This is a genomic window from Micromonospora sp. NBRC 110038 (assembly GCF_020884815.1).
GTDB classification, from domain to species: domain Bacteria; phylum Actinomycetota; class Actinomycetes; order Mycobacteriales; family Micromonosporaceae; genus Micromonospora; species Micromonospora haikouensis.
This window is the reverse complement of the sequence record NZ_BBOL01000001.1, coordinates 228442-459127: the sequence shown is the minus strand read 5'-3', so window position 1 is coordinate 459127 and position 230686 is coordinate 228442. Positions and strand designations below refer to the sequence as shown.

The following is a 230686-nucleotide window of genomic DNA, read 5'->3' as shown; positions in this document are numbered from 1 at the left end:
TCTTCGACGCGGTCGTGGAGACGGTCCGCGCGGTGGTGGCCGAGCTGCCCGGGCCGGTCGCGGGGCTGTCGTTCAGCACCGCGATGCACAGCCTGATCGGGCTGGACCCCGACGGGCAGCCGCTGACCCCGTCGGTGACGTGGGCGGACTCCCGCGCCAGCCGGCAGGCCGAACGGCTGCGCGCCGCCCGGTCGGGGCTGGCGCTGCACCGGCGCACCGGCACCCCGGTGCACCCGATGGCGCCGCTGCCGAAGCTGGTCTGGTTCGCCGAGCAGGAGCCGAAGCTGTTCGAGCAGGTCGCGCACTGGGTCGGCATCAAGGACTACGTGCTGCTGCGGCTGTGCGAGGCGCTGGTCACCGACCACTCGGTCGCGTCCGCCAGCGGCCTGATGGACATCCAGACCCGCGCCTGGGACGCCGAGGCGCTGCGCATCGCGGGCATCACCGAGGAGCAGCTGCCGCAGCTCGTGGCGACCACCACGGTCCTGCCGGGGCTCACCGCCGAGTACGCCGCCGCCACCGGGCTGCCGGCGGACACCCCGATCGTGGTCGGCGCCGGGGACGGGCCACTGGCCAACCTGGGGCTCGGCGCGGTGCGGCCGGGCGTGGTGGCCTGCTCGATCGGCACCAGCGGGGCGATGCGGGTGATGGTCGAACGCCCCGCCGTGGACCCGCTCGGCGGGGTGTTCTGCTATGCGCTGACCGAGGACCGCTGGGTCGTCGGGGGCGCGATCAACAACGGCGGGATCGTGCTCCAGTGGGCCGGCGACGCCCTCGCCCCCGAGCTGGGCGAGGACTCCGAGGAGGAACTGCTCGCCCTGGCCGCCCGCGCCCCCGTCGGTTCCGGCGGGCTGATCATGCTGCCGTACCTGCTCAGTGAGCGCGCGCCGCACTGGAGCGCGCTGCCGCGCGGGGCGTACGTGGGGCTGACCCACGGCCACCGCCGCGAGCACCTGGTCCGGGCGGCCCTGGAGGGGGTCTGCCAGCAGCTCGCCCTGGTGCTGGCGTCGGTGCGCTCCGCCGGCAACGAGGTGCGGGAGGTGCGGGCCAGCGGCGGGTTCGCCCGCAGCCCGCTGTGGCGGCAGCTGCTCGCCGACGCCCTCGGCCTGCCGGTGCGCTTCCCCGCCGGGCACGAGGGGTCGAGCTTCGGCGCGGCGCTGCTGGGCATGCAGGCCCTCGGCCTGATCGCGTCCGTCGACGTCGCCGCCGACCTGGTCCGCATCGACGAGACGGTACGCCCCGACCCGGCCGCCGCCGCCACGTACGCCGCGCTGCTGCCCCTGCACGCCGAGCTGTACGACGCGCTCGTCCCGACGTTCACGTCGCTGCGGCGGCTGGCCCCGAGCCTCCCGCCGGAGCCACCACCCACCGCCCCACCCATGTGATCGCCCGTGCCGCCGGCACGGACGCCGTCCGAAGGTCGTGATAACCGTGGTCACACTGCTCGCCGCACCGGCGGAACCCCTCACCGACGCCGGTGACGCCCAACTGATCGTCGCGGCCGTGCTGGGCATCGCCGCGGTGGTGGTCCTGATCGCCTGGGGCAAGGTCCATCCGTTCCTGGCACTGATCCTCGGCGCGGGCGTGCTCGGCGTCGCCGCCGGGGTGGGGGCCGAGGCGATCGTCACCTCGTTCAGCGGCGGCGTCGGCTCCACCGTCGGCGGGGTGGGACTGCTGATCGCCCTGGGGGCGATGATCGGCGGCCTGCTCGCCGAGTCCGGCGGCGCGGACGGCATCGTCACCCGCATCGTCGACCGGGTCTCCGGCCGGGGGCTGCCGTGGGCGATGGCCGGGGTGGCCGCCCTGATCGGCCTGCCGCTGTTCTTCGAGGTCGGCGTGGTGCTGCTGGTGCCGATCGTGCTGCTGGTCGCGAAGCGTACCGGCGTGTCGCTGATGAAGGTCGGCATCCCGGCGCTGGCCGGCCTGTCGGTGCTGCACGGCCTGGTGCCTCCGCACCCGGGGCCCCTGGTGGCGATCTCGTCGCTCAACGCCGACCTGGGCCTCACGCTGGGGCTCGGCCTGCTGATCGCCGTCCCGACGGTGATCGTCGCCGGCCCGGTCTTCGGCAACATGATCTCCCGGTACGTGCCCGCGACCATTCCCGAGGCGCTCCTGCCCACCCGCACGCCGGCCGCCGTCGGCGGGGCGGAGCGGGGGGCTGCGGAGCGGGGGGCGGCCGGGCGGCGGCAGGCCGACGTGGACGGCGAACTGCTCACCGAGGACGACCTGGTCAACCCGGGCACGGGCCGCCCCGGCGCGCCGGTGGACGACTCCGGGACCGAGACCGCCCGGCGGGCCCCGAAGTTCTGGCCGGCGGTGATCACGGTGCTGCTGCCGGTGGTGCTGATGCTGCTGCGGGCCATCGGCGAGCTGACCCTGGCCGAGGACACTGCGGGCCGCCGGGTACTCGACATCGTCGGCACCCCGATCGTGGCGCTGCTGGCTGGGGTGATCGTGGCCATGTTCACCCTCGGCTTCCAGGCCGGCTTCAGCCGCAAGCAGGTCTCGTCGGTGCTCGGCGGGTCGCTGCCGCCGATCGCCGGGATCCTGCTGATCGTCGCGGCCGGCGGCGGGTTCAAGCAGGTGCTGGTGGACGCCGGGGTGGGCAACCTGGTCGCCGACGCGGCGAAGGACGCCAGCCTGTCGCCGCTGCTGCTGGGCTGGCTGGTCGCCGTCGGCATCCGGGTCGCGACGGGCTCGGCGACGGTGGCCACGATCACCGCCGCCGGCATCGTCGCCCCGCTCGCCACGACCATGGACCGGCCGGGGGTCGCCCTGCTGGCCCTGGCGATCGGCTGCGGGTCGTTGTTCTTCTCGCACGTGAACGACGCCGGTTTCTGGCTGGTCAAGGAGTACTTCGGGCTGACCGTCGGGCAGACCATCAAGAGCTGGTCGGTGCTGGAGACGATCATCTCGGTGGTCGGCTTCGCGGGCGTGCTGCTGCTCGACCTGCTGTTGTGACCTGATCGCCGGTGCCGGCCGGGGCTCGGATGGTCGTCGCGCGGGGCGCCGAGTGGGCCGCCTCCCCGGTGACCCGGGCCGGCGATCGGGTACGCGCTCCCTGGGGAGCTGATGTCGTGGATGACTCAGATCAGGGTCCCCGGACAGGTCGCCGGCCGGGAGCGCCCCAGCACCCGGGCGCACGCCCAGTGCCCGACCGTGATGTCGTAAACGACTCAGCTCCCTAGGGGCCGGAAGGACCGAGGCCGGAAGGACCGAGGCCGGTCCACCATGGACCAGCCCCGGCCTGCGCCGGGCGATGACCAGGCCAACAGCGGGGCGACAGGCGGGCCAACAGCCGAGCGACAGGCGGGCCGACAGCCGGGGGCGGCGCGTCGAAAGCCGGGGCGCGTCGGGTGGAAGCCGGGCGGGGTCAGGTGCGGTTGCGGGCCGCCGGGGTGAGGGCGGCGCGCAGGCCGGCGAGGCCGGTGGGGCGGCCGTACCGCCAGCCCTGGCCGTGCACGCAGCCGATCGCGGTGACCGCCTCGTGCTGCCGGTCGGTCTCCACCCCCTCGGCCACCACGGTCAGGTCGAACGCGTCGGCGAGCCGGGTCACCATCTCCACCGTGGCGTACGCGCGGGAGTCCTCGCCGAGCCGGGCCACGAACGACCGGTCGATCTTCAGCTCGGTGGCCGGGATGCGGTGCAGGTAGCTCAGCGACGAGTAGCCGGTGCCGAAGTCGTCGATGGCGATGCGGATGCCCAGCTCGCGGAGCTGGCGCAGCCGGTCGAGCACGGCGTCGCTGCCCTCGATCAGGGCCGACTCGGTCAGCTCCAGGGTGAGCGCGCGGGGGGCGAGGCCGGCGCCGGCGGTGGCCGAGGTGACGGTGGCGATGAGGTCGGGCCGGCGCAGGTGCGCGGCGGCGATGTTGACCGCGACGGTGGCGTCCGGGTTGCGGTCCCGCCAGGTGGCGGCGGCCCGGCACGCCTCGTGGATCACCCAGCGGTCGATCGGCAGGATCAGCCCGGTCTCCTCGGCCAGGGGCAGGAACCGGGCGGGGGTGAGCAGCCCCAGCCGGGGGTGCCGCCAGCGCACCAGCGCCTCCGCGCTGCGCACCTCGCCGGTGGCCAGGTCGACGATCGGCTGGTATTCCAGGTGCAGCTGTTCCTCGTCGACGGCGCGACGCAGGTCGGCGATCAGCTCGGCGCGGCCCACCGCCGCCTCCCGCAGCGCGGCCGTGCACGTGCGGTACGCGGACTTTCCGGCCGCCTTGGCCGCGTACATGGCGATGTCGGCGTCGCGGAGCAGGTCGGTGTGGGAGGCGTGCTGCGGGCCGTACTCGGCGATGCCGATGCTGGCCGAGGGGTGCACGCCGGCCTCCTCCTCGCCGGGCGAGGGTTGCAGGGCGTCGAGCAGCCGTTCGGCCAGGTGCTCGGGGCGGACCTCCCGGTCGCCGTCGACGAGGACGGCGAACTCGTCGCCGCCGAGCCGGACGACGGTGCCGTCGTCGGCCACGGCCGCCTTCATCCGGCCGGCGATGCTCGTCAGCAGGTCGTCGCCGGTGACGTGCCCGAACCGGTCGTTGACCTGCTTGAAGCCGTCCAGGTCGAGCAACAGGACGGCGACCGGGGGCCCGTCGCGCAGCGCCCGGCGCAGCCGGCGGGTGAAGGTCAACCGGTTGGGCAGGCCGGTGAGCTGGTCGGTGTAGGCGAGGCGGCGCAGCCGGGCGACGAGCCGCAGGTTCTCGTTGGCGGCCAGCCCCTGCCGCAGCGCGAGCACCCCCAGCAGGGCCATCATGCCGACGAAGACCAGGTGCGGGGTCTGCCCGGTGGGCCGGCGGGCCAGCACCACCGCCACGATCGCGCCGCCCACCGGCAGGTAGGGCAGGGCGACGCGCCACCACGGTGGCAGCGGCGGCTCGACGGCCTCCTCGGCGGCGTCCCAGGCCGGGGGCGACGGATAGTGGGCGGCGACGCCGATCAGCAGGTAGCTCAGCGGCCAGCACACGTCGATCGGATGGCCGGGGGCGTAGCTGCCGTGGGCGAACAGGGAGACGTACGCGGCATCGGCGACCGCCCGGGTGCCCAGGCTCGCCCCGATCGCGGCGAGCGGCCGCCACATCGGGCGGGCCGGGCCGGCCACCGCGACGAGGATGGTCAGCTGCATCAGGTCGAGCATCGGGTAGAGCAGCCCGAAGGTGCGCAGCGGGTCGGCCAGGTCGGCGTCGGCGATGTCCCGGAACACCACCACCCAGCCGATCGGGATGAGGGCGAGCCCGACGATCACCCCGTCGAGCACGGTGCGGGCGCGGCCGACGACGTTGCGGGACGTGGCGGCGCAGCAGAGCAGCGCGGCGGTGCCGGTGCCGATGCCGAGGGTGAACAGCGCGCCGATGAGCACCGTGTGCGGCAGGGCGTCGTCGCCGAGCCGCTGGACCGTCCACACCGTCCGGCCGAGGGCGGCGAGGCCCATGGTGACGGCGAGCAGTACCCAGAACCGGCGCAGCGGCGGCGGGTGCCGGCGGGCGGCCCGGACGCAGGCGTGGCCGGCCCAGCCCGACACGGCGATCGCGGTGAGGTCGCTGACCAGGGCCGCGCCGGGCAGGGCGGCGACCAGCCAGGTCAGCTCGACGAGCAGGATCGCCGCGGCCACGGCGAGCCCGGCCCGGCCGGGCCGGGCCGCCCCGGCGGGAGCGGCGCAGGCGGGACGTGCGTCGTGGGGCAGCACAGTGTCGTCCGGCTCTCTCTCCTGCGCGCACCCTCGACGGCGAGGACCGGTGATTGACGGCGAACCACGAAAGCGTAGCCAGCGGCAGGGCGGGCCGCCAGGCGGGTGCACAGAGGACGGTGGCGCGGCCCCGGACCGGAGCGACGGGTCAGGCCCACTCCTCCGCCGGGTCACCGTCCGCCGGCCCGGCCACCGGGCCGGGGGCGGGATCGGAGAGGACGGGTGCGGCCGGCGGGCCGCCGTGCGTCCACGGGGTCTCCTCCGGGGCGGGGAACGACCCCGCCGGCAGGAACCCGTCCGACAGGGTGGTGAGGCAGAGCCGCTCCCCCACCTCCGGCACCGTGCCCGGCGGCGCGGTCAGCCCCCGGCCCATCCCGCCGGAGAGCTCCAGCACCACCTCGGTCTTGCCGTCGGCCGCCGGGGTCAGGAACACCACCCGCGCCTTCTGCCCGGGCCGGGCCGGCGAGTACAGCGTCGCGCCGACCGGCACGGCCACCGGCTCGGTGGTCACCACCTGGATGCGGGGGCGCAGCACCGGGCGCTTGCCGGTGTCGTCGACCCGCGCCGGGTCGGCGAGCGTCACGTCCCCGACGAACGCCTCCCCGGTGAGCCGGTGCTCGGCCATCACCAGCGGGTCGTCGTAGGCGCGCTGGACCGCGTACGAGGCCGCGGCCCGCTCCAGCCGGTGCAGGCGCACGGCCGCCGCCACCGCGCCGTCGCGGCGCGGCTGCGGCCCGCCGCCGGCGTCGACGTGCTCCGCGTGGCCGGTGAAGGCGTCCCGGTCGCCGGCCCACCGCCCCGCCACCCGCGCCCCCGGCGGCAGGGCGGCCAGCAGCCCCAGGCCGCGCCACACCAGCTCCCAGGTGGGCGCGAGCTGGCCGCGCAGCGCCAGCTCCAGCTCCGCGTACGCGGACCGCCGCGCCGCCTCGTCGTCGGCCGCGTCGGCGTACGCGGCGATGGCCGGGGCGAGCACCCGGTTGTCGAACTCCGGGTCGGTGGCCGGGCCGGCGGGCGGGCAGCGCGCCGGGTCCTCGGCGCGGGCCGCCGCCTGTGCCCCGGTGAGCCCCGGCGGCGGGTCGAGCCAGCCCAGCACCGCCGGCAGGTGCTGGTCCTCCACCGCGCTCTGCCCGGTGGCCCAGTGCAGGGTCAGCGCGTCGGTCAGCGCCAGCAGCGCCGACGAGCCGGGCTGCTCGGCCCGCTCGGCGAAGAACGTCAGCCAGCGCCCGAGCAGCGGCACCGCCGGGTGCACCGGGTAGTCGCCGTCGGCGCGGCGGAACCGGGTGGAACGGCCGAACAGCCGCAGGAACGTCACCCCGCCCGGGTTCGGCACGACGAGCTGCGGCGCGTCGACGTACCGGTGCCGGACGTCGCGGCCCCGGTCGACCGCGACCGCCTCCGTGTCGCCCCGGAACGAGTCCAGATAGGGCAGCACGATCCCGGCCAGCTCGGCGGCGAACGCGAACCGCTGGTCGCGGTTGCGCGGCTGCGGCACGATCAGCAGCCGGGCCGCGTCGGGGGCGTCGCCGACCAGCGCCGCGAGGGGGGCGTTCGCCTCGCCCGCCATCGTCAACGGCACCAGCACCAACGGCCGGTCCGACAGGTGCAGGTGCCGGACGGTGGCCACCGGCTGCGCCACCCCGGCGGCGAGCGCCTGGGCCTTCGCGAGCGCGCGCAGCGTACTCATGCGGGCTGACCGGCCAGGGCGTCGGCGCGCAGCCGGGCCGCGGCCCGCAGCAGCGCGGCGGCCTCCGCCTGCCCGGGCGCGCCCGGGTCGGAGCCGGCGGCCAGCGCGAGGACCTCGGCCACCGTGGCGACCCCGCCGAGCGCCTCGCGGACGGGCCGGCCCAGCGCGGCCGTCTCGGCCCGGGTCTCGTGCCGGCAGAAGTACGCCAGCTCGCAGGCCGCGAGGCAGTCGGGGGCGTAGCGGGCCGGCACCGACGCCAGCGACCGGCGCAGCCGCTCGGGGTCGGTCGACGGGTCGGCGGTGAAGTCGGCGGGCAGCCGGGCCAGCAGGTCGTCGACGCGGGCCATCCGGTCGAGCTGGCGGCGCAGCACCAGCAGTTGCTTGCGCACGTCGACCAGGCTGGCGACGGGCCGGTTGGCGAAGTCGCGCGGACAGACGAGCACCACGTCGGAGGAGACCAGCGCCGCGTCGTGCCCCTCGGCGGCGAGCAGCTCGCGCAGCGCGAGCACGTAGACGGCCGACTGGATCGCGGCGGCGGCCACCTTGCCCGGGTCGGCCTGCCCGTCGATCACCGGGAACGACTTGATCTCCACGACGTGGAACCGGCCGGCGAGGCGGGCCGCCACCAGGTCCGGTTCCAGGTGCACCCGCTGGCCTGCCACGTCGAGGCCGAGCAGCGGATGGTCGAACAGGGCGGCCGGGTCGTCCGCGCCGGTCGGCACGGCGGCGGCCAGCGCGGCGCGGGACCGCGCGGCCCGGCCGGTGGCGTCGGGCGGGCCTGGCTGGTCGCCGCGGTCCTCCGCGCCCAGGTCCGTCCAGGTCGCCGGGCCGCCCGGGTCCACGCCCAGCCGCTCGGCGACCAGCCGCAGCAGCTCGGCCCCGCCGTCGGCCTTGACCTGCGCCTCGAAGGCGTTGCCCCGGGTGATCGCGAAGCGGGACTGCCCGAACCGGGCCGGGAACCCGACCCGCTCCGCCAGCCCCGGCTTGTCGGCCCCCGCGCTGTCCAGCACGGCCCGGCGGTCACAGCCGGGGTTGCCGGTCAGCGCGGCGATCGTCCGGGCGTTGTGCCGGCGCGGCGCACCGCCGCCCCGGATCTCGGCCAGTCGCCGCGCGGTGCTCGTCACGACACGCCACCTTAGGCGGTCCGCGCCCGTTCGGCGCGGGCCGCGCCGCGCCAGAGCAGCACGGCCACCGCGACGGTGGCGGCCAGCGCCGCCCCGGCCATCGCCCAGAGCACCGTACGCAGGCCGGAGGTGAAGCCCGGGTCGGCGAGCCGACCGGCGGTGGTGCTGGCCAGCACCGCCCCGACCACCGCGATGGCGATCGTCTCGCTCGCCAACCGGGCGGTGTTGATCATCCCGGCGCCGGTGGCCGCCCGCCCCGGCTCGACGCTGCCGATCGCGATCGCGTCCAGCAGCCCGATCGACAGGCCGATGCCCACCCCCATCGTCAGCAGCGGCCCGGCCAGCGACGCGGTGCCGCTGTCCGGGGCGATGACGGTGGCCCAGGCCGCCCCGGCCGCGACCACCACCACGGAGCACACGATGACGGCCGGGGCCGGCACCAGCCGGGTCAGCGCGCCGCCGAGCAGGGGCAGCACCAGGGTCGGGGCGGTGAGCAGGATCAGCGTGCCGCCGGCCGCCCCGGGGCTCAGCCCGACGACGGTCGTCAGGTACGACGGCAGGTAGACCAGCAGCGGCACCAGCACCGCGACGATGGTGGCCGCCGCCAGGCAGACGCCGACGAACCGGGGGTTCGCGAGCAGGGCCAGGTCGAACATCGGCGCGGCGCGGCGGCGCTCCACCCGCACGAAGAGCACCAGCAGGGCGACCGCCGCGACGAAGGCCACCACGATCACCGGGGCGGACCAGCCGAACTCGGGGCCCTGCACGAAGCCGAAGATGAGCAGCAGCAACGCGGCCGTGAACGACACGGTGCCGGGCCAGTCGACCCGCCCGGCGTGCGGCTGGCGGGACTCCGGCAACAGCGGCACGATGCCGAGGACCGCGCAGGCGACAAGCGCGGGGACGACGAACACGGCCCGCCAGCCGAACGCCTCGATCAGCAGCCCCGCGATCGACGGGCCGAACGCGAGGCCGGCGCCGATGGCCGTGCCGAACAGGCTGAACGCGCGGGCCTGCCCCGCCCCCTGAAACGCGCCCGCCAGCAGGGCGGCGGCGCTGGTCGCGGCGGCGGCAGCCCCGATGCCGGCGAGCACCCGGGCCGCGTCGAGCAGCACGATGTCGTCGACGAACGCGCCGGCCAGCCCGGCGACGGCGAAGAGCGCGAGGCCGGTGGCGTAGACGCGGCGGCGGCCGAGCAGGTCGGCGAGCGCGCCGGTGGCGAGCATGAAGCTGGCGAAGGTGGCGTTGTAGCCGTTCACCACCCACTGCACCCCGGCCAGCCCGGCGTCGAGGTCGCGGCCGATGTCGGGCAACGCGACCGACGCGCCGGTCAGCGAGATCGGCAACGAGATGGTGGACAGCAGGACGGCGACCAGCACGACGGCCGGATGGTTGCGCACGATTCTCCCCGTTCTTCGCGGCGGCCCCAGCCTAGGTGTCGCCGGCGGGGCGGTACCGGGTTCGGGGCGGAGATCACAGCGCATCGCCGCAGGCGGGCGGCGGCCCGGCCAGGGGTCAGCGGTCGGCGGAGCGGTTCCAGGGCGAGCGGGGCAGGACGGTGCCGGCCAGCGGACGGCGGGCGCGGCGGCGGGGCCGGCGGCCCGGGGTGCAGGGCGGGCGGGAGGCGGTGCGCGCCGGCAGCTCCGGCACGGTGGCCTCGGGCACGGTCACGGGCTGAGGGGCGGTCACGGGGTGGCCGTCGGTCAGGGGACGGCGACCGATCAGCCAGCAGAGGAAGCGGGCCATCGGCGGATCAGCCCACCGGGAGGCGCGCGGCCTCGGCGGCGGAGATGTCGTACTGGGCGCCGCAGAAGGTGCACTGCTGGACGTAGCGGGTGCGGATCGGGATCAGCGGGATGAAGAAGAGGGTGAACTTCGTCGACCGGCGGCTGATCACCTGGGCGGCGTGGTTGCCGCAGTTGCGGCACACCTGCTGCGCCACGCCCGACCGGTCGACCTTGGTGCGGAGCCCGAATATGAAGAACATCGCCCCGCAGTACCCACCCGCCGCGCTCCTTGCACCTGTGATCCCTGCCAACGGGAGAAACAAGATCGTGCTCAATCCGGGAAAGAGTGGTCTCGCCCGGCATCGGAAGCCACTCGATCCCTGATCGAGCACGATCTTCAGCCTGCGCGGCCGGTCACCACTGCTACGTCGACGCCGCTACCGGAGCGGGTGCGTCAGGAGACCGGGGTCGGGTCCGGGAGCCAGATCGGCCGCCAGTCGGGCAGCTCGTGGAACCGGACCAGCTCGCCGAACCCCGCGACCGTGCCGCTCCACGCCGCGTACGGTGGGTTCTGCTCGTCGAAGCCGCTCTGCACGAAGGTGAGCTTGGTCCTGCCCTGCGACTCGGCCAGCTCCCAGGTGGTGACGCCCGTCGGGCCCCAGTCGATCGACATCCGCCGCCCCGGTTCCAGGTCGACGACCTTGGCCGCGTAGCCGGACTCGAAGCCGCCCATGGCGTACCGGCCGCCGATCCAGGGCTCGATGCCGATCGGGTAGCCGAACCAGGCGCTGGCCTGCGCCGAGTCGGTCAGCGACTCGTACACCTTGGCCAGCGGGGCGGCGATGAGCAGCTCCCCGCGCAGGTCGGCGGAGGTGAAGTCGGTGCGCGGCAGGAGCTGGCGGCCCTCCAGGTGGGCGGCCAGGTTGGCGATCGCCAGCGCCCAGTACGTCTGGAGCACGCCCCGGATCGTGCTGCCGCTCATCGCCTCGGCGAAGTCGAAGTGGCTCTGCCGCAGGGTGAGGATCGTCGCGTCGCCGTCCGGCTCCAGGGTGAACTCGGTGGTTGTCTCCACCCCGTCGAGCAGCCAGCCGAAGCGCAGCGTGCGCTCGTCGGCGTGCAGCAGCCGCTGGTGCGGGGCGTCGCCCTCGGGGGTGTAGCGCCCCCAGAACGCGTACCGTTTGGGCAGTTCCACCTCGGCGTGCTCGGCCAGCCAGACGCGCAGCTCGGCCGGGTCGGTGAGCGCCCGGTGGACGGTCTCGACGGGTGCGGCGAGGCGGGCGCGCACGGTCATCGGTTCAGTCACGGTCTTCTCCCTTGGGATAGCAGGCCACGGCGAGCTTGAAGGCGTCCCCCTCGGCGCCCCCGTAGCGGGTGAACAGGTCTTCCAGGGCGGTGCGCAGGTCGGCGAGGAACTCCTGCCGGCGCTCGGCGGGCACCCGGATCTCCCCGGAGACGCCGATCGACGGCAGCTCGGGGGCCGCCCGGTCCAGCGCCGCTACGTCGGCCTGGACCTCCTCCATGAGGTCGAGCAGGTGGCCGAGGCTCAGCTCGTCGCGGGCCCGGCGCAGCCCGCCGATGCGGCCGACGAGCCGGGGCGAGAGCCAGTAGGAGCGGGCGGCGGCCTGGTAGATGCCCTCGCTGATGCCGCGCACCTTGCGCTCGGACACCTGCTCGGCCAGGCCGGCCGCGACGAGCTGCTTGACGTGGTAGTAGACCCGCTGCGGGGTCTGGCCGAGCCGGGCGGCGACCTCGGTGCAGGTGCCGGGCTCGGCGAGCTGCCGCAGCACCTCGATCCGCTGCGGCTTGAGCAGGGTCTCGGCCTGCGACATCTCTTCGAGGTACAGGACGTCTCTCATGGCAAAACCAGTTTGTACGTACAAAAACTTCTTGTCAATAGGTTCGACGAAAGGGGACGGCCGCGCGGCCGTCCCCTTTCGTCAGCGCCCGCCGGTCAGGCGGACCAGTCCGGCCGCAGCGGGTAGCCGTTCACCCCGCGCGGGCCGTTGCGCGTGGCCAGCACCTGGTGCAGCTGGATCTCGTTGCGCTCGAACGCCAGCCGCGATCCCGCCATGTAAAGTCCCCACACCCGGGCGGTGCCCTGGCCGACCTCGGCCACACACTCGTCCCAGTGCGCCACCAGGTTGCGGCACCAACCGGCGAGGGTCAGCGCGTAGTGCTGGCGCAGGTTCTCCTCGTGGTGCACCTCCAGCCCCGCGTCGTGGATCTCGCTGATCAGCCGCCCGGGGCCGGCCAGCTCGCCGTCGGGGAAGACGTACCGGTCGATGAACGCGCCCGAACGGTGCGGGGCCCGGTTGTCGGCCCGGGTGATGCAGTGGTTGAGCAGCCGCCCGCCGACGCGCAGCCGGCCGCCCAGCGCCCGGAAGTAGGCCGGATAGTTGCGCACCCCGATGTGCTCGGTCAGGCCGATCGAGGAGATCACGTCGAACTGCTCGCGCGGGGCGTCCCGGTAGTCCAGGTGCCGCACCTCGGCCAGCTCCGACAGCCCCTCCCGCTCGATGGCCGCCTGCGCCCACTGCGCCTGCGCCCGGGACAGGGTCACGCCCAGCGCCTTCACGCCGTATTCCCGGGCCGCGTGCCGGACCATGCCGCCCCAGCCGCAGCCGACATCGAGCAGCCGCATCCCCGGCTTCAGCCCGAGCTTCCCGGCGACCAGGTCGTACTTCGCGGCCTGCGCCTGCTCCAGCGTGTCGTCGGGGCTGCGGAACACCGCGCACGTGTACGTCATCGACGGCCCGAGCACCAGCTCGTAGAAGGCGTTCGACACATCGTAGTGGTGGGAGATGGCGGTGCTGTCCCGGGTGCGGGAGTGCCGCAGCCCGTTGACCATCCGCTTCCAGCGCGGCGCGGCCTCCTGCGGCGGGGGCGGCGGCGGCATCAGCCGCTCCCAGCCCAGCCCGCGCACCAGGGCCAGCCCCTCGGCCAGCGACGGCGGGCGCAACTTCAGCTCGTCCTTGAGCACCCGCAGCGCCTCGTACGGGTCGCCGGGGTGCACGCCGCCCAGTTCCAGGTCGCCGCTGACGTACGCCCGCGCCATGCCCAGGTCGCCCGGGGCGGTCAGCAGGTAGGACAGGCCCCGCTCGGAGCGGACGGCCAGGGTGATCCCGGCGTCGGCCGGGCCGACGGCGCTGCCGTCGTACCCCGTGATCCGGACCGGTAGGGCCCCGGCCGTGACGGCACGGACCACGTCGGCCACGGTCGGGGTCGCGCGCCGGCTCCCGGCCGGCGGGACGGACGGGACGTCGGCCGCCCCCTGTTCTCGGTCAATCAGGCTCATTTTCGCGCTACCGCCTTCTCGTAAAGTCCGGTGAGCCGGTGGTCCGGGTCGTAACGGTCCTTCACCGCGCGCCAGGTGTCCCCGCCGTAGAGCCGGTCGAACGCCTCGCGGTCGTAGTACGCGTCCGAGTAGAGCGACTTGTGGCCGCCCGCGTCGGACACCGCGCGCTCGACCAGCCGGTTGACGTCGCCGTCGGCGGCGCCTCCGGTGATCGGCACGGTCCCCCAGAAGCCGATGTTGACGTAGTTCTGGCCGGGACGCAGCGGATATAGCGGCCAGGCCCGCGCCGAACCGGGGCCGGCCGGCTCGCGCAGCCGCAGCGGGCAGAGCCAGACCGGGGACATCCGCACCTCGCGGGCGAACCAGCGCAGGAAGCCGGCGGTGCCCTCCAGGGGGATCTCCACGTCCTGCACCACCCGCTCGCGGGCCGGCTGGCCGCGAAGCCGGTCGATGCGGGCCGCCACCTGGTGCCGGTGCTCCAGCCGGACGAGGCGGTGGTAGACGTCGCTGCGCCGCAACCGGGCCGGCCAGAGCCTCCGCACGACCGGGTGCTGCGCGCCGAACGCCGCCGAACACCAGAACCAGTCGGTGTCCCACCGCCACAGGTAGTCGTGGGTGGTCAGCCAGTCGCGGGTGCGCCGGGGCAGCGAGCGGTAGTAGATGCCCTGGCCGGTGTAGTCGCTGACCTGCGGCGCGTCGTCGGTGAAGGTCGCCAGCACGAGGTACGCCTCGCCGGGGCTGAACATCACCCCGTCCATCGCGTCGACCGGCTCGCCGGCCCAGGAGCCGGTGGCGGTCACCTCGCCGATCGCCTCGGTCAACGCGTCGAGGTCGGTGAAGCGGACGTTGCGCAGGGCCACGTACGTGCGGACCGGGGCCAGCTCGATGCGCAGCCGGGTGGCGTAGCCGAGGCTGCCCAGCGAGTTGGGGAAGGCCGCGAAGAGGTCGGCGTGCGGCCCGTCGGGCCGGGCGGTGACGATCTCGCCCGCGCCGGTGAGGACGTCCAGCTCCAGGACGGACTCGTGCGGCAGGCCGTGCCGGAACGACGTGGACTCGATGCCGAGGCCGGTGACCGCGCCGCCCAGGGTGATGGTGCGCAGCTGCGGCACCACCAGCGGCATCAGCCCGTGCGGCAGGGTCGCGGCGACCAGCCGCTCGTAGGTGCACATGCCCTGCACGTCGGCGGTGCGGACGACCGGGTCGACGCCGATCACCCCGCCGAGGCCGCTGACGTCCAGGCCGGGGACGCTCGGGGCGGATCTCGGGCGGAACAGGTTGGAGGTGCGTTTGGCCAGTCGAACGGTCTCTCCGGCGGGCACCGCGGCGTACGACCGCCGCAGCAGGTCCACCGCTCCGTCGTGGTCAACTGCATGATCCACACGGCCTGCGCGCATGAGATCACTCTACGCGCGAACGATCGTTCCGGTGGGGACGCTAACCTGGGGCGCATGCCGAAAGCCGTCTGGAACGACCTGGTGATCGCCGACAGCGACGACACGGTGGTGGTCGAGGGCAACCACTACTTCCCGCGCGCCGCCCTGCGCGACGACGTGCTCCGCGCGTCCGCGACGCACACCTTCTGCCCGTGGAAGGGCACCGCCTCCTACTACACGCTGGAGCACGACGGGCGCAGCAGCGCCGACGCCGTCTGGTACTACCCGGACCCGCTGCCGGAGGCCGAGATGGTCCGCGACCGGGTGGCGTTCTGGAAGGACGTCTCGGTCGTCGACTGAGCCGGCCCGCGCCGGCGCAGCAGCAGGGAGAGCCCGGCCGCGCCGATCGACAGCGCGCCCGCGACGTACCAGGCGACGGCGTAGTCGCCGAGCCGGTCGCGGACCAGCCCCGCCCCGGTCGCGGCGAACGCCGCGCCGAGCTGGTGGGCGGCGAAGACCCAGCCGAAGACCACCGCGCCGGACGCGCCGAACCACTCCCGGCACAGCGCCACCGTCGGCGGGACGGTGGCCACCCAGTCCAGGCCGTAGAAGACGACGAACACCAGCATGCTCGGCTCGGCGGTGCCCGCGAAGAGGCTCGGCAGCACCAGCAGCGACGCGCCGCGCAGCGCGTAGTAGGCGCCGAGCAGCAGCCGCGCGTCGAACCGGTCGGTGAGCCAGCCGGACGCGACCGTACCGACGATGTCGAACAGCCCGACCAGGGCGAGCAGCCCGGCGGCGGTGGTCTCGGCCATGCCGTGGTCGTGGGCCGCCGGCACGAAGTGGGTGCCGACGAGGCCGTTGGTGGTCGCGCCGCAGATCGCGAAGCCGCCCGCGAGCAGCCAGAACGGCCGGGTCCGCGCGGCGGCAGCCAGCACGCCGACCGCCCGCGCCGCCGCGCCGCCCGTCGGCGGCGCGGGCGGGACCACCTCCGCCGCGCCGTAGGCGGGCACGCCGAGATCCGCCGGGTGCTCCCGCAGCAGCCACCCCACCAGGGGTACGACCGCCAGCGCGGCCCCGGCGACGACGAGCGCCGCCGCGCGCCAGCCGTGGTCGCGCACGAGCACGGCGACCAGCGGGAGGAAGACGAGCTGACCGGCGGCCCCGCCGGCGGTGAGCACCCCGGTCACCAGGCCCCGCCGCGCGACGAACCAGCGCCCGGTGACGGTCGCCACGAAGGCCAGCGCCATCGACCCGGTGCCCAGCCCGACCAGCACGCCCCAGCACAGGACGAGCTGCCAGCTCGCCGTCATGAAGACCGTCAGCCCGCTGCCGAGGGCGACCAGCACCAGGGCGACGGTCACCACCCGGCGGATGCCGAAGCGGTCCATCAGGGCGGCGGCGAAGGGGGCGGTGAGCCCGTAGAGCAGCAGGTTGACCGAGACGGCGGCGGAGACGGTGGCCAGCGGCCAGCCGAACTCGGCGTGCAGCGGGTGCAGCAGCACCGAGGGGGTGGCGCGGAAGCCGGCCGCGCCGACCAGCGCGACGAAGGCGACGGCCGCCACGGCCCAGGCCGGGTGGAAACGACGGGTACGGGTCACGCACCGAGTCTCGGGCCCCGACAGCCCGGCGACGAGTGGCCGGAATGCCATGGTGCGCAATAATCGGGCCATGACGTTCGTGCCGCACCGGGTCGCGGTGCTCGCCGTGGACCGCGTGGTCGGCCTCGACCTCGGCACTCCCGCCCAGGTCCTCGGCGCGGCCCGCACCCCCGACGGTGACCCCCTCTACTCGGTGGGCACCTGCACGGCGGGCGGCCGCCCGGTCCGCAGCACCGCCGGCTTCCAGGTGCTGCCCGACCACGGGCTGGAGCTGGTCGCCGCCGCCGACACGGTGGTCGTGCCCGGGGTGCACGGCGGCGGGCCGATGACCGACGGCACGGTGGACCCGGCCGTGGCGGGGGCGCTGCGCGACGCCCACGCCCGGGGCGCCCGGGTCATGTCGATCTGCACGGGCGCGTTCGTGCTCGCCGCCGCCGGCCTGCTCAACGGCCGGCGGGCCACCACCCACTGGGCGTACGCGGGGCTGTTCCGCCGGCTGCACCCCACGATCGAGCTGGACCCGGAGGTGCTGTTCATCGACTCCGGCGACGTGCTCACCTCCGCCGGGGTCGCCGCCGGGATCGACCTCTGCCTGCACGTCGTGCGCACCGACCACGGCAGCGACGTGGCGAACCGGGCGGCCCGGCGTTGCGTGGTGCCGCCGTGGCGAGACGGCGGGCAGGCCCAGTACATCGAGCGCCCGGTGCCCCGCGACCCGGCCAACGGCACCGCCGCCACCCGCGAGTGGGCCCGGCAGCGGCTGCACGAGCCGGTGGCCCTGCGCGACCTGGCCGCACACGCCCGGATGAGCGTGCGCACCTTCACCCGGCACTTCCGCTCGGAGACCGGGCTCAGCCCGGCCCAGTGGCTGCTGCAGCAGCGCACCGACCACGCCCGGCTGCTGCTGGAGACGACGGACCTCAGCGTCGAGCAGGTGGCCCACCGGTCCGGCTTCGGCACCGCCACCGCACTTCGCCAACGGCTGCACGGGCGGGTCGGCGTCTCCCCGTCGGCATACCGCAGGGCCTTCCGGTCCCGCGCCTGACCGGCCCCTCTCGGCCCCTTTCGACCCCTCTCGGCCCGGCCCGCCGGCCCACCCGGACACCGCCCCACCGCCCACCGCCGGCCGGTCGCCGCCCACCACAGCCGCCCCGCCGCCCGCCGGCCACTGGCCGCTGGTCGCCGCCCACCCACGCCGGTCGCCGGCTTGGGCAACGACGCGGCTGACCCAGCTCGGTGACACGGCGTAACTCCTCGACCGCCGCGCACGCCCACCCGGCCGAGCTGACGTTGCGTTACCCTCCTTCCACCTCGCCCCACCGACCCCCTTCCCTTTGCTCTGCACCCACCCACGCAGCACCGCCGTTGAACTGGCCAGACGCCAAAGGCGCCAGCCTTCGGGTGAGGGCGAGCCGATCGCGCAGCGTGAGCGTTGCGTATGCGGGTGCAGAGCAAAGGGAGACGCACGGGTGTGCGGCCCCGGCGGCTGCGGTTGCAGCGTGTCACCTGCCGGTTGGTGGGGGTGGCTAGCGCCGAAGGCGATCCGGCTCGGCGCTCGGGCGCGGCTCCTGGCCCAGCCGCGCCTGCCGGAGCTGCCGGGCCGCCAGGCCGCCGCCGCGCCGTCGCCGGGTCAGGCGCGGTGGGCGTGGAACTGCGGGCGCAGGGCCCGCAGTTGGGCCAGGTGCTTCGGCAGGTGGACCCGGGCGTGCAGGTCGAGGGTGCGGGCCCAGGGCAGGGTCTCGTCGACCCGCAGGTCGACGTCCTCGTGCAGCCTGGTCTCGACCGGCGTCTGCGCCGCCGGGCCCAGCCGGTCGACCAGCGCGCAGAGCCGCCGGCTGGTCTCCCGCAGCCGGTCGGCCAGCCCACCCAGCGCCGCCGCGCCGCCCGCAGTCGGCCCGACGCCGCCTGCACCCGGGTCGGCGTACTCGGCGACGAGGGCGTCGAGTTGGGGGCGGTGGATGGCGTCCAGGTCGTAGTACGCGAACGGGGAGCCGGCGAGCACCGCCTCGGTCGCCTCGCTCATCAGCTCGTCGTTGGCCACCAGATGCGCCACGATCTGCTCGGCGCTCAGCTCCCCGTCGCCGGGCGGCTCGAACCCGCCGGCCGCCACCTCGGCGAGCACCTCGTCGTACGCCCGCCGCAGAGCCTCGCTGTCCACGAGCCCAGTCAACCCCGGTGCCGGCCCGGCTGGGCAGCGCTACCGCACCGGGGTCACCCGGACGGGACCGGGTCACCGGCGCAGCCGGGCCGGCGGGCGCTCAGCGGCGGCCCCGGCGGGCGCGCAGGTAGTCGCTGACCACGTACTCGCCGAGGTCGTCGAGGTCGGGGGTGAACATCCGGCCCCGGGACCGGCGGGCCACCGCGTCGACGAAGCGGCGCAGGCCGGGGTCCTCGCCGAGCATGAACAGGTTGAGCATCGCGCCGGCCCGGGTCAGCCGGTCCACCTCCCGGATCGTCGCCGCGATCGTCTCGGACAGCGGCGGCCAGTGGAAGTACGCCTGGCCGTCGTCGGGGTCGAGGTGGGCGGTGGGCTCGCCGTCGGTGACCACGAGGACCACCGGCTCCGCGCCCGGGTGCCGGCGCAGGTGCCGACCCGCCAGGCGCAACGCGTGCTGGAGGTTGGTGCCCTGCTGCAGGTCCGGTTCGACGGCCGCCAGCTCCGCCTGGGTCAGCGGCGCCGCCTGCCGGCCGAACCCGATGATCTGCAGCGCGTCCTGCGGGAAGCGGGTCGCCATCAGGTGGGACAGGGCCAGGGCCGTCTGCTTCATCGGCCCCCACCGCCCCTGCGAGATCATCGAGTACGACAGGTCCACGCACAGCGCCACCGCCGCCGACGCCCGGCGCTCCGTCTCCGCCACCTCGAAGTCCTCGGCGGCGAGTTGGACCGGCACCGACGGCCCCGCCCGGCGGACCGCCCGGTGCAGGGTGCGCACCACGTCGATCGGCTGCTCGTCGCCGTACTCCCACTGCCGCGACGCCCCGCTGACCTCGCCGGCCGCGCCCGCCGTACGCAGGTCGTGCTGGCCGCGCGGCCCGGCCGTCAGGTCGGCGAAGACCTGGCGCAGCGCGGTGCCGGCGAGCCGCCGCAGCGCCTTCGGGCTGAGCGTCAGCCCGTCGGCGTCCCGGGTCACCCAGCCCTGCCGGCGCAGCTCCCGCTCCAGCTCCCGCAGCCGGCGCACGTCGTCGGCCGCGTCGCGGCCCAGCGTCCGGGCCACCGCCTCGACGTCCACGTCGTCCAGGGTCGCGCCGGGATGCTCCTGGTCCAGGGCGTCGAGCAGCTCGTCCAGCTCGGCGATCTCGGCGAGCGCCCCGGTCGCCTCGCCGTAGCCGAGCGGCTGCTCGCCGCGGACCCGCTCGCCCCCGCCCCGGTGCAGGTCGGGGCGCAGCGCCCGCAGGTTCGCGTCGAGCGCGGCCAGCTCGCCGGCCAGCCGTTCGCCGAGGGACTCGCGCATCAGCCCGGCCAGCTCCTCGCGCTGCCGGTCCGACAGCGACCGCATCAGCCGCTCCCCGGCCGCCGCCCGCCGGGCCAGCACGTCGACCAGCTCGTCGACGTCCCTCGGCTGCTCCGGGAAGAACTCGCCGTGGCGGCGCATGAACTCGGCGAACGCGTCGGTGGTGTCCTCCGACCGGGCGTGCCGGGCCAGCAGGTCGTTGAGGTCGCGCATCATCTCCGCGAGCTGCCGCTGGACCTGCGGGTCGCCGGCGGCCCGCGCCGCGTCGCGCAGGCCGGCGAAGCGCTGCTCCAGCACGTCGCCGCGCAGCCCGTCGAGGATCCGCCGGTACGCCTGCCGGGCCTCCTCGCTGGCCCACTCGTAGCCCGCCAGCTCCCGCACGGCGCGGGCGGTGGACCGGGGCAGGTTGTCCAGCACCGCCTCGGCGAAGCGGGCCGCCTCGTCGTCGCGCCCGCGCAGCTCGTCCCGCTCGGCGGCGAGGGCCTGGTCGAGCAGCGCCCGGGCCCGGGTCACCGCCCCGTCGAGGTCGCCCCGGCGCAGCGCCTCGCGGCGCAGCCGCCGGGCCCGGGCGGCGAGGTCGTCGAGGCCGCCGCGCCCCTGCGGGCCGCGCCGCAGCAGGTCGCGCAGCGCCTCGCGGAGGTTGCCGCCGGCCAGCACCTCCGCGCCGACCGAGTCGACGGCGGCCCGCACGTCGTACGGCGGGGCGAGCGGGTCGGGGCCGCCGCGCCACTGGCCGTACCGGAACCGGTTGCCGGCCACCTCAGCCCCGGCCGCCGTAGACGGTGCGCCCCGAGTCGGTGACGTCCTTGCCCAGCCGACGCGTCAGGTGCAGCCCCTCCAGCACGAACTCGACGCCGGCTGCCGCCTGCTCCGGCGTCGGCGCGTCGCCCAGCCCGAGCCGGTCGAGGGCCTTGGCCAGCCCCGGCACGGTGCCGACCTGGCGCAGCAGCTCGGCCGAGGCGACCAGTTCGCCGGTCTCCACGACCCGGCCGTCGTCCACCAGCGCGGTGAAGCCGGACAGGTCCAGCCCGGCGAGCCGGGCCCGGAACGTGTCGGCGGTCGCGGTACGCAGCAGGTGGGCGAGGATCTCGACCTCCCGCCCGTCCTCGCCGCTCTCGAACTCGACCTTGCCGCGCAGCGTGGAGGTCACCGACACCGCGTCGCCGACCCGGGCGACGGGCGCCTCCTCGCGTACCCCCTCGGTGCTGGCATCGGCCGCGAGCAGGCCGGAGCGGCGCAGCGCGGCGGCGGCGACGGTCTCGGCGGCGGCGATCGCGAACCGGGCCGAGACGCCGGAGCGCTGGTCGACCGACGGTGAGTCGCGCACCGCGCGGGCGAACCGGGCCAGCACCTCCAGCACATGCTCGGGCACGTCGGCGACCAGGTCGGCCTCCTGCCGGATCAGGGCCAGCTCCAGCTCCAGGCCGAGCGGGTAGTGGGTGTGGATCTCCGCGCCGAAGCGGTCCTTGAGCGGGGTGATGATCCGGCCCCGGTTGGTGTAGTCCTCCGGGTTGGCGCTGGCCACCAGGAGCAGGTCCAGCGGCAGCCGCAGCTGGTAGCCGCGCACCTGGATGTCGCGCTCCTCCAGCACGTTGAGCAACGCCACCTGGATGCGCTCGGCGAGGTCGGGCAGCTCGTTGACGGCGAAGATGCCCCGGTTGGTGCGCGGCACCAGCCCGAAGTGGATGGTCTCCGGGTCGCCGAGGGTGCGCCCCTGGGCGATCCGGATGGGGTCGACGTCGCCGATCAGGTCGCCGACGCTGGTGTCGGGGGTGGCCAGCTTCTCGCCGTACCGCATGCTGCGGTGCAGCCAGGCGACCGGCAGGTCGTCGCCGGCCTCGGCGGCCAGGGCGCGGGACGCGGGGGTGAGCGGGTGCATCGGGTGCTCGTTGAGCACCGAGCCGGCGATGACCGGGGTCCACTCGTCGAGCAGCGCCACCAGGGAGCGGATCAGCCGGGTCTTGCCCTGGCCGCGCTCGCCGAGCAGCACCATGTCGTGGCCGGCGAGCAGCGCCCGCTCGACCTCGGGCAGCACCGTGTCGTCGTAGCCGACGATGCCGGGGAAGCGGTCCCCACCGGCGCGCAGCCGGGCGAGGAGGTTGTCGCGGAGTTCCTGCTTGACCGTGCGGTAGTGGTGCCCGGCGGCCCGCAGCGCGCCGAGGGTGCCGGGCAGGTCGGCGGGCGGGACCGGGAGAACCTGGTTGGGCTCAGTCACCCGACCCACGCTAGCGCGCCCACGTTGCACGGAGGGGCCCCTGTTAACGCATCCTGTAGAGGAAGGGCCCCTTCCTAACCGCCGTGGACGGCGGGGCAGGCGCGACGAGACGGATCACCGATTGACAGCCCGATAGGCGCGCATCGATGGTTGGAGCGCTCCCAACCACACCGTTCGCCGCTCCCGTCCCGGAGGCCGCCATGAACCGTCCGCGTCCCAGACTCCGTCCCGGCCTGCTGGCGCTGGCCGGCGCGCTGCTGCTCGCGCCCGTCGCCCCGGGCCTCGCCTCGGCGGCCACCGCCGCCGAGGCGGCGGGAGCAGCCGGTGCCGCCGCCCCGCCCGCAGTGGTGCCGATCTGGACGCCGGCTCCCCCGACGCCGAGCACGACGCCGATGAACCCGGGGCCGACGCCGACCACAGGCGCGCCGCACCCGACCGACTACCCGACTCCCACGCCGACGTCGTCCAACCCGACCGATCCGCCGAGCCCCACGCCGACGACCGCCATCCGCTGCTCGGCGACGTGGCGGCTGGTCAGCGACTGGCCGGGGGCCTTCCACGCCGAGGTGACGGTGCACAGCACCGGCACCTCGCCGATGGCCCGCTGGGCGGTACGCCTGACGCTCCCCGAGGGCCAGGGCGTGCGCGACATCTGGAGCGCCACGATCGCCTCGACCATCGACGACGTGGTCACCATCAGCAACGCCGACTGGAACGGCCGGATCGCCCCGGGGGCCAGCACCGCCTTCGGGCTGATCGGCACGGGCCCCGCCACCGCACCCGCCCTGAGCTGCATCGCCGTCTGACGGCCGCACGACGGCCGGGGCAGCGCCGACGAGCTGTCGCTGTCCCGGCCGCCGGCGCGGCGATAGGGTCGGGACCGTGACCTACCTTGCCTCGGACGAGCGCTACCAGACGATGACCTACCGGCGCAGCGGGCGGAGCGGGCTGCGGCTGCCGGCCGTGTCGCTCGGGCTGTGGCACAACTTCGGGCCGGATCGGCCGTACGAGCGGCAGCGGGACATCGTCCGGCGCGCCTTCGACCTCGGCATCACCCACTTCGACCTGGCCAACAACTACGGCCCCCCGCCCGGATCGGCGGAGGAGAACTTCGGCCGGATGCTCGCCACGGACCTGAAGCCCTACCGGGACGAGCTGGTGATCTCCAGCAAGGCCGGGTACGACATGTGGCCCGGCCCGTACGGCGAGTGGGGCTCCCGCAAGTACCTCATTGCCTCGCTCGACCAGTCGCTGCGCCGGATGGGGCTGGACTACGTCGACATCTTCTACTCGCACCGGTTCGACCCGGACACCCCGCTGGAGGAGACGATGGGCGCGCTGGACGCGATCGTCCGCTCCGGCAAGGCCCTCTACGTCGGCATCTCCAACTACGACTCGGAGAAGACCGAGCGGGCCGCCGCGATCCTGCGGGACCTCGGCACGCCGCTGCTGATCAACCAGCCGTCGTACTCGATGCTCGACCGCTGGACCGAGCGCGACGGCCTGCTGGACACGCTGGAGCGGGTGGGGGCCGGCTGCATCGCGTTCAGCCCTCTCGCCCAGGGGCTGCTCACCGACCGCTACCTGGGCGGCATCCCCGAGGACTCGCGGGTGCGCACCAGCGTCTTCCTCAACGAAAGCGACCTCGACGAGCAGAAGATGGCCACCATCCGGGCGCTCGGCGAGGTGGCGGCGCGACGCGGGCAGTCCCTGGCCCAGCTCGCGCTCGCCTGGGCGCTGCGCGACCCGCGCATGACCAGCCTGATCATCGGCGCGAGCAGCGTCGCCCAACTGGAGGCGAACGTCGCCGCCCTGGACAACCTGGACTTCACCGCCGAGGAGCTGGCCGAGATCGACGGCCACCTCGGCTGAGCGTCACCATCGGGCCCCGCCGCGCTCCCCACGGTGGCGAGCACCCGCTGTTAGCCTAAGTGGACACTCGGCAAGGACGTCCGCCGCGCGAGGTCCGTTCAGGCAACGGCCCCTAGGTGCCGACACGCTCACCGGCCGGGTATGGCAGGCAGCGAGGGGATGCGCGGCGTGGGCTTGGTCGAGACGGCACTGTTACGCACCGCAGGCTCGGTGGTGACGCCAGCGGTCAGACGGTGGCTGGGCAACCGCCGCGCCCAACGGGAACGCGACACCTCCCTGATCGAGCTGATCGGCTCGGGAATCGCCGACGACCTCGGAGTACGCCGGGCCGGCCGGCGGTTGGACGACATCGTCGACACCGTCTTTGAACGGCTTCAGCCACTGGTCCGCCGGGGCGAGCAGGCGCTGCCCGACAACGAGGTCGCCGCAGCCCTGGACGCGGTGTCCGACACGCTGCGGGCAGCCGATCTGTCCGATGCGGCGGTGTTCGCCGACGACGTCGACCCCGCGCTGATGGCCACCCGGCTGCGCCGGCAACTGCCCGACGTCCCCGATCGGGCCGGGCTGAGCGAGGCCGCCGCCCACCTGTACGGCAGGGTCCTCGACGAGTGCTGCACGTGCCTGACCCAGTTGGTCGTCCAGCTCGGCCCGTTCCAGGTCCGCGCCACCGTGCAGGCCCTGGAACGGCTGACCACGGTCGCCGACGGCCTCTCCCAGGTCCTGGCGCGACTGCCGGTAACCAGCCTGGACGCCCCGACCGGCACCAGCCACGACACCCAGTTCCGGACCCGGTATTTGGCCCATCTGCTCACCGTGCTGGACCAGCTGGAGCTGTTCGGCATCGACGTACACCGCTACCGGCTGCGTACCCCGCTGAGCATCGCCTACATCAGCCTGGCCGTCACCGGCACCAACGCCCGCAGCCTGCGCCGTGGCGGGTTCCGCTGGGACCCCGGCCGGCTGCGCTCCGACGGCGGCGGTGACAGCGCCTCAGTACGGGCCGAGCAGGCCCTCGGCGCTGCCGAGCGGGTCCTGCTGCGCGGCGACGCCGGCTCCGGCAAGACCACCCTGCTGCAGTGGATCGCGGTCACCGCAGCCCGGCAGGGGTTCACCGGAGACCTCGACAGCTGGAACGGGCGCACCCCGTTCCTGATCCGGCTGCGTGACCACGTCGGCCAGCCCCTGCCTCCCCCGGAACGGTTCCTCGACCTGATCGCCGCCACGGTGGCCGGGCTGATGCCTCCCGGCTGGGCGCACCGCCAACTGGACGCAGGGGCGATCCTGTGCGTCGACGGCGTCGACGAGGTGCCCGAAGCCCAACGGCGGGCGGTGCGGGACTGGCTGCGCGGCCTGCTGGCCGCCTACCCCGACCTGCGGGTCGTGGTCACCTCCCGGCCCGCCGCCGCGTCCGCCAAGTGGCTGAACTCCGAGGGCTTCACCTCGGTGTTCCTGGAACGGATGGGCCCAGCCGACGTCAAAGCGCTGATCCGCCACTGGCACGAGGCGGTCCGCCGCGCCGGGGATCTGCCCTGCGAGTCCCACCTGCTGCCCGGCTATGAGCAACGACTGCTCGCCCAGCTCGACGGCAGCGCCCACCTGCAGAACCTCGCCGGCAGCCCGCTGCTGTGCGCGATGCTGTGCGCGCTGAACCTCGACCGCGACAGCAACCTGCCGCGCAATCGGATGGACATCTATCAGGCCGCGATCGACATGCTGCTCCACCGCCGTGACTCGCAACGCGGCGTCTTCACCAATCTGCCCGATCTCACCAGCCGCGACCAGGCCCAGATCCTGCAGGAAGTCGCCTGGTGGCTGACCCAGAACAGCCGAACCGAACTCACCCGCGCCGAAGCCGAACAACGCTTCGCCCACCGGCTGGCCGGGATCCGGCGCATCGCCGCACCCACCAACGCCGTGCTCGACCACATGATCCACCGCAGCGGCATCCTGCGCGAACCGATCCCCGACCGCATCGACTTCGTCCACCGCACGTTCCAGGAATACCTGGCGGCCCGCGAAGCCGCCGACCAGGGACACACCGGCGCGCTCCTCGAACACGCCCACCTCGACACCTGGCGCGAAACCATCATCCTGGCCGCCGGCCACGCCAACGCACCCGTCCGCACCCAGTTGCTGACCGGCCTGCTCGCCCTCGCCGACGAGCAGCCGAAGAAGGCCCGCAGGCTGCGGCTGCTCGCCGCGGCCTGCCTGGAGACCGCGCCTGCGGTCGAGCCGGAGATCCTCGCCCGGATCCGGTCGCACCTGCGCACCCTGCTGCCCCGGTCGGTAGCCGAAGCCCGGTCCCTGGCCGCCGTGGGAGAACCGCTGCTCGCCGAGCTGCCCGCCGAACTCGGGACGCTGAGCGAGGCTCAAGCCGCAGCAACCGTGCGAGCTGTCGCCCTGGTCAACGGGCCCGCAGCGTTGGCCAGCCTCGCCCGATACGCCGCCGACCCTCGCCCTCGCGTCCAACGAGAACTCATCACCGCCTGGGAATACTTTGACCCCCACGAATACGCCGACAAGGTCCTCGCCGATGCACCGCTCGACAATGGCGAAGTGACAATCGGCAGCGCCAGCCTGCTGCCAGCACTGCCCCGGCTCCGCCACCTCACCGGCACCACATTCTGGTCTTCCGACAATATCGATCTCGAACTGCTTGCTGACACATCACATCTGGTCTCACTATCCGTGAACTCGAAGTTCACCGGAAGCCTCGTACATCTCGCCAAGCACAACAACCTGAGCTTCCTCCAGCTTTTCACCGGTGGCATGCAAATGGACCTGCGCATCCTCGCCACTCTGCCAAACCTCGCTCACCTGCACCTTCGCGACCTCGCGGCCGATCAAGATCTGGGAGCCTTGGCCGGCCTCGGCAAACTAACCGCCCTCAGCGTTCCGGGCGCACCAGTCACCGGAGAACTCCTCGCAAGCCTCCCGTCACTGAGAGATCTGGCCTTCTCTCCACAGTCAACATGGAGCGTGGACATCCTTGCCTCGCTGCCCCACCTAGCTGCGCTGAACCTGACGGCGGCCGCAGAGCCTGTCGGCGGCTTCTCTCAGCTCATGGGCCAGCTCAGCCAGCTTAGTCTCACCAACCTGAGCCTCTGGAGGTGCCAATGGGTGACAGACATTCAGTTGCTTTCGCAGTTTCCGTTGCTCACTGTCCTAGACATCGAAGGCACGTCGGTAGCCGACTTGACGCCGCTGTCAAGCCTCACCCGATTGCAGTGGTTGTACATCGGCCGCACCGAGCAGGTCCTCGATCTCACGCCACTCGGCGGCCTGTCAGAACTAAGGGATCTGCTGATAGGGGCTCCGGCACCCGGGATCGACCTGACGCCGCTGCGCGGAAAACGTATCACCGTACATCTGTCACGACAGATCGAGCTCGACGACACGGCTAGGCCCCACGGCGTACGTATAAAGCGCTTCTGAACGCTCACCACGCATCTCGCCGAACTAGAGCGGGCGGCCTGATCTGTCGCGGCCCGCCCGCGCCGCGAAGGCGGGTGCTACCGCGCCGACTCGGCCTTGAGCCCGGTCAGGAAGCTGGACCACGAGCCACCGTCGAAGGCGAGCGTCGGGCCGTTGCGGTCCTTGGTGTCGCGGACGTCGACCGCGCCGCTGACGAACCGCACCTCGACACACGCCGCGTTGTTGGAGCTGCGGGAGGACTTGAACCAGCCACGGTCGGGGGTGGGGCGAGGGGCCATCACGTCATCTCCTTCGCGATCCGCCGGATCAGCGCCAGCGACTCGTCCGAGCCTAGCGCCCGCTCCCGCGCCTCGGCGAAGGTCACCACGTAGTCCGCGACCCGGCTCGACTGGTCGATGATGTCGCTGGAGGTCAGCACCTCCTGCCAGACCAGGTCGGGCAGCCGGGGCGACGGGAACGACAGGATCTGGAACGGGCCGCCGAGCGCGGGGTGCGCCCCGGCGGCGAACGGCATCACCCGGATCTCGATCTGTTCGGGGCGCTCGGTGAGCAGCCGGTCGAGGTGGTCGAGCTGGGCGCGCATCACCTCCGGGCCGCCCACCTGCTGCCGCAGCACGCCCTCGGCGATCACGGTGGTCACGCGGATCGGGTGGTCGTCGCCGAGCCGCCGCTGCCGCGCCATCCGCGCGGCGACCCGCCGGTCCATCTCGGTCAGCCGGACATAGGTGTTGCCGCCCCGGATGACCGCACGGGCGTACCCCTCGGTCTGCAACAGGCCGTGGAGCAGCTCGTTGTCGTAGGTGCGGATGTGCTCCGCGCCCGCCTCGTAGCCGAGGAAGCGGAGGAAGTCGGCCGGGAAGAGCTGCGAATACTGGTGCCACCAGGCCCGCTGCATGGCACCGACCCGCAGCTCCTCCAGCTCGGCGGCGTCGGACGGGTCGATCTCGTAGATCTTGACGAGCTGGGCCAGCCGGTCGCCCGGCAGCTTGACCCGCCCGGCCTCCACCCCGGAGATGTACGCCTGCGTGATGCCGCTGGCGCGGCCCGCCGCGACCGCCGTCATGCCCACCTCCTCGCGGCGCTCCCGCAGACGCAGCCCCAGCTCCCACGCCTGCACCGTGGGCGACGCGAGCGGCGGCGTCGACTTGCGGCGGGTTCTTGCGGCGTTCGTCGTCATCTCAACCCCATCCGTTCACGGTCACAGGCACATCGGCGACCATAGTCCAGAGACTCGCCGCGCGCTACGCCCTTGATATAAGCATCGTGGTCGGCGATGCTCTCTCCGGGACCGTCACCGAGGAGGCAGCATGTTGAACGAGGTCAGGTGGATTGGTCTGGAGCCGGAGGTGCGGCACGCGTTCTCGCTCTGCCGGGTGCTCGAAGCGGGCACGCCTGACGAGTGGTACGACCTGCTCGGGGTCGTCCGGGTGCCCGTCGACCGGCAGGTGCCGGACAAGCTGCGCGACGGGCTGTTGCCCTGGGCCCTGGCCACCCTGGCGGCCGGCGGCTACGGCTTCGGCCGCTACCACGCCGGCTACTCGACGCTCGACGAGGACGGCGAGCCGGACAAGTCCTTCGCCAGCGAGGACATCAACGGGTCCGGCAGCGGCGTCCTGGTCCCCGCCGATCAGCCACCCGGCCCATGATCCGCTCCAACGTGGCGGCTGACAGCCCGCCCTTGACCCCCGATATAGGTCGAACATATGTTCGACCGATGGCCCTCGTCGGAGAATCCCACCAGCGACAACGGCCGGGAGGGCCGGGCCAGGAGGGCAGACCAGGGCCTACGATCGTCCGCATGGACACGGCGATGACCGAACGGGCCGCACTGGTCGCCCTACTTCGTCGCCCCCGCGTGAACTGGTCGGAGACGGCCCTGGACATCCAGGACAACGGCAGCGCCAAGGCCGTCCTGGACCGCACGATCGGCCACTCCGACACCCTCTTTCCCGACGATTCGACCACCGACCTGATCGACGCCGCCGCCACCGAGATCGTTGGCTGGCAGGCAGACGGGATCGGCGTCCACGCCTTCTTCGACGCCACCTACCCGGCCCAACTGCTCGGCATCCGGGAGATGCCGCCGCTTCTGTTCAGTCGAGGTGACCTGCGCCTTCACGACCGGGCGGTGGCCGTTGTCGGCAGCCGCAGGGCAAGCGCGGACGGGCTACGGATCGCCCGTGCCGTCGCCACCACCCTCGCCGGGCGCGGGGTGACCGTGGTCAGTGGGCTCGCCAGCGGCATCGACACGGCCGCTCACTCCGCCGCGCTGGAGGCAGGGGGGCGCACCGTCGCCGTCATCGGCACCGGCATCCGTCGGTACTATCCGCCGGACAATCGACGCCTACAGGACCACATCGCCGACGTCGGGCTGCTGATCTCCCAGTTCTGGCCCGATGCCCCGCCCAGTCGGCAGAGCTTCCCCATGCGCAACGCCGTGATGAGCGGATACGCGGTCGCGACCGTCGTCGTCGAGGCGGGCGAGACCAGCGGAGCAAGGATCCAGGCCCGGCTCGCCCTCCAGCACGGCCGCCCCGTCGTCCTGACCAGTCAGGTCATGCGGTGCGACTGGGCCAGGGCGTTCGCCGAGAACCCCGGGGTCTACGTCGTCCACGGCACCGCGCAACTGCTGGAGGCCGTCGACGACATCCTCAGCTATCAGCCCACCGAAGCCGGCTTGGAGAACTTCCCTGACTTCGCCCTCCGCTGACCAACGCTGGAGCACCATTCACCGGTACGTCGAAGTCCAGCGCGGCTACCTACGCAACCCGCTGCCGGCGTACCCCTGGATCTGTCCCACATGCCGGGGGGTGCGCGGCGAGGGTTACCCGCTCTGCTTCCGCTGCCAGTCCCACCTGAGCCGCTCGGCCGGGATCCTCGCGGACCTCGTGCTCCCGATCTCCTACTCGCCACGCACCTGGCAGCACCATCACAACCTCAGGGCGTACAAGGGCACGGCCCGTTCCGAGCAGGCTCGACGAAGCCTGCTCGCCGTCTTGCTGCTCTTCCTGCGCGACCACCTCGCCTGCGTGGCGGCCCGCACCGGCGCACCGCCAACACATGTCATCACCGTCCCCAGCACCCGCCGCCCCGGCATTCATCCGCTCACCGACCTCGTCGGCAGTCGGCTCCACCTGCCCTGGATCGACAGCGCGGTCAACCCGAGGTATGGGGCGGACGACCACGACTTCCACGCCGACTGGTTCGCCCCGGCCATTCCCTCGTCCCCATCGCCGATCCACGCACTGATCCTCGAGGACACCTGGACGACCGGTGCCCGCGTGCAGTCACTGGCCCACGCCCTGAAGGTCGCGGGTGTCGCCACGGTCGCCGCGATCGTTCTCGGCCGCCATGTGGATCCGACCTACACGCCGGCAAAGCGGCTGATGGAGGCCATCGCCGATCCGGTCTTCGACCCCGCCCGCTGCGCAACGGAGAACGGCTGACAGCACGCCGAAGCCCAACCTCGGCTGAGGCAGCTCACCAGACCCGGCGGCGGCCGGCGCGGTGGTTGCGTACTCCGCAGGGGCGGCCGGGTGGCGGGGCGGCGGGCCGGCGCAGACGTACGACCAGGGCGGCCAGCAGCACGACCAGCGTGACCGCCGCGCCGGCCGCGACCGGCCACCCGCCCGGGCCGAGCCGGCTCACCGACGCCACAGGCACCCCGGGCGCGCCCCCGACGGTGTCCCCGGCCGGCGCGCCCAGCGTCCCGGCGTCGGCGGCCAGCACCTCCGGGGCGGCGGCCGGCTCAGACTCCCCCGCCGGGGCGACGGCGGTCGGCGCCGGTTTCCCCCCAGCCGGGCCGCCGCCAGGGCCCGCAGCTTCGCGGTAGACCACGTCGGAGCAGGAGTAGTAGGTGTCCTGGGTGTCGGAGTTCTGCCAGATCGTGTAGATGAGGTGCCGCCCGGCGCGGCCCGCCGGCAGCCGGCCCGTCATCGTGTACGCCCCGTCGCGGATCGGCGGGTCGGTCGCCGTGAGGAACGGCTCCGTCTCCAGGTCCACCCAGGTCAGCCGCCGCTTCGGGTCGTAGTCGTCGACGGTCGAGTAGAGCCGGAACGTGCCCCGGTGCGGGATCGTCGTGCGGTAGCGGAAGGTGAACTTCGCGCCCGCCGTCAGCTCGGTCGCCGGCCAGTCGGAGCGTGCCAGGTCCAGCCCCTGGTAGGCGGACAGCCCGCCGCTGCACAGCTCCCCGTCGGGGATGCGTTGCCGGTCCCGCCCGTCGATGCGGGCCACCCGGATGTTGTCCCACTCGCGGACCGCCGCGCCGGCCGACACGGCCGCCCGGCAGGCGGGGGTCGCGGCGTGGGGGCCGCCGGGCCGGCACGCGGCGGCGCGGCTCAGCGGGTCGGTGGGGGCCCCGTGGGCGTACGCCGGGGGCGCGGCGAGCGCCACGGTCGCGGCGGCGACCGCGGCGGCGGCGAACATGCGGCGTACGGCCATGGTGTCGACCTCCCGCGCAGTGGTACGGACGCGGGGCGGCAAAGGTTCGACGGGCGCTGCCCTTACGTGCCCGTGCCCGCTTACCTGCCCGTGCCCGCCGCGCGGAACGGCTGCGCCTGCCAGGCGGCCGGGTCCTCGGGTCGACGGGGCGGGTGGGCGCAGAGGACGTACGAGTCGGGGGCGGTCGCGCCGTGCCGGCCGCCGAGCGTCGCCATGATCGCCCGGTGCACGTCGCGCGGGTCGACGCGCGGGTCGGCCGGGGCGGCGTACCCGACGAGCGACCGGGCGCCGACGGGCCCGTTCCGCAGCACGAGCCTGGCGTACGGGTCGCCGGTCGCCTCCCGGAGCACCCGCTCGCTTTCGGCGAGGTCGATCCAGGCGGAGTCGATCTCCACCCAGTTGTCGCCGCGCTCGACCCGGTCGAGTCCGACCAGGTCACCGAGCCGGTCGTAGTCGATGTCCCGCTCGGCGGCGGTCAGCAGGATCCGCTCCATCGACCACAGCAGCTCCGCTGCCTCGTCGGTGGTGACGTGCCGTACGTCGTGGGTGAGGCCGACCACGACGGTGGGCCGGGTACGCAGGATGACGAGCTGCACCGGGCCGGTGGTCTGCGTCTCCAGGCCGCTCTCCACCTCGGTGCCCCGCACCGGCACCCCGGCCCGCCCGTCGAAGACGCCGCCCCGGGAGGTGCTCATGTCGTTGATCACGAGGTCGCGGTGTCGTTGGCAGCCCCGCTGGGAGCCGATCGACTGGACCAGCTCCTCCACGGCGGTCGCGTCGAAGTAGGCGTACTGGTAGGCGTTGAAGATGTTGAGGTGCGTCTGCCGCAGGGTCTCGTGGAACGAGGGGGCCGGCGCGAACGGGACCAGCGCGCTCTGCGCGATGCTGCCGACGAAGTCTTGCATGCGGGGCAGCGCCCGGTTGCTGTAGAGGGCCTCCAGCATCGCCCGGTCGGTGTCGGTCCACCAGCACAGCAGCGTCGCCGTGGTGGTGACGAGGACGCTGGCCGGGGTGACCCTGGCCCGCTTGGCGATCTCGGCGAGGGCCGCGGCGACGGGGGTGGAGCGCAGCGTCGCGAGCCGGTGCTCCGGCGGCCCCTGGCGGCGGGCCGGGGTGGAGACGAGGCAGGGCGGCAGGGTGTGCAGTTGCCGGCGCCAGTAGTCGAGCGTCCTCGCCATCCGGCGGCGGGCCTCGGGGGTCCGCTCGTACTCGGCCTGGTCGGCGGGCTGCCAGGCCGGCGGGGCCGCCGTGCGGTCGGCGGGCGTGGCGACGAGCCCGACGAACTCGTCCAGCACGATGTTCGCCCCCACCAGGTCCGCGACGGTGTGGGAGAACTCGAAGACGGCCCGCACCGGCACCCCGGCGTCGGTGGTGACCGCCATCCGGACGGGGAAGTCGGCACCGTGGTCGAACGGGCGGGGCGGATCGGTGATCCAGGTGCGGTCGCGCGCCTGCGGCCCGAGTTCGAGCAGCGTCACCTCGACGTGGCCGGACCGGGACACCACCTGGGCCCGCTCGACGCCGGGACCCACCTCGTAGACCGTCCGCAGCCCCTCGTGCCGGGACACCAGCGCGCCGGCCGCTTCGAGCACGTCGTCGACGGTGCGGCCGGCGGGCAGGTCGGCGTGGACGACGAACACCGCACCGGTGCCCTCGTGCGGCATCCAGTCGAAGACGTTGCTCTGCCCGTGGGGCATCGGCCAGCGGCCCGCGCGGTGCCCCGCGAAGGGCACCCGCACCGTCCGGTGGGCGGTCGAGGTCTCGGCCGTGGTCACGGGGCCACCCCCAGCTCGGTCTGGTCGGTCTTCTCCTCGGCGGGCATGGGCGTCGGCTTCGGGCGGGTCAGCAGCCGCAGCCCGGACAGCAGGATCACCAGCGACAGGACGGCCAGCAGGACGCGGTAGTCCACGACGCCGATGAGGACGGCGGCCACCCCGATGCACGCCGTCTGCGGGACCGTCACCAGCATGCCCGCCGTGGTGAAGACCCGGCCCAGCAGCCGCGAGGGGGTGTGCCGTTGCAGCAGGGTGTTCCAGCCGATCGAGAACCAGGTGACCGCGAGCCCGATCCCGATCGCCCCGCCCAGCACGACGGGGGTCGCGCCGACGGCCAGGGCGGCGCAGCCGATCCCCAGGCCGACCAGCGCCCCGCCGATGGCCCGGGCCTCGCCGGCGCGGCGCAGCAGCCACGCGCCGGTGAAGCCGGCGGCGATGGAGCCGATGCCCTGGACGCTGACGATCACCCCGAAGAACGCCGCCGGCCGGTGCAGCCCGTCCTCGACCACCACGAAGATGATCGGCTCCAGGAACCCCACCGCCCCGAACGCGACGGCGCTGACCAGGGTGACCTGGGACAGCAGCGGGACCGACCGGATGTGCCGCAGGCCGGCGAGCAGCTCCGTGCCGAACCGTTCGCCGGTGGGTTCCGGCGGCGACTCGGCGACGCGTACGGACGCGAGCGCGGTGATGGCGGCGAGGAAGGTCAGCGCGTCGATCAGCGCCAGCAGGTGGCCGCCGAACGCGGCGTAGATGCCGGAGCCGACCAGCGGCGCGAGGATGCGGGTGAACCCGAACAGCGTGCCGAACGCCGCGTTGGCCGACGGCAGGTCACGGTCGGGCAGCAGGTCCTTGAGCAGGGCGTTGCGCCCCGCGGTGAGCACCGTGGCGACGCAGCCGTGCACGATGGCGACGGCGTAGATGATCCAGGTGTCCTCGGCGCTGCGCACCCCGAGCAGCGCCAGCACCACCAGCCCGGCGATGCCGTTGGTGACCATCAGCAGCGTCTTGCGGCGTACCCGGTCGATCTGCCGCCCGGCCAGCGGGGCGAACAGCACCGGCAGGCCCATGGCCAGGAAGACCACGCCGGCGGCCGAGTTGCTGCCGGTGAGGTCCTTGACCCAGATGCCGAGGGCCAGCAGCAGCGCGGTGTCGCCGAAGCCCGACAGTGCGTCGCCGATGTACAGCCGCCGAAACCGGCCGTCCCTGAACGCGGTCACTCAACTCAGCGCCTCTCGGTGGTTGGCGGGGCGGCCGACGGGTTCCAGCCGCACCTGAAGGTGGCGATAGCCGTGGACCAGGTTGGAGCGCAGCGGCACCGGCTCCCCGAGCACGGCCACCGCCCCCGCGAACTCGGCCAGGGCGAGCAGCAGCGCCCGCAGTTCCAGCCGGGCCAGCGCCGCGCCCAGGCAGTGGTGCGGACCGTACCCGAAGCCCAGGTGGTTGGCGGCGCGGCCGGGGCGGAACTCGTCGGGGGCGTCGAAGTGGCGGGGGTCCCGGTTGGCCGCCGGCAGCCACGCCACGACCGCGTCGCCGGTCGACACCCGCTGGCCGGGCAGGTCGACGTCGTCGGTGGCGACCCGCAGCACGTGCATCGCGGGCGACGTCCACCGGATGACCTCCTCGACGACCGGCCCGACGAGGCCCGGGTCGGCCCGCAGGCCGGCGAGGGTCCCCGGCGACGTGGCGAGCGCGTGGAAGCAGCCGGCGATCGCGTGGCGGGTCGTCTCGTTGCCGCCGACGAGGACGTTGTCGCAGTTGAGGAGCACCTCGCGCAGGTCGAAGCGGCTGTCGGCGGCCAGCGCGCTGATCAGGTCGTCGCCCGGGCTGCGTCGCCGGTCGGCCACCAGGTCGGCGAGGTAGAGGATCATCTCCGAGTGGGCCGCCTCCGGCGACATCCGGTCGAAGGTGTCGTCCGCGCCGCCGAACGCGTGGTTGGTCAGCTCGATGAGCATGTCGCGGTCGTCCGCCGGCACGCCGAGGATCCGGCAGACGACGCTCGCCGGGATCACCGGCCCGAGCGAGGCGGCGACATCGACACCGCCGGCCGAGACGGCGTCGGCGACGAGCCGGCGCACCTCCTGCCGGACGACGTCGTCGAGGGACTCGGCCATCGCCCGGGACAGGAACGGCATGATCACGCTGCGCAGCCGGCCGTGCTGGGGTCCGTCGGCGACCACGAGCATCCCGCCGCCCGCCTTGTCGGGGTGGTCGCGGTCGAAGCCGATCATCATCCCGTACTCGGAGGTGAACGGCGCCTTCGGCGCGAGGATCGCGCGGCAGCCGGCCAGCGAGAACACCGACCAGAAGCCGCCCGGCGACGTGCCGGCCTCGCTCCACAGCACGGCGTCGCTGGCGGCGTGGTCGCGCCAGCGGGCGAACCGGCCGGGGTCGAGGTAGAGGTCAGGGTCGCCCAGGTCCATCGCCGTGCCCCCTCCGCTCGGTCCCGGCCAGGTCGGTGCTCTCCCCGGCCAGGTCGGTCGTCTCGCGGGCCAGGTCGGTGCTCTCGCGGGTCAGGTCGGTGATCTCCCGGGCCAGCTCGGCGAAGGCGGGCCGGCGGAACACGGTGACGATCCGCAGGTCCACGCCGAAGCGCCGGTGCACCGCGCCGACCAGGTGCAGGGCCTTGATGGAGGTGCCGCCCAGCGCGAAGAAGTGGCTGTCGGCGGCGACGTCGGCGACCCCCAGCAGGTCCCGCCAGATGTCGGCGAGCCCGGCGGCGACCGGGTCGTCGGCGGTGGCCGGTGCGCCGGGTGTGGGCGAACCGTCGGCCGGGGCGGGTGGCGTGTCCGGATCCGGGGCCGGGGCAGCGGCCGGATCCGGGGCAGCGGCGCGGCCCAGCTCCGCCAGCAGCGCCGGCCGGTCCACCTTGCCGTTGTTGGTCGTCGGCAGCCGCCGCACCCGGTGGCAGCGCGCCGGCACCATGTACGCCGGCAGGTTGGCCCGCAGGAACTCCCGCACCTCGCCCGGGTCGGCCGGGCCGGTCAGCACGGCGACCAGCTCCACGGCGTCGGCGGCGGCGACCGCCAGCACCGCGCCCTCGCCCACCCCGGGGCAGTCGCCGAGGACCCGCTCCACCTCGCCCAGCTCGACCCGGAACCCGCTGACCTTGACCTGGTCGTCGCGGCGGCCGAGGAACACGACGCCGCCGTCGGGCAGCAGCCGCACCAGGTCGCCGGTGCGGTAGAGCCGCGCGCCGGGCTCGACGGCGTACGGGTCGGCGACGAACGCGGCGCCGGTGCGCCCCGGGTCGCCCACGTAGCCGTCGGCCAGCCCCTGGCCGCCGACGTACAGCTCGCCGGTGCCGCCGGGCGCGACGGGGGCCAGCCGGTCGTCGAGGACCCGCAGGTACGTGCCGTCGATGGCCCCGCCGATCGGCAGGACACCCCGGTCCAGGTCGGCGGCGGTCACCTCGTGGGCGGCGGAGAAGGTGGTGTTCTCCGTCGGCCCGTACGCGTTGACGAGGTGCTGCGGTGCGCCTGCGGCCAGCATCCGCCGCACCGGCTCCAGCGCGTACTGGTCGCCGCCGATGAGCAGCACCCGCAGGCCGGCGAACGCGTCGGGCACGTGCGCGACGATGGCGTTGAGCAGCGCGTTCGTGGTGAACATGACGCTCACGCCGGTGTCGGCGAGGAACCGCCCCATCCGGTGCGGCGACAGGGCCACCTCGCGGGGCACCACCGCCAGCGTCGCGCCCGCGCACAGCGCGCCCCAGACCTCCAGGGTGGCCGCGTCGAAGGCGGTGTTCGACAGGTGCGCGACGACGTCCTCCGGGTGCAGGCTCAGGAAGTTGGAGCGCGGCACCAGCCGCAGGATCGCCTCGTGCGGCACCACCACGCCCTTCGGCGTCCCGGTGGAGCCGGAGGTGTACATGACGTACGCGGGATGCCGGACGGTCACCGCCACCGGCGGCGACGCGGGCCGGTCGGCGGCCCCGGCCAGCGCGGCGGCCAGGTCGACGGTCGGCACCCCGGCCGGCACGTGCTCCTGCGCGCCCGGCTGGCACAGGGCGAGCCGCACGCCGCTGTCGCGCAGGATCGTCCGGCTGCGGGCGGGCGGCTGGGCCACGTCGACGGGCACGTACGCCGCCCCGGCGCGCAGCACGGCCAGGAACGCGGTGACCGCGTCCGCGCCCCGCTCGGCGGCCACGGCGACCCGGTCCCCCGGCCGTACGCCCGCCTCGACCAGGTGCCCCGCGAGCCCGGCGGCGGCGGCGTCCAGCTCGCCGTAGCTCAGGCTCTTCCCGCCGTGCCGGACGGCGACCGCCTCCGGGTAGGCGCGCGCCCGCTGCGAAACCAGCTCGTGCACCGGCCGGTCGACGGGCTGGCGGGTGTACCCGCCGGGGACCCGGCCGGCGGGCCGGGACGGGGCCGACGCGACCGACGGAGCCGCCGCGACCGGCGCGGGCGGGGTCTCCGGGACGGACAGCGTCGCCGCGACGGGGGCGTCCGGGGCGGCGCTGAGCCGGGTGAGGTCGGCCAGCAGCCGGCCGTGCAGCTCCTCGGCCCGGCCCCGGGTGAACAGGTCCGCGGCGGCCTCCAGCGCCGACGTCGCCGCCGTCGCGCCGGTGGTGACCGTCCACAGCAGCTCGTACTTGGCGGTGCCGGTCGACAGGACGTCGCGGGCGGCGGTGGCCCCGGCCGGGGCCCAGTGCCAGGCGCGGTCGTCGACGTGCGAGATGCTGACCTGGGTCAGCGGGTGCCCGGCCGCACCGGCGGCGGCGGTCGCGTCGGCCACCAGCTCCTGCAACGGCGTCCACTGGTAGGCCAGCGCCGCGCTGACCTGCCCGCGCACCTGCGTGACGAGCTGCCGGAAGGTGGTGTCGGGCCCGACGCGCACCCGGACGGGCAGGACGTTGACGAACATGCCGACCGTGTCCTCGTCGTCGGCCGTCCGCCCGCCCAGCGGCGCGCCGACCACGACCTCCGGCGCATGCGCCGCGCCGCCGGGCGCGGCGGCCCGGGCGAGGAACGCCGCGTACGCGGCGAGCAGCACCATGAACTCCGACGCCGCGCAGGCCGTCGCCAGTTCGGTGAGGCGGGCGACCAGCGCGGCGTCGACCGGGGCGGTCACCACCTCGCCGGCCGGGCCCACCACGTCGGGGCGCGGCCGGTCGGCCGGCAGCGCCATCCGGCCGCCCAGCCCGGCGAGCTGCCCCCGCCAGTGGGCGCGCGCCGCCGCCGCGTCGGGGCGTCCGGCCAGGCCCCGGCGGCGCAGCGGCGGCAGGTCCCGGGCCAGGCCGACGCGTTCGCCGTACGACTGCTGGAGCTGGCGGTCGAGCAGGTCCAGCGAGTGCTGGTCGGCGATCAGGTGGTGCAGGGTGAGCAGCAGGACCGCGCGGTCCCCGGGCTCGGTGACGAGGCAGGCGCGCGCCAGGGGCGGCACGTCGGTGGGCACCGGGCGGCGGGCCTCCTCCGCGACGTACCGGCGGGCCTCGGCGGCGGCCCGCGCGGGCTCCTCCCCGGACAGGTCCACGACCGTCCACGGCAGCGCGGCGGCCGACCGGACCAGCCGCCGGCCGTCCGCCGTGAAGCAGGTGCGCAGCGCCTCGTGCCGGTCCACCAGGTCCTGCAGCGCGGCGCGCAGCGCCTCGGCGTCGACGTCGCCGGCGAACCGGTAGCGCACCGGGACGCAGTACAGCGGCGAGCCCGGGTGCAGCCGGTCGGAGAACAGCAGCCGCTCCTCGGTGGGCGACATCGGGGTCTCGCGCGCCGACGGCGCGTGCCGGGCGAGGTGCGCGGCCACGTCGACGGGCCGGCGGCAGGTGAACAGCAGGTCCAGGTCGACGGCGATGCCGGTGCGCCGGCGCAGTTCGAGGGCCACCTCGACGGCCTGGAGGGACTGCCCGCCGAGGTCGAAGAAGTCGGCGGCCGGGTCGATCCGGTCCCGCCGCAGCACCTGCCCGAAGGCGGCGTGCACGATCTCGGCGTACGGCGCGGCGTCGGCCGTCGCCGGCTGGTTGTCGATACTCACGCGGTCCTCCCCGCGTCGGCACCGGCGTCGCGCCCCGCCCCGGCGCCCGCGCCCCCGTCCGCCCCGGCGCCCGTGCCGGTGCGCCGGACCAGGTGGTCGCCGAGGACGAGCGCGTCCAGGGTGGACCGGGCGAACGTGGCGACCGCCTCGGCGGGGGTGCGGACGATCGGCTGACCCCGCAGGTTGAACGACGTGTTGACCAGCACCGGCAGCCCCGTCCGGCGGCCCATCTCGCGCAGCAGCCCCCAGAACAGCGGCGCGGACTCGCGCTGCACCACCTGCACCCGGGCGGACCCGTCGACGTGGGTGACGGCGGGCAGCCGGTCCCGGTAGGGCTCCCGCACGCCGGTGACCATCAGCATGTGCCGGAACGCCGCCTGCGTCCCCGGCGGGATGTCGAAGTAGGTGGCGGCGTCCTCCACGGGCACCGCCGGGGCGAACGGGCGGAACTCCTCGCGCTGCTTGACCACCGTGTTGAGGTGGGCGCGCATCGTCGGCGAGCGCGGGTCGGCGAGGATGCTGCGGTTGCCCAGGGCGCGCGGGCCGAACTCCATCCGGCCCTGGCACAGCGCCACCGTGGCACCGCCCTCGATCAGCGCGACGGTCTCGCGGACCAGGTCCTCCTCGGCGTGCCGCGCGACGGCGAAGCCGGGGCCGAGGTCGCGCAGCGCCGCCGCGACGTCGGCGGCGGCGAGGTCGTCCCCCCAGTACGGCATGTCCATGCCGGCCGGCGCCGCCGGCCGCGCCTCGCGCAGCGCGGCCAGGGCCGCGCCCAGGGCGGTGCCGTCGTCACCGGCGGCGGGCTGCACGAACACCTCGTCGAAGAGGCCGCTGCGCAGGATCACCCCGTTGGCGGAGCAGTTGAGCGCGACGCCGCCGGCCAGGCAGAGCCGGCGCAGCCCGGTGCGGCGGCGGTACTCGGTGAGCACGTGCAGCAGCGTCCGTTCCAGCGCGTCCTGGAGGGCGGCGGCCACGTCCATGTGGTGCTGCGCCAGCTCGGCGTCGGGCTCGCGCGCCGGGCCGAGCTTCTCCTCCAGCCGGCGCAGCACGCCCTGGTGCGTCTCGCGTTCCATCGGGGACTTGTTGGCCGACAGCAGCGGCACGGCGAACCGGCCGTCGGGGTCGAGCCGGACGAACTCGTCGAGCGGGCCCCGGTAGCGCTGCCGGTCCCCGTACGGGGCCAGGCCCATCACCTTGTATTCGTCCATGCCGGGTTGGAAGCCCAGGTAGTGCGTGAAGACGCTGTAGAGGATGCCCAGCGAACTCATGATCGGGTAGCTGCCGCACTGGTCGAGCGACGCGCCCCGGCCCTCGAACACGGTCAGCGACTCCTGCTCGCCCATGCCGTCGGCCACGACCACCAGCGCCTCGTCGAAGCCGCTGAGGTAGTAGCTGCTGGCGGCGTGGGCCACGTGGTGGCGCACGTGGACGAAGCGGGGTTCGGCGACGGCGGGCGGGTAGTGGGCGCGGAAGGTCTCCCGCTGGACGCGCTGGGCGTACACCTCCTCGTACCACCGGGTGGCGAGGTGGTCGAGCCGCCAGACGGGGGACGGCTCGTACCGGAAGCCGTGGGCGACGACCTCGACGTCGCGCATCGTCGCACCGGCCGCCCGCAGGCAGGCGTCGATCGCGTCGCGGGGGAAGCGGCCGGTGCCCTTGTCGCCGTCGTAGCGTTCCTGCGCGGCGGCGGCGATCACCCCGGTCTCGTCGACCAGGGCCGCCGCAGAGTCGAGGCCCTGGACGATCCGTTGTTCCCGCCGCCACCCGTCGCCGAGTATCGCGCGCTTGAGCGCCGTGCCGCGGTCGAGGCCGCTGAATCCCAGCGTCAGCATTGTCGTCAACCTTCGTTCGCAGGGGTGGGTTCGGGCAGGTGCGCGGCCAGTCGGCCGGGGGTGGGGTGCAGCATCAGTTCCAGGACCTCCAGGTCGACGCCGAGCGCCTCGACGCCGTGCACCAGCCGCATCGCCGTGAGCGAGTCCCCGCCGAGGTCGAAGAAGTCGTCGTCGACCCCGGCGGGCACGCCGAGCACCTCGCCGAACAGCGCGCACAGCCGGGCCTCCCAGGCGGTGACCGCACCGGCATCAGCCTCGGGTCTGGCGGCTTCGGCGGCCGGCGGCAGCGGCGCGGGCAGGGCGGCGCGGTCGAGCTTGCCGTTCGGCGCGAGCGGCAGCGCGGCGAGTTCGACGAGCGCCGCCGGCACCAGGTACGCCGGCAGGCTCGCCGCCAGCTCGGCGCGCAGCCGGGCCGGGTCGAACGGGGTTCCCGGCTGCGGCACCACGTAGCCGACGACGCGGCGGATGCCCGGCACGTCCTCCCGGACCGTCGTCGCCGCGGCGGCCACGCCCGCGCAGCGGGCCAGCGCGACGTCGATCTCGCCCAGCTCGACGCGGAAGCCCCGCACCTTCACCTGCTGGTCGTCGCGCCCGTGGAACACCACCTGGCCGGCGGCGTCCCAGGCCGCCCGGTCGCCGGTGCGGTACATCCGCTCCCCCGGGCCGCCGAACGGGTCGGCCAGGAACCGCCCGGCGGTCAGGGCGGGCCGGCCCAGGTAGCCCCGGGCCAGGCCGACGCCGGCCAGGTAGAGGTCGCCCACCACGCCCGGCGGTACGGGGCGCAGGCAGCCGTCGAGCACGTGCACCCGGGTGTTCCAGATGGGCCGGCCGATCGGCACGTACGCCGGGCGTGCGCCGGCCGGCACGGGCCAGTACGTGACGTCCACGGACGCCTCGGTGGGCCCGTACAGGTTGTGCAGCTCCGCGCCGCAGGTGGCGTGGAAGCGGTGCGCCAGGTCGGGGTCGAGGGCCTCGCCGCTGCAGATCACCCGGCGCAGGCCGGCGCAGTGCGCGGCGACCGGCTCGGCCAGGAACGCGGCGAGCACCGACGGCACGAAGTGTGCGGTGGTGACCCCGTGCCGGGCGATCAGCCGGGCCAGCCGGGTCGGGTCGCGCTGTTCCTCGGCGTCGGCGACGACGACCGCCGCGCCGGTGGACAGCGGCCAGAACATCTCCCACACGGACACGTCGAAGCTGAGGCTGGTCTTGTGCAGGACCCGGTCGGCGGCGGTCAGCCCGTACTCCTGCTGCATCCAGCGCAGCCGGTTGACGATGCCGGCGTGCGGGACGACCACCCCCTTGGGCCGCCCGGTCGAGCCGGACGTGTAGATGACGTAGGCGGGGTGCTGAGGGCGCAGCGGCGCGCGCCGGTCCCGGTCGGTGGGTGCGGTGGCGGGTTGCCGGTCGAGCAGGTCCACCACGGCCGGGTCGTCGACGGCGACGCAGCGGTCGGCGGGGCAGCCGTCGGCGACCAGCTGTCCGGCGGTGTCCCGGGTCGCGACGACGCAGACGGCCGCGCTGTCGCGGACCATGAGCGCCCGCCGCGCGGCCGGGTAGTCCGGGTCCACCGGCAGGTACGCCGCGCCCGCCTTCACGGCGGCGAGGATCGCCACGAGGCTGGCCGGGGAGCGGGGCAGCCCGACGGCCACCACCCGCTCCGGGCCGGCCCCGCGCGCGATCAGCAGGTGGGCCAGCCGGTTGGCGGCGGCGTCGAGGGCGGCGTAGGTCAGCTCCTCGTCGCCGCAGCGGACGGCGACCGCGTCGGGGGTGCGCCGCGCCTGCGCCTCGACCAGGCCGACGAGGGTGCGCGGCGCGGCCGGGTCGTCGGCGGCCTCTACCGGGTGGGCGGTGTCGTTGGCGTCCGCGAGTAGGCGCAGCTCCGCGCCGGTGAGCGGGGCGAGCCGCGCGACCGGAGTGCCCGGTTCGGCGACGACCGCCCGCAGCAGCGCCGCCAGCCGCTCCAGCACCGCCGTCGCCGTCGCCGCGTCGACCAGGTCGGGCTGGTGGCTGACGCGGACGCGCATCCGGGTGCCGGGCAGCACGACGACGGCCAGCGGGTAGTGGGTGGCGTCGCGGCCCGCCACGGCGGTGATCCGGGCCTCGCCCACGGCCGGGGCGCCGTCGAGCGCGACGGGGTAGTTCTCGAACACGTACAGGGTGTCGAAGAGGGTGCCCTGGGTGCCGGCGAGCCGCTGCACCGCGCCCAGCCCGAGGTGCTGGTGCGGCACGAGGGCCGACTGTTCGCCGTGCAGCCGGGTCAGCAGGTCGCCGAACGTCTCCCCCGGGCCGGTGCGCACCCGCACCGGCAGCGTGTTGAGGAACAGCCCGACCATCTTGTCGACGCCGGGCAGGTCCGGCGGGCGTCCCGCCACCGGCGTGCCGAACACCACGTCGGCGCGGCCGGTGAGGTAGCCGAGCAGCACGCCCCAGGCCCCCTGGAGCACGGTGTTCACGGTCACGCCGCGCGACCGGGCCAGGGCGGTCAGCGTTGCCGTCAGCTCCTCGTCCAGCTCCAGGTCGACGTCGCGCGGCAGCGCCGTCGGGTGCGCCGCGCCCGGCCCGGCCAGCAGGGTCGGCTCGGCCAGCCCGCCCAGCGCCTCCCGCCACGCCGCCTCGGCGGCGGACCGGTCCTGCCGGGCCACCCACGCCAGGTAGCTGCGGAACGGCACGGGCGGCGGCGGGGCGGCGGCCCCCCGGTGGTGCTCGTAGAGGGCGATGAGGTCGCGCACCACCAGCGACAGCGACCAGCCGTCGAGGAGGATGTGGTGGTGGGTGAAGTCGAGGCGGTGCCGCTCGGCGTCGAGCCGGACCAGGCTGAACCGCAGCAGCGGCGGCCGGGCCGGGTCGAATCGCCGCCGCCGTTCGGTGTCGGCGATCCGGGCGGCCTCGGCGTCGCGTTCCGCGTCGGGCAGCGCCGACAGGTCGGTCTCCTGCCACGGCAGCTCCACGCCGTCGCCGATGACCTGCACCGGTGGGCCGGCGAGCCGCTGCCGGAACGCCGCCCCGAGGTGCGGATGCCGGGCGAGCAGGCCCTGGGCGGCGCGGCGCAGTGCCTGCGGGTCGAGCCGGCCGGTCAGCTCCAGGGTGAGCTGGGCGGTGTAGACGTCCGCGCCGGCCCCGGCGTACGTGGCGTGGTAGAGGATGCCCTCCTGCAGCGGCGCGAGCGGCAGCAGGTCCGTCAGGCGCGGGTACTCGGCCCCGATGGCGTCGAGTTCGGCCTGCCCGACGTCGACCAGGTCGAAGTCCGACGGGATCCGGCCCGCCGCCGGGGTCGCCGCGCTGTCGGCCAGCACCCGTAGCGCGCGCAGCCACGCGTCGGCCAGCTCGCGGACCCGGTGCTCGGGCACGGCGTCGCCGGCCCAGGTCCAGGTGGCCCGCAGGTGGGGCCCGTCGGCGGCGTCCACGGCCACGGCGTTCAGCGACACGGCGTGCGGCAGCGGCATGTCCGCGTCGACGTCGCCGCCGAGGGCGTCCTGCGCGATGGGGGTCCAGTCGGCCTCCGCCGCGCCGCTCAGCCGGCCCAGGTAGTTGAAGCCGAGCTGCGGGCGGCCCAGCCCGGCGAGTTCGGGGCCGGTGGCCGGGTTGAGGTGGCGCAGCAGCCCGTACCCGATGCCGTTGTCGGGCACGGCCCGCAGCCGCTCCTTGACCTCCCTGACGACGGTGCCGACGCCCGCCCCGGCCGCCCACACGTCCGCCCAGTCCACGCCGGCCGGGTCCACCCGCAGCGGGAACAGGCTGGTGAACCAGCCGACGGTGCGGGCGAGGTCGACGTGCTCGGTCAGCGGCTGCCGGCCGTGGCTCTCGACGTCGACGAGCAGCCCGCCGGGCCGGGCGGACGCGACCGCGATGGTCAGCGCGGCCAGCAGCACCTCGTCGACCCCGGCGTGGTACGCGTCGGGGACGCGGCGCAGCAGCGCCGCCGACAGCTCCGCCGGCACGGTCTGGGCCAGGCTGCGGGCGGTGCGGGCGGTGTCCCGGGCCGGGTCGGCCGGGCGGGTGCCGACGGGCGGCGGGGGTGCCGCCAGCGCCCCGCGCCACAGGTCCAGCTCGGCGGTGCGCGCCGGCCGGGTCGCCTCCTCGGCGAGCAGCGCCGACCACCGCCGGAACGAGGTGGTGACCGGGGCCAGCTCGGGCCGGGCGCCGGCCGACGCGGCCGCCCACGCGGCGGCCAGGTCGGGCAGCAGGATCCCCCAGGAGGTGGCGTCGACGGCGAGGTGGTGGGCGGCCAGCAGCAGCCGGCCCCGGGCCTGCGGGCCGGCGTCGAACCAGACGGCCTGGAGCATGACCCGCGCGGCCGGCGCGAGCCGGGCCTGCGTCGCGCGGGCGTGCGCGGCCACGACCGCCCGCAGGGCCGGCTCCGGATCGGCCGGGTCGACGGGCACCCGGGTCAGCACCGAGGCGGCCGGCACGCTGCCCGGCGCGGCCACGTCGAGCCGCCACGGGCCGTCGGGGCAGGACGGCCGGTCCAGCCGCATCCGCAGCGTGTCGTGCCGGTCGAGGACCGCCTGCACGGCGGCGCGCAGGTCGGCCTCGGTGAGCCCGGCCGGCACGCGCACCACCATGGACTGGTAGTAGCCGTCCACCGGCCCGCCGGCCGCCCGCAGCCACTCCATGATCGGCGTCGGGTCCAGCTCGCCGACCCCGTCGTCGGCGCGGGCGACGGCGGCGTCGCGGGTGCGGTCGGCGGCGACGTCGGCGGCCAGGTCGGCGGCGGCGGCCAGCCGCGCGACGGTCGGGTGGGCGACGACGTCCCGGGGCCGGATGGCCAGCCCCGCGCTCTGCGCCCGGCTCACGAGCTGGATCGACGAGATGCTGTCGCCGCCGAGGCCGAAGAAGCTGTCCCCCACGCCGACGGTGGGCACGCCGAGGACCTCGGCGAACAGGTCGCACAGCAGCTTCTCGGTGGCCGTGCCCGGCAGGTCGTCGCCGGGGGCGGGCTCCTGGCCGGGCGCGGGCAGGGCCAGCCGGTCGACCTTCCCGTTGGGGGTCAAGGGCAGGGCCGCGAGCCGCACGAAGATGTTCGGCACCATGAACTCGGGCAGGTGGGCGGCGACGAAGGCGCGCACGGCCGCCGGGTCGGGGGCGGGTCCGCCCGCCGTCCCGACCAGGTACGCGACCAGCTGCCGGCCGCCCGTGCCGACCTCGCGGACGACCACCGCCGCCTGGGCGACGGCGTCGTGGCGGGTCAGCACCGCCTCCACCTCGCCGGGCTCGATGCGGTGCCCCCGCACCTTCACCTGGTCGTCGACCCGGCCGACGAACTCCAGCTCCCCGTCGGGACGCCAGCGCACCAGGTCGCCGGTGCGGAACATCCGCTCGCCCGGCCCCGAGTACGGGTCGGCGACGAACCGGGTCGCGGTCAGCCCCGGCCGGCGCAGGTAGCCGCGGGCCAGCGCCCGCCCCGACACGTACAGCTCGCCGGCCACCCCGGCGGGGACGAGCCGCAGGCTGTCGTCGAGGACGTACACCTGGCAGTTGCGCACCGGGCGGCCGATGGGCACGGCGGCCCCGGCCTCGACCCGGTCGGCGCGCAGGTCGGCGCTGATGGTGGCGCACACCGTCGTCTCCGTCGGGCCGTACGCGTTGACCATGCGGCGGCCCGGCGCCCAGCGGGTCACCAGTTCGGCGGGCAGCGCCTCGCCGGCCAGCACCAGGGAGCGCAGGGTCGGCAGCGGCTGCACGGCGAGCTGGGTGAGCACCGCCGGGGGCAGCGTCGCGTGGGTGACCCCGTGCGCCCGGACGCACTCGGCGAGCGGCTCGCCGACGAGCAGCCGCTCGGTCGGCACGACCAGCGCCGCGCCGCAGGTCAGCGCCATGCACAGCTCCCAGAAGGAGGCGTCGAAGCTGGGCGAGGCGAACTGGAGGACCCGGGCCCGCCCGTCGACGCCGAGGTGGGCGGCCTGGGTGGCGGCCAGGCTGCTGACGCCCCGGTGGGTGACGACGACGCCCTTGGGGCGCCCGGTGGACCCGGACGTGAAGATCACGTACGCGGGGTGGGTCGGCAGCAGGGGGACGCGGCGGTCCCCGTCGGTCGGGTCGCGGTCCGGGCGTCCGGCCAGCTCCGCCGCCAGCGCCGGGTCGCGCAGGTCGAGGCGGGACAGCCCGGCGGCCTCCGCGGCGGCGCGGGCCACCGGCGCGGCGTCCGCCCCGGCGAACACCACGCAGGCCGGCTCGGCGTCGGCCAGCATCTGCTCGACGCGGGGGCGCGGGTACTCCGGGTCGACCGGCAGGTAGCCGCCGCCGGCCTTGGTGACGGCGAGGATCGCGGTGACGAGGTCGATGCCGCGCGGCAGGGCGAGCGCGACGAGCCGCTCCGGGCCGATCCCCCGGGCGACGAGCGCGTGGGCGAGCCGGTTCGCGTCGGCGTTCAGTTCGGCGTACGTCAGCCTGCGCGCGCCGCAGCGCACGGCGACCGCGTCGGGGGTGCGGGCGGCCCACGCCTCCACCAGGGCCGGCAGCGTCGCCACGGGCACCGGGTCGGGGTTGCGGGACTGGGTCGACAGCCGGTGCCGCTCCTCGACGCCGAGCAGGTCGAGCCGCCCGGTGCGGGTCGCCGTCGCGGCGGGCAGGTCCGTCAGCAGCCGGGTGAACCGGCGCAGCAGGCCCCGGGCGAAGGCCGCCGGGAACAGGTCCGGCCGGTACGACAGCCGCAGCCGCAGCCGGGTGCCGGCCGCCGCGTTGAGGCTCAGCGGGTAGTGGGCGGCGTCGTCCGCGCCCGCTTCGACGCGCAGCGGCCCGCAGCGCAGCTCACCGGACTCGGGGAAGTTCTCGAACGCGACGCAGGTGTCGAACAGCTCGCCCGTCCCGGCGACCTTCTGCACGTCGGCGAGGCCCAGGTGGTGGTGTTCGATGAGGTGCGCCTGCTCGTGCTGGATCCGCGTCAGCAGCGCCGACAGCGGTTCGTCGCGGCGCAGCCGCACGCGCACCGGCACGACGTTCATCAGCAGGCCGACCATGCTCTCCGCGCCGGCCAGCTCGGGGGGCCGCCCGGACACGGCCGCGCCGAACGTCACGTCGGAGCGCCCGGTGAGCTGACCGACGAGCAGCGCCCACGCGGCCTGGACGACGGTGTTGACGGTGAGGTCGTGCCGGCGGGCGAACGCGACGAGGTCCGCCGTGTCCTGCGGCCCGAGTTCGCCGGGCAGGCTGCCCGGCCAGACGGGGGCGCGGGTGGGGTCGGCGGGGGCGACGAGGGTCGGCCCGTCCAGGTCGGCCAGCGCCGCCCGCCAGGCCGCCTCGGCGCGCGGCCGGTCCTGCGCGGCGAGCCAGGCGAGGAAGTCCCGGTACGGCACCGGCGGCGGCAGCGCCGCGCCGTCGCCGCCGTGCTCGTAGAGGGCGCACAGCTCGCGGATCAGCAGGGACGTGGACCAGCCGTCGAGCAGGATGTGGTGGTACGTGACGACGAGCCGGTGCCGGTCGCCGTCGACGCGGATCAGCCGGAACACGATCAGCGGGGCCCGCCGCAGGTCGAACCGGCGGCCCTGGTCGGCCTCGGTGTGCCGGGCGAGGGCGGCGTCGGGGTCCTCCCCCGGCTCGACGGTCACCTCCGTCCACGACAGGCCCGCCCCCGTGGTGATCACCTGCACGGGCGCGCCGGAGCGGCGTTCCCGGAAGCTGGCCCGCAGGTTGGGGTGCCGGCGCAGCAATCCGCCCGCCGCCGCCTTCAGCGCGGCGGCGTCCAGCCGGCCGTGCAGGTCGAGGATGAGCTGCGCGGTCTGCACCTCCGGGCCGGCGCTGCGCTGCCAGGAGTGGAACATCATCCCGGCCTGCAACGGCGCCAGCGGCAGGATGTCCTCGATGTTCGACGTCGTCATGACACCGCTCCCTGTTCCGCCGCGAGTTCCTGCTCAAGGTCGTCGATCTCGTCCTGGGTCAGCGAGACCAGCGGCAGGTCCGCCGGCGTGTGACCGCCGGCGGACGGTGTCGCCGAGCTGGCCACGACGGCCTCCAGGGCGGCGTGCCAGTCGTCGGCCAGGTCGGCCACGTCGGTCTCGGCCAGCAGCCCCGCCGGCCACGACCAGGTGGTACGCAACTGCGGCCCGGCCGGGCCGTCGACGGTGACGGCGCCGATCTCCAGGGCGTGCGGCACGGGGTCGCCCGGGTCGGCCCCGCCCCGCAGCACGAGGCCCTCCTCCGCCGGACCCCAGTCGTCCGGCTCGGCGGCGGGGAACCGGCCGAGATAGTTGAAGGCCACCTGCGGGGCCGGCATCCGGGCGAGCGCGGGGCCGGTCCGGGGGTCGAGGTAGCGCAGCACGCCGTACCCGCCGGCCGGGGGCAGGGCGTTGAGCTGCTCCTTGACGCGCTTGACGGCGGCGCTGACGGTCGGGCCGCCGGTGCGCGCCTGCGCCCCGTCGACGGGGCCCGGGTCGAGCCGGACGGGATGGATGCGGGTGAACCAGCCGACGGTGCGGGACAGGTCGGCGTCGGGCACGAGCCCGTCGCGGCCGTGCCCCTCCAGGGCGACCAGCACCCCGTCGGAGCCGCCCCGGCCCCGCCGGGCCAGCCAGGGCGGCAGCGCCAGCGCCAGCGCGCTGAGCAGGATCTCGTCCACCCCCGTCCGGTAGGCGGCCGGTGCGGTGGTCAGCGCGGCGGAGGTGCAGGCCGGCGACGCGGTGCGGGTGACGCTGCGCAGCCGCCCGTGGACGTCGACGCGGCGGTCGAGGGGCCGGTCGCCCAGGGGCGGGTCGGGCCGGTCCAGCAGCCGCGTCCAGGCGGCCAGCTCGTCGGCGCGGGTCGGCGCATCGACGCGGTCTGGCCCGTCGTCGCGCGTCGGCCCGTCGTCGCGGGTCGGCTCCCCGGCCAGGGCCGCGACCTGCCGCGCCCAGCTGCGCAGCGTGGTGCCCGCCGGCTCCAACTCCGGCCGCCGCCCCGCGTCGAGCGCGGCGCAGGCCGCGCGCAGGTCGGCCAGCAGGATCCGCCACGACACCCCGTCGACGGCGAAGTGGTGCACGACCAGCAGCAGCCGGTTCCCGACGTGCGGGCCGGCGGCGAACCACACGGCCTGCACGAGTACGCCGTCGGCGGGGCGCAGCCGCTCGCGGGCGGCCCGCGCCTGCGCGGCGATGAGCGCCGGCCGGTCGGCCGCGTCGGCGTCGGCGAGGTCGACGACGCGCAGGCAGTCGTCGGCGCGTACCGCCCCGGCGGGCGGGATCTCCAGCTCCCACGGCTCGTCGCCCGGCCCGGTGCGGGCCCGCATCCGCAGCGCGGGGTGGTGGTCGAGCAGCGCCTGCACGGCCTCGCGGACCCGCTCGACGGTCTGCCCGGCGGGCACCCGCACCAGCATCGACTGGCTGAACGCGTCCAGCGGGCCGCCGAGTTCCTCCCGGGCCCAGGCCATGATCGGCGTCAGCGGCACGGTGCCGGTGCCGTCGTCGGCGGGGCCGCCGCCGGCACCATCCACGGTGGTCGCCACGGCGGCCAGGGCGCGCACGGTGCGCTGCTGGTAGACGTCCTTCGGCTTGAGCTGCAGGCCGGCGCGGCGGGCCCGGCTGACGAGCTGGATGGACATGATGCTGTCGCCGCCGAGGCCGAAGAAGCTGCCGTCGATGCCCAGCTCCGGCACGCCGAGCAGCTCGGCGAAGAGGTCGCACAGGATGCGTTCGGCCGGGGTGCGGGGGGCCGGGCCGGTGAGCGACCCGTCGAGTTCGGGCTCGGGCAGCGCCGCCCGGTCGACCTTCCCGGTCGGGGTCAGCGGCAGCGCGTCGAGCACCACGAGCCGCGCCGGCAGCAGGTACTCGGGAAGCTGGTGACGCAGCCACTCGCGGACCTGCGCCGCCGTGAGGGTGGCGGAGCCGGCGGGGGTGACGTAGCCGACGAGCCCGGCGCGTCCCGCCTCGTCGGGGCGGGTCACCACGACGGCCGCGCCGACGTCCGGGTGCCGGGCGATCGTCGCCTCGACCTCGCCGGGTTCGACCCGGAAGCCCCGGATGTTGACCATTTTGTCGACGCGGCCGGCGTACTCCAGGTCGCCGTCGGGGCGCAGCCGCACCCGGTCGCCGGTGCGGTAGAGCCGGCCGCCGGGCGGGCTGGCGTACGGGTCGGCGACGAACCGCTCCGCCGTGAGTCCGGGTCGCCCCACGTACCCGCGCGCCAGCCGCGCGCCGCCGACGTAGAGTTCGCCGACCGCGCCGAGCGGCACGGGCACGAGCATCGGGTCGAGGACGTGGGCGGTCAGGCCGGCCACCTCGCGGCCGATCCGGCTGAGGCCGTCGCCGACGTCGTCGGGCCCGAGGGTACGCGCGGTGACGTGCACGGTGGTCTCGGTGATCCCGTACATGTTGACCAGTCGCGGGCGGTCCCAGCCGTGCCGGGCGGCCCACCGGCGCACCGAGGCGTGCTCCAGGGCCTCGCCGCCGAAGACCACCCAGCGCAGCGCGTGGGGCCGGTCGGACCGGGAGTCCACGTCCTCGAACTGGGCGAACGAGGAGGGGGTCTGGTTGAGCACGGTGACCCCGGCGTCGGTGACCAGGCGGTGGAAGTCCTCGGGGTTGCGGGAGACCCAGTAGGGCACCACGACGACCCGGCCGCCGGTGCTCAGCGCGCCCCAGATCTCCCACACGGAGAAGTCGAACGACGAGCTGTGGAACATGGACCAGACGTCGTCGGGGCCGGCGGTCAGGAACTCCTCGCCCCAGTGCAGCAGCCGGGCGACGGCGGAGTACGGGACGGTGACGCCCTTGGGGCGGCCGGTCGAGCCCGACGTGTAGATCACATACGCCGCACTGTCCCCTGTCGCCGGCACCGGCGGCGGGACTTCACCGACCTCGGCCGCAGCCTCCCCGTCGACCTCCACCACCCGCCACGGACCCGACGGCAACCGCCCCGCCGCACCCGAGGCCCCCAACACCACCGACACACCCGAATCCGCCAACATCCACGACAACCGCTCCGCCGGATAATCAACATCCAACGGCACATACGCCCCACCAGCCTTCAACACCCCCAAACACCACACCACCAACTCCACCGACCGCCCACCACACACCCCCACCAACGAACCCCCACCAACCCCCAACCCCCGCAACAACCCCGCCACCACATCCGACCGCGCACCCAACTCCCCATACGTCAACACCACCTCCCCACACACCACCGCCACCGCACCCGGCGACCGATCCACCCACCGACCCACCAACTCGTGCACCAGCAGCGCGCGATCGGCCGGCGCCGGGGGCGGCGCGGCCGCCGCCGACCAGGAGGCGAGCAGGGACCGCTCCGCCGCGCCGGCCAGCGGCTCGCGCAGGTACCGGCGGTCCGGGTTGGTCACCATGTCCCACAGGGCGGCCACGAACCAGTCGCGCAGCAGCCGGACCTGCTCGGCCCGGACGGCGTCGGTGTGGAAGTCCATGGCCAGCAGCACCCGGTCGGAGACCGGGTCGCGGACGACGCCGATGTTGAGCGGGAAGTTCGTCGGCTCGGCGCGGACGGTGGAGAAGCTGCCGATCTTGCCGTCGAGGATCTCGGTGCCCCGGCCGGAGAGCATCTCGGCCATCACGTGGAAGTGGTTGTAGACGAAGTTGACGTTGACCGGCTGGTCCATGCCGAGCCGGCGCTGCATCTCGGCCATGGGGAAGCGGCGGTGCGGCAGCATGTCGCGCTCGGCCGCGAAGACCGCGGCGATCAGGTCCGTCCACGTGCCGTCGGGCAGCGCCAGCCGGAACGGCAGCGTGTTGAGGAACAGTCCCCGCACGTCGTCGCCGCCGGCCTCCTCCGGCCGGCCGTTGGCGGTCACGCCGACCAGCACGTCCGTCGCGCCGGTGGCGTAGCCGACCGTACGCAGGCAGGCCGCGACGAAGAGGGCCTTCAGCGGGGTGCCGCACCGGTTGGCCAGGTCCCCGAGCGCCGCGCAGAGCTCGGGGCTGAGCACGGTCTCCACCGAGCCGTAGCGCTGGCGGGCGTCGGTGGAATACCACCACTCGCCCAGGAAGCGCTGCTCGCCGGGCAGCTCTGGCACGGGCCCGTCGGGCCAGCGCAGCAGGCGGGTGTCCGGCGGTTCGGCCAGCCGCTCGCGCCAGAACCGTTCGGTCTCGGTCGAGGTGAGGGCGGCGCGTTCCAGCTCGACGAAGTCGCGGTACTGCGCGGTCAGCGGCGGGTCCGCCGGCTCGACGCCGTCGCGCAGGCCCTGGTAGACCCGCATGATCTCGCTGAGCGTGGAGTGCAGGCTCCAGCCGTCGAACACGGCGTGGTGCTCGGTGAGCGTCCACTGGAACACGTCGTCCGAGCGGCGGTGCACGTGCATCCGCAGCAACGGCGGGCGGTCGTGGTCGAACGGGGTGACCCGCTGGTGCTCCAGGTAGGCCCGGACGATCTCGTCCTGCGCCGCCTCGTCGAGGTCGCGCAGGTCGTCGCAGCCGACCGGCAGGACCGCCTCGGCGTGCACGAGCTGCAGCGGTTCGCTGTAGTCGGTGAGCGACAGCGCCGTACGCAGGATCGGGTGCCGGCGCACGACGTGCGCGACCGCCCGGGAGAAGGCGTCGGCCTCGAACGGCGCGCGCACCTTCATGCTGTCGACGTTGTGGTACGGCAGCCGCTCCGGGTCGCGGGTCATCTCGTAGACCATGCCGACCTGCAACGCCGTCATCGGGTACGCGTCGACGAGCCCGCCCGGCAGGTGGGCCCGGTCGGCGGCGTCGACCAGCTCGAACGGGCGGCGCGTCGGGGCGTCGGGGACGTCGACGACCGTGCACACGGCGGCGAGTTCGGCGATCGTGGGGCGGTGGAACAGCTCCTGCAGCTCGAAGGAGATGCCGCTGGCGCGGGCCGCGCCGAGCACCCGGATGCTGCGGATCGAGTCGCCGCCGAGGTGGAAGAAGTTGTCGTGCCGGCCCACCTGGACGGGGCCGAGCGCGTCGACCCAGATCTCGGCGAGCCGCCGCTCCACCGGGCCCTGCGGGGGGACGTAGTCGCCGCTGCCGGCGGGGCGGGCCTCCTCGACGGGGTCGGGCAGCCGCCGGTGGTCGGTCTTGCCGCTCGGCGTCAGCGGGATCGCCGCCAGCTCCACGAACCGCGCCGGCACCATGTAGTCGGGCAGCCGGTCCGCCAGCCACTGCCGCAGCTCGGCGACCGCCACCGTCGACCCGGCCTCCGGCACCACGTACGCGATGAGCTGCGGGGCCCCCGCGTCGTCGGGCCGGATGGTGACGGCCGTGCCGGTGACGCCGGGGAACTGGTGGGCGACGGCCTCGATCTCGGTCAGCTCCACCCGGAAGCCCCGGATCTTGATCTGGCTGTCGGCGCGGCCGGCGTACTCCAGGGTCCCGTCGGGACGCCACCGGGCCAGGTCGCCGCTGCGGTAGAGGCGCGCGCCCGGCTCGTCGCCGACCGGGTCCGCCACGAAGCGTCCGGCGGTCAGTCCGGGCTGGCCGAGGTAGCCCCGGGCGACCCCGGGCCCGCCGACGTACATCTCGCCGATGACGCCGACCGGGCAGGGCCGCAGGTTCCCGTCGAGGACGTGGATCGCCAGGTCCGCCAGCGGGCGGCCGATCTGGGTGAGGGCGCGGGTCAGGTCGTCGGGCCCGACCTCGCGGAACGTGTTGTGCACGGTGGTCTCGGTGATCCCGTACATGTTGACCAGTCGCGGCCGGTCCCAGCCGTGCCGCCCGGCCCACCGGCGCACCGACCCGTGGTCCAGGGCCTCACCGGCGAAGACGACGTAGCGCAGCGCCAGCGGCAGCGGGTCGGCGAGGCGGGCGTCGGCGGCCTCGAACTGGACGAACGCGGACGGGGTCTGGCTGAACACGGTCACGCCCGCGTCCCGCACGAGCGCGTACAGGTCGTCGGGGCTGCGGGAGACCCAGTAGGGCACCACGACGAGCCGGCCGCCGCTGCCCAGCGCGCCCCACGTCTCCCAGACGCAGACGTCGAACGACGAGCTGTGGAACATGGACCAGACGTCGTCGGGGCCGAAGGTGAAGTCGCGGGCGGCCGAGGCGAACAGCCGGACCGCGTTGCGGTGGGTCACGGTGACGCCCTTGGGGCGGCCGGTCGACCCCGACGTGTAGATCACATACGCCGCGCTGTCGCCCGACACCCTCGCCGGCGGAACCGCCTCCACCGAAGCCGGAGCCGCGGCCTCCGCGTCGACCTCCACCACCCGCCACGGACCCGACGGCAACCGCCCCGCCGCACCCGAGGCCCCCAACACCACCGACACACCCGAATCCGCCAACATCCACGACAACCGCTCCGCCGGATAATCAACATCCAACGGCACATACGCCCCACCAGCCTTCAACACCCCCAGACACCACACCACCAACTCCACCGACCGCCCACCACACACCCCCACCAACGAACCCCCACCAACCCCCAACCCCCGCAACAACCCCGCCACCACATCCGACCGCGCACCCAACTCCCCATACGTCAACACCACCTCCCCACACACCACCGCCACCGCACCCGGCGACCGATCCACCCACCGACCCACCAACTCGTGCACCAGCGGGCCATCCGGCTCCCCCGGCTCCACGGCCGCCGACCAGGACCGGATCAGCGACCGCTCGGCGGCGTCCGTCGCCGCGAGGTGTCCGATCGCCAGCCGGGGCTGCGCGAGAGCGCTCGACAGCAGGTGCGACCAGTGCCGGAAGAAGTGTTCGACCGAGTCGCGGCCGAACAGGTCCGTGCAGTACTCGATCTCGATGTCGAAGCGGTCGCCGACGTCGTAGACGGTGAACGTGAGGTCCAGCTTCGCCGTGTCCGTGGGCACGAACTCGCGGGTGAGGAACGACCTGCCGGCCCCCGCCCCGGCTCCGCCCGCGGCGCCGGCCCCGGCCGCCGGCCCGGTCTCGTGGAACGCGAACAGCACCTGCACGAGCGGGCCGTGGCTGGGCACCCGCTGCGGCACGAGGCGGTTGACCAGCCGGTCGAACGGCACGTCGAGGTGCTCCAGGGCCTCCAGCACCGACTCCTGGGTGCGCGCCACGACGGCCTCGAACGTCGGCTCGCCGCCCAGGTCGGTGCGGGCCACCATCGTGCCGGCGAACAGGCCGACCACGTCCAGGAACCGGCTGTCCCCCCGGCCGGCGACCGGCGAGCCGACGACGAGGTCGGTCTGCCCGGTCTGCCGGTGCAGGAAGACGTGGAAGGCCGCCAGCAGCACCACGTACGGCGTGACGCCGCTGCCCGCCGCCAGGGCCCGCACCCGGTCGCGGACGCCGGGCTCCACGGTGAACCGCAGGGTCTCGCCCCGGTAGGTGAAGTCGCGGGGCCGGGGCCGGTCGCGGCCGAGTTCGAGCAGCTCCGGCGCGCCCCGCAGCTGCTCGACGCGCCGGTCGAGGTCCCGCTGCGCCCGCGGCCCGGCCAGCCATTCCTGCTGCCGGGCGCAGTGCTCGACGTACGCGGCCTGGGGCGGGGGCGGGACGGGAGCGCCGCCCAGGCCGGCGGCCAGGTCGCGTTCGACGATCTCCAGCGAGAGGCCGTCGACGGCGATGTGGTGGAACGTGAGGTGGAGCAGCCGCACCTGGTCGTCGACGGCGAACACCGCCGCGCGGACCAGGGGCCCGGCGCTCAGGTCGAACGGTCGGCGGGACACCTCCCGCACCACCTCGGCGCACCGGGCGTCGCGCTCGGCGGCCGGGCAGTCGGTGAGGTCGTGCACCTCCAAGGGCAGTTCGCGGGCCGGCAGCAGGCGCTGCACCGGCTCGCCGTCGACCTCCGCGAAGGCCGTGAACAGCGCGTCGTGCCGGGCCAGCAGGCGGCCGACGGTGGCGACGACCTCCGGCAGCGGTACGGCGTCCCGCAGCCGCCACGACACAGGCACGTGGTAGGCGGCGCTGGCCGGCGCCAGCCGGTCGATGAACCACAGCCGCTGCTGCTCGCTGCTCAACGGCCAGCGCCGACCGTCCTCACCCATGGAACGCGGCGTTCTCGGCCTGGTCCATGGCGAGGGCGAGGCTCTTCGGCCGCATGTCCTGCCAGTTGTCCTCGACGAAGCGCAGCGCGTCGTCGCGGCCGCCCGGCCCCCATGCCACGGTCCAGCCCGCCGGCACCTCGGCGAATTCCGGCCACAACGAGTGCTGCGACTCGGCGTTCACCAGCACCAGGAAAGTGCCGTCCGCATCGTCGAATGGATTCATGATCCGCCTCCGGTCCACATCGATGCCGCAGGGAGTCCACATAGCCCCCGGAAGCGGCCGGGGAGAATCCTGCCGGGCGATAGCGGCGGCGGCCAGAAATTGCCACTTCACCAAGTGGCAGTTGGTGTAAACGGTTTCGGCGAGAGCGCGCGGTCGGGCCGGCAGCCCACGGGAAGGCCGAGGTCGGGCGGGCAGGCCGGAATCGCCGACGGCGGAATTCGCCGGAGGGGAAGCGGGGGGTGAAAGGCGGCTACGCCGGGTCGGCCACCGGAATCAGCGAGACGATCTGCAGCTCACTCGCGCTCGGGTCGGTGAGGGTCACGACGTCGACCAGCGTCGTCCGGTGGTCGCTGGAGAGCCGGATGCCGCGCCGGGACCGCAGGGTGCACCCGTTCGCGGCGTGGGCGTTCCACAGGCAGCGGGCCTCGGGGTTGGTCGCCAGGCAGGCGTCGACCAGGGCGGCGATCCCCGCGTCCTGGGGGTGCAGCGCCTGGGCGATACGCATCTGGGTGAGCATCGGCGCCGCCCAGTCGGTGTCCCAGTTGACCAGCCGGCGGCGCGCGTCGGCGTCGGTGAACAGCCAGCGGGGATAGCTGGGATCGCTGCGCAGCCAGGGATAGTAGGCCTCGCACACCTCGTTGTGCAGCACCACTCGCGCGTACCGGTCGAGGACGTAGGTCGCCCAGCGCTGCCCCTCGACGAACTGGCGCAGGGCGGGGCCGAGGACGACGGCGGTCGCGCCGACCGGCGACGGCGGCGGCATCCGGCCGACTGCCAGGAGATACAGCAGCTCCCGCTCGTGCCGGTCGAGGCGCAGCGCCTCGGCGACGGCGTCGAGGAAGGCTTCCGAGTAGTTGGCCCGCACCCCGCGTTCGAGGTTGCTGTACCAGACGACGCTCACCCCGACGATCTCCGCGACCTCCTCCTGGGTGACGTTCGACCGACGGGCTCGGCGGCGCCGGGCGAGGAGCCGGTCGTCGGGCACCAGCCGGTGCCGCCAGGCTTTGACGCAGGCGGCCAGCTCGCTGTTCTGATCTGCCGAGACCTGCCGAATGGCAACCATTTCTCCCTCGTCCTGGCGCAGCCGTGAATGATAGTTTCCACGCATCTGGACCTGCACCGAAATGGAACAACGGCCACCGGTCACACGGCTCTCCCGAGAGCCGGAAGCAGGGTGGATCGATCGGTCGACGGCTGCCCGTCGCCGGGACCGAGGGATCCCGCGTACGAGACTTTAGGCCGAATAGGCCAAAGCCCGTTCGCGACGGCACGGACACAATCGTGTCCAGTGACTGTCACGAATGTGGATGCTACCGCTCGGGGACCCGGACACCAATAGCTGAGTATCGCTCGGATCACTGTGCGGTCACCCCCTCCGGCGATTCCCCGCCACCTGCACCCAATCGTCATGGACTTGGCCGCACTGCCCCCTTGGCCACGTCCACGGGAGTGCGCACTACTTGCCCGTGATGGCCCTGTTGCGTAGATAGTGACCCGCGCCGCCGCCCGCGCCGCCTGCCCCCGCGCCGACCGAGGGGCAGCAATACATTCAAGTGCGGCTCTCCATTCGCGGGTCGACAATTCGCAGCAGATTGCGTCGACCCGGCGCGCGCCGTTCGGCACGCCGTTTCCCGGCGCGGATATGAGTCGCGAAGAACCCCGGAGTCCCAATCGCCACAGTTGCGGCCGGCTTCCCGTCCGGGGCGCATATCCCCTGGTAGAGGCGGTTTCCGCGCGCCGCGAGACGCACGCCATACGAAACGCGGGAGAAACGAGAGCTGGCTAGCGTCCCCGATCGTTGAACATTTCCACTCCTTTCCGGGGAGACACTTTGAAGGTACGAACATCGAGGAGCATGCGCATTCTCCTCGCGGTGGTCGTCTCGCTGACGGCCCCGGCCGCGCTGGCCGCCCCGGCCGGCGCGGCGTCCCCCACCACAGCCGCACCGCCCCCCGCCGCACCGGCGGGCCTGCCCGACCCGACGGCGCGCGGGCCGTTCGGCTACCAGGCCGTCCAGGAGGCCAAGCTCGGCCTCGCCAGCATCCAGGAACCCAACTCCGCCGGGGCCGACCCGACGCCGGGGACGGCCCAGGCGGCGGAGCAGGTCGAGATCCGCGGCCAGCTCTACACACCGGACTGGGCCAAGCGCACCACCCCGTCGCCGCTGATCGTCCTGGTGCACGGCAACCACGGCTCGTGCGACTCCGGGCAGAACAGCGCCCAGCTCACCTGCGCCCAGTTCAAGCACAACGAGAACGGCTACGCCTACCTCGCGGAGAACCTCGCCACCTGGGGCTACACGACGTTCTCGGTGTCGCAGGACCAGCTGATGATGCGGCAGGACAGCAGCAAGGGCAAAGGCATGCACAGCCGGCGCATGCTCATCGCCGCCACCCTGGACGCGCTCAGCGCCGCCAACCGCGCCGAGGGCCTGCCCGTCGACGAGCACACGACCGTCGGCACCACGCTCTCCGGTCACCTCGACCTGACCCGCATCGGCCTGATGGGGCACTCGCGCGGCGGTGACGCCGTGTCGAGCTTCATCGACTACAACCGCATCCGCACCGACGGCCCGCGCTACCCGCTGCGCGGCGTCATCTCCCTCGCGCCGGTCGACTACGAGCGCAAGGCCCCGTACGGCATGCCGTACCTGACGATCCTGCCGATGTGCGACGGCGACGTGTCCAACCTCCAGGGCGCGCGGCTGTTCGAGCGCAGCCAGTACGTCAACCCCGGCGACCCCTTCCCCCGCATCCAGGTCGAGCACCTCGGCGCGATCCACAACTGGTACAACACCGTCTGGTACGCCGACGGCGGCGCGGACGGCCAGGGCAACAACGACGCGGCCTGCGGCAACTCGGCCCCGTTCGCGACGAACAACATCCACCCGAACAACCTGCGGCTCAGCGGCGCGGCCAGCTACACCGACCCCGACCTGAACTACAAGATCGACAACTCGGATCCGCTGAACCCGGCCGTGAACACCAAGTTCTCGGGCGACGCGGCCCGCATGGGCGACCAGGAGAAGCTGGGCCTGGCCACGATGGCCGCCTTCTTCCGCCGCTACGTCGGCGGCGAGGGCGCGTTCCAGCCCTACCTGACCGGCGAGCTGGCCAACACCGACAGCGGCCTGCAGGTCCCGGCGACGGCCTGCCCGACCAGCCCGTCCGGCACGGCCATCCCCTGCAACGAGCGGGTCAACACCAGCTACTTCGCCGCGCCGCAGGAGCGGGTGGACGTGATCCGCCCCGAGGTGGAGAACCCCCTCGGCCTCAACGCCCTCGGCGGCCCGCTGACCGGCAGCGGCTTCGCCGACCCGTACGCCCAGGCGGCCGGCGTCACACCGAAGCCGGCGGCGACGGCCGGCGGCTACGACTGGTGCAACCCGGAGCCCCAGGACTTCGCGCCCGCCCAGCTCGGCAAGACCGGGCTGCCGACCGCCGCCAAGCCCTGCCCGCTGCCGGCGGCCGGCGCGCTCGGCGGGCAGAACGCCACCCGCGAGAACAGCCCGATCAACCACTCCTACGGCCGCCAGCTCACCCTCGCCTGGGAGCCGACCTCCACCGCCACCCTCACCGCCGCGATCCCGGCCGCGTCCAAGGACGTACGGGGCCTCAAGGCGCTGGCCCTCAGCGCCGCCGTCAACTTCTTCGACACCCGCAACCCGGGCGCCGACAACCGGGGCGACAACACCCGCGACACCACCGTCAACGGCACCCCGACCAGCCCGGTCTGGCCCAACGAACTGCCCACGTCGTACGACCCGGCGTCGACCACGCAGCGCTTCGTCATCGCGCTGAGCGACACGGCCGGGCACGAGGCCACCGTCGACGCCGGTGACCCGCGCTGGGGCAACGCCCTGCACATGTCCACCGGCACGAACACGCCGAACACGCACATCGTCCTCGACCAGATCCGCGTGCCGCTGAGCGAGTTCGCCGCGCAGGGCGTCGACGTCGGCTCCCTGGCCAAGCTCGAACTGCGCTTCGGGGCGGGCGACATGCCGAAGTCCGGCTCGATCCAGCTCGCCGACGTGCGCTTCCAGGAGAGCGCGGCCGGGGCGCGGCTGCTGTCGGACGGCAACCACGCCAACGGCGCGGGCTACGGCAAGTCCGCCCTCGGCGGCCCGGACCCGGCGACCTACCTCGCCGCGTACGACAACACCCCCGGCAAGGTGGCGCTGGTCGACCCGGTCGCGAACCCGCGCGGGAACACCACCTGGACCGTCGACGACGACGGGAAGCAGTGCCCCACCGCCCAGTTCACGTCGATCCAGGCGGCCGTCGACCACGCCTCGCCGTGGGACACGATCGTGGTCTGCGCGGGCGTCTACCAGGAGTCCTCGACGCCGGTGAACCACGCGTCCAACCCCGTGCAGGCCGGCGCGCGCAACGGCCTCACCATCACCAAGCCCCTGAAGATCAAGGGCGCGGGCGCGGACAAGGTGACGATCGAGCCGGACCAGTCGCTCGGCACCCTCGCGGGCGACCAGCCCTACCTGCGCGACGGCGGCGGCAACGTGATCACCGTGTCGCGGCAGTCGCTCGGCTCCACCGACACCAACGAGATGTTCGTCGACATCTCCGGCGTGACCGTCACCTCCGGCGACGTCTGGGCCGAGGCCGGCATCGCCTTCTTCGGCGCGGCCGGTCGCGTCGCGAACAGCGTCGTCGGCCCGCTGCGGGCCGCCACCACCGCGCAGGAACTGGCCGAGCACCCGCACGGCTGGGGCATCGTCAAGACCGGCGTGATCCGGGGGGCGAGCGCCGCCACCGTCGAGAGCGAGGTGACCGTCACCGGCAGCGTCGTCACCGGCTACCAGTCGGGCGGCATCCTGTTCGACGGCGCGCGGGGCACGGACGGCAGCCCGGACAACACCGCCCGGACCGGCATCCGCAACCACGGCTACGTGACCGGCACGGTCGTCACGGGCGCGTCGAGCAGCGTGTTCCCGCAGGTCGGCATCCGGTACGCCAGCGGGGCAACCGGCTTCGTCAACGACAGCCGGATCACCGGGAACTACCACCCGCCCGCGCCGGAGAAGTCCTACGGCATCCTGCTGACCGACGCCGGCACCGACAGCGTTGGGGCGCTCACCGCCTCCGGCGACATCATCACCGGCAACGGGTTCGCCGTCTACAACGCCACCGCCGACAACACGGGCGTACGCGAGGCAGCCCCGTTCGTGGTGACCGGCAGCTACCTCGGCAAGCGCGCGCCGCTCGCGGGCAGCCCGGCGGACCCGCGCACCGGGGTCGAGGCCGTCTCCGGCCCCGACAGCACGGGCGCGGCCACCGTCACCGTCGCCAAGCGGCTGCCGAAGCCGCCGAAGGCGGTGCCGACCGGGGTGGGCCGGGTCGCCGACCACGCCCCGTGGGCCCAGGTCGCCGACCCGGGGCAGGGCGCGGTGTTCCAGGTCGGGACGACGGTGCACCCGCTGATCCGGGGCACCGACGACTTCGCCATCGCGTCGGCGACCCTGCTCGTCAACGGCACCAGGGTCGGCACCAGCACCGTCGCCCCGTACCTGTTCGACTGGACGCCCAGCGCCAAGGACGCCGGCCGGCAGGTCAAGCTCCAGGCGCTGGTCGTCGACTCGTCCGGGCGGGCGACCCTCTCCAAGGCGGTGGTAGGCACCGTGCTGCCGCCGCCCAGCGTGAAGCTCGGGAAGGTGACGACCAACGCCAGCGCCGGCACGGCGACGATCACCGCCACCGTCAACACGGCCGGCACGCTCACGCTCACCGGCGACAAGGTGGTCGCGGTGACCAGGCAGGTGGGCAAGGCGGGCACGGTCACGCTGACCGTGACGGTCGCGCCCGCGTACCGGCAGCAGTTGGTGAAGGCGGGGCGGCTCGACGTGACGGTCACGGTCGCGTTCGGCAACGCGACGGGGCAGCGCGCGAGCAAGACCGTGCAGGTGCGACTGCTCAAGAAGTGACGATCCGGCACGTCTCGCACTGACCGGAGGGGTCCCGCACCAGGGGCCCCTCCGGCGGCGTCCGCCGCGGCGGCCTACCCGCCGTCGGGCGTCGGCCCCGGCCGGTGCAGGGCGTCGGCCAACTCCGCCGCCACCCGCTCCGGCTCGGCCAGGCAGCGCCACGCGGGCACCCGACGCACCGGGCCGGAGCCTCCGGTGATGTCGAGCCGGGCGAGCACCTTGCGCAGCACCCTGCCGTCCGGATCGCCGGCCGGGTCGTCGACCACGACGGCCAGCTCGGCGTCTTCGCGGCGTACCACGAGGTCGACAGGCTGCCCCGCCACGGGGACGTCCCGCCGCACCGTGAGCCCGGCGTTCCGCAGGGCCCGGTGCAGGCGGTCCGCCGGCACGTTCCCGGCGTCCGGCTGGGTGTCGGCGGCGTCGCCGGCCAACGCCAGGGCCGTCAGCAGGCCCCGCTGGCCCGACCACCACGACCGGTCGCCGACCACGACGAGCTGGGACCGGGCCCGGGTGATGGCGACGTTCCACAGGTTGGTCTGGTGCGCCAGCCAGCCCCGGGTGCGGTCCGGGACCCCGTGCGCGCCGACCGGCGAGACGACCATGATGTCCCGTTCGCTGCCCTGGAACTTGTGGATCGTCGCGCAGAGCAGGTTCTCGGTGAGACCGGCGGCGCGCAGGACCGCCGCCAGGCGACGCTGGTGCGCGGCGAGCGGCGTGACCACCCCGATCGAGGCATCGGGGTACGCCGCCCGCAGGCCCGCCACCTCGGCGACGACCGCCTCGGCCTCGACCGGGTTGAACCCGGAGCCGGTCGTACCGGGGCTGAACCTGCCGGGCACGTCGCGCCAGCGCACCGCCGGTTCGGCCGGAGCGGCCAGCCGGGCCGGATCGGTCAGCACGGTGAGCCGGCCCTGGTAGACCTCCCGGTTCGGCACGTCCACGATGTCCGGATGGCACCGGTAGTGCTCGTCGAGCAGCTGCGTCGTGGCCGCCGCGGCGGCGAACGCGTCGTACGCGGAGTGGGCCGTGTAGGTCAGCCGCCGCGCGGTGAGCCAGCCGGTACTCAGGCCGGCCCTGGCCCGCTCGGCGACGTCGTCGGACTCGGGCAGGTCCACCACGGGCGCGAGCTGGCGCGGATCGCCGATGAGCAGTGCCCGCTTCGCGCGGTAGAGCATCGGCAGGATCGCGGGAATGGCGCACTGCGCCGCCTCGTCGATCACGACGAGGTCGTACAGGGCGGGGCTCCTCTTCAGGCGGCGGGCCGAGAGCGCGGTCACCGCCCAGCCCGGCAGCACCCGCAGCAGCTCCGGAAAGTAGGACCAGCTGTCCGACTGCGGCCTGGCCATCTCGTCGGCCCGGTCCTGGAGCACCCGCGCCCCGGCGGCCACCCGGCGGGCGATCTGCGCCCGCAGCAGGTCGATGCTGCGGGCGGGCCGTTCGGTGCCGATCAGGTCGACGAGCCGCCGCCAGGAGACTTCGGCGTCGGGCAGCTCGCCGAGGCGTCGTAGGCGTTCCCGCCAGCGCAGCTCGAGCACCGCCCGCTCGGCGAGCGCCGTGACGGCGTCCCGGTCGACGACCTGGTACGACCGCAGCCGCCACCGGTACCACCAGCCGAACCACCGGCTGGCGAGCGCCCGGTCGGTCAGGTGGACGAGGTGCGCCAGCGCCGTGTCGTCGGCCGGCAGCGGGACCGCGTCCGGGTCCGGGACGGCGGCGCGTTCGGTGGCCAGGTCGGCGAGGTCGCGTTCGAGCAGCCGCCGCTCGTCCAGCGCCGCGCGGAGCCCGGTGGCCTCCTCGGCCAGCAGCCGCAGCTCGTGCAGCGGGGTCCGGTCGTCCGGCGCGGTGGCCCGCTCGGCCGACGGGTAGGCGGCCAGGATGTCGGCGAGGTGCTTCGGCTCCTGCATCCGGTGTTCCTTGTTGCCCGTACGCAGCAGCAGGCCCGGGCCGATCAGGTCGGTCACCCGGTCGAGCACCGAGTCGACGGCCTGGTTGCTAGTGGAGCCGATCAGCACGCTCTGGCCGGCGGCGGTGGCGGTCGCCAGCAGTGCGGTGACGAGCTGACTCTTGCCGGTGCCCGGTGGCCCCTGGGCCACCGTCAACGGCTGCGACATCGCCGCCCGGATGATCTCCTCCTGTGCCTCGTTCGTCGCGCTCATCGCCACCGTCACCACGGGCGTCGAGCCGGCCCCGCCCGGGCTCGCCGCTGCCCCGTCCGGGCGGAGCGCCAGCGCGCCCAGCGCCGTCCCCTCGATGAGCTTCGGATTCTTGATCATGGCGCGCAGGTCGTCGACGAGCTGCCGCTGCGGCGACTCCGCCGCGTCGACGGTGTAGAGGATCGCGGCGTTCTGCACCCCGTTCACCGGCCCCGGCCGGATGGTGCCGCCGAGCAACGCCGGGTCCAGCTCCGTCACCGGGCTCAGCCCGAACGTCTTTACCAGCACGTCGACGGTGGCGGTGAGGGAGGCGGGGTCGCCCGGCACGAACGCCTGCTCGACGCGTTGCAGCAGCTCGTCGCCCTCCACCTCGGAGAGCTGGAACAGGTCGACGAGGGCGGCGCTGGGGCGAGGCGGGAAGGACGCGTGCAGGACGTCGTCCGCGCCGATGGTCACATCGCAGACCAGAAGCGGCGCTAGCTGGATCGCCTTCTGCCGGGCCGGCCGCACGGCGACGACGGGATAGCCGTACTGCAGCTCCCTGCCGTCGGCGCGGGCCCGCGCGGCGAGCCTGGCCGCCGTACCGCCCAGCCGGACGGGCGTCTCCGAGGTGAAGACGGCCTCGGACCCGGGTGGAGCCGCGACGTACGTGGTGGTCGCCCGGGGGTCGATGAACGACTGCAGCACGGTCGACCGCTGCATGCAGTTGACGTAGTAGGTCACCAGGCGACGCCACTGGTCCGCGTCGAACGCCGCCTCGTCGGCAGGGCTCGCCGTGACGGCGGCGGCGCGCGTCGCCTCGGCGGCGGACCCCGGCGCGGTCGCCAGCCGGATCGGCTCGGTGACGCCCTCACTCGACTCGACCGTCTTGTGCTGGCGGCGGCGGGCCATCTCGGTCGGCACGTACCGGGAAAGATCATTGGTGGTGATCCACCCGTCGTCGGACGGCCCTTCGGCTGCGCCCCGCAGACCGTCGAGGAGCACCTCGGTGAAGACCGACGGGCGGTCCGGGCCCTGCGCCTTCGACGCCTTCTGATGGGTGCTGGAGGTCAGGATGAAGGTGCCACGCTGGCGCTTGAGGCGCCGCGGTTCCTCCCGCACCCCGCCCCGGAACCGGTTGCGGGCCGTGAACGCGCCGGAAAAGCAGCAGTCGAGCAGGACGACCTTCTGGCTGGCCTTGGTGTCGTTGAGCAGGTGGCGCAGCATGCCGTCGGTGTCGAACGCGGTCGCGTGCAGCTGCCCGCCGACCGTGTCGGTCGCCGCCAGGAACAGCGACTGCCCGTCGCCGTGCAGCACCCCGTGGCCGGAGTAGTAGAGCAGCGCCAGGTCGCCCGTGCGCCGCGCGCCGTAGAACTCCTCGACGACCTGACGCAGATGCGCCGCCGGCAGATCCAGTGCCGCGCGTACGCTGTCGAACTCGCCGGCACCGTCGAGCAGTGCCTTGAGCTGCGCGACGTCCTGCCGCACGGAGGGCAGCGGCGCGAGCTCGCGGTCGGCGTGGCAGGTGGCCGTGCCGAGCAGCAGGGCGTGCCGACCCATCAGGGGCGCGCCCGCTCGATCGCCGCCCGCACCGTGGCGACCAGCTCGTCGGTCTGCCGGTGGGTCGGCCGGTCGATGGTCAGCTCGATGTCGCCGACCCGCAGGTGCACCCGGCGGCCGGTGTGGCGTTGGAGGAACGCCAGGACCACGTCGACCAGCGCCTGCACGTAGCCGGGATCCGCGCCCGCCAGCACGGTCACCACGCCGAGCGCCAGCTCCGCGACGCCCTTGGTGTGCGGGTCTGTCACGGGCTGCTCGACGCGCTCCACCTCCCCGATCTCGCGGAGGTCGTCCGCGAGTTCGTCGGTCAGCTCGCCGAGGACGAACTCGTCGTCGTCGGTGAGCGGGGTGAAGTCGATCCGGATGCGGACGTGGGACATCCAACCTCCTGGCTGAGCGGTGCCGATCAACCTACGGAAGAAGGGCCGCGTCGGGATCCTGTCTGTCGGTTTGCCGATCAAACGTCCACTACCGACCAGTCAGTTCTGTTGGATGGCCGAGCGCCGCAGCCGCTGCCTCTTGGCCCACGCCGACGCAGCCGTCCTGGTGCCCGACCAGGTATAGCCCGCAGTCAGTCGGCCGCGTCGCTTTGGGCAGCGGAGCCCCGTTCGAAGAGGCGCTGCCGTTCGGCTGCCACCACCGCTCGGACGAGTTCAGCCTCTGACAGGTCCACCGCCTCCGGGCTGGAATCGGCCATGTCGCTGACCCGGGCGAAGTCGTTGAAGATCCGCTTCTTCCCGGCCAGGAGTTCGGTGATCCGCTCGTCGACGCTGTCCTCGGTGAGCAGCCGGTGGACCTGCACCGACTGCACCTGCCCCATCCGGTGCGCACGGGCGATGGCCTGTGCCTCGGTGGTGGGCTTGAGCTGAGGTTCGCAGATGACGACGACGGATGCCGACTGGATGTTGAGCCCGACACCGCCGGCAACGATCTGGGCCACCAGGACGGCACCGTGCCTGGCGGCCGAGAACTGGTCGACCATCTGCTGGCGCTGCGCGGCTGGCACCGACCCGGTGAGTGGCCCGAAGACCGGGCCGGGCAACGACCGGGCGACCAGACTGAGCACCTCCCTGAAGTGGGAGAACACGATGACCCGACGCTCGTTCTCCTCCGCCTCGCGGACGATCTCGATAAGGCGCTGCAGTTTTGTGGACTGGGCTCCCTGGAGCATCGCCGCCTGGCGCATCTCCATGAAGTTGCCGCGCTCGACCGCACCGCGATACCGCGAACTGTCAGCCGCCGACAGGGGAAGCCACTCCTCGACCTCGATGAGCTCCGGGAGTTCGGTCAGCACGTCCTCCTGGTTCCGTCTCAGGTACGCCGGAGCGATCTGCCGGCGAAACGTCCGAGGCGACAGGTCGGTGGCGTCGACGGTGAGATCCGGTCGTACGTAGGAGGCCAGGTTGCGGAACTCGTCGACCTTGTTCTCCAGCGGCGTGCCGGTGAGCAGAATCGCCCTGTCCGCGCGCGTCACGAGTCGCCTCGTCCGCCTCGTCCGCTGTGCCTGCGGGTTCTTGATGTAGTGGGCCTCGTCGACGACGACGCACGCCAGGTCGCGGAGTTCCCCCAGCGCAGGCTCCCACCAGGCCAGTGTCTCGTAGGTCGTGACGGCGACACCGCCGTCGCGCATCCACGTGCGAGCCGCGCGGTCGCGTTCCGGCCCGTGGACCCGGCATACCTTCAGCTTCGACTTGTGGGAGACCTCGCGCATCCAGTTGGTCACCACAGCGGCCGGACAGATCACCAGGAAGTGCGTCTTGCCCCTGCTTTTCAGGTGTGCCAGCACCGCGATCGCCTCGACGGTCTTACCGAGGCCCATCTCGTCCCCGATGATGACCTTGCGCTGCACGAGGGCGAAGCGGGCAGCGAAGCTCTGGTACCCGCGCAGCGACGCCGTCAGATGCTCACCGTTGAGCGCCTGGTCGCGCACCGCCTGGATGATCTCTTCAGGAAGATCACCGTGCACCGCGTTCTCGTCCTCGGTGACGAACCCCAACTCGGCGAGCATGGCGAAGTAGTCGGCGGGCCGGGCGAGGAAGTCTTCCCACGGGTCCGCGCCGACGCTCGTGCGGCCGGATGCGGAAGACATGCCAAGCAACTCGGCTCGCCGCTTGACGGTCTGGATGCTCTCTGTCAGCCCTGCGACGGCAAGCTGCCTGATCGGGACGACGAGCAGGTGGGTGGTTTCGCTGCCGAGCGCTGCCCGCAGTGGCGCGAGTTCGGCAGCCCGTTCGAGGTCCGCAGCGGCTCCCCGGGTCTGGCGACACGCGTCCCAGTCGGCGAGGCGGCGCAGCAACTCGGTGGTTTCCGGACGGCGGCGGTTGATGTCGATGCGGACCGGCATCTCTTCGTACGTCGTCTGCCAGAGGGCCTGCGCCGCCCCGAGCATCCGCCGCGCGGACGTCTCCCCCACGCCCGGCAATGCCTGAAGCGACCGGCCGTGGCTCAGCACCTCCTGCACAGTGCTGATCCCCGCCTCGGTGAGCGCACCCAGTCGGAGACGATCACGGGTAGCTGTCTTCAACGCCTCCGTGGGCATTTCCTGAAGAACCCGTTGCACCTCGGCGCGTCTGACCTTCTCGCCTGCCGCCTGTGCCGCCGACCGGTATGCGGCCTCACCTGCGACGACCTTGGTGATGGCATCCAGCGCCTCCGGCAGGCCGCTGATGACCGACCGATCCAGGAGCTCGGGTGCCGGGCCGCGGTGTCCGGAGACGAGGCCGAAGCGCAGGGCGGGATCGAGCAGCGCCGGGAAACCGAGCCGGCGTGGGTCGACGGATGCGGTGAAGGCACCGAGCCGTTCCAGCCGACGGGGTCCATGGCCCCGGAGGACCGCCTCGTGGTGACGGCGCAGAAGCATGCCCGCCTGCTCCGCCGCGTGCTTCCTCTCCGCCCCGGTGAAGAAGCGACGCATGCCGAGCGCGGGGGCGACCTCGGCGATGAGGCGGGGGATGTCCGTGGCGAGGACGCGCAGCAACGCCTGTTCGCCGCTCGTCGGCACGGGGAGTGTGGCGCGTGCCCAGAGCCGCCCGACCACACCCGCGTCACTCGCCCGGAGTGCGAGCACCTGCCAGGCCGCCTGACCAGCCCGACCCACCATGACGCTGCGCGCCTGCAACGATCGCTCATCGTTGCTGGCCGCGTCCTGCACAGCCCGATGCCAGTTCTGTACTTCCTCGGCACGGTGACTCCACTGCCTGAAGTCGGCCGTGAGGCGACGAATCTCTTCGCGCTCCGTCTTGTTCATGCTCACCGCAGATATCGAGGGGTTTAGGGACGGTATCGTAGTGCACCCCTTACCCGAACGGGCTCTCCGAGGACCGCTGTCGGGAAGCTGACGCACGGCGTCTGTGGCATCTGCCGAGCTGTGCCGATTTCCCGGTCGTCAGTAGTGTCGGTGCTCGCCCGTAGGCTCTACGGGTTGTCGGTCTGGAGGTGACTGGTGCGGCTCGAGGATCTTTCGCCCGGCCTCCGGGTCAGCGGGGTGGTGCCCGGCGAGACAGTCTCGGTGCTCGCGGCGCAGTGGCACGGCCAGACTGCCGTCGAGCTGACCTACAAGACCCTCGACGGCAGTCTGCGCCAGCAGGTGCTCTTCCGGGCCGACGAGACCAAGCTGAGCCTCTCCGACGCGGGCAGCCGCCCGTTCGACGCCGACGCTCAGGACTTTCGGCTGGTCGCCGAGGCCCAGCGGATCTCCCTGGCCGGGTTGTTCGACCCGATGCTGGCGGTGGCCACCAGCGACGTGCGGCCGTTGCCTCACCAGATCCGTGCCGTCTACGGCGAGATGCTCGACCGCATGCCGCTGAGGTTCCTGCTGGCCGACGACCCCGGCGCCGGCAAGACGATCATGGCGGGCCTCTACATCAAGGAGCTCCTGCTCCGCGACGACGTGAAACGCTGCCTGATCGTGGCGCCCGGCGGGTTGGTCGACCAGTGGCAGGACGAGCTGTTCTTCAAATTCGGCCTGCGCTTCGACATCCTCTCCACGGCCATGGTTGACGCCGCCCTCGGGTCGAGCGTGTTCGAGCAGCATCCGCTGCTCATCGCGCGGATGGACCAGCTCGCGCGCAACGACGGCCTGGCCTCGCACCTCGACGACGCCGAATTCGACCTCGTCGTCGTCGACGAGGCGCACCGGATGGGCGCGCACTACTTCGGCGGCAAGGTCAACAAGACCCGGCGTTTCCAGCTCGGCGAGAGCCTGCGCGACCGCACGCGTCATCTGCTGCTGATGACAGCCACGCCGCACGCGGGCAAGGAGGAGGACTTCCAGCTCTTCCTCACCCTGCTCGAACGCGACGGCTTCGAGGGCAGGTTCAACGCCGGCGTCCACAACGCGGACACGAGCGGGCTGATGCGCCGCATGGTCAAGGAGGACCTGCTCACTTTCGAGGGCAAGCCGCTCTTCCCCGAACGCATCGCCCAAACCATCCCCTACGAACTGACCGCTGACGAGCAGGGCCTCTATGAGCGCGTGACTGAATACGTGCGCGAGGGGATGAACCGGGCCGAGCGGCTGGACGACAAGCGCCGTAACACGGTCGGCTTCGCATTGACGGTGCTCCAGCGACGCCTGGCCTCCAGCCCAGAGGCGATCCATCAGTCCCTGGTGCGCCGCGCCCAACGACTCAGGCGACGCCGAGACGACCTGCTCCACGGCCGGGGCGTCGGCGACGAGCCCACCCCGATCGATCCGCAGGACTGGGACGACGACGAGCACAGCGCCGAGGAAGTCGAGCAGCTCGAAGAGGAACTGCTCGACTCCGCAACGGCAGCCCGCACGATCGCCGAACTCAACACCGAGCTGGCCGAGCTCGACGAGCTCATCCGGGTCGCCCGCCGCGTCCGTGAGCTCGATACGGACCGCAAGTGGGTCGAGCTTCGCAAGATCCTGGTGGACAACGACCTCATCAATCCCGACGCCGACACACCACGCAAGCTGATCATCTTCACTGAGCACCGCGACACCCTCGACTATCTGGCCCGCAAGATCCGCTCGCTCTTCGGCAGGCCGGACACGGTGCAGGCCATCCACGGCGGGGTCCGCCGTGCCGACCGTCGGGCCGTCACCGAGGAGTTCACCAAGAACCCGGGCTGCCAGGTGCTCCTGGCTACCGACGCGGCCGGTGAGGGGCTCAACCTTCAGGCCGCCCACCTGATGGTCAACTACGACCTTCCGTGGAACCCCAACCGGATCGAGCAGCGCTTCGGCCGAATCCACCGGATCGGGCAGACGGAGGTGTGCCGGCTGTGGAATCTCGTGGCCGCCAACACCCGCGAGGGCGAGGTCTTCACCCGGTTGTTGCAGAAGGTCGAGGAGCAGCGCAAGGCCTATGGCGGCAAGGTCTTCGACGTCTTGGGCGCAGCCTTCGACGAAACGCCCCTGCGCGACCTGTTGATCAAAGCTATTCGTTACGGCGACCTCCCCGAGACCCGCGCCAAGATGGAGCAGGTCATCGACGCGTCGGTCGCCCACGGCCTCAAGGAACTCCTCGAGGAACGCGCGCTCACCCACGACGCCATGCCGGACGCCGACCTGGCCCAGGTGCAGCGGCTCATGGAGGAGGCCCGCGCCCGCCGGCTGCAACCCCACTACATCGAGTGGGCCTTCCGCCTCGCCTTCCAGCGCCTCGGCGGCCGGCTCGCCAGGCGCGAGCGTGGCCGCTACGAGATCACCCATGTTCCGGCTGCCGTACGTGCCGTCACCAGGCACGGGCCGGTGGCCACCCGCTACGAACGGGTCACGTTCGAGCTCGACTGCATCGAGGTGGCCGACAAGCCCCGCGCCGACCTGCTCGCCCCCGGCCATCCCCTCCACGACGCCGTAGCCGAACTCACCATCACCCAGCTCCGGCCGGTTCTCGATCGGGGCACCGTCCTCGTCTCCCCGGAGATCGAGGAGCCGGCCCTCCTGGTAGGCGTGGTCGAGGAGGTGGTCGACGGCACCGGGGAGTCGATCTCCCGCCGTTTCGGCTACGCCTACGTCGACGCCACCGGCCAGGTCAGGCCAGCCGGACCTGCGCCGTACCTCGACTGCGTGGCCGCCCCGCGAACCCCGGCTGTCGCCGCTGCACTGAAGCTGCCATGGCTTGGTGAGGCCGAGGCCCGGGCCCGCACCTGGATCATCGGGCACCAGCTCAAGGACTATCTGGCCGAGGTCTCGCCCCGCCGCCTCGCCGAGATCGAGCGCACCCGGGCACGGGTCGACCAGCGCTTGGCGCACGAGTCGAACCGGCTGACCGGGGAGGCGATCGCCGCCCAGGAGAAGGAGCAAGCCGGCACGAAGCCGAAGGAGAGCTCCGACAGCCTGATACGCAAGGCGCAGGAGCTCCAGGTCCGCCGGCAGGCCCGGCTGGCGTTGCTCGACCAGCAGGCTCAGTTGGTGACCAAGCCGCCGCGCATCATGACGGCCGCGCTCGTGCTGCCGTTGTCGATGGTCGACGCCGAGATCCCCGCCGAGGCGCCGATCCATGCCAAGGAAACCAAGGCCGTCGAGCGGCGCGGCGTCGAGCTGGTGCTCGCCGCCGAGCGCGCGCTCGGCCGGGAGCCGCGCGAACAGGCATTCAACAACCCGGGGTACGACATCCTGTCCATCCCCACCGACGGCAGCGCCTCGATCCGCATCGAGGTCAAGGCCCGCATCGAGGGTGCTGAGGACTTCTACGTCACCCACAACGAGGTCGTCACCGGCAAGAACGCCGTCCCCCACTACCGGCTCGCACTGGTCACCGTCAGCAAGGCCGGCCCCGAGCACGACCAGGTTCGGTACGTCGCCGACCCCTTCGCGGGCGTCAGCTTCGGCGACCTCGCCGCGACCGGCATCCGGGCCAGCTGGACCAAGGCCTGGGCCGCCGGCTCGGCACCTTTCTGAGTTATAAAGCTAGGGGACACCTCAGTTCGGCGAGGTCTAGTTGTCAGGGCGTCTCGGACTGCAAGGTGGCGACCAGGGATCGACGGGCACCTCGTATACGAGCCGGTAGCGGTCACCGGGAAAGACGATGTCGGCGGTCTCCACTGCGGTCTGCCCGGCGTAGTAGGTGCGCTCGACCGCGATCACCCACATGCCGCCGCGCCGGTCGAGTCCGAGGGCCTCCGCCTCTTCGGGCATCGCCGGCCGAGTGGTGACCTCTTCCACGAACCTGTCGATGGCCACGCCGATGAAGTCCATGCGGGCAACCACACCGATGACCGGACCTTGCTCCGGGTACTCGACCTGCGTGCCGCCGGTGATGGCCAGCGGCTCGTACGAGTAGGCGAGCTGGATGGGGACCCCGTCAGCCAGGTAGCGGTACCTGGTGAACATGACCGGCTCGTCGGGCTGTATGCCGAGCCGCTCTGCGGTCTGCGGTGCTGCCGGGATCCTCTCGCTGTGCGCCTCCCAGCTCGGCCGCCTGTCTGCGGCTTCGCTGTCCCGGGCGAACGGCGAAGTGCTGCCGATGCGCTTGCGCATGTCCCGAGAGTGGGCACGACGCACGAGCTGTGTCCGGTCGCGAACGTAGTTGCCCGACCCGCGCCGCCCCTCGATGAGTCCTTCGCTGCGGAGCAGCGTGAGGGCGTGCTTGACGATCGTGGTGGAGAAGCCCCAGCGCTGCTGGAGTTCCTTCTCGGTGGGGAGCTTGTCGCCGGGGGCCAGCTCGCCAGAGAGGATCCGCCTACGCAGGTCGTCAACGACTCGCAGGTAGTTGGGCGGTTCCTTGCCGGCCATGGATGACCCCTTGGATTTGCCGCACCGGCTTGCGTCAAGACGACCACGGCAATGATTCAGTTACGCGCGGATACCGTCGACCTTGAGGCTGTCAGTGAAGGTCGCCCACGCAACCGGGTCGAAGCTCAGCACGGCGGCCGCAGGGAACTTCGAGTCACGCACGTCGATCTGAGCACCCCGGTCGCGCACCTCGACGCACTGGCCATTGTTCCCGGATCGGGTCGACTTGCGCCAGAGGTCACGCCTCATGCCTGATCAGCTCCTTGACGAACTTGACGGACTCGGCCGGCGAGCGTGCCAGCGTCTTCAAATTGTCGTACGCGTCAGTCAGCCGCGCCAGGTCGCGAGCCGATTCGAGGAACAGTTCACCGGCCAGGGTCTCGACGTAGCCCAATGGTGGCTCGTCCTGCTCGAAGGCGAGCAGGGCGAAACCGCTGCTGACCGCCAGGTGGGCGCCGGCCTCGAAGCGTAGGACCTGGATGGTCACGTTGGGCAGGCGGCTCAACGTGACCAGTTGGTCAAGCTGCTCGCGTAGGACCTCCGGGCCACCGACCTCCGTGCGCACCGCCGCCTCGGACAGGATGGCGTGCAGCCGAAGCGGCGCGGGCTCGCGATGCAACACCTTCTGCCGGGTCATCCGGGCGGCGACGCGTTGGCTGATGGTGTCCTTGTCGGACTCCCGGCCGATCATGTTGACCTCGCGGGCATAGCGCTCGGTCTGCAACAGCCCCGGCACCAACATAGGCTCGAAGTTCTTCAGCTCGGCGGCCTCTTCCTCGTAGGCGATGTACGTCGCGTACCGGCCGCCGAGGCGCTGCCACCATCCTTCCTCGCGCAGGTCGCGGGCCTGTTCGAGCAGGGACGTGGCGGGCTCCTCGTCGATTCTCATGCCGTACGCGACCAGCAGCTCCATGACGTCGCCCGCACGGGGCTTGATCTCGCCGGACTCGATCCGGCTGATCCGTGACGACGAGCAGCGGACGAGCTTCGCCGCGTCCTCACCGGTCAGACCTTTGGCGTCGCGGAGTTTGCGCAGCTCCCGGCCGAGGCGGCGGGAGCGCGGTGTCGCTGGCGTGAATCGAGGCATGTCGCGATTCTGCCTCAGACCCGTCCACTCGTGTGCCCCGAGTCCGATGCTAATCGGAGATTGACGCAGAACAAGGACTTGCCTTGCATCACTTGATGCGCAACCCTGGACACATTACGCCCACGGATCGCTCCGCAGCGTGAGGTTCGCGGAGCAGGTCAAGCTGCACGGCCGAGGGCGGCGCGGCAACGCCCGTTTTCCCGCCCTGCCAGAGGTGAGAGTGATCGTGATGTCCGAAGTTGTGTCGATCGTGTTCGGCGGGTTGGTGCCGGGGTTCCTGCTCGGGCTGCTGGCCTTCCGGGTCAAGTCGCGGTGGTGTCCGCGCTGCGGGGAGTCCACGTTGGCCATGCCGCCGACGGAGCGGGAGCGGTGACCCGGCCTACACGGCGCACCGGCGACGAGCCGCCGATCGGGCGGCGGGTGGCGGAGCTGCGCGTCAGCCGGGGCATGAGCCAGCAGGTCTTCGCCGACCGGATCGGCAGGTCGAAGAGCTGGGTGGACAAGGTCGAGCGCGGCGTCCGTACCCTCGACCGGTTCTCGGTGATCGAGACGGTGGCCGCGACCCTCGGGGTCGCCCCGGCCGTCCTGCTCGGCGGCCGGGCCCAGCGGGGTTCGGCCACCGGCACCGGCACCGGCAGCGCCGTGGAGCGGGTGCGCGAGGCGTTGGCGCGCTACGACGTACCGAGAATCGGTGGCGACGGCCAGTCGGCGTCGTCGCCGCGCCAGCCTGCCGACCAGATCGGGTACGCCTGGACGGCGTACCGCAACGGCCACCACGCCCAGGTGTTGCGGATGCTGCCCGACCTGCTCGCCGACGCCCGCGCGGCTGGCGACGCGTCCGCCGCCGACCTGCCGGTGCGGGTCTATCGGCTCGCCGCCCAGGTGCTGGTCAAGCTCGGCAAGGCCGACCTGGCCTGGCTGGCGGCCGACCGGGCGATGAGCGGGGCCGCCGACGATCCACGGCTGGCCGGCCTGGCGGCGGTCTCCGTCTCCCAGGCGCTCCGGGCGCTACGTCAGGGCAAGCTGGCGATGGGTGCCGCCGCGGCCGCCGTGCACTGCCTCGACCTCGCCGAGTCCCGGGCGTTCCTGCCGGAGGAGCCCGCGCTGACAGGAACCCTGCTGACCGAGGCCGCTCTCGCCGCCGCCTCGTGCGGGGCCGTCGCCGCCGCTGCCGAGTTCACCGACCGGGCGGCCCAGCTCGCCGCCAGCCACGGCGAGCGGCACCACGACGACCACGACGGCATCGGGTTCGGCCCCACCACCGTCGAACTCACCCGCGCACTGACCGCCATGCGCCTCGGCGACCACCATCGGGCCGTCGCCGCCCACCGGCGGGCCACCGGCGACGACACCTGGCGTCTGCTCCCCGCCGAACACCGGGCCGCCCACCTCGTCGACATCACCCGCGCCCACCTCGACCTCGGCGACCATCATGCCGCCGGCCGCGCCCTTGTCACCGCCGACGGCATCGCCCCGGCCGAGACCCGCCTTCGCCCCGCCGCCCACGCCGCGCTGACCGCCGTGCTCCGCGCCGGCCCCACCGCCGCCGACGTGGCCCGCCTCGCCGCCACCGTCGGCCTGACCCGCAGGTGACCGATCTTCCCGTTCGACGTCGGCCATCTGAAATGAGGGCGGCCTCGGTCACGCGCCTTCACGCACAGGCCGTCGCTGCCTCTGGGCAGGCAGCCGCTGCATCAACTCCTGCCCCAGCGGCCACGACTGGTCCTGGTCGAGGATGGACTGAGCCAGGCAGGCCAGGCCGAGGGCAAGGGGCCATGACGCCGATCCTCTGATCTCTTCCGGCAGCATGGCCAACGGCTTCCTCGGGTTCCATCTCGTGATCGGTGCCAGGTCGACGGCCAGCACCTCGGTGACGTAGGGGCGCTCGACGAGCCGGACAGCCCGATCGAGCACCTCGTCGCTGGTGAGTTGGAGCAGGGTGACCACGCAGAATTCCGGCATGGCACCCCGGCTGACCCACCGACCGTGCCCCACGATCGCGCTGACCTCGATGTCCTGCTCGCTGATGTGGCATTCCTCCCGCAACTCCCGCTCCGCACCGCGGCGGACGATGTCTCCGAGCGTCAGCCCGGTGCCATCCTGTGGCACGTCGCGGGGTTCAAGAGCGCCAGAGCCGGACGGGGCGATGAGGCCAGGGCTGCCCACATTGTCCTTGGCCTGGGCCACGAGGATCAGTTGGCCGTCCGCCGTGAAGGCCAGCGAGGACACGCCGACAGTGTTGGCGAGTCGGCTGCGCCGAAAGGTCAGCAGTTTCCCACCCTGGTCGAGGATCAACTCCCTTCCCCGCAGAAGCGGCAGCTTCCTACCCGTTCCCCATACGTCGAACGGAGCCATCAGGTTGCTGCAAAAGAAGTCGAAATAGCGGCCGGGCCTCAGCTTGACAGCCGCGTCCTCGTCACCGGATGGCACATCGGAGGCCAGGCCGATAATGTCACCGTTGTACATGGCAGCGACGCGGGCACGACGCGCAAGAAAGTCGAACGACCAGATCCTGAGCTCGCGAGGGAGGCGATATGGCGAGGTTTCAAGCTCGGCCCTGACGGGCTGGTCGCGGAGCCGCGCGCACTCTTTCGCCATGACCACGCCGACGTCGTGTGCGCTTTTGACGATGGTCCCCAGACTGCTGAGTTGACTCGACAGGTCGCTGTAGTCGTCGCCGTCCCGCGACTGGAACCGCACCAACCGGGCCCGGCGACGATTGGCACGGATTTCCAGCACGGAAACGAAACAGCCGGCAGTTGCCGCCAGCACGCTGATCGCAACAGGAGGGTTGTGGATCGCGGTGGCGGCCCCGAAGGAGGTCAGCGCAATTCCCGCAGTGGTGACCCGATAGCGCCACAGACTTCTACGCCAGATGCTCATCGTCGTCACGACTTTCCTCGCAATTCCCAGCATCCGCGCCTCTCCCTGGTGCGCCCTGACAGCGGCAGCCGCATTGTAGCTACGCGACGAAAGCACCTCTGGGGCCACGAAGTCCGCTTGAGGAGAGTGGAATGCATTTGTCATGGTTGATAGCAATTCGGGGACACCAACGTTGGTACGTCGCTCTGCTAACGCCGAAAAGGTGCCGGTGGTGACGTGCGGGCGAAACAGCAGGCAGGAGGCTCCACGCGGAGCCCACAGCCGACCGCCGCCCGCAGGTAGGACCGCCCCGCCTCCGGCAACGCCGTGCGTCGACCCTCACCATCGACGGCCACTACCGCCTACCGCCCCCTGCCCCGCGATCTTGCAGTTGCGGCCCCGACAAAAGGAACAACACGCCCTATCGTGGGGCCGCAACCGCAAGATCGTGGGTGGGGCTGGGAGATCTTGGAGCGAAATGGCCCCTCCAGGGGCCGAAATCTTCCAAGATCTGCCGAATCCTCGTCTTCAACCCCGCCAGTTACACCTCACGGGGCGTGGTCGACGCGGCGCGCTGCCGCGTCCGGTGTTCGCGTACCTTGCGTCGGTTGCCGCACTCGGCCATCTGGCACCACACCCCCGTCCGGTTGCGGGCGTGGTCGTAGAAGACCCACCGGCAGTCCTCGGCCGGGCACATCTTCAGCCGACCCCAGGTGCCGTCGAGCGCGGCGACGGCCACCACGCCGAGCAGCCCGGCCAGCACCGCGTCGATGCCGGCACGCTCGGGGACGAACTGCGGCGTCGCGGCGTCGGCGAACCGCAGGTGTACGGGCAGCCGCGCGGCGACGCGGTTGAGCCGCTCCAGAGCCGCCGGGGCGGGGGCAGCAACCCGGGGGGCGGAGGGCCCGAGGGGGACAACAGCGGCGGCCCCGGTGCCGGCGATGGTGTCGCGCAGCGCCTCGCGCAACTCCACCGCCGCCCGCCGGTCCGCCTCGGTCAGCGCGGGCGGCACGCCCGGCCGGGTTGACCCACCAGGCCGGGGCGACCCAGCAGGGAGAGCGGCAAGTGACGAAGCGGCGGCGAGCCAGCCGGCCAGCCCTTCGACCGTGTCGAGCTCGTCGACGCCGCGCTCCAGATCGAGCGTGTTGACGAAGGACCGGACGACCTCCAGCCGGCCGGGTGCCTCCTGGCGCTTCACGGTCCCACCTCCCACATCGTCCCATCCCACACGTCGGTAACCACTCAAGAAGTTTAGAGGTTACAGTCGGCATCGCACCGGGTACCACCGTCCGCAACCGGACCGACACGCACGACGACCACGCCGAGGTGACTCCATGACGGCATCCGCCGACCTGAACCCCTCGTCCGCCGACGAGCGGGACGCCCATCCCGACGAGCGGGAAGCCCACCGCGAGGAGCGGGACGCCCGCCCTGACCCCGACGAGGAAGCGCCCGACCCCGGCGCGCGACGGCTCGGGCTGCTCGCCGTGTGCGTCGCCACCGCGCTGTGGGGCTTCGGCGGCACCGTCGCCAGCGACCTGTTCGACTCCGGGCTGCGCCCCGCCGAGCTGGTCGCCGCCCGTACCCTGATCAGCCTCGCCGGGCTCGGCCTGCTGCTCGCCCTGGCCCGCCGCCGTCCCGGCACGCCGAGGCGCACGGAGCCGATCGACTGGCCGCTGGTCGTCGCGTTCGGCCTGGCGATCGCCGTGGCCAACGCGTGCCTGTTCCTGGCCATCAGCCACCTGCCGGTCGCGGTCGCCATGGTGTTGCAGAATCTCGCCCCGGCGTTCGTGGTGGGGTGGCTGGTGGTGCTCGGCCGGTGCCGGCTCGGCGTCGCGATCGCCCTGGGGCTGGTCGTCGCCCTCGCCGGGGTGGCCCTGGTGGTGGAGCTGCCCACCACGCCGCTGGGCGAGGTGAACCTCCTCGGGGTCGGCTTCGGCATCGCCACCGCCGTCGGCGTGGCCGCCTTCTCGGTGCTGGGCAGCCGGGCCACCCGCAGGTACGGCGCGCTGCGCGCCAACACGTACGCGTTCGCCGTGTCCAGTGTGGCCTGGCTGCTCTACTTCGCGCCGCAGGGCGTGCCGGAGATCGTCGGGCGGCACGACCTGCTGCCCGGGGTGCTCTTCGTCGCGATCCTGGGCACCCTCGCCCCCTTCGTGCTCTTCTCCTGGGGCACGGCCCGGGTCGGCCCGCACGCGGGGGCGGTGAACATCTGCCTGGAGCCGGTGTTCAGCGCGGTCCTCGCCTGGACCTGGCTCGGCCAGTCGCTCAACGCCGTCCAGATCGCGGGTGGCCTGCTGGTCATCGGCGCGGTGGTCCACCTGCAGCGGCTCCGGGTCGGCTGAGGAGGCCGGTTACGCGCCACCGGCCGCCGCCGCTTCGCGCCACTGCGGCGGCAAGTACCCACTGTTAGCCTGAGTGGACACTCGGCGACGGTCAGGGGAAGGTCGTGCAGCTACGGGTCCTTGGGCCAATCGAGATCACCCACGAAGACCGCCGGCTCGACATTCCCGGGCTCCGCGCCCGCACGGTCCTCGCCATCCTCGCCGCCAACCGGGGTCGGGCGGTCCAGGTGGAGGATCTGATCGACACGGTGTGGGACGGCCATCCCCCGTCCACGGCCCGTTCCCAGATCCAGATCTGCGTGTCGCAGCTCCGCCGCCTGCTGGGCGAGGTCGGCCGCAAGGACGCCCTGGAGACCCGCTTCGGCGGCTACCTGCTGCGGCTGGCCCCCACGGAGCTGGACGCGGGGCGGTTCGAGCTGCTCGTCGCCGAGAGCCGGCACCTCGGCGGCGAGGGCCAGGTGGCCGAGGCGGTCGCCCGGCTGCGGGCCGCCGACGCGCTCTGGTACGGCGCGACCCTGGCCGGCGTGCCCGGCGAGCCGGTCGAGGCGTGGCGGCGGGGGCTCGACGAGCGGCGCGGCGCGGCCGTCGAGGAGCGGATCCGGCTGGAGCTGACGCTCGGCCGCCACGACGAGCTGGTGGGCGAGCTGGAGGCGCTGATCGCCCGGCATCCGCTGCGGGAACGGCTGCACGCCCACCTCATGCTCGCGCTCTACCGGGCCGACCGGCAGGCCGACGCGCTGAAGGCGTACCGACGGGCGCGGGCGCTGTTCGTGGAGGAGCTCGGCATGGAGCCGAGCGCGGAGCTGGGCCGGCTGGAGCGGGCCATCCTGTCCCGCGCGCCCCAGCTCGACCTTCCGGCGACGCCCGCCGCGTCCCCGGTCACGCCGCCCGTCGCCGCCACGGGGCCCGCGTCGCCGGGTGCGCACGGTCCGGACGTTCCACACCAGCTGCCGGGGGACCTGGCGGACTTCACGGGCCGGCAGAAGCTCGTCGGCGAGATCCGCGACCTGCTGACCGCCGAGGCCGACCCGGGGCACCGGGGGTTCGCCCCGCTCGCGGTGATCACGGGCCCGGGCGGGGCGGGCAAGACCAGCCTGGCCGTGCACGTGGCGCATTCGCTGGTGGACCGGTTCCCCGACGGCCAGCTCTACGCCAACCTCGGCGGGCCGTCGCCCAGCCCGGAGCGCCCAGCGGAGGTGTTGGACCGCTTCCTGCGGGCGCTGGGCGTGGCCGGTCCGGCGATCCCCGACAACCTGACCGAGCGGATCGGGTTGTACCGCAGTCGGCTCGCCGGGCGGCGGGTGCTGATCCTGCTGGACAATGCCGCCGACGAGACGCAGGTCGCGCCGCTGCTGCCGAACACGGACGGCTGCGCGGTCATCGTGACCAGCCGGGCCCGGCTCGGCACCCTCGCCGGCTCGCACGAGGTCGACGTGGATGCCCTGACGCCGGAGCAGAGCGTGGCCCTGTTGCACCAGATCGTGGGCGACCGGATCGCCGCCGAGCCCGTGCAGGCCGACGAGCTGGCGCGGCTGTGCGGGTGGCTGCCGCTGGCGCTGCGCATCGCCGGTGCCCGCCTGGCCTCGCGGCCGCACTGGCGGGTGAGCCGCCTGGTGGACCGGCTGCGGGACCAGTCGCAGCTCCTCGACGAGCTGGTCCACCGCGACCTGTGCATCCGCACCACCATCGGGTTGAGCTACCACAGCCTGCCGGAGCGGTCCCGGCGGCTGCTGCGGCGGCTGGCGCTGCTCGACTGCGAGGACTTCCCGCTGTGGGTGACCGCGCCGCTGCTCGACGAGCCGCCGTCGGTGCTGGAGGACCTGCTGGAGCAGCTGGTCGACGTGCGGCTGCTGGAGGCGCACGGCCACCCGCAGAGCGGCTCGACCCGCTACCGGCTGCACGACCTCGTCCGGGTCTTCGCCCGCGAGCGCCTCCTGGCCGAGGAGCAGGCCGGGGAGCGCGAGACGCTGGTGCGGCACGTGCTCGGCGCCTGGCTCGCCGTGGCCGAGGAGGCACACCGCCGGGAGTACGGGGGCGACTTCACCATCGTGCACGGCGCTGCCGCCCGCTGGCCGGTGCCCCGTACGGTCACCGACGGGTTGCTCGGCCGGCCGATGGACTGGCTGGAGCTGGAGCGGCGCAACCTGGTCTCCGCCGTGCGGCAGGCCGACGCCCTCGGCCTCGACGAGCTGTGCTGGGATCTCGCGTTCACCCTCGTGACGCTCTTCGAGGCCCGCAGCTACTTCGACGAGTGGGCGGAGACCGCCGACCTCGCCCTGTCGGCTACCCGGCGCAGCGGCAACCGGCGCGGTGAGGGGATAACGCTGCACTCCCTCGGCGCGATGCACATGTTCCTGCGGGACCCGGGGCAGGCCGAGCGGATGTTCACCGCCGCGCTGCGGATCCTGCGTCCCCTCGGCGAGCGGCACGGGGTGGCGCTGGTGGAACGCAACCTCGCCTACCTCAACCGGCTGCGCGGCGACGACCGGGCGGCCCTGCGCGGGTACGAGGCGGCGCTGGCCGGGCTGGGCTCGGTCGGTGACCTGGTGGGCCGGGCGCACGTGCTGGTGAGCATCGCGGGGATCCGGCTGGAGCAGGGCGATCCGGCCGCCGCCCAGGCCCTGTTGGGCGAGGCGCTCACCATCTGCCGGGACGCGGGGGCCCGGCGGGTCGAGGCGCAGGTGCTGCACCGGCTCGGGGAGCTGTATCTGCGCTCCGGCGAGCTGCGCCGCGCCGAAGAGTCGTTCCAGGGCACGCTCGACATCGTGCGGGCCGCCTCCGACCGCACGGGTGAGGCGTACGCCCTGCACGGCCTCGGTGTCGTGTACGGCCGCGACGGGCGGCTCGCGAAGGCGCGGGCGATGCTGACCCGGGCCCGGCAGATCGCCGGTCAGGTCGTCGAGCGGGTGGTGGAGGCGCAGGCGCTGTACGAGCTGTCCCAGTTGCCCGACCGGGACCGGGCGGAGGCGGCGGACCAGCTTCGCCGGGCGGCGGACATCTTCGGGGAGTTGCAGGCGCGGGTGTGGCACGCCCGCGCGCTGCGCGCCCTCGCGGACGTGTCCGGGTAGGCGCGGGGCGGGGCCGCCCGGTCCCACCGGCGGCCCCGCCCCGTGCCCACCTCACGGGCCCGCCCGTCTCACCGGGCGGGCCCGTGCGGTCTCACCGCCGTGGTTGGTGGGCGGGCGGCGCTCCCCAGCCGGTCTCGTCCATCGGTGCGACGGTGTGCCCGGCCGGGGCGCCCCAGCCGGTCTCCGGCACCAGGTCGGGCGTCGCGGCGGTGCCGTGACCGGCGGGCACCGCGACGGCGAGGACGGCGGCAGTCGTCGCCAGCAGCAGGCGGATCATCGGTTACCTCCACGGGGATGGGTGCGGATCGCGTCTGCCACCTGTGTCCCCGGCCGGCTATCGAAGTCCTATCCCCGGGCTAACCGATCTGCGGGCCGCGCCGCCCCGCCCGCCGGATAGCCGGGCCATAGCCGACCGAAGGGCAGCCGGGGATTTCCTCCGACGTCAGCCGCCACCGCCGACGTGGCGAACGGAGCCGGAGTCGAGGAGACCGCAGTGACGATCATGCAAGAGAGCACCCCGATGGAGACGGTCGCGGACGGTTCGGCCGCCCGTCAGGTGGTGGACGCCGTGCTGCCGCCGGCCGGCAGCCTCGCCGGCCTGGACCACGTGCAGGCGCTGACCGCGGTCGCGCTGGAGACCCTGCGGGAGGTGACCCTGGACCGGCCCGGCCCGGTGACCGCCGGCGGTCCGGCGGCGGTGCGGGAGGCCGCCCGGCGTTCCCTCGGCGGGCCGCTGCTGCCGGCGGAGCCGGGCTATCCCCTGGAGACGTTCCGCCGGTTCGTGCGCGACTACGCCACCTGGTCGGTCGACGTCAGCCACCCGGCCGCGGTGGCCCGCATGCAGTGCCCGCCCACCCCGGTCGCCGCCGCCGCCGAGCTGGTGGTGGGCATCCTGAACCAGTCCCTGCACGCCTGGGAGAGCGGCCCGTACGCCCTCGAACTGGAGCGCTACGTCATCCGCGAGCTGGGCGAGCTGGTCGGCTACGGACCGGACGCGGGCGGCACCATCACCGCGGGCGGCAGCATCTCCAACCTGATGGCCGTGCTGGCGGCCCGCGACCGGGTGCTGGCGCAGCGGTGCGGGTGGCGGCCCTTCGCGCAGGGCCTCACCGGGCTCGACAAGCGGCCGGTGGTGCTGGCCACCGACGCCACCCACTTCTCCATCGGCCGGGCGGTGGGCATCGTCGGCCTGGGCGAGGACATGATCGTCCGGGTGCCGTCCGACGAGCTGGGGCGGCTCCTGCCGGACGAGCTGGAGCGCACTCTGGCGGGCCTGCCGGAGGATGTGGTCCCGGTGGCGGCGATCGCCTGTGTCGGCGCGACCGACCAGGGCTGGGTCGACGACGTGGCGGCGCTGGCGGAGGTGACCCGCCGGCACGGCGTGTGGCTGCACGCCGACGCCGCGTACGGTGGCGGGGCCCTGTTCTCCCCCCGGCTGCGCCCCCGGCTGGAGGGCATCGCCGAGGCCGACTCGGTGACGCTCGACCTGCACAAGTTCGGCTGGACGTCGGCCACCTCCGGCATCTTCCTGGTGCGCGACGCGAGCGTCATGACGCCGCTGGCGCAGCAGACCACCACGCTGAACGCCGACGACGACGCCGAGGCCGGCTTCATCGGCCTGTACGGCAACTCGGTGCAGGCGACCCGCCGCGCGGAGGCCTTCAAGATCGCCGTCACGATGAACGCGCTGGGCCGCGACGGGATGGCCGCGATGGTGGACGGCTGCCACGACCTCGCCCTCCACGCCGCCGACCGGGTCGAGGCGGAGCCCGCCCTGGAGCTGGCCGCCCGGCCGTCCATGAGCACGGTGCTGCTGCGCTACCGCCACGACGGCGACGCCGACGCCTTCAACGGCGAGCTGCGGCGGCAGCTCATGACCCGGGGCGTCACGCTGCTGGCCCGCACCCGGGTGCGCCGGCCCGACGGGTCGTCCCCGGTCTTCCTCAAGCTGATGCTGCTCAACCCGGCCACGACCACCGACGAGTTGGACCGCGTCATCGACGACATCCTCGCCACCGCCGCCGACCTGGAGCGGTCGGCGCGGGCGAGCCGCTAGCGCGGCGGGCCCTCCCGCCGCCTTCGAGCAGAGAGAAACAGGGGAGAAATGACTACCATCGACGCCTCTGCGCGGCCCGCCGACCCGGACGGCGCCGTCGTCCCCGCGCCGCGCCGCACCGTCGCCACGCAACCGCACGGGCCCGCCGGCACCGCGCCGCACCGCACCCGCACCGCCACCGGCGAACCGCACCAGCCGACCGTCACCGCGCCCCGCCGCCCCGGAACCCGGGCCGGCGGGCCGGCGGGGGCCGACCAGCGGCCCGGCCGGCTGACGGTCGCCGAGCGGGACACCCGCGACTCGGCCGACAACAGCGTCCGCGACTCGATGCGGCGGCTGCCCGGCTTCGCCCAGCTCCCGCTGACCTTCCTCACCGGCCGGCCGCACACGGGGCAGCGGCCGCTGCGGCTGACCCCGACCGTCCACCTGGTCACCGCGACCGGGTCCGTCGCCGTCGGCCTGGCGGCCACCGGGGCCGCCCTGGCCCTGTCGGGCTGGTGGCTCGCGCTGCTCGTGCCCGGCTGGGCGAGCACCCTGCACGGCGCGCGCAACCTGCGCATGATGGTGTTCCACCAGTGCGCCCACCGCAACATGTGGGCCCGCAAGCGGCCGGACCAGATCCTCGGCAAGATCGTCGCCGGGGTGCTGATGGTGCAGCACTTCGAGCGCTACAGCGCCGAGCACGTGGCCGACCACCACGCGCTGCACCACATGACGCTGCGCGACCCGACCGTGCAGGCGTTCCTGGTCAGCCTGCGGCTGCGCCCCGGGATGACCCGCCGGCAGATGTGGCGACGGGTGCTGGGCCGGCTCGCCTCGCCGGTGTTCCACGCCCGGTTCCTCTGGGCCCGGATCCGCTCCTACAGCCACGCCGCCAGCCGCACCGAGCGGGCCGTCACCGCCACGGGGTACGCCACCGTCGCCGCGCTCGCCACGGTCGCGCACGCCTGGCCCCTGGTGCTGGTCGGCTGGGTGCTGCCGATGACCGTGTTCTTCCAGATCAGCAACACCCTGCGGCTCTGCGTCAAGCACACGTTCCCGGCCCCCTGGCAGACCCAGCGCCGCGGCAAGGCGTACTTCGCGAGCCTCACCAACGCCATCTTCATCGGCGAGCCCGCCCCGGCGAGCTCCCTGCGGGGCGGGCCCGCGGTGCGCGCCTGGGCCCGCTGGTGGACCCGGATGCTGCTGGTCCACTTCCCCTCCCGCTACCTGGTGCTCACCGGCGACACCGTCTGCCACGACTTCCACCACCGCCGCCCGATGAGCCGGGACTGGGCCAACTACATCTTCGCCCGGCAGGCCGACATCGACGGCGGGCACCGGGGCTGGCCCCCGTACCGGGAGATCTGGGGCCTGATCCCCGCGATCAACCTGGTCTTCGACTCGCTGGCCGAGGCCGACCCGGACGAGTTCGACCCGCAGCGCCTCGCGGAGACCAGCGACCGCGAGTTGTTCGCCGCCTTCGACGACTGACCGGCCGCGCGGCGGGGCCGGTGCGGCCCCGCCGCCCACCACCCACGACACGAGGGCCCGACGGCCCGGACGGGAGCATCATGGACACCACGCGACACCTCGTCATCCTCGGCGTGGCGGGCAGCGACGCGCACGCCGTGGCCAACCACCTGATCGCGATGCACCTGCGCGAGCACGGCTTCGACGTGGTCAACCTCGGCGTCTGCACGCCGCTGACCGAGTTCGCCGACGCCGTCGATGCGCACCCCGAGGCGGAGGCGGTCATCATCGGCAGCCTCAACGGGCACGCGCACGCGGACCTGCGGGACCTGCCGGCGCTGCGGGCCGCCGGGCGGCTCGCCCGCCCGGTGATCCTCGGCGGGAACCTCTCGGTCGGCAGCCACAAGGCCGACGACGTGCACGACCGGCTGCGGGCCCTCGGAGTCGACCACATCCTGGAGAACCCCTACGAGCTGCCGCTGGTGCTGGACCTGCTGCGCGCGTCCGCGCCCGGCGCGACCCGGCGCGCGAAGAAGCGCAACGCCCGGTCCAGGGCCGGCGTGCGGGCGGCCCACCCGCAGGGCACCGGCACGCGCGCGGCCGGCCAGCGGGAGTCCCGGACGGCGGTGGGCAGCCGTGGCTGACTGGGCCGACCTGCACCTGGCGGACGCCACCGCCGACGGCCTGCCGTCCTGGGCGGAGACCGTGGCACACCTGCGCGACAGCGGGGCACCGACCGCCGTGGCGGCGCTGCGGGCGGCCCGGCGCGCCGGCCGGCCGATCGTGCAGCCCCGCTGCGGCGTCGGGTCGCACGACGCCATGATCGAGCTGCTGCGTTCGCTCGCGCCCGCCGGCCCGGGCATGCTGACCGTGACGATCGACTCGTTCACCCGGCTGCGGCAGTTCGACCACGCCGCCCGGGTGCTGCGGGAGAACCCCGCCGACCTCAACGGCTATCCCCTGGTGACGCACGGCTGGCAACGCGGCCGGGAGCTGGTCGCCACCGTCGACGTGCCGCTGGAGATCCGGCACGGCTCGCCCGACCCCCGGGACCTGTTCGCGGTGTCGCTCGCCGCCGGCTTCACCTCCTTCGAGGGCGGCGGGATCGGCTACAACATCCCGTACTGCAAGGACGTCCCGCTGGCCACGTCGCTGGAGTGCTGGCGGCAGGTCGACGCGGTCTGCGGCCGGCTCGCCGAGGCGGGCGTGCTCGTCGACCGGGAGCTGTTCGGCACCCTCACCGCCGTGCTGGTGCCGCCGTCGATCAGCCTCGCCGTCACCCTGCTGGAGGCCCGCGCCGCCGTTGCGCAAGGGGTGCGCTGCCTGTCGATCGCCTACCCGCAGGGCGGGGAGGTGCACCAGGACGTCGCCGCCCTGCGGTCGATCCGCGAGCTGGCCGCGCGGTATCTGCCGGCGGACGTCGAGGTCTACCCGGTGCTGCACGAGTTCATGGGCGTCTTCCCGCGCGACCGCCGGGCCGCCGACGCGCTCGTCCTCTACGGCGGCCTGGTCGCCCGGCTCGGCGGCGCCGACAAGGTGATCAACAAGACCAACCAGGAGGCGTACGGGATCCCGGACGCCGCCGCCAACGCCACCGGCATCCACACCGCCCTGCTCGGCGGCTCCGCGCTGCTCGACTTCGTCCGCCTCGACGAGGACCGGGTGCGAGAGGAGATGCACTGGCTGCAGCGCGAGGTCGCCGAGCTGGTCGATCCGGTGCTCGACGGCGACGACCTGGCCGGCGCGATCGTGGCGGCGTTCGACGCCGGCCGGCTCGACGTGCCGTTCAGCGCGAGCGTCCACGCGCGGTCCGAGGTCGTCCCCGGCCGGGACCACACCGGGGCGATCCGCTACCGGGGGGCAGGCAACCTGCCCTTCTCCGCCGAGGTGCGGCGGCGCAACGCCGACCTGCTGCGCCACGGGGCGGGCGACCCCGGCCGGTTCATCGAGACGGTCAGCGCCGACATCGACTACTTCCTGCACCACGAGCGGGCGTTCCCGGTGCCGGCCTGAGCGCCCCGACCGTCGACTGCCCTCCCGACAGCCCGCACCCGAAAGCCCCGAAAGGACAGCAGAATGCACTCTCCGAACCAGCAGCCGGACCCGGGCGCGGCGGCAGCCGTCCGGGCGGCCGACCGGGCCCACGTCTTCCACTCCTGGTCGGCGCAGGCGCACATCGACCCCCTGCCGGTGGCCGGCGGGGAGGGCGTGCACTTCTGGGACTACGACGGCAACCGCTACCTGGACTTCTCGTCGCAGTTCGTCAACCTCAACATCGGCCACGCCCACCCCCGGGTGGTCGAGGCGATCCAGCGGCAGGCCGCCCGGCTGTGCACCATCGCCCCGCACTTCGCCAACGACCAGCGCTCCGAGGCGGCCCGGCTGATCGCCGAGCACGCGCCGGGCGACCTGAACCGGGTGTTCTTCACCAACGGCGGCACGGAGTCCAACGAGCACGCGGTGCGGATGGCCCGGCTGGTGACCGGTCGCCCCAAGGTGCTCAGCGCCTACCGGTCGTACCACGGTGCCACGCACACGGCGATACACCTGACCGGCGACCCGCGCCGGTGGCCCACCGACACCGGCACGGCCGGGGTGGTCCGCTTCTTCGGGCCGTACCCGTACCGGTCGGCGTTCCACGCCGAGACCGCCGAGCAGGAGTGCGCGCGGGCGCTGGAGCACCTGGAGCAGGTCATCCAGTTCGAGGGGCCGACGACCATCGCCGCCGTGCTGATCGAGACCATCGTCGGCACCAACGGCATCCTGGTGCCCCCGGACGGCTACCTGCCCGGCGTCCGGGCCATCTGCGACCGGTACGGCATCCTGTTGATCACCGACGAGGTGATGACCGGCTTCGGCCGGACCGGGACGTGGTTCGGGGTGGACAACTGGGGCGTCGTGCCCGACCTGATCACCTTCGCCAAGGGCGTCAACTCCGGGTACGTCCCGCTCGGCGGCGTGATCATCTCCGACCGGGTCGCCGCGGAGTTCGCCGACCGCCCCTACCCCGGCGGCCTGACCTACTCCGGCCACCCGCTGGCCTGCGCCGCCGCCGTGGCGACGATCCGGGCCATGGAGGACGAGGGGATCGTCGAGCACGCCGCCTGGCTCGGCGAGCACGTCCTGGGCCCCCGGCTGCGCAAGATGGCCGAGTCGCACCCGAGCGTCGGCGAGGTGCGGGGGCTCGGCGCGTTCTGGGCGGTGGAGCTGGTCCGCGACCGGCGGACGCGGGAGATGCTGGTGCCGTTCGCCCCCACCCCGGCCCAGGCCGCGCCAATGAACGAGCTGGCGGCGGCCTGCCGCCGGCGGGGCCTGTGGCCGTTCACCCACTTCAACCGGGTGCACGTGGTGCCGCCCTGCGTCATCTCCGAACAGGACGCCCAGCGGGGGCTGGACATCCTCGACGAGGCGCTGGAGGTCGCCGACCACTACGTCGATGCCTGACCGGCAGGCCCCCACCCCCACCCACCCCCACCCCACCCTCAACGGCACGGTGATCAAGAGGTTTGCGTCATCGTCGAGATCAACTTTGACGCATTTCTCTTGATCACCGAGCCGAGGGTGGGGGTGGGGGTGGGGACGGAAATGCCCCGCCCGGAATCGGGCGGGGCATTTCTCGTGTTGAAAGACCACCGGGTCGCACGTTACGTGCGGTCGGTGGAGCCGAGGGGACTCGAACCCCTGACCCCCACACTGCCAGTGTGGTGCGCTACCAGCTGCGCCACGGCCCCTTGCTGTTCGCCCCCGGTCTCCCGGGCACGGAGAGAACTATACACACGCCCGCCCGCATGGTCATCTCGCGGGGCCCCTCCCCCGCGCGCGTCAGTTGAGCGCCACGTCGGGCGGGAAGTGGGCGACGGCGGCCATCATCCCGCCCTGCCGACGCAGCACCATCGGCCACAGGTCGTCGGGGCGGTCGACGAACGCGTCGCCGGGCAGCGCGTCCAGGACGAACCAGGACCCGTCCTCGATCTCCTGCTCCAACTGGCCCGCGCCCCAGCCCGAGTAGCCGGCGAAGACCCGGATGCCGCCGATGCTCTCCCGCATCCGCTCCGGGTCCACGGAGAGGTCGATCGTGCCCACCGCGCCGGAGACCTGGTGGAAGCCCCGCAGCCGCTTGACGGGGTTGCGCATCCGGGCCAGGCAGATGGCCGAGTCGGGTTGGACGGGACCGCCCTCGAACAGCACCGCCGGCTCCCGCGCCAGGTCGCTCCAGTCGCCGAGGACGTCGGCGACCGGCACCTCCGTGGCCCGGTTGAGCACCACGCCGAGCGCGCCGCCCGGCTCGTGGGCTACGAGCAGCACCACCGTGCGGTCGAAGTTCGGGTCCTTGAGCGTGGGGGTCGCGACCAGCAGCCGTCCGGTCATCGAGTCCATCGCCCGCCCGCCGATCGCCTGGTCCTCTCCCTGCATGTCGGACATCCGTCAGCCGCGCGCCGGGACGCGGAGAAGGCACCCCGGGACGACGACGCCGCCGGGCCGGGCGGAACCGACGTCGTGGCCGGCATGGGGGGTGGCCTGCCCGACCCGGTCGGCACGGGACGCCGGGCTCATCCGTGCTGTCAACGCCATGCCTGGCACCATAGCCTGCGCCCGGGGCGCTGGCTAAGGTCTGACCGGTGGGTGATCGAGTGGGATCGAAGGGGGCGACGATGGGTCCGACGGCGGACATCGCGGTCATCGGCGGTTCGGGGCTCTACGCCCTGTTGGAGGGCGCGACCGAGCACCGGGTCCAGACGCCGTACGGCGAGCCCTCGGACCCGGTCACGATCGCCGAGGTGGGCGACCGGCGGGTGGCGTTCCTGCCCCGGCACGGGCGCGACCACCGGCACCCGCCGCACCTGATCCCGTACCGGGCGAACCTGTGGGCGTTGCGGGCGCTCGGGGTGCGGCAGGTCCTCGCCCCGTGCGCGGTCGGCGGGCTCCGCCCCGAGCTGGGGCCGGGCACGTTCGTGGTGCCGGACCAGTTGATCGACCGCACCAGCGGGCGGGTGCAGACCTACTACGACCGGGGCGCGGTGCACGTGGCCTTCGGCGACCCGTACTGCCCGGTGGGGCGCCGGACGCTGCTGGACGCGGCGGCGGGCCGCGGCGTGCCGGCCGTCGACGGCGGGACGATGGTGGTCGTGGAGGGGCCGCGCTTCTCCACCCGGGCGGAGTCGCGCTGGTTCACCGCGATCGGCGGGGCGGTGGTCAACATGACCGGGCACCCGGAGGCGGTGCTCGCCCGCGAGCTGGCCCTGTGCTACACCCCGATCGCGCTGGTCACCGACCTCGACGCGGGGGTGGAGGCGGGCGAGTCGGTCACCCAGGAGGAGGTCTTCCGGGTCTTCGCCGAGAACACCGACCGGCTGCGCGGGGTGCTGCTGGATGCCGTCGCCGCCCTGCCGGCCGGGCGGGACTGCCCGTGCGGGCAGGCGCTGGACGGGATCAAGCTGCCCTTCGCCCTGCCCTGAGCCCACCGGGCTCACGGGAGGGCGAATCGCCAGGTAGGTGGGGCTTTTCCCGATAGATTCGGCGGGTGGCAACGGTCCGCGAGACGACGTACGAGCTGCTGCGGGCGCTGGGCATGACCACCGTGTTCGGCAACCCCGGCTCGACGGAGGAGCCCTTCCTCCAGGACTTCCCCGCCGACTTCCGGTACGTCCACGCCCTGCACGAGGCGTCCGCCGTCGCCATGGCCGACGGGTACGCCCAGGCCACCGGCCGCCCCGCCCACGTCAACCTGCACACCGCGCCGGGCACCGGCAACGGCATGGGCAACCTCGTCACCGCCTGGCACAACAAGACGCCGCTGATCGTCTCGGCCGGTCAGCAGAGCCGGGAGATGCTGCTGCTGGAGCCCCGGCTGGCCAGCCCCCGGGCGGCCGAGCTGACCCAGCCGTACGTCAAGTGGAGCCACGAGCCGGCCCGCGCGCAGGACATCCCGGCGGCGTTCATGCGGGCGTACGCCACGGCGGTGCAGCCGCCCGCCGGCCCGGTCTTCCTTTCCCTGCCGCTGGACGACTGGGCCCGGCCGGCGGACGGGCCGCCCGAGGTGCGCACCGTGGCCACCCGGTACGCGCCCGACCCGGCCCGGCTGCGGGAGTTCGCCGCCCAGGTGGCCGCCAGCCGCAGCCCCGCGCTGGTGCTCGGCGGGGCGGTCGACCGGGCCGGGGCGTGGCCGGCGGCGGTGGCGCTGGCGGAGCGGCTGGCCGCCCCGGTCTGGGCCGCGCCCGCCCCCGAGCGGACCCCGTTCCCCGAGGACCATCCGCACTACCGGGGCGTGCTGCCGTACGCGATCGGGCCCCTGGCCGAGGCGCTGGCCGGCCACGACACGGTGCTGGTGGTCGGCGCGCCCGTGTTCCGCTACTACCCGCACGTGCCGGGCGACTACCTGCCCGCCGGCACCCGCCTGCTGCACGTCACCGACGACCCCGACGAGACGGCCCGCGCCCCGGTCGGCGACGGCCTGCTCGCCGACCCGGGCCTGGCCCTGGCCGCCCTGGTCGAGCTGCTCCCGGCGGCCGACCGCCCGCCCCCGCCGCCCCGGCCGGACCCGGGGCCGCCCGACCCGGGCCCGCCGGTGAGCCCGGACGCGCTGTTCGCCGCCCTGGCCCGGCACTGGCCGCCCGACGGGGTGCTCGTGCAGGAGTCACCGTCCAACCTGGCCGCGCTGCGCCGTCGGCTGAGGATCACCCGCCCCGGGTCGTACTTCACGATGGCCAGCGGCGGCCTCGGGTTCGGGCTGCCGGCGGCGGTCGGGATCGCGCTGGCCGAGCGGGACACCGGGCGGGGCCGGCCGGTGGTCGCGGTGATCGGCGACGGGTCGTTCCACTATTCCGTGCAGGCGCTGTGGACGGCCGCGCGGCTGCGCCTGCCGCTGGCCGTCGTGGTCCCGGTCAACCAGCAGTACGCGATCCTCAAGGCGTTCGCCGAGCTGAAGCACACCCCCGGGGTGCCCGGCCTGGACCTGCCCGGCCTCGACGTCGTCGCCGTGGCCCGGGGGTACGGCTGCGCCGCCACGGTCGTCGAGGAGCTGGACGGGCTGGGCGACGCGTTGGGCGCGGCCCTGGCGGCGGACCGGCCCACCGTGCTGCCGGTGCCGATCAGCACCGAGGTCCCGAAGCTGCTCTGAGCGCCCTCGGGGCCGCGCTGCACCTCGGGGCCGCCCGCATCCTCGGGCCCGCGCTCAGGGGCGCAGGACCAGCGGCGCGCCGGTGACCACGTCGAGCACCGGCCGGTTGCCCAGCGGGGCCTTCAGGGTGGCGGTGACCGGCTCCAGCTTGAGCAGGTCGACGCACATGCCGGTGCCGCGGACGACCCCGCCGCCGACCACCACCACGTCGTCGCGTTCCTGCACGAGCGGGGTGATCCCGGTGTCGCAGGCGCCCACGCCGACCCGCCAGGTCAGCTTCGCCCCGTCGACGGACCGCAGGTCCTGCGCGCTGACCACCCCTTCGGGTGCCCGGCCCGTCGGCGCGACCGGATCGGGCGGGGCGGCGGGCTCGGCGACGGCGAGCCGGGCCACCTTCGTGGTCAACTCGTCGACGGTGAACAGCCACGCCGGCACCTGCGCCTCGCCCCGGCTCGTGCGCACCGGCGCGGTGCCGAGCGTCACGGCGGTGACGGTGAGCGGCACGCAGGCCGACGACGGCGCGCTGCTGACCGGGTCGTTCGGGCCGACGCTGTGGCCGTACGGCCCCTCCCCGACGGTCGGGCCGTCGGGTCCCGGCTCCACGACCGGGCCGGAGCCGGGCTTCGCCGGCCGGCCGGGGCCCCTCGGCCGCCCCTCGCACGGCGGCGGGTCCCCCTGGTCGAGCTGCCGGTACGCCTCGGCGGCGCTGAGCAGCTTCACGGTGAGCGTCCCGTCGGGGAAGCGGATCGCGCCGTCGGCCGGCCGGGCGGTGGGCACCTCGATCTGCTCGCGGTACCAGCCGTTGCGGAACGCCTGCTCGGTGTCGGCGCTGAAGCCGGGGTCGCCGAGCAGCACGGTGGGCTCCTGCAGCGGCAGGTAGCCGCCGGTCCAGGCAGCACCCGGCCGCCACGCCCCGGCGACCTCGTCGGCCCGCTGCCCGAACTCCGCGAAGCGCTGGTCGGCGCTGCCGGCGGGGCCGCCGCCGGTGGACGGCTCGGAACCGGCCGGCGCGCAGCCGGCCGCGACGACCAACAGGGGCAGCCCCACCAGGGCGAGAACACGACGCATACCGCTACGACGCGCCCGCCCGGGCTGCGGTTCCCCGTGATACGACGATGCGCCCCGGCCGGGTGGCCGGGGCGCATCGCCAGGTGGTGGAGGTGCCGGGAATCGAACCCGGGTCCTTCGCCGGTTTGTCAGGGCTTCTCCGAGCGCAGCTCGCTATGCCTCTACTCGGCCCCACCGCTCACGCGAGCAAGTTGGTGTGACGGGCCCAGTCGCTGATTGATCTCGCCGCACGGACCCCGCGACCGGGTCCGGTTGGCCAGCCTTCTAGCTGATGCCGGCTACTGGGCCGAAGGCGTTCCCAGGCCGACAGACTTAGCTACTCGCCTCAGGCGGCGAGAGCGAAGTCAGCGCGATTGTTCTTGGCGCTTATTGGTTTCCGACGACCGATTCTCGAGACGACGTCGGCTTCCTCGGCTCGCTTCCCCTGCCGCAACGTACGAAGTCGAAACCAGTCACCCCCTCGACGGGCCGCCGGTGTGGCGGCACCACCAAGACTAACGCCTGCCGCAACGGGATTCATCCCCGAGCCCCGCCCCGGCGCGCCGAGACGGACAAACGGGACGTATCAGTCGTCCATGCCCTTGCCGCGCCGCCCCGCGGCCCGGGCGATCTCCCGTTCCGCGTCCCGCTTGGCCAGGTCCTGGCGCTTGTCGTACGACTTCTTGCCCTTGGCCAGGGCGATCTCCACCTTGGCCCAGCCGTCGGAGAAGTAGACCTGCAACGGGACCATGGTGAGGCCGCCCTCGCGGGTCTTGCCGATCAGGCGGTCGATCTCCAGCCGCTTGAGCAGCAGCTTCCGGGTGCGCCGGGGCTCGTGGTTGGTCCAGGTGCCCTGCGTGTACTCCGGGATGTGCATGCCGTGCAGGAACAGCTCGCCGTTGCGCTCCTGGGCGAACGCGTCGACCAGCGACGCCCGCCCCGCCCGCAGCGACTTCACCTCGGTGCCGGTCAGCGACATGCCCGCCTCGTACGTGTCGAGGATGGCGTAGTCGTGCCGCGCCTTCTTGTTGGAGGCGACGACCTTGCGCCCCTTCTCCCGTGGCATCGGTGCCCCTCCCCTCGTGCGATACCCGCCCCGGCCCGGACGGCGGGCCGGAAGCGGAGATCATGCTACCCGAACGACAAGGGCCCCCCGGCGCGGATTATTCCGCGCCGGGGGGCCCTCGGCTGTCGCCGGCAGACCCGGTAGGCGACTAGACGCGCAGGTAGAACCGGAGGGTAACCCAGCCGGTGACGGCGCTGACCAGCGCGCCGACGCCCGCCATGATCGGGAACATCAGGAAGATGTCGCTCCAGGTCACCGGGGAGAACAGGCCCTGCAGCGCGCTCAGGGAGCCGTCGAACAGGAAGAACTTCAAGGCGATCAACGCGCCCAGGCCGAGGAACGAGCCGATCAGACCGGCGACCACGGCCTCCAGGACGAACGGCGCCTGGATGAACCAGTTGGACGCGCCGACCAGCTTCATGACCGCCACCTCGCGCCGCTTGCTGTACGCGGCCACCTGGATGGTGTTGGCGACCAGCAGCAGGGCGGCGATGGCCATCGCGATCGCCCCGGCCAGGGCGATGTTCTGGCCGGCGGTGAAGAGGTCGAAGATCTTGTCCAGCAACCGGCTCTGGTCGACGATCTCGTCGACGCCCTCGGTGTCCTTGTACTGGTCGTAGATGCTCTTGTACTGCTCGGGGTTGACCAGCGTGAGCCGGAACGACTCCGGCAGCTGGTCCGGCTTCACGGCGGTGACCAGGTCCGGCGCGTCCTGGTACATCTCCTGGAAGCGCTTGTACGCCTCGTCCTTGTTGACGTAGAGGACCTCCTTCACCAGGGAGTCACTCTTGAGCTTCGTCTCCAGGTCGGTGCGCTGCTGGTCGGTGACGTCGCTCTTCAGGAAGATCGAGACCTGGATGTTCTTGTAGTACAGGTCCTTCATGTCGTCGACCTTGCTGTACACCAGGCCACTGACACCGAGCATGGTCAACGACACGGCCAACGTGATGATCATCGCGATGGTCATGGTGACGTTGCGCCACAGTCCGACCAGTACCTCGGACAGGACGTATTTCACGCGCATCGGGAATTCCTCCGGGTCTCCGGCGTGAGGTGTTCGTCGTCAGGCTGCACAGGGGTGGAGCGCCGGCTCACCCGTAGACGCCGCGGGCCTGGTCACGCACGATGCGGCCGCTCTCGATCTCGACGACCCGGCGGCGCATCTGGTTCACGATGTTCGAGTCGTGCGTGACCATCACGACCGTCGTACCGGTGCGGTTGATCCGGTCCAGCAGGCGCATGATCTCGATGGACGTGTCCGGGTCGAGGTTTCCGGTCGGCTCGTCCGCGAGCAGGATCAGCGGGCGGTTCACGAACGCCCGCGCCACGGCCACCCGCTGCTGCTCACCACCGGAGAGCTCGTGCGGGTAGCGGTGCTCCTTGCCACCGAGCCCGACCAGCTCCAGCACCTCGGGCACGACCCGGCGGGCGACCGCCTTGGTCTTGCCGATCACCTCAAGGGCGAACGCCACGTTCTCGTACGCGGTGCGGTTCGGCAGCAGCCGGAAGTCCTGGAAGACACAGCCGATGGAACGCCGGAAGTGGGGGCGCTTCCACGACCGCATCGAGGTCACGTCCTTGCTGTTCACGATGACGCGCCCCTTGTTCGGGGTCACCTCGTGCAGCAGCAGCTTGATGATGGTGGACTTGCCGGAGCCGGATGGGCCGATGAAGAAGACGAACTCGCCCTTCTCGATCGAGACGGACACGTTGTCGAGCGAAGGCCGGGACGCCTTCGGGTACGTCTTCGTCACTTGCTCAAGCTGAATCACGGGTGGTGAGTCTACGCGGTGTAATCGATGAGCCAAGCCCCGCGCCCCCGTGATGCGGGGCGCGTCGTCAAAACGCCCGGTTAGCGGGAGATCGACGACGCGCTCCGCCCACGGGTGATCACGCAGCGTCGCTGGAGAGCTGACGCTGCTTGCGCCAGCGGATGCCGGCCTCGATGAAGCTGTCCAGCTCACCGTCGAAGACCGCGCTCGGATTGCCCGTCTCCTGCTCGGTTCTGAGATCCTTCACCATCTGATACGGGTGCAGCACGTACGACCGCATCTGGTCGCCCCACGAGCCGGCGGCGTCGGTCTTCAGGCCGTCCAGCTTGGCCTGCTCCTCCTGCCGCTTGCGCTCCAGCAGCCGGGCTTGGAGCACCCGCAGCGCGGACGCCTTGTTCTGCAGCTGGGACTTCTCGTTCTGGCAGGTGACCACGATGCCGGTCGGGATGTGGGTGAGCCGCACGGCCGAGTCGGTGGTGTTGACGCTCTGCCCGCCCGGGCCGGAGGAGCGGTAGACGTCGACCCGCACCTCGTTCTCGGGGATGTCGATGTGGTCGGTCTGCTCGGTGACCGGCAGGACCTCCACGCCGGCGAAGCTGGTCTGCCGGCGGCCCTGGTTGTCGAACGGGCTGATCCGCACGAGGCGGTGGGTGCCCGACTCCACGCTGAGGGTGCCGTAGGCGTACGGGACCTTGACCGCGAACGTCGCGGACTTCAGGCCCGCCTCCTCGGCGTACGAGGTCTCGTAGACCTCGGTCGGGTAGCCGTGCCGCTCGGCCCAGCGCAGGTACATCCGCAGCAGCATCTCCGCGAAGTCGGCCGCGTCCACGCCGCCCGCGCCGGCCCGGATCGCCACCAGCGCCTCCCGCGAGTCGTACTCGCCGGAGAGCAGGGTGCGGACCTCCATGTCCTGGATGCTCTTGGTGAGCGCCCCGATCTCGGTCTCCACCTCGGCGAGCACGCCGGGGTCGTCCTCGGCCTCGGCCAGCTCCAGCAGCACCCGGGCGTCGTCGAGCCGGGAGCGCAGGCTGCCCAGCTTGTTGATCTCGCCGTTGACGTAGGACAGCTGGGAGGTCACCTGCTGTGCCTTGGCCTGGTCGTCCCACAGGTCCGGCGCGGAGGCCTGCTCCTCGAGCCTGGCCTTGTCCTCGTGCAGCCGGTCGATGTTGAGCACGGCCTCGATGTTGCGCAGGGTGGCGTCGAGTTCCTTGAGCTGTTCGGCGTAATCGGCAGCGGTCACGACTGACAAGCGTACTGCGGTGGCCCCGGGTGGGCTTGCCAGCCCCGCGGTCACGAGCCAAAACTCTCCCCGGTGCGGGCGGGGAGCAGCCTGGAGACCGACCGCGCGGCCCGGTGGCGGGGTGGCGGGCCGCGCGGTCGACGCCGTCAGCCGACCGGGGCGGTCTTCAGCCAGGACAGGGCGGCCTTGTGGTAGGCGACGGCGAACTCCAGCGCGCTGGCGTCGAAGTTGTCGCCCTCCTTCTTGGCGTTCTTCACCTGTTCCCGCACCCGGGCGAGGGCCTCGGTGTGATATTCGTTGGCAGAGGCCTGCAGGTTGCGCAGCTGGTTGGCCGAGTGCAGGCTGCCGAAGGCGATCCGCAGGGCGATCGGGTTGCGGATGGTGTCCCGCCCCGGGTCCTCGGCGAGCCACCGGGAGAACATCCGCTTCCCGGCCGCGGTGATCGCGTACGGCTGGCTGGAGCGGGGGCCGGGCTTGCCCAGCCGCACCAGACCACGCTCGGCCAGCACCGGTAGCTCCCGGTAGACCTGGCTGCGGGTCATCGACCAGTACGGGGCGAGCTTGCGCTCGGCGGCGGCCATCAGCTGACCGCCTGTCATGGGACCCTCGTGGAGCAGCCCGAGGAGGGCCGCCGCCGTGGGGTTCACTCCGGAATCCGCCATGCCCATTACGCTGCCACTTTGCCGACCCGGCGTCCAGGATTTGCCACTTTCGCCACCCGGACGGCTTCCAATGTGCACTGTCGGCCGGCGACAGTCCGTTAAGGGACGGTGACCTGACGCGCGCCGGGGCGGTCGGGAAGGCCCCCCGTACGACGGAAGGCGTCGACAGGGGGCCCTTCCTCACGCTCAGCCCATGTGGGGGTAGGTGTGGTCCGTCGGGGGGACGAAGGTCTCCTTGATCGTCCGGGGGGACATCCAGCGCACCAGGTTGTGCCAGGAGCCGGCCTTGTCGTTGGTGCCGCTGGCGCGGGCGCCGCCGAAGGGCTGCTGCCCGACCACCGCGCCGGTCGGCTTGTCGTTGATGTAGAAGTTGCCGGCCGCGTACCGCATCTTCTCGGCCACCGCGTCGACCACCCGGCGGTCGGTGGCGAAGATCGACCCGGTCAGCGCGTACGGGGCGATCGACTCGGCCTGCGCCACCACGTCGTCGAAGCGGGCGTCGTCGAAGACGTGCACGCCGAGGATCGGCCCGAAGTATTCGGTGGTGAACGTCTCGTGCGCGGCGTCGGAGCACTCGAACAGGGTGGGCCGGACGAACCACCCGACCGAGTCGTCGGCGGTGCCGCCGGCCAGCACGGTGCAGGAGGGGTCGCCGGAGATCAGCTCCAGCGCGGCGGTGTGCCGGTCGAACGCCCTCGCGTCGATCACCGCCCCGCCGAAGTTGGTGAAGTCGGTGACGTCGCCGTAGGTCAGCGAGTCGGCGGTGGCGGCCAGCCGGTCCCGCAGCCCGCCCTCCCACAGCGACCGGGGCACGTACGCCCGCGACGCGGCCGAGCACTTCTGGCCCTGGTACTCGTACGCGCCCCGGATCAGCGCGGTGTGCAGCGCGTCGACGTCGGCGCTGGCGTGCGCCACCACGAAGTCCTTGCCGCCGGTCTCGCCGACCAGGCGGGGGTAGCCCCGGTAGCGGTGGATGTTCTCGCCGACGGTGCGCCACAGGTGCTGGAAGACCTTCGTGGAGCCGGTGAAGTGGATGCCGGCCAGGTCCGGGTCGGCGAGCACCACGTCGGAGACCTCCTCGCCCCGCCCGGTGACCATGTTGATCACGCCGGGCGGCAGGCCGGCCGCCTCGAACAGCCGCATGGTGAAGTGCGCGGCGAACTGCTGGGTCGGGCCCGGCTTCCAGACCACCGTGTTGCCGAGCAGGGCCGGCGCGGAGGGCAGGTTGCCGGCGATGGCGGTGAAGTTGAACGGGGTGACCGCGTAGACGAAGCCCTCCAGGGGACGGTGGTCGAACCGGTTCCACACCCCTGGCGAGGACAGCGGCTGCTCCTCCAGCAGGCCCCGGGCGAAGAACACGTTGAACCGGAGGAAGTCGATCAGCTCGCACGCCGAGTCGATCTCGGCCTGGACGGCGGTCTTCGACTGGCCGAGCATCGTGGCCGCGTTGAGGGTGTCCCGCCAGGGGCCGGCGAGCAGCTCGGCGGCCCGCAGGAAGATCGCCGCGCGCTCGGCGAACGGCAGCGCCCGCCACATCGGGGCGGCGGCCTTCGCGGCGGCGACGGCGGCGCGGGCGTCGTCGTGGGTGGCGTGGCCGGTGACGCCGAGCACGTGCGCGTGCCGGTGCGGCTGGACGACGTCGATCGGGTCGCCGCCGGCCATCCGCTGCTCGCCGGCGATGGTCATCGGCAGGTCGATCCGCTCGGCGGCCAGCTCGGCCAGCCTCCGCTGGAGCCGTTCCCGGTCGGGGCCGCCCGGCTCGTAGGTGCGGACCGGCTCGTTGTGCGGCTCGGGTACGGAGAACACGGCGTCCATCAGCGCTCCTGGCGATCTCGACAGCGGTGGCGAAACCGGACCCGCGGGCGGCCGGCCGGGTGACCGGACGCCGGGCACCGCGCGGTGTACCGGTCGCGGCGGCGGGACCTGCGCCGATTCTTCCACGGGTCGGCCGCTGCCCCGCCCTGGGCGGCCCGCCGGCAGGCCCGGCCGTAGGCCCGCCAGCCCTCCCCGCCAGCATGGCCCCGGCCCGGCGGCGGGCCCGGCGCGTACCCTGGATGGCCGGTGACCAGCCCGCCGCGTCCCGGCAGCGCCGGCGCGGGCCCGGGCGCCCGTCGAAGGGGAGACGATGAGCAACCAGCCCGGCAGCTCCACGGCCGAGGAGCCGGACCAGCCGGTGGAGACCGACCCGGCCGCCGAGCGGGAGCCGGCGGCCGAGCCTCTCCAGGCCACCGGGGGCCCGATCGCCCGCGCCCCCGGGGCGGCCGTGCTCGCGCTGCTGGCGGTCGGCTGGCTGGCGGCGATGCTCTGGTCGACCCGGGCGGCGATCACCTCCGCCCAGGCGGGCGTCACCGCGATCAGCCTCTCCGCGTTCGCGCTGCCCGGGGTGATCTCGGCCGCGCTGGTGGCCGGCGCGGCGGTCGCCCTGGCGGTGACGAACCTGCTGGCCCGGCGCGGCGTGGACCGGGCCACCCTGCGGTTCGTCGTCGCCACGGGCGCCGGCCTGCTCGTCGGGCTCGCCGCCGCGGTGGTGATCAACCTGACCTACTTCGACAACGCGACCACCAACGTCATCGCGGGCACCGCCGCGGCGGCGGCGACCATCGGCGGCGCGGTGGCCGGCGCCGGCAACGCCCGGGTGGCCGGGGCGGTGGTCGCCGCCGCGCTCGGGGCGCTGGTGTTCGTGGTGGCGTTCAGCCGGGCCCGGGATCCCCTGTTCGACCTGTTCGGGGCGGGCGACACCCAGGAGTCCCTGGTCACCGCCGCCAAGTGGGTGTCGCGGACGGAGTCGCTGCTCGCCGGCCTGCTGGCGGGGCTGCTCGCCTTCGCGTACCTGACCTGGGCCCGGCGCCGCGCCCGGCGGCGCGACCCGGCGGCGGGCGACGTCCGCTGGCCCGGCTACCTGCTGGCCGGGGCCGGTCCCGGCCTGCTCCTGCTGCTCGCCGAGGTCGTCATCCGGATCGGCGGGCGGTCCCTGCTCGACCTGGCCGGCGCGCTGAGCGAGGCGGACTCCGTCGCGCAGACCTCGCTGGGCACCTCCCGGATCGACAACGGCATCTGGGTGCTCTTCGTCGGCGCGCTCACCGCGCTGATCGCCTTCGGCCGCACCCTCGGCCCGACGCCCGACGACGAGGCCGCCGGGGAGGACGACGAGGCGGAGGCCGTGGAGGCGAGCGCCGACCGCTGAGGGGTGCGCCGGGCGGCAGCGGACCGGCGGGGCGGTCGGGCGCGACGCGGGTCAGGAGGCGGCGCGGAGGAGTTGCTCCAGCTCGGTGACGTCGTACCACTCCAGCTCGTGGTCCTCCGCGCCGTCGACGGTGAACTGGGCGTCCGGGTCGCCGGCCAGGGCCTCGGCGGCCACGGTGGCGGCGGCCGACACGTCGGCGACCGCGTCGTCGCCGTCCACGTGCAGGGCGGCGACGGCCGACACCGGCACCGGGCGCACCAGCCGGACGGCGCTGGAGCCGAGCACGTCGTCGGTGCGGCGCAGCGCCGCCGCCGGCACGTCGACCGAGATCACCACCCGGCGGCGGGGCGCGGCCGGGTCGTCGCGCAGCAGGAGCAGGGCGTCCTGGGCGGCGCGGGTGAAGGCGACGTACTCCAGCTCCTCCTCGTCGCCCTCGGCGTACCACTCGCGCAGGGCCGGGGTGACGGCGTGGGCGTCCGTCTCGGGCAGCCCCTGCTCGGGCAGGCGGGCGAGCATGGGCACGATCGCCGGCACGTACACCCGGACAAGCTCGTCGTTCACCGGTGGTCTCCCTCCGCCTCCGGGCCGACGTGCGTGGGCCCGGGCGCCGATCATGCCGTACGCCGTGACCGTCATACACCGCGCACCCGGCCGGCGGGAAGCTGCCGCGCGGGCCGTCCGGGTGGCGCGTCGGCCGGCGCGGGGCGGCGTTGTCGGCATTGGGTGGCAAACTGAAGCAAACGATCCCAACCCCGGGAGATTCCGTGGAGCCGAGGTTCCTGCTGCTCTCCGACGTGGCCGCCGAGCTCAACGTGTCCGACTCGCAGGTCTACCACATGGTGCGCAGCGGCGAGCTGCCCGCGATCAAGATCGGTGGCCGGGGGCAGTGGCGCGTCGAGCGGGCCCGGCTGGAGGAGTACATCCAGCGCAAGTACGCCGAGACCGCCGAGTGGGTCCGGGGCAACCCGCTGACCGACCGCGACCCGGAGTAGCCTCCCCCGCACCCCGCGCCATTGACCGGGGCCGCTGCGTGGCCGAGAATCGATGCTGTCGAAGGCAAACGAAGGCAAACGCAAACATCGGGGGTTGCGATGATCGAGTCCCGCCGGCCCGGTCCCGTCCGTCCCCCGGTGCGGGTGCGCCCCGCGCCGCCGCTCGACCCGCCCTTCCTGGAGGAGCCGGCCGAGGGCTTCCCCCGCCCGGTCGCCGCCCAGCTGGCCCTCGACCTGTTCGAGGCACACCGGCTCGCCCCGCGCCGGCCCACCGGCCGGCCGTACGACCCGCGCCCCACCCCCGGCGGCCCCGGCCGGGCCACCCCGACCGCCCCGCCGCCGTCCGCGCTGGTGACCGCCACCCCGGAGGCCACCCGGGCCGCCCAGCGGTTCGTCGCCACCTGCCTGGAGATCGTCAACGGCTACCGGCCGCCCGGGCAGATCCGCCCGCTGACCGAGCCTGGCCGGGCGGCCGACGTGGCGCAGGAGCTGGCCACGGCAGCCGCACACACCGGCCCGGTGCGCCGCCGCTCGACCCGACCCACCGTGCGGCTGCGCCGGCTGCGGGTCTGCGAACCCCGCCCGGCGGCCGTGGAGGCCGCCGCCGTCCTGACCGCCGCCACCGGCCGCACCTGGGCGATGGCGCTGCGGCTGGAGCACCGCCGGGGGCGCTGGCTGTGCACCGCCCTCCAGGTCCTCTGAAGTCAGCGCCGGTGCTTTCGCTCCCCGCCGGGGTGAAGCCCCATGATCGTCTGCGGTTCCTGGCGAACTCGTCCGGCGTGTCGTCTCACAAACCAGCAGGCGATCACGCTGGGCGGCGGAGCCCGCCGACGCGGACGGGCCCCGGCGAGAACGCCGGGGCCCGTCGGTGTCGCGGTGGGTCAGTTGCCGCCGTTGGCCGCGCCGTGGCAGCGCTTGTACTTACGGCCGGAGCCGCACGGGCAGGGCGCGTTGCGGGACGTGTTGCCGGACGAGTCCGCCTGCCCCGGGGCCGTGCGGCGGGTCGAGCTGGCCGCCGTCGCCTGCCCGCTGCCACCGAACGCTGCCGGGGCGCGCTGGGGCTCCGGGGCCGGCGGCGGGACCGGCCGGGCCGGGCGCTCCGCGCGGGGCTTACGCACCGGCGGGGCCTGCTCCTCCGGCCGCTCCACGGCGACCGCGCCGGCACCCGCCTCGCCGTCGATGGTCGGCGCGGAGTATTGCAGACCCTGCTGCTGGGGAGCGCGGCCCAGGCCCTTGGCCTTGATCTCCACCGGCTTCTCCAGCAGCTGCACCTCCTCGGCCTCGGGCTCGGCCTCCTGGACCTGCACCTCCAGGTTGTAGAGGAAGCCGACCGTCTCCTCCTTGATGCCGTCCATCATGGTGGCGAACATGTCGAAGCCCTCGCGCTGGTATTCCACCACCGGGTCGCGCTGGGCGTACGCCCGCAGGCTGATGCCCTCCTGGAGGTAGTCCATCTCGTAGAGGTGCTCGCGCCACTTGCGGTCGATGACCTGGAGCAGCACCATCCGCTCCAGCTCACGGGTGCCGTCGGTGCCGAGCTGCTCCTCGCGCCGGTCGTACGCGGCGTGCGCGTCGTCCTTGAGGCGGGCGAGCAGGAAGTCCTGGTCCATGCCGGCCCGGGAGCCGAGCTCCTCCTCCAGCTCGTCCAGGGTCACGCCCACCGGGTAGAGCTGCTTGAGGCTGGCCCAGAGCTGCTCCAGGTCCCAGTCCTCGGCGTACCCGTCGCTGGTGGCCCCCACGACGTACGCGCCGACGACGTCGTCGATCATGTTGCGCACCTGGTCGGAGAGGTCCTCGCCGTTGAGCACCCGCAGGCGCTCGGCGTAGATGACCTGGCGCTGCTTGTTGAGCACCTCGTCGTACTTGAGGACGTTCTTGCGGATCTCGGCGTTCTGGCCCTCGATCTGGGCCTGCGCGCTCTTGATCTGGCGGGTGACCATCTTCGACTCGATGGGCACGTCCTCCGGGATGTTGAAGCGGTCCATCACCGCCTCGACCGCGCCGGCCCGGAACCGCTTCATCAGCTCGTCCTGCAGGGACAGGTAGAAGCGGGACTCGCCCGGGTCACCCTGCCGGCCGGCCCGGCCACGCAGCTGGTTGTCGATGCGCCGGGACTCGTGCCGCTCCGTGCCCAGCACGTAGAGCCCGCCGGCGGCGGCGACCTCCTCCGCCTCGGCGTCGCAGGCCTGCTTCCACTTGGGCAGGACCTCCTCCATCGCCTTGGCGTACTCCTCCTCGTTCTCCGCCGGGTCGAGGCCGCGCTGGCGCAGCTCGTTGGCGGCGAGGAACTCGGCGTTGCCGCCGAGCAGGATGTCGGTGCCCCGGCCGGCCATGTTGGTGGCCACCGTGACCGCGCCCTTGCGCCCGGCCTGGGCGACGATCTCGGCCTCGCGGGCGTGGAACTTGGCGTTCAGCACGGAGTGCGGGATGCCCCGGCGGCGCAGCAGCTGCGAGATGATCTCCGAGTTCTCCACCGAGACGGTGCCCACCAGCACCGGCTGGCCGGCCTGGTGCCGCTCGGCGATGTCCTCCACGACGGCGTTGAACTTGGCCTTCTCCGTCTTGTAGATGACGTCGGCCCGGTCCTGCCGGACCATCGGCCGGTGGGTCGGGATGGTCACCACGCCGACCTTGTAGACCTTGTTGAACTCGCCCGCCTCGGTCTGCGCCGTGCCGGTCATGCCGGAGAGCTTCTCGTAGAGGCGGAAGTAGTTCTGGAGGGTGATCGTGGCCAGGGTCTGGTTCTCCTGCTTGATCTCCACCCCCTCCTTGGCCTCGATCGCCTGGTGCATGCCCTCGTTGTAGCGGCGGCCGTGCAGGATGCGGCCGGTGAATTCGTCGACGATCAGGACCTCGCCGTCGCTGACGATGTAGTCCTTGTCGCGCTTGTAGAGCTCCTTGGCCTTGATCGCGTTGTTGAGGTAACCCACGAGGGGGGTGTTTACCGACTCGTAGAGGTTGTCGATGCCGAGGCGGTCCTCCACCTTGGCCACGCCGCGCTCGGTCACCGCGATGGTGCGCTTGGCGTAGTCGACCTCGTAGTCGCCCTCGCCGTCCTTGCCGGGCTGGAGGCGGGCCACCACGCCGGCGAACTCGCCGTACCAACGGGCGGAGTGCTCGGCCGGGCCGGAGATGATCAGCGGCGTGCGGGCCTCGTCGATCAGGATCGAGTCGACCTCGTCGACCACGGCGAAGTTGTGGCCGCGCTGGACCAGCTCGTCCTTCGACCAGGCCATGTTGTCGCGCAGGTAGTCGAAGCCGAACTCGTTGTTGGTGCCGTAGGTGATGTCGCACTCGTACGCCGCGCGGTGCTCGCTCGCCGGCCGGTTGGGCAGCACCACGCCGACGGTCAGGCCCAGGAACTCGTGCACCCGGCCCATCCAGGCGGCGTCGCGCTGGGCCAGGTAGTCGTTGACCGTGACCACGTGCACGCCCTTGCCGGACAGCGCGTTGAGGTAGACCGCCATGACCGAGGTCAGGGTCTTGCCCTCGCCGGTCTTCATCTCGGCGATGTTGCCGAAGTGCAGCGCCGCGCCGCCCATCACCTGCACGTCGTACGGCCGCTGGCCGAGCACCCGGGCGGCCGCCTCGCGCACCGTGGCGAACGCCTCCGGCAGCAGGTCGTCGAGGGTCTCACCGTCGGCGAGCCGCTCCCGGTACTGGTCCGTGAGACCCCGCAGCTCGTCGTCGGTGAGGTTGACGTAGTCGTCCTCGATCGAGTTGACGGCGGCGGCGATGGCCTTCAGCCGGCGCACCATGCGGCCCTCGCCCGCGCGTAGGACCTTTTCCAGAATCGACACGGATCAACGCTCCCCTAGACAGTCTCGACCCATCGTAGGCGCTTCGTCGGCCCGATGGTCACTGGTGGCGGCGGTCTGATCGGCGAGAAACCGACATAACACTCCGACCGCCGGCCGGGCGGCGGGATATCCGGTTACGCCCAGCGCGAAAGATCCGGCACGATGGCTCGGGTGGAACCCGTGGAGCTCACCGAGGACGGCCTGCTGCTGAGACCCTGGCGGGCGGCCGATGCGGACGCCGTGCACCGGGCCTGCCAGGATCCGGACATCCAGCGCTGGACCACCGTACCGCGACCGTACCTGCCGGAACACGCCCGCGCCTTCGTCGGCGAGATCAGCGCCGGGGACTGGCGGGCCGGGACCCGCGCGCCGTTCGCCGTCTGCGACGCCGCCACCGGCGAGCTGCTCGCCTCGTGCGGGCTGGTCTCGGTGGACCGGACGACGGACACCGGCGAGGTCGGCTACTGGGTCGCGCCGTGGGCCCGGGGCCTGGGCGTCGCCACCCGGGCCACCCGGGCCCTCGCCCGCTGGGCGTTCGACGCGCTGGGGCTGCGCCGGCTGATCTGGCAGGCCGAGATCGGCAACCACGCCTCCCGGCTGGCCGCGCTGCGCGCCGGCTTCCGGGTCTCCGGCGAACTGCGGCTGGCCGACCCGTCGCCGGGCGGGCGGCCGGAGGGCTGGGTCGGCTCCCTGTTCCCCGAGGACCTGCCCGCACCGGGCAGCGCGGGCCCCGCCGGGCCGGACTCCCTCGACGCCCGCCGGGCCGGCGTCTTCGGCCGGGCGCAGCCCACCCTGTTCGCCACCGTCGCCGGGCGGGAGCTGCGGCTGCGGCCGATCGAGGAGGGCGACCTCGACGCGATCACCGAGACCTGCCGGGACCCGCACACGGTCGAGTGGACCACGGTGCCGGCCCCGTACGAGCGGGCGGACGCCGAAGGGTTCAGGCGCGACGTCGCCGACGCGGCCTGGGCGCGCGGCACCGGCGCGTACTTCACCGTCGCCGACGACGAAGACCGGTACGTCGCCTCGGTCGACCTGCGGATCGCCGCCGCCGACCCGGTGCAGGGCATGGTCGGCTTCATGACCGCGCCGCACGCCCGGGGCCGGGGGTACATGCCGGCCGCCACCGCCGCCCTGGCCGCCTGGGGCTTCACCACCCTCGGCCTGGCCCGCGTCGAGTGGCGCGCGCTCGTCGGCAACACCGCCTCCCGCCGGGTCGCCGAGAAGGCGGGGTTCACCATGGAGGGCACCGCCCGGGGCTTCCTGCCCACCCGCGCCGGCACCCGGGCCGACGCCTGGGTCGCGTCGCTGCTGCCCGGGGACCTGGCCGCGACCACGCCCAGGCCGACCGGGAGCGGGGCATGAGCGCGCCCCGCCTGCCCGACACCATCGAGGGCGACGGGGTGCGGCTGCGGCCGTACCGCGTCGAGGACGTGCCGGACGTCGCGGCGGCCTGCGCCGACCCGCTCACCCAGCGGTTCATCTCCGGCATGCCCAGCCCGTACACGGAGGCCGACGCCCGGTGGTGGGTGACCGAGGGCGCCCCGGCGGCCCGGGCTGCCGGCGGGGCCTCGTACGCGATCGCGGACCCGGCCACCGACCGGCTGCTCGGCGGCGCGGGCCTGGGCAACCTGGTGCCGGTGCGGGGGCAGGCGGAGCTGGGTTACTGGGTCGCGCCGTGGGCGCGGGGTCGCGGCGTGGCCACGGCCGCGACCCGGGCGCTCGCGGCGGCGGCCTTCGCGCACGGCACGGCCCGCATGGAGCTGCTCACCCACCCGGAGAACACGGCCAGCCAGCGGGTCGCGCTCGCCGCCGGGTTCCGGCACGAGGGGGTACGCCGGGCGGCGAACCTGGCGCGCGGCGGCGGCCGGCAGGATCTGGTCTGCTGGGTACGCCTTGTCGACGACCCGCCCGGCCCGGTGCCCCGGCTCCTGCCCGACCTGCCCGGCGGCCGGCTCACCGACGGCGTGGTGACCGTGCGCCCGGTCGGGCCCGACGACGCGGGGGCGTTGTTCGCGCTGCACAGCCTGCCCGAGGTCGTCGCGAACCGGGTGCCGCCGCGCGCCCCGACGCCCGCCGAGGTCGAGCGGCGCTGCCGGCTGGCCGGCACCCGCTGGCTGGCCGGGGAGGCGGCCGACCTGGCCATCGTGGACGCGCACACCGGCGAGCTGGCCGGCGGGTGCATGCTCTACCACGACGAGCAGGCGACCGGGCAGGCGATGGTCGGCTTCAGCCTGCTGCCCGCGGGGCGGGGGCGGGGGCTGGCCACCCGGGCGGTGCGCCTGGTCACGGGGTGGGCGTTCGACGGGGTGGGGCTGGCCCGGGTCTGGGCGGGCACCCGGCCGGAGAACGAGGCCTCGCAGCGGGTCCTGGAGCGGGCCGGCTTCACCCGGGAGGGCCTCCTGCGCGGCCGGCTGCCCGGCCCCGACGGCACCCGCGTCGACTCGGTCCAGTACGCCCGGCTCGCCACGGATCCGCCCGGCTGACCGGAGCCGCCCCGCCGACCCCGTGCAGGGGTCGGCGGGGCGGCCGTCGGGTCAGGTGTCGAGGGAGATGATGCCGTAGTCGTAGGCGTGTCGCCGGTAGACGACGCTGGGGCGGCCGGACTCCTTGTCGTGGAACAGGTAGAAGTCGTGCCCGACCAGTTCCATCTGGAACAGCGCGTCGTCGACCGTCATCGGCTCGGCGGGGTGGACCTTCGCCCGGGCGATGTGCCACGGCTGGTCGTCGGGTTCCTCCTCGAACCGCTCGGCGACGGCCGTGGCCGTGCCGGCGCCGTCGAGGGCCGCGACGGGCGCCCCGAGGCCGGCGACCGGCAGGTCGGCCGTGGCCGCCGCCACGGAGATCGGCGCGTGCCGCCCCCGGTGGACCCGGCGGCGGTCCGCCGCGCGGCGCAGCCGGTTGTCCAGCTTGGCGATCGCGGCGTCGAGCGCGCTGTAGAAATCGTCGGTGCAGGCCTCGGCCCGAATCACCGGACCACGGGAAACGCACGTTATCTCGACCCGCTGGCAATGGTCGGACTGGCGCGGATTGCGCTCGTGGAACAACTCGACATCGACGCGAATAAGCTTGTGATCGTAACGTTCGATCTTTGCGAGCTTCTCGGCTACGTGCACCCGGTAATGATCCGGGACCTCGACGTTGCGGCCCTTGACCACGATGTCCACGTGACCTCCCTTGTTCGGACGGTCTTCGATCCGGAAATCCCGGTCGGCTCGCCTTCTGGGAGACCCCACGCTCGGCGTCGACCGGGTCAGTGCGGCTACGCCTCCTCTCACCGCCGGGGGCGGGTGGGAATGCCTTCCTACCCCCGACACGAAAACGCTAACCCCTGTTCGCCCGGCAGTCACCCCCCAACGCGCAAAGCCTCAGAATTTTCACAGCTGACACACGGTCGGGTGAATCAGAATTACGTTGGGTCACGGAAGCCGGCGTTTCTCCGTGGCCGCGAGAACGGCGGCGACCGATGGTGACAGTCCGGTCGCGGTGAGCACCCGCGCGGCGGCGGCCAGCGTGACGCCGGTGGTGACGATGTCGTCGAGCAGGACGACCACCGGCGGCGGCGAGCCGGCGCGGGCCGGAGGCGCGGCCACGCCCGGCCGGGCCCGGAACGCCGACTCCGCCGCCAGGGCCCGGCCCGCGCTGTCCAGGGTCGCCGAGTCCGGCCGGGGCAGCGCCCGCAGCGGCCGGACCACCCGGGCGGGCCAGCCGGCCCCGGTGAGCCGGACCGCCGCGTGCCGGGCCAGCCGGCCGAGGTGGTCGCCGTAGCGGGCGCGGGCCGCCGCCGCGGTGTCCGGCACCGGGACCAGCAGCACCGGCCGCGCCGCGCCGACCGCGCCGGCCACCACCTCGGCGAGCAGCCCACCCAGCGGCCGGGCCAGCCCGTGCCGGCCCCGTTCCTTGTACGCCAGCAGCGCCTCCCGCAGCGCCCCGCCGTACGGGCCCAGGGCCACGCACGGGGGCAGCCCCGGCGGGGCGGGGGTGGGGCGTACCGGCCGGGGGCGCAGCGCCGCCAGGGTGGCCACGCAGCCGGGGCAGAACCCGTGCCGGGCCGCCCGGTGCTGGCGGCAACCGGCGCACTCCACGGGCAGCACCAGGTCGGTCAGGTCCGCCCAGAGGCGCATCAGTAGAGGAAGAACGGGGCCGTCGGGTTGCCGGCCTGCGCCCCGGCCGGCGGCGGGGTCACGTCCCGCACCTCGTCCCGCTTGATCGTGTCGAACGGGCTGTTGCGGTAGGCCACCCCGTTCGCCTCGTACATCAGGTTGCCGTTGGGGAACGGCGCCACCGCGTTCAGCGGGTACGACGACAGGTGGGTGACCCGGGCGCCGACGTCGCGGCGCAGCGGCGTCTCCAGGGCCCCGTCCACGCTGATGTCGTAGATCGCCGGACGGCCGGCCGAGCCCGCCAGGTGCAGGGTGTTCTCCCCCGCCCAGTCGACGGCGGAGAGGTCGGTCAGCGAGGTGGCCAGCCGGCGGGCCGGGCCCACGGAGACCACGCCGCCGTTGAGGTTGACCGCCGCGACGTACAGCGCCCCGCCGACGACGACGGCGATCCGGTGCCCGTCCAGCGATGTCGCCACCGCCGTCACCTTGCCCTCGGCGGTCAACGGGACGGCCCGCAACTGGGCGCCGGAGTCGAAGCGGTAGAGCGCGCCGTCGGCCACCACCAGGCCCTGCGGCCGGTCGGGGGCGGGCGAGCGCAGCCACACCGGCTGGCCCATCGCGGTGAACGTGCGGGTGCCGCGCTGGACGATCGACACCGGCGCCGCGCCGACGCCGACCACCAGCCGCTGCCGCTTGTCCGCCCCGGCGGTCACCAGCGCGGCGCGGATCTCGTCATGGGAGCGGCTGAACCCGGCGGCGACGACGCCCTTGTTGACGGCCTCGGTGACCGGTGCGGCGCCGAGTGGCTCGCCGCCGCCGAAGTCGAGCGGGTGCACCGCGCCGTCGTAGACGCAGAACCGCTGCGGGTTGCCGCCGAGCGGGTACGCCGGCCGGTCCCGCCGACGCTGGCCGAGGTCGGGCACGGTCACCCGGGTCTGGTTGTGGATCCGCAGTTCGAGCTGGCCGTCCAGCTCCGGCAGCGACCAGGCGAGCTGGTCGACGAACTCCTCCACCCGCCGGTCGTCCGCGTCCACGGGCATGTCGAGGTTGACCTCCCACCGCCCGTCGGCCCCGGTCGCGTTGTTGATCAGTCGGGTGCCGTCGGGCAGCCGGCTCGTGCCCGGCCCCAGCCACTCCGACGGCCCGGCGGTCAGCCACTTGACCACCTCGGTGACCCGCCGCTCGTCGGGCACGGCCAGCGGCAGGTAGCGCTGGTCGGGCACCAGTTGGGTGCGGCCGGTGTTCCAGAAGTAGACGATGTGGGTCTGGTAGTACTGGCGCAGCGCCTGGTCGCTGAGCAGCAGCACGTTCGGCGGCGGGTCGGCGACGTACCAGCCGGTGTCCGGCTTGTCCTCCTGGGCGGCGGCGCGCAGCTCGAAGCGGTATTCCGTCTCGGTGGCCACCGGCGGCATGAGGGTGCCGTCGGCGCGCAGCAGGCCGATCTGCTGCACCCGCAGCGTGACCCTGGTGCCGTCGGTGCTGTCGGTGATCACCGGCGTCTCACGCAGCCGCACCACGGTGAGGGCCACCTCGCTGGGCTGCTTCTCCTGGATCCGGCTGCGCCCCTCGGGGGCGACGAACTGCTTGACCCGGTAGTAGGCGCGGTCCGCCTCCCCCGCCGCGGCGGAGAGGAAGTTGGTGACGAAGGCCGCGCGGTCGGTGCCGCTGGCGAGGCGGTTCGGCGGCTCGTCCCGGCGGAAGCTCGACGAGCCGGACTTGGCGGCGGTGACCTGCCCGTCGACCCTGACCTCGGACCGCTCGGGGATGCCGCAGCCGGCCGCCCCGGTGAGCAGGAGCACCCCGGCGAGCAGCGCGGCGAGCCGGCGGCGGGTCACGAGCCCACCTCCGCCCGGCCCTCGGCCCCCGCCGCCGGGCCGATGGCCAGGGCGCCGCCGGGACCGGGGCCGATGGCGAGCAGCCCGCCGGCCCGGGGGCCGCCGAAGGGCAGGGTCGCGTCGGCGGGCACCAGCCGCAGCGGCGACGTGGTCAGCCGGTCGCCGGCCCGGGCCGGCAGGGTGAGCCGGAACTGGGCGCCCTGGCCGGGCGCGCCCCACGCCTCCAGCCAGCCGCCGTGCAGCCGGGCGTCCTCCAGGCTGATGGACAGGCCGAGGCCCGTGCCGCCGGTCTGCCGCGCCCGGGACGGGTCGGCCCGCCAGAAACGGTTGAAGACCAGCTTCTCCTCGCCCGGTTTGAGGCCGACCCCGTGGTCGCGGACGGTGACCGCGACGGCCGCCCGGTCCTGGCCGAGGGTGATCCGGACGGGCTTGCCCTCGCCGTGCTCGACGGCGTTGCCGACCAGGTTGCGCAGCACCCGCTCGACGCGGCGCGGGTCCACCTCGGCGATCACCGGGGCGTCCGGCAGGTCGAGGTCGATGGTGACGCCGACCCGCTCGGCCAGCCCGGCCAGCCGGTCGGCGACCCGGTGCACGACCGGGACCAGGTCGGTCGGCTCGGCGTCCAGCATGGCGAACCCGGCGTCGAACCGGCTGATCTCCAGCAGGTCGGTGAGCAGTTCCTCGAAGCGGTCCAGCTCGGCCTGGAGCAGCTCGGCGCTGCGGGCGACGGCCGGCTCGAACTCCTCCCGCTCGGCGAAGATCAGGTCGGCGGCCATCCGGACGGTGGTCAGCGGGGTGCGCAGCTCGTGCGAGACGTCGGAGGTGAACCGGCGCTGCAACCGGGACATCTCCTCCAGCCGGAGGATCTGCCGTTGCAGGTTGGTCGCCATCTGGTTGAACGAGGCGGCCAGCAGCGCCAGGTCGTCCTCGCCGTTGACCACCATCCGCTGGTCGAGCAGGCCGGCGGAGAGCCGCTGGGCAGTGCGGGCGGCCACCCGCACGGGCGTCACCACCAGCCGGGTCACCAGGGCGGCGAGCAGGCCGAGCAGCAGCACCAGGGCCGCCCCGGTGGCCACCACGGTGGCCCGGGCATCGGTCGCCGTGGCGTCCTGCCGGGTCAGCGGGACGAGGTAGTAGAGCTCCACCTGGCCGAACCGGGTCGGCACCGGGGAGCCGTACACCAGGTATTTCGTGGTGTCGCCGGTGAGCCGGCCGGTGCGGATCTGGCTGGCGATGTTGCCGTCGGCGACGGTGGCCCGCAGCTCCCGGCTGATCAGCGGGCGGACGTCGACGTCGGGCGAGAAGCGCGGCTCGATGATCCCGGTGTAGTTGTCGGCGGTGATCGCCACCACCACCCCGCTGGTCTGCTGCGGGTCGCCGCCGGCCAGGTAGTTGACCGTGCCGTCGATGGTGTCCTGGAGCTGGGCCTCCTGCGCCTGGCTGAACAGGCTGAACTGCTTGGCCGCGTAGTCGCTGCCGCTGCTGAGCCGCAGCCGGACGTCGGTCTCGGCGTTCTCCAGCAGGATGTTGGTGATCTTGTCGGCGATGAGGTAGGCGAAACCGCCCACGAGCAGGCTGGACGTGACCAGTGTGATGGTCACCACCCGGAGCTGGAGCGAGCGGCGCCACGTCTGGTGCGCGCCCGCCAGCAGCCGCGCCACCCGCCCGGACAGCGCGCGCCACAGCTCCCGCGCGGCGGGTGGCCGGCGGGTGACGGTGGGTGCGGGACCGGGAGGCGGGGAGGTGGTCACAGTGCGACCAAGGCTATCCCGTGCCCGCCTTGTAGCCCACGCCCCGCACCGTCAGGATGATTTCCGGCCGCTCCGGATCCGGCTCGATCTTGGCCCGCAGCCGCTGCACGTGCACGTTGACCAGCCGGGTGTCGGCGGCGTGCCGGTAGCCCCAGACCTGCTCCAGCAGCACCTCGCGGGTGAAGACCTGACGCGGCTTGCGGGCGAGCGCGACCAGCAGGTCGAACTCCAGCGGCGTCAGCTTCACCTCCTCGCCGTTGCGGCTCACCGTGTGTGCCGGCACGTCGATGCTGATCTGGTTGCCGGGCGGACCGATGGTCAGCAGCTCGGGGGCCACGTCCTCGCCCCGGCGCAGCCGGGCCCGCATCCGGGCCACCAGCTCCTTGGGCTTGAACGGCTTGACCACGTAGTCGTCCGCGCCGGACTCCAGGCCGAGCACCACGTCCACCGTGTCGCTCTTGGCCGTCAGCATCACGATCGGCACGCCCGACTCGCCCCGGATCGCCCGCGCCACGTCGATGCCGCTCATGCCGGGCAGCATCAGGTCGAGCAGGACGATGTCGGGCCGGTTCTCCCGGAACGCGGCCAGCGCCCGTTCCCCGTCGGCGACGAACGAGGGCAGGAAACCCTCGCTGCGCAGGACGATGCCGAGCATCTCGGCGAGCGCGGGGTCGTCGTCGACCACCAGTACCCGGGCTCTCATGGGATCTATACTTCCATCCCCGTTCCGGTCGGTGGGACCGGCACCGTCCCGGGAGTCGCCGGGCGGGCCACCTCGTCAGCCGAACAGGGCCCGCCCCCAGTGGTCGCCGCCGTCGCGTACGCCGGGCGGGCAGGCGAAGATGCCGCTGGAGACGTGCCGCAGATACTCGTTCATCGCGTCGTTGCGGGCCAGCCGGGTCTGGATGGGCACGAACTGCTTGCGCGGGTCCCGCTGGTAGGCGATGAAGAACAGCCCGGCGTCGAGCCGGCCCAGCCCGTCGGAGCCGTCCACGAAGTTGTAGCCCCGCCGCAGCAGCCGCGCCCCGTCGTTGGCGTCGGGGTGGGCCAGCCGCACGTGCGACGTCGCGGCGATCATCGGCTGGCCGTCGTCGCCCTTCGCGGCGAAGTCGGGCTCGTCGAACTCGTCGCCCTTGCCCAGCGGCGCGCCGCTGCCCTTGGCCCGGCCGACGATCTGCTCCTGCTCGACCAGCGAGCTGCGGTCCCAGGTCTCGACGAGCATCCGGATCTTCCGGGTGACCAGGTACGACCCGCCCGTCATCCAGTCCGGGCCGTCGCCGGGCTGCACCCACAGGTGCTCGCGCAGCAGCCCGCCGTCCTCGGCCTTGAGGTTGGCCGTGCCGTCCTTGAAGCCGAACAGGTTGCGCGGGGTCGCCTGCCCCGTCGAGGTCGACGAGGTGCGCCCGAACCCGAGCTGCGACCAGCGGACGCTGACCACGCCCATGCCGATGCGGGCCAGGTTGCGGATGGCGTGCACCGCCACCTGGGGGTCGTTGGCGCAGGCCTGCACGCAGAGGTCGCCGCCGGAGATCTCCGGCCGCAGCGCGTCCCCGGCGAAGTGCGGCAGGTCGACCAGCGCGGCGGGCCGGCGGTCGGCGAGGCCGAACCGGTCCCGCCCCTGGGCGTCGCGGAACAGCGTCGGCCCGAAGCCGACGGTGAGGGTGAGCTGGGACGGGGGCAGCCCGAGCGCCTCGCCGGTGTCGTCCGGCGGGGCCTCCGGCACGCCGCCGACCGCGCCGATCACCCCGGCGTCCTTCCCGGCGGTCATCCGGGCGGCGGCGGCCGTCCACTCGCCGAGCAGCTCGACCAGGCGGGCCCGGTCCTTGGTGACCACGTCGAAGGCGACGAAGTGCAGCCGGTCCTGGGCCGGGGTGGTGATGCCGGCCTGGTGCTCGCCGTGGAAGGGCACCGCACCGGCCGCCGCGCCCTGATTCGCCGAGGCGTGCTCCGCCCCGCCCCGGACCAGAGCGCCGGCCCCGGCGGCGACGCCCGCCACCCCGGCGACCCCCGCGCCGGCGAGCGTGATCGCCCGCCGCCGGGACAGCCTGCTCGCGCTCATCGCTGCACCCCTTCCTGCTCGTCGGCGCGTGCGCCGGGGACGTACGTCACCGGGCGACGACCGCGGCGACCTTGCTGATCGGCTCGGCCAGCGCGTTGATGCTGTCGGACAACTCCTTCAGCTCGGCCTTGCTCAGCGCGGTGTGCAGCTTCCAGCCGTCACCGTCGCGGTGCTTGCCGAGCGCCGTCTCCACGTTGGCGAACTCGGCGTCGAGCTGGGTGACCAGCTCGGGGGCGCGCTGCTCCAGGGCCGGGCGCAGCGCCGCGATGGCGGCCTTCGAGCCCTCCAGGTTGGCGTTGAAGTCCCACAGGTCGGTGTGCGAGTACCGCTCCTCCTCGCCGGTGATCTTGCCGCTGGCGACCTCGTCGAGCAGCGCCTTCGCGCCGTTGGCGAGCTGGAGCGGGGTGAGCTTCTCGGCGTTGGCCTTGGCGACGATCGCCTTGACGTCGGTGAGCAGCCGGTCGGCGATCGGGCCGTCCTTGCTGATGTCGCCGGTGGTCCACAGGTCCTTCTCGATCCGGTGGAAGCCGGTGAACTCCATGCCCTCCTCGACGACCTCCTCGCGGCCGTCGATCTTCGGGTCGAGGTCGCCGAAGCTCTCCGCGACCGGCTCGATCCGCTCCCAGTAGGTGCGGGCCACCGGGTACAGCGCCTTGGCCTTCGCCACGTCGCCGGCCTTGACGGCGGTGACGAACTCCTCGGTCTTCGTCAGCAGCGCGGCGGTCTGGCTGTTCACGTACCGCTGGTAGCTCGCGGTGGCCTCGGCCAGCGCGGCGTCGGGGGCGACGGTCGCGGCGGTGCCGCTGACCTTCAGCGCCCCCCGGATCCCCTTGCCGCTCATCCCGGGCTTGCAGGCCGTCTCGTACGTCCCGGCGGGCAGCTCCACGCGCAGCTCGCGCTTGAGCCCGGGGGCGATGTTCTCGACCTCGCCCATCACCCGGTCCCCGGCGGCGTAGACGTAGAACTCGGTCACCTTCGCGCCGGAGTTCGTCACCTCGAAGACGGTCTGGCCGGCGGCCAGCTCGGTCCGGCCGACCTCGCAGGCGGTGTCGCTCGCCTTGACGGCGATCGGGCCGCCGTCGGCCGTGCCAGCGTCCTTCTCCTGCCCGCCGCAGGCGGCGAGGCCGGTGGTGGCGAGCGCGCCGGCGGCGGCGAGCACCAGGAAGCGGGTGGTACGCATCGGGGTTTCTCCTCGGGATGGTCAGGCGCGCGGCGACGCGGGCGCCGTTCCGGTGGGCTCGGTGACGCCGGCGGAACCCGCCGACGGGGTGGGCGCGCTCGCGCCGGCGGGAGGGGCGGGGCGGCGCAGGAAGAGCACCAGCACCGGCACCGCGTACGCGACCCACGCGACCGTCTCCAGCACGCTCGGGGCGGGGGTCACGTTGAACATCCCGGCGAGCAGGGCGGCGTACCAGGTGCTCGGGTCGAGCGTCGCGCTGATGTCGAAGGCCAGGTCGTTGAGGCCCGGCAGGACCCCGGCCTCCTGGAAGTCGTGCACGCCGTACTTGAGGATGCCGGCGGCGACCAGGATCAGCAGCGCGCCGGTCCAGGTGAAGAACGTCGACAGGTTGATCCGCAGGGCGCTGAAGTAGAGGCCCACGCCGATCGCCACGGCGCTGGCAATGCCGGCGAGCAGGGCCAGCAGCGGGCCGCTGTCGCCGGCCGCGCCCTGGGCGGCGGAGTAGAAGATGAGCGCGGTCTCCAGCCCTTCGCGGATCACCGCGAGGAAGGCCATCCCGGCGACCGCGAGGGAGCCGACCGCGAGCGCCTCGGTGAGCCGGCCGCGCAGCTCGCCGGCGATCGTGCGGGCCGCCCGGCGCATCCAGAAGATCATCCAGGTGACGAAGACGACGGCCGCCACCGAGGTGACCGCCTCGAACAGCTCCCGGTCCTCCGAGCGGGCCAGCAGCGAGGTCGAGGTGTATTCGATCAGCCAGCCGAAGAGCACCGACAGCGCCACCGCGAGCCCGACGCCGCCCCACACCTGCGGCAGCCGGTCCCGGCGCTGCGACTTCACGAGGAAGGCGACCAGGATGCTGACCACGAGGGTCGCTTCCAGGCCCTCGCGCAGGCCGATCAGGTAGGTGGCGAACATCGGTGCTCCGTGATCGATCAGGTTGCCTCGGTTAACTTAGGGCAGCCATACCTTCCTCCCGTCGACCCGGCTCCGTCAAGTTGTTCTTCGCCACGTCACCCGCCCGGCCACGGCGCACCGCGGGGCCGCCGCCGCGGCCCCCGTACGCGAAGGGACCGGGCCCGCCGCCGCGCGGCCGACCCGGTCCCTGTCGTTCTGGCTCAGTACCGGTAGTGCTCCGGCTTGAACGGGCCCTCCGGGGAGACGCCCAGGTAGGCGGCCTGCTCCTTGGTCAACGTGCTCAGCTTCGCGCCGAGCGCGTCCAGGTGCAGCCGGGCGACCTTCTCGTCGAGGTGCTTCGGCAGCACGTAGACGCCGATCGGGTATTCCTCGGTCTTGGTGAACAGCTCGATCTGGGCGATCGTCTGGTTGGCGAACGAGTTCGACATCACGAAGCTCGGGTGGCCGGTGGCGTTGCCCAGGTTCAGCAGGCGCCCCTCGGAGAGCACGATGATCGCGTGCCCGTCGGCGAACCGCCACAGGTCGACCTGCGGCTTGATGTTGATCCGCTCGACGTCGGAACGCTTGGCCAGGCCGGCCATGTCGATCTCGTTGTCGAAGTGCCCGATGTTGCCGACGATGGCCTGGTGCTTCATCCGGGCCATGTGCTCGTTGGTGATGACGTCGAAGCAGCCGGTGGCGGTGATGAAGATGTCGGCCTGCTCGACGACGTCGTCCAGGGTGGAGACCTGGTAGCCGTCCATCGCCGCCTGGAGGGCGCAGATCGGGTCGACCTCGGTCACCACGACCCGGGCGCCCTGGCCGCGCAGCGACTCGGCGCAGCCCTTGCCCACGTCGCCGTAGCCGAGCACGACGGCCATCTTGCCGCCGATCAGCACGTCGGTGGCCCGGTTGATGCCGTCGATCAGCGAGTGGCGGCAGCCGTACTTGTTGTCGAACTTGCTCTTGGTGACCGAGTCGTTGACGTTGATGGCCGGGAAGAGCAGCGTGCCGGCGCGGTGCATCTCGTAGAGCCGGTGCACGCCGGTGGTGGTCTCCTCGGTCACGCCCTTGATGCCGGCGGCGATCCGGGTCCACCGCTGCCCGTCGGAGGCGAGGGAGCGGTGCAGCACCTCCAGGATGACCGCGTACTCCTCGGAGTCGGCCGACTCCACCGGCGGCACGACACCGGACTTCTCGAACTCGACGCCCTTGTGCACGAGCAGGGTCGCGTCGCCACCGTCGTCGAGGATCATGTTGGGGCCCTGGCCGTCGGGCCAGTCGAGCACCCGCTCGGTGCACCACCAGTATTCCTGGAGGCTCTCGCCCTTCCAGGCGTAGACCGGGACGCCGGCCGGCGCGTCGGGGGTGCCGTCCGGGCCGACGACGATCGCGGCGGCGGCGTGGTCCTGGGTGGAAAAGATGTTGCACGACGCCCAGCGGACCTGCGCGCCGAGCGCGACCAGGGTCTCGATCAGCACGGCGGTCTGGATCGTCATGTGCAGGGAGCCGGTGATGCGCGCCCCGGCGAGGGGCTGCGCCTGCGCGAACTCGCGGCGGATCGCCATCAGGCCCGGCATCTCGTGCTCGGCGAGCTGGATCTCCTTGCGCCCGAACTCGGCGAGCGACAGATCCGCCACCTTGTAGTCGCCCTCGGCGAGGGTGCTCGGCCGGGCCTCGGACGGCGTGCCGTGGTGGGCCGCCGGGAGGGTGCTGGTCATGGAAGCTCCTGTCGAACGAACGAAGTGCTGCGCGACCCTCCACCTTACGCGCGGAGACGGACAGCGCACGGGGCGGTCGGTCGCGAGCGGACTGTCCGCCCACGGTCCGGCCGCCCCGTGCATCCCCCCGGTTTGGTTCCCCGCGCGCCGCCGGACCTTCGTCGCGGTGACGCTGCGCACCTAAGAAGTTACCCGGAGACAGCACATCGTCAAGCCATTTCGGAAATTCCCGATTTGTGTCGTCGGATCCGCCAGGCCGGCCCCGCCTCACCCGCCACTGTCGGCCGCCCCGCCGCAGGCAGGCCGGACGAGCCGGAGACAGGCCCGGCCAAGCCGGACCCAAGCCCGGCTTTAGCCGGCCCCGAGGGCGCCTCGGTCCAACCCGCTGGTCGCCACGAACGCCTCGCCCTCGCCGTCGAGGACGAGCGGCCCCGCGTCGGCGGGGCCGATCGCGGCCTGCCCTGGGGCGAGGGTCACCGCGCCCGTCCCGTCGTCGGCCGAGACCTTCCCGGCGCGGCAGAGCACCACGCGGGGCCCCGGCACCGCGAGCCGCACCGGCGCACCGGCCACGACCGACCGGTACAGCGCGAAGTCGTCGACCGGCACCGGCCAGCGCACCACGCCCGGGGCCACCTGCTCCGGGGTCACCAGAGGGTCGCCGAGCACCTCGAAGCGCAGCACCCGCAGCAGCTCGTCGACGTCGACCCGCTTCGGGGTCAGGCCGCCGCGCAGCACGTTGTCGCTGGCCGCCATGATCTCCACGCCGGTGCCGCGCAGGTAGGCGTGCAGGTTGCCGGCCGGCATCCAGATCGCCTCCCCCGGCGCGAGCCGCACGTGGTGCAGCAGCAGCGCCACCAGCACCCCCGGGTCGCCGGGATAGTGGGCGGCCAGCGCGTGCGCCAGCGCCGCGTCCGGCCCGGCGGCCTCCGCGGCGAGCACGGCCTCCACCAGCCCCGCCCGCTCGGCCTCCGGCCAGCTCAGCAGCAGCCGGACGGCCTCCCGCAGCCCCGCCGGACCCTCGTGCAGCGCCGCCACCACCGGCTCCAGCGCCCGTACGCCGAAGGCGGTCAGCGCCGCGGCCGACACCGCCGGGTCGCGGAAGCCGCACAGCGCCGAGAACGGCGTGAGCGCGACCAGCAGCTCCGGCTTGTGGTGGGGGTCGACGTAGTTGCGCTCCCCCGCCGGACGCGCCGCGTCGGCCGCGTACCCGGCGCGGGCCTGCTCCGCGTCGGGGTGCGCCTGCAGGCTCAGCGGGGTGTCGGCGGCGAGCACCTTGAGCAGGAACGGCAGCCGGGGGCCGAAGCGGCGCACCGACCGCTCACCGAGCCAGCGCCCCGGCTCAGCCGCCAACACGTCGAGCAGGCTCACCGGCTCGCCGTCGCGCTGCACGCTGGCCGGGGCGCCCGGGTGCGCGCCCAACCACAGCTCCGCCTCCGGCCCGGGGCTCGGCACCGACCGCCCCTGCAACCCGGCGATCGCCGAGCGCGAACCCCAGGCGTAGTCCCGGATCGGGCCGTGCAGCTGTTCCATGGTCAGCCCCCGGCGTGCGACTCGTCCGCGCCGGCCACCGCCGCCTGCGGCGTGGCGGCCTCCGGCGTGGCGACGGCGGTGTGCGCGGCGGCGCCGGTGCCGGCCCGCTGCGCGGTGGCGGACCAGATGTCCGGCTCCAGGTAGATCACCCGGGCGACCGGGACGGCCGCCCGGATCCGCGCCTCGACGGCGTTGATCCCCCGGGCCAGTTCCTCGGCGCTCTCGCACGCCGGCACCGCGATCTTCGCGGCCACCAGCAGCTCCTCCGGGCCCAGGTAGAGCGTCTTCATGTGGATGATCCGCTCCACCTCCGGGCCGTCGGTGACGGCCCGCTCGATGGTCGCCACGTCGGTCGCCTCGGCGCCCTCGCCGAGCAGCAGGCTCTTGGTCTCGATCGCCAGGGTGACCGCGATGACCACCAGCAGGACGCCGATCATCGCCGTGCCGGCCGCGTCCCACATGCCGTTGCCGGTGATCAGGGTCATCCCGACGCCGAACAGGGCGAAGACCAGACCGACCAGCGCACCGAAGTCCTCCAGCAGCACCACCGGCAGCTCGGGGGCCTTGGACCGGCGGATGAACCGCACCCAGGACTGGTTGCCCCGGATGAGGTTCGACTCCACGATCGCCGTGCGGAAGGAGAAGCTCTCCATCACGATCGCCGCCACCAGGACGACGACCGGCACCCACTGCCAGCTCTCGATCGGGTGCGGGTCGGCCGCCTTGTGCCACGCCTCGTAGAGCGCGAACAGGCCGCCGAGGCTGAACAGCACGATGGCCACGATGAACGCGTAGACGTAGCGCTCCCGGCCGTACCCGAAGGGGTGCTGCGGGGTGGCCTCGCGCCGGGCCCGCTTGCCGCCGAGCAGCAGCAGGCCCTGGTTGCCCGAGTCGGCCACCGAGTGGATCGACTCGGCGAGCATCGACGAGGAGCCCGTCAACAGGAACGCGATGAACTTCGTGACCGCGATGCCGACGTTGGCCAGCAGGGCCGCGACGATCGCCTTCGTGCCGCCGTTGGCGCTCACCGCTGTCCCCGTTCGATGCCGCACGTGCTCACTGGTTTGCCAGCTCCTTCATCTCGGTGATGGCCGGAACCGCCATCGGGTCCAGCCCGTGTGCCAGGGCGAGGTAGACGGAGGCGAAGTCGGGCACCGCCACCAGCGAGGCGAGCCGCTCCAGCGCGGAGCCACCCTCGGCCGTCACCACGTCGCAGCGGACCCCGCGCCGCTCGGCGAGCGTCTGCACGGCGTCGGCCCGGCGCTCCTCGACCGCCAGCGGCTCGTCGGCGTCGTCCTCGGCGTTGAGCCCGCCGTCGCGCAGCAGCACCAGCCGCAGCCGGGTGCCGTCGCCGTCGGACTCGCCCGGGTCGGCGAAGATGTCCCGCTCCCCCTCGGCCAGCCCGCCGAACACACCGTCGAGCAGGCCGACGCGGCCCCGGCCGGCCTCGCCGAGCGCCCCGCTGACCACCGGGTAGCGGGCGTTGGCCGACAGGGTGTCGCCGAACCGGCGGGCCGCGACGGTCGCCAGCGGCGACGAGCCCCAGACGATCGGCACCGAGCCGGCCAGCCCCAGGGCCAGCGACTTCGCCGGGTTGACGAACGACTCGGCCGTGGGACGGCAGCGGTCGGCGTCGGCGTCGAGCCGCGCCGCCGTCTCCGCGAGATCCGCCTCGTTGACCTTCACGAGCCCGAGCGTACGGGCGGCGAGCAGAACCGGCACGGTGAGCGCCCACAGGCTGGCCCGGGCCGGGGCGCGGCGGGGCACCGGGATGAACGGTGCCCGGGCCCGCTCGGCCACCGACTGCAACTGCGAGTCGGGCGCGCCGACGGCGACCAGGCGGGCCCCCCGACGGTGGGCGGCCTCGGCCGCGCCGAGCGCCTCGGGGCTGCGGCCGGAGGCGCTGACCGCGATCACCACGTCGGCCGCGCCCACCCAGCCGGGCACACCGGCGCTGCGGTGCGGGATGACCGGCACCGGGCAGCGCGGCCCGGCGACCGTGGCCAGCACGTCCCCGGTACGCCCGGCGGTGCCGATGCCGGCGATGACGACCGCCCGGGGGCGGCCCTCGTCGGCGAGCACGGTGAGGTTGGCCTCGGCCGCCAGGGCGGCGGACTCCCGCACCTGCGCCCCGGCCGAGGCCATGAACCGCAGCATGCCGCCCGGGTCGTGCTCGGCGAGGGCGTCCGGGTTGTCCAGCAGGGCCTCGTCGGCGTGCCGGTGCCCGCTGACCCCGGCCGTCCCCTCCATCACGACTGCTGCGCGGGTCCGCCGCGCGCCTCGTCGAGCAGCAGCACCGGCACGTCGTCGCGCACCTCGAAGATCCGCCCGCACTCGGTGCAGGTCAGCGTCTGTGCCCCCGCGTCGTAGTCGAGGGGGGCGTGGTGTGTGTCCGGACAGGCGAGGATCTCGAGCAACTGCGGGTCCAGGGCCACGGTGCGGCTCCTTCCACGGGTGCGTAGGCGGCGGTCGGCGGTGCCGGCCGGCGCAGGGGATCTTATCGGCGAACCCGGTCGAGCACCTCGTCGCGGAGGGAGATCATCCGTTCCTCGGTCGGTGCCTCGACGTTCAGCCGCAGCAGCGGCTCGGTGTTGCTGGCGCGCAGGTTGAACCAGGCGCCGTCGGGGAAGCTCAGGGTCAGCCCGTCCAGCTCGTCGACCGCAGCCTGCGGGTACGCGGCACGCACCTGCGCGATGCTCGCCGCCTGGTCGGCCACCGTGGAGTTGATCTCGCCGGAGGCGACGTAGCGCTCGTACTCGCGGGCCAGCTCGGACAGGGGCAGGGCCTGCCCGCCGAGCGCCGCGAGCGCGTGCATGGCGGCCAGCATGCCGGTGTCGGCGAACCAGAACTCACGGAAGTAGTAGTGGGCGGAGTGCTCGCCGCCGAAGACGGCGTTGGTGCGGGCCATCTCGGCCTTGATGAAGGAGTGGCCGACCCGGGTCACCACCGGCTCGCCGCCGTGCTCGCGGATGATCTCCGGCACCGCGCGCGAGGTGATCGGGTTGTGGATCACCGTGGAGCCGGGGTGCTTGGCCAGCTCGCGGACCGCCACCAGGGCGGTGATCGCCGACGGGGAGACCGGCTCGCCGCGCTCGTCGACCACGAAGCAGCGGTCGGCGTCGCCGTCGAACGCCAGCCCCAGGTCGGCGCCGTGCTCGCGGACGGCCCGCTGGAGGTCGACCAGGTTGGCCGGGTCCAGCGGGTTGGCCTCGTGGTTGGGGAAGGTGCCGTCCAGCTCGAAGTAGAGCGGCACGATCTCCAGCGGCAGCGCGGGCAGCACGGCGTCGCCGAGGACGCTGGGCACCGTCCAGCCGCCCATCCCGTTGCCCGCGTCGACCACGACCTTCAGCGGCCGGATGCCGGACAGGTCGACCAGCTTGCGCAGGTGGGCCGCGTACTCCGGGCGCAGGTCGCGCCGCTGCGTCGGCCGCGTCGGCGCGCCGGCCGGACGGGCGGCCCCGGAGTCGAGCAGGGCCTGCGCCCGGTCCCGGATCTCGGCCAGCCCGCTGTCCTGGCCGATCGGGCGGGCGCCGGCCCGGCACATCTTGATGCCGTTGTACTGCGCCGGGTTGTGGCTGGCCGTGAACATCGCCCCGGGCAGCCCGAGGGTGCCGGAGGCGTAGTAGAGCATGTCGGTGGAGGCGAGCCCCAGCTCGATCACCGAGCGGCCCTCGGCCCGGACGCCCGCGGCGAACGCCTCCGCCAGGCCCGGCCCGCTGGCCCGCATGTCGTGCGCGATCACGACCGCGTCGCCGGGCTCACCGGCGGCGGCGAGCACCTGCCCGAAGGCGGCCCCCAGGGCCTCGGCGACCCGTTCGTCCCATTGGTCCGGCACCGTCCCACGGACGTCGTACGCCTTCACGATCCGGGACAGATCAGACACGCGCTTCGCTCCTTCGCCGCAGGTCGCCAACGGCCTGAGCGTATCGGAGCACCGGGGGGCCGCCGGCCTCAGCCGGGCAGGCGCGGCATGATCGTCGTCGCGTCGCCCCCACCGGCGGGCGCGGGCGGCTCGCCAGGCCCCGACCCGCCACCGCCGGCGGGCTGCGCCGCGCCGCCGCCGTAGACCCCGCCGGTGGGCGGCGGAGCGGCCGACGGACCGGGGCGGGCGCCGTAGACCCCGCCGGACGGTGGCGCGGCCGGCCGGCCGTACACCCCGGGGGTCGGCGGCGTCCGGCCCGGCGTGGGCGGCGCGGGGGTCGCCGACCGGTAGGTGGTGCCGCCGGGGTTGCGCGGCAGCGGGACGCCGGGGACGGCGTCGGCGTCGGCGGCCGGCTCCCGGTCGGCCCGCGACCGGCGCACCAGCAGCACGATCAGGCCGACGCCCAGCACGACCAGGCCGACGCCGAAGAGCATGATCCAGGACAGCCCGCCGGAGCCCTCCTCGGCCGCGGCCACGGTGCCGGGCCCGCCGGCCTCGGCGGCGACGGCGGCCAGGGTCGGCTCCCCGGCCGTCGGCGCGTCCGTCGTGGGCTCCGCCGTCGGGCTCGGGCTCGGGCTCGGCGACCGCGACGGGCTGCGGCTCGGGGTGGGCGACGGGCTCGCGGCCCGCGGCCCGACCACCTTGGCCGCGACGGCGTCCCGGCCGATGGCCCGGCCCCGCCCGTCGAGCGCCTCGCCGACCACCGTGAGCCGGCCGCCCGGTGCCCCCGCCGCGAACGTCAGCCGGTAGCGCATGGTGACGCCCTTGCCCTTGCACAGGGTCGGGTTCGTCGGGGCGGACCGGCCCGTGGCGACCGCTCCCCCGCCGCCGGAGACCGGCACCGGGACCCAGCGGCCCCCGAGGCTCACCTGCGCGGTGACCTGGTTGGCGGCGAGGCCGGCGAGACTCAGGCCCAGCCCGGTGCGCAGCACCACGCAGCCCTCGGTGCGCTTGCGCACCTCGACGTTGACCGCGCCGGGCGAGCCGCCCGGCCGGAAGCTGTCGGTGGCGCGCACCCGCACCGAGTCGCCCTCGGCCAGGGCCGGCGACGCCCCGGCGGCCACCAGGCCGCCCAGCATCACGCAGACCGCCGCGAGCCGCGTCGCGTGCCGACGTAGCGCCATGATCACCGCCGTTTCTCCCTTCCGGGTCCGCGGGTCAGGTTACTACCGGTCGCCGATCGCGGCTCGGCGCGGAAAGGCGGGGCCCCTTGTTGACGCCTGCGGTAGAGAAGGGTTCCCTTCTCACACCCCGCTGCGGCTCGCGAGCGCGGCGCGGCAGAGCCGGTCGGCGGTGCGGGTGGTCTCCGGCAGCCGGTAGTGGGGGGTCAGCGCGAGCACCCGGGCGCACGCGTTCTCCAGCCCCATCCGGTGCCCGACGCTCACGAAGACCGGCTTCACGCCGTCCCTCGTGCGCAGCACCCGGCCCACCACTTCCCCGCCGTCGCACAGCGGGGACCAGGCGCCACGCGCCCCGGCCGGCGGCTCCCACCGGCCCACCAGCGGCGTCTTGCCGACCCCGATCGCCGGCAGGCCGGTGACCACGCCCAGGTGGCAGGCGAGCCCGAACCGGCGCGGATGGGCCAGCCCGTGCCCGTCGCAGACCAGCAGCTCGGGGCGGACGGTCAGCAGCTCCAACGCCGCCAGCAGGGCGGGCAGCTCCCGGAAGGCGAACAGCCCGGGGACGTACGGGAAGGCGGGCCGGCCCACGCTCACCGCCTGGTCCACCACGGCCAGCGTCCGGGCGTCCAGCACGGTGACGGCCGCCGCGAGCCGGTCGCCGCTCTCGGCGTACGCGACGTCGAGGCCGGCCACCGTCGCGGGCGCGGCGGGTCCCGGCCCGGTGAGGTCCACCAGCGGGCGCAGCCGGTCCTGCACGGCGAGCGCCTCGGCCTCGGTCCGGGGCGGCGGGGCGGCGACCGGGGTGTCCACCCGGTGATCGTAGGCGGCGCCCCACGCCCCCGGCGCGGCGTGCCGCCGCGGCGACACACCCGTCCGGTCCAGCCCGTCCTTTCGCACACCTGTCGGGTAATTTCTTCTGGTCCGACAACCGGTCACCGACAGGAGAAGCTCCGCGCATGGGCAAGAAGACGATCCACGTCTCCGACTTCAGCGGCACCGTTCTGCAGCCGGACGACGAGGTGGTCCGCGTCGTGGTGCTGGAGCACCCCGACCTGGTCGCCGGGCCCGTGCAGCTGGACGCCACCGCGACGGAGGTGGAGAGCATCGACGACGCGGCCCTGGACGTCGCGGTGGTCGAGATCCACGACCGGCACGGCGGCGGCGAGCCCCGCCGGGTGGTGCTGACGGCCAGCGAGTTCGACGCGATGGCCACCGACGTGCCGATGGCCCAGTTGCTGAAGACCGCCGAGCGGGTGCGCCCGCCGAAGGCCCGCAAGGGCGCCGAGAAGGTCGACTACGGCACCATCGAGCACGCCGGCAAGCCGCACCGGGGGCGGGTCACCGAGGAGGAGGCCCGGCTGGTCCGGGAGCAGCTCGACGAGGTGAACAAGCGGCTCGCCGACGCCGGCATCCGGCAGGTCGACCCGGCCGACCCGGAGCACGCGGCCCGCTACGGCTTCCCCGCCGAAGACTGATCCCCGCCGCACGTCGGGCACGCACCCCCGTGGCGCGTGCCCGACGCGGTTCAGGCCCGCTTGCGGGTCAGCTCGGCCAGCGCGCCCTCCACGGCGGACTCCATGGCGTCCTTCTCCAGGCCGAGCCCGCCGAGCACGCCGTCGCCGCCCTCCTCCTCCAGCAGTGCGAGCAGGATGTGCTCCGTGCCGACGTAGTTGTGCCCCATACGCAGCGCCTCCCGGAACGTCAGCTCCAGGACCTTCTTGGCCCGCGCGTCGAAGGGGACCAGCTCCGGGACCACGTCGGCCTGCACCGGCAGGGTCGCGGTGACGGCCTCCCGGACCCGCTCCAGGGGTACGCCCCGGGCCGCGATCAACGCGGCCGCCAGTCCCTCCGGCTCGGCGAGCAGGCCGAGCACGACGTGTCCCGGGGTGATCTCGGCGTTGCCGGCGGCGCGCGCCTCCTCCTGCGAGGCCAGCACCACGTTGCGGGCGCGCGGGGTGAACCGGCCGAAACCGGCGCTCGGGTCGAGCGTGGCGGCGGTCTCCGCCTTGGCGGCGGAACGCTTCTGGGCGGCCTGCTTGCTGACCCCCATGCTGCGGCCGATCTCCGTCCAGGACGCGCCGGAGCGGCGGGCCTGGTCGACGAAGTGGCCGATGAGGTGATCGGCGATGTCGCCGAGGTGGTCGGCGACCACGACCGCGTCGGCGAGCTGGTCGAGCACGTCGGGGCGGGCCTTCTTGATCCCCGCGATGAGGTCGTCGAGCCGGACCGAACTGGGAAGCTGGGCGTATTCCGTCATGCGTCAACCATAGGTTGACGCACCTCGGATCGTCAACCCGAGGTTGACGATCACGCCTCCACGAGCGCGGTCTGGATCAACTGCTGCCCCTCCCGGCGGCGGACCAGCACCCCCCGGCCCGGCGGCAGCGGACGCGGGCGCAGGCTCCCGAGGATCGCCCCCTCCCCCCGGTCGCCCGACATCAGCAGCCCGGCCGAGCCCAGCTCCCGCAGGGTCTGCAGCACCGGCTCGTAGATCGCGCGCCCCGCCCCGCCGCTCCGCCGGGCCAGCACCACGTGCAGGCCGACGTCCCCCGCCACCGGCAGCAGCTCCCGCAGGGCGTTCAGCGGGTTGGTCCCGCCCGCCGCCATGAGGTCGTAGTCGTCCACCAGGACGAACAGCTCCGGGCCCCGCCACCAGCTCCGTTCGCGTAGCTGCTGCGGGGTGACGTCCGGGCCCGGGAGCCGTTCGTGCAGGACGGCACGGATCTCCGCGACCGTCTGGGCGAAGGACTGCTCGGAGGGGGCGTAGTCGAGCAGGTGCTCCCCCTCGACGGCGCCGAGCAGGCCCCGCCGGTAGTCGGCGAGCACCAGCCGGGCCTCGGCCGGGGAGTGACGCGCGGCGACCTGCCGGGCGACGAGCCGGAGCAGGTTCGTCTTGCCGCACTCGGCGTCGCCGAAGACGACCAGGTGCGGGTCGGTCGCCGGGTCGAGCACCACCGGGCCCAGCGTCGCCTCGTCCAGCCCGATCGGCAGGCCCCGCTCCCCGGCGGGGCACGCGCGGTCCAGCTCGGCGACCGTCAGCCGCAGCGGCAGCAGCCGCACCGGCGGCGCCGCCTCCCCCGGCCACGCCGCGGCCACCCCCGCCACCAGCTCGGCCGTCGCCTCCGCCAGGTCGGCGACGCCGTCGCGGCCGTCGACGCGCGGCAGGGCGGCCAGGAAGTGCGCCCGATCGCCCGCGAGGCCGCGCCCGGGGGACCGCTCCGGGACGTTCGCCGCCGCCCGCCGGCCCATCTCCGACTCGTACGGGTCGGCGAGGCGCAGCTCCAACCGGGTTTCGAGGCGGTCCCGCAGACCGGGCCGGAAGTCGCCCCAGCGGCCGGAGGTGACGAGCAGGTGCACCCCGTAGGTCAGCCCGCGGACGGCGACGTCGGCGACGGCCTCCTCCAGCTCCTCGTGCTCCCGCCGCAGCGTCGGCCAGCCGTCGACCACGAGGAACACGTCGCCGAACGGGTCGTCGGGATGCGCGCCCTCGGCGCGCAGGCGGCGGTAGGCCGCCATGGACTCGATCCCCAGCTCCGCGAACCGGTCCTCGCGCCGGTCGAGGATCCCCAGCACCTCGGCGACGGTCCGGCCCACCGCCTCGACGTCACGCCGCCCGGCCACCCCGGACACGTGCGGCAACCCGGCGAGGACGCCCAGCCGCCCGCCGCCGAAGTCGAGGCAGAAGAACTGCACCTCCCGGGGGCTGTGGGTCAGGGCCAGCGCGGCCACCACCGTCAGCACCAGCGTGCTCTTGCCGGTCAGCGGCGCGCCCACCACGGCGACGTGCCCGCCCGCGCCGGCCAGCTCCACCGTCAGCGGGTCGCGACGCTGCTCGTAAGGTCGGTCGACGACCCCGACGGGCACGGCGAGGAACCCCGGCAGGTGGGCCGGCGGCCCGGGGGCGCTCAGGTCGACCGGCGGCAGCAGCCCACCCAGGGTGGGCGAGGCGTCCAGCGGCGGCAACCAGACCTGCCGGGCACGGGGTCCAGCGCCGCGCAGCCGGCCCACCACGACGTCCGCGAGGCTGTGCCCGGCCAGATCGGGCGGCGGCGGCTCCGCGTAGCCGGTGCGCAGGCCCACCGGCCCCGAAACGTACGCCGCCCGGAACCGGACCGGATCACCCGACCCGGTGCGCAGGTAGCCGCTCCCGGGGAGCGACGGCAACCCGTACGCGTCGGGCACCCCGATCACCAGCCGGCTCTCCTGCGCCGTGAACGTCCGCAGGGCGATCCGGTACGACAGGTAGTTGTCCAGCCCGCGCAGCCGGCTCTCCTCGACCCGCTGGCCGGCCAGCAGCAGGTGCACGCCCAGCGCGCGGCCGACCCGGCCGATCCGGGCGAACAGCTCGCCCAGGTCCGGCTGGACGGTGAGCAGGTCGGCGAACTCGTCGCAGACGACCAGCAGCACCGGCAGCTCCACCAGCTCCGCACCGGCCGCCCTGGCCTGCTCGTACGCCCACCAGTTCGGCAGCGTGCCGGCGGACCGCAGCAGCTCCTGCCGGCGGGCCAGCTCGCCGCCGAGCGCGTCCCGCAGCCGGTCGACCAGGGCCGGGTCCTCGGCGAGGTTGGCGACGTGCCCGGCGACGTGCGGCAGCCCGTCCAGCCCGGCGAAGGCCGCGCCGCCCTTGAAGTCCATCAGCAGCACGTTGAACCGGGCGACGGAGTGCCGGGCCGCGAGCCCGAGCACGAGCGCCCGCAGGAGCTCGCCCTTGCCCGACGCGGGCGCGCCGACCAGCACTCCGTGCGGGCCCATCCCCTCCCGGGCGGACTCCTTCAGATCCAGCAGCACCGGCCGGCCGTCCTCCGCCACGCCGATCGGCAGCCGCAGGAAGTCCGGGCCGAGCGGCTCGTCGGCGCCCGCGAAGTCGACCAGCGCCGCGTAGTCCGCCACGCCGATCAGGGCCAGCGCCTCGTCGGTGTGCCCGGAGAACGGCACCCGCCCCCGCCGGCCGGCGACGGCCTCCTCGGGCTCCCGCGCGTCCGACCACGCCTGCGCGATCAGCGACACCATGAGCCCCGCCTCGTCCACCGCGCCGGGGGCCTCGGTCTCCGGATCGGCGTCGCTGACCGTCAGGTCCGGCAGGGCGATGCGGAAGGTGCGCCGGCCGTGGATCGCCCAGCCCGGCAGGTTCGCCGGCAGCCGCCCCGCCAGGTCGGGGCTGACCCGCGACTCCTGCGGCTGGGACAGCCGGGTCTCGATCCTGGCCTGCGGCAGCTCCAGCAGCTCCTCCGGGATCGCCCGCCAGCTGCGCTCGACGACGGCCACGTGCACGCCGTACCCCAGGCCCTTGTTGGCCAGGTCGACCACCCGGGCGGTGAAGTCCGGCAGCAGGGCGGCGAAGTCCTGCCAGCGGTCGACCACCAGGAACACGTCCGGGTACGGCCCGCCGTCCAGGGTGGCGCGCCGGGCGCGCAGGCCCGTCGGCGACTCCAGCTCGTAGCGGCGGAACAGCTTCTTGCGGGCGAGGACGTCCCGCTCCAGCCGGTCCAGCAGCGCGCCGACCTCGGCGACCTCGTCGTCGCCGACGACCTCGCGCACGTGCGGCAGGCGGCGCATCGGGCCCAACCAGTTCCCGCCGGACTCCAGGCAGTGGAAGGCCACCTCCTGGTCGGAGTGGGTCAGCGCCAGCCCGCCGACGATGGTGCGTAGCAGCGTGGTCTTGCCCGTCCCGGCCCGCCCCACCACCAGCAGGTGCCCCTCGGACGAGGCGAGGTCGAGCCAGAGCGGCTCGCCGGCCGGCTGGTCGAGCCGGTGGGCCTGGCCGACCGGCACCTTGAGCAGCCCGCGCCGCCGCCAGTCGACCGCGCAGAGCCGCACGTCGTCGGTCGGCTCCAGCGGCCCGAGCAGGTCGCCGAGGCGCAGGTCCCGGTGGTCGCGGCGCTGCCGCTGGCGGTGGTGGCCCTCCCGCGACAGCGCGATGTGGATCTCGTCGCTGACCTGCCCGAACTGCGACGGCGACTGCGACGTCGTGCGCCTCGGCAGCTCCATCCGCACATACCGCCACAGGTCGTCCGGGGTGATCCGGCCCTGGCCCGTGAGGTCGGCGGCACCGGTGCTGAGGCCCTGGATGACCGTCTCGGTGAACGCCGAGCGCAGCCGGGGCGCGGCCCCCGACGCGGGGCGGCCGTCGTCGGCGCGCTCCACGGAGTTGGTGGCGGTGATCACGTACCGGCCGTACCCGGTCTTCAGCTCGCCGTCGATGGCCAGGTCGTCGGTGGTCTTGAGGCCCTGCCCCTCGAACGCCCCGCTGTAGCAGCAGTCGAGCAGGAGCACGAAGCTCGCCGCGTCCGACTCGTCGAGCAGCTCGCGGACGAACGACGCCGACACCGCGGTGGAGGAGAGCCGGTCGACCTCCGTGTTCGACACCGCCAGGTGCAGCCGGCCCCGCTTGCTGCTGCGCACCCCGTGACCGGAGAAGTAGAGCAGGACCAGGTCCTCCGGGCCGGCCGCGCGCAGCATCGACTCCATGGCCCGCTCGATCGAGCTCTTCGACTCGTTCTCCAGCAGCATGGTCTGGTCGAACGCGCCGATGTCCGCGTCGGCGAGCAGGCTCAGCAGGTCCCGCGCCTCCTCCCGGGGCGCGTACAGGTCGCTCAGCGCCTCGTCGACGTACCGGTCGTTGGCGATCAGCAGGGCGCGGCGCTGTCCCACGGTCAGCCCCCGGCGGCGGCACCGCCGCTCGTCCCCGCCGGCGGCAGCGCGCCCGGCCCGGCAGGCGGGGGCGGGTCGGCCAGCAGCGCGACGAGCTGGGCGACGAGCGCGTCGTCGACCTTCGTCGCCCCGGTGATCACCAACTCCCGGTCACCCCGGCGCAGCCGGACCGACCGGGCCTTGATCCGGTCGGCGTAGGCCACCGCGATCAGCGCGATCGTGCGCATGGTGGCGGCCGAGAAGAGGCCGCCGACGGCCAGCATCCCCAACTCCCAGGCCTGCTGCGACTTGCCGTGGGTGGTCGCGGGCGACTGGGCGTACGCGACGCGTAGCCCCCGCACGGACCGCAGGTCGTCGGCGAGCCCGCCGGTGAGCTGGTCGACCCGTTCGGCGGAGACCGCCGCGGCAGGCTCCACGAGCAGCTGAAGCTCCGACATGCGCACCTCCGTCAGACGGGCGGGATGTCCACATTCAACACCACCGACGCCAGTCCGGTGGGCCCGTGCCACCCGGGGCGGACCCCGGCCCGGCGCGCCCGGATAGGGTCTGGCCCATGCGGCTGCACGTGGGATGCGCGATGTGGGCGCACCGGTCGTGGCAGGGGCGCTTCCTGGCGCACCCGCTGCCCGCCCAGGAGCGCCTGCGGCACTACGCCGGCTGGTGCGACGCGGTCGAGGGGAACACGACGTTCTACGCGACCCCGAGCCGGGACGCCGTGGCGTCGTGGGCGCGGCAGACCGGGCCCGACTTCCGGTTCGTGGTCAAGCTGCCCAAGCTCGTCACCCACGAGCGCCGCCTCGCCGACGCCGACGCCGAGCTGGGCGCCTTCCTCGACGCGATCGAGCCGCTCGGGCCCCGGGCCCACGCGCTCTGGGTCCAGTTGCCGGGGTCGTTCGCCCCGGCCGACGTGCCCGCGCTGGCCCGGTTCCTGCGCCGGCTCCCCGCCTCCCACCGGCAGGCCGTGGAGGTGCGCCATCCCGCGTTCTTCGCCGACGCCCACGCGGCGCGGCTGCTCGAGGAGACGCTCGCCGTCACCGACGCCGAGTGGATCCCGTTCGACACCACCGCGTTCTTCGCGAGCCCGCCGACCAGCGACGCGGAGCGGGAGGCGTGGACGAGGAAGCCGCGCCTGCCGCTGCGGACCCGCGCGCTGACCGACCGGCCGATCGTGCGGTACCTCGGCCGCGACGACCCCGAGCGGACCGTCGACGGCTGGCGGCACTGGGTCGACGTGGTCGCCGGCTGGCTGCGCGAGGGCCGCTCGCCCACCGTGTTCGTCCACACCCCGGACAATGCCGACGCGCCCGCGCTCGCCCGCCGGTTCCACGACGAGGTGCGCGGGCGCGTGCCCGGCGTCGAGGCGCTGCCCGAGCCGGTGCCGGTCGGGCCCCTCACCCTCTTCTGAGTGCCCCGGAGGGCTGCCCGGTGCCGCCGGGCAGCCCCCCGGGACCGGTCAGCGCCCGGTGGGGGTGAGCCTGATCAGCTCCCAGCCGCCCTCCGGCACGTCGTCGGTCGGGTCGGTACGCAGGTTCATCGGGTTGGCCATCCCGAGGTACAGGGTCGAGCCGTCGGCGACCATGGTGCGGAAGCCGTAGTTGAGGTAGTTGCCCAGCCCCTTCGTGTCCACCGCGGTGGCGGGCCGCAGGCTCGACTCGAACACGTACAGGTCGCCGCCGTAGAGCTCCGGGTCGATCTCGATCGGGTCCAGGTCGTCGCTGAGCCCACGCGCCGCGTTGGCGAAGCCCATCTGCCGCGCGGCCTCGGGCAGCAGGTCCTTCGCGAGGTAGCTCCAGTCCATCGTGCCGACGAACAACCGGCCGCCGGCGACGGCCATGGTCCAGGTGTAGTTGGTGTAGACGTTGCCGAACCCGCTGTGGCCGTACTTCGGCTTGTAGCCGGTGGGGGTCCACTTCCAGGCGCCCGCGCCCTCGTTCGCCGCCGGGTCGTACGCCGGCAGCACCCGCTCCCCGTAGAGCAGCTCCACCTTCTCCCGGTCGGTGTCGAACCGCTTGCCCCGGAAGATGCTCACCGGGCGCTGGGTGTTCTCCAGCATCGCCCGCGCCGCGGTCTCGTCGGCCGGCGGGTACAGGTCGGCGACCACGCTCGTCGACTTCATCGGGACGTGCATGGTCCCCCAGTAGAGGTAGCCCTGGTAGGACATCAGCGCACCGAGGCCGTACGTGCCGGCGATGACCGGGTCCGGCTCGTAGGACGCCGCGCTCCAGACCTGCTTCCAGCCGGCGGTGTCCTCCTCCGTCAGGCCGGGCGCGCCGTCGGCCAGCGGCGGGCTCATCCAGACGCCGGCGACGGCGGGGTTGGCCTCGTCGGCCGGCGTGACGCCGGGACGGCCCCAGCCGGCGCGGGCCGTCGAACGCGCGGCGAGCGACCCGCCGGTCGCCGCCGACCAGGTGCTGACGAAGACCCGACCGTCGTGCTCGGTCAGGTCGGCGATCTGGGCCGGCAGCTTGCCGACCTCGACGAAGTTGAACGGGTTGGTCCGGTCGCCGGCCCAGCGCAGCATGTACCCGCCGTCCCGGCCGTTGGCACCGACCCCGACGCCCGCGTAGAGGACGTCGCCGGCCACCAGGAAGTGGCGGATGTTGCCGTACTTGGTGAAGTTGGCCGAGCCGAGGTAGTCGCCGGTGACCGTGTTGAAGGCGAACATGTTGACCGTCTGGCCGAGGGCCGGCCCGGCGAGCAGGACGACGCCCTGGTGCGTTCCGCCGGCCCGCAGGCCCAGCGTCCTCTTCAGCCTGGACGCGTCGTCGGGCGACGCGTTCATGATGACGCCGGTCTTCTCCGTCTGCACTTTGGAGGCCAGGTCATAGACGTACACCCGGGGCTGCCGGTGGTCGCCCACGTTTGTCGGCATGGTCGGGTTCTGTACGACGATCTGACTGCTCGCGAACTCGCAGACATAGTCGTCGTTCAGCCGCGGGTTCGGCAGGGAAAGAGTCGAACCCGTTACGATGCAGTTAACATTTGCTCCGGTGCCGAACCACAGGCGATTGTTGGCCTGGGCGAGCGACCACACGTACGCCTGGTTGACCTTGGCCTGCCCCTGCGCACACGGCGGGCCGGCCGGATAGGGCTGCCCGATCCCGGCGAAACATTCGTCGGGAAGTGCCTTTCCGAGCAACTCGTGCTCGAATGTCGTCGATGCCCGCGGCAGCAGCCCCGGCTCCCCGGGAACCGCCGCCGTGGACGGCGCGGCGGCGAGAACCGGCAGGACGCCGAGCGCGACGGCGGAGAACAGCCGCCATCTAGACATTCTGGGCCGATGCATCAATGCCCTCTCTCTCGACACAATCTCTTCGTCGTGATGCATTGACGATCACCGGACACGACGAAAGCGACACTCACCGTAATCGGAGGATCGCCAACTCGGGCGCGGCAAAACGTCTACGGCATCACTGCCGGGAGTCCGGCAGAAATCCGGCTGAATGACAAAAATGGATATCCGGCTCGGATTCCGAGCGCCCACAGCGTACCGCCGAGGACTGCTCCTGTCAGCCGGTCCCCGGTGGACGCGAATGGCGCCGGCGAATGCCCGGCCACTCCGGGAGAACAGAAGAAGGCCCTGGCCTGGTGATTCACACCCCAGGCCAGGGCCTTTCCGCCGGTACGCCGCCGGGGCCGGGGCCCGCGAGGCGGAGAAGAACGGGACTTCCGGTCAGTCCCGGATCCACTGCTGGTTGGCCCCACCGGCGCACTCCCGGGCCGCCGGCCCGGCCGCCGCGGACGGTTCGGCGGCGCGGGCCGACGGCACGGTATCGATCATGGTCAGGCCGGCACGACCACCTGCGCGGGGGCCGACCGGTTGGTGGTGGTGCCGTCGCCAAGCTGCCCGGAGATGTTGTTGCCCCAGCACCACAGGCCACCGTCGGTGCGGATCGCGCAGCCGTGGTAGGTCACGGCGAAGCCGTCGGTCCAGGTGGTGGCGGTGCCGATCCGGGTCGGGGTGTTCCGGTGGGTGGTGGTCCCGTCGCCCAACTGCCCGGAATTGTTGTTGCCCCAGCACCACAGGCTGCCGTCGGTGCGGACCGCGCACGACGAATCGACGCCGGCGTCGACCCGGGCCCACGTGGTGGCGGTGCCGACCTGGACCGGCGTGGTCTGGAAACCGGTGCCGCCACCGAGCTGACCGTACCCGTTCTCGCCCCAGCACCACAGGCTCCCGTCGGTGCGGACCGCGCAGGTGTGCGCGTAGCCGGTCGTCACGCCGGCCCAACTGGTCGCGGTCCCCACCTGCGTCGGCGTCGACCGGTAGCTCAGGATGCCGAGGCCGAGCTGGCCGTCCGTGCTGTCGCCCCAGCACCACAGGGTCCGGTCGGTGCGGACGGCGCAGGTGTGCGCGTATCCGGTCGCGACGCTCGCCCAGGTGGTCGCCGTGCCGACCTGCAGCGGGGTGGTCGTCCAGTAGGGAGACGAACCGGTGCCCAGTTGCGTGTTGCGGTTCAGGCCCCAGCACCACAGGGTGCCGTTGGTCCGGACGCCGCAGGTGTGGTTGGCGGCGACGCTGACGCTGGCCCAGTTGGTGGCGTCACCGACCTGCACCGGGGCGGTGCGCCTCGTGGAGGTCCCGTCACCGAGCTGCCCGTTGGAGTTGCCGCCCCAGCACCACAGCGTCCCGTCGGTGCGCACCCCGCACGTGCTGCTGGTGCCGGCGTCGATGCGCGCCCAGTTGGTGGCCGCACCGACCTGGACCGGGGTGGTGCGGTTGGTGGTGGTCCCGTCGCCGAGCTGGCCGCTGAGGTTGTCGCCCCAGCACCACAGCCTCCCGTCGGTGGGAATCGCGCAGGTGTGCGCGTTGCCCGCGGCGACCCTGGAGACCGACGCGGCGGCGAGCGAGGTGGTCAGCGAGCCGCGCTCGGTGGAGCCGCTGCCCGCGACGGCCGGGCCCGCCGTGGATCCGATCGCGAGCGCCGCGATCCCGATGGCTGTCGTCGCCGCGGCGACGGCTGTTCTCGCCGCCCGCCCCCAGCGCGCCCACCGGCTGCCGTCCTGATGTTCGATCATGTGCTGTTCTCCCCACAAAACGTCGTTTCCTGCACGGCGGAGGCGGCGTTGCCCCGGCAGGCCGCCAGCGGCCCGCCACGTCGATAAGTTGACCTTATTGATCGGCCAGCGTCAATTTATAGCCTGTCGGGGCACCGCCGGATCCACCGTTTCGTCCGCGACGTTCAGCGGGTCAGCTACGGCTCCACTTCTGGCTGGCCGCCCCGGTGCAGTCCCAGATCTGGGTGCGCGTCCCGTTGGCCGTACCGCCGCTGACCAGGTCCAGGCACCGGCCCGAACCGACGGCGGTGATCGTGCCGTCGGCGTTGAACCGCCACCGCTGGTTGGACTGGCCGTTGCAGTCCCAGATGATCACCGAACTGCCGTTGGCGGTGGCACCGCCGTTGACGTCGAGGCACTTGCCGCCGAAGACCCGCAGCTCCTGAGCCGCGGTCGAGGTCCAGGCCTGGTTGCTCTGGCCGTGGCAGTCCCAGATGATCGCCGCAGCGCCGTTGGCCTGCGAGCCGCCGTTGACGTCCAGGCACCGGCCTGCGGTGGTGTTGCGCACGGCCGAGGTGCCGCCCGGCGGCGGGGTGGTCGGGCTGGCGGTGGGCGACGGCGTCGGACCCGTGCTGTCGAACTGGGTGAAGAACCGCCACACCTCGCCCTTGGTCCAGGTCCGGACACCACTGTCGCCGCCGCCGTCCACCGGGCCGGGGGTGTGGCCGCCGTCGAACGCGGCCCACACCACCGGATAGCCGGACCGGCAGCCGGAGTAGGTGGTGGTGACGTGGGTCAGGCTGCCCGCCCTAGGCTCGGGCGGGTTCTGCGCCGTGCACCCGTTGTTGCGCACGAACGTGTCGCGCAGGGACCGGCCGGCGGAGACGTTGAGCACCGGGTCCCCGATGCCGTGGATCCCCATGTAGGCGATCGGCTGGGTGCCGCCGCTGCAGCCGCTGAGCTGCCCGCCGGAGTAGACCGCGACAGCGCGGAAGACGTTCGCCCGGGAGCAGGCCAGGGAGTAGCTCATGCCCCCGCCGTAGCTGAAGCCGAGCGCGAACAGCTGCGTCGTGTCGACGCACAGGTCCGCCTCGATCTGCCTGATCATGTCGTCGACGAAGGTGACGTCCTGGCCGCCGGGGTTGGCCCAGCCGTTGCCGTTGCCCTGGGGCGCGACGAAGATCGTGCTGTTGTTCGCCTGCTGGCGCAGCCCGTAGTAGGACCAGGCCGCCCCGTCCGTCCCGCCGGAGTCGACGTCGTTGGCGGTGCCGCCGTTCCAGTGGAAGCCGAAGATCAACCGGTAGGGGTGGTTCCGGTCGTAGTTGTCGGGGATCCGCAGGATGAAGCTGCGGTTCTGGCCACCGCTCTGGATGGTCCGCTGGCCGCTGGTCAACGTGGGCGCCTTGCCGCACCCCGCGGTGGCCGCGGCCGCCCCGAGGCCCGCGGCCGACGCGGCTCCGCCCAGGCCGCCGGCCAGTGCCGTCGCGCTCGCGCCGGCGACGAGGATCGCCGCCGCCGCGATGGTTCCGAGAATTGGTCTGCGCTTCGCCATGATGGGCTCCTGCCACTCGGCATGGACTGATTCAGGTGCGGGGTCCACGGCGCTCCCCTGCCGCCGCTCCTGATGGCGCACACCGCTGGGGAGACGCCGGGAGAGGCACACGACGTGCCCGCGGTGCCCGGCTCCGCCTCCGCAGGCTCCATCTCCGGTCTCGCTGCCCATGCAGGACCAGATGGTCTTCGAATCGTCGACGGCATCCGTACCGCACGGAGCCGGACGCAGCCCGGACCGTCCGCTGGCGTCGAACCGATTCGGCAAGACCCTAGAACCATCGAGTGAGATATGTCAATGCCATGTCCGGCAGGTTGCGGCCCCGACAACCCCGTACGCTCAGTCCTCCCCCTCGACGAGCGCAAACCCGTGCCCCGGCAGACACCGCGCCCGGCACCCGGTCCGGAACATCCGGCTGCCTTCGGGCGCGCCCAGCGGATCGGGCAGGAAACGGGCCAGGGTCAGCTCCGGCCGGTCGAGGTACCCGACGGCCAGCATCGGGCCGGCCAGGAACAGCTCCCCGACCTCCCCCGCCGGCACGGGCCCGAAGCCGGCGTCGAGAACGTGCCACCGGTGCTGCGGCAACGGCGTCAGCACCTCGCCCCCCGGCACCACCGCCGCCATCATCGAGGTCTCGGCGAAGCCGAACAGTTCCATCTCGTCGACCCGGCCGGCGTTCCGGTCGATCCGCAGCGACCACCGTGCCGGCCCCGCCGTCTCGTCGTCCCGGGCACCCGCGCCCGGTGCCTGCGCCGCTGGCAGGAGCAGTTCCGCGCCGGTGAGCAGCGCGCGCGTCGCCGCCACCACGCCCACCAGCGGGCCCGTCGACGCCGGCACGCTAACCCGGTCCCCGTGGCCCGACGGCGGCAGGCCACAGGCGCCGGCCAGCCAGCTCAGCTGCGAACCACGCCACACCACACCCACCGCGCCGTCGGCCAGCGGCACCACCAGGGACGGCCCGGGCTCGTCCCCCGCCGGCACGGCCAGCGACTCCTCGGTGCGGCCGTTGGCCTGCCAGAACGCCCCGGTCACGCTCCGCCAGCGCTGCCGGACCACCGGCCACCCGCCGGGCGTCGCCGCCCCCGCCGGGGTCAGCACCAGCTCCGGCTGCGCCTCCCGCACCGCCGCGTCCGGGCGGCTGCCGACACACAGGACACAACTGGCTCCGGCGGCCAGCACCGCGAGGGCCGCCGCGACCAGGTCCTCGGCGCGTTCGCCGACGACGGCGACCCGCCGGCCGGGGCCCGCCCCGGCCGCGACCAGCCGGTCGGCGACGTCGTCGATCGACTCCCACAGTCGTCGGTAGGACAGCCGCAGGTCACCGACGCACAGCGCCGGCGCGTCGGGCTGTTCCCCCGCGGCCTTGCGGAGCAGACCGACGAGGCTGACGTCGGTGGCGAGGGAGCGGGTCGGGTCGCCGGCCCGCGCCACGCCGGTCAGCTCCGCCACCTGCCGGCCACAGGCCTGGATGGTGCCGGCGAACGGCATGGCCCGCCACCCCGCGGGCGGCCGTCGACCGATGGGCCAGACCGCGAAATCCCGGGCCTGGCTGACCACCAGTTGAAAGTAGCGGGACTCCCTCCACCCAGACATGCGGCGCTCCCAGTTCCGGAGACTGGCCCGGCATACACCCCGCCGGCGCGAGGCCGGGAGAACACCGGGCGAAACCTCGACGACATCCGACCGAACCAACCTAGGCGACGCCGGTCACGGCCCGGTCATGCCTCACGGTGCGCGCCGCGCGGGTCGTCAGCGGGCGCTGGGCCGGTCGTCCATCGGCTTGATCAGCCGGGCGGCGGTCGCCTTGCGGATCGCGTCCACCCGGGACACCGCCTGCAACTTGGCGTAGATGTTGGTGAGATGCCGCTTGACCGTGGCCTCGGTGATGAAGAGCCGGCTGGCGATCTGCGCGTTGCTCATCGCCTCCGCGGTGAGCCGGAGGACCTCCAGCTCCCGCGAGGTCAACGGCGTGCCATTCGTCCGCGGCTTCTGCCGGTCCAGCCGCTCCACCGTCTCGCGGGAGACCGCCAGCAGGACGCTCTGCGTGGGCCGGCGGACCACCGAGCGCACCGCGGCGACCAGGTCGTCCCGCAGGATCGTCTTGAGCAGGTACGCCACGGCGCCGGCCTCCAGCAGATCGTGCACCATGTCCGGGTCGTCGTGCATGGTCAACACGATCACCCGGGTCTCCGGTGCCACCCGTCGGGCCTGTCGGATCACCGCCGCCGCGCCCGGGCCCGGCATCTCCACGTCGAGCAACAGCACGTCCGGGCGCAGGCGCATCACGAGGGCCAGCGCCTCCGGGCCGGAGGACGCCTCACCCACCACCGCGAACTCAGGCTCGGTGGAGAGCATCTCCCGGATGCCGTCGCGCAGCAGGGTGTGGTCGTCGGCCAGGCACACCCGGATCTGGGACCGGTCCGCGTCGGTCACAGGCCCGCCTCGGCGAACGGGATCCGCACCTCGACCCGGGTGCCCTGCCCCGGCGCGCTGATCAGCTCGACCTGCCCGTGCAGCAACAGGGCCCGCTCGAACATCGACGGCAGGCCGCCCCGGGCGCGGTCCGGATCTGTCGTGTCGAACCCGCACCCGTCATCGACGACCGTGGCGGCCACCGCGTTGTCTCCCACGTCCACCGCGATGTCCACCCGGCTCGGCGCGGCGTGCCGTAACGCGTTGCGGGCGGCCTCCCGCAGGATCAGGTAGAGCTCCTCCAGCACGTCGGGCGGGAGCACCTTGAGATCGCCGTTGGTCACCAGCGAGAACTGCATCGGAGGCGGCACGTTGGCCTCCAGGTAGCCGCGCAGGGTGCGTTCCAGGCCGTATTCGCCCACCGAGCGGCGGAGCTCGGCGGAGAGGCCGCGCACCGTGCGGACCGCCTCGTCGAGCGACTCGATGGCCGAGTCGATCTTCGCGCGGGCCTGTTCCGGGTCGCGGTCGGCGTAGTGCCGGTGCAGGTCGAGCCGGTGCAGGGTGAGCCCCATCTCGTGCAGGACCCGGTCGTGCAGCTCGCGGGCGATCCGAGTGCGCTCCTCCTGCCGGGACGCCTGCAGCTTCTCCATGAGGAAGCCCACGTAGGACAGCGAGGCCAGCGCGACCCGGGCCATGATCGCCTCGTGCAGCGCGCGGCTGAGTCGCAGCGCCCCGGCGCTGTCCGTGGCCGGCAGGCCACGCGTGATGATCGGCAGCATCACCTCGAACAGCGTGGTCGCGGCGCGGAGCGACTGGACCGGGTGGATGCCGCGCCGGGCCCGGTCGGCACCGATGTCGACGGCGAACAACCGGGACTCGCCGACCAGGTCCATCGGTGGTGCGTCCGTCATGGACACCCGGGCCGCGACGTCGCTGAGCACCGCCTGCACCTGGGCCGCGAGCTGCGCCAGGACGTCTGGGCCGTTGGCCAGGTCACTTTCCTGTTGACGCAGTGAGTGTTGAAACGCTTCGACAATCTCGCGCGCCATCGAGGACAGTTCGGCCTCGGCCACGGGCTGCATCGCGTACGGATTCGCCACGGACCCCCCCGCTGTCTCGCCAGAGGCTACCACGGTAGCGCGCCTGTCGCGGAGCGTAGGCCCTCGGCGAACAGTGACGAAGATAACCGTCCACTGGCGACACTGCCGGTCGCCCGCCGGCCCCGTCGTCAGCCGGGGAACAGCCCCAGCACGCTCAGGTGCACGGCGTACTGGCTGGCCATGAAGAGCCGGTACGGGCGGCGCTGGAGCCACCGTCCGGTGGCGCCGGCCCCGGTGAGCAGGCAACCGACCACCCCCGTCGCGCCGATGGCCAGCACCACCGCCGGCAGGAGCAGCACCGGAGCCAGCACCAGGGCGCCCGTCAGCAGCACGCCGCCGGCCACCACCACCAGGACGGCCATCAACCGGCGGGCGGGCCGGTCGCCCAGCAGCACCGGCAGGGTGCGCCGGCCGGCCGCCCGGTCACCGGCCACATCGGAGAGGTCCTTGGTGGTGCCGCCCAGCGCCATCCACAGCGACATCGCCACCGACAGCACCACCAGCTCGGGACCCACCGGGCCGCCGGACGCGGCGGCCCCGGCCAGGTAGGTGACGATCCCACCCGAGGCGACCACCAGCACGAAGCCGAACATGTTGCCCTTCTGCGGCCGGGGACCGGCCGAGTAGAGCCAGCCGAGGGCCAGCATCAGCGCCACCAGCCCGGCCAGGCGCGCCGAGACCGCCGCCGCCGACACCAGGGCGAGCCCGGCCAGGGCCACCACGATCCGCCGGGCGACGCCGACGGGGAGCGCCCCGGTGGCGAGCGGACGCGGCGAGCCGTTGCGCCGGTCCTCCACCTGGTCGGACAGCCCGTTCAGCAGGTAGACGAACCAGGTCGCGCAGAGCCAGGCGAACGCGCCGACCAGCAGCGACCCGGGCCGGGTCAACACCGCCTGCGGGGCGGCCACGGCCGCGCCCGCGAGGAAGCGCAACTGGAAGACGACCTGGACGACGGGGCGGGCCTCCCGCCAGCTCGCCGCCACGTGCCGGCAGCCTTCCGCGACCGCCACCGACGACGGCCGTACGACACCGACGGACCGGGAGTACCGGTCGAACCGAATAACCGAGTGGTAGGTCATGTGAATATGGTGGGCGGGAAACGCGTTACCCGGTTCACCCGAGTCACTCACTTACGCCTACGACGTAGGTAGCAGGGCACCTACCACCTAACGCCACTTCCGTCGCCACATTGATAGCGCCACCTTGGCCTCCACCGCGCAGGCAATTTACGGTCGGCAGGGCACCCACAGCCCGTGAACGACAGAGCGTGGTGGAACACTATGTCAGACATCGCAGTCACGTCGAGCGCCGAACTGCTCGGCGGATTCCGGATCACCATCGACGGTCGCACCGTCACCAACTGGCGGGCCGGCAAGTCCCAGGCGCTCGTGCAATACCTGCTGCTGCACCGGGGCCGACCGGTCAGCCGGGACACCCTCCGCTCGGCGCTGTGGCCGCACCTGCCCCCGTCGGCGGGTGCCACCTCGGTGAAGGCCGCGGTGCACGGGGCCCGGCGCGCCCTCTGCCCAGCGGGCGAGCGGCACGCCGCGGTGCGGATCGCCTCGGTGGACGGCGGCTACCTGCTCGAGGCCGACCAGCTCCGGATCGACGTGGCCACCTTCGAACGCCGGATCGCCGCCGCCACCGCCGCGGTCGCCGCCGGCGACCGGTTGCTGGCCGCCGGGCACCTGCGGCGCGCGGTGGAGGTCTACCGGGGCGACCTGCTGCCCACGCAGGACGCGGAGTGGGCGGTGGCCGAGCGGGAGTGGTGCCGCGTCCGCGCCCTGCACGCCCTGCGGCTCCTCAGTGACCTGGCCCTGGAGTCCGGGGACTGGTGGGCCGCGATCCGCTGGAACCGCCGGGCGTTGGAGGTGGACCCGTACGACCCGGCGGCCTTCACCGTCCTGGCCGACTGCCACCGCCAGCTCGGCATCACGGCGGCGGCGCTGCGCTGGGACGAGCTCGCCCAGAGCCGGCTGGCGCAGGTGTGACCCCTGCAAGGACCGACCGCACACCCATGGAGGGAGCAGCATGACCATCACGATCCCGCTGGAGCACCCGGCCCCGATCCCGTCCGCACCGCCCCGGGCCGCCGGTGACCGGCTCTCGGCCGGCCCGCCGGTGACGGACCCGGCGCCGCCCGCCCGCAGCTCGCTGGGCAGCCGGTTCCGGCAGGCCCTGCACCGCGTCCGGCGAAACCTGCTGGCGGTGGCCGACGACTGCCCCCCGATCCTGCTGTACACCGCGCACCGCAACTGAGACCAGCCACACCGTCCCTGTCCGAGGGCGTTCCGCACGTCGTGCCAGACGTGCGGGGCGCCCTTTTTCTCTGCCGATTTCCCACTGCCGAGAAAGCCCATGCGCTGATGGTCGTAGATGCACCTTCCACCTTTGAGGAAATCCCACCCGAATGAGGATGCGCCACCTTGGCCGGAGGAATCGACGTCCCTAACGTCGTTGGCACCGGTATTCATCGACGTCGACCACGGCGTCGGGAGTGAGGGGGAGAGGCCGAATGGCCGCTGATGGGCAGAGAGTTTCGGTCGTCATACCGAACTACAACTACGAGAAGACGCTCGGTGCGTGCCTGGACGCCGTGTTCGCGCAGACCCACCGGCCGTACGAGGTCATCGTCGTCGACGACGGCTCCACCGACCGGTCCCGCGACATCGCGGCCCGGTACCCGTGCCGGGTGGTCGACGGCGGAGGCAACCGGGGCGTGTCGGCGGCCCGCAACATCGGCGCACGGGCGGCCACCGGCGACATCCTCTTCTTCGTCGACTCCGACGTGGCGCTGCGCGCCGACGCGATCGCCAACGCCCTGGCGGTGCTCGCCGCCGACCCGACCTGCGGCTGCGTGCACGGCACCTACGACACCCAGCCGCTCTACGACGACGGGCCGATCGAGCACTACAAGGTGCTGCACGCGCACTGGTGGCGGCGGCGCAGCGTGGGCCGGGTCAACACGGCGATCTTCGCGCTGGCCGCGGTGCGGCGGTCCGCGTTCCTCGCCGCGGGCCCGTTCCACGAGGAGCTGCGCGACGCCGAGGACGTCGAGTACAGCGAACGGCTCGCCCGGGTCACCGGCATCAGGCTCACCGACACCGTGGTCGGCCGGCACGACGACTGCGCCCGGTTCGGGGACATGCTGCGCGAGCAGTACCGCCGGTCGCTGCCGCTGGCGGCGTTCGCCGGGGCGCACCGCATGCGCGCCGGCAGCGTCGCGGTCAATCCCGCCCTCGGCGTGCTGGCCGCCCCGCTGGTGCTGGCCACCCTGCCACTGGGGCTGCTGCACCCGGCGCTGCTCGCCGTGCCGCTGGCCTGCTTCGGGCTCTTCCTGCTCGCCGACCCGGGGCTGCTGCCGTTCGTCCGGCGCGAGCGCGGCACGGCCTTCCTGGCCTGGTTCGTCGGCGTACACCTGGTGGCCCAGCTCGCCATCGTGGTCGGCGCGGCGGCCGGCCTGGTCGCCCGGCTGCGCGGCACCGGCAGCCCCCGCCCCCTGCCCCTCGCGGCGGGTCGGTGATGGGCCGGCGGCGCGTGTGGCGCACGGCGCTCACGGCGGTCTTCGTGGTCGCGGTGCTCGGCGGCGTCGCGGTGGCCCTGCGCGGGCAGGAGTGGTCGACGCTGGGCCGGCTGCTGCGGCCGGACACCGCCGGATGGCTGCTGGCCGCGCTGCTGGTCACCGGGGCCGGCCTGCTCTGCGGCATGCGGGCCTGGACGCTGACGCTGGCCTCGGTGGGTGCGGAGGTGCCGTCCCGCACCGGCGTACGGATGTTCTTCGTCGGGTTCCTCGGCAAGTTCGTCCCGGGCCGGCTGTGGGGCCTGCTGGCCCAGCTCCGGCTCGGCGACGCCGCCGGGGTCAGCCGGGGCCGGATGGCCGGCACCTACCTGGTGAACCTGGTCGTGGTGCTGCTGACCGGCGGCGCGGTGGGGCTCCTGGTGGCCCCGGCCGTGCTCGGCACCGGCGCCGGGCTGGCCTGGCTGCTCCTGCCGGTGGCCCTGCTGGTGGTGCTGGCCGTCCGGCCCGGGCTGCTCGACACCCTGGTCCGGCTGGCCGCCCGGGTCGCCCGCCGGCCCCAGCCGGCACCGCTGCACCGGCCCGCCGAGGTCCGACGCTCGATCGGGTGGCAGACCCTGTCCTGGGTGCTCTCGGGGGTGCACCTGTGGGTCGTCGCGGTGCTGCTCGGCGCGGACGCTCGCACCGCCCTGGCGGCGGCGGTCGGCGCGTTCGCCCTGGCCACCACCGCCGGCACGTTCGCCATCTTCGTGCCGGACGGCGCCGGCGTGCGGGAGGTGCTGGTCGTCGCGGCCCTGTCCACCGTCCTGCCCCTGCCGGCGGCGGTCACCGCGGCGGTGGCCAGCCGGGTGCTCAGCACCCTCGCCGAGGTGCTCACGGCGGGCCTGGCGCTGCTCACGGTCGCGGTCTCGGACCGGCTCGCCGCAAGGGGCCGCGCCGCCACCCCACCCGCCGGGGCGGACGCCCGGCTCACCCCGACCCCCGGCTGACCCCCACCGGGCGCAACCACCCCGACTCCACCACCACTGCCCCACCACCACCCCCGCCCCACCACCACCTCCGTGAAACCCCGCTGAGGAAAGGACCCCTCATGACCGAGCTACTGACCATCGACGACGCGGAGCAGCTCTCCGTCGCCGAGGTGCAGGACCTCTACCGCAAGCACGTCAACAAGAGCCAGGTCAGCCTGATGACCTCGTTCGGCTTCGGCCGGGAGCTGGTCGACCACGCCGAGGGCCCCTGGATCCACACCCGGGACGGCCGGCGGATCCTCGACTTCACCGGCGGCGTCGGGGTGCTCAACCACGGGCACAACCACCCCCGGATCCTGGCCGCCCGGCAGCGCTTCCAGCAGCAGCGGCGGATGGAGGTGCACAAGACCTACTTCTCGCCGTACCTGGCCGCCCTGTCGCACAACCTGGCCGCCGTGTTCCCCGGCGACCTCGACATGTCGTTCCTGCCGAACTCGGGCGCCGAGGCGGTGGAGGGCGCGGTCAAGCTCGCCTACAAGTACCACGGCGGCAAGCGCAACACGATCATGCGCAGCGACATCAGCTTCCACGGCAAGCTGCTCGGCTCGGGCAGCCTCACCGGCAGCTCGCAGAACCACTTCACCTTCCCCGGCATCCCGGGCGTGGTGAGCTTCCCGTACGACGACCTGGCCGCGGTCCAGGCGGCCGTCGACGCGACCCGGGACCGCCGGGGCAAGTGCGACGTGTACGCGATCCTCATCGAACCCTTCAGCGCCTCGACCATGCGCTGGTGCTCGGAGGAGTTCCTGCGCGGGCTGCGTGAGTTGTGCACCCGCGAGGACATCGTGCTCATCTTCGACGAGATCTACACCGGCTGGGGCAAGACCGGCACGATGTTCTACTTCATGCGCTACCCGGGGCTGATCCCGGACGTGGTGACCACGTCGAAGTCCTTCGGCGGCGGCAAGTCCTCGATCTCCGCGTACGTGGCCCGGCGGCCGATCTTCCACAAGGCGTACGAGAGCTTCAACGACGCGCTGCTGCAGAGCACCAGCACCACCTACTACGGCTTCGGCGAGGAGACGGCCACCGCGATCGAGGCGATCAACGTGGCGGTGGAGGAGGACTTCCCCGCCCGGGCCCGCGACATCGAGCGGATCCTGGGTCCCGGGTTGGCCCGGATCGCCAAGGAGCACCCGGACGCGGTCGCCGAGGTCCGCGGCGCGGGCGCCCTGTGGGGGGTGTTCCTCGACGCGCCGCGCGTGCTGGACCTGGTCACCAAGCTGGCGCCCAGCGGCCTGGCCAAGGACCCGCAGTTCGGCACGAAGCTCGTCACCTGCGCGGTCATCAGCGCCCTCTACCGGGACCACGACATCTACACGTACTACACGCTCAACGGCAAGAACCCACTGGTGGTCGGCCCGTCGCTGGTGACCGGCACGGCCGAGGTGGAGCACTTCCTCGACCGCCTGGACCAGACCCTCGCCCAGGGCCTGCCCCGGCTGGTCACCCGTTTCGTCAAGGAGAAGGTGTCGTCGCTGTGGTGAATCAGAACGCAAAGACGGTGGTGGTGACCGGCGGCAGCGGAATGCTGGGCGGGCACCTGGTGCGGGCGCTGGCCGCCGACGGCTGGCGGGTGCGCGGCCTGGACGTGCGCGACCCGATCGAGCCGGTGCGGGGCGTCGAGTACACGGTCGCCGACGTGCGGGACCGGGCCAGGGTCGGTGCCGCCCTGGCCGGCGCGGACGCCCTCGTGCACACCGCCGCCGCCCTGCCCAGCTACCCCGAGGACGAGATCCGCTCGATCATCGTGGGCGGCACGGAGACGGTGCTGGACGCCGCCGCCCGCGCCGGCACGGCCCGGGTGGTGCACGTCTCCTCGACCGCCGTGTACGGCCTGCCGAACGTGGTGCCCACCACCGAGGAGTACCCGCGCGAGCCGGTCGACCCGTACAGCCGGGCCAAGGCCGGCGCGGAGGAGGTCGCCGAGCGGTACCGCGCGGCCGGCATGGTCCTGCCGATGCTGCGGCCCAAGACGTTCCTCGGGCCGGGCCGGATGGGGCTGTTCTCGATGCTCTTCGAGTGGGCCGAGGAGGGCCGCAACTTCCCGGTGCTCGGCAAGGGCGACGTGCGGATCCAGATGCTGGCGATCGACGACCTGGTCGACGCGGTACGCACCGTGCTGCACGCACCGGACGACGTCGCCAACGACACGTTCAACATCGCCGCCGACCAGTTCGCCACCCTGCGGGAGGACTTCCAGGCGGTGCTGGACGCCGCCGGCCACGGCAAGCGCGTCGTCTCGGTGCCGGTGCGCCCCGCCGTCGCCGCGCTGGAGCTGCTGCAGCGGCTGAAGCTCTCCCCGGTCTACGGACGCCTCATCCACAAGCTGCGGGCCGACTCCTACGTCAGCGTCGACAAGGCCCGCGACGTGCTGGGCTGGACGCCCCGACTGTCCAACCGCGACGCCATCCTGCGCACCTACGACTGGTGGCGGGCCAACAACCGCACCGCCGCACCGACCTCGTCCGGCCGGACCAGCCGGGACCCCTGGAAGCAGGGCGCCCTCGGCCTGGCCAAGGCCATCTTCTGATCGGCACCGGAGGTAACCGTGACTGTCCTCGTCGACCCGCCGACCCTCGACCGGCCCGCCCCGGTCTCCCCCACGGCCGCCCTGTCCACCGGCTCCCGCGCCACCGACCGCAACCTGGTGCGTGACCTGATCACCCTGATCCGGCCGCACCAGTGGGCGAAGAACCTGCTGGTGGTGCCGCTGGTGCTGATCGACACCCCCCGGCTCGGCCTGGGTGTCCTCGGCCGGGTGAGCTGGGCGGTGCTGCTGTTCACCCTGGTCTCCGCGCTGGTCTACGTCTGGAACGACGTCTACGACCGGCACCGCGACCGGGCGCATCCCACCAAACGCAACCGGCCGATCGCCTCCGGCCGGGTGAGCGTGCCCACCGCGTACGCCTTCGGCGCCCTGCTCGCCACCGCGCTGGTCGCGGCGGTGGCGTTCGGACCGGCGTTCCCGTGGTGGCCGCTGGCGGCCTACCTGACGCTGAACGTCGCCTACAGCAGGGGGCTCAAGCACCTGCCGCTGCTGGACGTGCTCGTGGTGGCCGGTGGCTTCCTGCTCCGGGTGGTGCAGGGCTACCTGGCCGCCGGGGTCGCCGTGTCGAGCTGGCTGCTGATCGCCGTCTTCTCCCTCTGCCTGCTGCTCATCCTCGGCAAGCGGCGGCACGAGATGGCCGTCGGTGGCAGCGCCCACCGGCCCTCGCTGGCCGGCTACTCGGTCCAGTACCTGGACCTGCTGATCGTGCTCTGCGCCGCGGTCGCGATCAGCGGGTTCCTCGGCCACGTGCAGGCCACCATCCCCACCCCGTACCAGGCGCTGGCGCTGGTCGGCTCGACCCCGTTCGCGCTCTTCGCGGTGGCCCGCTACCTCCAGGTGGTGGTCGTCGACGGCGACGGCGGCGAACCCACCCGGGTGCTGCTGAAGGACCGGGCGATGCTGGTCAACGCCCTGCTGTGGGGCGTGCTGATCGGCGGCGTCCTGCTCGTCACCCAACACCCGGCCCTGCTCGCCCTCGCCCACTGACGATCCCGACCCACCTCACCCACCCCCTCCTGAGGAGACAGCCCCATGACGACCCCGACCGCGAACCCGCTGGTCTCGGTGATCATCCCGAACTACAACTACGGCAACTCCATCGGCAAGTGCATCGACGCCGCGCTGGGGCAGACCTACCAGCCGATCGAGGTGATCGTGGTCGACGACCACAGCACCGACGACTCGCTCGCCAAGGCCCGCCAGCGGCCGGTGACGGTGCTCCAGACCCCGCGCAACAGCGGGGTGGCCGTCGCCCGCAACACCGGCGCCGCGGCGGCCCGCGGCGAGATCCTCTTCTTCGTCGACTCCGACGTGGCGCTGCGCCCGGACGCGGTGCAGCTGGCGGTCGCCGAGCTGGCCGCCCACCCCGAGTACGGCGCGGTGTGCGGCATCTACGAGGAGGACCCGCTGATCCGCGACAGCGTCGTCGAGGAGTGCCGGGTGCTCCAGGCGTACTGCTGGCGGATGGCGTCCCTCGGCGAGGTCAGCTTCCTGTTCTCGTCGCTGACCGCGATCCCCCGCCGGGTCTTCGAGGAGGTCGGCCCGTTCAATCCCCGGCTGCGACAAACCGAGGAGGTCGACTACGGCGAGCGGATGTCGGCCCGCCACCAGATCATGGTCACCGACCGGGTCCGCGGCTGGCACGACGACGACGACGAGCTGTGGCCGCTGCTGCACAAGCTCTACCGCCGGGCCCGGCTGCGGGTGCCGTTGTTCGCCCGGCGGCGGCGCTTCGCCAAGGGCTTCGAGAGCCCGGCCCGCTCCTTCGGCACCGTGGCCGCCCTCGGCGTGCTCGCCAGCCTGCCGCTGGCCGTGCTGCACCCCGCCTGGCTGCTGCTCACCGCCACCTTGTTCGGCATCTCGCTGTCGGCGGACGCGGAGATGTACCGGCACGTGCGCCGCCGCAAGGGCCTGCCGTTCCTGGCCGTGTTCACCGCCGTCGCCTTCGGCACCAACGTGGCGATCGCCGCCGGCATCGCGGTCGGCGCCCTGCAGTGGCTGGTGTCCCGCGACTTCCGCCGGCTCTACGACGCCGACTGGTCGGCCGCCCGCACCCCGTCGTCCCCGACGATGGTCGGGACCACGGCATGAGCCTCCTGCTCGACCCCGTCCCCGGCGCGGCCACCGCCGCGCCGGGGACCCCCGGGGTCACCACCCCCGCCGCACCACAACGCCACGCCGCGGTCAAGCCGGGGTGGCCGCGCCGGGCCCGCTGGCTCGCCGCGCTCACCGCCTGCTGGGCGGTGTTCCTCCTGACGTTCCTGCTCCTCACCGGTGGGCACTGGTGGTGGCGTCCCGTCGAGCTGATGCCGCCGCTGGTCTTCGTCGCGGTGCCGCTGCTGCTGCTGGCCCTCGCCCCGCTGGCCCGGCCGGCGCGCGCTCGGCTCGCCGTCGCCGCGCTGTGCTGCCTGGTCATCGGCTTCGACGTGTCCGGCCTGAACCCGGCCGCGCTGTCCGGCGGGCCCACCCCGGCCCCGCCCGGCGCGGTCCGGGTGTTCTCCTGGAACACCGAGTACTGGTACGACGGGTCCGACCCGCAGCGCTTCCACGACTACCTGGCCGCCCAGCAGGCCGACGTCTACCTCCTCCAGGAGTACGTCGGCTGGGACCTGGACCGGCACCGGCCGGTCCGGGTGGACCACGTCGCCGAGCTGCGCCGGCTCTTCCCCGACTACCAGGTGGTGGCCGTCGGGGAGCTGCTCACCATGTCCCGCTACCCGATCGTGGCCTCGCGGGCCCTGGACGGGCTACCGTACCTGAGCGACCCGGTGCGACACGGGGTGCCGGCGGACTCGGACTTCGGCGACTACTACCGGCACAAGGTGCTCCGCACCGACCTGCTCGTCGACGGCCGGGTGCTCTCCGTCTACAACGTGCACGTGCCGGTGCAGCTCGACATCTCGATGGACCCCACCGACCCCGAGTTCACCGAGTTCATGCGGGCCCAGGAGGACCGCCGGCAGGCCCACTACTGGGCACTGCGGGCCGACCTGGCGGGCAACCGGAACGGGCAGCTCGTCGCCGGTGACTTCAACGCCACCTCGGCGATGGGCGAACTGCACGACCTCGCCGGTGGGATGACCGACGTGGCCACCTCCAGCGGCCTTCTCTACCCGGCGTCCTGGCCGGACAGCAAGCCGTGGTGGCGGCTGGACTGGGCGTTCGTGTCCGGCCCGATGCAGTCCCACGACTACCGGATGGTCGGTCCGCAGGGCCTCTCCGACCATCTCGGACAGCGGTTCACCGTCTCCCTCACCGGCACCGGCTGACCGGCTCGCGCGGCCACCGGCCGGCCCCGTCCCGCTCCCCCGCCCGGGGAGCGGGACGGGGTTTCTGCGTGGACAGACGGCGACCGGGCAGGGATTCCCCTGCCCGGTCGCCGACGCGGGTCCGGTTCAGCAGGCCTCGTCGAGGCGCTTGCGCAGCTCGGTCGGGAGGTCCAGGTCGACCGCGGCGAGGGCCTCGTCGAGCTGGGCCACCGAACTGACCCCGACGATGGGTACGATCGCCGGCTCCCCGCCGATCAGCCAGCTCAGCACCACCTGGTTCACCGTGACGCCCAGCTCGTCCGCCACCTCGCGCAGCGCCTGGAGCCGCCGCTCGGTGCCCGGGTGCTGGTAGTGCTCCGGCAGCGGCTTGTCCGACCGGGTGTACGAGCCCCACAGCAGGGTGCTGTACGCGAACATGGTCAGCCCCCGGCTGCGGACGAGGTCCAGCAGCTCGTCGCTGGCGTGCACGTGCCCGCCCTCGGGCAGCGCCGTCGCCGGGCGGGGCAGCAGGTACGAGTAGCGCTGCTGCACCGCCGTGTACGGCGTCCAGCCCTTCGCCTCGGCCAGCGCCCGGGTCTCGGCCAGCCGCCAGGCGGCGTGGTTGCTGGCCCCCAGCGTCCGCACCTTCCCCTCGGTCACCGCCTCGTGGAACGTCGCCAGGGTCTGCTCGTCGGGGGTGTCGCGGTCCTCCCGGTGCGAGTAGTACAGGTCCAGGTGGTCCACGCCGAGCCGCTGGAGCGAGCCGGCCAGCTGGGTGCGGATCACCTCCGGGGCGAGCCCCTCGGCCCCGCCGTGCGCGCCGGGCCCGGAGCCCACCTTCGACGCCAGCACCAGGCCGTCCCGGCCGCCCCGGCGGGACAGCCACCGGCCGAGCACCGTCTCGCTCTCGCCGCCGACCCCGCCGGGGACCCAGAACGAGTAGCAGTTGGCGGTGTCGATGGTGGTGCCGCCCGCCTCGACGAAGTGGTCCAGGATCGCGAACGAGGTCTCCTCGTCCACTTCGGTGCCGAACGCCATCGCGCCGAGGCAGAGCTGGCTGACCTGGATCCCCGCGCCGCCGGACAACTCGCGTTGCCTCATGAGTCCCTCCCAGAGTGTGACGGTCCGTCGCGCCCAGGATAGGGACGGCAACCCTCCGCAGGCCCGCTGCTGATCGATATCTACGACCTTCGGCGCAGGGTAGATGGCACCCAGGGCGCATCTGTGCCGACGGCGGACGTCGCCACCTTGTTGCCGCGGTTGCCGGCTTCCTACAGTCGCCGCAGGGCACCGGCCACAGCGGTGCGGTGCCCGGAAGGAGGATGACACCATGCGGGTCGGCCTGGTTCCCGGCGTGTGGTCGTACGGCCTCGGCTCGGTCTCCACCGTGCTCTCCGTGTACGAGGCGGTTCGCCTCGCGGGGCACACGCCGGTGCTGTTCGCCAGCCCACACTTCCGGCCCCTGCTGGACCGGCTGGGCGTGCCGGCGGTGCCGATCCCCGGGCCGGAGACCGCGCCGTACCCCGACGCGGCGACCGCCCTGCGCCTGGACGACCTGCTGTCCCGGTCCGCGTACGCCGACCCCGACCTGGTGGAGACCGTCCTGGCCGCGCAGTTGCGGGAGTTCCGCGCCCGCCGGGTGCAGGTGCTGTTCCACGACTACGACCTGACCACGGTGGTCGCCGGGTCGCTCGCCGGCATCCCCGTGGTCACCCCGGTCACCTGGCCGGACCACCGCCTCTTCGGGCGGGGCAGTGACGGCTGGGCGCCGGTGGAAACCCGGGCGCTGGCCGCGTTCCGGCCGGCGCTGAGCCGCAGCCGGGCACCGGAGCCCCAGTCCCTGTCGGAGGTGCTCTTCACCTGGAGCACCCGCCTGGTCTACCCGCTGGCCCCCGAGATGGACCCGCTGGTCGCGCGGCACAGCACCGGCGAGTACGTCGGCCAGCTCACCGCCGCGTCCCTGGACCGGCACCTCGTCACCGGGCCGGCGGACTGGCCCCGGCCGGGGCAGCGCGGGCTGCTGGCCTACACCAGCGGGCCGCCGTTCGACGCCGACTGGTACTACGAGCACTGCCTAGCGGCGTTCGAGGGCTCGGACGTCGACGTGCTGATCGCCTCGGGCAGCACCGGCACGGCCCCGCCCCGGGTGTCGCCGCAGGGCAACGTGCAGGCGTGGCCGCTGCTGCCGCTGCGCAACCTGCTCGGGCGGGCCAGGGCCCTGCTCTGCCACGGCGGCCGGGGCACGCTCGCCAGCGCGGTGCACGCCGGCGTGCCGCTGCTGGTCTTCCCCGGCGGGGACCCGGAACGCGAGTACTTCGCCGACATGCTGGCCCGCCAAGGGCTGGCCGCCAACTGCGGGGACGACGACTGGCGTCCGGAGCGGCTCCGGGAACTCGTCGACCGCGCCGGCAGCGTCCGGCCGTCCCGCCCCGGCCGGGCCGCCGCGCCGTCGACCGGTCCGGCCCGCGTCGTCTCGATCATGCAGGAACTGACCGCCGACCCGGTCCGGCTGTTGTCCCGCGCCGGCTGATTCCGCACCGACGTCCGACCGACAAGGAGAACGACCGATGACCGGGCACCCTGGTGACCATCCGATCGACGACCACTACGGCGACGAGCTGACCCTGCGGCTGTCCGCGGTCACCGACACCCGCGCCCTGGACGACGGTGAGGCCCTGCACACCTTCATGCGCGACCTCGTCGCCCGCATCGGCATGACCGTGATCGCCGGGCCGCTGGTGGCCAGCGAGGACGGCCCGCCGCACCAGGCCGGCAAGTCGGCCGTGGTGATCCTCGCCGAGTCGCACGCCGCCATCCACACCTATCCGGGGCTGCGGGAGGTGTTCGTGAACATCTTCTCCTGCAAGCCGTTCCGCGAGGCCGACGTGCTCGACGAGCTGGCCGGGCTGGTCGGCGGGTTCGAGATCAGCGAGCGGTCCCTGACCCGCCGGGGTGAGAACTGGCCCCGTGCGCTCGGGCCGGCGGCCCGGCTGTGGCGCAGCCAGCGGCTCGCGGCGGTGGGTGCCTGACGGGCGGCGCGCGGCGCGGGGTGGTTCCGGAAGTTTCGAGGATCCGGATCCGGATCACCCCTGCCCGCCCCGCGAGGGCGCATGACCATGCGGAACGCGATCCGCAGGCGCCACGGCCGGCCCGCCGGAGGCCGCCCTCGGCCCGCGCCCCGGGAGGAACAAGTTTCGGGAATATTTCGGAAAATCGTTGACAGACCCAAATTCGGCGTCTTACGTTCGTCATCGACGGTTCTCAATGCTGTCGATGTCACCCCCCGCGACCCCGTCCCGGTCGCACCCGAGGACCGCCCGCCCACCGTGTGGTAGGACGCCGAACGACCGGCTGCCGCGCCTGGCCGCCGACAGCCCGCCGGGTCGCACCGCGGCGCTGGCCACCACCAGCTGTCACGAGGAGGAACACGCTAATGAACCACACCTCGACCAGACCGCGAAGGGGCAGCCGACTGCGGCTGCTCCTCGGCGCCGCGTGCGCCGCAGCGCTGGCCGTCACCGGCACGTTCATCGCCTCGCCCAACGCGTACGCCGAGGCCGACCGGACGCTCACCTCCAACCTCACCGGCACGCACAACGGCTACTACTTCTCGTTCTGGAAGGACAGCGGCAACGCCAGCATGACGCTGCGCGCCGACGGCCGCTACAGCAGCAGCTGGGACAGGAGCACCAACAACTGGGTCGGCGGCAAGGGCTGGGCCACCGGCACCCGACGGACGGTCAGCTACTCGGGCAACTACAACCCGGGCAACAACAACACCTACCTCGCCCTGTACGGCTGGACCCGCAACCCGCTCATCGAGTACTACGTGGTGGAGAACTTCGGTAGCTACAACCCGAGCAGCGGCGCCACCAGGCTGGGCACGGTGACCACCGACGGCGGCACCTACGACATCTTGCGCAGCCTGCGGGTCAACGCCCCGTCGATCGACGGCAACCAGACGTTCTACCAGTACTGGAGCGTCCGCCAGAACAAGCGCAGCAGCGGCACCATCACGGTCGCCAACCACTTCGACGCCTGGGCCCGCGCCGGCCTGAACCTCGGCACCAACCACAGCTACCAGATCATGGCCACCGAGGGCTACCAGAGCAGCGGCAGCTCCGACGTCACCGTCTGGGAGGGCGGCGGGAGCAACCCCACCACCGGTCCGACCAGCGGCCCGACCACCCCGCCCGCGGGCGGCAACTGCACCGCGGTGCTGTCGCCCGCCGAGCAGTGGGGTGACCGGTTCAACCTGAACGTGGCGGTCAGCGGCACCAACAACTGGGTGGTCACCCTCGGCCTCGGCGGGGGCCAGAGCATCCAGAACAGCTGGAACGCCTCGGTCAGCGGCACCACCGGCACCGTCACCGCCAGGCCGAACGGCAACGGCAACAACTTCGGCATCACGATCATGGCCAACGGCAACTGGAACTGGCCGACGGTCACCTGCCGGACCGGCTGACCCCGGCCCGGACGAACCGAGCGGGTGGCGTGCCGGCCGAGCCGGCGCGCCACCCGTCGCCGTACGCGGCACGCTCACCCGGTCGGCGTGGCCCTGGTCTGCAGCCCGACCCGCAGCGCCTCGACGACGAGGTCGAGCAGCTCCTCCCGGTGGGAGACGCCGCCGGGCACCAGGCGGAGCAACTCGGCACCCACCCGGCTGAGCAGTTCGTCGGCGAGCGGCGCGATCGCGGTCACCGAGCCGGCGAGAACGTGCAGCACCTCGGTCAGCGGGGCATCCGGCCGGCTCGCGACTCTCGCGGCCAGCACCGCACGGGCGCCCCGGACGCCGAACGCGCCGTCCGGGCGCGGCAGGAGGACTCCGCTGTCGATCAACGGGCGGGCCAGGCTCGGGTCGGCGCGCAGCACCTGGTCGATCGTCCGCTCCGGCAGGATGAACTTGCCGATCACCCCGTCCGGGTCGAGCAGGGCGCAGATCGTCTCCAGGGAGAGGCCCCGCCCCTGCAGGAGCGCCACGGTCCGCATCCGGTTGAGGTGGGGAAGGTCGTAGTAGGGCGTCCTGCCGATCCGGTTCGGCGGCTGAAGCAGCCCACGGGTGTGGTAGGAGCGGATGGTCCGTGGGGTGAGCCAGACCTCGGCCGCAAGTTGATCAATGGTCATCAATATAATCCCCTGCCTCCACTCGTTGCCGCAACAGCCCGGCATCCAGGTGACGGCCGGCCGGTGAGCCTCGGCCCGCCCACTTTCTTCCGAACTGCGGCATCAGGTCCGAGAGATCGACGGATCACCGGTCGTCCGCACGGACCCACCGATGCCGACGGAGAGGTCCGGACATCCCGCCGGACCCACACCGAGTGGCTTACGCCGGAGCCCGTCGGACGACATTCCCCATCCCCCGGACCGTGATTGTGGCAGCGCCGCTATAAGCAAAACATAAAGGGTTCGACAGGCGTTCGTCGCGCGCGTCGGCCTACGCATGGACGCATGCCGCCAACCGGCCGAGCCGACGATACCCGTAAGGCACCCGGGCCGAGCACAACGCGTCACTCCGCGCCACCCCGACCGGGATGTTCGTGATGCATACCTGGTGGCGCTTCGCGGGCCTAAAGAGGTTCTGCGACGCAATGCCACTTCTGTGGTCACACGCGGACACACCCGGCCCGAGCCGCGACAGCCTCCGGCCAGACGGACGAAGCCGGCACCGAGCCATGGCACCTGGCAGGAGAGACCCGCCGTACGCAGCCGGCCCAGCGTGCGCGCCGTCGAATTCCCACGCCCCAACGATTAACCAGGCGGCGTCAACCCCGGCGGGCCGATTATCCACGCCGAGCAATTTGTGCGTCGCCCGGCCGCCTGCGCCAACCGGGAATCCAGCCGCCCCTGCCGCCGTCGCCAACTCCGCCCCGGCGTCCGAGAATTCACCCCCATTGAATCCGCTCGTCGAATTGGATACACCACCAGCCACCCACCGAACAGTTGTCGGTCGATGGGTTGAAAGGAGAAGCAGACCAACCCTTCGGACCATCCCCGGAGGATGATCGGCTGAGCAGAGAATCGCCTACACATTCACCTTGCCCCATGTCGTGGAAAGGATCGCTTCCATTTATTTGAGCCTCGCCGGTTGCTGCCGATGCTTGTCGGTGTCCGTCCCCCACGAGGGCTCCATGGAGGTCCCAGGATGAACGTTCCGACCAAGCTCCGGCGCGACGGCCAGAGCATCCGCACTCTTCTGCTCCAGCTGACGCTGGCGGTAGCGATGATCTTCGCGGCCACCGCGGTGGCCGCGCCCGCCCAGGCCGGTCCCAAGACGGCGCCCACCACCAGCACCGAGGCCGCGGTCGGTTCGGCCGCCGCGCCGACCGCCGTGCCGTCCGGGGCCAAGGTGCTCGGCAAGGACTCGGTGTTCGGGCCGGCGGCGTCCTACAGCTACAACGTGTACTACTACCCGCCCAACTACGTCGAGGCCTACTACACCGTGTACTCGGGAGCGGTCAGCTTCGGCGTGTACTGCTCGGCCTGGGGCTGGGTCGACGGCCCCTACGTCGGGGTCGGCTCCTGGGTGAGCCGCGTCGACTGCGGCGCGTACGGGCCGGCGACCGCGTTCCGGTTCCAGACCATCGGCTGATCCCGAACCCGCTCGACCGACAGCAGGCGCGGCCCCCCGGTTCTCCCCGGGGGGCCGCACCCGTACCCGCGTCGAGCCGGCCCGCCACCGCCCAGCGGCCGGGGCCGGCGGTCAGTTCGTGCTCAGCGCCTCGGTCGGCGCGAGCCGGGCGGCCCGGACCGCCGGGTAGACACCCGCCAGCACGCCGGTGCCGACCGCCACCGCGAGCCCACCGAGCAGGGCCGTCGGCGGCAGGACGGCCGGCCACCGCTCGACGACGGCGTAGCCGGCGGTGACCGCCGCGCCGAGCAGGATCCCCAGCGCGCCGCCGATGCCGGTGAGCAGCACGGATTCGGCCAGGAACTGACTGGCGACGTGCCCGCGGCTGGCACCGAGCGCCCGGCGCAGCCCGATCTCCCGGCGGCGTTCGAGCACCGAAATGATCATCGTGTTGGCCACCCCGATCCCGCCGACCAGCAGGGCGACCGCGCCGAGCCCCAGGAACAACGAGGAGTACGCCTGCTCGACCAGCCGTTGCGCGGCCAGCGCGTCGGACGGGCGGGAGACGAGCACCTCCTCGGGCCGCTGCGGGTTCGCCGTACGCCCGAGGACCGCCCGCACGTCGTCGACAGCCTCGTCGTCCACCCGGACGAAGATCGCCTGGGGACGCCCGTCGAAGCCGAGGTAGCGCTGCGCCGCCGGCCAGCCGACCAGGACCGAGTTGTCGATCTCCGGAGCGAGCGGGAGCCGGTCGAGCACCCCGACGGTCACGTACCAGCGGTCGTTGATCCAGACCGGCGGGGCCAGGTCCCCCGGGTGCGGCTCGATGCCCAGCAGCTCGCTGGCCCGCGCGCCCAGCACCACGGCCGGGTACTGCTCGGTGACCCGGTCGAGGAACACCCCGGCGCGCATCGTCGACCTCAGCACGGCCGGCAGGTCGAGTCGGGCGGCGGCGACCGCGAGGCCGTTGGTCTCGCCCTCCGGAACCAGGTTGGTCCGCCGCACCCTGGCCGCGGTGTAGCCGATGGCGGAGGCCGACTGCACCGGTTCGATGCGTTGGATCATCGGCACCGACTCCGCGGGAAGCTGCGCCCGTTCCCCGGTGACCAGGTTCTGGCCGGGCGTGACGGTGAGCAGGTTCGGCCCGAGCGCGGCCAGGCCCGCCCGTACCGCCGCCTGGTTGGACGCCGGGATCCCGAGCACCGCGATCAGGGCGGCGATGCCGATGGCGATCCCGAGGGCCGCCAGCACCGTGCGCGCCGGGCGGGCCCGGATGCCGACGGTGGCGAGCCCGAGCAGGTCGGGCACCGACAGCCGGGCGGGCGGTGGGAGTCGTACGGTCATCCGGTCACCGTGCCCGGCCGGGTCACGTCGGCGCGGATCTGCCCGTCGAGCATCTCGACCCGGCGGGGGAACCGGCCGGCGATGCCGAGATCGTGCGTGATCACCACGATCGTGGTGCCTTCGGCGTTGAGCTCCCGGAGCAGGCCGAGCACCTCCGCGCCCACCCGGGAGTCGAGGTTGCCGGTGGGCTCGTCGGCCAGCACGATGCTGGGACGGTTCACCACTGCCCGGGCGATCGCGACCCGTTGCCGTTCCCCGCCGGACAGCTCGGTCGGCAGGTGGTCGGCCCGGTGCGCGAGCCCGACCCGGGCGAGGGCCTCGTCCGCGCGGGCGCGCCGCAGCCGGGCGGGGACACCCCGGTAGAGCTGCGCCGTGACCAGATTCTCCCGGGCGCTCAACCCGTCGGTCAGGTGGAACGACTGGAAGACGAACCCGATCCACGAGGCCCGCAACGCGGAGAGCCGACGGTCGGTCAGCCGGTCGACCCGGTGGCCGTTGACCGACACCGTCCCGGCCGTGGCCCGGTCGAGGGTGCCCATCAGGTGCAACATGGTCGACTTGCCGGAACCGGACGGCCCGACGACGGCGATCATCTCGCCCGCGTGCACACGGAGGTTCGCCGCCCGCAGCGCGTGGACGCCGCCCGGATAGGTCCTGGAGGCGTTCTCCAACTCCAGCACGGCGGTCATCCCGCGACCACCACCGTCAGTCCCTCGGCGACCCCGTCGCCGGAGACCTCGACCATGCCGTCGGCGAACAGGCCCAGCTCGACCGCGTGGTAACGCTGCTCGCCCTCGGCCGCCTCGATCCCGTAGCCCCCCTCGCGCAACGCCACGAGGGCCTCGATCGGCAGGGCGAGCGCAGCCGCCCGCCTCGCGCCGTCGAACCGGACGGTGACCGGACCGGCGTCCACCTTGGTGGCCAGCGCGGAGTCGGTGAAGTCGATCGTCACCGTGAGCGCGGAGCGGTCCTCCTCGTCGGCGCCGGCGGCGACCGACCTGACCGTGCCGGTCGTGGACCGTCCGTCGGCCAGGTCGAGGCGGACCTCCGCGTCGGGGCGCGCGAACCGGCGCTGCGCCCCCGCCAGCCCCGCCGTGACCAGCCGCCCGACACCGGTCACGTCGAGCACCTCACCCTGGGCCGAGCCACCGAGCTGCCCGGTCACCCTGTCGACCCGCACCTCGGCGGGGAGCACCACGACGTCGCCGAGGGCGAGTCTCCCGGTCTCCGGCAGGCCGAGCTTCCGCTGCCACCTGCCGAGCGCCCGCCGGGTGCCCGACCGGAACGTGCCGTCCACCGTGCCGACGTCGTAGCCGAGCGCGTCGAGGTTGCGCTCCAGGACCAGGACGTCGGGCCCGGAGGACACCCCGTCGCCGATGTCCCGGTACATCGGCGTGTCCCCGACCAGCAGCGGGACCGGGTCGGCGTCCACCGAGTAGAGCCGTTCCCCCCGCCCGACCAGCGCGCCGGGGCTGGGCAGCCAGGTGATCGTGCCGGCCCGGCGGCCGGTCACCGGGCTGCTCCGCCCGTACCCGACGGTGCCGTCGACCACGATCCGCTCGACCAGGTCGGTCCGGACGACCGTCGCGGTACGCCGGGGCGTGGCCTTCCGCGCCGGCTCGGCGGAGACGTGCTGGAGCCGGCTGTACGCCGTGGCGCCGCCGGTGGTGAGCACGGCCATGGCCACGACGCCCCCCAGCAGCCAGCGGCGTCGCCGCTCGCGCCGGATCCGCACCGGCCCGCCGCTGCGGTCGGCGGTCGCCGCGCTCACGATCCGGCACCCGGCGTGGCCGGCAGATAGCCCGCCTCCTGCCGGCACTCACGCAGCTTGGCCAGGACGGTCGGATTGTCGATGTCGATGCCCGGCGGGATGGCCAGCGATCCGGAGCCGCCACCGGAGTGCGGATCGGGGTCCGGATAGTCGAACCCGTCGGCGCGCATGCACCTGGCCAGCGCCCGGGCCTGCTCCAACTCCTCCTCGCTGAGCGGCTTCGGATTGCCGCCGTTGGGCAGGTGCTGGCGGCACTGCTCCAGCGCGGCGAGTTCCCGCTGCTGCTGGCCGGGGGGTTTGGTGGAGTCGACCTTGCCCGAGTCGTGCCCCGAGCCGCCGCCCAACTCGCTGCTGTCGCCGTTCGCGTCGAGATCGACTCCCTGATCCCTCATGCACCGCCGGAACTCGTCCTGGTTCGCCTCCTGCGGCGCCTGGGAGACACCGGACACCGACGCGACCTCCCTACCGCCGACCTTGGCGGAACAGCCGGTGGCCAGCAGCGTCACCAGCAGAATGGGCGTCAACCACTCACGACTCATGGCGTTCCTCTTTTCCGGGTCCTCTCCCGATCAGGATCATCTCCAGCTCAGGAAGATGTCATTGTTACCAACAGGTGTACCAGCGAGCTGATATCGGCGGCGTAAGCGGCACTTCTTATCTCGAACTTAGAATCGAGCGGTGCACACTGGAGCGAGTTTCTACGAGAAGGGATCTCAATGCGCGTGCTGATCGTGGAGGACGAGGCGGTACTGGCTGAGGCGACGGCCGAGGGACTACGCCAGCAGGCCATGGCGGTGGACCTGTGCGCGGACGGCGCGACCGCGCTGGAGCTGATCAGCATCAACCGCTACGACGTCGTCGTCCTCGATCGCGACCTTCCTGTGGTGCACGGCGACGACGTCTGTCGGGCGATCGTCACGGCCGGTGGCGAGGCCAGAGTGATCATGCTGACCGCCTCGATCGGCCTGGACGAACGGGTGTACGGGCTCAACATCGGCGCCGACGACTACCTGACCAAGCCGTTCGCCCTCGCCGAACTCGTCGCCCGGGTCCAGGCCCTCGGCCGGCGTGCCAGGCCGGCGCTGCCGCCGGTGCTGCGCCGCGCCGGCATCGAGCTCGACGTCCCCCGGCACCAGGTGCTCCGGGACGGACGATTCATCCCGCTGTCCCGAAAGGAATTTGCCGTACTGGAAGTCCTGATGCGGGCCGAAGGCACCGCGGTCAGCGCCGAGGAACTGTTGGAGAAGGCATGGGACGAACACATCGATCCGTTCACGAACGCGGTTCGAGTGACAATGATGACCTTGCGCAAGAAGCTGGGCAGCCCGGCGGTGATCGAGACGTTGTCCGGAGTGGGTTACCGATTGGGCGGCTAGTCCTGCGTCGCCTGTCGGTCAAAGGCCACCTGGTCCTCATGTGCGGGGGGATCTTCCTCCTCAGCGCCGTCGTCCTACTGACGATCAACTACGTCCTGTTCCGGGCGGCGCTGCCTCCGGTCGTCACCGGACGGATCGACACCGCAGGCCCGAACCCGACGTCGTTGGTGCGACCGCTCAACGTCGAGACAGCGACCGAATACCGGATCGACGTCCTCAACACGCTGCTGGTGCAGTCCGGCGTGACGCTCGCCATCACCCTGCTGCTCGCCCTGCTGGTGGGCTGGATCGTCGCCAGCCGCATGCTGCGGCCGGTGCGGGTGATGGCCGAGGCGGCGCGCCAGTTCAGCGCGGAGAACCTGCACGAGCGCATCCGGATGCGGGGACACCGCGACGAGCTGACCGACCTCGCCGACACCTTCGACGAGATGCTCGACCGGCTGTCCGCCTCGTTCGACAGCCAGCGGCGGTTCGTCGCCAACGCCTCGCACGAGCTACGCACCCCACTGGCCGCGCAGCGCACCCTGGTCGAGGTGGCGTTGGCCCGCAAAAGCACCGACCCGGACATGCGGGGCCTGTGCTCACGCCTGCTCGCGATGAACATCCGGATCGAGTCCCTCATCGAGGGGTTGTTGGTGCTGGCGCGCAGCGACCGCGGGCTGGACCACCGCACTCCCGTGCGGCTCGACGAGGTGGCTGCCGGGGTGATCGACGCGCAACGTACCCGCGCCAGCCAGAACGGCCTGCGCATCCACGCCGACCTGACCCCGCAGGTCGTCAACGGCGACCGGGTGCTGCTGGAGCGCCTGGTGATCAACCTGGTGGACAACGCGATCAAGTACAACCACCCGGGAGGGCAGGTCTGGGTACGGGTCGGTTCCCCCGGCCCCGTGCTCAGGGTCGACAACACCGGGCCGGTCGTACCGGTCGACCAGTCCGCGGCGCTGTTCGAACCGTTCCGGCAGCTACGCCGGGGCCGGGACAGCGCGGATCACGGGGTGGGGCTGGGGCTGTCGATCGTCGCCTCGATCGCGCGGGCCCACCGCGGTTCCGTGCGGGCCCAGCCGCGGCCCGCGGGTGGACTCGTCGTCCTGTTCGACGTGCCGGGATCCGCTCCGACCCAGCCACGGACCAAACGGTACGTCGGCGCGTCGACCGCGTCGGACAGGGCCCACCCGGACAGGTCGGCGCGCAGCTGAGCCGGCCGATCCGTTACCGCCGGCCGGCACGACGGAGCCTGCGGCGTACGCCGCCGTCGACCCGGGTCCTGACCCGCGCCAGGATCTCCTCGTACCGGCGGTCCGCGCGACTGCTGAGCGCCTCGGCCTGCTCCAGCATGGCGACGATCGTCTCGATCGCCGTGGCCAGGACCTGCCCGTCGTCGAGTTCGTCGGGGCTGCGGCTGTTCTTCATGCTGGTCGGCCGGAGCTCCGCCAGGTCGCCCACGACCCGGCACGGATAGTCCCGCAGCTCCTTGATCTGCTGCTCCGCCAGGTCGGCCACCCATCCGGCCCGGTCCAGGCCGACACCGAACTTCAGCCCGTCCTCGCGCTGGCGCAGCACGGAGTCGACCAGGTGGCGCTGGACGACCTCCTGGTACGGCCTGCGGAGCGGGTAGCGGTCGCCCAGCGCGAGGTTGACCCGGCGCAGCACCTCGGCCTCGGCCGCACCCAACGAGGGGTTCGAGGTGGGTGCCTCCAGTTCGCACAGGTCGTCGGGGATGCCCATGATCCCCGCGAACCGGTGCCACAGGGTGTCGTACGGGGCCCCGGGAGGCGGGACGGTCACCAGGTGGCGCCGCTCGGCGGGCACCAGGTCGCCCCAGCGACGCAGCATCCGGTTCGCGGTGTAGTTCTCCCAGAACGTCTCGAACTCGCCGCGTTCCACCGCGCCGAGGAAGGCGCCGAAGCGCCAGCCGCTACGGGCCCGGATGCTCTGCTGCCAGGTCGACGGGAGGGTACGCCACAGGTCACGTCCCGCCACCACGACGTGCACCTCGGCGGGCCGCAGGCTCTCCACGGCCCGGGCCGCCTGCGCGCTGCTCGCCCCGCCCAGCCCCTCGTTGCTGATGATCACGTCGCCGGGCCAGTCGCGGGCCTTCGCGGCCAGCCGGTCCCAGGTCCAGCGCAGGTCGGCGTCGCGCCAGGGCACCTGGCGCAGGTCGGTCATGGCCGCGTCCTGCGCCCGGGCGCTGGCCGGCAGCAGGATGCCGGCCCGCTTCAGGGCCCGCCTGTTGCGCCAGAGCACGTGCTGCACGAAGGTGCTGCCCGTCTTCGGGGCGCCGATGTGCAGGAAGACGCGTCTGGCCATGCTGCCTCCCGTGGGCGGATCGGGGGTGGCCGGTGCCGGCCCGGCTCGTGGGCGCCCAGGGTGACATACGAAGGTGGCGAACAGGTGTCGTCGCGAGAGCCCGCGCCCAGCGTCAGCGCTGCGGCAGGACGAGCAGCGTCACGGAGTTCGCCGGGTAGGTCGCGCTGACGCCGCCACGGGTCACCCGGAGGTCCTCACCCCGGACGATCGAGGTGAGGTCGGCCGGGCCGTAGGTGAACTGCTGCGCCCTGTCCCCGCCGCGGAACCCGGCGAGCGCCAACCGGGACGTCAGGTCGCCGCCGGTCTTGTTGACAACCATGACGGTGAGCGCCCTGTCGCACGAGCGTTGCGCGGCGTAGACCGCGAGCTGCCCCTGGTCGCTGCTGACCGCCGACACGCTCACGTCGCCGAACCTGCTGCCGGCCCCGTCGTAGTTCCGGTACATCCGGAAGGCGTACGCACCGGGGTCGGTCGGCTTCGGTTCGCCCCAGATGGTGGCCAGGTCCAGACCCTCGCGCCCGAAGATGCCGAGCACGTCGGCCTGCGCGAGCGCGCCGTTGATGTCGTCCAGCGCACCCCAGTTGTATTCGGTGATGGCGACCTTCGTGCCGGGGTAGTACTGCGCGACCCACGCCTTCATCTGGCGGATGAACTGCAACGGCGGGGCGTTCACCCCGCCGGGGCCGATCCACGACTCGTCCACGTACGTCGGATCCCACAGCGACCGGGTGGACCGCAGCCGCAGCGCGTTGGCCTCCGGGTCCCTGCCGCCGCTGATCTGCGGGTAGTAGTGCTGGTCGAAGTAGTCGAGGAAGCGCTTCCCGCCGTGGGCGTCGCCGAAGTCCTTCATGTTCTTCAGGTACCACTGGGAGAGGTTCAGCCCACCGTGCGCCGCCGCGTCCGCGCCCGGCGCGCAGCCGTCCACGCCGGACGCCACCCATTCGCAGTAGCCCCAGCCGGACGGCCCGAGCACCTTCGCACGCGGGTCGGCGGCCTTGATGGCCGCGGCGGTCGCCGTGCCCTTGCCGCCCAGCTCGTCGTAGCTCACCGGCTCGGGGTGGACATCGCGGTGGGTGGAGCTCCACAACACCGGCTCGTTGTCGAGTTCGTAGATCGACACGCCGCCGCGCGCCGCCGGGCCGAACCGATCGACGAGATGGGACACCATCTCGCCCGCGAACGACGCGCCGGCCGGGATCGACGTGTCCGTGGGGACCGCCCCGGTCAGGTTCGTGTCGGCGTGCCGGCCGTTGCCACAGTTGGGGTCCCACTGGTCGAACGAGTCCTGCTCCGGGAAGCGGGTGGCCGGGAAGCCGCAGGCGAACGGGTGCGACGAGGGCGAGTCCTTCGCCACCCATCCGATCAACGGCACGGCGACCACCTGCCTGGTCCCCTGGTCCCGGTTCCGCTGGACGAACGCCTCGACCGTGTTGTCGGGCCCGGCCACGATGTTCTCGAAGTACCAGTCACTGCCCGTGTTGTAGGTGTGGTTCCTGAAGTTGTAGCGGCTGCTCGCGTTGCCGCCCCAGCGGGCCACCGGCGTGCCGAGTTCGGCGACGAGCGCGGGGTCACCGCCGTTCATGCCGTAGATGTCGGGGCTGATCGGGTGCCGGGCAGCGGACACGTCCACGGCCAGGGTGACCCCCTCGGCAGCCGCCGCCGGGCCGGCGACGGCCTGGGTGGTCAGCAGCCCCGCCACGAGAGATCCGGCCACACCGATCGCCGTGGCGGGACGCGGCCTGCGCCGTCGTCGTGCACCCATCAGAGGCTCCCGTCGCCGGTCGGCCCGGGACGGACCGAACCCACATACACATTATCGTCCATCTATACGATGGCCATCGATTCCCGCTGATTGAAATAATCGACGGACGTCTCGCGCCACCACCCACGAGAGAGGAGCAGCCTGTGTACGGGGGCTCTCTGTTCCGCCGCCTGTGGCCCGCCTTCGTGGCCGCCGCCGCCCTGCCGGTCGCGGTGCTGGGCGTAGGCCTGGCCACCACACCCGCGGCCGGCGCCGGCACCGTGTCGACGCTGGCCAGCAGCGTCCCGCCACCGACCCCGGCCAGCACACCGGCGCCACCAGCCCCGCCCGCGCTGCTCACGGCCACCCAGGTGACCTCGACGTCCGTCACCCTGAGCTGGACCGCATCCGTTCCCGGCTGCTGCGCCATCACCAACTACACCATCATGTATCCCGAGCCGTTCAGCGACGTCATCCCGACCACGATGGTCGGAAACGTCACCACGGCCACGCTCAACATCTCGCCGACCCACCAGTACAACATCAGGGTGGCGGCCAGGGATTCGACGGGACACACCTCCCCCTGGTCGAACCAGATCATCGTGGTGGCTCCGGCCACCGACAGCGGCCCGGACACCGTGCCACCGGGCTCGCCGACGAACCTGACCAACCGCAACGGCACGCTGTACTGGACGGCCGCGCCGGACAACGTCGGCGTGACCGGCTACCACGTCTACAAGTTCGACGGCTGGTACACCTCCACGCTGCTCGGCACCGCCACGTCGACGACCTACCAGCTGCCGCCCTCGGCCACGACGGGACCCGGCCCGCACATCCAGTTCTACGTACGCGCCAGGGACGCCGCAGGAAACCTGTCGGCCGCGTCCAACACGGTCGACGCGACCAGCTCGACGCCCCCGGCCGACCTCCCGCCGACCGCGCCGAGGGACCTGGCGGTCAGCCGGATCACGTCGACGTCGGCCACCCTGACCTGGACGGCGGCCGAGCCCGGCTGCTGCGACGTCACCGGGTACACGATCGGATACTTCCAGGCGTTCTACGACCTGGGGGAAACCGTCCGGGTCGGCAACGTCACCACAGCCACGATCACCCTCAAGCCGGCCACGCAGTATCTCGTCGTCGTGAACGCCAGCGACTCGGGCGGGCACAGTTCGCCGTCGTCGAACTCGCTCACCATCGTCACCCCGGCGACCGACACCGGCCCCGACACCGTGCCGCCGAGCGCCCCGGGGACGCTGACCGTCACCGACGTGACCACCACGTCCGCCAAGCTGAACTGGACACCCTCGACCGACAACGTCGGGGTGACCGGCTACAACGTCTACCGCTGGGACGGGGTCTTCAACTCGACGCTGGTGGCCACCGTGCCGGGCACCAGCTACCAGCTGTCGATCGCGCCGTCCGTGCCCAACCGCTACTACGTACGGGCCCGGGACGCGGCGGGCAACGTGTCGATCGCGACCAACGAGGTCCGGGTCAACCCGACCACTCCACCAGCCGACCCCACCTGCGCCGTGACCTACCAGAAGCAGTCGGAATGGCCCGGCGGATTCGTCGCCGACGTCACGATCAAGAACACCGCCACGGCCGCCGTCGACGGCTGGAGCCTGGCCTTCACGTTCCCGGGTGACCAGCGGATCACCACGCTCTGGAGCGCCACCTACACCCAGTCCGGCTCCGCCGTCACGATCCGCAACGCCAGTTGGAACGGCACGCTCGCGGCCGGCGCGAGCGTCTCGTTCGGCTTCCAGGGTTCGTGGAGCGGCAGCAACGCGGTCCCCACGGGCTTCTCCCTCAACGGCACACCCTGCCGGTCCTGACGACGCCGGATATCGTCGGTCGACGGGGACCGGCGAGCCGGTCTCCTCGCACGCCGCAGGTGCCCGGGCGAGGCGCGGGATCGCGCCTTCGAGAGAACGTGGACGGGATCCGGTTCCGTGGACTCCACTACCGAAAGGACATCGCTGACCTCGCCGCGCGCGAGTGGCCGCGCGGTGCCCGGTGGCTTCGTGCTGGGCAGCTACCTGACGGGGACCCTCGCCGCCCGTTTCTTCAGGAGCCACATCCTCGTCGCGGCGCGCGTGCTGACCTTCGTGGGCCTGTCGGCCGGCCTCCTCTTCGCGACGCTGCGCGACCTCCACCCCGTCGCGGTCTTCGCCGTCTGCGTCTTCGTGGGAATCGGAAACGGCCTGACCACCCCCGTCGTGAACCTGGGGGTGATGTCCGACCACCCGAGCCGCGCCGGAACCGCGACGGGCCTGTCCGCCGCGACGGCCATCGGAGGCGGCGCGCTGATCTCCTCCGTCGCGGGTGTCGCCCTGGGCACGTCCGGCTCGCCCCGGACGCTGCTGACCCTGCTGCTGGCCTCGGCGTCGCTCGCCCTGGTGGCGGCGCTCTGGGCGGCGGCGGACACCGACCGCCGGTGGGGCTGGCATGGCGTCGGGCGCGTCACCGTGCAGCCACCACGCCGACACACCATGACAGCCCGCGTCCTCCCGGCGTTACGGTCACCACCGGCTACCCCGACGAGGCGCCGGGCGCACCGGGCTGAGCGGTCACCGGGGATGCTCGGCCAGCCGGTCGCGGAGCCGGGGGTGCCGGAACTGGTACGCGGCACCGACCCGCCGCAGCACGCCCCGGTCGACCGCGTCGTCGAGGAAGGCCATGGTCCGCCACGGCAGGTGCCCCCGGGCCGCGAGGACGACCCGGGCGACCGTGTACCTGGCCCAGGCACCAGCGCCGATCCAGCCGACGATGAACGCGGTCGCGACCATTATCGGGCGGACGGTGCCGAACAGGATCGCCGGCGGTACGCCGAGCAGGATCGTCGGCGGTACGACCATCAGTCCCGCCGCGAGGTCGCCGCGCAACGTCGAGGTCGGACTGACGACGCGGGACGGATCGGCAGGCACCACGAGCTCCCGGGTCAGGTCGCGTTCTCTGCGCCGCCAGTTCAGCCGGACGAATAGGGCGGCTGCCGTCAGCAGCAGGAGCACGCCCGCCGTGATGACCAGCGGGCCGGCCCCCGGCACGGCCAGCAGGACCAGCCCCGCCAGCAGCGGCACGGCCAGCGTCGTGGTGGAGACGAGGGCGTACCAGAGGGTGGCCCCGAGCCGGCGGAAGCTCATCTTCGTGCGGAACGGGGTCTCGCTGGCGACCCAGCCCAGCCGCGTGCGGGCCCGCCGGCTCGCCCCGATCAGGCCCAGGGCCGTCCCCATCGCCAGGCCGGCGGTGAGGCTGTGCCCGAGCCCGACGAACAGTCCGTAGAGCGCGATGAGCAGCGGGGTCCAGAGGGTTCGCTGGTGCCGGACGGCCCGGTCGAGTCGCCACCAGGCGATCTCGTGCGTGTCGGTCCGGCGCAGGTGCCGGGCCAGGAAGGACAGCGCCCGTTCCACATCCTGACGGTGCCACCGTTCGTCGGAGTCCCGGCGGCTCGTCGGGGTCGGCTCGGCCGGATAGACCGCCGGCAGCAGACCGTCGATGAGATGGTCGGCGATGGCGTCCCGGTCCGGAAAACGGGCCCGGTCGCCCAGTTCCCGCGGATCGGCGACGGTGGCGGCCGGGTCGGCGGTGGCGGCCGTGGGTGTCGCTGTCGCGTAGATGGTGTGGGCCAGCCAGGCCATCAGCGGCGTCCGCAGGGCCTGGGCGAGCGGGGCGTCCGGGTCGTTCGCCAACTCGGCGAAGGCCCGATGCCACCGCCCGGTTCCGCCTGCGGGGGCGAGGTAGTTCCGGGCCTCGGCCAGCGTGAGTGGCAGCACCTCCACCACCGCGGCCCGGGACAACCCGCAGCCGGCGGTCCGGACCGCGTCCTGGTACGGCTCGACGCGGCTGGTCACCACCAGCGGCTCTTCGGCGCCGAGGCCGTTCAGCTCGGTGAGCGCTGTGCCGAGCAGCCCGTCGCCGATCATGTCCAACCCGTCGAGGACCGGCAGCACCAGCCGACTCTCGATCAGGTGGGTGGCCATCGTCCGACGGTCGCGCGAGCGGCCCGGGGCCGGGGCCGGTCCCCCCAGGTGGGGATGATCCTGGGCCAGCCGCTGCGCCATCCACTCCCGCAGGTGCTGCTCGCCCGGGTGCCAGGTGTCGGCGGGCAGCAGCACCGGGACCGGCTGGCCGGCCAGGCGGTCCCGCAGCAGATCGCGCACGAGCCGGGTGGCCAGCACGGTCTTGCCCGCACCGGCCGTACCCAGGATCACCAATCGTCGGTGCGGCAGCCGCCGGGCCAGAAGACCGGCGAGGTCGTCCAACCCGCCGGTCGGGAGCCGGTCGTCGGTGAGCCCGACCGACGACCAGTCGACGTCGGCCATCGCCGAGCCGGCGGCGGCGGTCACCGCCCAACGGACCGGCAGCGGGCGGCGCAACACCTGGCTGCGCTCCTCGTCCCGCCGTCGCTCGGTCTCCACCTGTCTCGCCAGGGCCTCCAGGGCCTTCGACACCAGCACGTCGTTGGCGTGCGTGGGCGGGGCGCTCCGGTAGCTGACCTGGTTGACGATGTTGTGGTTACCGAAGGCAGCCGGCCCGTGAGTGGTGATCCCGGAGTAGCTGGCCTGGTGGACGCTGGTACCCGGCTCGGGTGACGGTGCCACCTGGTCGGTACGGGGACGATCCTGCGCCATCGTCAGGGCCGGTGCGGGGTCGCGCCGTCGGCGGAACCGTACGTGGTGACCACGTTGCCGTTGCCGAACGCCGCCGGCCCGTGCGCCGTGATGTGCTGGAAGGTCTGACCACCAGCGGAGGACTGGTGCGGGGCGACGGCTGGTGCGGGCTGATCCGGGGTGGCAGCGGGGACGGGCTGTTCTGCGGTGGCTGCGGCGGCGTTCTCGCCCGGCAGGTGGATCCAGGCGACGGCGTCGAAGCTCTTCTCCGGCAGGCTGGCGGTAACCCGCAGGAAGTGCTCTGGCCGCAGGTCACCATAGTGCCGGACGACATCCTGGTAGAGCCGGTCCGACACGATCAGTGCCACCTGCGCGTCGGGGAACCGCCGCAGGGCGGCCTTGAGCTGCGGTGAGTCGACCAGCCGGCAGACCGTGACGACGGCCTCGCCGGGAAAGCCGTTCCCGCCGTCCAGATGGACCAGACCCTCGTGAACGCCCATCCGCAGCCGGATGCGTGCCTCCGGGGCCAGGCCATGGTTGTGCTCGCGGAGCAACCGGTCGACGGTCGGTGCAAGCCGGGTCACGACCGTCCGCTCGCTGGTGCCCTGCGGCAAGATCGCGAGCTGCCCGTCGCCGCCCGGCTGGACCAGCCAGCCGTCCGGGCGTAGGCCCAGCTCCTCCCGGGCCTGCTGCATGATCCTCGGCAGGGCCTGCTGGACACGCCACTGGAGCACGTTGTCCCGCCCGCTGTACCGCTCCACGTCCACGGTGAGGACGAGGTGCCGGCTCGGGTCCGCGATGTCAGACACCCATTTCACCCTCCGCTCGGCACACCGGTCAGTCGCTTTGTTTCTACCACCCCTTGGCGAAGCGAATCCCCGCACAGTGAGGCCTTTTCATCGCGATGACCTGGTCATGATGGGCTCGGAGGTGAGGTTTCCCCGGTTCACCGGAGGACTTGATATCGATGCCAGGCGGGCGACACCGACAGCCGGGGCCGGTCCTCAGCAACGCCCGCTGCCGCCCGTGGCACCCCACCGGCAGCCTTTCATCAGGTGCACCGCGACGAACGTCATGACAGCCACCGACGTCCACAAGCACCGCGCCGCGTCCCGCCAAACGGCGACCGGGTACAACGGCTCCCGGGCATCCACCGAGCACCACGCCACCGACGCGGAAACGAGAAAGGCCCCGACCCAGGGTGAAACCCCAGGTCAGAGCCTTGCTGCTGGTGCGCCGCCAGGGACTCGAACCCCGAACCCGCGGATTAAGAGTCCGCTGCTCTGCCAGTTGAGCTAGCGGCGCCCGCTGACAACGCAGAGCAGGTTAGCACCTCCCCGGAGCGCACCAGGTCACCCCGCCGACCGGGCCCCGCACGATGGGCCGGAACTGCCCGGGGCCGGGCCGAGTCGGCCCGGCCCCGAGTTGCCGGTCAGTTGCGAAGGCTCCACTGCTGGTTCGTGCCACCGTTGCACGACCAGAGGATGATCTTCGTGCCGTTGGCGGTGGCGGCACCGTTGGCATCGAGGCAGAGTCCGGACTGGACGTTGGTGAGGGTCCCGTTGGCGTTGAGGTTCCACTGCTGGTTCGTGCCGCCGTGGCAGTCCCAGATGATGACCGTGGTGCCGTTGCTCGTGCCCGCGCCGTTCGCGTCCAGGCACTTGTTGCCGTACCCGGTCAGTTGCTTGCCGGCGGTGTAGGCCCACTGCTGGTTCGTGCCGCCGGCGCAGTCCCACAGTTGCACCTGGGTGCCGTTGGTGGTGGAGGAGTTCGGCACCTCGACGCAGCGGCCCGACTGGCCGCCCACGAGCCGGCCACCCTGCTGGCCGCTGCCGGTGCCCTGCTGCCGGACGATCGAGCTGGACTCGGCCGACCGGTTGCCCTGTGCGTCGAGGACGTAGAGCCGGTACTCGCCCTGCGACGTCGGCACGGCGATGGACGTGTCGGTGCCGCCGGCCCTGGTCATCGTCGGGCCGGCGGTGAAGGTGGTGGTGCCGGCGGGAGCCAGCCAGACCGCCCTGGTCGCGTCGCCGGCGCTCCGGATCGGAATCGACGCCGTTCCGCTGGTGACGTAGGTGCTGGCCGGCAGGACGTGGTTCGGCAGGGACAGGTTGGCCGCCGGGACGATGTCCCGGAACGCGTCCTCCAGGCCGGAGTTGGCGGCGATGCCGTACGCCGGTGCCGGCCAGACGTAGTCGGAGGAGACGATGATGTCGTTGACCGTGCTGTTGGGCAGGTTCTTGTTTGAGACCTTGTTGATCGGACCGTAGATCTGCGTGATGCTCAGGTCGTGCTTGCGCCCGAAGTCGTCGGAGTTGATGAGCCAGGTGACGTTCTTGTCCACGCTCAGGACGTTGTCGCGGAAGGTGATGTACGCCGACCCCTCGTCGGGGTGGAGGCCGTACTTGTGCCCGGACGGCACGCCCTGGAGATAGTTGTTGGTGATCGTGGTGCCCGGTTGGCTGCCCAGCGTGTAGATGGGCGCCGTGTCGCTGAGGCGCTGCACCGTGTCGATGATGTGGTTGTGGCTGATGGTGTTGTTCCGCGCCGTCGTGGTCGGCCGGTTCGGCGCGATCGAGCCCGATGACCCGTCGAAGTTCCACCAGCCCCAGCCGAGCGTGATGCCCGACCACGGTGACTTCTCGATCCGGTTCCGCTGCACGGTCAGGGTGTCGACGAAGTACGCCGAGATGGGGCTGTGCCCGTTGAACAGCACCGCGCTGTCGTAGAGGTAGTTGTTCCTGATGTCGATGTTCTTCGGCAGCCCCTCGACCTGCGGCGACCACTTCTCCCGGTTGGTCGACGTCCCGTCGCCGATGTAGACGTGCTGGGGATGGCCGACGGTGATGGCGGAGCCGGCGACGTCGTTGGTGAAGTTGCCGATCAGCTGGCTGTTCTGCACGTCGTTGACCATGTTGATGCCGTCGGCACCGGTGTGCTGGATGCGGTTGCGTTGCAGGAGGATCCCGTCGGCGTTCTCCACCTGGATCATGCCGGGGGTGACGTCGACGTTGCGGTAGTAGTAGTCGTGGAAGTTCCGCTTCGCGTACGCCTGCGCCCCGAGGTTGCCCTGCTGCGCCTGCTTGAACGACGAACCGGCGACGTTGAACAGGTTCCAGTCGGAGTGCTGGACGGTGAGGCCGGAGAACGTGATGTTGCGCGCGTGGCTGCTCGTCGAGGTGCCGGCGACCCGCAGCAGGGTGGTCACGTTGTTCGGCGCGAAGACCGACGCGGTCGCCATGTTCTCGGCGCTGCTCTTGTAGTAGTAGAGCGTCCGGCTGCCCTTGTCGAAGTAGAACTCACCCGGCGCGTCCAGGAACTCGTAGGCGTTCATCACCTTGTGGCTGCCGCCCGTCTGGGCGTTGCCGTTGAACGCGCCCTGCGCGATGGCGGCACCCGGCTGCTGGAACAGCGCCACCCTGTTGGCGCCGTCGGAACTCGTGGTCACCTGGCGGACCCCCACGATCGCCGTGGTCCAGGTCGTCGCCGTCTCGATCTCGATGTCGTCGGCGTTGCGGGCGACGGCGGGGAAGTCGTTCAGGTTGTATTTGGCGCCGTCGCACTGCGAGCCCGACTCCCAGGCCCACGCGGCCTGCCCGGCCGTGATGGTGTACGTCCCGTAGCAGCCCGCCGAGCCGATCGTCTTCGACGCCATGTACGCCCGCTTGTCGTTGACGTAGAGCGCGCGCAGCTTGTTGGCGCGGTCGAGCGGCGCCTTCCAGATGTTGCCGCTGTGCTGGGTCCACCCGGTCACCTGCACCCCACCTTCGAGAACGGGGGTCTCATTGGGGTAGGCGGAATAGCTGACCCGGTATCCATTGGTGCCGGAGTCACCGGCCCCGAACTCGATCGTGCTGTTCACCGGGTAACTTCCACCGCGCAGGTACACCTGGATGTCGCCCGTCATGCTGGAATTCACCGCACGGACGGCGTCCCGCGCACGTTGCAGTGTCCGAAATGGCGATTGGAGCGTTCCCGGGTTGGCGTCGTTTCCGTCCGGGGCGACATAGTAGGTCTGTTGGACGGCGGCCGAAGCGGGCAGCTGGTTCGCGGCGACCGCCGGCAGCGTGGAGGCGACGACCAGCGCCACGGCCAGCAGTGACCTTCGAGCGGTAGAGACGGCTAGCTTCACGTACCATTCCTTTCACTTACCGCCGATAGGACATTTTCGCTGGACACTCGTCCTCGGGGCGCGACGATGGACCACCGCACGAAAAATGGTCGACGGGGGGAGAGAAAGCGGGGCGATTCCGACCATGGTGGTTGCTTGACAAAGGAGCAGCAAGAACAGGCGCGAGGCCACGTACGATTCGAGCGAGAAGCACCGACCGGCGGCACCTATCGTGCCGTCGGGAACGCCCGCTGCCCGCTCACGCCCTCTTGCCCATGGTCACAGAATTCTGCCTTGCAGCGTAGACGTCATACGTTTGCGGCGCAACCGTCAGATAGTCCGTCGACTATGCATAATCGTGGTCGGCCCCACCGACTGCCGGAGGGAGCAACGACGAGGCGACGGGCGATGCCGGGCGGGCGGCGAGGAGGCCGTCGCATACCAGGCACGCGGCACCGGCTGGACCCGCCGAGGCGGCGGGCCGCGAACCACCATCGGCGTACGCGAAGAAGGCCCCGACCGGCGGATCAAGAGTCCGCCGCTCTGCCAGCTGGGCCAGCGGCGCTCGGTGGGAACGGGCCGAGACGTCAGCGCGCTCGCACACCGGCCCGGCAGGGCAGGGGCGGCCTGGCCTCAGCGCTGGCGTGACCTGCCCGGTCGCGGCTCCGGACGGGTCCACCACCAGATGTACGCCCCGGGACGCCGGCAGCACGGCCGGCGACTCCCGGTGCGGTGGCATCGGCGAAGACGGTGGTGGCGAGAATCCGGCGGACCGTGGCACTTTCGCCTCTCGTTCCCGGTGGCAGACCTTCCTAGGCTCCCTCCCGACACGCGTCAACGGGAACGCAGAGAGGCTTGATCGTGCTTCGCTATGTCATGCCGGTGGTGATCGGGCTGGTCTACGTCGGGCTCAACTCCCTCGTGCCGGAGCCGCACCGGCGGCGCCTGAACGCGCTCGTCGTCACCGGCGCCGGGGCCGCCTACATCAGCGGTGGTGGGTTCGGGCTGTGGGAGCTGGCCTTCTGCGCGCTGCTGCTGGTGGTGGGCTACGCCGGGCTGACCTCATACACCTTCATCGGGGTCGGCTGGCTCCTGCACACTGTCTGGGACGTCGTGCACCACCGGCGCGGCACCCCGATCATCCCGTCGCTGCACGACTCGTCCTTCGGCTGCGCGCTCTGCGATCCGGTCATCGCGCTCTGGTGCTTCACCGGCGGCCTGTCGGTCACAGATCTCTTCGACCGGGTCACGCGTCGGGCGGCCGACGCGCGCCCGACGGCCACCGCACGGCCCTGACTGGTTGAATTTCCGCCATGCACACCGTGGCCGTGCTCGCCCTCGACAGCGTCGTCCCCTTCGACCTGGCCACCCCGATGGAGGTCTTCCACCGCACCCGCCTGGCCGACGGCCGCGCCGGCTACCGCGTCCTCGTCTGCGCCGCCACGCCGACGGTCACCACGGGGGCGTTCAGCATCACGGTGCCGTGGGGCCTGGACGTCCTCGCCGACGCCGACACCGTCGTCGTGCCGGGTGTCTCCGACCCCGCCGCCGCGACGCCCACCGCGGTCCTCGACGCGCTGCGCGCCGCCGCCGCGAACGGCGCCCGGATCGCCTCGATCTGCGGCGGCGCGTTCACGCTCGCCGCCACCGGCCTGCTCGACGGACACCGCGCCACCACGCACTGGCTCGCCACCGACCAGCTCGCCGCCCGGCATCCGCGAATCCAGGTCGACCCCAACGTGCTCTACGTGGACAACGGCCAGTTCCTCACGTCCGCCGGCGCCGCCGCCGGGCTCGACCTGTGCCTGCACCTGATCCGCCGCGATCACGGTGCCGCCGTCGCCGCCGACACGGCGAGGTTGTCCGTCATGCCGCTGGAACGCGCGGGCGGACAGGCCCAGTTCATCACGCACGAACCACCGGCCCCCGAGGGGGCGCCCCTGGAGCCGCTGCTGGCCTGGATGCGCGACAACGCCCGGTGTCAGCTGACCCTCGCCGACATCGCCCGCCACGCCGGCATGAGTACCCGGACGCTGAACCGGCGCTTCCGCGACCAGACCGGCACCACCCCGCTGCGGTGGCTGCACCGGGTCCGCGTCCACCAGGCGCAGCACCTCCTGGAGACCACGGCCCTTCCCGTGGACCGGGTGGCGACGCAGGTCGGTTTCGGCTCCACCGCTGCCTTCCGAGACCGCTTCAAGCGGATCACCGGCACCAGCCCGCAGGCGTATCGGCGTAGCTTCCGCAGCGGGTGACCGCGAACGTGGTGCCGTCTCCGCAAGCGGGCCGTCGGTCCACAAGAACCAAGAAGACCCTGGCCGGCTAATGCCAGGTCAGGGTCTTGTCGTTGGTGCGCCGCCAGGGACTCGAACCCCGAACCCGCGGATTAAGAGTCCGCTGCTCTGCCAGTTGAGCTAGCGGCGCTCGTTGGCAACGGAGAGAACCCTAGCACGCCTCCTGAGCGGGGTTCCAATCCGATACCCGGCTCCACCCTTCGGGCACGCTTAACGGACAAAAGCCCCCCAATCTCTCACGATTGGCGGCGCGGGCGGTGGCCGATGGCCGTCATGCGGCACGATGTCCGCCAGGTACGCGAGAACAGAGGTGGGAATGGGCATGTTCGCGCGGGCCGGGGCGACGGTAGGCGCCCTGAGCCTGATGGCGTCGCTGGCACTGACCGGGTGCGGCGACGACCAGAAGAAGGCGGAGTTCGTCGACGGTGCGCCCGCCGTCGGCAGCAGCGTCGCCGCCGAGACAGGAACGGCACCGGCCGATCCGGCCACGAGCGCCGACCCGACGCTCAAGGTCAGCCCGGCGGACGGGGCGAAGAACAGGCCGGTCAGCACCGAGATCTCCGCGAAGATCCCCGAGGGCGGCAAGGTGACCGACCTCACCCTCACCGCCGCCAACGGCGACAAGGTCGAGGGCCGCTGGCGCGCCGACGGCTCCTCCTGGGTGCCGAACAAGCCGCTGAAGTTCGGCACCCGCTACACGGCCACCGTCAACGCCGCCGGCGCGGGCGGCGAGACCAGGCAGGGCACCAGCACGTTCACGACGATGGCCAAGCCGAAGTCGATGATCGCCTCCGGGCTCTACCTGTTCGACGACAAGACGTACGGCGTCGGCATGCCGGTCGTCACCGAGTTCCACCCTGGTATCCCGGAGAAGGACCGGGCCGCGGTGCAGAAGCGGATGTTCGTCCGCACCGACCCGCCGCAGCCCGGCGCGTGGCACTGGGTCTCCAACGGCACCCAGGCCTACTACCGGGCGCCGGAGTACTGGAAGCCCGGCACCACGATCAGCGTACGGATCGCGCTGGCCGGCATCCCGCTCAGCAACGGCAAGTACGGCAACGTCGACCGGAGCGCCACCGCCAAGATCGGTCGGGCGTTCGAGATGAAGGTCGACAACGCCACCAAGCAGATGAGCGTCTTCCAGGACGGCCAGCTCCTCCGGAAGATCCCGGTGAGCCTGGGCAAGAAGAGCACCCCCTCCTCCAGCGGCACGATGGTGGTGATGGAGAAGAAAGAGTCCACGGTCTTCGACACCCGCGACGACCCGGACCCGGCCAACCGGTACGTCACCGAGATCGACTTCGCCCAGCGGCTCACCTGGGGCGGCGAGTACATCCACGCCGCACCCTGGTCCGAGCACGTGCAGGGGCGGCAGAACGTCTCGCACGGCTGCGTCAACGTCTCGATGGCGCAGGCGAAGTGGCTCTTCTCCCAGACCCGGGTCGGGGATCCGATCACGATCAAGGGGACCGAGCGCAAGCTCGTTCAGGGCAACGGCTGGACGGCCTGGAGCCTGAGCTGGTCCGAGTTCGTCAAGGGCAGCGCGCTGCCGGTGCCGGAGGGCGGCGCCGGGCCGGCGCTGGCCTGACAGGACCCGGCACGGGGGCGGGCACCGGTATTCCGGTGCCCGCCCCCGTCATTTGCGAGCATCATTCGCCAAGTGCGGCTTTTCGCCAGATTCAGACATCATGGTTCGAGTGTTTCTCTTCACCCCCGGCAACGAGTATCCGTTTCCGTGCGTCAGTGAGAGACGATGGGCAACCGGGGCACCACGACAGTGAGGGAATCATGCGCGCAACCCAGGACCAGTTGACCCGGCGCGGTGGTCGACGCCGCGTCTTCGCGGCGGGGCTGCTCGCCGCCGTGTTGGCGCTCACCAGCGCCTGCACCGACGGCGAGGGGGGCAAGCCGTCGGCCTGGCAGGGGGGCGGCGAGAGCGCACCCAAGGCCGCGGCGACCATCACCGAGCCCGCGGCCGATGCGAAGGACGTGCCGGCGTCCACCGCCATCGCCTTCACCACGAAGGAGGCGAAGGACACGGCGGTCGAGCTGAAGGACTCGGCCGGCGCGCCCGTCGAGGGCGCGCTCGCCGCCGACGGCAAGAGCTGGCTGCCCGAAGGTGTCCTGAAGTACGGCGAGACCTACACGGCCACCGTCACGGCGACCGGCGACGACGGCAAGCCGGCCCAGGCGACCAGCACCTTCACCACCATGGCCAAGCCCGGCAAGCAGGTACGCGTCAGCAGCTTCCTCGGCGACAACCAGGTCGTCGGCGTCGGCATGCCGCTGATCGTGAAGTTCAGCCGCGCCATCCCCGAGGACTACCGCGACGACATCCAGCGGCGGATGACGGTGACCTCCACGCCGGCCCAGGAGGGCATCTGGCACTGGGTGAGCCCCACCGAGGTCCGCTACCGGCCGAAGGAGTTCTGGAAGGCCGGCAGCACCATCTCGTACCGGGTGCAGGCCGGCGGCCTCCCCCTCGGCGACGGCTGGTACGGCCGGGCGGACCTGACCGTCGACATCAAGACCGGCCCGGCGGTGATCATGACGGTCGACAACAAGACGAAGCGGATGACCGTCACCAAGGACGGCAAGGTGATCAAGACCATTCCCGTGAGCCTCGGCAAGAAGAGCACGCCGTCGTCCAGCGGCACGATGGTGGTCATCGAGAAGCTGCGCAAGACGGTCTTCGACACCTTCGAGGAGCTCGGACCCGAAGAGGGCTACCGCACGAAGATCGACTACGCGCAGCGCCTCACCTGGGGCGGCGAGTTCATCCACGCCGCGCCCTGGTCCGAGGGCCAGCAGGGCAGCGTCAACGTCTCGCACGGCTGCGTCAACGTCTCGATGAAGAACGGCGCCTGGCTGTTCGACAACACCCGCATCGGCGACCCGATCACCGTCAAGGGCACCGAACGCAAACTCGCCAACGGCAACGGCTGGACCGACTGGAACATGAGCTGGGACGAGTACGTCAAGGGCAGCGCTCTCCCGTACGACCCGGACGCCGCCGCCTCGCCGAACGCCGAGGACGCCCCCGGAGACACGACCGAGTCACCGAGCGCCGAACCGACCGCCTGACCCTGACCCTGGCCCCCGGGGCTCCGGCCCTGGGCGGCAGCGCGGCAACGACGAAGGCCCCCTCCGAGCGGAGGGGGCCTTCGTGCTGAGGGTGACTGATGGGAATTGAACCCACGACAACCGGGACCACAACCCGGTGCTCTGCCAACTGAGCTACAGCCACCATGCGCTCCGCTCCGGCAGGACCGGGCGGCGTGCGGGACTAATAATAGCCTCACCCCCGCCACCCACGTCCACCGGGTTCCTGCCCCGTCTCGCCCCCAGACGCGGCGAAGGGAGATCTTGGTACGAAACGCCCCATAGAGGGGCCGTTTCGTACCAAAATCTACGAGTATGCCCGCTGGCTGCTAAGAGGCGGCGATGGTCGGGTCAGCGCCGGGGTCGCCCTCCCGCTGCAGTTGCTCCTCGAACATGACGAACGTCCGCCGCCTGATGCCCTGGACCAAGGCCGTCTCCCGGTCCGTTAGGTAACGACCTTCCCGCGCCTCCACGTCGACTATTGCCTTCACGGTTTCGTACAGTGCGAAGATCGGACCCTCACCCGAAAGGTAGTGGCCGCGATACTGTTCGACGTCCTGGACAAACTCGTCGGCAGAACGCGCAAAAACCTCTCCACCTACCGCAAATACAACCTCCGAGAAAAGGTCGTTACGTTCTTTCCAACCACCCGTGTCGACCGACACACGCCAGACCCGAGCGCCACCCTCCGGCGTCCCTACGATCTTCACCGGAGATGCGTAGTAGAGATAGTAGGAAGGAAGAACGAGCCCCGGAGCAACTTCCACCTGACACGCCCCTTACAGATTTTCTTCGAGTGCTCGCAAGAACAGTTGCTGCTCGCGCTTCAAGATAGCGTTACATATCGCCCGCTCGCGTGCCGACATCATTCTATCCTCCTGGCGCGCCAACGACTCCAAGTCCCGCCGAACCTCGTACAGAGCATGCTCCCAGAGCGCTATCCGATCCAGACTGGCCAAGTGGAGGCGAAGCTCCACCAAGTGCCCGTTTCGCATCCTCAACACGAGCAGGATATCGCGGTAGCCACTGCTCTGCGGGGCCTTGAATCGGTCTTTGAACCTTACGATCTGCACCTCGGGAAACCCGGTCAACCGCTCAAGAGCCTCGTACAAGTCGTCGAGGGATTCGAACTCGACCTTAGCCCCGGCCAGATCAACGAGGCGCGAAACGTCCCCCTCGTACTCGTCGATCTTGTCTCTGGCCCTTCCGCGTTCCTTTGGTCCCCGCCGCCAGCCTGCTTTGCCGACCCTCCGCCCGCCAGACTCTGCCAGCCGCTGCGCGAGATTTGTCAACTCGGGCTGCACCACCTCGGCCGCGGCATAGAGGGCATCGAGGTATTCGGCCCGGTAGGAAGCATCTCCCCGTCGACTACGGTCGAAGCCAGGTTGGCCGATAACGGCGGCTGGAATTCTGACGCTGGCACTGATTCGGAGGTGGGCGGGCTTCAGTGGCGTGGCCCCAGGCCTGGGGTTCTCTTCGATTGCCGGCTGCCCGAGGGCTTCCCCCTGGACCTCCGCAAGGGCCGAGGCGACAACATCGATCGCCTGCTGGTGCGTTGCCAAATGGTTCAGCGTCACCGGCCGTGCCGCCAAGGAGTTGGCGAGTTCCGGCGCGGCCAGAATGAGCCGCGCCACATCGGGAGTCAGCGCAAGCTGCTTCAACAATGTCGGCGCAAGCAGCGGTTCCCGTGGCGGCGGCGACTCCCAGGTGTCGGCGAGCATCTGCCGAACGTCCGGGCCGCTGAGCAGCCTCGCCAAATCCTGCGCCGCCCCATCATCAAGGCGTGGAACGAGTCGACGCAGGGTTGAGTCGTCCAGCCTGCCGGCCAACTCGGCTGGTGTGACGCCCGCAGAGAGGATCTGGTCAAGATCAGAGCTGGCCGAAACGACTTCCTCGACCGAAATGCCGTCCGAGAGACGCTGGGCGCGAGCCTCCCTGCGGACACGTCGCTCCCTGGCCTCGGCGGTCTCCTCGTCTCCTGCCCCGGGTGCAGGCAAGCTCACGCTCTCCGTGGTGCCATCGGTTCCTCTCGGCGCCGGGCTGGCCGAGCCGGGGCCTTCGAGCAGGTGCAGGCGGTTGACGTACAGCTCGTCGTCCGTGGGGTCGTCGGGGCTGGGCCGCCACTCCCGGGACCGGTCCTCCGGCTGCGGCCGTTGCCGCTGCTCCGTCACCTCTGCACGCTGGCTGAACTGCCCCGGCCCGACCCCGGCGAACGGCATCGGCCGCCCGTCCGGCCCGAGGACCAGGGCGTCGATGCCGGTCACGTTGTGCGGGGCCGGCAGCCCGCTGTGCATGTAGATCGGCATGTCGGACACGATTCCGCTCTGCGGATCCAGGTAGAGCACGCCGCCGTTCTGGTTGAGCGCCACCCAGGCATGCGACCCGCCGCCCTCGTACGTGGTGATGAGGAACGCGTAGCTGCCGTGCCCTCCGGCGCGTAGCTGCCTCTCGACGCTGCCGAACCCCCGGTTGACCACACTCCACCTGTCGCCGGCGGGAGTGCCGTCGTCGGGGTCGACGAGCTTCTGGAAGCGCCCTCCGGTGGCGTCCTCGACGCGCCCCGGGCCGCCGAGCTCGCCGCCGAGCGGCCGGCTGATGTCCCCTGCGGCGTACGCGTCGAAGGTGCGGGGCGCGGAGACCCGGGGGCGACCGTGCATCCACGTCTCGTACAGGGACAGGGTGCAGTCCAGGCAGTTGATGCCCCGGGTCGGGTCGGCGGCCGGCCCGCCGTCGTTGGCGAGCCGGAACCAGCCGCCCCGTCGGGGGTCGGCGGTGCGCAGGACCCGCCCGCCTGCGTCGCGGGGCATCGCGCGTTCGAGGTCGGACTGGTGCAGCGCCAACGGGGGCCGGAGCCCGCCCCACTGCCCGTACCGGCGGGACCGGTCGATCGGCGGCGGGTGGTCGTCTCCGGTCAGCGCCGAGGGGCCGTCGGTGTCCACCTCCCCGACGACGAGTGTCGGATCGTCCGTGTTGATCGAGTAGAAGTCGAGGGGGTCGCTGACCTCGACGAACTGCGGCGTGACCGTGCCGGCGAGCACCGCGTCGGCCAACTCCCGCGACTCGTGGGCGGCCCGCTCGTCCGCCACCGCCATCCGGTGCCACGACGTCGCGAGGTAGTCCTGCCCGCGTTGCTTCAGGCTGAGCGCGTAGGCGGCGTACTCGCTGGCGCGCCGCTGGAAGAACTCGTACCGGGAACGTAGCTCCTGGGAGTCGTCATACCGCCGGTTGTCCTCGTGCAGGGCGCGCTGCTGGTGGAAGCGGGCCTGGTAGCGATGCCGGTCGTATGCCTCGCGTTCGGCCCGCTGCCTGGCCTGCCACTCGGGTGACCTGCGCGGCGGCGGGACGGGATGGTCCGCGGACCGCGACCGCGGATCCAGCGAGCGCAGCAGCGGAAAGCGGGGCGGCGGCGGGAGCGGGCCGTCGTGTCCGGGGGCCGCCGGCCTGGCCGGGCCCGCCGGGCCCGTGCCGACCGTCGGCGGGGTCACCGGGGGCGGCGCGACGGTGCCGCTCGTCGAGGCCGGCGGGTGGGGCGTCGTCGGAGTCCCCGGCGCGCCGCCGGTGTGCGGCGCGATGCCGTCGGCGACGGTGGCAGCGGCGACGGGCGCGGGCAGGGCGCCGGCTCCCCGCGTGTCGAGCTGCGGCGGCTCGACCGGGGCGACCGCGGACAGCGTCGGGCTGACCGTCGCGCGGGAGATCCCCGGCCCGTCGGTCGCGCCGGGCGTGGCCGGCGACTGCGCCACCGGCTCCGTCGGCACCTGCGCCGACGCGGTCGACACGTGGCCGAGGTGACCGCCGTCGACCGGGCCGGAGGCGTGGGCGGCCACGAGCGACGACTCGGTTAGGGACGACGGGTGGTGCGTCCGCAGCGCGTCGCCGGCCGCCTCGACCGTGGCCGGGGCGACGGGGCCGGGCCCTCCCCCGTCGCGGGGAAGCGGGACGGGGGGACGCTCCGGGTCCGCGCCGAGGGCGCCGTCGGTCGGGGCCGGAGCGGGCGTCGCATCGGTCGGAGCCGGGGCGAGCGCGCCGAGGTCGGGTGTGGCGAAGGACGCCCCCGCGAGAGCGGCCATCCGGCCGTCGAGGCGATGCTGCAGCGCCGCGTCGGTCTGCGCGGTGGTCGACCCGGTGGCCCCGGACGCGGCGGCCCGCGCCGCGTCCTCCAGCGACACCAGGCCCTGCCCGGTGGCGAGGTTGGCCGCCTGGTCGGCGATCATCTCGCCGGTCATCTCCCGGCCGAAGTGCTCGCCGACCCGGGCCACCCGGCCGGTCGCGTGCCGCCCGAGGCCGGCCAGCGGCGCCGCCGCCCCGCCCGCCAGGCCGCCGAGCGCGGACATCCCCGCGTCGGTCAGGTCCAGGCCGTGCCGGCGGCCGGTCGAGTTCTGGTACGCCTGCGTGGCGAGCGTGATCCCCGACTCCTCGGCTGCCTCCTCCAACCCGCCGCGCGCCGCCTTCCGGGCGAGGCCGCGCATGCCGCCCTCGGCCACCCGCTTGGCGGCGCGCTCGCCGGCCTCCTTCAGGCCCTGCTTGAGGGTCTTGCGGGCGAGCTGGGCCAGCAGCTTCTTGAAGATCTGCTGCACGACGAAGCGGCTGGCGGCGATCGCGGCACCGGCGGCGGGCGAGGCGGCACCGGCGGTGAGCACCGCCGCCACCGCGAGGGAGAGCAGCTCGACGACGAGGATGCCCAGCTCGATCCAGACTTCGAGCTTGGCGCCCTCGATGTCGCAGCCGCACTCCTCGACGAGCCGGCCGAGGTCACCGCTGACCGCCAGCAGCACCGGCAGCGGGGCCTCGTCGCCCTCGGCCACCCGCTTCCAGGCCGCGTCGAACGCCTCCGCGACCGCACCGATCCCGCCGTACCCGCTGCGGACCTCACCGGCGGCGGCGACCGCGTCGGCGCGCGGACCGGCGAGGGCGTCGGCCACGGCGTACCACTGGTCGGCCAGGTCCCAGACCGCCTTCTCGTTGCCCTCCGGCCACTCGACCCCGATCACCCAGTCGAGCGCCTCGTAGACCCAGCCGGGCAGCTCCCAGGGCGCGTAGTCCAGCGGGTGCGGGATAGGGCTCGGCAGCAGGGTCACGGGGGCCTCCGAGTGGTCAGCGCCCGGCGGGCCGCTGGTCGGAGATCCGGTCGAGTCGGCCGGCGTTGTGCGCGTCGGTGCGCACGGAGTTGTCCACCGAGCGCACGACGTCCTCGCCCAGGTGCTCCAGCGCCCGACCGAGGCCCGCCCAGGCCCGCAGCAGCGTCTCCTCGAACCCCCGGTACTGCTTCTCGAACGCCGCGCCGATGTCGTCGCGCCCCCAGGGGCGGGCGGCGCTGGCCGCCGCGAGCTGGCCCCCCACCTGGGCCCGCCGGTCGGTGACGGCCTCACCGGCGGAGGTCAGGTCGGCCCCGCCGCGCCGCGCGCGGCCCGGATCCAGCCAGAGCTGCCCGTCGGTCACGTCGGTCGCTCCCCGCCCCGCATGACGGCGTCGGCCCGGCCCAGCAGGGTGTCGAAGTCACCGGTGCGGAGGAACTCCATGGCCCCCGACCCGGCCGGCAGGTAGCCGGCCACCAGGTCCTGGGTGGCGGCGACCGCTGCAACGGCGGCGCGGTGCACCGTCGAGGTGATCTTGCGGCTCAGGGCCCTGGCATCGCGGGCCTGGAGAGCGGCGGGGGTGAGCTCCACCGAGACGACGTCGCCCCGGGCACCGGCCACCACGGTCACCTGACCGTCGTCGGAGCGCGCGGTGACCCGCAGCTCCGCGAGCCTGGACCGCAGCTCGTCCAAACCGGAACGGAGCTGGCGGTATTGCCCGTGCACCTCGTCGAACCGGGCTCGCAGCGCCCGGTTGGCCTCCCGGTCCACGCTCTCGGCCAACGCCGACCTCCCCGTCACCCTCGGTACGGCAGACCATACCGGGCGCCACGGATTCCGTGGGGTCCGGTAACTTCGGGTGGGTGATCGACCGTCAGCAGGCCGAACAGCTCGCCACCGTCTGGGCCCACCGGGACTCCCAGCGCCTCGGGCACGAGTGCGCCCCGCTGGTCGAGGAGTTCGACCTCGGTTACCTGATCACGTCGACGGTGACCCCGTCGGCCGCGGTCCCCCCGGGCGACCTGCCGACCACGGTGGTGGACAAGGAGACCGGCGAGGTCTCGACGTGGCCGCGCCTGCCGTTCCCCGCCGTGCGGGAGATGTACCGGCGCAGCCGGCCGGCGCAGCCCGCGCCGCGCACCGTCGACCCGGCGAGTCAGTTGCTCCGCGAGATCCGTCGCCTGCCGACCCCCGGCACGGCCGCGCACCTGACCGTGGGCGGCCGGATGCACCGCGCGTGGGGTGCCAAGGGCGAGGCGGTGCTGCGGCACCACCGGCTCGTCCGGGAATACCTGGACGCGCAGCCGCCCGGCCACCTGGTCCGGGGGGTGGACCGGCACGCCGAGCTGATCGTCGTGTCGGACGTCCTGCACGAACACGACCACCAGCGCGCCGCCGAAGGCCGGGCCCCGGCGACCCTCGACGAGGCGCGGGTCCTCTTCGCGGGCAGCCAGTTCGAGCTGTACTGGGTGCGCGAGCCGCGCGACCCGGCGGGCGGGCCCGGCGACCGCCCCTGCGACTCGTGCCTGCGGTTCCTGGTGCACATGAACGTGCTCCCCTGGTCCGACCTGGGATTCCGGCAGCCCCGGGTGCCGGATCCGGCTCCGGCACCCGAGCCGGGCCGCTTCCCCGACGAGGTGGCCCACGCCCTCGTCGCCGCCGGCTGGGCCCCGCACGTCGGGGACGAGATCATGGCCGCCGCCGCCGTGCGGGACGTCACGGCCGTCGCCGGGGCCAACCACACCCACGTCGCGTTCCCTGCGGCGGTGGAGGCCATCACCCGGTTCCCCGGCCTGATCGGGTCTCGGCGCGGCCCCGGCCAGCAGGTGTGGATCTCGCGGTTCGACATCATGCCGCACCTGGTCGCCCACAACGCCGACACGCTCGCGGACTTCGCCGCCGTGCTCGGCGTTCGGCTGTTCCCCCTCGGCACGGAAAACCAGGAGAGCATCATCGCCGTCGACGAGCGGGGCCGGGTCTTCGCGCTGGACCAGGCCGGCGAGTGGTTCCTCGGCGACGACATCGACGCCGCCCTGACCACCCTGCTGCTCGGCCGGGCCCCCGCCCGCGTCCACGACGACGGCACCTGGTGACACCAGCCGACGAGCGCGACGCCGCCGGCCGGAGGCGCTACAACTGCACCCCGGTGAGGACCAGGACCCGCGCGTCGGTGTAGTCGTCCATGGCGCTGCGCAGGCCCTCCCGCCCGACGCCGCTGCCCTTCACGCCCCCGTACGGCATCTGGTCGGCCCGGTACGACGGCACGTCCCCGACGATCACCCCGCCGACGTCGAGGACCCGATGGGCGGCGAAGGCGACGTCGAGCCGGTGGGTGAACACGCCGGCCTGCAACCCGTACGCGGAGTCGTTGACGGCGGCGAACGCGGCGGCGTCGTTCTCGACCCGGGCGACCACGAGCACCGGCCCGAAGACCTCCTCGGCGCACACCTTGGCGTCGGCGGGCACGCCGGACAGCACGGTCGGCGGGTAGGTGGCTCCCTCGCGCCGCCCGCCCACCTCGATGGTCGCCCCGGCCACCACGGCCTCGTCGACCCACGCCTCGACCCGCTGCGCGGCCTGGACCGACACCAAGGGGCCGACGTCGGTCAGCGGGTCGGCCGGGTCGCCGGTGCGCAGCGCCTCCACGGCGGCGACCAGCCTCGGCAGGAAGGCGTCGTAGAGCCACTCGTGCACGTACACCCGCTGCACGGCGATGCACGACTGGCCGGCCTGGTAGTTGGAGAAGGTGGCGATCCGCTGCGCGGCGAAGGTGAGGTCCTCGTCGGTGTTCCAGTCCTCGCAGATCACCGCCGCCGCGTTGCCGCCCAGTTCCAGGGTGACGTGCTTGTCGGGCGCGGCCCGGCGGATGGCCGCGCCGACCGGCCCGGAACCGGTGAACGACACCACCGGCAGCCGCGGGTCGGCGACCAGCTCGGCGGCCCGCTCGTTGGGCAGCGGCAGCACCGAGAACATGCCCGCGGGCAGCTCGGTCTCGGCGAGCAGCTCGCCGAGCAGCAGCGCCGACAGCGGGGTGGCGGGGGCCGGCTTCACGATGATCGGCGCGCCGACGGCGATGGCCGGGGCGACCTTGTGCGCGACCAGGTTGAGCGGGAAGTTGAACGGCGCGATCCCCAGCACGGGCCCCTTCGGCGCCCGCCGGACCAGCGCGATCCGCCCGGTTGCGGCGGGGTCGGTGTCGAGGCGTTGCAGCTCGCCGGAGAAGCGGCGGGCCTCCTCGGCCGCCCAGCGGAACGTCGACACCGCCCGCCCCACCTCGGCCCTCGCCCACTTGACCGGCTTGCCGTTCTCGGCGGTGATCAGGTCGGCGATCTCGTCGGCCCGTTCGGCGAGCCGCCGGGAGACGTGGTCCAGGGCCGCCGCGCGGGCGTGCGCGGGCAGGGCCGCGGCCCGCGCCGCCACTGCGGCCGCCGCGGCGACGGCGGCCTCGACCTGGTCGGGCGTGGCGAGCGTGGTACGCCCCACCGGGCGACCGTCGTACGGGTGGGTGACGGTCAGCTCGCCCTCGCCGTGTGCGGGGCGGCCGGCGACGAAGAAGGCTCTCGGCTCCACACCTCGGCAGCGTAGCCGAGCCGCCGCCGCACGGTAACCAGCAATTCCCACACGGAAACAGTCGCTCATGCCCTTGTCTGCCGCGAATTCAGTAGCGAAGATGGCAGTCAGATTCCGATAACCTCCGCTGTCCGCATCCCCGGCATCCCTCGGAGACACCTGATGAGCGACCAGCAGCAGCTGCGCAACTTCGTCAACGGCGAGTACGTCGATCCTTCCGACGGCGGGTACGCCGACCTGGTCGACCCGTGCACCGGCGAGGTCTTCGCCCAGGCACCGGTCTCCGGCGCGGCGGACGTGGACGCGGCCATGCGGGCGGCCTCCGCCGCGTTCGAGACGTGGCGGGACAGCACCCCCGGCGAGCGGCAGAAGGCGCTGCTGAAGCTCGCCGACGCCGTGGAGGCGCGGGCGGCCGAGCTGGTCGACGCCGAGGTGCGCAACACGGGCAAGCCCCGCCAGCTCACCGCCGAGGAGGAGCTGCCGCCGGCGGTGGACCAGTTCCGGTTCTTCGCCGGGGCGGCCCGGCTGCTGGAGGGCCGGTCCGCCGGGGAGTACATGGCGGGCCACACCTCGTACGTGCGGCGGGAGCCGATCGGCGTGTGCGCCCAGGTCACCCCGTGGAACTACCCGCTGATGATGGCGGTGTGGAAGATCGCCCCGGCCCTCGCCGCCGGCAACACGGTGGTGCTGAAGCCGTCGGACACCACGCCGGTGTCGACGCTGCTGCTGGCCGAGATCGCCGCCGAGTTCCTCCCGCCGGGGGTGTTCAACGTGGTCTGCGGCGACCGGGACACCGGTCGTACCCTCGTGTCGCACCCGACCCCGCAGCTGGTGTCGATCACGGGCTCGACCCGGGCGGGCATGGAGGTCGCCTCCGCCGCCGCGCCGGACCTGAAGCGGACCCACCTGGAGCTGGGCGGCAAGGCCCCGGTGGTGATCTTCGACGACGCGGACGTGGCGGCGGCGGCCGAGGCAATCGCCGTGGGCGGCTACTTCAACGCGGGCCAGGACTGCACGGCGGCGACGCGGGTGCTGGCCGGTCCGGGCATCCACGACGACTTCGTGGCGGCGCTCGCCGAGCAGGCCCGCAACACGCGCACCGGCGCGCCGGACGACGCCGACGTGCTGTACGGCCCGCTGAACAACGCCAACCAGCTCGCCCGGGTCAGCGGCTTCGTCGACCGGCTGCCCGACCACGCGAGCGTGCAGACGGGCGGGTCGCGGGTCGGCGAGCGCGGCTTCTTCTACTCCCCCACCGTCGTCTCCGGGGTGCGGCAGGCCGACGAGATCATCCAGCAGGAGGTGTTCGGGCCGGTCATCACCGTGCAGCGCTTCTCCGACGAGGACGAGGCGGTGCGCTGGGCCAACGGCGTCGACTACGGCCTGTCGGCGTCGGTGTGGACGCGCGACCACGGCCGGGCGATGCGGATGACCCGCCGGCTGGACTTCGGCTGCGTCTGGGTCAACACGCACATCCCGTTCGTGTCGGAGATGCCCCACGGCGGGTTCAAGCACTCCGGGCACGGCAAGGACCTGTCGGTCTACAGCCTGGAGGACTACACCCGGATCAAGCACGTCATGCACAACATCGAGGGCTGACCAATGCCGTCCTCGGAGGAGCTGCACAAGCGGCGGGGCGCGGCCGTGGCGCGGGGCGTCGGCAGCGTCGTCGGCGCGTACGTGGACCGGGCCGGCGGCGGCACGATCACCGACGTCGACGGGCGGGAGTGGATCGACTTCGCCGCCGGCATCGCGGTCACCAACGTCGGAAACTCCGCCCCGCGTGTGGTGGAGGCGGTGCGCGAGCAGGTCGAGCGGTTCACCCACACCTGCTTCATGGTCGCGCCGTACGAGTCGTACGTGGCGGTGTGCGAGCAGCTCAACGCGCTCACCCCGGGCGGCTTCGAGAAGCGCTCCGCGCTGTTCAACTCGGGCGCGGAGGCGGTGGAGAACGCCGTGAAGATCGCCCGGCACGCCACGGGGCGGCCGGCGGTGGTGGTGTTCGACCACGCGTACCACGGGCGGACCAACCTGACGATGGCGCTGACGGCGAAGAACATGCCGTACAAGCACCGGTTCGGGCCGTTCGCCGGGGAGGTCTACCGGGTGCCGATGTCGTACCCGCTGCGCGACGGGGGGCTGTCCGGGGCCGAGGCGGCGGCGCGGGCCATCGAAACGGTGGAGAAGCAGGTCGGGGCGGAGAACGTGGCCGCGCTGCTGATCGAGCCAATCCAGGGCGAGGGTGGTTTCGTCGTACCCGCGCAGGGGTTCCTGCCGGCGCTGCGCGAGTGGGCGACGGCGGCCGGGGTGGTCTTCGTCGCCGACGAGATCCAGACGGGTTTCTGCCGCACCGGCGACTGGTTCGCCTGCGACCACGAGGGCGTCGTGCCGGACCTGGTGACCCTGGCGAAGGGCATCGCGGGCGGGCTGCCGCTGGCGGCCGTGACGGGCCGGGCCGAGCTGATGGACGCGGTGCACGTGGGCGGCCTCGGCGGCACGTACGGCGGCAACCCGATCGCCTGCGCGGCGGCGCTCGCGTCGATCGAGACCATGCACGAGCTGGATTTGGCCGCCGCCGCCCGCCGCATCGGCGCGACGCTGGCCGACCGGCTGCGCGCCATCGCCGCCCGCGACGCGCGGGTCGCCGAGGTACGCGGCCGGGGCGCGATGCTCGCCGTGGAGCTGGTGCAGCCGGGCACCCTGGTCCCGGACCCGGCCGCCGCGGCGGCGGTGTCGGCGGCCTGCCACGCCGCCGGCCTGCTCACCCTGACCTGCGGCACGTACGGCAACGTGCTGCGCTTCCTGCCCCCGCTGGTCATCTCCGACGCGGAGCTGGCCCGGGGCCTGGACATCCTCGACGCCGCCTTCGGCTGAGCCGGGTTCTGCGGGGCGGCCGGCGACCTGTCATCGGTCGCCGGCCGCCCCGCCACCCGGCCTGAGCGCAGCACCACATTCAGCGCAGCACCTCGACCACGTTGCGCCGTACGACGTTCTTCCCCGGCTCCCGCACCAGCTCCATCGCGGCGGCATTGAGCAGCACACAACTGCCCGACGGGCCGGTAACCACCACGGTCACCGCACGACCGTTGTCCAGGTTGGTCACCCGCAACCGCGTACCCACCGGAAAGCGGTCACTCGTCGCCGCCGGCGCACCACCCTCCGCCGAGAACGTCACCGAACCCTGGCAGGCGCTCGGCCGTGCGGGTGGGGCCGCCGTCGCACCCCCGGGCTGGGCACCGGGCTGGGCCGTTGCCCCGCCGGACTGCGCGGGTGTGCCGCCGCCGTCGAGGCGTTCCACCACGTTGCGCCGCACGACGTTCTTGCCTGGCTCCCGGACGAGGTCCATCGCGGCGGCGTTGAGCAGCACACAACTCCCCGACGGGCCGGTAACCACCACCGTCACCGCACGACCGTTGTCCAGATTGGTCACCCGCAACCGCGTACCCACCGCAAACCGGTCACTCGTCGCCGCCGGCCCACCACCCTCCGCCGAGAACGTCACCGAACCCTGGCACACGCTCTGCCGAGCCGGTGCCGTCTCGGCGAAGCCGAGGCCCGTCCCGACCGCCACCACCGCCGAGGCGACCACGGCCACCCCCGCCGCCAGGACATGCGTTCGCCGTACCCTCACGTGCCTCTCCCGTCGTCCGATGATCGGCCTACGCCGAGCGGTACGGACTGGGAGCGCTGCCGGGTTCAGCCATCGGTCAGGAAGGTTTCCGATTCCGGGGCCGACGGCGTGTCCGCGCAAGGGCTGTCAGGAAGGGGCCCTTCCTATACCGAAAGCGCTAACAGGGGCCCTTCCTTCTCAGCGTCAGGCGATCTGGCGCAGGTCGTTGCCGTAGTCGAAGATGATCCGGAGCCGCGCACCCAGCGCCGCCGCGTAACGGCTCAGGGTGGCGACCTCGTTGACGTCGAGATCGCCGTTCTCGATCTGACTGACCCGTCCCGGCGTCACCCCCATCAGCTCGGCGACCTGGCGCTGGGTGAGCCCGAGCCGCTTGCGCTCCTCGGCGAGGTGGAAGGCGCTCACCCATGCCTCGGTCCGGGCCCGCTCCTGCTCATACGCCCCGTCGTCGTCGCGGAGTTCCTCCCGGACGTTCTCCCAGTCGTGGAACTCGGTCACGTCTTCCCCCTTCGCTGACTCTCGTGGTGCAACCATGCCTTGTAGGCGATCTCGGCCAGCGGGATGTTCTCCTGGTACCACCGGGTCCAGTTGTGCGCCTTGTTGCCGGCGACGAGCAGCACCGCCTGGGACCACGGATCGAAGACGAACAGCACCCGGACTGCGACGTCCCGCCCGGATCTCGGCCGCAGCTCCTTGAGGTTGCTGATGCTCGACCCGCGCAGGGTGTCCACGAGCGGGCGGCCGAGCGCCGGCCCTACCTCCGCGAGCATGTCGACCGCGACGCTCACGGATCGGTAGGTGTCCAGGTCGGTCCGCCGGAGTTCGCGGAGCCATTCCCGGACTTCCCCGGTGACCCGCACGGACCAACGCCGACTCGCTGCCGCACCCATGCCGAAACTATAGCTCAGGCTAAACAAGCGCAGGTCGCACTTCGGTGCTACCGGGTCACCGGTCCTCCATGCCCCAGGGGGAGCCGTAGCCGGTGAGCAGGTCGAGGAACGGGCGCGGGGGCAGCGCCTCGGGGCCGATGACCCCGGCCCCCGACCACTCCCCCGTGGCGAGCAGTTCCAGGGCGACGACCGGGTTGACGGCGGTCTGCCAGACGACGGCCTGGTGGCCGTACTCGGCCATGGACCACTCGTTGTCGACGACGTGGTAGAGGTAGACCTCGCGGGGCTCGCCGTCCTTCCCGACGCCCGTGACCCAGGTGCCGGCGCAGGTCTTGCCGCGCATCCGGTCGCCGAGGGTGGCCGGGTCGGGCAGGGCGGCGGCGACCACGTCGCGCGGGGACATCCGCACGCCGCGCACGGTGACCGGCTCGGTGGAGTCGAGGCCGAGCTTGTGCAGGGTGCGCAGGACCTCGATGAACTCCTCGCCGAGGCCGTACTTGAAGGTGACCCGCCGGGCGTCGACCCAGCGCGGGATGAGCAGCACCTCCTCGTGCTCGACGTTGACGCACTCGACGGGGCCGATGCCCTCGGGGAAGTGGAACACCTCGGGCTCGCTGAACGGTTCGGTGGTGAACCAGCCCCGGTCGCGTTCCCAGATCACCGGCGGGTTGAGGCACTCCTCGATGGTGGTCCAGATGGAGAACGACGGGGCGAAGTCGTAGCCCTCGACCGTCAGGTTCGCGCCGTCGCGTACCCCGATCTCGTCGATCTCGGCGAACAGCTCGTCGGCGGCGTAGCGGGCGAAGACGTCGGACAGGCCCGGTTCGACGCCGATGCCGCACAGGGCGAGCCGGCCGGCGGACGCCCAGCGGTCGGCGACGGCGAACTGCTCGTCGCCGAGCTTCACCCCGGTCTCGGCGTAGGGGCGCTTCGGGTGCGGGTGGGACAGGGACATGGCCATGTCGAGGTAGTCGGCGCCGGCCGCGTACGCGCCGTCGAAGATCGGCATGACGAAGCGCGGGTCGACGGCGTTGAGCACGTGGGTGATCCGGTGTTCGCGGCACAGCGCGGCGACGGCGTCGGCGGAGGAGGCGTCGACGGTCGCGGCGACGAACCGGTCGCCGTGGCCGGCGACGGCCCGCGCGGCGCGGGCGGCGTCGGCGTCGGCGACGACCATGGTGTCGAAGAATGTTCGGCGGGCGGCGATGGCGGCGGCGGCGGAGCCGACCCCGCCGGCGCCGACGAGCAGGATACGCATCAGGAATCGAACCCCAAACCAAGACGATCGAGCGTACGGAGCCACGGGTTGCGCCGGCCGTCGCGCGCGTCGGCGCGGGCCAGCGACCAGCGGGTGAGGTGGATGCCGGCGGCCCGGACGGGCTCCGGCGGGAACGGCAGCGGCTTGCCCCGGACGAGGGCGAGCCGGGTGAGCGGGGTGTCCGTGCCGGCGAGCAGGTCGAGCATGACGCGCGCGCCGAACCGGGTGGCCCCGACGCCGAGGCCGGTGTAGCCGGCGGCGTAGGCGAGCCGGCCGTCGTAGGCGGTGCCGAAGAACGGGCAGAACCGGGTGCAGGTGTCGATGACGCCGCCCCAGCGGTGGCTGAACCGGACGTCGGCGAGTTGCGGGAACGTGGTGAAGAAGTGCTCGGCGAGGGCGGTGAAGGTGGCGGGGCGCTGCTCCAACTCGGGGGCGACCCGGTTGCCGTGGTGGTAGACGGCGTCGTAGCCGCCGAACAGGATCCGCCCGTCGCGGGTGATCCGGTAGTAGTGGAACTGGTTGCCGGTGTCGGCGAGGCCCTGCCGGTTGCGCCAGCCGATCGCGTCGCGCTGGGCGTCAGTCAGCGGCTCGGTCATCAGCGCGTAGTCGTAGACGGGCACGACCCAGGCCCGCAGTCGCCGCAGCAGCGGCGGGAACGCGTTGGTGGTGAGCACGACCCGGCGGGCGCGGACGACGCCGGGGGCCTGCTCGACGCCGCCGGCCGTGCTGGCCGCCAGGGCGGCGGCGTCGCCGCGCAGCCCGGTGACCCGGGTGTGCTCGTGGATCCGGACGCCCAGGTCGAGGCAGGCACGGCGCAGGCCCCAGGCGAGCTTCGCCGGGTCGAGCATGGCCACCCGGTCACGGTCCCACATCCCGCCGAGGTACGTCGGCGAGTCCACCTCGGCGCGCACCTCGGCGCGGTCGAGCAGCCGCACGTCGTGGCCGAAGCCGCGGGCCAGCTCCGCGTCCTCGGCGAGCCCGTCGAGCTGGTACGGCCGCACGGCCACAGCCAGCTCGCCGGTGCGCTCGAAGTCGCAGTCGATGCCGTACGCGTCGACGGTGGCGGCGATCGCGGCGAGGTTCTCCCGGCCGAGGCGTTCCAGCTCGGCGACCTCCCCGGGGAACCGGGCGACGCCGTTGGCGAGGCCGTGCGTGAGCGAGGCGGAGCAGAACCCGCCGTTGCGCCCCGACGCGGCCCAGCCGCAGGTGCCCGCGTCGACGAGCAGCACGTCGGCGTCGGGGTCGGCCTGCTTGGCGAGCAGGGCGGCCCAGAGCCCCCCGTACCCGCCGCCGATCACCAGCAGGTCGGCGGTGTGCGCGCCGGTCAGCGGGGGCAGCGGGTCGGGGCGTTCGGGCCGGTCGAGCCAGTACGGTACGGGCGCCGCGTCGGCGAGCGCCCGGCCGGTATGCGGGAGGATCATGACGGGCTCTTCGCCCGCCGGCCGGTCGCCGGTGCGACCGGGAGGGTGTGCCGGCGGGCCCGCCGCCCGCGCAGCGAGCTGAGCCCGACGAGCAGCAGCGCGATGGCGAACATGGCCGTGCCGATGACGTTGACCTGCGGCGGGATGCCCCGCTGGGCGGCACCCCAGACGTACATGGGGAACGTGACGGTGGTGCCGGCGTTGAAGTTGGTGATGATGAAGTCGTCGAAGCTGAGCGAGAACGCCAGCAGCGCGGCGGCCACGATGCCGGGGAGCACCAACGGCAGGGTGACCAGGCGGAACGTCTGCCACGGGCTGGCGTACAGGTCGGCGGCGGCCTCCTCCAGCCGGCGGTCCATGCCGGCGAGCCGGGCCTTGACGGTGACCACCACGAACGACACGCAGAACATGACGTGGGCGATGACGACGGTCCAGAAGCCCTGCGGCACCCCGGCGGAGACGAACAGCGCCAGCAGCGAGGTGCCCATGACCAGCTCGGGGGTGGCCATCGGCAGGAAGATCAGCACGTTGATGCCGGAGCGGCCGGTGAACCGGTGCCGCACCAGCGCGAACGCCATCAGCGTGCCGAGCACGGTGGCGACGACGGTGGCGATGAAGCCGATCTGCACGCTGCGCACCAGGGCGTCGCACATGTCGGAGGTGGCGCAGGGCTGCCGCCAGTTGTCGAGGGTGAACTCGTTGAAGTCGTACGACAGGCGGCTCGACGGGCGGTTGAACGACAGGGCGGCGACCACGGCGATGGGCAGCGACAGGTAGCCGAGGACGAGCAGGGCGACGCCCATCACCCAGTGGTCGGCGAGCCAGCGGGAGACTCTCACAGCACCTCCTCCGTGCCGGCCCGGCGCAGGTAGACGAAGACCACCGCGAGGATCGCCGCCATCAGCAGGAACGACAGGGCCGCGCCCTGCGGGTAGTCCAGCCGGACCAGGAACGCCGAGTCGATGACGTTGCCGATCATGTATTCGTTGGGGGTGCCGAGCAGCTCGGCGTTGATGTAGTCGCCGGTGGCCGGGATGAAGAACAGCAGCGTGCCGGCGATCAGGCCGGGCATCGACAGCGGCAGGGTGACCCGGCGGAACGTCTGCACCGGGCTCGCGTACAGGTCGCCGGCCGCCTCCAGCAGCCGGTAGTCGAGCCGCTCCAGGCTCGCGTACAGCGGCAGGACCAGAAACGGCAGGAAGTTGTACGTCAGCCCGAGCACCACCGCGACGGGGGTGGCGAGCAGCCGGCCGTCGGGGCCGAGCAGGTGCACGTCGCGCAGCAGCCCGACCAGAGCGCCGTTGTCGGACAGGATCGTCTTCCAGGCCAGGGTGCGCACCAGGAAGCTGGTGAACATGGGGGCGACGACGCAGACCAGCAGCAGGTTCTTCCACCGGCCGGCCTTCTGGGCGATCGCGTACGCCAGCGGGTAGCCCATCAGCAGGCCCAGCACGAGCGCGATCCCGGCGTAGAGGAACGACCGGCCGAGCTGCGGCCAGTACGCCTGCACCGCGTCGGGGTAGTTGCCGAACGCCCAGGTCAGCGCGTACCCGGTGGAGAGGGAACCGCTGGGGTCGTAGAGGCTGGCGGCGGCGAGTTGGAACAGCGGCACGGCGAAGAACAGCAGCAGCCAGGCCGCGCCGGGCAGGAGCAGCAGGTACGGCAGCAGCCGGTGCCGCCCGCCCCGGGGCGGCGGCGGGGGCGTCGCCGGTTGCCCCGTCGACGTGGGCACGTGGGCCAGCGCGGTCACGAGGACGCACCCACCGGCTCGTCGAGCAGCCCGGCGGTGGCGTCGTCCGCGCCGGGCGGGCGGGGCAGCAGGAACGCGTGCCGGGGGTCCCAGTGCGCCACCACGGACGCGCCGACGGGCACCCGGCCGCCGAGCCCGCTGTTCGCCGCGAACGCGGTCAGTTCGCTGCCCCACCCGGTGCGCACCAGATACTGGGTGCTGACCCCCACGTACGAGGCGTCGGTGACCACCCCGGTGACGTACTGGTGGCCGGCGGGGACCCGGTCGGCGGCGTCAACGAGGTGCAGCTTCTCGGGGCGTACCCCCAGGTAGACCGGGCCCGAGGCGACGCGGGCGCGGCCGGCGGGCACGGAGTAGCGCGCGCCGTGGGCGGTGACCGGCACGTCGGACCCGGCGGGCCCGGCGGCCTCGGCGGCGAGCAGGTTGGACTGGCCGAGGAAGTTCGCCACGAACGCGGTGGCCGGGTACTCGTAGATGTCGGCGGGCGCGCCGAGCTGCTCGATCTTGCCGGCGTTCATCACCGCGACCGTGTCGGCCATGGTCATGGCCTCCTCCTGGTCGTGGGTGACGTGCACGAAGGTGATGCCGACCTCGGTCTGGATGCGCTTGAGCTCGATCTGCATCTGCCGGCGCAGCTTCAGGTCGAGCGCGCCGAGCGGCTCGTCGAGCAGCAGCACCTGCGGCCGGTTGATCAGCGCCCGGGCGAGCGCGACGCGCTGCTGCTGCCCGCCGGAGAGCTGGGCGGGCCGGCGGTGGCCGAAGTCGGCGAGCTGCACCAGGGCGAGCATCCGGTTGACCTCGGCGTCGACCGAGCGGATGCCGCGCCGACGCAGCCCGAACGCCACGTTGTCGAAGATGTCGAGGTGCGGGAAGAGCGCGTAGCTCTGGAACACGGTGTTGACCGGCCGCTTGTACGGGCGCAGCCGGGCGATGTCCCGGTCGCCGAGGAGCACCTGCCCGCTCGTCGGCTGCTCCAGGCCGGCGATCATGCGCAGGGTGGTGGTCTTGCCGCAGCCGGACGCCCCGAGCAGGGCGAAGAACGAGCCCTGCGGGATGGTCAGGCCGAGGTCGTCGACCGCGGTGAAGATGCCGAACCTCTTGGTCAGGTTGACCAGCCGCAGGTCGCCGGCCGGCGCGTCGTGTCCCGTCGTCTTCGCGCTCATCCCCGTCACGCCCCGATGACCTGCTGGAACTTGCCCTCGAACTCCTTCTCCTGCTTCTCGTCCAGGGCCATGAACACCTTGGACTTCGACAGCAGCGCCTCGTCGGGGAAGATCAGCGGGTTGGCGGCCAACTCCGGGTCGATCTTCTCCATCTCGGCCTTCGCGCCCTGCACGGGGCAGATGTAGTTGACGTACGCGGCGAGCTTCGCGGCGACGGCCGGCTCGTAGTAGTAGTTGATCAGCTCTTCGGCGTTCGCCTTGTGGGTGGCCTTGTTGGGCACCATCATGTTGTCGCTGAAGAGCATCACGCCGGAGTCGGGCGCGACGAACTTGATCTTGTCGTTCTCCCCGGAGAGCTGGATGATGTCGCCGGACCAGCCGACGCACGCCGCGATGTCGCCCTTGGCCAGGTCGGGGGCGTAGTCGTTGCCGGTGAACTTGCGGATCTGCCCGGAGTCGACGGCCCTCTTGAGCTTGTTGAGCGCGTCGTCGAACTGGGCGGTGGTGAAGTTCGCCGGGTCGTGCCCGTTGGACTGCATCAGCAGGCCCATCGTGTCGCGCATCTCGGACAGCGCGGTGACCTTGCCCTTGAGGTCGGGCCGCGTCAGCAGCTCGTCGACGGTGCGGATCTCCTTCGTGACCGACCCGTTGTAGGCGAGGCCGGCCAGGCCGGACTGCCACGGCACGGCGATCCGGCTGTCCGGGTCGAAGGAGCGGTTGAGCAGCGACGGCAGCAGGTTCGCCGCCACGTTGGGGATCTTCGCCGGGTCGAGCTTCTGGATCCAGCCGAGCCGGATCATCCGGGCGGCCATCCAGTCGGTGAGCACGATGATGTCCCGCCCGGTGCCCTGACAGGCCGCGAGCTGGTTCTGCACTTTGCCGAAGAACTCGTTGTTGTCGTTGATGTCCTCGGTGTAGGTGACCTGGATCCCGGTCTTCGCGACGAACGCGTCCAGGCTGGGGCGCTTCGATTCGTCCTTCTCGTCGACGTCCATGTACTGCGGCCAGTTCGAGAACGCCAGCTTCTTCTCCGTGCCGGAGAGGTCTTCGCTGACGCAGCCGGCCTCGGTCTGCACGGCGCCCTTGGTGCCGCAGCCGGCGAGCGCGCCCGCCGTGGCGAGCATCGCGGCCGAGCCGAGGGTGCCGGTGAGCAGACCACGCCGGGTGAGGGGCCGGAGGGGAGTTCGCATGTGACGACTCCTAGGGGGTCATCGTCGGCGGGCGGGACGGGGGAGGCCCGACGGCGGGAGGGTCTTCAGGCGATGGACGACTGATCCTGACATGAGCCGACGTGCCTCACAAGGGATTCCGTTGCGGGCATAGCAATGCACCACGAATTACGCCAGACTGCGCCGGGGCACTACGATCCTGGAGGAGAAGCGGACATGGGGAGCTGACGATGGTCATCCGACAGCAGGAGAGCGGCGGCGGGGGTCGACGCGTCGCCGTGCGTGAAGGTGCCAGTCACGCTCTGTTGGACGACGTCGCCAAGCAGATCATCGAGCAGCTCCAGGAGGACGGCCGCCGGCCGTACGCGACGATCGGCAAGGCGGTCGGCCTGTCCGAGGCGGCGGTGCGCCAGCGGGTGCAGCGGCTGCTCGACGCCGGGGTGATGCAGATCGTCGCGGTCACCGACCCGCTCCAGCTCGGCTTCCCCCGGCAGGCCATGATCGGCCTACGCACCGACGGGGACCTGGAGACGGTGGCCGACCGGCTCGCCGAGTTCGAGGAGGTCGACTACGTGGTGATCACCGCCGGGTCGTTCGACCTGCTCGCCGAGGTGGTGTGCCGCAACGACGCACACCTGCTGGAGATCCTGCAGCGGCTGCGCGCCGTCGACGGGGTGCTCGCCACCGAGGCGTTCGTCTATCTCAAGCTGCGCAAGCAGACCTACAGCTGGGGCACCGCCTGAGCCTGCCCGACGAAGGCCCGCCAGGCGGCCGGGGCGAAGCTCAGGATGCCGCCGTCGCGATCCTTGCTGTCGCGCACCAGCACCCGGCCGGGCAGGTTGTCGGCCACCTCGACGCAGTCACCGCCGTTGTTGCTGCTGCGGGTCGCGGTGCGCCACCGGGCACCGGCCAGCGCGCCCATGGGTGCGTCCGTCGGCGCGTCGGTCAGCTCCACGTCGTCGCCACCTCCCTGATCAGCTCGATCGACTGGCGGCGGGGCAGCGCCTCGCCGGTGACGCTCTCCCACCTGCGCCCCAGGCTAGCAACGTCGACCGGGTCGCTGACGACCTGACCGCGTAGCTGGTTGTCGATATAAGCCAATTCCGTCCCGTCGGGCAAACCGGCAAGGACGAACGGCCCGGCCAGCCCGGTGTGCCACGGGTTCTCGGCCGGGATCACCCGCACCTGCACGTGCTCCCGCCCGGCCAGCGCCGCGAGGTGGGCGACCTGCCCGGCCATCACCGCCCGGTCGCCGACCACCCGACGCAGCACCACCTCGTCGATCACCGCGACGAGTCGCGGCGGGGCCTCGGCGTCGAGGATCGCCTGCCGGTCGAGCCGGCCGGCGACGATCCGCTCCACCTCGGCCGGCGGCAGCAGCCCGCCGGTGCTCAGGACCGCCCGCGCGTACGCCTCGGTCTGGAGCAGCCCCGGCACCAGCAACGGCTGGTAGGAGCGGATCGAGATGGCGACCTGCTCCAGCTCGGCCCACTTGCGGAACCAGGGCAGGTCCCGGCGGCGAAACGGCTCCGGCCACAGCTCGGCGGCCTCCCGACCGAGCACCTTGGCCACCGCCAACCGGGTGCGCGCGTGCGGGATGCGTCCCTGCGACACCCACCGGCCGGCCGTCTTCGGATCGACCCGGACCTTGCCCGCCAGCGACTCGGCGGTCTCCCCCACGGCGGCCATCGCCACCCGCAGCGTCTCGTTGCCCATCGCACCTCCTGTCGCGGTCACGCGCAGTGGGCACCATAGCGACGCAGGGTGCCGGCGGTGGGCCCGAAACGGCAGGTGGCGGCGGGACCTGTTCCGCACGTCTCGTGCGCATTCGAGATGGGTGTCGAACGCCCGGCCAACGCCCCGACAACGTCCACCACCCACCGGACTACCGGCCCCGCCCCTACCCACCCGCCCGGCCGCCCCGACTCCGCCTGGCCGGGTGGCCTCAGGGGCGCCCGCCCGGCGGGGCGAAGGTCCCTCGCGCCACTAGGGAGCTGATGTCGTAGATGACTCACCCCAGCCCCAGCCCCACAGTCCGGGGACGTGCGCGGGGACAGGGACAGGGACAGGGACAGGGACAGGGACAGGGACAGGGACAGGTGAATCTTGGAAGATTCCGGCCCCTGGAGGGGCCATTTCGCTCCAAGATCTACGTTCGGGGCGGCCGGATCGCGGCGGGCGAGGTGCCTGGGGGGCGGCGTGGGGGCGGCCGGGGTGGCGGGGGATGCGGCGGGGGCGACTGGGGTGGCGGCCGAGGGTTGGTGGCGTGGGGATGTGGCGGGAGTGGCGGGGATGCGGGGACGCTGCGGGAGGTGTGGTCGGGGGCGGGTGATGTCGTTGGTGACTCAGCTCCCTAGGGCCCACCGTGTGCCCGCACCCGGCCGTCCGCGCAACGGCACCGCCCGGGAGAGCCGCAGGACCCGCGCGGGCCGGGAGAGCCGGAAGAACGGCAGGGAGCCGGAAGAGCGGCAGGGAGCCGGAAGATGCGAGAGATCAATCACGATGCGGATTCCGTTGCCCACAGCGCCAGAGCGCGCCGAATCCGTTGCCCAGCGGGTCAAGCGCCACCGATACCACTTGCCTTTCGGCGTGCGGCTATGGGATAACCGTGGGCAGAGCGGCCGGTGTCACCCCTGACCGGCCCGAGACCCGATGGGGCTGACATGGCCAACGCCACCGACCACCTCTGGATGCACTTCACCCGGATGGCCAGCTACTCCGCAGGCGAGGTGCCGACGATCGTGCGCGGCGAGGGCGCGTACGTGTGGGATTCGCAGGGCCGCCGCTACCTGGACGGGCTGGCCGGCCTCTTCGTCGTCAACGCCGGCCACGGGCGCACCGAGTTGGCCGAGGCCGCGGCGAAGCAGGCCGGCGAGCTGGCCTACTTCCCGCTGTGGTCGTACGCGCACCCGAAGGCCGTGGAGTTGGCCGAGAAGATCGCCTCGCTGACCCCGGCCGACCTGAACCGGGTCTTCTTCACCACTGGCGGTTCCGAGGCCGTCGAGGCGGCGTGGAAGCTGGCCCGGGCCTACTTCAAGCGGACCGGCAAGCCCAACAAGTACAAGGTCGTGAGCCGCTACATCGCGTACCACGGCACGTCGATGGGCGCGCTGTCGATCACGGGGCTCCCCGGCATCAAGACCGACTTCGAGCCGCTGGTGCCCGGCGCGGTGAAGGTGCCGAACACGAACTTCTACCGGGCCCCGGAGCACGGCGACTCGCCCGAGGCGTTCGGCCGGTGGGCGGCCGAGGAGATCCGGCGGGCGATCGAGCGGGAGGGGCCGGACACCGTCGCGGCGGTCTTCCTGGAGCCGGTGCAGAACTCCGGCGGCTGCTTCCCGCCGCCGCCCGGCTACTTCGAGCGGGTCCGCGAGATCTGCGACGCGTACGACGTGCTGCTCGTCTCCGACGAGGTGATCTGCTCGTGGGGGCGGCTCGGCGAATACTTCGGCGCGGTCCGCTACGGCTACCGGCCGGACATCATCACCACCGCGAAGGGCATCACCTCCGGGTACGCCCCGCTCGGCGCGATGATCGCCAGCGACCGGCTGATGGAGCCGTTCCTCACCGAGACCGGCATGTTCGCCCACGGGGTGACCTTCGGCGGTCACCCGGTCTCCTGTGCGGTGGCCCTGGCCAACCTGGAGGTGTTCGCCCGGGAGGACCTGATCGGGCACGTCCGGGCCAACGAGGACGCCTTCCGCGCCACCCTGGAGAAGCTGCACGACCTGCCGATCGTCGGCGATGTGCGGGGCGACGGCTACTTCTACGGCATCGAGCTGGTGAAGGACAAGGCGACCCGGGCGACGTTCGACGAGGCGGAGTCGGAGCGGCTGCTGCGCGGGTTCCTCTCCACCGCGCTGTTCTCCGCCGGGCTCTACTGCCGGGCCGACGACCGGGGCGACCCCGTCGTGCAGCTCGCGCCGCCGCTGATCGCCGAGCAGCAGCAGTTCGACGAGATGGAGCAGATCCTGCGCGCGGTGCTCACCGAGGCGTGGGCCCGGCTGTAACCGCCGAGCCGACGCGAAGCCGGGCCGTCGCATGCGCTACCAGGAGCTGTCGTACTGGCTGTCCACCGTGGACGAACCGTTGACGCCCCGCCCGCCGCTGGGCGGGGACGCCGACGCGGACGTCGTGATCGTCGGGGCCGGGTACACCGGCCTGTGGACGGCGTACTACCTCGCGCTCGCCGACCCGGCGCTGCGGATCACGGTGCTGGAGGCCGAGATCGCCGGGTACGGCGCGTCGGGGCGCAACGGGGGCTGGTGCTCGGCGCTGTTCCCGACCTCGCTGCCGGCGCTGGCCCGCCGGCACGGCCGCGACGCGGCGCTGCGGATGCAGCGGGCCATGCAGGCCACCGTCCGCGAGGTGGGGCGGGTGGTCGCCGCCGAGGGCATCGACTGCGACTGGCACCTCGGCGGGACGGTGACGCTGGCCCGCAGCGCGGCCCAGCTCGGCCGCGCCCGCGCGGAGGTGGCGCAGGCCCACGCGCACGGCCTGACCGCCGACGACCTGGTGCTGCTCGACGCGGCCGAGGCCGCCGCCCGCTGCGCTGCCGACGGGGTACGCGGCGGGACGTACACCCCGCACTGCGCCGTGGTGCACCCGGCCCGGCTGGCGCGCGGGCTGGCCCGGGCGGTCGAGCGTCGGGGGGTGACCGTCCACGAGCGGACGCCGGTGACCGCGATCCGGGCCGGGGCGGCCGTGACCCCGGCCGGGGCGGTTCGCGCGCCGGTGGTGGTGCGGGCGACCGAGGGGTACACGCCGGGGTTGCCCGGGCAGCGGCGGGTCGTCGCGCCGGTCTACTCGCTGATGGTGGCCACCGCCCCGCTGCCCGAGGAGACGTGGGCGCGGATCGGGCTGGCCGAGCGGGAGACGTTCTCCGACCACCGCCACGTGATCATCTACGGGCAGCGCACGGCCGACGGCCGGCTGGCGTTCGGCGGGCGGGGCGCGCCGTACCACTTCGGGTCCCGGGTGCGGCCCGAGTTCGACCGGGAGCCCCGGGTGTTCGCCGCGCTGCGCCGGACGCTGGGCGAGCTGTTCCCGGCGCTCGGGCCGCAGGTGCCCGTGACGCACACCTGGGGCGGCCCGCTGGGCGTGGCCCGCGACTGGTCGGCGTCGGTGGGGCTGGACCGGGCGACCGGGCTCGCCTGGGCCGGCGGGTACGTCGGCGACGGGGTCGCGACGACGAACCTCGCCGGGCGTACCCTCGCCGATCTGATCCTCGGCGCGGACAGCGACCTGACCGACCTGCCGTGGGTGGGGCACCGCTCGCCGCGCTGGGAGCCGGAGCCGCTGCGCTGGCTGGCCGTCAACGCGGGCCTGCGGGTGATGCTCTCCGCCGACCGGGCGGAGCTGCGCACGGGACGGTCGGCCCGGCGGGCCGCCGTGTTCCAGCGCTTCCTCGGCCACTGAGCGGCCCGGCGCGCGCCTCCGCGCCGCGCCGACGGCGGGCACGGTGGACCGGCGGTCAGTGGTTCGGCGGGATCACCCGCAGGTGGCCACGGCGGCCCGTCTGCGGGTTGTGGTGGTGCTGCGGGCCGCCGCCCTGGTCGTCGCTCGGCGGGCGGGGCGGCGCGGGCCGGGCGGCCTCGCGGACGGCCTCGGCGAGGGCGACCAGGTCGTCGGCGCTGGGCGGCGGGGGCTCGAACTCGCCCTCGTGGCGGACCACGTTCCAGCCCCGGGGGGCCGTCAGGCTGCGCGCGTGGGGCTCACAGAGGTCGTACGTGTGCGGCTCGGCGAAGGCCGCGAGGGGCCCGACCACGGCCGTCGACTCGTTGTAGACATAGGTCAATGTGGCGACCGCTTGCCGGGGGCAGCCGTTTCTTGAGCAGCGCCGTGGTGACCTCACGGCGGGAGGGTATCTCCATTACCGGGTCCGGCGCACCGGTTCGCGTTGCGACACGCCCGTCATCGAGATCACAATTCGCAACATCCGACGCGTCGGGCGGTGACGGGCGGGGTCGGCGCGCCGCGACAGCGGCACAGCCGTGGGCGGGGCGACTCGGCGGGCTACCCTGTGCGTCATGACCAGTCCGGAACACCGCCGCCCCGGCCCCGGCCGGCGCGCCCACCGTGACCGGCACGGGCGGGGCCTGCGCGGGCGGCTGGTGCCGGCGACCGTGCCGCTGGCGCGGACCAAGGCCGAGGTCTTCGACGACCTGGTGCTCGACACGGTCGAGACCCTGGAGCGGCGGTTCGCCAAGGAGCTGGCCGGCGTGGAGTTCGCGGTGGAGGACGTGCCGCCGGACCTGAACGTCTACGACTCCGACGTGCTGGAGGACGGCGAGGTGCCGCTGGCCCGGCTGCTGCCGGGGCGCCCCGGCCGGCAGGAGGTCCCGCCCCGGATCGTGCTCTACCGCCGGCCGCTGGAGTTCCGGGCCATGGACCGGGAGGACCTGGCCGACCTGGTGCACGACGTGATCATCGAGCAGGTGGCGAACCTGCTGGGCGTCGACCCGGACGAGCTGGCGTAGCCGACCGGCTCCCGGCCCCGCCCGCCCAGCCGCGCCCCGCAGCCCCGCTGCGCCCCGGCGCGCGCCCCCCGACGCGCGCTCCGGACGCCCGGGCCGGGCGGCCCCCACCGCCCCGGCCCGGCATCGCTCAGGCGGCCCGCCGCTTGAGCTTGCGCCGCTCCCGTTCCGAGAGCCCACCCCAGATCCCGAACCGCTCGTCGTGGCCGAGAGCGTATTCCAGGCATTCGGTCTTGACCTCGCACCGCGAGCAGATCCGCTTCGCCTCGCGGGTCGAGCCGCCCTTCTCGGGGAAGAACGCCTCCGGGTCGGTCTGGGAGCAGAGTGCCTGCTCCTGCCACTCCGGCGCGTTTCCGAGCAGGTCGGCCACCTCAAGCTGGCCGTCCATCTAAAGATGCCTCCTTGTCGCGCACCGGCGTCGTCGCCGCTGCAACCCCCCACGCGAAAGGCGTGCGTGTCCGTCCGGTCCCCATTTGTTGCGTTCCGTGCGAACAACCCCATTCAAATTACACGCGTGTAATGCGTGCGCCGTCAAGCCGAACTTGATAATGGAGTCGCCCTCCCGACACGCCGTGGACGGCCCTTGCGGCCGTCCGGCCTCGCAACCTGCCCTATCGATTCAGACCCCGGACGAGTAACGCCCTCCCCGGCGAGTTGCCCGAGTTTTCTTGCCGCGGCGGCCCGCCGGCCGGCTCCCCGAAGCCGCCGGCGCGGCCCCGGGGGGCGGGGCTACGACGCGATGCTGATCTTGGTGGGGCACAGGTTAACGCGACTTGGCCGAGACTGCCCATCGGGCCCGCAACGCCGACAGCGCCCCGTCCACATGGTGGACGGGGCGCAGCGGTCGGAACTGAGCGGTGGGTCAGATCGCCACCGAAGGTGCGCTGGTGGGCCAGGTGAACTCCGCGACCGTCCCCCCGGCCACGGTGACCGTCCCGGCGGGTGTGTCCTCATCCCACCAGACGGTATAGAGCCCTGCGGCAAGATCCGGGTAGACGGCACTGTGGAAGGTGCCGTCCTGCACGATGCGCTCACGCACCGCGACGTGGGTGCGCGGCGCGTCCGCCCCGTCGACCCGACTGATCTCGATCTCCCGGCCGTGCAGTTCCCGGCCCGTGTAGATGATCAGGGCACCCGTGTCGCCACCCAGATCGAGGACGACGGTGCCGGTCTCCGTCGGCCCGTACGCGTGGTGATGGTGGTGGGAGTGCATCGGTTCGCTCCGTCCGGGTCAGGACGACGCCGGCGGGTTGTTGAACCCGTCGTACGGCGTGCCGAGGAAGGGGAAGTTGCGCAGGAACGGGGCCGTCACGTCGGCGGCGCTCAGGCCCGGGGTGACCGCACCGGCCGCCGCGTCCGGGGTGAACCCCTTGTCGACCAGCGGCACGGTGACCCCGGCGATGGCCCGCAGCGCGATGCTGACCACGTCGTCGGCGACCCGCCGCCCGTTCGGGAACCCGGCCAGGTCGCCGCCGAGCACCCCGAACCGGTCCGGCTTGGCGCTCGGCCTGATCGCCGTGTTCAGCCGCAGCATGTCGGCCTGGACATCGCCGGTGTTGTTGGAGAAGCCCTGGATCAGCCCGGCCGGGATGCCGGTGAGCAGGATCGCCAGCAGGTCCGCGCGCGGCTTCTTCGTCTTGTTGAGCGCGTCCAGCTTGGGGAACACGCCCGGGTAGAGCACCGGGAGCAGGGCGGCCAGCTCCGGCTGCTCGACGAACTTCGCGAACCGCTTGTCCTCCGTGGGCGGCAGCGTGTTCCACTCGTCCTTCTTGGACATCGGCACGATGACCTCGTTGAACAACGGGTTGCCGAGCCGTGACACCTGCACGAACGGGCCGGTGGCGGTGTCCTTCGCCGAGCCGTTGCCGAGGATCCGCGCCTGCTGGCGCGACGCCGACGTCCACACGCCGATGACCGAGGCGCGGTCGTGCGTGCCGTACCGGTTGGCCCGGCGGCGCACCCGGTTCAGCGGGACCTGCACGGCGAGGGTGTGCACGTTCATCCGGTCGGTGGCGTTGACCGGCTCCCCCTCGGCCTTGAACAGCTTCTTGCCGGCCACGTGCAGCTGCTGGAACGGCCGCAGGGTGCCCAGGTCGAAGATCGCCCCCAGGTCGACGAAGAACCCGTCGGCGCGCTGCCCGGCGAAGACCTTCTCCCCCGTCGACAGGCTGAACGTCGCCTGCCGGGCCAGGGCCGCGTAGTTCGGGGTGGACAGCGGGCCCACGTTGCACGGCGGGCAGGCCAGCTTGTTGGCCAGCCGGTGCTCCTTGCCGTCGGCGATGCGGGTCAGCGAGTAGAACTGCTTGCGGTTCCAGTTCTTGCTGTCCAGCGACTCGATCGGCCCCGTGTTGTAGAGAAAGCTGTTCGGGTTCGTGATCTCGGTGGTGAATTCGAACCGGTAGGTGACGTCCGGCTTGCCGTCGCCGTCGTTGTCGATATGGATCTCGTACCGCACGTCGTCGCCGAACTCGAAGAAGTTCGGGCCGCCGGAGGGGAGCTGCAACGGCACGTAGTTGGCGATCAGCGTGACCGAGTCGGGACGGTCGGGGCTGACGAACGCGTACAGGTCGGAGCTGTCGGCGACCGGATCTTTCGCGATCTCCGGGGCCTCGCGGTGGGAAGACATGGCGGACCAACCTCACTGGGCAGCAAGCGATCAGGGGAAGAGTGGAGAGGGCCGGCGCCGGGAGCCGCGCCGGAGAGACGGGACTGGGCCGGCGTCAGCGCTTGCCGGCGGCGCGCCGCAGCCGGTCCGCCAGGCCGCGGTCGCGTACCTCGATCCGGGACGTGCCGACGAAGACGTCCATGGCGTCGCCGCCCCGCAGGTGCACGACGATGGGCTCGTCCTTCTTCCCGCCGGACGACGGGGAGTTCTGCGCCGCGGACAACCCGGGCACGGTGAGCGCGGCGGCCCCGAGGGTGGCGCTCGCCGCGGCGGTCAACGTCTGCCGGCGGGTCAGTCGCGGCCAACGCCGCTTCCGCTGATCACTGGACATGGGCAACCTTTCCGGCGCGCGGCGCGTCCGCGCCCGCGGTGACGAAAGGCGGGGCCGGCCGACCGCCGGGCCCGCAGGGGGCCGCCGACCGCGGCTCTGGCCTCAGCCGCCGCCGGCAAGCAGTGGTACGGCCCGCACGCCGGAAAGGTTCGACGCTACGGCCGAAGGTGACCGTACGCGGTCGTCCGCTTGCGCGCCGGTCGTCCGGCCCGCGCCGCGATTGCCCGCAACTGCTCCTCGGTGCGCGCCGAGCCGTTGCCCGAGCCGGCCATCCGGGAGATCGTCTCCTCCATCAGGGTGCCGCCCAGGTCGTTGCAGCCGCCGTTGAGCATCGCCGCCGTCCCGGCGTCGCCGAGCTTCACCCAGGAGCACTGGATGTTGTCGATCCGGCCGTGCAGCAGCAGCCGGGCCATCGCGTGCACCGCCCGGTTCTCCCGCCACGTCGGGCCGGGCCGGGCGATGCCGGCGAGGTAGATCGGGGCGTTGGTGTGCACGAACGGCAGCGCCACGAACTCGGTGAACCCGCCGGTGCGGTCCTGCACCCCGGCCAGCACCCGGAAGTGGGCCAGCCACTGCCCGGGGTGGTCGACGTGGCCGTACATCATGGTGGAGCTGGACCGGATGCCCAGCTCGTGGGCCGTCGAGACCACCTCGACCCAGGCGGCGGCCGGCAGCTTGCCCTTGGTGAGCACCCAGCGCACCTCGTCGTCGAGGATCTCGGCGGCGGTGCCCGGGATGGTGTCGAGGCCGGCCTCGCGCAGCCCGGTCAGCCACTCCTTCACCGGCACGCCGGCCTTCGCCGCCGCCGTGACGATCTCCATCGGCGAGAACGCGTGCACGTGCATCCCCGGCACCCGGGCCTTGATCGCCCGGATCAGGTCCGCGTACCCGGTGACCGGCAGCTTCGGGTCGATGCCGCCCTGGAGGCAGACCTCCGTCGCGCCGGCGGCCCACGCCTCCTCGGCCCGGTCGGCCACCTGGTCGACGGAGAGCCGGTACGCGTCGGCGTCGCGCTCCCGCTGGGCGAACGCGCAGAACCGGCAGCCGACGTAGCAGACGTTGCTGAAGTTGATGTTGCGGTTGACGACGTAGGTGACGTCGTCGCCGACGGTGTCGCGGCGCACGTCGTCGGCGATCCGGCACAGCGCGTCCAGCGCCGGCCCGTCGGCGGCGAACAGGGCGAGCGCCTTCGCCTCGTGGGCCGGCGTCAGCAGCGCCGCCGGGTCGTCGGCGGCCAGCCGCAGCCCGGCCCGCAGCTCGGCGTTTCCGGCGCCCTCCCCGGCCGTCGCTGCCGCTCCCGCCGCCGCTGCCGCCCCTGCTCCCGCCCGGCTCGCGTCGGCCTGCGCGGCCACCTCCGACCAGTCGCCGTAGACGTTGTCGAAGTCACCGCGCCGGTCGCCGGTGCGGCCGGTGGTGTCGATGGTGGCGTGCAGGTCGGTCCGCCCGCCGCCGAACACCTCCTCCGGCTCCTGCCAGGGCCGGCCCTGCGGACGGGCCGACTCGACGGCGAGGCCGGTCGCCGGATCGGCCAGCGCGGACACGTGCGGCAGCAGGCGCGGATCCAGCCACGGGTCGCCGGCCCGGACGTACTCGGGGTAGATCGTCAGCCGCTCGCGCAGTGTGAAGCCGGCCTCCGCCGTGCGCCGGGCCAGCTCGTCGAGCTGCGGCCAGGGGCGTTCCGGGTTGACGTGGTCGGGGGTCACCGGCGAGACGCCGCCCCAGTCGTCGATGCCGGCGCGCAGCAGCAGGGCGTACTCGCCGGCGATCAGGTTCGGCGGGGCCTGGATCCGGGCGCCGGGGCCGAGCAGCACCCGGGCCACCGCCACCGTGGCGGCGAGGTCGTGCAGCTCGGCGTCGGGCATGCCGCGCATCGCCGTGTCCGGCTTGGCGCGGAAGTTCTGCACGATCACCTCCTGGAGGTGACCGTACGCGCGCTGGGCCCGGCGGATCGCGAAGAGCGCGTCGACCCGCTCGGCCGGGGTCTCGCCGATGCCGATCAGGATGCCCGTGGTGAACGGCACCCCGACCCGGCCGGCGTCGTCGAGCACCCGCAGCCGCACCGCCGGCTCCTTGTCGGGCGAGCCGAAGTGCGGGCCGCCCGGCTCCGACCACAGCCGGGTCGCGGTGGTCTCCAGCATCATGCCCATGCTCGGGGCGACGGGCTTGAGCCGCTGGAGCTCCGACCAGGAGAGCACCCCGGGGTTGAGGTGGGGCAGCAGGCCCGTCTCCTCCAGCACCGCCACCGCGCAGGCGCGCAGGTAGTCGAGGGTCGAGTCGTAGCCGCGCGCGTCCAGCCACTCCCGGGCGGCCGGCCAGCGCTCCTCGGGCCGGTCGCCGAGGGTGAACAGCGCCTCCTTGCAGCCCTGCGCCGCGCCCTGCCGGGCGATGGCGAGCACCTCGTCCCGGTCGAGGAAGGCGGCCGGCAGCCGGTGCGGGACGGTGGCGAAGGTGCAGTAGTGGCAGCGGTCCCGGCAGAGCCGGGTCAACGGGACGAAGACCTTCTTGGAGTACGTGACGACGTCGGGGCGGCCGGCGTCGCGCAGCCCGGCGTCGCGGATGTCACCGGCGACGCGGAGCAGCTCGTCGAGGGCGGCACCCCGGGCGGCGAGCAGGGCGGCGGCCTCGTCGACGTCCAGCGCGAGCCCGGAGGCGGCCCGGCGCAGGGCGCGCTCGATGCTGGCCGCGGTGGGGCGGGGCTCGGTGCGATCAACCATCCGCCCAGCCTATGCGCCCTGCCGCCGGCCCTGATCCGCTGGCCAGGCCACCTTCGACGCGACGGCCTCCCGGACACGGCCGGTGACGGGCGAGCGGCGACCCACGGCGGCTCCCCGGGCTGACTGTCCGTCACGTCTGGCCGACCCCGCCAGACGTCCCTCGCTCCCTTTGCTCTGCACCCATGGGCGCAACACCGGGGGCAGGCTGGGCAGATGCAAGGCCATGGATGGCGCGGGTTCGGCGATCCCGTCGCGGTACGTAGTGCGTTGCGTATCCGGGTGCAGAGCAAAGGGGGCGGACCGGGATGGCGCGCTCCGACCTCGGGAAGTGACGCTCTGCCACGCGGCGGTGACCGTTGTTCCCAAAAGCGCGTCGGGTGGGCTCCCCGGCGGCCGCGACCGGCCGGGGAGCCCACCCGACGGGCGGCGGTTCAGTCCTCGCGCGGGAAGCGCTGGGTGCGGTCGGCGTCGGAGTTCCGCTCGCCGCCGGACGCGCCCGGCTCGCCGGGCTGGCGCGGGATCGCCTGGGTCGGGTCGGCCGACGGCGGCTGCCCGAACGGGGGCGCGGCGGGCGCCATGGGCTGCGGCGGGGGGAACGGCGAGGCCGGCTGCGCGCCCGCCTGGGGCGGCGTGAACGGCGGGCCGGACTGCGGCGGGGCCGGGTACGGCGGTGCGGAGGCCGGGGGCGCCGAAGCCGGTGGCGCGGAGGCCGGGGGCGCGGAGGCCGGGGCGGCCGGGGCGAACGGCGAGGTCGGCTGCCCGTGCGGGCCGGACTGGCCGGCGAACGAGCCCGGCTGGCCGGGGGCCGGGAACCCACCCGGCTGGCCGGCGGAGGGGTAACCGGGCTGCTGCCCGGCGACCGGGTAACCGGGCTGCTGCCCGGCGGACGGCCAGCCGCCCTGCTGGCCCGGGCCCCAGCCCTGCGGGCCGCCCTGGCCCGGCTGACCGGGCTGCTGCGGCCAGCCCGGCTGCGGCTGGCCGTACACGCCGGGGGCCGGCTTCGGCTTCGGGGTGAAGTAGAGGGCGCGCCAGACCCGGAAGACCACGAACGCGCCGGACGCGAAGATCGCCAGCCAGGCGGCCCGGGTCAGCAGGCCGAGGAACGCGTCGAGCACCTCCGCCTTGGCGAGCCGGTCGACCGTCCAGATCAGCAGGGTGAGCGCGGCGAGAAGGGCGGCGAAGGCGTACTCGCCCAGCGCCACCTGGACGATCAGCTTCGCCCGCTGCGCCACGGGGGCGACGTGCGTGGCGAGCAGCACGGCCAGCACCGGCAGCACGGCCGCCTCCAGGCCGGCGAACGAGAAGAAGCCACTGCCCGCCCGGCTGTAGAAGGTGCTGTAGTCGGCCGGGGCGAGCAGCCGGATCAGGCCGACGAACAGCAGAACGGCGTTCGCGCCGAGCAGCGCGAGCGCGATCAGCTCGCGTAACGGGTCGGTGAGCCGACGGGCCGGGGTGGCGGGGTGGGACGCGGGCGCCGCGTCACCGGACGCGGGCTCGGCGGGGCTGGTCACGAACTCCCCCTCGGGGCGGTAACGGACAGTTGCCGACGTGAGCCTAGTCTCCCCGGGCACCGGCGACCCCGGCGCGGGGCGTGCGGGAGGATGGGCGGCATGCGCATCGTCGTACTGGCCGGCGGCATCGGGGGTGCCCGATTCCTGCTCGGCGTCCGGGCGTACGCCCGCGAGGTGGGCGCCGAGGTGACCGCCGTGGTCAACGTCGGCGACGACCTCTACCTGCACGGGCTCAAGGTCTGCCCCGACCTGGACAGCGTCATGTACACCCTCGGCGGCGGGGCCGACGCCGAGCGGGGCTGGGGCCGGGCCGACGAGACCTGGACGGTGAAGTCGGAGCTGGCCGCGTACGGCGCGGAGCCGACCTGGTTCGGGCTCGGCGACCGGGACGTCGCCACCCACCTGGTGCGCACCACCATGCTCACCGGCGGGTATCCCCTGTCGGCGGTCACCGAGGCGCTGGCGACGCGCTGGCAGCCCGGCGTACGCGTGCTGCCGGCGACCGACGACCGGCTGGAGACGCACGTGGTGGTGAGCGACCCCGACGGCGGCGGCCAGCGGGCGATCCACTTCCAGGAGTGGTGGATCCGGTACCGCGCAGGCATCCCCACCCACCGGTTCGTCTTCGTCGGCGCGGAGGCGGCGAAGCCCGCGCCCGGCGTGCTCGACGCGATCGCCGCCGCCGACGTGGTGCTGGTCGCGCCGAGCAACCCGGTGGTGAGCGTCGCGCCGGTGCTGGCCGTGCCGGGGCTGCGCGAGGCGCTCGCCGACGGGCCGGCCCCGGTGATCGGGGTTTCCCCGATCATCGGCGGCGCGGCGGTGCGCGGGATGGCCGACCGCTGCCTGGCCGTGCTCGGCGTCGAGTGCAGCGCCGCCGGGGTGGGCGCTCTCTACGGCGCCCGGTCCTCCGGCGGGCTGCTGGACGGCTGGCTGGTCGCCCCCGAGGACGCCGACGCGGTGGTGCCGGGCGTGCCGGTCCGGGCGGTCCCGCTGCTGATGACCGACGAGGCGGCGACGGCGGCGATGGTGCGGGCGGCGGTGGAGCTGGCGTGAGGCTGGAGATCATGCCGGTGCTGGGCATCGGCGACGTGACCGAGGGTGACGACCTGGCGGCGTTGATCGCCACTGCCGCGCCGTGGCTGCGCGACGGCGACGTGCTCGTGGTGACCAGCAAGATCGTCTCCAAGGCGGAGGGGCGACTGGTGGACGTGCCGGCCGACGGGCCGGAGCGGCTGGCCGCCCGCGACGAGGTGCTGGCCGCCGAGACGGCCCGGGTCGTGGCCACCCGGGGCGCGACCCGGATCGTGCAGACCCACCACGGCTTCGTGATGGCGTCGGCCGGCATCGACGCCTCGAACGTCGACAAGACCCGGCTGGTGCTGCTCCCGCAGGACCCGGACGCCTCGGCGCGGGCCCTGCGGGCGGCGCTGCGCGAGCGCTACGACGTGGACGTCGCGGTGATCGTCACCGACACGATGGGCCGGCCCTGGCGTAACGGCCTCACCGACGTGGCGCTCGGGGTGGCCGGGATGCCGGCGATCCGCGACCACCGGGGCGAGGTCGACCCGTACGGCAACGAGCTCCAGCTCACCCAGATGGCGGTGGTGGACGAGCTGGCCGGCGCCGGCGAGCTGATCAAGGGCAAGTGCGACCAGGTCCCCGTGGCCGTGGTGCGCGGGTACCTCACCGCGACCGCACCCGACGACGGCGTCGGCGCGCGGGCGCTGGTCCGCGACGCGGAGCTGGACCTGTTCTCGCTCGGCACGGCGGAGGCGCGCGCCGCCGGGCTGGCCGCCGCCGCGACCCTGCCCGACGGCCCCGGCGCGGCCCCCGCCGACCCGGCGGCGGTGGCGCGGGCCATCGCCGCGGTGGCCGGCGTGGTCGCCCCCGGCACGGTCTTCACCCCCGTCACCGACGACGAGGTACGCGCCGCGCTGGCCGCCACCGTGCCCGGCTGGCCGCAGCGGGCCACCGGCCTGGTGCTCGGGGAGCCGCCGACGCCGGTCGACCCGGCCGGCCTGGTGCGACTCGGCGCGGACCTGCAACGCCTGCGCACCGCCCTGGCCGCCGAGGGCGTCCCGTCGACCCTGCTGCCGCCCCCGCCGGGCAGCACGGCCGCCGCCTGCCTGGCGCTCTGAGGCCGCCCAGCCCGGCGCTCCGGCTGCGGGGTCGCCCGGGCGGGGTCACGCGTCGAGGATGGCGCGGCCCAGCGGGGTGAGGGTGTGCAGGACGGTGTTGCGGTCACGGTGGCTGACCAGCAGGCCGGCGTTGCGCAGCACGGTGGCGTGCTGGCTCGCCGCCGCCGGGGAGATGCGCAGCCGGCGGGCCACCTCGCCGGTGGTGCAGCCGGCGTCGGTGGCCTCCAGCACCGCCGCCCTGGTGCGGCCGAGCAGCGCGGCCAGCGCCTCCCGCCCGGTGCCGGCCCGGGCCGACGCGCCGCCGCCGGTCGCCGCCGTGACGAGCCCGCCCAGCCGGTCCACCGGGTAGACGAGCACCGGCGGCAGGTCCGGGTCGGCCAGCGCCACGGGGGTGCCGGCGCAGAAGAACGACGGCACCAGCAGCAGGCCCCGGCCGTCCAGGTGCAGCTCCCGGCTCTCCGGGTAGCCGTGGATCTCCAGCACCCCCGACTCCCAGCGGGCGAGCGGGCGGAAGCTGTCGAGCAGCCCTTCGACGCCGCCGTCGAGCAGGGCCCGGGCGCGCCGCATCCGGTCCGAGTCGATCGCGGCCTGGATGTGCGCCCAGTACGGGCTCAGCGCCAGCTCGCGGTACCGCTCCATCGAGTCGGTCAGGTGGCGCAGCATCTCGGGCTCGCCCCGGGCCAGTGCCCCCGCCGAGGCGGGCAACGGGTGTTCCCCGGCCATCCGGGTCATGTCCCGGTGCAGCAGCCGCACGGGCGTGCTGCGGATGGCCTCCAGCCCTTCCGCCAGCCCTTGGAGCCCCTCGTGCGGGGTGAGGAAGTCGGGGAAGTAGCCGCGCCCCGGGTTCAGCGCGAACAGCAGCCGCATCGGCTCCGTGCCGACCTGCCGGCGCAGCTCCCGGGAGACGCCCCGACGCCAGCCGGAGGTCAGCGGGTCCGGGCTGCGGACCTGGAGCACGTGCACGCTGAGGATCAGCTCCCAGAGCGGGTCCGCGCCCGGGGCCACCCGGGTCCGGAGGATGTCGTCGGGCGAGAAATAGATCTTCAGCATTGGATCGCTCCCGTGCGGCGGGCAGAGGGGGGAGACACTGCCGACCGTTCGCACTGTACCCGGGCGGCAGTTATCTCCACTTTTAAGCGTGGGATGAAAAACCTCGACGTCCCCGGTCAGCCTTCGGCATGCTCTGGGTTGTCCCGCACGGGCCGTCCGTCATCGACGCCGGCCCGGCCACCGGGGCCGGGGAGGATCCGGCGGACGGGCGGCACCACGAGGGTCTGCGGCCCTTGCTCCGCAGAGGTGTCCCCGTCCGCCAACCCGGCCGGGCCGAGGCTCGCCCGCCCGGTTCCGCGCGCCCAGTCAGCCGATCCAGAGCGCGACCCGGTGGTCCTCGTCCGTGACGTACCAGCAGCGGCCGTCGGCCTCGGCCAGCCCCTCCACGTGGTGGAACGGCGCCAGGTCCGCCACCAGTTCGCCCGGCACGAGGTGCCCGGCCGCCTTCTCCAGCCGGAACCGGACGTGCCGCGAGGTGACGTCGCCGCCGTGCGGGTGGTCGTCGAGCAGCACCGAGCCCTTGCCCAGCGCGTCGATCGAGCCGACGATCGCCGCGTAGCCGCCGTCGGACAGCGGCACGAGCGCGCGGAAGCCGGTGAGCGCGCCCGGCGGGGTGACGCCGCTCAGGGCGTACGCGCCGAGGGCCCGGGGCCAGTCCCCGCCGTCGAACATCTCCGGCACCCCGGCCACCTCGACCAGGATCGGCTCCCCGTCGGTGGTCACCGGGAAGCGCAGGCCGAGCAGCACCGTCCCGTGCGGGGTGAACGCCGCCGCCTCGACGTTGAGCGGCAGGTCTCCCTCGGCGAGCCGGCTCACCCAGCCCTTCGCCCGGGCGGTACCCCGGGCCACCGTCTCGGCGATGAACCGTTCCCGCACCCGCCGTCCCGGCGGCAGCGTGGTCAGCTCGGCGGCGGCCAGCGCGTCGTTGACCGCCCGGTGCAGCCGGAACCGGTTTCGCACCACCCGCACCGGCAGCCGGCCGCCGATGGCGTCGTCCTCGCGGAACCGGGCCACGAACGCGCGGCGGGGGCGCAGCGGGCCGGCCTTCGAGCCGAAGTGGGAGCCGAAGACGTACACCCAGCCGTCGTGGTGGGCCAGCGCCTCGCCGTCCTCGGTGCGGCCGTTCTCGGTGCCGGCGTCGGCGTCGACGTGGTGGGCGGACCACTCGCCGTCGTCGTGTTCGAGCAGCAGGGCGAGGCACTGCTCGACCGGGCCCTCGTCGAGGACGGTCCAGAAGCCGCGCCGGGCGCGGTGGGCGGCGAGCACGGCCGGCGAGCGCACCGGAAGCAGATCGCTGGCCTCGTTGCCGGCGACGACGAACTCGACAAGTCGCAAGGTCACCCGCATAGGGTGGCACCCGTGCCAGACGCAAGGAAGGGCCCGCAGCCAACGCATCCCGTCGAGCCGGCATCCCCGCTTGACGCCCATGTCCCCAGCTACGCGGCGCTGCACGGCGACGCGACGCGCGTACTCGAAGGGTGGACGCCGACCGGGGCGGCGGCCCGGCGCGGCCCGGGACCGCACCCTGGAGTTGCTGGCCGCCGGGCCGGCGGCCCTGGCCCGGGAGCACCGGGCGGGCCACGTCACCGCCAGCGCGCTGGTCCTCGACCCGACCGGCGGGCGGGTGCTGCTCTGCCTGCACGGCAAGTTCCGCAAGTGGGTGCAGCTCGGCGGGCACTGCGAGCCCGGCGACCGGACCCTGGCCGGCGCGGCGCTGCGCGAGGCGGGCGAGGAGTCGGGCATCGCCGGCCTGGTCGTCGACCCGGTCCCGATCGACGTGGACGTCCACAAGGTCGCCTGTCAGGGTGGGTCGCTGCACTACGACGTCCGGTTCGCGGTCTTCGCGCCGACGGGCGCGACGGAGCAGGTCAGCGACGAGTCCGAGGCGCTCGGCTGGTTCCCGCCGGACCGGCTGCCGGAGCCGCTGGCCGGCGGGACCGCCCAGCTCGTCGCCCCGGCCCTGGCCGCCCTGCGCCGCCGCCGCGGCTGACCCGGCCCGCGCCGGCCGGCAGCGGACCCCCAAGCGGCGGCCGGGCGGTCGGACAGCGGGCGGCGGGGCGGCCGGACAGCGGGCGGCCTGGCCGCCGGGGCAGCCGCCCGCCCGGCGCGGGGTCAGACCAGGTTCTCCTCGCCCCGGTCTTTCAGCTCGTCGACCAGGGCCTTCACGTCCTGGGCGCGGTCGCGGGGGCAGACCAGCACGGCGTCGGGGGTGTCGACCACGATCAGGTCGTGCACGCCGAGGGCGGCCACCAGCCGGCCGGAGTGCGGCACCACGACCAGCCCGCTGGCGTCGCGCAGCAGCACGCCCGGCTTGGCGTCGGTGCCCAGGACCACGTTGCCGGCCGCGTCGGCGGGCAGGACGTCGCCGAGGGTGTGGAAGTCGCCGACGTCGTTCCAGCCGAAGTCGCCGGGGACGGTGGCCACCCGCCCGGCGGTCGCCGCGCCCTCCATCACCGCGTAGTCGACGGAGATCTTCGGCAGGGTCGGCCAGACCGTGCCGAGGACGTCGTCCTGCTCGGGGGTGCCCCACGCGGCGGCGATCGCGGTGATCCCGGCGTGCAGCGCCGGCTGCTGGCGGGCCAGCTCCGCCAGGAACACGTCGACCCGCCAGACGAACATGCTGGCGTTCCAGAGGTGGTGCCCGGAGCGGAGGTACGCCTCCGCGACCTCGGCGGCCGGCTTCTCCTTGAACTCCAGCACCGGCCGCAGTGGACCGTCGGCGGTCGGGTCGCCGGTGTGCAGGTAGCCGTAGCCGGTCTCGGCGCGCGTCGGGGTGATGCCCACCGTCATCAGCAGCCCCTGCTCCGCGCCGGTCACCGCCTCGGCGACCGTGGCCCGCCAGACGTCGGCGTCGCGGATCAGGTGGTCTGCGGCGAAGGAGCCCATCACCGCGCCCGGCTCGCGCTGCGCGATCACCGCCGCGGCGAGGGCGATGGCCGCGCAGGAGTCGCGGGGCGAGGGCTCGACGAGGATGTTCTCCTCGGGCAGGCCGGCCAGTTGCCGCGCCACCGCCGCGACGTGCGCGGCTCCGGTGACCACCAGGGTGCGCTCCGGCGTGGTCAGCGGCGCCAGCCGGTCCACCGTGGCCTGGAGCAGGGACGCGGGGGTGCCGGTGAGCGGGTGGAGGAACTTGGGATGGCCCGCACGGGACAACGGCCACAACCTTGTGCCGCTGCCGCCCGCCGGGATGACGGCGTAGAGCATCAGCACATCATGCCCGAACCCGCACGCTACGGGCGCATCGTCACGCCGCGCGGCGTCAGGCGCGGGCCCGCGTCCACGCCGCGATGTGCACCTCGGCGCTGGACTCCCAGGTGAACTCCTTCGCCCGGTCGAAGCCGGCCTTGGCCAGCGACAGCCGGCGCTGCTCGTCGTCGAGCAGGGCGGCCAGGTCGGCGGCGATCTGCTCCGGGGCCTCGCTCGTGTACGCCACCGCGTCGCCGCCGACCTCCGGCAGCGACAGCCGCGGCGTGGTCAGCACCGGGGCGGCGCAGGCCATCGCCTCCAGGATCGGCAGGCCGAACCCCTCGCCGTACGACGGGTAGGCGGCGACCAGCGCGCCGCCGAGGAAGCCGGGCAGGTCGGCGTAGCGCAGGTAGCCCGGGCGCAGCAGGCGCAGGTGCGACGGCACCTCGGCGACGGCCCGGTCGATGTCGTCGTCGTGCCCCTGACCGCCGGCGACCACCAGGGCGGGCGGATCCTGCCGGTCGGCGACCGCGCGCGCCCAGCCCCGGATCAGGTTCGGGACGTTCTTGCGCGGCTCCTTCGCGCCGAGGAACGCGACGTAGCTGCTGTCGCCGAGCCCCAGCCGGGCCCGGACCCGGGCCTTCTCCTCCTCGCCGGGCGCGTGGAAGGCGGCGTGGTCGACCCCGTGGTAGGCCACGTCGATGCGGGTCGGGTCGGCGTCGAGCAGCCGGATCAGCTCGTCGCGGGTGGCCTTGCTGGGCACGATCACCCGGGCGGCCCGGCGCAGCGACGTCTTGATCGCGCTGCGGAAGAACGTGCGGCGGGACTTGTCGTAGTGCTCCGGCTCGGTGAAGAAGGTCGCGTCGTGCACGGTCACCGTGACCGGACAACCCGCCCGCAACGGGCAGGTGTAGAAGGGCGAGTGCAGCACCTGCGCGCCGACCTGCTGGGCCAGCAGCGGCAGACCGGTCTGCTCCCAGGCGAGCCGGGCCGGGCGGTGGGCCACGGCGGCGGGGGCGGCGACGATCTCCGCGCCGGGCAGCATCCGGGAGTAGCGCTCCAGGTCGGTGCGCAGGCCGACCACGGCCAGGTCGACCCCTTGGCCGCACACCTTCCCGAGGGCGCCGAGCAGGCCGTCGACGTATCGACCGACGCCGCCCCGGTCGGCGGGGACACTCGTGGCGTCGATGAGTACGCGGGGCGGACGACCGGCGGTCACGGGGCGACTCCTTGCGGTGGCGAAATCTGTGGGGAACAACACTCCGGGCAAGCCTACGCCGGAGCCCGGCCCGGTCGCTGACTGCGACCCGACCGTTCGCCGACTTGTCACTGTCGTGGGATACGGACTCCGGCGGCGTATCGTTCGCGCCGATGGCCGACAACATTGCCCGGGTGTTCGCCGCAGCGATCGCACCCGACCCCGCGCAACCCCTGCTGACCTGGTATGACGACGCCACCGGCGAGCGCACCGAACTGTCCGGCGCGACGCTGGCGAACTGGGTGGCCAAGACCGCCAACCTGCTGACCGACGAGGTGGCCGCCGGCCCGGGCGAGTCGGCCGGGGCGCTGCTCCCGCCGCACTGGCAGACCGCCGCCGTGCTGCTGGGCTGCTGGTCGGCCGGGCTGGTGGTGGCCGACGCGCCGGGCCCGGTGGAGGTGCTCTTCGCCGCCGCCGACCGGGTCGGTGAGGCCGACGCCTGGCCGGCCGCCGAACGGTACGCGCTGGCGCTCGCCCCGTTCGCCCTGCCGCTGCGCGAGGTGCCCGCCGGCTTCGCCGACTACGTGGTCGCCGTGCGCGCGCACGGCGACCACTTCACCCCGTACGCCGCCGGTGGGCCGGCCGACGCGGAGCTGCTGAGCCGGGCGGCGGCCCGGGCGGCGGAGCTGGGGCTGGCCCGGGGCGACCGGGTCCTGCTGGACGTGACCGCCCACCCGGACCCGGTCGACTGGCTGCTCGCCCCGCTGGTGGCCGGCGCGTCGACGGTGCTGTGCGCCAACGCGGACCCGGCCCGGCTGCCCGCCCGCGCCGAGACGGAACGGGTCACCCGCACCCTGACCTGACGGGCACCCGACGTCAGGAGCGGGCCGGCGCCTCCGGGGCGGGCCGGCGCTGGGCGAACGCGGCGAACGCCGTCAGCGACTCCGGGTTGGCCAGGGCGCCCTTGGCCGCCGCGTCGTCCACCGGCGTGCCGGTGAGGATCTTCTTCACCGGCACCTCCAGCTTCTTCGCGCTCAGGGTGCGCGGGACGGCCCGGACCTGGTGGATCTCGTCGGGGACGTGCCGGGGCGACAGGGCGGTGCGCAGCTCGCGGCAGATCTTCTTCCGCAGCGCGTCGTCGAGTTCGAGCCCGTCGGCGAGCACCACGAACAGCAGCAGCTCCCCCGCGCCGCCCTCGTCGTCCTCCAGGTGCACCACCACCGAGTCGACGACCTCGTCGAGGCCCTCGACGACGGAGTAGAACTCGGCGGTGCCGAGCCGCACGCCGCCCCGGTTGAGGGTGGCGTCGGACCGGCCGGTGATCACGCAGCCGCCCCGCTCGTTGATCGTGATCCAGTCGCCGTGCCGCCACACGCCCGGGTAGAGCTCGAAGTACGCCTCCCGGTAGCGGGACCCGTCGGTGTCGTTCCAGAAGCCGACCGGCATGCTCGGCATCGGTGCGGTGATCACCAGCTCGCCCAGCTCGCCGAGGACCGGCGTGCCGTCGGCCGAGCGCGCCTCCACCCGCGCGCCGAGCGCCCGGCAGGTGATCTCCCCGGCGTGCACGGGCAGCAGCGGCACCCCGCCGACGAAGCCGGTGCACACGTCCGTGCCGCCGGAGAGCGACTGGAGCTGGAGGTCGGTGCCGACCGCCTCGTAGACCCAGGTGAAGCCCTCGGCGGGCAGCGGCGCGCCGGTCGAGCCGACGCCGCGCAGCGCGGACAGGTCGGCGACCTCGCGCGGCACCAGGCCGGCCTTGCGGCAGGCCAGCAGGAACGGCGCGGAGGTGCCGAAGTAGGTGGTGCCGGTCTCGGCGGCCAGCCGCCACAGCCCGCCCAGGTCGGGGTGACCCGGGTTGCCGTCGAACAGCACGATCGCCGCGCCGACGGCCGGCGCGGAGACCAGGAAGTTCCACATCATCCAGCCGGTGGTGGTGAACCAGAAGAATCGGTCGCCCGGGCCCAGGTCGTGGTGCAGGGCGAGCATCTTCAGGTGCTCCAGCAGGATCCCGCCGTGGCCGTGCACGATCGGCTTGGGCAGCCCGGTGGTGCCGGAGGAGTAGAGCACGTACAGCGGGTGGTCGAACGGCACGCCGGCGAAGGTCAACGGCTCGTCGGTCGGCGCGGCCAGCTCCGCCCACGGCAGCGCGCCGTCGGGGGCCGGGCCGTCCGGGTCGAGGTACGCGACGGCGACGGTGTGCCGAAGCGACGGCAGGGCGGCCCGGATGGCGGCCACCTCGCCGCGCCGGTCGACGGGCTTGTCGCCGTACCGGTAGCCGTCGACGGCGACGAGGACCTTCGGCTCGATCTGCCGCCACCGGTCGGTGACGCTGCGGGTGCCGAACTCCGGCGCGCAGGACGAGAAGATCGCGCCGAGGCTGGCGGTGGCCAGCAGCAGCACGTACGTCTCGGGGATGTTGGGCGCGTACGCGGCGACCCGGTCGCCGGGGCCGACGCCGAGGCGACGCAGCCCGGCCGCCACCCGGCGGACCTGCTCGCGCAGCCCGGCGGCCGTCAGGGTCTGCGGCGCGCGGGTCTGCCCGTGCGCGATCACCACCGGGTCGTCGTCGCCGAGACCCGGCATGCGCAGCACGTTCTCGGCGTAGTTGAGCGTGGCCCCGGGGAACCAGCGGGCGCCCGGCATCGCCGGGTCGGCCAGGGTGGCCGTCGGCTCGGTGTGCGCGACGACGCCGAAGTGGTCCCAGACGGACCGCCAGAACCCGTCGAGGTCGGTGACCGACCACTCCCACAGCGCGGCGTAGTCGGCGAACTCCAGCCCCCGGTGCTCCGCCAGCCAACGCAGGTAGGCACCGATCCGGGACCGCTCGCGCACGTCCGCCGGCGGTGTCCACAGCACGTCACCCACAGCTCCACCCTCCTCCAGGCCCCGAACCGCCCCGTTACATGGGCCGTGATGCCATCTTGCCCTATGTCGCAGCGCCATTGTCCGCCCCGGTACCCACCACCGGGGCGTGCCCGCCCCACACCCCCGCCGCCCGCGCTGTGTGGGCGGCGCCAGGAGGGGCGGATCAGCCCTCGCGGTGGGCCTGGATGGCGCGGCGGCGGGCCAGGCGGTGGGCGCGCCGGATCTCCGCCTCCCGGTAGCGGCGCTCGTCCTCCGGGGTCTCCGGCAGCACCGGCCGGACCGGGCGGGGCAGGCCGCCCACGTCCACCCCCACGAAGACCAGGTACGCCGTGGCGACCGGGACCGGCTCGTCCTCGGCCGAGTCCCAGCGCTCGGCGACCACCCGCACGCCCACCTCCATCGAGGTCTGCCCGGTCCAGTTCACCTGGGCGTGCGCGTGCACCAGGTCGCCCACCCGGACGGCCTCGGAGAACACGATCTCGTCGATCGCGGCCGTCACCGCCGTGCCGCCGCTGTGCCGGGCCGCCGCCGCGCCCGCCACGTCGTCGACGAACTTCATCAACACCCCTCCGTGCACGGTCCCGTACAGATTGACATCGACCGCGGTCATGATGCGACTGAGCGTGACGCGGGAGTACGACGTGGGTTTGCCCTGCGGGGACGCAGCGGGATGCGGCGCGGTGGAGAGGTGATCTGTCATGCCGGAAACGGTACGGTGCGCCAATGCGACATCTCTGGAGCTTCCTCGCCGGGCTGGTGGTGGCGCCCGTCACCTGGGTGCTGCTCGCGCTCGGGCAGGACGGGTCGACCCGCACGATCACCCGGTGGGTGGAGATCGGCACGTTCAACACGGCCAACCTGATCGAGCCGGGCGTCTACCTGGCCGTCGCCGGCGTCCTGCTCGGCCTGCTCGGCACCCTGCGTGTCTCGCCGCTCGGCCCGCTGGTCGCCGGGCTGCTGCTGATCGCCCCGTACGTCGGGATGTTCGTCGCGCCGTTCGAGGTGCGCGACCGCGTCCCCGAGGGCTGGAAGGCGCTGGGCGACCCGCTGCCGCTGTTCCTGCCCGTGCAGAACGGCACGCTCTTCCTGGTCGGCGCGCTGCTGCTGATGGCCACGTTCAGCCGGCAGCGGTGGCGGCGCTGGCCCCGGCCGGCGGCCGGTCCCGTGCCGGCGCAGCGGCCGGAGGACGCCGCGACCAACACGTTCACGCTCACCGACTGGCCGTCGGGCGGCAGCGCGGCGGAGCGGGACACCGCGCCGCTCACCCTGGGCTACCCGGACCAGCCGCCGCCGGAGCCGTTGCCCCGCCGCACGGCCGGGGAGTCCCCCTGGTCGGCCCCGCCGCGCCGCCCGGAGGACACCACCACCGAGCTGCGCTGACGAGACCGCCGTCGGGCACGGGGCGCGGACGGGGCCTCCCCGGCCACCGCACCCGTGCCCGGCGAACCGGGCGGCCCGTGCCGCCGCCGACGGGTCAGCCGCGCAGCAGCTGGCGGGCCATCACGATGCGCTGGACCTGGTTGGTGCCCTCGTAGATCTGGGTGATCTTGGCGTCCCGCATCATCCGCTCGACCGGGTAGTCGCGGGTGTAG

Annotated in this window: 173 protein-coding genes, 4 tRNA genes, 1 other RNA gene and 1 pseudogene (2 of these 179 running past the window's edge); 62 read left to right on the top strand and 117 right to left on the bottom strand. The window is 73.3% G+C overall.

Annotated features, from left to right (window positions below):
* Together LPU61_RS01890 and LPU61_RS01885 are read left to right on the top strand one after the other, a co-directional pair.
* On the top strand, nt 1-1385 hold the 3' portion of the coding sequence (locus LPU61_RS01890) for a gluconokinase (protein WP_229403891.1). The gene continues 169 nt to the left of window position 1, outside the view; 1385 of the gene's 1554 nt are visible here — the last part of the coding sequence; its start codon lies off the left edge, out of view; it ends in the stop codon at nt 1383-1385.
* A 46-nt stretch (nt 1386-1431) separates the two neighbouring features.
* Entirely contained in the window at nt 1432-2961 is a 1530-nt protein-coding gene (locus tag LPU61_RS01885) for an SLC13 family permease (protein WP_043962123.1), read from the top strand.
* A 412-nt stretch (nt 2962-3373) separates the two neighbouring features.
* Here LPU61_RS01885 and LPU61_RS01880 read toward each other — a convergent pair whose 3' ends face one another.
* The 10 genes from LPU61_RS01880 to LPU61_RS01835 form a co-directional block, all read right to left on the bottom strand.
* Nucleotides 3374-5668, bottom strand: a complete 2295-nt coding sequence (locus tag LPU61_RS01880; RefSeq protein WP_199485981.1) for a bifunctional diguanylate cyclase/phosphodiesterase — start codon at nt 5666-5668, stop codon at nt 3374-3376.
* Between the two features lie 148 nt (nt 5669-5816).
* Nucleotides 5817-7352, bottom strand: a complete 1536-nt coding sequence (locus LPU61_RS01875) for a hypothetical protein (RefSeq protein ID WP_229403890.1) — start codon at nt 7350-7352, stop codon at nt 5817-5819.
* The gene (locus LPU61_RS01870) at nt 7349-8476 is read right to left on the bottom strand and encodes a hypothetical protein (RefSeq protein WP_229403889.1); all 1128 of its coding nucleotides are present in this window, start codon (nt 8474-8476) and stop codon (nt 7349-7351) included. The genes LPU61_RS01875 and LPU61_RS01870 overlap by 4 nt, the downstream gene beginning before the upstream one ends.
* Nucleotides 8477-8487: 11 nt before the next feature.
* Complete coding sequence (locus LPU61_RS01865; RefSeq protein ID WP_229403888.1) at nt 8488-9876, bottom strand: MFS transporter; 1389 nt, start codon at nt 9874-9876, stop codon at nt 8488-8490.
* 115 nt (nt 9877-9991) lie between these two features.
* Nucleotides 9992-10222, bottom strand: a complete 231-nt coding sequence (locus LPU61_RS01860) for a hypothetical protein (protein ID WP_229403887.1) — start codon at nt 10220-10222, stop codon at nt 9992-9994.
* 7 nt (nt 10223-10229) lie between these two features.
* A complete protein-coding gene (locus LPU61_RS01855; RefSeq protein ID WP_229403886.1) occupies nt 10230-10463 on the bottom strand; it encodes a zinc-ribbon domain-containing protein in 234 nt (77 codons plus the stop codon).
* 194 nt (nt 10464-10657) lie between these two features.
* Nucleotides 10658-11506 carry an SRPBCC domain-containing protein gene (locus tag LPU61_RS01850; protein WP_043962117.1) on the bottom strand — a complete coding sequence of 283 codons (849 nt, stop codon included), beginning with the start codon at nt 11504-11506 and terminating at the stop codon, nt 10658-10660.
* Nucleotides 11499-12059 carry a helix-turn-helix domain-containing protein gene (locus LPU61_RS01845; RefSeq protein ID WP_229403885.1) on the bottom strand — a complete coding sequence of 187 codons (561 nt, stop codon included), beginning with the start codon at nt 12057-12059 and terminating at the stop codon, nt 11499-11501. Before LPU61_RS01845 ends, LPU61_RS01850 begins: the two co-directional genes overlap by 8 nt.
* 95 nt (nt 12060-12154) lie before the next feature.
* A complete protein-coding gene (locus LPU61_RS01840) occupies nt 12155-13498 on the bottom strand; it encodes a class I SAM-dependent methyltransferase (protein WP_043962116.1) in 1344 nt (447 codons plus the stop codon).
* Complete coding sequence (locus LPU61_RS01835) at nt 13495-14892, bottom strand: FAD-binding oxidoreductase (protein ID WP_229403884.1); 1398 nt, start codon at nt 14890-14892, stop codon at nt 13495-13497. The genes LPU61_RS01840 and LPU61_RS01835 overlap by 4 nt, the downstream gene beginning before the upstream one ends.
* A gap of 54 nt (nt 14893-14946) precedes the next feature.
* On the opposite strand from LPU61_RS01835, the gene LPU61_RS01830 reads away from it, so the two are divergent.
* Nucleotides 14947-15231, top strand: coding sequence for a DUF427 domain-containing protein (locus LPU61_RS01830; RefSeq protein WP_229403883.1), 285 nt, complete (start codon nt 14947-14949; stop codon nt 15229-15231).
* Here LPU61_RS01830 and LPU61_RS01825 read toward each other — a convergent pair.
* The gene (locus LPU61_RS01825; RefSeq protein WP_228986462.1) at nt 15153-16472 is read right to left on the bottom strand and encodes an MFS transporter; all 1320 of its coding nucleotides are present in this window, start codon (nt 16470-16472) and stop codon (nt 15153-15155) included. The two genes, LPU61_RS01830 and LPU61_RS01825, sit on opposite strands and share 79 nt — an antisense overlap.
* 70 nt (nt 16473-16542) lie before the next feature.
* On the opposite strand from LPU61_RS01825, the gene LPU61_RS01820 reads away from it, so the two are divergent.
* Complete coding sequence (locus LPU61_RS01820) at nt 16543-17517, top strand: GlxA family transcriptional regulator (protein WP_229403882.1); 975 nt, start codon at nt 16543-16545, stop codon at nt 17515-17517.
* A 585-nt stretch (nt 17518-18102) separates the two neighbouring features.
* Here LPU61_RS01820 and LPU61_RS01815 read toward each other — a convergent pair.
* From LPU61_RS01815 to LPU61_RS01805, 3 genes are all read right to left on the bottom strand, one after another.
* Nucleotides 18103-18630 (bottom strand): hypothetical protein, encoded by a 528-nt coding sequence (locus LPU61_RS01815; protein WP_229403881.1) that lies wholly within the window; start codon nt 18628-18630, stop codon nt 18103-18105.
* A gap of 100 nt (nt 18631-18730) precedes the next feature.
* Nucleotides 18731-20683, bottom strand: a complete 1953-nt coding sequence (locus LPU61_RS01810) for a VWA domain-containing protein (protein WP_229403880.1) — start codon at nt 20681-20683, stop codon at nt 18731-18733.
* Between the two features lies 1 nt (nt 20684).
* Nucleotides 20685-22148 (bottom strand): sigma 54-interacting transcriptional regulator, encoded by a 1464-nt coding sequence (locus LPU61_RS01805; protein ID WP_199485979.1) that lies wholly within the window; start codon nt 22146-22148, stop codon nt 20685-20687.
* A 191-nt stretch (nt 22149-22339) separates the two neighbouring features.
* Here LPU61_RS01805 and LPU61_RS01800 point away from each other — a divergent pair, with 191 nt between their 5' ends.
* From LPU61_RS01800 to LPU61_RS01790, 3 genes are all read left to right on the top strand, one after another.
* Nucleotides 22340-22945 carry a cellulose binding domain-containing protein gene (locus tag LPU61_RS01800; RefSeq protein ID WP_229403879.1) on the top strand — a complete coding sequence of 202 codons (606 nt, stop codon included), beginning with the start codon at nt 22340-22342 and terminating at the stop codon, nt 22943-22945.
* Between the two features lie 76 nt (nt 22946-23021).
* Complete coding sequence (mgrA, locus tag LPU61_RS01795; RefSeq protein ID WP_043962110.1) at nt 23022-24011, top strand: L-glyceraldehyde 3-phosphate reductase; 990 nt, start codon at nt 23022-23024, stop codon at nt 24009-24011.
* A 168-nt stretch (nt 24012-24179) separates the two neighbouring features.
* A complete protein-coding gene (locus tag LPU61_RS01790; RefSeq protein WP_229403878.1) occupies nt 24180-27446 on the top strand; it encodes an NACHT domain-containing NTPase in 3267 nt (1088 codons plus the stop codon).
* 77 nt (nt 27447-27523) lie between these two features.
* Here the strand turns inward: LPU61_RS01790 and LPU61_RS01785 are convergent, their stop codons facing one another.
* Together LPU61_RS01785 and LPU61_RS01780 are read right to left on the bottom strand one after the other, a co-directional pair.
* Nucleotides 27524-27724, bottom strand: coding sequence for a DUF397 domain-containing protein (locus LPU61_RS01785; RefSeq protein ID WP_229404548.1), 201 nt, complete (start codon nt 27722-27724; stop codon nt 27524-27526).
* Nucleotides 27724-28623, bottom strand: coding sequence for a helix-turn-helix transcriptional regulator (locus LPU61_RS01780; RefSeq protein ID WP_043962106.1), 900 nt, complete (start codon nt 28621-28623; stop codon nt 27724-27726). Before LPU61_RS01780 ends, LPU61_RS01785 begins: the two co-directional genes overlap by 1 nt.
* A 130-nt stretch (nt 28624-28753) precedes the next feature.
* On the opposite strand from LPU61_RS01780, the gene LPU61_RS01775 reads away from it, so the two are divergent.
* From LPU61_RS01775 to LPU61_RS01765, 3 genes are all read left to right on the top strand, one after another.
* Nucleotides 28754-29092, top strand: coding sequence for a hypothetical protein (locus LPU61_RS01775; RefSeq protein WP_229403877.1), 339 nt, complete (start codon nt 28754-28756; stop codon nt 29090-29092).
* Between the two features lie 152 nt (nt 29093-29244).
* Nucleotides 29245-30156 carry a DNA-processing protein DprA gene (locus LPU61_RS01770; protein WP_043962104.1) on the top strand — a complete coding sequence of 304 codons (912 nt, stop codon included), beginning with the start codon at nt 29245-29247 and terminating at the stop codon, nt 30154-30156.
* Nucleotides 30157-30256: 100 nt separating this feature from the next.
* Complete coding sequence (locus tag LPU61_RS01765) at nt 30257-30892, top strand: hypothetical protein (protein WP_043962103.1); 636 nt, start codon at nt 30257-30259, stop codon at nt 30890-30892.
* Between the two features lie 34 nt (nt 30893-30926).
* Here the strand turns inward: LPU61_RS01765 and LPU61_RS01760 are convergent, their stop codons facing one another.
* From LPU61_RS01760 to LPU61_RS01715, 10 genes are all read right to left on the bottom strand, one after another.
* Nucleotides 30927-31886, bottom strand: a complete 960-nt coding sequence (locus LPU61_RS01760) for a lytic polysaccharide monooxygenase (protein ID WP_229403876.1) — start codon at nt 31884-31886, stop codon at nt 30927-30929.
* 80 nt (nt 31887-31966) lie between these two features.
* Entirely contained in the window at nt 31967-33661 is a 1695-nt protein-coding gene (locus LPU61_RS01755) for a condensation domain-containing protein (RefSeq protein ID WP_229403875.1), read from the bottom strand.
* Complete coding sequence (locus tag LPU61_RS01750; RefSeq protein WP_229403874.1) at nt 33658-34881, bottom strand: MFS transporter; 1224 nt, start codon at nt 34879-34881, stop codon at nt 33658-33660. The genes LPU61_RS01755 and LPU61_RS01750 overlap by 4 nt, the downstream gene beginning before the upstream one ends.
* On the bottom strand, nt 34882-36084 hold the full coding sequence (locus LPU61_RS01745; RefSeq protein WP_229403873.1) for a cytochrome P450: 1203 nt from the start codon (nt 36082-36084) through the stop codon (nt 34882-34884).
* Nucleotides 36065-39634, bottom strand: coding sequence for a non-ribosomal peptide synthetase (locus tag LPU61_RS01740; RefSeq protein ID WP_229403872.1), 3570 nt, complete (start codon nt 39632-39634; stop codon nt 36065-36067). The genes LPU61_RS01745 and LPU61_RS01740 overlap by 20 nt, the downstream gene beginning before the upstream one ends.
* Nucleotides 39631-41466, bottom strand: coding sequence for a carbamoyltransferase C-terminal domain-containing protein (locus LPU61_RS01735; protein WP_229403871.1), 1836 nt, complete (start codon nt 41464-41466; stop codon nt 39631-39633). The genes LPU61_RS01740 and LPU61_RS01735 overlap by 4 nt, the downstream gene beginning before the upstream one ends.
* Before the next feature lie 5 nt (nt 41467-41471).
* Complete coding sequence (locus LPU61_RS01730) at nt 41472-49280, bottom strand: non-ribosomal peptide synthetase (protein WP_229403870.1); 7809 nt, start codon at nt 49278-49280, stop codon at nt 41472-41474.
* Nucleotides 49277-57319: a non-ribosomal peptide synthetase gene (locus tag LPU61_RS01725; RefSeq protein WP_229403869.1), complete on the bottom strand. Its 8043-nt coding sequence runs from the start codon at nt 57317-57319 to the stop codon at nt 49277-49279. Before LPU61_RS01725 ends, LPU61_RS01730 begins: the two co-directional genes overlap by 4 nt.
* A complete protein-coding gene (locus LPU61_RS01720) occupies nt 57312-57542 on the bottom strand; it encodes an MbtH family protein (protein WP_229403868.1) in 231 nt (76 codons plus the stop codon). Before LPU61_RS01720 ends, LPU61_RS01725 begins: the two co-directional genes overlap by 8 nt.
* Before the next feature lie 250 nt (nt 57543-57792).
* Nucleotides 57793-58605 carry a helix-turn-helix domain-containing protein gene (locus tag LPU61_RS01715; protein WP_052503652.1) on the bottom strand — a complete coding sequence of 271 codons (813 nt, stop codon included), beginning with the start codon at nt 58603-58605 and terminating at the stop codon, nt 57793-57795.
* Between the two features lie 792 nt (nt 58606-59397).
* Between LPU61_RS01715 and LPU61_RS01710 the strand changes: the two genes are divergently transcribed.
* On the top strand, nt 59398-63483 hold the full coding sequence (locus tag LPU61_RS01710; protein ID WP_229403867.1) for an alpha/beta hydrolase: 4086 nt from the start codon (nt 59398-59400) through the stop codon (nt 63481-63483).
* Nucleotides 63484-63557: 74 nt separating this feature from the next.
* Here the strand turns inward: LPU61_RS01710 and LPU61_RS01705 are convergent, their stop codons facing one another.
* From LPU61_RS01705 to LPU61_RS01695, 3 genes are all read right to left on the bottom strand, one after another.
* Entirely contained in the window at nt 63558-67175 is a 3618-nt protein-coding gene (locus LPU61_RS01705; protein ID WP_229403866.1) for an AAA domain-containing protein, read from the bottom strand.
* Nucleotides 67175-67555 carry a hypothetical protein gene (locus LPU61_RS01700; RefSeq protein ID WP_043962096.1) on the bottom strand — a complete coding sequence of 127 codons (381 nt, stop codon included), beginning with the start codon at nt 67553-67555 and terminating at the stop codon, nt 67175-67177. The genes LPU61_RS01705 and LPU61_RS01700 overlap by 1 nt, the downstream gene beginning before the upstream one ends.
* 191 nt (nt 67556-67746) lie before the next feature.
* Nucleotides 67747-70422 (bottom strand): DEAD/DEAH box helicase, encoded by a 2676-nt coding sequence (locus LPU61_RS01695; RefSeq protein WP_043964058.1) that lies wholly within the window; start codon nt 70420-70422, stop codon nt 67747-67749.
* A gap of 195 nt (nt 70423-70617) precedes the next feature.
* On the opposite strand from LPU61_RS01695, the gene LPU61_RS01690 reads away from it, so the two are divergent.
* The gene (locus LPU61_RS01690) at nt 70618-74046 is read left to right on the top strand and encodes a helicase-related protein (RefSeq protein ID WP_229403865.1); all 3429 of its coding nucleotides are present in this window, start codon (nt 70618-70620) and stop codon (nt 74044-74046) included.
* A gap of 36 nt (nt 74047-74082) precedes the next feature.
* Here the strand turns inward: LPU61_RS01690 and LPU61_RS01685 are convergent, their stop codons facing one another.
* The 3 genes from LPU61_RS01685 to LPU61_RS01675 are packed head-to-tail and all read right to left on the bottom strand — an operon-like array spanning nt 74083 to nt 75967.
* On the bottom strand, nt 74083-74880 hold the full coding sequence (locus LPU61_RS01685) for a GntR family transcriptional regulator (RefSeq protein ID WP_043962094.1): 798 nt from the start codon (nt 74878-74880) through the stop codon (nt 74083-74085).
* A gap of 60 nt (nt 74881-74940) precedes the next feature.
* Nucleotides 74941-75129, bottom strand: a complete 189-nt coding sequence (locus LPU61_RS01680; RefSeq protein ID WP_043962093.1) for a DUF397 domain-containing protein — start codon at nt 75127-75129, stop codon at nt 74941-74943.
* Entirely contained in the window at nt 75119-75967 is an 849-nt protein-coding gene (locus tag LPU61_RS01675) for a DUF5753 domain-containing protein (RefSeq protein WP_043962092.1), read from the bottom strand. The genes LPU61_RS01680 and LPU61_RS01675 overlap by 11 nt, the downstream gene beginning before the upstream one ends.
* A 229-nt stretch (nt 75968-76196) precedes the next feature.
* On the opposite strand from LPU61_RS01675, the gene LPU61_RS01670 reads away from it, so the two are divergent.
* Nucleotides 76197-76340, top strand: coding sequence for a hypothetical protein (locus LPU61_RS01670; protein WP_199485977.1), 144 nt, complete (start codon nt 76197-76199; stop codon nt 76338-76340).
* Entirely contained in the window at nt 76337-77560 is a 1224-nt protein-coding gene (locus LPU61_RS01665) for a helix-turn-helix domain-containing protein (protein ID WP_229403864.1), read from the top strand. The genes LPU61_RS01670 and LPU61_RS01665 overlap by 4 nt, the downstream gene beginning before the upstream one ends.
* Nucleotides 77561-77608: 48 nt before the next feature.
* Here LPU61_RS01665 and LPU61_RS01660 read toward each other — a convergent pair whose 3' ends face one another.
* Together LPU61_RS01660 and LPU61_RS01655 are read right to left on the bottom strand one after the other, a co-directional pair.
* The gene (locus LPU61_RS01660) at nt 77609-78859 is read right to left on the bottom strand and encodes a hypothetical protein (protein ID WP_229403863.1); all 1251 of its coding nucleotides are present in this window, start codon (nt 78857-78859) and stop codon (nt 77609-77611) included.
* 511 nt (nt 78860-79370) lie between these two features.
* Nucleotides 79371-80027, bottom strand: coding sequence for a CGNR zinc finger domain-containing protein (locus LPU61_RS01655; RefSeq protein WP_043962089.1), 657 nt, complete (start codon nt 80025-80027; stop codon nt 79371-79373).
* A 136-nt stretch (nt 80028-80163) separates the two neighbouring features.
* On the opposite strand from LPU61_RS01655, the gene LPU61_RS01650 reads away from it, so the two are divergent.
* On the top strand, nt 80164-81174 hold the full coding sequence (locus LPU61_RS01650) for a DMT family transporter (protein ID WP_043962088.1): 1011 nt from the start codon (nt 80164-80166) through the stop codon (nt 81172-81174).
* A 104-nt stretch (nt 81175-81278) separates the two neighbouring features.
* Entirely contained in the window at nt 81279-84242 is a 2964-nt protein-coding gene (locus LPU61_RS01645) for an AfsR/SARP family transcriptional regulator (RefSeq protein WP_229403862.1), read from the top strand.
* Between the two features lie 91 nt (nt 84243-84333).
* Here LPU61_RS01645 and LPU61_RS01640 read toward each other — a convergent pair whose 3' ends face one another.
* Nucleotides 84334-84519, bottom strand: coding sequence for a hypothetical protein (locus tag LPU61_RS01640; RefSeq protein ID WP_229403860.1), 186 nt, complete (start codon nt 84517-84519; stop codon nt 84334-84336).
* Between the two features lie 225 nt (nt 84520-84744).
* Between LPU61_RS01640 and LPU61_RS01635 the strand changes: the two genes are divergently transcribed.
* From LPU61_RS01635 to LPU61_RS01615, 5 genes are all read left to right on the top strand, one after another.
* On the top strand, nt 84745-86298 hold the full coding sequence (locus tag LPU61_RS01635) for a pyridoxal-dependent decarboxylase (RefSeq protein WP_229404547.1): 1554 nt from the start codon (nt 84745-84747) through the stop codon (nt 86296-86298).
* A 48-nt stretch (nt 86299-86346) separates the two neighbouring features.
* A complete protein-coding gene (locus tag LPU61_RS01630) occupies nt 86347-87771 on the top strand; it encodes a fatty acid desaturase (RefSeq protein WP_229403859.1) in 1425 nt (474 codons plus the stop codon).
* Between the two features lie 80 nt (nt 87772-87851).
* Nucleotides 87852-88394 (top strand): cobalamin-dependent protein, encoded by a 543-nt coding sequence (locus LPU61_RS01625; protein WP_229403858.1) that lies wholly within the window; start codon nt 87852-87854, stop codon nt 88392-88394.
* Entirely contained in the window at nt 88387-89763 is a 1377-nt protein-coding gene (locus LPU61_RS01620; RefSeq protein WP_229403857.1) for a methylaspartate mutase, read from the top strand. Before LPU61_RS01625 ends, LPU61_RS01620 begins: the two co-directional genes overlap by 8 nt.
* A gap of 63 nt (nt 89764-89826) precedes the next feature.
* Nucleotides 89827-91194 (top strand): aspartate aminotransferase family protein, encoded by a 1368-nt coding sequence (locus LPU61_RS01615; RefSeq protein ID WP_229403856.1) that lies wholly within the window; start codon nt 89827-89829, stop codon nt 91192-91194.
* 214 nt (nt 91195-91408) lie between these two features.
* Here LPU61_RS01615 and LPU61_RS01610 read toward each other — a convergent pair.
* Nucleotides 91409-91481, bottom strand: a tRNA-Ala gene (locus LPU61_RS01610).
* 91 nt (nt 91482-91572) lie between these two features.
* Nucleotides 91573-92163 (bottom strand): YqgE/AlgH family protein, encoded by a 591-nt coding sequence (locus LPU61_RS01605; protein WP_043964045.1) that lies wholly within the window; start codon nt 92161-92163, stop codon nt 91573-91575.
* 239 nt (nt 92164-92402) lie between these two features.
* Between LPU61_RS01605 and LPU61_RS01600 the strand changes: the two genes are divergently transcribed.
* Both LPU61_RS01600 and mdlC read left to right on the top strand, forming a co-directional pair.
* Nucleotides 92403-93206 (top strand): S-methyl-5'-thioadenosine phosphorylase, encoded by an 804-nt coding sequence (locus tag LPU61_RS01600; RefSeq protein ID WP_229403855.1) that lies wholly within the window; start codon nt 92403-92405, stop codon nt 93204-93206.
* Nucleotides 93207-93271: 65 nt separating this feature from the next.
* Complete coding sequence (mdlC, locus tag LPU61_RS01595; RefSeq protein WP_043962082.1) at nt 93272-94867, top strand: benzoylformate decarboxylase; 1596 nt, start codon at nt 93272-93274, stop codon at nt 94865-94867.
* A 54-nt stretch (nt 94868-94921) separates the two neighbouring features.
* Here mdlC and LPU61_RS01590 read toward each other — a convergent pair whose 3' ends face one another.
* The 8 genes from LPU61_RS01590 to pruA form a co-directional block, all read right to left on the bottom strand.
* Nucleotides 94922-95935, bottom strand: a complete 1014-nt coding sequence (locus LPU61_RS01590; protein ID WP_229403854.1) for a hypothetical protein — start codon at nt 95933-95935, stop codon at nt 94922-94924.
* An 84-nt stretch (nt 95936-96019) separates the two neighbouring features.
* Nucleotides 96020-96395: a transfer-messenger RNA gene (ssrA, locus tag LPU61_RS01585) on the bottom strand.
* A gap of 105 nt (nt 96396-96500) precedes the next feature.
* Complete coding sequence (smpB, locus tag LPU61_RS01580; RefSeq protein WP_229403853.1) at nt 96501-96980, bottom strand: SsrA-binding protein SmpB; 480 nt, start codon at nt 96978-96980, stop codon at nt 96501-96503.
* A 148-nt stretch (nt 96981-97128) separates the two neighbouring features.
* Nucleotides 97129-98004 (bottom strand): permease-like cell division protein FtsX, encoded by an 876-nt coding sequence (gene ftsX / locus LPU61_RS01575; protein WP_043962079.1) that lies wholly within the window; start codon nt 98002-98004, stop codon nt 97129-97131.
* A gap of 67 nt (nt 98005-98071) precedes the next feature.
* The gene (ftsE, locus tag LPU61_RS01570) at nt 98072-98752 is read right to left on the bottom strand and encodes a cell division ATP-binding protein FtsE (RefSeq protein ID WP_043962078.1); all 681 of its coding nucleotides are present in this window, start codon (nt 98750-98752) and stop codon (nt 98072-98074) included.
* A 118-nt stretch (nt 98753-98870) separates the two neighbouring features.
* Nucleotides 98871-99992 (bottom strand): peptide chain release factor 2, encoded by a 1122-nt coding sequence (prfB, locus tag LPU61_RS01565; RefSeq protein WP_043962077.1) that lies wholly within the window; start codon nt 99990-99992, stop codon nt 98871-98873.
* A 146-nt stretch (nt 99993-100138) separates the two neighbouring features.
* Entirely contained in the window at nt 100139-100654 is a 516-nt protein-coding gene (locus LPU61_RS01560; RefSeq protein WP_043964044.1) for a PadR family transcriptional regulator, read from the bottom strand.
* Nucleotides 100655-100840: 186 nt separating this feature from the next.
* Complete coding sequence (pruA, locus tag LPU61_RS01555; protein ID WP_229403852.1) at nt 100841-102469, bottom strand: L-glutamate gamma-semialdehyde dehydrogenase; 1629 nt, start codon at nt 102467-102469, stop codon at nt 100841-100843.
* A gap of 310 nt (nt 102470-102779) precedes the next feature.
* Here pruA and LPU61_RS01550 point away from each other — a divergent pair, with 310 nt between their 5' ends.
* Nucleotides 102780-103838: a hypothetical protein gene (locus tag LPU61_RS01550; RefSeq protein ID WP_043962075.1), complete on the top strand. Its 1059-nt coding sequence runs from the start codon at nt 102780-102782 to the stop codon at nt 103836-103838.
* A gap of 51 nt (nt 103839-103889) precedes the next feature.
* Here LPU61_RS01550 and LPU61_RS01545 read toward each other — a convergent pair whose 3' ends face one another.
* Nucleotides 103890-104399 carry a hypothetical protein gene (locus LPU61_RS01545; protein WP_043962074.1) on the bottom strand — a complete coding sequence of 170 codons (510 nt, stop codon included), beginning with the start codon at nt 104397-104399 and terminating at the stop codon, nt 103890-103892.
* Between the two features lie 203 nt (nt 104400-104602).
* Between LPU61_RS01545 and LPU61_RS01540 the strand changes: the two genes are divergently transcribed.
* Together LPU61_RS01540 and LPU61_RS01535 are read left to right on the top strand one after the other, a co-directional pair.
* The gene (locus LPU61_RS01540) at nt 104603-104830 is read left to right on the top strand and encodes a helix-turn-helix domain-containing protein (RefSeq protein WP_007074927.1); all 228 of its coding nucleotides are present in this window, start codon (nt 104603-104605) and stop codon (nt 104828-104830) included.
* Between the two features lie 99 nt (nt 104831-104929).
* Nucleotides 104930-105532, top strand: a complete 603-nt coding sequence (locus tag LPU61_RS01535) for an Rv3235 family protein (protein WP_043962073.1) — start codon at nt 104930-104932, stop codon at nt 105530-105532.
* Nucleotides 105533-105711: 179 nt separating this feature from the next.
* Here the strand turns inward: LPU61_RS01535 and secA are convergent, their stop codons facing one another.
* Nucleotides 105712-108630 (bottom strand): preprotein translocase subunit SecA, encoded by a 2919-nt coding sequence (gene secA / locus LPU61_RS01530; protein ID WP_229403851.1) that lies wholly within the window; start codon nt 108628-108630, stop codon nt 105712-105714.
* A 162-nt stretch (nt 108631-108792) separates the two neighbouring features.
* On the opposite strand from secA, the gene LPU61_RS01525 reads away from it, so the two are divergent.
* Together LPU61_RS01525 and LPU61_RS01520 are read left to right on the top strand one after the other, a co-directional pair.
* Nucleotides 108793-109995, top strand: coding sequence for a GNAT family N-acetyltransferase (locus LPU61_RS01525; protein ID WP_199485976.1), 1203 nt, complete (start codon nt 108793-108795; stop codon nt 109993-109995).
* Entirely contained in the window at nt 109992-111116 is a 1125-nt protein-coding gene (locus LPU61_RS01520; protein WP_229403850.1) for a GNAT family N-acetyltransferase, read from the top strand. Before LPU61_RS01525 ends, LPU61_RS01520 begins: the two co-directional genes overlap by 4 nt.
* Before the next feature lie 51 nt (nt 111117-111167).
* Here LPU61_RS01520 and hpf read toward each other — a convergent pair whose 3' ends face one another.
* The 16 genes from hpf to nfi form a co-directional block, all read right to left on the bottom strand.
* Entirely contained in the window at nt 111168-111797 is a 630-nt protein-coding gene (gene hpf / locus LPU61_RS01515; RefSeq protein ID WP_043962069.1) for a ribosome hibernation-promoting factor, HPF/YfiA family, read from the bottom strand.
* 252 nt (nt 111798-112049) lie between these two features.
* Entirely contained in the window at nt 112050-112754 is a 705-nt protein-coding gene (locus LPU61_RS01510) for a ComF family protein (protein ID WP_229403849.1), read from the bottom strand.
* Nucleotides 112754-114568, bottom strand: coding sequence for an LpqB family beta-propeller domain-containing protein (locus tag LPU61_RS01505; protein WP_229403848.1), 1815 nt, complete (start codon nt 114566-114568; stop codon nt 112754-112756). The genes LPU61_RS01510 and LPU61_RS01505 overlap by 1 nt, the downstream gene beginning before the upstream one ends.
* The gene (gene mtrB / locus LPU61_RS01500) at nt 114565-116319 is read right to left on the bottom strand and encodes an MtrAB system histidine kinase MtrB (protein WP_374199558.1); all 1755 of its coding nucleotides are present in this window, start codon (nt 116317-116319) and stop codon (nt 114565-114567) included. The genes LPU61_RS01505 and mtrB overlap by 4 nt, the downstream gene beginning before the upstream one ends.
* 13 nt (nt 116320-116332) lie before the next feature.
* The gene (mtrA, locus tag LPU61_RS01495; RefSeq protein WP_043962066.1) at nt 116333-117022 is read right to left on the bottom strand and encodes an MtrAB system response regulator MtrA; all 690 of its coding nucleotides are present in this window, start codon (nt 117020-117022) and stop codon (nt 116333-116335) included.
* A 75-nt stretch (nt 117023-117097) separates the two neighbouring features.
* Nucleotides 117098-118378 carry an iron uptake transporter deferrochelatase/peroxidase subunit gene (efeB, locus tag LPU61_RS01490; protein ID WP_229403847.1) on the bottom strand — a complete coding sequence of 427 codons (1281 nt, stop codon included), beginning with the start codon at nt 118376-118378 and terminating at the stop codon, nt 117098-117100.
* Nucleotides 118379-118424: 46 nt separating this feature from the next.
* The gene (gene efeO, locus LPU61_RS01485) at nt 118425-119558 is read right to left on the bottom strand and encodes an iron uptake system protein EfeO (protein WP_229403846.1); all 1134 of its coding nucleotides are present in this window, start codon (nt 119556-119558) and stop codon (nt 118425-118427) included.
* 21 nt (nt 119559-119579) lie between these two features.
* Nucleotides 119580-120473, bottom strand: a complete 894-nt coding sequence (efeU, locus tag LPU61_RS01480; protein WP_043962063.1) for an iron uptake transporter permease EfeU — start codon at nt 120471-120473, stop codon at nt 119580-119582.
* Nucleotides 120474-120673: 200 nt separating this feature from the next.
* Nucleotides 120674-122173, bottom strand: coding sequence for an adenosylhomocysteinase (gene ahcY / locus LPU61_RS01475; RefSeq protein WP_043962062.1), 1500 nt, complete (start codon nt 122171-122173; stop codon nt 120674-120676).
* A gap of 351 nt (nt 122174-122524) precedes the next feature.
* The gene (gene manA / locus LPU61_RS01470) at nt 122525-123703 is read right to left on the bottom strand and encodes a mannose-6-phosphate isomerase, class I (protein ID WP_229403845.1); all 1179 of its coding nucleotides are present in this window, start codon (nt 123701-123703) and stop codon (nt 122525-122527) included.
* Between the two features lie 2 nt (nt 123704-123705).
* Nucleotides 123706-124731, bottom strand: coding sequence for a cation diffusion facilitator family transporter (locus tag LPU61_RS01465; RefSeq protein WP_229403843.1), 1026 nt, complete (start codon nt 124729-124731; stop codon nt 123706-123708).
* 28 nt (nt 124732-124759) lie between these two features.
* Nucleotides 124760-125956: an SIS domain-containing protein gene (locus tag LPU61_RS01460; RefSeq protein WP_043962059.1), complete on the bottom strand. Its 1197-nt coding sequence runs from the start codon at nt 125954-125956 to the stop codon at nt 124760-124762.
* Nucleotides 125953-126138: a Trm112 family protein gene (locus LPU61_RS01455; protein ID WP_043962058.1), complete on the bottom strand. Its 186-nt coding sequence runs from the start codon at nt 126136-126138 to the stop codon at nt 125953-125955. The genes LPU61_RS01460 and LPU61_RS01455 overlap by 4 nt, the downstream gene beginning before the upstream one ends.
* Nucleotides 126139-126200: 62 nt before the next feature.
* Nucleotides 126201-127586, bottom strand: coding sequence for a phosphomannomutase/phosphoglucomutase (locus LPU61_RS01450; RefSeq protein WP_043962057.1), 1386 nt, complete (start codon nt 127584-127586; stop codon nt 126201-126203).
* A 68-nt stretch (nt 127587-127654) separates the two neighbouring features.
* Nucleotides 127655-128749: a hypothetical protein gene (locus LPU61_RS01445; RefSeq protein WP_043964040.1), complete on the bottom strand. Its 1095-nt coding sequence runs from the start codon at nt 128747-128749 to the stop codon at nt 127655-127657.
* 120 nt (nt 128750-128869) lie between these two features.
* On the bottom strand, nt 128870-129556 hold the full coding sequence (gene nfi, locus LPU61_RS01440) for a deoxyribonuclease V (RefSeq protein WP_229403842.1): 687 nt from the start codon (nt 129554-129556) through the stop codon (nt 128870-128872).
* Between the two features lie 146 nt (nt 129557-129702).
* Here nfi and LPU61_RS01435 point away from each other — a divergent pair, with 146 nt between their 5' ends.
* A complete protein-coding gene (locus LPU61_RS01435; protein ID WP_043962056.1) occupies nt 129703-130221 on the top strand; it encodes a hypothetical protein in 519 nt (172 codons plus the stop codon).
* Between the two features lie 50 nt (nt 130222-130271).
* Here the strand turns inward: LPU61_RS01435 and LPU61_RS01430 are convergent, their stop codons facing one another.
* From LPU61_RS01430 to LPU61_RS01420, 3 genes are read right to left on the bottom strand one after another with little or no spacing between them, the layout of a single operon-like run.
* The gene (locus LPU61_RS01430; RefSeq protein ID WP_229403841.1) at nt 130272-131003 is read right to left on the bottom strand and encodes a Clp protease N-terminal domain-containing protein; all 732 of its coding nucleotides are present in this window, start codon (nt 131001-131003) and stop codon (nt 130272-130274) included.
* 50 nt (nt 131004-131053) lie between these two features.
* Nucleotides 131054-135397, bottom strand: a complete 4344-nt coding sequence (gene eccCb, locus LPU61_RS01425) for a type VII secretion protein EccCb (RefSeq protein ID WP_229403840.1) — start codon at nt 135395-135397, stop codon at nt 131054-131056.
* A 2-nt stretch (nt 135398-135399) separates the two neighbouring features.
* The gene (locus LPU61_RS01420; RefSeq protein WP_043962053.1) at nt 135400-135834 is read right to left on the bottom strand and encodes a hypothetical protein; all 435 of its coding nucleotides are present in this window, start codon (nt 135832-135834) and stop codon (nt 135400-135402) included.
* A gap of 140 nt (nt 135835-135974) precedes the next feature.
* On the opposite strand from LPU61_RS01420, the gene LPU61_RS01415 reads away from it, so the two are divergent.
* On the top strand, nt 135975-136802 hold the full coding sequence (locus LPU61_RS01415; protein ID WP_198956461.1) for a DUF72 domain-containing protein: 828 nt from the start codon (nt 135975-135977) through the stop codon (nt 136800-136802).
* Nucleotides 136803-136850: 48 nt separating this feature from the next.
* On the opposite strand, the gene LPU61_RS01410 is transcribed toward LPU61_RS01415, so the two are convergent.
* The 7 genes from LPU61_RS01410 to LPU61_RS01380 form a co-directional block, all read right to left on the bottom strand.
* Complete coding sequence (locus LPU61_RS01410; protein WP_229403839.1) at nt 136851-138668, bottom strand: hypothetical protein; 1818 nt, start codon at nt 138666-138668, stop codon at nt 136851-136853.
* Between the two features lie 512 nt (nt 138669-139180).
* Nucleotides 139181-140416, bottom strand: a complete 1236-nt coding sequence (locus tag LPU61_RS01405; protein WP_043962050.1) for a chromosome condensation regulator — start codon at nt 140414-140416, stop codon at nt 139181-139183.
* A 172-nt stretch (nt 140417-140588) separates the two neighbouring features.
* On the bottom strand, nt 140589-141947 hold the full coding sequence (locus LPU61_RS01400; protein ID WP_229403838.1) for a lectin: 1359 nt from the start codon (nt 141945-141947) through the stop codon (nt 140589-140591).
* Nucleotides 141948-142286: 339 nt separating this feature from the next.
* Nucleotides 142287-143540, bottom strand: a complete 1254-nt coding sequence (locus LPU61_RS01395; protein ID WP_229403836.1) for an AMP-binding protein — start codon at nt 143538-143540, stop codon at nt 142287-142289.
* 156 nt (nt 143541-143696) lie between these two features.
* Nucleotides 143697-144380: a response regulator transcription factor gene (locus LPU61_RS01390; protein ID WP_043962047.1), complete on the bottom strand. Its 684-nt coding sequence runs from the start codon at nt 144378-144380 to the stop codon at nt 143697-143699.
* On the bottom strand, nt 144377-145459 hold the full coding sequence (locus tag LPU61_RS01385) for a sensor histidine kinase (RefSeq protein WP_229403835.1): 1083 nt from the start codon (nt 145457-145459) through the stop codon (nt 144377-144379). The genes LPU61_RS01390 and LPU61_RS01385 overlap by 4 nt, the downstream gene beginning before the upstream one ends.
* 128 nt (nt 145460-145587) lie before the next feature.
* Entirely contained in the window at nt 145588-146538 is a 951-nt protein-coding gene (locus LPU61_RS01380; RefSeq protein ID WP_229403833.1) for a UbiA family prenyltransferase, read from the bottom strand.
* A 201-nt stretch (nt 146539-146739) separates the two neighbouring features.
* Between LPU61_RS01380 and LPU61_RS01375 the strand changes: the two genes are divergently transcribed.
* From LPU61_RS01375 to LPU61_RS01335, 9 genes are all read left to right on the top strand, one after another.
* Complete coding sequence (locus LPU61_RS01375; RefSeq protein WP_229403831.1) at nt 146740-147450, top strand: BTAD domain-containing putative transcriptional regulator; 711 nt, start codon at nt 146740-146742, stop codon at nt 147448-147450.
* Nucleotides 147451-147490: 40 nt separating this feature from the next.
* Nucleotides 147491-147718 carry a hypothetical protein gene (locus LPU61_RS01370; protein WP_043962046.1) on the top strand — a complete coding sequence of 76 codons (228 nt, stop codon included), beginning with the start codon at nt 147491-147493 and terminating at the stop codon, nt 147716-147718.
* A gap of 256 nt (nt 147719-147974) precedes the next feature.
* A complete protein-coding gene (locus LPU61_RS01365; RefSeq protein WP_043962045.1) occupies nt 147975-148982 on the top strand; it encodes a glycosyltransferase family 2 protein in 1008 nt (335 codons plus the stop codon).
* The gene (locus tag LPU61_RS01360; RefSeq protein ID WP_229403830.1) at nt 148982-149965 is read left to right on the top strand and encodes a lysylphosphatidylglycerol synthase domain-containing protein; all 984 of its coding nucleotides are present in this window, start codon (nt 148982-148984) and stop codon (nt 149963-149965) included. The genes LPU61_RS01365 and LPU61_RS01360 overlap by 1 nt, the downstream gene beginning before the upstream one ends.
* A gap of 200 nt (nt 149966-150165) precedes the next feature.
* On the top strand, nt 150166-151494 hold the full coding sequence (locus tag LPU61_RS01355) for an aspartate aminotransferase family protein (RefSeq protein WP_198956460.1): 1329 nt from the start codon (nt 150166-150168) through the stop codon (nt 151492-151494).
* Nucleotides 151491-152540, top strand: coding sequence for an NAD(P)-dependent oxidoreductase (locus LPU61_RS01350; protein WP_082106380.1), 1050 nt, complete (start codon nt 151491-151493; stop codon nt 152538-152540). The genes LPU61_RS01355 and LPU61_RS01350 overlap by 4 nt, the downstream gene beginning before the upstream one ends.
* An 18-nt stretch (nt 152541-152558) precedes the next feature.
* A complete protein-coding gene (locus LPU61_RS01345) occupies nt 152559-153545 on the top strand; it encodes a UbiA prenyltransferase family protein (protein WP_229403828.1) in 987 nt (328 codons plus the stop codon).
* Between the two features lie 45 nt (nt 153546-153590).
* Nucleotides 153591-154649: a glycosyltransferase family 2 protein gene (locus tag LPU61_RS01340; RefSeq protein WP_229403826.1), complete on the top strand. Its 1059-nt coding sequence runs from the start codon at nt 153591-153593 to the stop codon at nt 154647-154649.
* On the top strand, nt 154646-155827 hold the full coding sequence (locus LPU61_RS01335; RefSeq protein WP_229403824.1) for an endonuclease/exonuclease/phosphatase family protein: 1182 nt from the start codon (nt 154646-154648) through the stop codon (nt 155825-155827). The genes LPU61_RS01340 and LPU61_RS01335 overlap by 4 nt, the downstream gene beginning before the upstream one ends.
* 126 nt (nt 155828-155953) lie before the next feature.
* Here LPU61_RS01335 and LPU61_RS01330 read toward each other — a convergent pair whose 3' ends face one another.
* The gene (locus LPU61_RS01330; RefSeq protein ID WP_229403822.1) at nt 155954-156907 is read right to left on the bottom strand and encodes an aldo/keto reductase; all 954 of its coding nucleotides are present in this window, start codon (nt 156905-156907) and stop codon (nt 155954-155956) included.
* Between the two features lie 229 nt (nt 156908-157136).
* On the opposite strand from LPU61_RS01330, the gene LPU61_RS01325 reads away from it, so the two are divergent.
* From LPU61_RS01325 to LPU61_RS01315, 3 genes are all read left to right on the top strand, one after another.
* Entirely contained in the window at nt 157137-158336 is a 1200-nt protein-coding gene (locus tag LPU61_RS01325) for a nucleotide disphospho-sugar-binding domain-containing protein (protein WP_229403821.1), read from the top strand.
* A 37-nt stretch (nt 158337-158373) separates the two neighbouring features.
* On the top strand, nt 158374-158835 hold the full coding sequence (locus LPU61_RS01320) for an S-adenosylmethionine decarboxylase family protein (protein WP_043962040.1): 462 nt from the start codon (nt 158374-158376) through the stop codon (nt 158833-158835).
* Between the two features lie 404 nt (nt 158836-159239).
* The gene (locus LPU61_RS01315; protein ID WP_043962039.1) at nt 159240-160271 is read left to right on the top strand and encodes a glycoside hydrolase family 11 protein; all 1032 of its coding nucleotides are present in this window, start codon (nt 159240-159242) and stop codon (nt 160269-160271) included.
* 74 nt (nt 160272-160345) lie between these two features.
* Here LPU61_RS01315 and LPU61_RS01310 read toward each other — a convergent pair whose 3' ends face one another.
* Nucleotides 160346-160930, bottom strand: coding sequence for a MerR family transcriptional regulator (locus tag LPU61_RS01310; RefSeq protein ID WP_043962038.1), 585 nt, complete (start codon nt 160928-160930; stop codon nt 160346-160348).
* Nucleotides 160931-161948: 1018 nt separating this feature from the next.
* On the opposite strand from LPU61_RS01310, the gene LPU61_RS01305 reads away from it, so the two are divergent.
* A complete protein-coding gene (locus LPU61_RS01305; protein ID WP_043962037.1) occupies nt 161949-162395 on the top strand; it encodes a hypothetical protein in 447 nt (148 codons plus the stop codon).
* A gap of 111 nt (nt 162396-162506) precedes the next feature.
* Here LPU61_RS01305 and LPU61_RS01300 read toward each other — a convergent pair whose 3' ends face one another.
* From LPU61_RS01300 to LPU61_RS01285, 4 genes are read right to left on the bottom strand one after another with little or no spacing between them, the layout of a single operon-like run.
* Entirely contained in the window at nt 162507-163718 is a 1212-nt protein-coding gene (locus LPU61_RS01300; protein WP_229403820.1) for an ABC transporter permease, read from the bottom strand.
* On the bottom strand, nt 163715-164407 hold the full coding sequence (locus LPU61_RS01295) for an ABC transporter ATP-binding protein (protein ID WP_043962035.1): 693 nt from the start codon (nt 164405-164407) through the stop codon (nt 163715-163717). Before LPU61_RS01295 ends, LPU61_RS01300 begins: the two co-directional genes overlap by 4 nt.
* On the bottom strand, nt 164404-165489 hold the full coding sequence (locus tag LPU61_RS01290; protein WP_043962034.1) for a peptidoglycan-binding domain-containing protein: 1086 nt from the start codon (nt 165487-165489) through the stop codon (nt 164404-164406). Before LPU61_RS01290 ends, LPU61_RS01295 begins: the two co-directional genes overlap by 4 nt.
* On the bottom strand, nt 165486-166028 hold the full coding sequence (locus tag LPU61_RS01285; RefSeq protein WP_144420181.1) for a hypothetical protein: 543 nt from the start codon (nt 166026-166028) through the stop codon (nt 165486-165488). Before LPU61_RS01285 ends, LPU61_RS01290 begins: the two co-directional genes overlap by 4 nt.
* Nucleotides 166029-166205: 177 nt before the next feature.
* Here LPU61_RS01285 and LPU61_RS01280 point away from each other — a divergent pair, with 177 nt between their 5' ends.
* Together LPU61_RS01280 and LPU61_RS01275 are read left to right on the top strand one after the other, a co-directional pair.
* Nucleotides 166206-166865, top strand: a complete 660-nt coding sequence (locus LPU61_RS01280; RefSeq protein ID WP_229403819.1) for a response regulator transcription factor — start codon at nt 166206-166208, stop codon at nt 166863-166865.
* A gap of 38 nt (nt 166866-166903) precedes the next feature.
* The gene (locus LPU61_RS01275) at nt 166904-168064 is read left to right on the top strand and encodes a HAMP domain-containing sensor histidine kinase (RefSeq protein ID WP_229403818.1); all 1161 of its coding nucleotides are present in this window, start codon (nt 166904-166906) and stop codon (nt 168062-168064) included.
* Between the two features lie 13 nt (nt 168065-168077).
* Here LPU61_RS01275 and LPU61_RS01270 read toward each other — a convergent pair whose 3' ends face one another.
* Both LPU61_RS01270 and LPU61_RS01265 read right to left on the bottom strand, forming a co-directional pair.
* On the bottom strand, nt 168078-169175 hold the full coding sequence (locus tag LPU61_RS01270) for a hypothetical protein (RefSeq protein ID WP_229403817.1): 1098 nt from the start codon (nt 169173-169175) through the stop codon (nt 168078-168080).
* Between the two features lie 112 nt (nt 169176-169287).
* The gene (locus LPU61_RS01265; protein WP_229403815.1) at nt 169288-170889 is read right to left on the bottom strand and encodes a glycoside hydrolase family 44 protein; all 1602 of its coding nucleotides are present in this window, start codon (nt 170887-170889) and stop codon (nt 169288-169290) included.
* A gap of 191 nt (nt 170890-171080) precedes the next feature.
* On the opposite strand from LPU61_RS01265, the gene LPU61_RS01260 reads away from it, so the two are divergent.
* Nucleotides 171081-172757: a cellulose binding domain-containing protein gene (locus LPU61_RS01260; RefSeq protein WP_229403814.1), complete on the top strand. Its 1677-nt coding sequence runs from the start codon at nt 171081-171083 to the stop codon at nt 172755-172757.
* A gap of 735 nt (nt 172758-173492) precedes the next feature.
* Here LPU61_RS01260 and LPU61_RS01255 read toward each other — a convergent pair.
* From LPU61_RS01255 to LPU61_RS01240, 4 genes are all read right to left on the bottom strand, one after another.
* Nucleotides 173493-175523, bottom strand: a complete 2031-nt coding sequence (locus LPU61_RS01255; RefSeq protein WP_229403813.1) for an NACHT domain-containing protein — start codon at nt 175521-175523, stop codon at nt 173493-173495.
* 32 nt (nt 175524-175555) lie between these two features.
* Nucleotides 175556-176332: a hypothetical protein gene (locus LPU61_RS01250; RefSeq protein ID WP_374199612.1), complete on the bottom strand. Its 777-nt coding sequence runs from the start codon at nt 176330-176332 to the stop codon at nt 175556-175558.
* 429 nt (nt 176333-176761) lie between these two features.
* A tRNA-Lys gene (locus LPU61_RS01245) sits at nt 176762-176837 on the bottom strand.
* Between the two features lie 127 nt (nt 176838-176964).
* Complete coding sequence (locus LPU61_RS01240; RefSeq protein ID WP_229403811.1) at nt 176965-179439, bottom strand: RICIN domain-containing protein; 2475 nt, start codon at nt 179437-179439, stop codon at nt 176965-176967.
* A 1065-nt stretch (nt 179440-180504) separates the two neighbouring features.
* Between LPU61_RS01240 and LPU61_RS01235 the strand changes: the two genes are divergently transcribed.
* Nucleotides 180505-180939, top strand: a complete 435-nt coding sequence (locus tag LPU61_RS01235) for a DUF6010 family protein (protein ID WP_229403810.1) — start codon at nt 180505-180507, stop codon at nt 180937-180939.
* A gap of 17 nt (nt 180940-180956) precedes the next feature.
* The gene (locus LPU61_RS01230) at nt 180957-181898 is read left to right on the top strand and encodes a GlxA family transcriptional regulator (protein ID WP_229403809.1); all 942 of its coding nucleotides are present in this window, start codon (nt 180957-180959) and stop codon (nt 181896-181898) included.
* A 93-nt stretch (nt 181899-181991) separates the two neighbouring features.
* On the opposite strand, the gene LPU61_RS01225 is transcribed toward LPU61_RS01230, so the two are convergent.
* Nucleotides 181992-182067 (bottom strand) — tRNA-Lys (locus tag LPU61_RS01225).
* 186 nt (nt 182068-182253) lie between these two features.
* Here LPU61_RS01225 and LPU61_RS01220 point away from each other — a divergent pair.
* On the top strand, nt 182254-183525 hold the full coding sequence (locus tag LPU61_RS01220) for an Ig-like domain-containing protein (RefSeq protein ID WP_043962007.1): 1272 nt from the start codon (nt 182254-182256) through the stop codon (nt 183523-183525).
* A 200-nt stretch (nt 183526-183725) separates the two neighbouring features.
* On the top strand, nt 183726-185021 hold the full coding sequence (locus LPU61_RS01215; RefSeq protein WP_043962006.1) for an Ig-like domain-containing protein: 1296 nt from the start codon (nt 183726-183728) through the stop codon (nt 185019-185021).
* Nucleotides 185022-185111: 90 nt separating this feature from the next.
* Here the strand turns inward: LPU61_RS01215 and LPU61_RS01210 are convergent.
* The 5 genes from LPU61_RS01210 to LPU61_RS01190 form a co-directional block, all read right to left on the bottom strand.
* Nucleotides 185112-185184 (bottom strand) — tRNA-His (locus LPU61_RS01210).
* A gap of 184 nt (nt 185185-185368) precedes the next feature.
* Nucleotides 185369-185749: a hypothetical protein gene (locus LPU61_RS01205; protein WP_229403808.1), complete on the bottom strand. Its 381-nt coding sequence runs from the start codon at nt 185747-185749 to the stop codon at nt 185369-185371.
* A 69-nt stretch (nt 185750-185818) separates the two neighbouring features.
* Complete coding sequence (locus LPU61_RS01200; protein WP_229403807.1) at nt 185819-190114, bottom strand: toxin glutamine deamidase domain-containing protein; 4296 nt, start codon at nt 190112-190114, stop codon at nt 185819-185821.
* Between the two features lie 16 nt (nt 190115-190130).
* Complete coding sequence (locus LPU61_RS01195) at nt 190131-190475, bottom strand: hypothetical protein (RefSeq protein ID WP_043962003.1); 345 nt, start codon at nt 190473-190475, stop codon at nt 190131-190133.
* A complete protein-coding gene (locus tag LPU61_RS01190) occupies nt 190472-190894 on the bottom strand; it encodes a YbaB/EbfC family nucleoid-associated protein (RefSeq protein ID WP_043962002.1) in 423 nt (140 codons plus the stop codon). Before LPU61_RS01190 ends, LPU61_RS01195 begins: the two co-directional genes overlap by 4 nt.
* Nucleotides 190895-190974: 80 nt before the next feature.
* Here LPU61_RS01190 and LPU61_RS01185 point away from each other — a divergent pair, with 80 nt between their 5' ends.
* Complete coding sequence (locus tag LPU61_RS01185) at nt 190975-192204, top strand: SUKH-3 domain-containing protein (protein WP_052503823.1); 1230 nt, start codon at nt 190975-190977, stop codon at nt 192202-192204.
* Nucleotides 192205-192241: 37 nt separating this feature from the next.
* On the opposite strand, the gene LPU61_RS01180 is transcribed toward LPU61_RS01185, so the two are convergent.
* On the bottom strand, nt 192242-193681 hold the full coding sequence (locus LPU61_RS01180) for an aldehyde dehydrogenase family protein (protein ID WP_229403805.1): 1440 nt from the start codon (nt 193679-193681) through the stop codon (nt 192242-192244).
* A 162-nt stretch (nt 193682-193843) separates the two neighbouring features.
* On the opposite strand from LPU61_RS01180, the gene LPU61_RS01175 reads away from it, so the two are divergent.
* Together LPU61_RS01175 and gabT are read left to right on the top strand one after the other, a co-directional pair.
* The gene (locus LPU61_RS01175) at nt 193844-195280 is read left to right on the top strand and encodes a gamma-aminobutyraldehyde dehydrogenase (RefSeq protein ID WP_043962000.1); all 1437 of its coding nucleotides are present in this window, start codon (nt 193844-193846) and stop codon (nt 195278-195280) included.
* Between the two features lie 3 nt (nt 195281-195283).
* The gene (gene gabT / locus LPU61_RS01170; RefSeq protein WP_229403804.1) at nt 195284-196555 is read left to right on the top strand and encodes a 4-aminobutyrate--2-oxoglutarate transaminase; all 1272 of its coding nucleotides are present in this window, start codon (nt 195284-195286) and stop codon (nt 196553-196555) included.
* Between the two features lie 79 nt (nt 196556-196634).
* On the opposite strand, the gene LPU61_RS01165 is transcribed toward gabT, so the two are convergent.
* The 9 genes from LPU61_RS01165 to LPU61_RS01125 all read right to left on the bottom strand — a co-directional run bounded on the left by LPU61_RS01165 (nt 196635) and on the right by LPU61_RS01125 (nt 204981).
* Nucleotides 196635-197312: a septal ring lytic transglycosylase RlpA family protein gene (locus tag LPU61_RS01165; RefSeq protein WP_229403803.1), complete on the bottom strand. Its 678-nt coding sequence runs from the start codon at nt 197310-197312 to the stop codon at nt 196635-196637.
* Between the two features lie 183 nt (nt 197313-197495).
* Nucleotides 197496-197807 (bottom strand): helix-turn-helix transcriptional regulator, encoded by a 312-nt coding sequence (locus tag LPU61_RS01160; protein WP_043961997.1) that lies wholly within the window; start codon nt 197805-197807, stop codon nt 197496-197498.
* On the bottom strand, nt 197804-198097 hold the full coding sequence (locus tag LPU61_RS01155; protein ID WP_374199554.1) for a type II toxin-antitoxin system RelE/ParE family toxin: 294 nt from the start codon (nt 198095-198097) through the stop codon (nt 197804-197806). The genes LPU61_RS01160 and LPU61_RS01155 overlap by 4 nt, the downstream gene beginning before the upstream one ends.
* A 157-nt stretch (nt 198098-198254) precedes the next feature.
* A complete protein-coding gene (locus LPU61_RS01150) occupies nt 198255-199457 on the bottom strand; it encodes a saccharopine dehydrogenase family protein (RefSeq protein ID WP_043961996.1) in 1203 nt (400 codons plus the stop codon).
* Nucleotides 199457-200878: an FAD-binding oxidoreductase gene (locus tag LPU61_RS01145; RefSeq protein ID WP_229403802.1), complete on the bottom strand. Its 1422-nt coding sequence runs from the start codon at nt 200876-200878 to the stop codon at nt 199457-199459. Before LPU61_RS01145 ends, LPU61_RS01150 begins: the two co-directional genes overlap by 1 nt.
* Nucleotides 200875-201717, bottom strand: coding sequence for an ABC transporter permease (locus tag LPU61_RS01140; protein ID WP_229403800.1), 843 nt, complete (start codon nt 201715-201717; stop codon nt 200875-200877). Before LPU61_RS01140 ends, LPU61_RS01145 begins: the two co-directional genes overlap by 4 nt.
* Nucleotides 201714-202628 (bottom strand): ABC transporter permease, encoded by a 915-nt coding sequence (locus tag LPU61_RS01135; RefSeq protein WP_052503643.1) that lies wholly within the window; start codon nt 202626-202628, stop codon nt 201714-201716. Before LPU61_RS01135 ends, LPU61_RS01140 begins: the two co-directional genes overlap by 4 nt.
* Nucleotides 202625-203791, bottom strand: coding sequence for an ABC transporter ATP-binding protein (locus LPU61_RS01130; protein WP_043963996.1), 1167 nt, complete (start codon nt 203789-203791; stop codon nt 202625-202627). Before LPU61_RS01130 ends, LPU61_RS01135 begins: the two co-directional genes overlap by 4 nt.
* A 5-nt stretch (nt 203792-203796) precedes the next feature.
* Nucleotides 203797-204981 (bottom strand): spermidine/putrescine ABC transporter substrate-binding protein, encoded by a 1185-nt coding sequence (locus tag LPU61_RS01125; RefSeq protein WP_043961994.1) that lies wholly within the window; start codon nt 204979-204981, stop codon nt 203797-203799.
* A 209-nt stretch (nt 204982-205190) separates the two neighbouring features.
* On the opposite strand from LPU61_RS01125, the gene LPU61_RS01120 reads away from it, so the two are divergent.
* Nucleotides 205191-205703 carry an Lrp/AsnC family transcriptional regulator gene (locus LPU61_RS01120; protein WP_043961993.1) on the top strand — a complete coding sequence of 171 codons (513 nt, stop codon included), beginning with the start codon at nt 205191-205193 and terminating at the stop codon, nt 205701-205703.
* On the opposite strand, the gene LPU61_RS01115 is transcribed toward LPU61_RS01120, so the two are convergent.
* Together LPU61_RS01115 and LPU61_RS01110 are read right to left on the bottom strand one after the other, a co-directional pair.
* Nucleotides 205682-205882, bottom strand: coding sequence for a DUF397 domain-containing protein (locus LPU61_RS01115; RefSeq protein WP_043963994.1), 201 nt, complete (start codon nt 205880-205882; stop codon nt 205682-205684). The two genes, LPU61_RS01120 and LPU61_RS01115, sit on opposite strands and share 22 nt — an antisense overlap.
* Before the next feature lie 23 nt (nt 205883-205905).
* Nucleotides 205906-206676, bottom strand: a complete 771-nt coding sequence (locus LPU61_RS01110) for a DUF5753 domain-containing protein (RefSeq protein WP_229403793.1) — start codon at nt 206674-206676, stop codon at nt 205906-205908.
* A gap of 947 nt (nt 206677-207623) precedes the next feature.
* On the opposite strand from LPU61_RS01110, the gene LPU61_RS01105 reads away from it, so the two are divergent.
* Together LPU61_RS01105 and LPU61_RS01100 are read left to right on the top strand one after the other, a co-directional pair.
* The gene (locus LPU61_RS01105) at nt 207624-208970 is read left to right on the top strand and encodes an aspartate aminotransferase family protein (protein ID WP_077936245.1); all 1347 of its coding nucleotides are present in this window, start codon (nt 207624-207626) and stop codon (nt 208968-208970) included.
* A gap of 31 nt (nt 208971-209001) precedes the next feature.
* On the top strand, nt 209002-210378 hold the full coding sequence (locus tag LPU61_RS01100; protein ID WP_229403792.1) for an FAD-binding oxidoreductase: 1377 nt from the start codon (nt 209002-209004) through the stop codon (nt 210376-210378).
* A 55-nt stretch (nt 210379-210433) separates the two neighbouring features.
* On the opposite strand, the gene LPU61_RS01095 is transcribed toward LPU61_RS01100, so the two are convergent.
* Nucleotides 210434-210814, bottom strand: a complete 381-nt coding sequence (locus tag LPU61_RS01095; RefSeq protein ID WP_074476608.1) for a DUF3499 domain-containing protein — start codon at nt 210812-210814, stop codon at nt 210434-210436.
* 175 nt (nt 210815-210989) lie between these two features.
* On the opposite strand from LPU61_RS01095, the gene LPU61_RS01090 reads away from it, so the two are divergent.
* Nucleotides 210990-211439 carry a metallopeptidase family protein gene (locus LPU61_RS01090; protein WP_007455785.1) on the top strand — a complete coding sequence of 150 codons (450 nt, stop codon included), beginning with the start codon at nt 210990-210992 and terminating at the stop codon, nt 211437-211439.
* A 127-nt stretch (nt 211440-211566) separates the two neighbouring features.
* On the opposite strand, the gene LPU61_RS01085 is transcribed toward LPU61_RS01090, so the two are convergent.
* The 6 genes from LPU61_RS01085 to LPU61_RS01060 form a co-directional block, all read right to left on the bottom strand.
* The gene (locus tag LPU61_RS01085) at nt 211567-211824 is read right to left on the bottom strand and encodes a WhiB family transcriptional regulator (protein ID WP_007074725.1); all 258 of its coding nucleotides are present in this window, start codon (nt 211822-211824) and stop codon (nt 211567-211569) included.
* A 474-nt stretch (nt 211825-212298) separates the two neighbouring features.
* Nucleotides 212299-212649 carry a hypothetical protein gene (locus LPU61_RS01080; RefSeq protein WP_043961988.1) on the bottom strand — a complete coding sequence of 117 codons (351 nt, stop codon included), beginning with the start codon at nt 212647-212649 and terminating at the stop codon, nt 212299-212301.
* Nucleotides 212650-212667: 18 nt separating this feature from the next.
* The gene (locus LPU61_RS01075) at nt 212668-214062 is read right to left on the bottom strand and encodes a DUF4331 domain-containing protein (RefSeq protein ID WP_229403791.1); all 1395 of its coding nucleotides are present in this window, start codon (nt 214060-214062) and stop codon (nt 212668-212670) included.
* A gap of 94 nt (nt 214063-214156) precedes the next feature.
* The gene (locus tag LPU61_RS01070; protein ID WP_043961986.1) at nt 214157-214432 is read right to left on the bottom strand and encodes a hypothetical protein; all 276 of its coding nucleotides are present in this window, start codon (nt 214430-214432) and stop codon (nt 214157-214159) included.
* 155 nt (nt 214433-214587) lie between these two features.
* Complete coding sequence (locus LPU61_RS01065; protein WP_043961985.1) at nt 214588-217146, bottom strand: bifunctional FO biosynthesis protein CofGH; 2559 nt, start codon at nt 217144-217146, stop codon at nt 214588-214590.
* A gap of 431 nt (nt 217147-217577) precedes the next feature.
* Nucleotides 217578-218657, bottom strand: coding sequence for a hypothetical protein (locus LPU61_RS01060; protein WP_229403790.1), 1080 nt, complete (start codon nt 218655-218657; stop codon nt 217578-217580).
* Nucleotides 218658-218756: 99 nt separating this feature from the next.
* Between LPU61_RS01060 and cofD the strand changes: the two genes are divergently transcribed.
* Nucleotides 218757-219710: a 2-phospho-L-lactate transferase gene (cofD, locus tag LPU61_RS01055; RefSeq protein ID WP_229403789.1), complete on the top strand. Its 954-nt coding sequence runs from the start codon at nt 218757-218759 to the stop codon at nt 219708-219710.
* On the top strand, nt 219707-220795 hold the full coding sequence (locus LPU61_RS01050) for a coenzyme F420-0:L-glutamate ligase (RefSeq protein ID WP_229403788.1): 1089 nt from the start codon (nt 219707-219709) through the stop codon (nt 220793-220795). The genes cofD and LPU61_RS01050 overlap by 4 nt, the downstream gene beginning before the upstream one ends.
* Before the next feature lie 45 nt (nt 220796-220840).
* On the opposite strand, the gene LPU61_RS01045 is transcribed toward LPU61_RS01050, so the two are convergent.
* Nucleotides 220841-221845, bottom strand: a complete 1005-nt coding sequence (locus LPU61_RS01045) for a winged helix-turn-helix domain-containing protein (protein WP_043961980.1) — start codon at nt 221843-221845, stop codon at nt 220841-220843.
* A 306-nt stretch (nt 221846-222151) separates the two neighbouring features.
* Nucleotides 222152-223186 carry a DUF4185 domain-containing protein gene (locus LPU61_RS01040; RefSeq protein ID WP_229403787.1) on the bottom strand — a complete coding sequence of 345 codons (1035 nt, stop codon included), beginning with the start codon at nt 223184-223186 and terminating at the stop codon, nt 222152-222154.
* A 105-nt stretch (nt 223187-223291) separates the two neighbouring features.
* Here LPU61_RS01040 and LPU61_RS01035 point away from each other — a divergent pair.
* Nucleotides 223292-223835: pseudogene (locus LPU61_RS01035) on the top strand (NUDIX hydrolase).
* Nucleotides 223836-223957: 122 nt separating this feature from the next.
* On the opposite strand, the gene LPU61_RS01030 reads toward LPU61_RS01035, so the two are convergent.
* Nucleotides 223958-225049 carry a mannose-1-phosphate guanylyltransferase gene (locus tag LPU61_RS01030; RefSeq protein ID WP_043963986.1) on the bottom strand — a complete coding sequence of 364 codons (1092 nt, stop codon included), beginning with the start codon at nt 225047-225049 and terminating at the stop codon, nt 223958-223960.
* Nucleotides 225050-225104: 55 nt separating this feature from the next.
* Nucleotides 225105-226250, bottom strand: a complete 1146-nt coding sequence (locus LPU61_RS01025; protein ID WP_043961979.1) for a glycosyltransferase family 1 protein — start codon at nt 226248-226250, stop codon at nt 225105-225107.
* A gap of 152 nt (nt 226251-226402) precedes the next feature.
* Here LPU61_RS01025 and LPU61_RS01020 point away from each other — a divergent pair, with 152 nt between their 5' ends.
* Complete coding sequence (locus LPU61_RS01020) at nt 226403-227092, top strand: TIGR03089 family protein (RefSeq protein ID WP_043961978.1); 690 nt, start codon at nt 226403-226405, stop codon at nt 227090-227092.
* Between the two features lie 13 nt (nt 227093-227105).
* Here LPU61_RS01020 and LPU61_RS01015 read toward each other — a convergent pair whose 3' ends face one another.
* Nucleotides 227106-229094, bottom strand: a complete 1989-nt coding sequence (locus LPU61_RS01015; protein WP_229403786.1) for an acetoacetate--CoA ligase — start codon at nt 229092-229094, stop codon at nt 227106-227108.
* Nucleotides 229095-229257: 163 nt separating this feature from the next.
* Nucleotides 229258-229794, bottom strand: coding sequence for an acyl-CoA thioesterase (locus LPU61_RS01010; RefSeq protein WP_043961976.1), 537 nt, complete (start codon nt 229792-229794; stop codon nt 229258-229260).
* A gap of 23 nt (nt 229795-229817) precedes the next feature.
* Between LPU61_RS01010 and LPU61_RS01005 the strand changes: the two genes are divergently transcribed.
* Complete coding sequence (locus tag LPU61_RS01005; RefSeq protein ID WP_077936231.1) at nt 229818-230474, top strand: hypothetical protein; 657 nt, start codon at nt 229818-229820, stop codon at nt 230472-230474.
* Nucleotides 230475-230568: 94 nt separating this feature from the next.
* On the opposite strand, the gene LPU61_RS01000 is transcribed toward LPU61_RS01005, so the two are convergent.
* A protein-coding gene (locus LPU61_RS01000) for an acyl-CoA dehydrogenase family protein (RefSeq protein WP_043961974.1) crosses the window boundary here: on the bottom strand, nt 230569-230686 show its final stretch. 1046 nt of this gene lie beyond the right edge of the window; the window shows 118 of its 1164 coding nt (coding positions 1047-1164); its start codon lies off the right edge, out of view; it ends in the stop codon at nt 230569-230571.

What these genes read in the sequence shown, in the direction of transcription:
- LPU61_RS01300 (WP_229403820.1), bottom strand. Translation starts at nt 163,718, where the DNA reads ATGACCGTACGACTCCCACCGCCCGCCCGGCTGTCGGTGCCCGACCTG.
- LPU61_RS01405 (WP_043962050.1), bottom strand. Translation starts at nt 140,416, where the DNA reads ATGATCGAACATCAGGACGGCAGCCGGTGGGCGCGCTGGGGGCGGGCG.
- LPU61_RS01065 (WP_043961985.1), bottom strand. Translation starts at nt 217,146, where the DNA reads ATGGTTGATCGCACCGAGCCCCGCCCCACCGCGGCCAGCATCGAGCGC.
- LPU61_RS01410 (WP_229403839.1), bottom strand. Translation starts at nt 138,668, where the DNA reads ATGTCTAGATGGCGGCTGTTCTCCGCCGTCGCGCTCGGCGTCCTGCCG.
- LPU61_RS01675 (WP_043962092.1), bottom strand. Translation starts at nt 75,967, where the DNA reads ATGCCTCGATTCACGCCAGCGACACCGCGCTCCCGCCGCCTCGGCCGG.
- LPU61_RS01720 (WP_229403868.1), bottom strand. Translation starts at nt 57,542, where the DNA reads ATGAATCCATTCGACGATGCGGACGGCACTTTCCTGGTGCTGGTGAAC.
- LPU61_RS01760 (WP_229403876.1), bottom strand. Translation starts at nt 31,886, where the DNA reads ATGGCCGTACGCCGCATGTTCGCCGCCGCCGCGGTCGCCGCCGCGACC.
- LPU61_RS01020 (WP_043961978.1), top strand. Translation starts at nt 226,403, where the DNA reads ATGGCCGACAACATTGCCCGGGTGTTCGCCGCAGCGATCGCACCCGAC.
- LPU61_RS01125 (WP_043961994.1), bottom strand. Translation starts at nt 204,981, where the DNA reads ATGCGAACTCCCCTCCGGCCCCTCACCCGGCGTGGTCTGCTCACCGGC.
- LPU61_RS01735 (WP_229403871.1), bottom strand. Translation starts at nt 41,466, where the DNA reads ATGCTGACGCTGGGATTCAGCGGCCTCGACCGCGGCACGGCGCTCAAG.
- LPU61_RS01075 (WP_229403791.1), bottom strand. Translation starts at nt 214,062, where the DNA reads ATGTCTTCCCACCGCGAGGCCCCGGAGATCGCGAAAGATCCGGTCGCC.
- LPU61_RS01835 (WP_229403884.1), bottom strand. Translation starts at nt 14,892, where the DNA reads ATGCGCGCAGGCCGTGTGGATCATGCAGTTGACCACGACGGAGCGGTG.
- LPU61_RS01635 (WP_229404547.1), top strand. Translation starts at nt 84,745, where the DNA reads ATGCAAGAGAGCACCCCGATGGAGACGGTCGCGGACGGTTCGGCCGCC.
- LPU61_RS01030 (WP_043963986.1), bottom strand. Translation starts at nt 225,049, where the DNA reads ATGCTCTACGCCGTCATCCCGGCGGGCGGCAGCGGCACAAGGTTGTGG.
- LPU61_RS01550 (WP_043962075.1), top strand. Translation starts at nt 102,780, where the DNA reads ATGAGCAACCAGCCCGGCAGCTCCACGGCCGAGGAGCCGGACCAGCCG.
- LPU61_RS01010 (WP_043961976.1), bottom strand. Translation starts at nt 229,794, where the DNA reads ATGACAGATCACCTCTCCACCGCGCCGCATCCCGCTGCGTCCCCGCAG.
- LPU61_RS01130 (WP_043963996.1), bottom strand. Translation starts at nt 203,791, where the DNA reads ATGAGCGCGAAGACGACGGGACACGACGCGCCGGCCGGCGACCTGCGG.
- LPU61_RS01005 (WP_077936231.1), top strand. Translation starts at nt 229,818, where the DNA reads ATGCGACATCTCTGGAGCTTCCTCGCCGGGCTGGTGGTGGCGCCCGTC.
- LPU61_RS01220 (WP_043962007.1), top strand. Translation starts at nt 182,254, where the DNA reads ATGGGCATGTTCGCGCGGGCCGGGGCGACGGTAGGCGCCCTGAGCCTG.
- LPU61_RS01395 (WP_229403836.1), bottom strand. Translation starts at nt 143,540, where the DNA reads ATGTCTGGGTGGAGGGAGTCCCGCTACTTTCAACTGGTGGTCAGCCAG.
- LPU61_RS01625 (WP_229403858.1), top strand. Translation starts at nt 87,852, where the DNA reads ATGGACACCACGCGACACCTCGTCATCCTCGGCGTGGCGGGCAGCGAC.
- LPU61_RS01770 (WP_043962104.1), top strand. Translation starts at nt 29,245, where the DNA reads ATGGACACGGCGATGACCGAACGGGCCGCACTGGTCGCCCTACTTCGT.
- LPU61_RS01085 (WP_007074725.1), bottom strand. Translation starts at nt 211,824, where the DNA reads ATGGACGGCCAGCTTGAGGTGGCCGACCTGCTCGGAAACGCGCCGGAG.
- LPU61_RS01430 (WP_229403841.1), bottom strand. Translation starts at nt 131,003, where the DNA reads ATGACGGAATACGCCCAGCTTCCCAGTTCGGTCCGGCTCGACGACCTC.
- LPU61_RS01330 (WP_229403822.1), bottom strand. Translation starts at nt 156,907, where the DNA reads ATGAGGCAACGCGAGTTGTCCGGCGGCGCGGGGATCCAGGTCAGCCAG.
- LPU61_RS01120 (WP_043961993.1), top strand. Translation starts at nt 205,191, where the DNA reads ATGGTCATCCGACAGCAGGAGAGCGGCGGCGGGGGTCGACGCGTCGCC.
- LPU61_RS01415 (WP_198956461.1), top strand. Translation starts at nt 135,975, where the DNA reads ATGTGGGCGCACCGGTCGTGGCAGGGGCGCTTCCTGGCGCACCCGCTG.
- LPU61_RS01090 (WP_007455785.1), top strand. Translation starts at nt 210,990, where the DNA reads ATGACCAGTCCGGAACACCGCCGCCCCGGCCCCGGCCGGCGCGCCCAC.
- ftsX (WP_043962079.1), bottom strand. Translation starts at nt 98,004, where the DNA reads ATGCGCGTGAAATACGTCCTGTCCGAGGTACTGGTCGGACTGTGGCGC.
- LPU61_RS01215 (WP_043962006.1), top strand. Translation starts at nt 183,726, where the DNA reads ATGCGCGCAACCCAGGACCAGTTGACCCGGCGCGGTGGTCGACGCCGC.
- LPU61_RS01150 (WP_043961996.1), bottom strand. Translation starts at nt 199,457, where the DNA reads ATGCGTATCCTGCTCGTCGGCGCCGGCGGGGTCGGCTCCGCCGCCGCC.
- LPU61_RS01705 (WP_229403866.1), bottom strand. Translation starts at nt 67,175, where the DNA reads ATGGGTCGGCACGCCCTGCTGCTCGGCACGGCCACCTGCCACGCCGAC.
- LPU61_RS01785 (WP_229404548.1), bottom strand. Translation starts at nt 27,724, where the DNA reads ATGGCCCCTCGCCCCACCCCCGACCGTGGCTGGTTCAAGTCCTCCCGC.
- LPU61_RS01340 (WP_229403826.1), top strand. Translation starts at nt 153,591, where the DNA reads ATGACGACCCCGACCGCGAACCCGCTGGTCTCGGTGATCATCCCGAAC.
- LPU61_RS01715 (WP_052503652.1), bottom strand. Translation starts at nt 58,605, where the DNA reads ATGGTTGCCATTCGGCAGGTCTCGGCAGATCAGAACAGCGAGCTGGCC.
- LPU61_RS01365 (WP_043962045.1), top strand. Translation starts at nt 147,975, where the DNA reads ATGGCCGCTGATGGGCAGAGAGTTTCGGTCGTCATACCGAACTACAAC.
- LPU61_RS01520 (WP_229403850.1), top strand. Translation starts at nt 109,992, where the DNA reads ATGAGCGCGCCCCGCCTGCCCGACACCATCGAGGGCGACGGGGTGCGG.
- LPU61_RS01685 (WP_043962094.1), bottom strand. Translation starts at nt 74,880, where the DNA reads ATGGCCGGCAAGGAACCGCCCAACTACCTGCGAGTCGTTGACGACCTG.
- LPU61_RS01375 (WP_229403831.1), top strand. Translation starts at nt 146,740, where the DNA reads ATGTCAGACATCGCAGTCACGTCGAGCGCCGAACTGCTCGGCGGATTC.
- LPU61_RS01315 (WP_043962039.1), top strand. Translation starts at nt 159,240, where the DNA reads ATGAACCACACCTCGACCAGACCGCGAAGGGGCAGCCGACTGCGGCTG.
- LPU61_RS01175 (WP_043962000.1), top strand. Translation starts at nt 193,844, where the DNA reads ATGAGCGACCAGCAGCAGCTGCGCAACTTCGTCAACGGCGAGTACGTC.
- LPU61_RS01860 (WP_229403887.1), bottom strand. Translation starts at nt 10,222, where the DNA reads ATGGCCCGCTTCCTCTGCTGGCTGATCGGTCGCCGTCCCCTGACCGAC.
- LPU61_RS01355 (WP_198956460.1), top strand. Translation starts at nt 150,166, where the DNA reads ATGACCTCGTTCGGCTTCGGCCGGGAGCTGGTCGACCACGCCGAGGGC.
- LPU61_RS01230 (WP_229403809.1), top strand. Translation starts at nt 180,957, where the DNA reads ATGCACACCGTGGCCGTGCTCGCCCTCGACAGCGTCGTCCCCTTCGAC.
- LPU61_RS01285 (WP_144420181.1), bottom strand. Translation starts at nt 166,028, where the DNA reads ATGAGTCGTGAGTGGTTGACGCCCATTCTGCTGGTGACGCTGCTGGCC.
- LPU61_RS01070 (WP_043961986.1), bottom strand. Translation starts at nt 214,432, where the DNA reads ATGTCCAGTGATCAGCGGAAGCGGCGTTGGCCGCGACTGACCCGCCGG.
- LPU61_RS01435 (WP_043962056.1), top strand. Translation starts at nt 129,703, where the DNA reads ATGGGCAAGAAGACGATCCACGTCTCCGACTTCAGCGGCACCGTTCTG.
- LPU61_RS01280 (WP_229403819.1), top strand. Translation starts at nt 166,206, where the DNA reads ATGCGCGTGCTGATCGTGGAGGACGAGGCGGTACTGGCTGAGGCGACG.
- efeB (WP_229403847.1), bottom strand. Translation starts at nt 118,378, where the DNA reads ATGAGCGCGAGCAGGCTGTCCCGGCGGCGGGCGATCACGCTCGCCGGC.
- LPU61_RS01680 (WP_043962093.1), bottom strand. Translation starts at nt 75,129, where the DNA reads ATGAGGCGTGACCTCTGGCGCAAGTCGACCCGATCCGGGAACAATGGC.
- LPU61_RS01080 (WP_043961988.1), bottom strand. Translation starts at nt 212,649, where the DNA reads ATGCACTCCCACCACCATCACCACGCGTACGGGCCGACGGAGACCGGC.
- LPU61_RS01600 (WP_229403855.1), top strand. Translation starts at nt 92,403, where the DNA reads ATGGGTCCGACGGCGGACATCGCGGTCATCGGCGGTTCGGGGCTCTAC.
- LPU61_RS01700 (WP_043962096.1), bottom strand. Translation starts at nt 67,555, where the DNA reads ATGTCCCACGTCCGCATCCGGATCGACTTCACCCCGCTCACCGACGAC.
- LPU61_RS01240 (WP_229403811.1), bottom strand. Translation starts at nt 179,439, where the DNA reads ATGACGGGCGACATCCAGGTGTACCTGCGCGGTGGAAGTTACCCGGTG.
- LPU61_RS01100 (WP_229403792.1), top strand. Translation starts at nt 209,002, where the DNA reads ATGCGCTACCAGGAGCTGTCGTACTGGCTGTCCACCGTGGACGAACCG.
- LPU61_RS01590 (WP_229403854.1), bottom strand. Translation starts at nt 95,935, where the DNA reads ATGCGTCGTGTTCTCGCCCTGGTGGGGCTGCCCCTGTTGGTCGTCGCG.
- LPU61_RS01270 (WP_229403817.1), bottom strand. Translation starts at nt 169,175, where the DNA reads ATGGCCAGACGCGTCTTCCTGCACATCGGCGCCCCGAAGACGGGCAGC.
- LPU61_RS01670 (WP_199485977.1), top strand. Translation starts at nt 76,197, where the DNA reads ATGTCCGAAGTTGTGTCGATCGTGTTCGGCGGGTTGGTGCCGGGGTTC.
- LPU61_RS01745 (WP_229403873.1), bottom strand. Translation starts at nt 36,084, where the DNA reads ATGGACCTGGGCGACCCTGACCTCTACCTCGACCCCGGCCGGTTCGCC.
- LPU61_RS01630 (WP_229403859.1), top strand. Translation starts at nt 86,347, where the DNA reads ATGACTACCATCGACGCCTCTGCGCGGCCCGCCGACCCGGACGGCGCC.
- LPU61_RS01775 (WP_229403877.1), top strand. Translation starts at nt 28,754, where the DNA reads ATGTTGAACGAGGTCAGGTGGATTGGTCTGGAGCCGGAGGTGCGGCAC.
- pruA (WP_229403852.1), bottom strand. Translation starts at nt 102,469, where the DNA reads ATGGACGCCGTGTTCTCCGTACCCGAGCCGCACAACGAGCCGGTCCGC.
- LPU61_RS01695 (WP_043964058.1), bottom strand. Translation starts at nt 70,422, where the DNA reads ATGAACAAGACGGAGCGCGAAGAGATTCGTCGCCTCACGGCCGACTTC.
- LPU61_RS01730 (WP_229403870.1), bottom strand. Translation starts at nt 49,280, where the DNA reads ATGACGACGTCGAACATCGAGGACATCCTGCCGCTGGCGCCGTTGCAG.
- LPU61_RS01830 (WP_229403883.1), top strand. Translation starts at nt 14,947, where the DNA reads ATGCCGAAAGCCGTCTGGAACGACCTGGTGATCGCCGACAGCGACGAC.
- manA (WP_229403845.1), bottom strand. Translation starts at nt 123,703, where the DNA reads ATGGAACAGCTGCACGGCCCGATCCGGGACTACGCCTGGGGTTCGCGC.
- LPU61_RS01145 (WP_229403802.1), bottom strand. Translation starts at nt 200,878, where the DNA reads ATGATCCTCCCGCATACCGGCCGGGCGCTCGCCGACGCGGCGCCCGTA.
- ahcY (WP_043962062.1), bottom strand. Translation starts at nt 122,173, where the DNA reads ATGACCAGCACCCTCCCGGCGGCCCACCACGGCACGCCGTCCGAGGCC.
- LPU61_RS01320 (WP_043962040.1), top strand. Translation starts at nt 158,374, where the DNA reads ATGACCGGGCACCCTGGTGACCATCCGATCGACGACCACTACGGCGAC.
- LPU61_RS01650 (WP_043962088.1), top strand. Translation starts at nt 80,164, where the DNA reads ATGACGGCATCCGCCGACCTGAACCCCTCGTCCGCCGACGAGCGGGAC.
- LPU61_RS01820 (WP_229403882.1), top strand. Translation starts at nt 16,543, where the DNA reads ATGACGTTCGTGCCGCACCGGGTCGCGGTGCTCGCCGTGGACCGCGTG.
- efeO (WP_229403846.1), bottom strand. Translation starts at nt 119,558, where the DNA reads ATGCGTACCACCCGCTTCCTGGTGCTCGCCGCCGCCGGCGCGCTCGCC.
- LPU61_RS01045 (WP_043961980.1), bottom strand. Translation starts at nt 221,845, where the DNA reads ATGCTGAAGATCTATTTCTCGCCCGACGACATCCTCCGGACCCGGGTG.
- LPU61_RS01855 (WP_229403886.1), bottom strand. Translation starts at nt 10,463, where the DNA reads ATGTTCTTCATATTCGGGCTCCGCACCAAGGTCGACCGGTCGGGCGTG.
- LPU61_RS01420 (WP_043962053.1), bottom strand. Translation starts at nt 135,834, where the DNA reads ATGTCGGAGCTTCAGCTGCTCGTGGAGCCTGCCGCGGCGGTCTCCGCC.
- gabT (WP_229403804.1), top strand. Translation starts at nt 195,284, where the DNA reads ATGCCGTCCTCGGAGGAGCTGCACAAGCGGCGGGGCGCGGCCGTGGCG.
- LPU61_RS01310 (WP_043962038.1), bottom strand. Translation starts at nt 160,930, where the DNA reads ATGACCATTGATCAACTTGCGGCCGAGGTCTGGCTCACCCCACGGACC.
- LPU61_RS01380 (WP_229403833.1), bottom strand. Translation starts at nt 146,538, where the DNA reads ATGACCTACCACTCGGTTATTCGGTTCGACCGGTACTCCCGGTCCGTC.
- LPU61_RS01360 (WP_229403830.1), top strand. Translation starts at nt 148,982, where the DNA reads ATGGGCCGGCGGCGCGTGTGGCGCACGGCGCTCACGGCGGTCTTCGTG.
- LPU61_RS01875 (WP_229403890.1), bottom strand. Translation starts at nt 7,352, where the DNA reads ATGAGTACGCTGCGCGCGCTCGCGAAGGCCCAGGCGCTCGCCGCCGGG.
- LPU61_RS01325 (WP_229403821.1), top strand. Translation starts at nt 157,137, where the DNA reads ATGCGGGTCGGCCTGGTTCCCGGCGTGTGGTCGTACGGCCTCGGCTCG.
- LPU61_RS01640 (WP_229403860.1), bottom strand. Translation starts at nt 84,519, where the DNA reads ATGATCCGCCTGCTGCTGGCGACGACTGCCGCCGTCCTCGCCGTCGCG.
- LPU61_RS01710 (WP_229403867.1), top strand. Translation starts at nt 59,398, where the DNA reads ATGCGCATTCTCCTCGCGGTGGTCGTCTCGCTGACGGCCCCGGCCGCG.
- LPU61_RS01305 (WP_043962037.1), top strand. Translation starts at nt 161,949, where the DNA reads ATGAACGTTCCGACCAAGCTCCGGCGCGACGGCCAGAGCATCCGCACT.
- mtrA (WP_043962066.1), bottom strand. Translation starts at nt 117,022, where the DNA reads ATGAGAGCCCGGGTACTGGTGGTCGACGACGACCCCGCGCTCGCCGAG.
- LPU61_RS01105 (WP_077936245.1), top strand. Translation starts at nt 207,624, where the DNA reads ATGGCCAACGCCACCGACCACCTCTGGATGCACTTCACCCGGATGGCC.
- LPU61_RS01525 (WP_199485976.1), top strand. Translation starts at nt 108,793, where the DNA reads ATGGCTCGGGTGGAACCCGTGGAGCTCACCGAGGACGGCCTGCTGCTG.
- LPU61_RS01445 (WP_043964040.1), bottom strand. Translation starts at nt 128,749, where the DNA reads ATGGCGCTACGTCGGCACGCGACGCGGCTCGCGGCGGTCTGCGTGATG.
- LPU61_RS01840 (WP_043962116.1), bottom strand. Translation starts at nt 13,498, where the DNA reads ATGAGCCTGATTGACCGAGAACAGGGGGCGGCCGACGTCCCGTCCGTC.
- LPU61_RS01560 (WP_043964044.1), bottom strand. Translation starts at nt 100,654, where the DNA reads ATGGCGGATTCCGGAGTGAACCCCACGGCGGCGGCCCTCCTCGGGCTG.
- LPU61_RS01615 (WP_229403856.1), top strand. Translation starts at nt 89,827, where the DNA reads ATGCACTCTCCGAACCAGCAGCCGGACCCGGGCGCGGCGGCAGCCGTC.
- LPU61_RS01845 (WP_229403885.1), bottom strand. Translation starts at nt 12,059, where the DNA reads ATGAGAGACGTCCTGTACCTCGAAGAGATGTCGCAGGCCGAGACCCTG.
- LPU61_RS01335 (WP_229403824.1), top strand. Translation starts at nt 154,646, where the DNA reads ATGAGCCTCCTGCTCGACCCCGTCCCCGGCGCGGCCACCGCCGCGCCG.
- smpB (WP_229403853.1), bottom strand. Translation starts at nt 96,980, where the DNA reads ATGCCACGGGAGAAGGGGCGCAAGGTCGTCGCCTCCAACAAGAAGGCG.
- LPU61_RS01275 (WP_229403818.1), top strand. Translation starts at nt 166,904, where the DNA reads ATGTGCGGGGGGATCTTCCTCCTCAGCGCCGTCGTCCTACTGACGATC.
- LPU61_RS01800 (WP_229403879.1), top strand. Translation starts at nt 22,340, where the DNA reads ATGAACCGTCCGCGTCCCAGACTCCGTCCCGGCCTGCTGGCGCTGGCC.
- LPU61_RS01605 (WP_043964045.1), bottom strand. Translation starts at nt 92,163, where the DNA reads ATGCAGGGAGAGGACCAGGCGATCGGCGGGCGGGCGATGGACTCGATG.
- LPU61_RS01370 (WP_043962046.1), top strand. Translation starts at nt 147,491, where the DNA reads ATGACCATCACGATCCCGCTGGAGCACCCGGCCCCGATCCCGTCCGCA.
- LPU61_RS01725 (WP_229403869.1), bottom strand. Translation starts at nt 57,319, where the DNA reads ATGGGTGAGGACGGTCGGCGCTGGCCGTTGAGCAGCGAGCAGCAGCGG.
- LPU61_RS01510 (WP_229403849.1), bottom strand. Translation starts at nt 112,754, where the DNA reads ATGCGCCTCTGGGCGGACCTGACCGACCTGGTGCTGCCCGTGGAGTGC.
- LPU61_RS01780 (WP_043962106.1), bottom strand. Translation starts at nt 28,623, where the DNA reads ATGACGACGAACGCCGCAAGAACCCGCCGCAAGTCGACGCCGCCGCTC.
- efeU (WP_043962063.1), bottom strand. Translation starts at nt 120,473, where the DNA reads ATGTTCGCCACCTACCTGATCGGCCTGCGCGAGGGCCTGGAAGCGACC.
- LPU61_RS01535 (WP_043962073.1), top strand. Translation starts at nt 104,930, where the DNA reads ATGATCGAGTCCCGCCGGCCCGGTCCCGTCCGTCCCCCGGTGCGGGTG.
- LPU61_RS01110 (WP_229403793.1), bottom strand. Translation starts at nt 206,676, where the DNA reads ATGGGCAACGAGACGCTGCGGGTGGCGATGGCCGCCGTGGGGGAGACC.
- LPU61_RS01115 (WP_043963994.1), bottom strand. Translation starts at nt 205,882, where the DNA reads ATGGGCGCGCTGGCCGGTGCCCGGTGGCGCACCGCGACCCGCAGCAGC.
- cofD (WP_229403789.1), top strand. Translation starts at nt 218,757, where the DNA reads ATGCGCATCGTCGTACTGGCCGGCGGCATCGGGGGTGCCCGATTCCTG.
- LPU61_RS01295 (WP_043962035.1), bottom strand. Translation starts at nt 164,407, where the DNA reads ATGACCGCCGTGCTGGAGTTGGAGAACGCCTCCAGGACCTATCCGGGC.
- LPU61_RS01400 (WP_229403838.1), bottom strand. Translation starts at nt 141,947, where the DNA reads ATGGCGAAGCGCAGACCAATTCTCGGAACCATCGCGGCGGCGGCGATC.